This window comes from Frischella sp. Ac48, from assembly GCF_019641635.1.
Taxonomy (GTDB): Bacteria; Pseudomonadota; Gammaproteobacteria; order Enterobacterales; family Orbaceae; genus Frischella; species Frischella japonica.
In genome coordinates this window covers 1-230686 of sequence record NZ_JAETXP010000001.1, presented here as the reverse complement: position 1 = coordinate 230686, position 230686 = coordinate 1, and the positions used below count along the sequence as shown (strand labels likewise).

Here is a 230686-nt window from a genome sequence, read left to right as displayed (position 1 = left end):
GGCTTAGCTGGGTCTTTATAAAGGATAAAAATAGAAGAGAATAATTCTTTCGGATCTTTATCGTTCAATGATTTGTATTATTTCACTAATATTAAGAGTGATGTTTAAACTCGCTAATTTATTGTTCTAAAACCTCTTCCGTAATATAAACCCATGATAATTGACCCAGTAACTGGGTCCTTTTTAACTTAACAACAATTTAAAGACCAAAAAAATCATTGTCAGTATCTATTTATCAAAAATATCATCGTTATTATCAGTAACTATACACAGGATTTGATCATATTAAAAGGATCTTCTTTATTTACTAGTTAAGTTTCTGTGGAATATGTTATCAATAAAGTAAACGAAACTGATTTAATTTAGTAAAGATAGCAATATTTATGAAATTAGCATTTGTCATTTATAAATCAGATTGATGACCAAAAAAATTTGTTAAAAGTAATAACAGGATAGCTAGTCATTAGATGATTGGCTTACTTGAATTAGGTATCTTACTATTAATCAATTTCCCATTTTTGCAGATGATTATTTTACTTTATTAGTGCGATCTGGATCTAAGATTTTACTGATCGAACTGGGTGCAGATGAGATCGCTAAGAATAGCAATATGATATTCATTTATATAGTTATAATAAGATCTATTTTATCTAAGAATAATCAAAAATAAATGACCCAGCTTGGCTGGGTCTGATTGTGTTTTGAGAAAGTAATCAGAGGATAAATTTACTAAGATCTTCATCAGCGACCAATTTATCGAGATGTTCACTAACATAATTAGCATCAATCGTGATTGTTTTACCTTCTAATTCACTGGCATCAAAGGAAACTTCCTCCATTAGTCGTTCTAAAACCGTATGTAAACGACGTGCGCCAATATTTTCATTTTGTTCATTTACCTGCCAAGCTGATTCGGCGATCTTGCGAATGCCATCTTGAGTAAATTCAATATTCACGCCTTCTGTTGCCATTAAAGCTTTATATTGTACCGTCAATGACGCATTAGGTTCGGTTAAAATACGTTCAAAATCTTCACTGGTTAATGCTTGTAATTCTACCCGAATTGGTAATCGACCTTGTAATTCCGGAATTAAATCAGAAGGATTTGCGGTTTGGAATGCGCCAGAAGCAATAAATAAAATATGGTCAGTTTTGACTGAACCATGTTTAGTTGAAACGGTACATCCTTCAACTAATGGTAATAAATCACGTTGCACTCCTTCACGAGAGACATCTGGACCTGATGAATTACCACGTTTACATACTTTATCAATTTCATCAATAAATACGATTCCATTTTGTTCAACTGCTTCAATTGCTTCGTGTTTAAGATCTTCAAGATTTACTAATTTAGCCGCTTCATCTTCAATTAATTGCTTGAAAGCGTCTTTAATTTTCATTTTACGAGGTTTGGATTTTTGTCCACCTAAATTTTGAAACATAGACTGAAGTTGATTGGTCATCTCTTCCATACCTGGAGGTGCCATAATTTCAACACCAATATTCATACCCGAAACTTCAATTTCAATTTCTTTATCGTCTAAAGTCCCCTCACGCAATTTTTTGCGGAATGCTTGTCTTGCGGTAGATTCGGTGGAGCTACTATCTGTTTGGCCCCAGCCATCTTTAGCCGGTGGTACTAATACATCGAGAATACGTTCTTCTGCTAGTTCTTCAGCGCGATTACGATTTTTTTCCATGGCTTGACTACGGATCATTTTTACTGCTGAATCGGTTAGATCACGGATGATAGAATCAACTTCTTTACCTACGTAACCAACTTCAGTAAATTTGGTTGCTTCAACTTTAATAAATGGCGCATTCGCCAATTTGGCTAAGCGACGTGCAATCTCGGTTTTACCTACACCAGTAGGACCAATCATTAAAATATTTTTGGGTGTTACTTCGTGACGTAATGCTTCATCAAGTTGCATGCGTCGCCATCGGTTACGTAGTGCGATAGCAACCGCACGTTTAGCTTTATCCTGACCAATAATATGTTGATTTAATTCGCTAACTATTTCACGTGGAGTCATTTCAGACATAATATATTCTCTTTAAATCGGTTAATTAATAATTCAATTCTTCAATTGTTTGGAAGCTATTGGTATAAACACAAATGTCACCAGCGATAGATAACGATTTTTGTACGATATCTTTTGCTGAAAGATCTGAGCAGTCCAATAAGGCTCTAGCGGCAGCTTGTGCATATGGGCCACCAGAACCAATCGCAATTAAATCATCTTCTGGCTGGATTACATCACCTGTTCCGGTAATAATTAATGATGCAGTTTCGTCTGCAACCGCAAGTAGCGCTTCTAATTTGCGTAACATGCGATCTGTGCGCCAATCTTTAGCTAGTTCAACCGCAGCTTTGGTTAAATGACCTTGATGCATTTCAAGTTTTCGTTCAAATAATTCAAATAAAGTAAAGGCATCGGCTGTTCCTCCAGCAAAACCAGCAATAACTTTATTATTATAAAGGCGACGTACTTTTTTAGCATTGCCTTTCATGATAATTCGTTCACCTAAAGTGACTTGCCCATCACCACCAATGACAACTTGTCCGTTACGACGAACACTAACGATTGTAGTCATATATTACTCCTTTAAATTTTGGTCCTAACCCTAGGATCAACTTAGTATAGATTTAGCTTATATTGGGTTAAAGAATTTATTTTCAACCACTAGAATGTATAGAAAACGTAAAAACAAATAACTTAACCTTTTCACTTCGATATAATAGGTATTTATTCGTTAGCGATCTAATAGCGCATTTATTGTAAAATAGATAATAGATTATAATCGTTATTATAGATTGTTAATCGAGTCGTGATTAGCAGTAACGAGAGACGAATGATTTTATTTCTATATTGATATAAATATTTATTTAGGGTAATTCAATCATGAATAATCTTTTTTTATTAAGAGTAATTAACAATGTGTAATAATGAATCAAAAAGATTGAGTCAAAAAAAGGGGCTAGTACTCTGTTATTTTTGCTGCAAACAATCCATTGTTTTTGCAATGTTGTGGCTGAGTATGGTGTTATTGTACGGGGTAATCTGTGCCCATACTAATCAATTAGGTCAAGATGAATTTTATCGGTTTATCTTTTTTATGCGCCATCCTGTGGTAATGGGATTAAATTGTCTTGCATTACTCATTGCCCTTGTCTTCTCGATAACTTGGTGCTCTTCAATAAGTCAACGATTTTTTTGTCAACGTTCTCTATCTAAATCAATAAATATCATATTATTAGCATTAATATCGGTTATTTCGGTACTTTTGTATTTGGTCATCGTGGGACATTTTAGATAAGGTTAGAAAAACTAATGAATATAAATAAATCAAATACTTTTACGGAAAATTCTTCGATTTATCTTGGATTATCAAAGTTGGCAGGCTTATGGTTTGCTTTGTTTGCTCCAGTTGTTTTTGTTATTATTGGCTATCTTATTCCTTTTGGCGATGTACAAACATTAAGCAATATTTTAAAGCTGACCGACACCTACATTGGGAAAGGTTTTTTATTTTTAACCATTACTTTACCAAGTGGCTATGCTTTTGATCGGATTTTAAAAATTTTAAATTATTTTAATATTTACCCTAAAAGATCTAAATTATCCATTTACGGATTGGCGATAATTTGGGCAATGCATGCTTTTTATGTGATATTTCTACGTTAACAAGAAAGATCAAATCTGGATGTTAGATTTAATGATTAAAGGCGCGTGCAAAAACACCACTTCCTTGATAAGTAAACCTTTTGGCACAACAAGCAATAAATACAGATTCACCGACCTTCAATTTACATCTATCGGACTCAGTATTAATTTCTATTTCACCTTCAACACATAAGATAATTTGTGCACTGCTAATGGATTGCACTAATCGTTGTTGTTGGCTATGGATGATTTCAAAGGCAAAGTCATCAATGGATACTGGAAATAGCGTCTTATTCTCTTGCTGACGCGGTTGTGTCAATAACTGTGTACTTGGAATACTCGTGAAAGAAGTGTTATTAAATAGCTCCTCAATATCGATATGTTTATTAGTTAACCCCGCACGTAATACATTGTCAGAATTGGCCATGATCTCTAATCCAGTACCACGTAAATAAGCATGTGGTGTTTGAGCATTAAGAAACATAGCTTGTCCTGGTAATAATTCAATGATATTTAATATTAATGGCGCAAATACACCACAATCTGAAGGATATTTTTGGGAAATCGGTGGAATATAATTAAATGGTGGTTCCGGTAACGATTTAATACTGGTTAATAACGCTGAAATAGCTTGTTGTTTTATTGCGCCTTCTAAAGTTAACAAACTGTGAAAAAATCGTTTTAATCCGAGTTCGCTAGGATTAGCAGCCAAAGTTAAAATATGTTGTTCAATGATAGGAATGGATAATTGATTAAATAATGCCAAAATTTCTGCAATAGGGCGAAAACCATTCATGGCTAAAAAAGGGGTAATTGCATAGATTAATTCTGGTTTATGATTCGGATCTTTGTAATTACGATTGGGTGAATTCATTGGAATGCCTAATTGATTTTCTTTGGCAAATCCTGCTTTAGCTTTATAAAGTTCAGGATGAACTTGAATAGATAATGGTTCTTTGGCAGACAGGATTTTGAATAGAAAAGGCAGCGATTTAAATTGTTGATAAGTCTTTGCTCCAAGTATTTTATTTGGATAGCGATTAATGAGCTGATCAAGTGGTTCTTCAACCCCTTGTGCATTTATTGCTGTTGATACTCCACCAGGATGAATCCCCATCCACATTTCAGCCATCGGTTTATGCTCGGGATTATCAATATGAAAATACTTTGGAATACCATCTAAACTGCCCCAGTCAAAATTTTTAAAAGTATTTTTTAATTTCCAAAGCGTTGTTTTCATAAAAAAACTCCAGCTAAATAGTCAATAATGTTATGGATAACCCCTATTTGCCTTAATTGGATTGATATAATCAATAAAAAAATGCTCGCAAATATAAAGGTTATTCTTAGTGATGTACCGTGCTATTTAATCTGATAATGCTTATTATTTAATTATTGTTATTTGATAAATAGCCTATAATTTAATCGTAAAGTGCCATCTTCGAGAATGATTTTTCACATGCTCTCTTATTTTAAAAAATTTGATATATTTATTGCTTAGCAGTTTCTTTTATGGTTATCTTACAATTACTTAAAGTATAGTTAGTAGTCAATAGCAATTGTTTAATAAAACAGATAAATTAAACTTTCATTTTCATGATTTTTATGGCATTACATGTCATTATTTCTCGTTAACAGAAATATAGACCGTTTTATTTTATCGTTCTTATTTAAATAAAAAAACGATTATCTTTAATAATCAGCTTAATTAGCGATTATTTTTGTTTAAATAAGGCTCTCTTCAAAATGGTAAAAAAACTTAATGATCTGACCATGCGTTGGCTATCAATGTAATTACGAATTGCCCTTAAGACTTTTTTGGGTTCTTTTGAAGCAAAGATGAAATTGCCATTCTTTTTAGTTTGGATCGCATAACGTGGGATCCATTTCCCTTTGAATAAAACAATTGCTGTGACATAGTCGACTTCCTCCCATGGAATTTGTATATATTTACGGTTATCTCGTCGATGATAAAATTCAAAGGCTTTATCGCCAATCATAATATCGCCATATTCAGTTAAACCTAAAAATGAAGTGCCAGGCATAACAAGATCAACTTTACTATTTAATGACTGAACCATGCTTATAATTTCCAAGCGAACATATCAATGTTACAAATGTTAATATTTGACTCTTACTTATTTGAGAACATTACTTACCAAGTTGAATGCGGAGGGTTTCGCTCCGCATTTTGGATTATAATAGTCCAATAACGTGACCAAGAATACCAATAATAAATAGCCCTAAGATGATAATGATTGGTGAGACTTTCTTACGCAGCAACCACATACATAAGAAGGTCAAAAGTAAAGGCATTAAACCTGGAATCAATTGATCTAAATTATTTTGTAGCGTAGTTACCTTTTCCTGTGTAAGTGCTAAACCACTTTGCGCTTGGATTAATGCCTGTTTTATCCCTTCTGTTCCTGAAGGAATATGGGCCCAATCGACAACGGCTTTCTCATCTAAATCAATTTTAGAAACTATCGATTTGAAATTAATCGATACCCATCGTTCTACTAAAGCGGCGAGGACAAACATCCCTAAAATTGAAGCACCTTTAGTTATTTTTTGTAACAACCCACCTGATAAATTATCAGTAATTTTTGCACCTGTGCGATAGCCAAATTCTTGGGTATACCACATAAAACCCATACGAATCAGATTCCATAAAATAAAGAATAAAATTGGTCCAATAATTTTACCATCCATTGCTAATGCAGCACCAAGTGCGCCAAGCATAGGACGAACTGTAAACCAAAATACCGGATCACCGACACCGGCTAATGGTCCCATCATACCGACTTTAACCCCTTGAATTGTCACGTCATCAACAGTTGCACCATTTGCACGTTCTTCTTCTAATGCTAATGTCACGCCTAATATAGGAGAGGCGAGATAAGGGTGAGTATTGAAAAACTCCAAGTGGCGTTTTAATGCGGCTGCACGATCTTCTGTGGTGGTATATAGTCTTTTTATCGCAGGTATCATTGAAAAAACCCAGCCACCATTTTGCATACGTTCATAATTCCAAGAACCTTGTAAAAATGTAGAACGCCATGCGACAGCTAAACGATCTTTTTTTGTCAACTGAATTTTATGTTCCATCTTAATTTCCTCGGCACTTAGTAATCATTTAAAATATCATCGAGCGGATCGCCAGTATTATTACTACCATTTGCGAAACCGCTACGCTCAGACAGATTTAGATAGAGTAATGCTAATGCAATACCTAAAGCACCAAGCGCAATTAAAGTCAGTTGTGAAATTGCTGCGACGACAAAACCAATGACAAAAAATGGCCATACTTCTTTATTTGCCATCATATTTATTACCATTGCATAGCCAACAGCAACAACCATTCCACCACCAATAGCCATACCCTCTGTTAACCATTTAGGCATCCAATTTAAAATCGTTTGTACTGTACTGGCTGGAATGAAAAGCAATGCTGCAGCTGGAATAGCGATGCGTAAACCTTGCATAAAAATCGCTACAATTTGTAGAAATTCGATTCTGCGAATATCGCCTTTTCGCGCCGCATTATCCATCATATGTACAATCGGGACGGCTAAGGTACGTACAACCATTGTTAAGAATAAACCAGCAACAGCCAATGGAATTGCTACCGCAATTGCGGTAGAAACACCATATCGTCCTTGACCACCTAGCACTAATATAATAGCAGAGGCGACCGATGCTAAGGCTGCATCTGGTGCAACAGCAGCACCAATATTCGCCCAACCAAGCGCAATCATCTGTAAATGACCCCCAAGTAGTACTCCCGCTTCAATATTACCAGTCACTAGACCAATTAGTGAGCAAGCAACTAATGGTTGATGAAATTGAAATTGATCTAATATACCTTCCATACCAGCAAGAAATGCTATGATTATTACTAATACAATAGCAAAAATAGATAATGTCATAATAAAACCTCTTAAGCTTAGTATTACTTATTTTGTTCGGATAATTCTTCTTTCGCTTTTTTCAATAACTCATCCAAATTACTGGTTGAATCATTGGGGACTTTGCGAACATCAAATTTAATATTCAATTGTTTGAGTTTATCAAATGTAGCTACATCCTCAGTACTCATTGAAAGCACTTTATTAACCATTACCTTTCCAACCGAGTGTGCCATTGAGCCAACATTGATGGTATGAATATCAACACCACCTTCTATAGTACGCAATACATCTTGTGGGTTTTCAAATAGTAGTAATGCTTTTGTATTACCAAAACGAGGATCTTTTGATATTTCAATCATTTTTTTGATTGGAATAACGTTCGCTTTTACACCTGGAGGTGCCGCTTCTTCAATCAGTTTTTTGCGTAAATTATCTTTTGCAACGGAATCTGAAACGATAATAATTCGATTTGGGTTAGTTGATTGTGTCCATGATGTTGCTACTTGACCGTGTAATAACCGAGAGTCAATTCTGGCAAGGACAATTTTGATTCTACCATCACCAATAACGGTTCCTTCAGGCAATGAGTTTGCATATTGTTTAACAGATTGAACGGTATCACTCTTAGCAATTTTTGAAGTTGTTTTTATGCCTTCTTTGCCAGGCGTAACAATTGCAGCGGCTATTTCTTGAGCACTTACCATTGAAAATCGTGAAGAATATGCTTCGATTAACATTGGCAAATTCAGCCCAGAAACAATAATCCAGTTATCTTGATGGGATGCACATAAGCTATTAGCTTGATTAAACGGCGTACCACCCCACAAATCAACAAGAAATAAAATCTGATCTTTATTGTCAAATGTTGCTATCGCTTCTTCCATTTTTTGTTTTAAATTTTCTGGACTATCGCTAGGATGTAGTGCAACAGCTTTAACGTTCTCTTGCTCTCCAAAGATCATCGTACCTGATTGTAGAATACCTAGGGCAAAATCACCATGACTTGCCAGGATAATACCTACCATTTTTATCTCCTTTTCGATAAAACGTTAACCATAAATAGAATTTATTAATCAATAAACTTGGTTTCGATATATTACATGGTATTGATATAATACTCGGTTCTGATATGTTTTTATGTGGTGTTGATCAGATTTTGATAAAAAAACTGATCATGATATAAAAAAAATAACTGTGAAAAGTGTTAAACTGTGTTGGTAAAATTTATTCCAGTTAGTTAAATTTTTTATTAAGTAAAAAAGTCTAACAAATGTTAAAGCAAAAAATATTCAATCATAATAAGGAAGCTCTGCCATGAAATATAAATTAATTGCTTGTGATATGGACGAAACATTATTAAACGATGATAAAGAAGTTTCGCAACAAAATTATGATGCCATCACTCAAGCGCGGGAATTAGGTATAAAATTTGTATTAGCGAGTGGTAGAGGTTTTATGAATATTCAAGAAACCGCTAAGAGGCTTAATATTCATAATCAATCTAATGAATATATTATTTCTTTCAATGGTGGTGTTATTACCGAAAACAAAGATAATAAAATTTTATTGCAACAAGGAATTACATTTGAACAGGTTAACGAACTGTTTAAAATCGGTTTAGGTTACGATGTTGGTTTTCACATTTATACCTTAGATACCGTTTATATCTATCGGATTAGCGATGAAGAACGTGATTACATGACTGGACGACTTGATAATTGCATAAACTTGACTGAACCCAATCTCGACTTTTTAGCTAACCAAGTTATTATGAAAATTCTTTTCCAAAATGATGACCGTCATTATTTGGAAAAGATTGCACAAGCTATACCAAAAGATGTTTTATCAACTTTTACAATTAGTTATTCTGGTAATCGCTATATTGAATTTAATCAACAAGGAGTAAGTAAAGGTGATGCGCTGATTAAATTGGCAGAACAATTAAATATTAAACGAGAAGAGATAATTGCCATTGGTGATAATAATAATGATATTTCCATGTTAAAAGCAGCCGGATTAAGTATTGCTGTTGCTAATGCAACCAATGATGCCAAAATCGCCGCTAAGGTTGTTAGCCATTACAATAATAATCAATCAGCTGTCGCACAAATTATCGATCAATATGTGTTAGCGAAGTAGGTTAAATCATTTAGCCAATATTAAACAGCCATTTCTTAACATCCGGTAGTGACTAATATTGATAGCCTGATTTTTGAAGCTATGATTAATTTGGCGTTAATGGGCTAATCAAATTAACTTTTTCCATTGCATTGATTCTACCGGTAAAACAGAAGTCATCCAAAAGATGACTCACTTGCTGGTATCTATAATTAAATCCTTAACATTCCATTAAGGATTTTTCTCTAATTTCATTTTTAATAGGTTTTTTGACTTCTATACCCATTTCACGAAATTGCTCAATTTGTCCAATAATATTGCCACGACCGCTAGTTAATTTATTCATTGAATTGATATAAGTTTGTTGTGCTTTAGTCAAGCTATTGCCAAGAATTTCCATATCTTCGACGAAACCCCGTACTTTATCATACAATTTGCTAGCTTTATCGGCGATGAGTTCGGCATGACGATTTTGATATTCATATCGCCACAAATTATTAATAGTGCGTAAAGCAACCAGCAAAGTGGTTGGACTGACAATCATAATATTGTGTTTTAATGCATCATTAATTAAATTAGGATCACAATCAATGGCGCTTAAAAAAGCCGGTTCAATAGGAATAAACATTAAAATATAATCCAGTGAGTTTACGCCACATAATTTATGATAATCTTTCTGGCTCAATTGTTTAATATGATTGCGAATTGCAATTAAGTGTTCAGCCATTGCCTGGCTTTTTTCTTGATCATCATCACTATTAAAATAACGTTCGTAAGCAACTAATGCGACTTTTGCATCGATAATAACATCATTTCCTTGAGGTAGATGTACTACTACATCTGGTTGTAAGCGTTGTTTGTCTTCATTATTTAAACTGACTTGTAGCTCGAATTCATAATTTTCTCGTAATCCTGAATTTTCTAAAATACGATTCAATACTACTTCCCCCCAGTTGCCTTGCGTTTTGTTATTACCTTTCAATGCATTGGTTAAATTGATCGCTTCTTTAGACATTTGTTCATTAAGTTTTTGTAAATTACGAATTTCAAACGCAAGGGTATGACGCTCTTTTGCCTCAACGTTGAAGCTATCTTGCACTTGTTTTTTAAAACCTTCTAATTGTTCCTTAAGTGGTGTTAATAGATAGTCTAAAGTCTGACGGTTTTGTTGTTCAAGTTTTTTGCCACTACTATCAAAAATGCGATTAGCGAGATTTTCAAACTGTTCATTTAAACGCTGTTCGCTTTCAATTAAGATTTTTTGCTTTTCATAGGCTAAAATGTTGGTCTGTTCAAGTCGAATTCGTAACTCAGTATTCTCATTACTTTGTTGAAGATATTGATGTCTTATTTGATTTAATTCTTCTTGTAAAACAGACACTTCCTTAAGAAGAGTCTGATTTTCATCGCGTTTTTGGCAAAATTGGAATTCAAAAATTTGTTGTAGATTACGATTAGCCAAACGTAACTTAATGTTCCAAATTATTGATGCTAGTAGTGTAATAATCAATAACGTAGCTAGAACGATTTCGGTCATCGTGAGGGAGGTTAACATTTCAAGCATTCTCCAGATTGAAACTCATAACTTGACTAATTGTTGATTGCTCTAATGCCAACATAATTAGACGATCTAATCCTATTGCAACGCCTGAGCATTCAGGTAAACTTGCTTCCATCGCAGCTAATAAATATTCGTCAATAGGCTGTGCGGGTAAACCTTTAGCTAATCTTTCTTGATTATCATGTTCGAAGCGTGCTTTTTGTTCTTTAGCATTGGTTAATTCTTTAAAACCATTCGCTAATTCAACACCTTTATAGTAGAATTCAAAACGTCTTGCGGTTCGTTGATCTTCACTATTGAGTTCTGCCAATGCAGCTTGCGAAGCAGGGAAATGATAAACCACAGTTGGTTTTTCTTGTCCAATTCGAGGTTCGATACCGAAAGTAAATAAAAATTGTAATAACGTATCACGATCGGTATTATCAGTGTTAAAACCAAGTGCTAGTTTTTCAACCGCAGTAATTAATGTTTCTTTATTCGCCTCAAGCGGATCAACTCCCAAGTATTTTATAAACGCATTTTGATAACTAATATATTCAGCAGGTGCTGTATCTAAGACTAGTTGTAAAAGATCATCAACTTCATTAATCATTTGCATCATATCGAATTGAATACGATACCACTCTAGCATAGTAAATTCGGGATTATGATAACGACTAATTTCCTCATTATTTCGAAAACATTTACAAATTTGGTAAATAGGACCACTACCCGCAGCTATCAAGCGTTTCATATGATATTCGGGGCTGGTAATTAAAAATAGCTTTTCCCCTTGCGCTAAATCAATAATACCGGGTTTAGTAAATATAGTTTGAAAAGAGCTGAGTTGTACATCAGTAACCGCAGCTTGACTTAAAATAGGGGTTTCCACTTCAAGAATACAGCGATCAGCAAAAAAAGTACGAATTTGCCGGACAACTTTAGCGCGCTTTAACAATAAATCAATGGATGCTGTTGGTTGCCAACTCTCGGGGTTTATCATAAATAAATCAACTCTTCTTATAAATAAGGTTATTGTAATGCATTATAGGTTAAAGGGAATAACGAATGCATTTAATCATAAACTTAAATTATAAACTTAACAAACATCAATATGTTAGTTTTTTATGCTTGAGGATGACGAGCTTTATTTAGTTTTATCATTTTAATAGAACAATTTTAACGAATTGGCACAATGACAGCCGGATATATTCATGGAGTTAATGACCTAAAGGTAAAATCTTACAACTATTTATATGCCTAATAATTTAACACTTGATAGTTATTAGTTATAAAAACATAAACAGAGTCACAAAATTTGCGATAGATCTCTCTAAAACGCCGTTACTAACTTTATTTACGATAGTGTTTGATTTAATGTCATGTAAAATTTCTAAACTGGCTTAATTATGTATCACAATGGTTATTCACTTTTGGAGCTTTTGATCGTGATTGCAATAAGTTCAATAATGGTGATGATGACTATCACAAATTGGCGGGATATGCGATTACAAAATGAATTAGCAAATGGTACATTAGAATTAGTTGCTTTTTTCAACCAAGTTAAAAGTGATGCTAATATATTTAATCGTAATAATGCTATTTATATCGCATATAAAAATCATCAGGAATGGCAGCTAATAGTAGTTGATAATGAACAAGCGGATTATACTCATCCTTATTTTAAATTTATTGGGAAAACCCAACAAGTTGATATTGTTGAGGTTAATGTCGAGCCTATTTTAATATTCCATGGACGTAGAAGTATGGCGCAGCCAGCGACCATTAAACTTAAAAATGCTCTGGGAGAAAGCAGGATTATCGTTTCAACCAGAGGGCGTATTCGTTTTTGTTCGGCAAATGTTTATTTGGCTGGATTTCCAAAATGTTAAAAACTGGTTTTACCTTATTGGAAATGTTGTTATGTTTAATTTTAACTTCTTTATTAATGATGATAATAATGGCTTTTTACCCAAAATTGCAAACTGATACGATACAATTTTATCAACAGTATCGGTTACAAGAAACCATTAACCAAACTTTATCAGGGTTAATTAAAGATATTAAACGTGCAGGTTTTTTAGCTAATCATTTAGATAATTTAAAAAAAACAGCAATCCTTATCGAGGATAATAATCAATGTATTATAATTCGCTATGATCTGCATCGTTCTGGAGAATGGCGTGAAGATAAACACAACTTGAATAGTTCAGATATTTTTGTTTATCGCTACGCTAATAATAATGTTGTGTATCGATTAGGAATTCCACATTGTTATGGACAAGGTTGGGAAAAACTTTTTGACAATAATGAAGTCGATGTGACTTTGTTTGAAATTTATCAACGTGCACATTTCATAGAAATTCGATTAACAGCACAAATAAAGGGAAATCATTCGATAACGCATTCGAGAATTCATTATGTTAAGACTGAAAATCTTTAGCATGATCGCAATGAGACAAGCTTTTAAGCTATTACAATTACCATCTAAAGGATTTAGTTCGTTACAAATGATTTTGATTATAATGTCATTAGGCATCATCATGATGAAAACTTTTAGTCATATTTCGACGTTATGGCAAAAAGATTATATTCAATATAAACGTTATTACCAGCAATTTAATCAAGCACAATCATCAATTGAATGGGCCATAACTCAGCAATGGACTATACCAACTGAACATTGGCAATGTCAGGAACTGTTAACTTATCAACTTTCCGCTTGCATAAAAGTCGCAGGATTGTTAAACGGTGAGTATGTGATTGTTAAAGGCGAATTCCAACGATTCAAACTTTTTCATTTGGCAACATTGTATAATGGTAAATTAACATTACAGCAAGGACATTGGTTAGATTATTGTCCAAATAACAAAAGTCAATATTGTGAGTGATTATGACGGATAATCATTTTACAGGATTTAGTTTGATAGAATTATTGGTTTCAATATTACTATTTTCAATTGTAATGTTAGGGTTAGTTGAATTTCAGACGGTTTTAACATCGACAATATGGCAAGCCAAAAATAGACATATTGCACAAACTATGGCATTTGAAATCCTCGATCGTTATCCAGATACTCAAATCATAAATTTACCAGCACAGTGGAACTTTAAAATCATGACAACCAGATATCACCAATGCCAAATTGTTAAGGTAATAATTTGGATACCATCGGCTGAGGAAATAAGTCAACAACGCTGGTTTTGTCGACTATAGTTTATACTTATTGGTTATTGTTTTCGGTTTTGTGGACCATCATTTTCCTAAGTGAAAGGTTATTTTAATTACATAAACTAATTTACCGAAATAAATCTCTAGCGATGACTGTGATTGTGTTTTTTGTGAATTGATTAGTTAAGTAAAAAGATAGTGATGTTAAAAAAGAGCCATTTAGACTCTTTTTAAAAATAGCGATTATAAAATCATTATGATGATTTATGTTGAGGTCGTTTATTGCGCCGATTATTATATGGTTTTGATGCTTTAGGTTTTGGTAAATCGGTTAATAACGCATTTGCATCATAGTGACTAACCGGGATAATATGTCCAATTGCAGATTCAATGGCAGGCAGGTTAGGCGCATAACGCTCACAGGCAAATGAGATTGAGCAACCTTCTGCACCAGCTCGTCCTGTTCTACCGATACGGTGCCGATAATCATCGCAGTCATCAGGCAGATCATAATTGAAAACATGCGTTACATGTGGAATATGTAAACCACGTGCTGCCACATCCGTAGCAACTAAAATATCTAACTCACCTTGAGTGAATTTATCTAAAACAGCCAAGCGTTTTTTCTGAGCAATATCCCCATTGAGTAAACCAACACGATGTCCGTCAGCCATCAGGTGGCGCCAAATTTTATCACAAGTCACTTTAGTATTAGCAAAAACAATACAACGTTCAGGCCATTCTTCTTCAATTAAGGTTTGCAATAAAGCTAATTTATCTTCATCGGAAGGAAAAAATAACTCTTCTTTTATACGATGACCTATTTTCTGTTCAGGTTCAACTTCAATATATTGTGGATCATTCATATGTTCAAATGCCAATTCTCGCACATTGTGTGATAATGTTGCGGAAAATAACATTGTTAACCGTTGCTTAGGTGGGGCCATATGCCGGAATAACCAACGAATATCACGAATAAAACCTAAATCGAACATACGATCTGCTTCATCAAGTACGACGACTTGAATCGCGGCTAAATTGACATAATTTTGTTTAGCATAGTCAATTAATCTCCCTGTCGTAGCAATTAAAATATCCACACCGTCAGATAAAGTTTTCAATTGCTTATCGTAACCATCACCACCAAACGCCAATCCGAGTTTTAAACCTGTCGTTGCTGAAAGCATTTGTGCGTCATGGTGAATTTGCACAACTAATTCACGAGTCGGCGCTATAATGACTGCACGGGGTTGATTATTTTGATGTTTTTCCAAAGGTGGATGATTCAGTAAATAATTATACGTAGCAGTGAGAAATGCGATAGTTTTACCTGTTCCTGTCTGTCCTTGTCCAGCAATATCCATTCCTTTAACTGTAAAAGGTAAAGATTTTTCTTGAATCGGTGTACAAAATTTGAAACCATTTTTCTGCAATGCAGAAAGTACTAATGGGTGAAGTGGCAACTGGTTAAACTCTGTTTTCGTGAGGTAAGATTGGGTCATAAATAAAATTTAAATTAGTCATTTCAAACAATTGCAGTATTATACCACAGTCGTGTCTAAACTCGCACCAATTATTAGTTCCTATTATATTAATTGATAGTGAATGGTTGTAAAGTAACATACTATAATTAAGTAATATATAATTATTCGCATGCAAAATACGGAGAATAACATGAGTAATGCAATTATTTCCTTAACTGAAGCAAATTTTGAAAAAACTTTAGCTGAAGCAAGTCAACCCGTTTTAGTCGATTTTTGGGCCGATTGGTGTGGTCCTTGCAAAATGGTTGCACCAATATTAGAAGACATAGCCCAAGAATTTGCAGATAAATTAGTTGTTGCAAAGCTTAATGTCGATCAAAATCCATCTATTTCGCCAAAATTTGGTATTCGTGGTATACCGACCTTATTATTATTTAAGAATGGTAAAGTCGTGGCCACACAAGTAGGTGCGTTATCTAAGATACAATTAAAAACGTTTTTAGATAATCATCTTTAATTCTAAACAGTACATTTATTTAACCACGCAGTAAATGACTGCGTGGCTTGTTTTTATAGTTCTTCAATCTACTAATTTTTTTGTAATCTCGTCTAATTATTCGACAAACTTAGCAAAAATAAATTGCTCATATAATAGCTATTGATGGATCAAATTCAATATTCAATGAGATTCATCCGCCAAATTTAAATATTAAATCAAATTTCATTCATTTGCGATGATTAGTATCAAAATCGCCATAGCGAAAAGCTGAATATATGCTAAAATTAGCTCAGGTTAAAGGCTAGTAAAAGCTAGTCATTTGGGATTCGCTAAATATTCGAGGAATAATCATGCAAGTTATTGAGGGGCAAGTAGCTGCACCCCATGCAAAAGTCGCTATTATTGTCGCACGTTTCAATCATTTTATAAATGATAGCCTTGTTGAAGGTGCCATCGATGCGCTAAAACGAATTGGGCAAGTCGAAGATAAAAATATTACTGTTATTAAAGTTCCGGGAGCTTTTGAGATTCCTTTAACGGTTAAGGCTGTTGCTGAAAGTAAAAAATATGACGCTGTGGTCGCATTAGGTACGGTAATTCGTGGTAGCACTGCTCATTTTGATTATGTCGCTGGTGAATCAAGTTCTGGTATATTATCTACCAGTTTAGCTCATTCCCTACCTGTTGGCTTTGGTATTTTAACAACAGAAAATATCGAGCAGGCGATTGAACGAGCAGGCACCAAAGCTGGAAATAAAGGGGCAGAAGCAGCTTTAACCGCACTAGAAATGTATAACACTTTAAACAGTATCAAGAAGGGGTAAATAGTGACGACTAACGCTAATCCTCGTCGTCGTGCACGTGAGTGTGCAGTTCAGGCAATCTATTCATGGCAAGTTTCTAAAAATGACTTATCAGAAGTTGAAGTCAATTTTATGGCTGAACAAGATATGAAAGGAGTCGATAAAAAGTATTTTCGAGAATTATTACATGGGGTAGCTTCGCATACGACTGAACTTGATGAAAAAATGGAGCCATTTCTGAATGAACGAAGTCTAAATGAATTAGGTTTTGTAGAACATGCTATTTTAAGAATTGCGGTTTATGAACTTCTCAAACGTGAAGATGTTCCTTATAAAGTTGTCATTAATGAAGCAATTGATTTAACTAAAACTTTTGGTGCTGAAGATAGCCATAAGTTTATAAATGGTGTACTGGATAAAGTTGCGCCAACAATACGAACCCGGTAAATAGTGAGCATATTATGAATGACAATCAATCAGCCGATAAACAAGGAAAGCCTACGGTTTTTTATGCTAAAAAATCTGCTGAAAGTAAATCATCTCAACGTTCTTATCAAGGCAATGATAGTCGTCATCAAAGAGGCTCGGCTCCACGACACGATCAAGATAAATCATCCCATGATAAACGTCGTACCGAACGTTCGAAGATGAATCGTGAAACTATCAAAGATAATCGTATCGAAATGTTTAGGCCACGTTCTCGAAATAACAGCGTGACATCTCATGAATCGCCTTGGAAAAGTCGGGTACAGAAATCTGAGCAACTAGCTACATTTGAAAATGATACGACGATACTTTCAAATCAACAATTGAAACGTCAGCGTAAAGAAGAAACATTAGTTTATAGCGAAAATAGTTGTAAAGCTATTTTTGCTAAACGGCCTGAATCGATTATTAAAGCTTTTTTCTTACAAGAAAAAACCCATGAATTTAAACCGTTGATAGCTTGGTTAGTTGAACGTCGGCTTGGTTACGATATCGTAGATGATGCGCATATGAGTAAAATTGCTCAGACACAACATCATGGTGGAGTGTGTTTGATTGTGAAAAAACGCTCTTCTTTGACTACGGCAACATATCTGGCTCAAAATAATGATGCTAAATATGATTATGTAATGGCAATTGATGATATCAATAACCCACATAATTTAGGTGCAATCGCTCGGACAGCCGCTTTTTTTAAAGTAAATGGCGTAATGTTACGACAACCCGATATTCTAGATAATGGTGCCTCTTTACGTGTTTCTGAAGGTGGAGCAGAATATCTTACGCCAATTAAAGCTGATGATTTTATTGTTTCACTTGATCAGTTTAAACAATATGGATATCAAATTGTTGCTCTTTTACCTTGTAAAGTGAATACAATAAAAGCGGAAAATTTAACTAAATTATCGGTGCGTGCCAAAACCGTCTTTGTCATTTTCCAACAAATCAATCTTAAATTAGTCGAATTTGCTGATAAAGTTGTTTATTTATCGGGTAGTGAGGCGATGCCAGCTTTAAATATTTCTGTTTTAAGTGGCATTTTACTAGCTAAAATTGACCGAACTCATACTAAGTAAAAATTTACATTAGGAAGCTAATAAAGATTTTTTTAGAGTGCTAATTTAGCACTCTATTTAAAATTAAGAAAAATACAATAATACAGAGTATATATATTAATTTAGTATAATTTTCATTTTATAAACGTGTTTTCCTATATTTTTTACTTGAAATAAAATATATTTTGGATACATTGTATCGGTTAAGAAAATATATCTCTCTATCATTACAATATTTGTAGCACTATTATGAAAACTAAGCGTAAAATCGGAGTTATTTTTGGTAAATTTTATCCGTTACATTGTGGTCATATTTATCTTATTGAAAAAGCCATAACGCAAGTTGATGAACTACATGTTTTCCTAGGTTGTGAGCCAGCCAGAGACTTAAAACTATTTGAAGCAAGTGGTATGTTACGCCAGCCACAAGTTAGAGACCGATTTTACTGGTTAAAAAAAACCTTCCAACATCATCGTAATATTCATATTCATGTTTTAGACGAAAGCGGAATCGCTTATTATCCCAACGGTTGGCAAGATTGGAGTGATCGGGTTAAGGCGATTTTAGCTAAACATCAAGTTAAACCAATGGTTATCTTTACCAGCGAACAACAAGATGTTGCCAATCATGAACGCTATTTTAATTGTAGCGTAAAGCTCATTGATGTTAATCGTGATTTTATTAATATTAGTGCGACAAAAATTCGTCAAAATCCCTTTCAACATTGGCAATATATTTCCCAAGTTGCTCGACCATTCTTCGTCATGAAAATAGCTTTAGTTGGTAAACTAAATCAATTTGATCAACTGGCCATGCAATTAGCCAATATTTTTAATACGCGTTATGTAACGAATGGTTATATTAACTATTTTCAAAACGATCATCATCACAAAGTTTCTTCAACACTAAATGAGGCTGATTATATCCGCATTGCCATGTTACAAGCACAACGTATTGATGATGCTGCTACTTGTGCTAACAAATTATTATTTACCGCATTTGATTTTGAAACTTTATATCATCATTATCAACGATCTTTTCGTAAAGATAATCAGATTTTAAAAGAATTAATTAATAATTATCCCTTTGATTTAGTTATTCATTCTCATGATTTTAATCCACATGAAAGTCAGCTGGCTATTTTTGAATCTGTTATTGAGCGAATTAAGATTAAGCTAGAATAGACATTATTAGCACATTAAATCAATTAAGCATATCTTCACCCGATTATAGGTAAAAGTACCAATCAATTCTTAGTGAATCAAAGATTTTACTTTTCTAATAGTTGAAGTCTAAATGGCTATCATCGCCTTAATTGTATAGTGTAGCATTAGGCGATATGTTAAAATAACGCAAATTTTTATTAAATGGTTTTCATTATGTCAAAAATCCATGATCAACCACGACACGATCAACACCAGCAAGAAACAATTGATTTTGGTTTCACACAGATTCCTAAACAAGAAAAAGAAAAACGAGTTGCCGATGTATTTCATTCTGTTGCTGATAAATATGATGTTATGAATGACTTAATGTCATTTGGTATTCATCGGCTTTGGAAGAAAATCACTATTGAGTATAGTGGTATAAGGCAAGGGCAAAAAGTACTTGATCTAGCTGGCGGAACCGGTGATCTAACTGCTAAATTTTCGCAATTAGTAGGCGATGATGGATTAGTAATATTAGCTGATATCAATGATTCCATGCTTGAAGTTGGTCGTGAAAAGTTGCGTGATAAAGGTTTATTTAAAAATATTGAATATGTACAAGCAAATGCCGAAGCGTTACCTTTTGCTGACAATAGTTTTGATTGTATTACGATTTCATTTGGTTTACGTAATGTAACGAATAAAGATCAAGCACTCAAATCAATGTGGCGAGTACTGAAGCCAGGTGGACGTTTATTAATTTTAGAATTTTCCAAACCAGAATATAAATTATTGAATAAAGCATATGATCTTTATTCATTTACAATGTTACCGTTAATGGGAAAAATTGTTGCTAATGATGCCGATAGTTATCGTTATTTAGCTGAATCAATTCGCATGCATCCTGACCAACTTAAATTGAAAAATATGATGGAGCTGGCCGGTTTTAAAGATGTGCAATATCATAATATGACAGGTGGTATTGTAGCATTGCATCTTGGTTTTAAATTTTAATTGAGGATGCTAATGAAGTATTGGCGACTTTATCAAATCATGGCGGCATTTCGCGCTTTTCAATTAGCTGAACTATTTCCTAAATCGATCTTACCAAACCGATTTAAATTTGTCCTTTTTATGATGTTTTGGGTATCGAAAAAAGCTAAACATTGTAATAGAGGAGAACGTTTAAAATTGGCTTTACAAGAACTTGGGCCAATTTGGGTTAAATTAGGGCAAATGTTGTCTACCAGACAAGATCTCTTACCCGATGATTTGTTAATTTCTTTATCGCAATTACAAGACCAAGTTAAACCATTTGATGGTGAACAAGCAAAACATATCATTGAACAAGCTTTATCAACGTCAATCGAAACGCTTTTTGATGATTTTCAGTTTACGCCTCTTGCTTCAGCTTCGATTGCTCAAGTGCATTCAGCCAAATTGAAAAGTAGTGGGGCAGCGGTAATTATTAAAGTATTACGGCCGAATATTCAACCACTCATTAAAGCCGATATTGCAGTAATGTATTGGTGTGCGGAGCGGTTGGTAAAAATGAATTATGATGCTAGGCGCTTACGTTTGACTGAAGTAGTGAGTGATTATGAAAAAACGATTTTCAAAGAGTTAAATTTGCTGCAAGAAGCAGAAAATACCAAACGTTTACGGAATAACTTTATTAAAAGTGATATGCTCTATATTCCTTATGTTTATCGTGAGCTATGTCGAGCTAATGTTTTAGTGGAAGAGCGTATCTCTGGTATATCGATTAACAACATAGCAGAATTAAAAGAGCGAGGTGTTAATTTAAAATTATTGGCGGAGAGAGGCGTTGATATATTTTTTACGCAAATTTTTCGGGATAATTTTTTTCATGCGGATATGCATCCTGGAAATGTGTTTATTAATGCCAGTGATCCGATCAATCCAACCTATATCGGCATTGATTGTGCCATTATGGGAGAACTGAGTAAAGAAGATCAATATTTTCTGGCACAAAATTTTATTGCTTTTTTTAATCGTGATTATCAGAAAATTGCTGAATTATATATTGAATCAGGGTGGGTTCCTGAAGATACAAATGTTTTTGCTTTAGAAACAGCAATGCGAGAAGTGTGTGACCCAATTTTTGCCAAATCATTAGGAGAAATATCTTTTGCACAAATATTGTATAATTTATTTAATGTTGCTCGACAATTTAACATGGTGATTCAACCACAATTAGTGCTGCTGGAAAAAACGCTTTTTTATATCGAAGGATTAGGGCGTCGACTTTATCCTCAGTTGGATTTATGGTCTACGGCTAAACCATTTTTAGAAGCATGGTATCAAGAACAAATGAGTCCATTGCATATTGCTAAAAATATGATGCATGCTTTACCACAATGGCAAGATTTATTACCTGATTTACCAAAAAAATTAAAACAATTTGAAAAATCTAACCGGCAACTTATCCTACAGTTGAACGAACTTAATCTACAACTTTCACGAACAAAAAAATGGCTAATTAAACTATGGAGTGTGGTACTTTGTATTGTTGTTTTAAGTACTTTAATAAATTTATTTTAATCAGGAATCGATAGGGTAAGCATTTACCAATTATTCATTAAGTTGATTTTTTATGATTTACTACATTAGCAACGTTAATTCTGCTTTTTAGCAGGATAGTGTTTAATGAGTAATAGGTTAGCATTTGCAATGTGCCTTATCACTAAAAAATTAATAAGAGTGAATGATTTTTATAAGTTTATTTAGTGTAGATTATTATTCAACTATTTATATCTAATATTTTTAGTTGTAAGCTTATTTCAAGTAAAATGAAAACTAAAAAGGAAACCAAAGGATTCCTTTTTAGTCTCTTTAGTCAGAGGTGAATCTGACTTAAAAAGGGATCTCGTCATCAAAATCCATTGGTGGTTCATTGGACGGTATTGGTTGTTGTGGTGCAGCAGCGGGTTGGCGAGCGGCAGGAGCAGACGATTGGTTATTTGCACTTTGCCCCCAATTTTGGGTTGCTGCATCATCAAAGTTAGTATTACGGCTACCCAAAATTTGTAATGTTCCACCAATATTAACCACGATTTCAGTAGTGTAACGTTCCTGACCGGATTGATCTTGCCATTTACGGGTTTGTAATTGACCTTCAATATAAACTTGCGAACCTTTTCTTAAATATTCACCAGCGATTTCGGCTAATTTGCCAAAAATGACAACTCGATGCCATTCTGTACGATCTTTCTGCTCACCAGTTTGCTTATCTTTCCACGTTTCGGACGTCGCGACACTTATATTAGTTACTGCGCCACCATTAGGTAAATAACGAACTTCGGGATCTTGCCCTAAATTACCTACTAAAATGACTTTATTAATACCTCGACTTGCCATTGATAAACTCCTAAACGTTTTAATATAATCTATTATTCATTGTTTGATATTGTAACATGTGCACATGTGATTGCTAATAGTATTTGTATTTACAAAATATATTTTGCGATGTTTATTTTACTTTAAACTATATTTTATCTGAATTTTACAAATGTTTAACATTTATAATTGATGAAATCTTTGATAGCCAAGTAAAAATAAGGGCAAGAATTTATTGTAGAATTTAAAACCTAGGTGAATGCTGAACATTTTATCAATATGTCTTGTGGTAAATAAGGTACTAACTAAAAAGAAAAATTAAATGAATAAACGCTATACGGATAAACTTATTTCTTTATAATACTAAAACTTTAGAATGAGGGAATTAATGTTTATGTCTAAAATACCATTAACCAATTCTTCAGATTTATCAAAAAAAGCGAAAATTGCAATTGTTATGGGTTCAAAAAGTGATTGGGACACTATGCAACACAGTGCTGATCTTTTAACACAACTCCAACTTGCTTTTCATGTTGAAATTGTATCTGCACATCGAACGCCAGATAAATTATTCCTGTTTGCCGAGCAAGCCAAAGATAATGGATTTGAGGTAATTATTGCTGGTGCCGGAGGAGCTGCTCACTTGCCTGGTATGCTAGCGGCTAAAACGTTAGTCCCAGTGTTAGGGGTACCCGTACAAAGTGCTGCATTAAGTGGTATTGATAGTTTATATTCAATAGTGCAAATGCCAAAAGGAATTCCAGTTGGTACGTTAGCTATAGGTAAAGCAGGAGCAGCAAATGCCGCATTATTCGCTGCACAGATTCTAGCAATTAATGATAGGGTACTGTTTGCTAAACTGGAAAAATTCAGACAAGCGCAGACTAATGATGTACTAACAAATCCAGACCCAAGAAAATAAATAATAAACTAACATTAGGATTTAATCATGAAAAAAGTTTGTGTTCTCGGTGACGGTCAATTAGGTCGTATGCTAAGACAAGCTGGCGAACCATTAGGTATTCAAGTTTATCCTGTTGGTTTAGATGCCGATCCAACGATGGTTCCTTATCAAAATGCTGTCATCACTGCAGAAATTGAACGTTGGCCAGAAACACCATTTACTCGTATTTTGGCCAGTCATCATGCTTTCATTAATCGAGATGTTTTTCCACTTATTGCCGACCGTTTAAGGCAGAAGCAATTACTTGATGAACTTAATCTGCCAACTGCCAATTGGCAGCCATTAGACTCTTTCGCAGATTGGCCTAAATTATTAGCAAAATTGGGTCATACATTGATCGTTAAACGCCGGACTGGTGGTTATGATGGTAGAGGACAATGGCGTATCACTTCTGAGTTAACCGATCTAATCCCCGATGATGCTTATCAAGCGGCAATCGTTGAACAAGCAATAAACTTTAATGGTGAATTATCATTAATTGGTGCACGTAATCGACTAGGTAAAATGGTATTTTATCCAGTTACTTATAATCTTCACCAAAATAGTATATTAAAGATGAGTGTGGCTTTTGCCAATCCACATGAAATTTTACAAGCTAATGCTGAATCGATGCTAGCAACGATTATGGCTAAGCTAAATTACATTGGTGTTATGGCAATGGAATGTTTTGTTGTCGGTGATAAGTTATTAATTAATGAGTTAGCGCCACGCGTTCACAATAGCGGACATTGGACGCAAAATGGTGCGTCAATCAGTCAGTTTGAGTTGCATTTACGCGCTATTATGGATTTACCAATGCCGTCACCAGCTGTATTTGCAAATTCTGTAATGGTTAATCTGATTGGTATGTCTTACAATTGTGATTGGTTAACCGAATCGTTAGTTCACCTTCATTGGTATGAAAAGGCGGTAAGAGCTGGGCGTAAATTGGGGCATTTAAATTTGACTCATCAGAATTCACTGGAGTTATGTTTTTGCTTAGAACGTTTAACAACGACATTATCGGTAGATTATGCTTCAGCTATTGATTGGGCAAAAGCTGTTTTATTAAGCGAAGGTATCAATTAATAGCAATGCTATTAGGAGAATATGTGAAGATCAATTTTCATAAAAAAATAAGTTATCAACGTTACACGAAACAGACTAAATATAACGTTGGCGATGAATATTCCTTCATCCAATATTTTGAAAGTGATCGTGATCGCATTCTCAATTCCGCTGCCATTCGTCGCTTACAACAAAAAACACAAGTTTTTCCCTTAGAGCGTAATGCAGTTGTTAGGTCACGTTTAACCCATTCTTTAGAAGTTCAGCAAGTTGGTCGTTATATTGTGAAAGAAATCATGAATAATTTAACGAAAACAAATCAACTTAACCAATACGGATTGGATAATTTAGGCGTTGTTATTGAAAGTTTAGTGGAAATGGCGTGCCTAATGCATGATATTGGTAATCCACCCTTTGGTCATTTTGGTGAAGCTGCTATTAATAATTGGTTTAGTCAGCAATTAGCCGTTGAGCGTTCATCAAGTTATACTCCATTGAATTACCAACGAACACAACCAGAACTTGATGAATTACGCCGTAAAATTCGTCAGGATTTATGTCATTTCGATGGTAACGCGCAAGCCATTAGATTAGTTCACACAATCTTAAAATTGAATTTAACCTATTCACAAATCGCCTGCATTTTAAAATATACTAAACCCGCATACTGGCTTGCGCCAGTAAAAGATGAATTTCATTATCTTATGAAAAAATCAGGCTATTATTTATCGGAAGAATCTTTTGTTAACTCACTAATGGTAGAGCTTGATCAAGAACCGTTTCATCGTTATCCCTTAACTTACATTATGGAAGCAGCGGATGATATATCATACTGTATCGCAGATTTGGAAGATGCGGTTGAAAAAAGGATTTTGACGATTGAACGATTATATTTCTATTTACAGCAGGAATGGGGGCCTACTAAAAAAGGCGACCTTTTCGAGAGGGTGGTTGCGGGCGCCTATACCAGTGCATTGAGTGAAAAAAATGATTCCATGAGTGTAGATCAATTTTTTACATCCTTAAGAGTCAATACGACGGGTATTTTAGTTCCCCATGCTGCAGAACGTTTTATTGAAAATATTGAAGCAATTTATTCTGGTTCATTTAATCATGCTTTATTAGAAGATCATGATGCTGAATTTAAATTATTGGAAGTTTTTAAGAAGGTTGCATTTAAATATATTTTTAATCACGATAGTATCGAAACCATAGAATTGCAAGGCTATCGAATTATTACCGGTTTACTCGATATATACAATCCATTACTCAATATGCCAACAGACGATTTTTTGCAATTAACAACCAAAAATGGTCATCCACAATATATGATTGAAACGCGATTATTTCATAAACTTCCAGAAAAACATCGTCAAGCTTATCTGGAAGCGGTTTTACAAATTGAAAAAGCGGATGCCGCTTTTAACATTTGGGAGTTCTATTATCGAGCAAGATTATTACAGGATTATATTAGTGGTATGACCGATCATTTTGCTTATGATGAATATCGTAAATTAATGGTGAGTGATTAGCACTATATTAGTGCGATAGTGCATCGAGATTTCAATTTTCCATAAAATCATTCGATTGATTTAAATAAGCATGTAAAAGCAATACATTTCATTTTATTAAATTGACCAATTTATTGTTACATTGGCTGACCAGCAAAGAATAATTCGCTTTTATTTATCCAATGGATAATAACTTCTTTTATTTAGACATTTCATTCATGCTCATTATATAACAATGGTTTGGCATAACATTTGCATTAGATTAATTATTATTAGCAATGATGAGGATGATTTAATGAAATTAGTGACAGTAATTATTAAACCTTTCAAATTAGAAGAAGTTCGCGAAGCCTTGTCCAATATTAATATTACAGGATTGACGGTAACTGAAGTAAAGGGCTTTGGTCGACAAAAAGGTCATGCTGAACTCTATCGCGGTGCTGAGTACACAATTAACTTTTTACCCAAAGTCAAAATTGAAATTGGCATTTTAGATGAACAATTGGATGAAGTGATTTCAGCCATAACTAAAGCTGCTCACACCGGCAAAATCGGTGATGGCAAAATTTTTGTAACAGCTTTAGAAAGTGCTATTCGTATTCGTACAGGTGAGACGGATGAAGATGCACTTTAGTAAATTGTGCCAACGAATACTAATTTATTCAGTGATATTTATTCACATCAAAAAAATTTTGATAAGGAATATGTAAAATGATAAAAAAAATATTATTTATTCTGGGACTATTCACCTCAGGTCATGTATTAGCTGAAGAAATATTAATACAAGAAGTTGTTACAAATTCTTTAGCTGATAAAGCGGATAATGGTTTTATGATGATTTGTACAGCATTAGTGTTATTTATGTCCGTACCAGGTATTGCTTTATTTTATGGCGGTTTATTACGTTCGAAAAACATTTTATCGATGTTAACCCAAGTATTAGTGAGTTTTTCACTAATTGCTGTTTTATGGGTCGTTTATGGATATTCGTTAGCTTTTGGTGAAGGAAATTGGTTTTTTGGTAGTTTTGATTGGTTTTTGTTAAAAGGTATTAAGATAACGGATATCGAGGGAAGCATTTATCAATTTATCTGGATTGCTTTTCAAGGATCGTTTGCTTGTATCACTTGCTGTTTAATTTTAGGAGCCTTTGCTGAACGAGTTAAATTTTCTGCTGTATTAATTTTCATGGTGATTTGGTTTACTTTTTCTTATATACCTATGGCGCATATGGTTTGGGGGGGCGGAATTCTGGGCGATGAAGGTGCACTTGATTTTGCTGGTGGTACAGTCGTGCATATTAATGCTGCAGTAGCAGGCTTAATCGGTGCATATATGAGTGGTCATCGGGTAGGGTTTAATAAAGAACCACTCAAACCATTTAATTTAGGCTATGTCTATCTTGGTGCAGCTATTTTATACATCGGATGGTTTGGCTTTAATGCCGGTTCATCAACGCATGCTGATGAAATCGCAGGCTTAGCATTTATTAATACAGTGGTTGCCACAGCCAGTGGTGTATTGGCATGGACAGCCGTAGAATGGATTCATCGCGGTAAACCATCTTGTTTAGGCGCTTGTTCGGGAGTGATAGCTGGTTTAGTCGGTATTACACCAGCTGCTGGATTTGTAGGAGTCGGTGGGGCCTTGATTATTGGTTTAATTTGTGGCGCTGCAGGGGTATGGGGGGTATCGAGTTTAAAACGCTTATTAAAGGTTGATGATACTTGTGATGTATTTGGTGTACATGGTATATGTGGTATTGTCGGTTGTCTCTTAACGGCAATTTTCACAGCTGAATCATTAGGCGGTATCGGTTTTACTGACGATGTAACGATGATAAAACAGTTGGGTATCCAAACAATGAGTATAATTACTTGTATGGTATGGACGGCGGTCGTCGCGGTTATTGCTTTTAAAATAGCTGATCTCTTGGTCGGGTTACGTGTAAGCACCGATGATGAACGTGAAGGGTTGGATATTAATAGTCATGGTGAAAGTGCATTTAATGATTAATTGAATAATATTTTAATGTATTGAGGAGTTGAAATTGAAGGGCGGAGATATCGCCCTTATTTTAGACAGCGTAAAGTTTTTATTTTGTGTTGCGCAAATTGTTAAAATGATAAATTGTTCTTTGTATTTTTTACTTGCTGTTGCAATAAAGAGAGATCAATCTCATTGTTAAAAGTATAAGGGAAGAGCTGTTTAAAAGCAGCTTCAATCGAGAGGTGAGCTTCTTTTGACATAGTAAAATGATATATCTGTTTTTCACTATCACAGCTTAACAATTTTATTTTCCATAACTGTTTTTATCCTTATTGATAAGCTACTAAGAACGATTTTGGATAAATCGACGACATAAAATCGTTTATTATCGAATTGATAAGTTCAGCTTTGGTTTTGAAAGTACTTTCTTTGTCTTCAATAGCATAGAGCCAATTATATAAGAAAAAGCCTCTAATAGCATAGAATATCCGCCACAAATAACTGCGCCTCATCTGCGAATGAAAGGATATTTAAGTTTAGGGTAGTTGGATTTAAATTCAGATGTTGGAATATTATCGGTATGATCGCCTTGTTCACAAGCTACAAATGTAATATTTAATTTATCTAACAAAGCTAAATACATACCAAAAATGGAATTAATGATATTCATCATATACACTAAATTCAGCGAGTTTTTTGCAATGTTTACATTGGTGGAAGCACATTTTTTGCTTTTGTCCGATTACCGCCAGTACCCCAAATCAATAACATCATTTTCATCCATAGTCGTTATTATGATAAGTTATTATGCTAAAAAGCACAGCGATTATAAAATAACGTAATCATAAATGCGATATGAGATAAACAACCCAAGCATATTTTTAGTTGATTCGACTAAAAATGTTTATAATAGAAGTTTTTCACTTATTTATCCGTTATAATTTTCAATACTAATTAGCTTGTTAGGATTTTTGTATTGTTAACTTATTTAGACGAAAATTTAGCATTTCCTGACCCGAATATGGCTCTAATCAGACCAAACGGATTACTTGCTATGGGGGGAGATCTGTCACCTGAGCGTTTATCGGTTGCTTATCAACAGGGCATCTTTCCTTGGTATAACGATGATGAACCTATTTTATGGTGGTCTCCCGATCCCCGTGCAGTATTCGATCCGTTACAATTTCATATTAATCGAACATTTAATAAATTTTTGAAAAAGTGTGATTATAAAATCAGTATAAATCATGATTTTACAGCGGTTATAAAAGGGTGTGCGAAAAATCATGGTGAGACGTGGATTACGGATGAGATAATTGCTGCTTATATCCAATTCCATCAATTAGGTTTTGCTCATTCAGTTGAAGTTTGGCAGAATGATCAGTTGGTTGGTGGGTTATATGGTGTAGCACAAGGTGCTGTATTTTGTGGAGAATCCATGTTTAGCCTAAAAAGCAATGCTTCTAAAGTTGCATTATATGCTTTTAGCCGCCATTTTAGTCGATGTGGTGGTTTATTAATTGATTGTCAGGTAATCAATAACCATACCGCGTCATTAGGGGCGTTTGAGATACCACGCCAAAAATATTTACACTATTTAAAGCAATTACAAGTTATAAAATTGAAGTCATTTTGTTATGATAAGCAATATTTATGTTATCATTCATAGAGTTAAATAAAGATAATTTAATTTAATCGTCGCCTTGAAAAAATATCGAGAATAAAATGCACAAAAATAATATTAACAAAACATTTAATTCGGGAATCTTGTCAAAATTATTAGTAGTGTTATGTTCATTTGGTTGTTTTTTAACGCAGACGAACGCAGAGGAACTGGTTGGACCGTTACAGCTTGTAGAGCTTAGTGAGCAAGATGCAACACGTTCTGAAAAAATATATACGACCACACATTTTGCTTTATTTGGTCAACCTAAGTATGCCGAAAATTTCACCCATTTTGATTATGTTAATCCCAATGCACCAAAAGGGGGGATCATTCGTCAGGCTGAAATTGGCAGCTTCGATAATTTTAATCGTTTGGCTAGCCGTGGTGTGGCTGAAAGGCATTCGCATAGTCTATATGAAACGTTATTTACCACATCGGGCGATGAACTTGATAGCTATTATCCGTTATTAGCGAGCGAGATTACCTACTCTGATCAATATAAATGGGCTGAAGTCGTGCTTAATCCTAATGCCTGTTTTAGTGATGGTGTAGCTGTAACCGCGTACGACGTCGAATTTAGTTTCAATAAAATGATGGCAGAAGGTGTATCACAATATCGTATGTATTATCAAGGATATTCAGTGAAAGCACTTGATAAATATCGGGTTAGATTTGAATTACCGACACCAAATCGAGAGGATTTATTGAGTTTCGTCGGTGATTTTAGTGTGTTACCACAACATTTTTGGCAAGATAAAAATTTAGCCGAGCCATTGGCTACACCACCAATTGGTAGCGCACCTTATGTCATCAGTGATTTTAAATTAGGACAATATGCCATTTATCAATTAAATCCAAATTATTGGGGGAATAATCTGTCCGTAAATCAGGGGCTGAATAATTTTGAAATTAAACGGATCGATTATTATTCTGATGATGATGTTGCTTTAGAGGCTTTTAAAGCTGGAGAATATGATTTTCGTAGTGAATCACAACCTAAAAAATGGTTTACCCAATATCAAGGGAAATATTTTGATCAAGAGTATATCCTTAAACAACAGGATGATGTCACTAAGGCCATTAATTCAAGATGGCTTGCTTTTAATCTAGAAAGACCCCTGTTTCAAGATATTAAAGTTAGACAAGCCTTAACATTAGCATATGATTTTAAATGGTTAAATCACGTCTTTTATTACGACAGTTTTATTCAACCAATGAGTTTTTTCTCATACACACCTTATGCTGCACTTGGTAAACCCAGTGAACGGGAACGACAATTATTGATGCCTTATGCGGCTATTTTACCAGACACTGTATTTGGTGAAGCTTATAACATACCATCGAGCAATGGTGATGGATTTAATCGTGCTAATTTATTAAAGGCGAAACAGTTATTGCAACAAGCTGGATGGGTGATAAAAGATCATCGATTGGTGAATATACAAACAGGTGAACCATTTGAGTTTGAATTACTTACTTATATGGGAGCAGATAACAAATATGTAATACCATTTCAGCAAAATTTAGCCAAATTAGGTATTAAAATGAATGTCAGCTCGGTTGATTATGCCCAAATTACTCGCCGTTTACGTAAACGGGATTTTGATATGATTCCTACAAATTACAGTAAGATAGACTATCCTACTTCAGGATTAATGATACTATGGGGTAGTGAATATCTCAACTCAAGTTGGAACACTTCCGGGCTACATAATGCGGCAATTGATAGTTTAATTGCACTGATTCCAAATTATATTGATGATGAAGAAGAATTGCTTTATATCGGCCGAGCGTTGGATCGCGTATTAACCCATGCGTATCCAATGATCCCGATGTGGATGCCGCGTCAAATTCATTATGCATATTGGAATAAATTTGATAAACCAAAGATTAAGCCCGTTTACAGTATTGGTGTGAATACTTGGTGGTATGATGCCGATAAGGCAAATAAGTTACCTAAAAATAATGAGTAAAAGGAACAAATAACATGCTAAGTTATCTCATTCGGCGATTATTACTTATTATTCCCACTTTATTGGTTATCTTAACGATTAACTTTTTTGTTATACAAATTGCACCTGGAGGTCCGGTTGATCAGGCGATAGCGATGATTGAAATGGGAGCTGAAAGTGGACAAGTTTTGTTACCTAATAGTGAAAGGATGGTCATAAATCAAGAAAATCAATTTTATCGTGGAGCACGTGGATTAGATCCACAAATTATTTCTGCTATTGAAAAACAATATGGTTTTGATAAACCAATTTGGGAACGATATATTGATACAATAAAAAATTTTATTTGTTTTGATTTTGGCAATAGTTTTTTCAAAAGTGATTCTGTTATAAATTTAATTATAAATAGTCTTCCGGTTTCGATATCATTAGGTGTATGGACGACATTATTGATTTATTTAATCTCAATTCCATTAGGGATACATAAAGCAGTACAAGATGGCAGCCGATTTGATTTTTGGTCAAGTGTCGTGATTATTGTTGGTTACGCAATTCCAGCTTTTTTATTGGCAATTTTACTAATTATCCTATTTTCTGGTGGTGATTATTGGGATATTTTTCCTTTAAGAGGTTTAATATCAGCCAATTTCGATCAACTTGAAACTTGGGATAAAATCAAAGATTATCTATGGCATATTTGTTTACCCATTACTGCTATGGTGATGGGTGGCTTTGCTACTTTAACAATGCTCACCAAAAACTCATTTTTAGATGAAATTCGTAAACAATATGTTGTTACTGCCCGAGCAAAAGGACTAAGTGAACGACAGATTCTTTATCGTCATGTTTTTCGTAATGCAACATTATTGATTGTTTCTGGCTTTCCTGCTGCCTTTATTGGTATGATTTTTACCGAATCATTGTTAATTGAAGTAATTTTTTCTCTGCATGGATTAGGGTTACTGGGTTATGAAGCGATCATACAACGTGACTATCCAGTAATTTTTGGTACTTTATATATTTTTACATTAATTGGTTTAGTAACCAAATTGATTACAGATTTGACCTATATGTTAATTGATCCACGTATTGATTTTGAGGCACGATAATAAATGACGAATAAAACTAATCAATCATCGGCACCGTTAACAATCAATCAACGACGCTGGCAACGATTTAAAAATAATCGACGTGGTTATCTTTCATTATGGTTATTTGCGATTTTTTTCTTATTGAGTTTACTGTCAAATGTTCTAATGAATGATAAGCCAATATTGATAAAGTATCAGGATCATTTCTATTTTCCGATTATCGAAACCTATTCGGAATCGTCTTTTGGCGGTGATTTCGCGACACCAGCAAATTATCTTGAACCAATAATTATTGAAAATATAGAACAAAGTGGCGGATATATCATTTGGCCACCTTTCCGTTATAGTTATAAAACCTTAGTTTATAACACTGAAACTACTTTCCCAACACCACCATCGGCTGAGCATTGGTTGGGTACTACTGATGCAGGTTTTGATGTGATGGCTAATCTTTTATATGGCTTCCGTGTCTCAATGCTTTTTGCATTGCTGTTATGTTTTGTGACTTCATTAATTGGCATATTTTTTGGTGCCTTACAAGGTTATTATGGTGGTTGGGTCGATCTATTTGGTCAGCGTATTATTGAAATATGGAATGGTTTACCTGTCTTGTTTATGATTATTTTGTTGTCGAGCATAATGACACTTAATTTTTGGTGGCTATTAGCTATAACAATTTTATTTGGGTGGACAGCATTAGTTGGTGTTGTGCGTGCGGAGTTTTTGCGCACACGCAACTTTGAGTATATTTTAGCGGCTAAAGCATTAGGCTTGAGTCATCATAAAATTATGTTTAGGCATATTTTACCCAATGCGATGGTAGCTATTTTAACATTTTTACCTTTTATCTTATGCGGTTCTATCACTACTTTAACTTCACTGGATTTTCTTGGTTTTGGATTGCCTATTGATTCACCTTCTTTAGGACGATTATTACTACAAGGTAAAAATAATTTACAGGCCCCTTGGTTAGGTATAAGTTCATTTTTAATTATTGCAGTTTTATTATCTTTACTCATTTTTATCGGAGAAGCGGTGCGTGATGCCTTCGATCCTAACAAAGGAGTGAATTGATGAATCAACCTCTTTTGCATATTAATAATCTATCCATTGCATTTAAACAATCACACGGATTATTGCCAGTAGTAAAAAACATCAGTTTCTCTATTCAGGAACAGGAAACCGTGGCGCTTGTCGGTGAATCAGGCAGCGGTAAATCGATCACAGCATTATCTATTCTACAGTTAATACCCCCTGAAAAAGTTATTTATAACAGTGGTGAGATATGGTTTGCTAACCAGAACTTGTTATCTGTTAGTAATAAGGTAATGCGGAAAATCCGTGGGAATCATATTAGTATGATTTTTCAAGATCCAATGGTATCACTCAATCCACTTCATACCATTGAAAAGCAACTTTTCGAAGTATTATCCATACACATGGGCATACACAGCCATAACTTAGCTCGTAGTGAAATGATAAGTTATTTAGAACGTGTGGGTATTAAAAACGCCAAGAGCCGATTAAACCATTATCCTCATCAGCTTTCTGGCGGTGAAAGACAGCGGGTAATGATCGCTATGGCGATATTAACTAAGCCGCAATTATTAATTGCTGATGAGCCAACAACATCATTAGATATTTCGGTACAAGCACAAATTATTCAATTATTAAAAGAGTTAAAAAGTGAGCTAAATATGAGTATGCTGTTTATCTCACATAATTTAAGTGTGGTTAGAAAAATTGCTGATAATATTGCCGTGATGAAATATGGTGAAATCGTCGAATTTAATAATCGCCATCGCATTTTTTTACGACCTGAACATCAATATACCAAGCTATTAATTAATTCTGAACCAGAAGGAAACCCAATACCATTACCGAAAATGCCAGGAATTTTACTTAACGTTAATTATTTAAATGTTGAAGTAAAAACAAAGTTAGGTTGGTTTAAAAGGCAAAAACGCAAAATTGTTGATGATGTTGCTTTAGTCGTTCATGAAGGCGAAACGATAGGATTAGTTGGCGAGTCTGGTTCCGGTAAAACCACTACAGCATTGGCTATTCTGCGGTTAATTAAATCACAAGGTGATATTTGGTTCGATAGCCACTATTTATCCAAATTAAGTCAAAAAAAATTATTACCGTTTCGCAGTCGTATACAGGTAGTCTTTCAAGATCCCTTTTCATCGCTTGATCCCCGCCTTAATGTTGAGCAGATTATCAATGAGGGATTACGAGCACATAAAAAACTGAGTCATTCAGAATGTGAACAAAAAGTTATCCATATTATGCAAGAAGTTGGGTTGGATCCAAATTGGCGTTATCGTTATCCATCAGAATTTTCTGGTGGTCAGCGTCAACGTATTGCCTTAGCTCGAGCTCTTATATTGCAACCACAATTATTAGTTTTAGATGAGCCGACTTCATCATTGGATAGAACGGTTCAATTGCAAATTATTAATTTATTAAAGCTGTTACAACAAAGATATCAACTTAGTTATCTGTTTATCAGTCATGATCTTTCCTTGGTTTATTCTTTCTGTCATCAAATTATCGTTATGAAAAATGGACATATCGTCGAACAAGGTAAACGTGATCACATTTTTAGTGATCCCCAACATGACTATACCAAATTGTTATTATCGTGTTTAGATAAACCGTTTAAACAAAAAATACAAAACATGTCTGGCGGTGGCAATAAAAAAGATCCAAGCCAAATAAACTGGAGCGAGGCGTTATTATTCCGTAGTAGTGATCATTAATTGTGACACAAATATAAATAATATTGGTTTAATCGTGTATGCAACTAAAACTAACCGTGGGTCGATGCGACCCACTTAACGAATATAATTATAAAAAAGTGAAAATTTGTTCTTTTGGTAAGCGTGATTTTGGGCGTTCAGCATTGCCATCGTTTTCAGCCCGATATCCTAATGCAGCGATCACGACACTTGTTAAGCCTTTCTCTTTTAAGCCTAATATTTCATCCATTTTAGTCGCATTAAAACCTTCGATTGGAGTAGAATCGATACCAATAGCGGTAGCTGCAAATAATAATTGGCCTAAAGCAATATAGAGTTGTTTGCTTTCCCAGGCAAGTTGTGACTCAATAGTTTTACTGTTCAGCTCAACAAAATTGTGGCGACCTTGATCTTGCGCTTGTTTTAATCCGACGACGGGAAAACGACCATCTTGTTCTTCTTGGTTAAGTAAATTAGTGAGATGTGCTTCTGTTAATGGTGATCTAGCACAAAAAATAATGGTATGAGAAGATTCGGTAATACGTGGTTGATTAAATTCGGCAACTGCCGGTAAAATTTTATTTTTAGCAATGTCATTATCAATCACAAAGAAATGCCATGGCTGTGAATTAACCGAAGAAGGACTATTTCTTAATACCGTCAACAGCTGTTCAAGTTTATCTTGAGGAATTTTTTTTGTTTTATCATAATGTTTAGTCGTATAACGTGTTTGCGAAATTTCAACGATATTCATATGAAGACTCCTATTTAATATCTGGATTATCATTATAAGTTATTAATAAAATTGATAAAATGATAATCTCACATTTTTTGATGATCCTATTAACTGCGCTTAGCATTAAAAAGATGTTCAACTTATTGTATTTTTTTAAGCCAAATAACACTATTTAAATTATTTAGATTCTTAATGATACGATATTTTGTTTATCATTAAGTTTATTTCAATGTTTAACTACTTTATAAATACTTCTTATTAACCCATCTATTTTGTGTATGCTATATTGATTATTGATTTCATTTCGTTTGATACCTTTTAATAAAAAAGTATTCGCCTGATGAGTCAAACCTTAATAATAATGACATAGGAGGTTCAGATGTCTTATCGCAAGCAAACAATTTTTGACTATTGCAATCTTATCCTATTTTTATTTCTTAGCCAGCAGGTTATCGCTGCGGATAAAATCAACCAACCATTTGAAGTGGGAGCTGTTGCAGCACCAGATTATTATGGCGCACTTGCCGCACAAGAAATATTAAAAAAAGGCGGTAATGCCGCGGATAGTGCCGTTGCGACTGCTTTTGCATTGGCAGTCACTTATCCTGAAGCGGGCAACATTGGAGGTGGCGGATTTATGACGTTATGGATGGAAGGTAAACCTTACTTTATTGATTATCGGGAAACTGCACCCGCTGCAGCCACTAAGGATATGTACTTAGATGAAAATCAAGATGTGATTGAAAATTTAAGTTTATATTCACATAAAGCATCAGGTGTGCCCGGTACAGTAGCCGGCATGTGGGCGATTCATCAGCGTTTTGGTCAGTTACCTTGGTCAGCTGTGCTAGCTCCAGCTATTCGTTTCGCTAATGAAGGTTTTTATGTTGAACAACAACTGGAATTACGTTATCAAGAAGTTTTAAAAGATGCGCCAATTAATGGTAATTTTAAACAATATTTTTCAGGTTTACAGACAGGAAATTTATTTAAACAACCGGAATTAGGTCAGGTATTGATTCGTATTGCTGAACAAGGGCCAAATGGTTTTTATAAAGGAGAAACCGCGAAACTGATTGCTTCACAAATGGCTGAAAATGATGGATGAATCACAGAATCCGATTTAGCCAATTATCAAAGTAATTGGCGTGAACCTTTAATTGCTAATTGGAAAGGGATGCAAATCGTTACAGCGCCGCCACCAAGTTCGGGTGGTATTGGTTTAATCCAATTATTATTAATGAAACAAAATCTCGAGAATGAGTTTAAGGGTGTAGTAGTAAATTCACCCAAATATGTTCATTTATTAGCAGAAATTGAAAAGCGTGTATTTGCTGATCGTTCCGAATATATGGGGGATCCTGATTTTGTAGCGGTGCCAGTATCGCAACTAATCGATCCAACTTATTTATTCAACCGAGCCAAACAAGTTGATCCACAAACAATATCCGTAACAGCAAACGTTCAACCAGGTTTATCTACTAGCCGTGAAAAATTACAGACCACCCATTTTTCAATCGTAGATAAATGGGGTAATGCGGCATCGAATACATATACTTTAAATGGTTGGTTTGGTTCAGCTGTGGTCGTAAAAGGTACTGGTATTATTCTTAATAATGAAATGGACGATTTTAGTAGTAAGCCAGGTATTGCCAATCAATTTGGTGTAGTCGGTAAAGATGCTAATGCAATTGCTCCGAATAAACGACCATTATCGTCTATGACGCCAACGATATTTACCAAAGATAATCAAGTTGTTATGGTGATTGGTACACCGGGTGGCTCACGGATTTTTACTTCTATCTTTCAGGTAGTGGCTAATGTTTACGATAATGGTATGTCATTAAAAGACGCAGTTTATGCACCTCGCTATCATCATCAATTATTACCAAAGAATCTGATTTTTATAGAACGTTTTCAAAATAAATTATCAGAACAATTTAAATCTCAGCTTGAAAAAATGGGTTATGACTTTTATCAACAAGATTTTAGTGGTGATATACAAGCTATTCAAGTCATTGATAATGTACCTCAAGCCGTATCTGATATTCGTGGTCGCGGTAAGTCCATAGTTATCCAATAGAATATTTAGTAAAATGATTGTTGGTTTTATTATATTGGCTAATATAAATTATTCTGTATTTATCTAATTCGCTATTACGATATTTGCAAAATACAATAGTTTTTTATTTTATTCGTTTATAAACTATGTTCTTATTAATAAATTAAAATAATATTAAAACACATGATAAATATTCGTTGACACAATCAGCATGATTTGATAAAAATATCAGCAATCAAATCTTGTACTATTACTGGAATGAAAGTTGTTATGTTGACTAACTTTTTATCACTCGCTCTCAACCTCCTCCTCGCATTGATTTGCGCGGATCGTTTGTTTGTGGAGTAAAGTGATAGTTCAATAGATAACTCGACAAATTAACAATAACCCGCGCTGAAGTGCGGGTTTTTTGTTTTGTTAACTTGAAATACCGTAATAGCGCTACAATATAAAAAAGGAAAAAAACAATGAGCGATCAAGTCATTATTTTTGACACGACATTACGTGATGGTGAACAAGCACTACAAGCGAGTTTAAGTGTTAAAGAAAAATTACAGATAGCATTAGCATTGGAAAGAATGCGTGTGGATGTAATGGAAGTAGGGTTTCCTATTTCTTCTCCTGGTGATTTTGAATCGGTACAAACTATAGCGAAAACGATTAAAGATAGTCGAGTTTGTGCGCTATCTCGTTGTATTGAAAAAGATATTGATGTTGCCGCAGAAGCATTAAAGGTTGCGGATCAGTTTCGCATTCATACGTTTATGGCAACATCGACCTTACATGTAAAAGATAAATTAAAAATGACATTTGAAGATGTCGTTGAACGGGCTGTGCACTGTATTAAGCGTGCACGTAATTATACTAATGATGTGGAGTTTTCTTGTGAAGATGCAGGCCGTACCCCAATTGATAACTTATGTCGGATTGTTGAAGCAGCAATTCAAGCAGGGGCAACCACGATCAATATTCCAGATACTGTCGGTTATACTATCCCTTATCAATTTGGTGGCATTATTCGTACCTTATTTGAACGTGTCCCGAACATTGATAAAGCGATTATCTCTGTTCATTGTCATGATGACTTGGGCATGTCGGTGGCTAACTCGATTAGCGCGATTCAGGAAGGTGCTCGGCAGATTGAAGGCGCGATGAATGGTTTAGGTGAACGAGCCGGTAATACCGCTTTAGAAGAAGTGATTATGGCAATTAAAGTTCGCCAAAATATTTTAAATGTACATACCAATATTAATCATCAAGAAATTTATCGTACCAGTCAGATCGTAAGCCAAATTGCAAATATGCCAATCCCTGCTAATAAAGCAGTGATTGGCAGCAATGCCTTTTCTCATTCATCAGGTATCCATCAGGATGGGGTGTTAAAAAATCGTGAAACATACGAAATAATGACTCCAGAATCAATTGGTTTAAATCAAGTTCAACTCAATTTAACTTCTCGTTCCGGACGAGCAGCGGTAAAACACCGTTTGCAAGATTTAGGTTATCGGGATGAAGATTATGATCTTGATCAAATCTATACTGCATTTTTAGCTTTAGCCGATAAAAAAGGGCAAGTGTTTGATTATGATCTTGAAGCATTAATCTTTATGAATAAGATAAAAGATGATCAGGAGCATTTTTCGCTAGATTATTTTAACGTACAATCAGGGAGTACAGTGGTGTCAACAGCGTCTGTCAGTCTTACTGTTGGTGACAAAAAATGTTCCGATGCAGCTACTGGGAATGGTCCTGTTGATGCCGTATATCAAGCTATTAATCGCATTACAAATATTCCGGTATCGATTGTTAAATATCAATTAGCTTCAAAAGGTCAAGGAGAAAATGCCTTAGGGCAAGTCGATATCGTGGTAGAGCATAATGGTCGTCGTTATCATGGTATAGGATTAGCAACGGATATTGTTGAATCATCAGCAAAAGCGTTAATTAATGCATTGAATAACATTTATCGTGCAGCGATTATTGCCGAAGAAAAACAGCGTTTACATGGTTAATTAATCACGTTATCAATGAAGTTAAATTATAACATATTATAAAAATCGAGGATTATTATGTCACAGTCTTACCATATTGCAGTCCTACCTGGCGATGGAATAGGTCCAGAAGTTATGAAGCAAGCTTATAAAGTGCTTGATGTTATTCGTAACAAATATCAGTTAACAATCACAACCAGTGAATATGATGTAGGTGGTGCAGCCATTGATATTCACGGTTGTCCGTTACCTAAAGCTACGTTAGAAGGTTGCGAGAAAGCTGATGCTATTTTATTTGGTTCGGTAGGGGGGCCAAAATGGACACATTTACCACCTGATCAACAACCTGAACGTGGCGCATTACTGCCATTGCGTAAACATTTTAAATTATTTGCTAATATGCGTCCGGCGAGTCTCTATCAAGGCTTGGAAGAATTGTGCCCACTACGCGAAGATATTGCGAAACGAGGTTTTGACATTTTATGCATGCGTGAATTAACCGGCGGTATCTATTTTGGTTTGCCTAAAGGTCGCGAAGGCAGTGGCGCTCAAGAAAAAGCCTTTGATACTGAAGTATATCATCGCTTTGAAATTGAACGCATTGCCAGAATGGGCTTTGCAGCAGCACAAATCCGACGTAAAAAAGTCACATCAGTTGATAAAGCAAACGTATTACAAACCTCGATTTTATGGCGTGAAGTGGTTACTGAAATTGCAAAAGAATATCCGGATGTTGCATTAGAGCATATGTATATTGACAATGCGACTATGCAATTGGTTAAAGATCCAGCGCAATTTGATGTATTGTTATGCTCTAACTTGTTTGGTGATATTTTATCCGATGAATGTGCCATGATTACCGGCTCTATGGGAATGTTACCGTCTGCGAGTTTGAATGAAGAAGGTTTTGGTTTATATGAGCCGGCCGGTGGCAGTGCGCCTGATATTGCTGGCAAAAACATCGCTAATCCAGCAGCACAAATTTTATCATTAGCTTTATTAGTTCGTTACAGTTTAAAACGCGATGATATTGCTAAAGCCATTGAGCAAGCTGTCAATAATGCTTTAGAACAGGGTATACGTACGATTGATTTAGCTCGTGGTGGTGATTTTGTTTCTACTGATGAAATGGGTGATGCAATCTGTCGTTTAATTTAATATCAAATAAAATTTAAAAAACAGAGGATTGACGTTTACGTTAATCCTAATTAGTGGCAAAAAGGAATGTAAGCAATGTCAACAAATCCTAAAACCTTGTATCAAAAATTATATGATGCACATGTCGTTTATGAAGCAGCAAATGAGACACCTATTTTATATATTGATCGTCATTTAGTGCATGAAGTTACTTCTCCTCAAGCTTTTGATGGTTTACGGGCGATGAATCGCAGAGTTCGTCAACCTCATAAAACATTTGCTACAATGGATCATAATACCTCAACTAAAAGCAATGATTTAAGCGCATGTAGTGAAATGGCACGCATTCAATTAACTGAGTTAGATAAAAATGCCAAAGAATTTGGGATTTCGTTATATGGCTTACAAAGCCCATTACGTGGGATTGTCCATGTTGTAGGCCCAGAGCAAGGAATGACATTACCAGGTATGACTATTGTTTGTGGCGATTCACACACCGCAACACATGGTGCTTTTGGTGCCTTGGCGTTTGGTATAGGGACTTCGGAAGTGGAGCATGTGTTAGCTACCCAAACCTTAAAACAGGGTCGTGCGAAAACCATGAAAATCGAAGTTAAAGGTCAAGTAGCTGAAGGGATTACTGCAAAAGATATCATTTTAGCTATCATTGGCAAAACCACTAGCGCCGGCGGTACTGGTCATGTGGTTGAGTTTTGTGGTGAAGCGATTAAGGCATTATCAATGGAAGGTCGAATGACGCTATGTAATATGGCAATTGAAATGGGTGCTAAAGCAGGTATTGTGGCTCCTGATGACGTTACTTTTGAATATTTGAAAGGTCGGCAATTTTCACCGAAAGGCGAAGATTTTGAGAAAGCTGTCGCTTATTGGAAGACCCTGACAACGGATGAAGGTGCACATTTTGATTCCGTTGTGACATTAGATGGTAAAGACATCGCGCCACAGGTAACCTGGGGGACAAATCCAGGTCAAGTAACGTCGATTGATGCTCAGGTACCGAATCCAAATGATTTTACTGATCCGATCGAAAAAAATTCAGCAGAAAGGGCTTTAGCTTACATGGGGTTAACTGCAGGCACTAAAATCGCTGATATTAAAATTAATAAAGTTTTTATCGGTTCATGCACTAATTCACGCATCGAAGACTTACGTGTGGCCGCTCAAATTGCTAAAGGTCGTAAAGTAGCTGATGGTGTGCAAGCATTAGTTGTTCCTGGTTCTGGCCCGGTTCGAGAACAAGCCGAAGCGGAGGGATTAGATAAGATTTTTATTGAAGCTGGTTTTGAATGGCGTTTGCCTGGTTGTTCGATGTGTTTAGCAATGAATGATGATAAGCTGGCTCCGGGCGATCGTTGCGCATCAACCAGTAACCGTAATTTTGAAGGTCGTCAAGGTCGTGATGCCAGAACCCATTTGGTGAGTCCAGCTATGGCAGCCGCAGCAGCTATTACTGGTCATTTTACTGATATTCGTGAATCATTTTAAGGAGGCTTGTCATGGCTAAATTTACGAAACATACCGGACTGGTCGTTCCTTTAGATGCGGCTAACGTTGATACAGATGCAATTATTCCTAAACAGTTTCTCCAAAAAGTAACGAGAACCGGTTTTGGTAAGCATGCATTTCATGAATGGCGCTTTTTAGATGATGCCGGTCAGCAGCCTAATCCTGAATTTGTACTTAATAAACCACGCTATAAAGGTGCCAGTATTTTATTAGCACGCGAAAATTTTGGCTGCGGTTCATCACGAGAACATGCACCTTGGGCGCTAGCTGATTATGGTTTTAAAACTATTATAGGCTCAAGTTTTGCCGATATTTTTTATAATAATTCGTTTAACAATCAGTTACTTTTGGTTAATTTATCAGAAGAAGAGGTTGATGAATTATTCAAAATTGTTGAAGCCAATTATGGTATTGAGTTTACTATTGATTTAGTTAATGAAGTGGTGATTGCTGGCGATAAGCAATATTCTTTTAAAATCGATGCCTTTAAACGTCACTGTTTATTGAATGGCTTAGATAATATTGGGTTGACCTTGCAACATGAAGATGCAATTAGTGCTTTCGAAAATAAAATTCCGACCTTTTTAACATAGCTAAACCAAGGGCGCTTATCGGCGCCCAACGAAAAGAAATGACCATGACAACACATCCCGATAATGTCAAACAATAATTTGGCGAACAGGCTAACGGCTATTTAACCAATAACATCCATGCTCAAGGATATGATGCTGCCTATTTAGCGGATTTTTTTATAGATTATCCTGATGCTGAGTAGCTCAATATGGGGGAAAGGGATCTAAGCAAATCAGTTTTATTGCTCGCAGCATGTTAAAATTGTCACGGCTTATGATCATTGCTAATGAAATGTAATCTGTTCCCTCACAAACAGCCAAAGAACGTGGTTTTAACAATATTACTTTTGTATAAGGTTGTGCTAACTGCAACCGTTCGCCAATAAGCGATTTGATCAGGTTGTTAGTCGTTATTCGGCACTCCATTGGGATGATGTAGATAAAAGTTTGCGAAAATTGCATCGAATTATTCAACCAAATAGCAGATTAATTATTAAGGTTCTGGTTTCTCCAGACGATCTAGTTGGTTACAAACAAGGTGCCTTGCGTGATACTTTTCATGTTCGTGACTACACGCCGGATGATTAATTAACTATGTTGACCGAAGCTGGTTTTACGGTTGATAATAATCAACGGTATCACTTGTTTTTAAATTTTTGATAGCTGGGTGAGGCGTACGCGAACACGCGCTTTACAAGTGGATGCCATTCCGAGCGACCAGCAAAGTGCAGCAGTATTTTGATTTACAATCCGATGGCTCTTTTATCTCGGATATGATGATTGTTAAAACACAAAAGATAGTTTAATTTGCGCGCTATAAAATTTTTATGATTTGCGAGTGAACATGATGGTTACGCTAAAGTTAATGGTTATCGTTGGTATTCAGTAATAGATTTATTTTTGCTAGTGCGATTAATTTATCATTTTAAGTAATTGCTCATAGCTATTGTAATTTATTCCACTTTAATCACTAACTAGTATATACTGATCACAATATTTATTTTTTATAATTTTTTGATATTAAGGGGTTAGCTAATGGAAAAAGATAATGCAAAAAAACCTTCATTTCAGGATGTTCTAGAATATGTGCGTTTATCTCGTCAATTAAATAAGCTAAAACGTGAAATAACTGATAACGAAAAAAAAATTCGTGATAATCAAAAACGCGTTTTATTACTTGAAAATTTGAGTGAATATATCAAACCAGAAATGAGTTATGATGAAATTCAAGCGATTATCGCCAATATGAAATTAGATTATGAAGATCGTGTGGATGATTTCATTATTAAAAATGCAGAAATTTCCAAAGAGCGTCGAGAAATTTCAGCAAAAATGCGTGCTAAAGGCAGCCATTAATCAATTGCAAAAACCAAAACTACTGTTTTGGTTTTTGCATTCGGTTTATAAGACAAATATTATTAACCACCAGCTAATTTAACCTTAAAGCCTTTCTGTTCTAATAGCTGTTTTAAAAGATCACGTTTGTCACCTTGTATTTCAATCGCGCCATCTTTTACACTACCCCCACAACCACACTTCTTTTTTAATTCAGCGGCGAGTTTAGCGATATCCTGATCATTAAGATCAAACCCAGTGATAACACAAACCCCTTTACCTTTACGACCGGCAGTTTGTTTTTGAATACGTATAAAACCATCACCTTCTGGGCGAGCAGCGGTTGTCGATTGTTGCTTAACGCGTCCGATTTCCGTTGAATATACCAGTGGATTTTCTACCATACTAATGCCTTATTTTAAATCCAATGTTGCCATTATATCTTTAAGTGTTTTTTGTGGATCGGGTGATTGAGTAATTGGCCGACCAATAACTAAATAATCAGAACCTGCGGCAATGGCGCGTTGCGGTGTCATAATGCGACGCTGATCATCGGCTGATGAACCTGCCGGACGAATACCCGGTGTTACCAATTTGAATTGGCTACCTAAACGAATTTTAAAACTTTGTACCTCTTTAGCTGAGCAGACGACGCCGTCAAGTCCGCAATTTTTAGCCAATACCGCTAAACGAGTTGCTTGCTCTAATGGTGATGCATTAATACCAATTTCGCGCAAATCAGCTAATTCCATACTGGTTAAAACGGTTACAGCAATTAATAAAGGAGCATCTTTTCCATAATGATAAAGCGCATCTTTAGCAGCCTGTAACATTCGTGCTCCACCGCTGGCATGAACATTTGTCATCCATACGCCTAAATCTGCTGCGGCGGCCACGGCTTTGGCTACGGTATTAGGGATATCATGAAATTTTAGATCAAGAAAAACATCAAATCCTTTATTTTGAATTAATTTAACAAAATCAGGGCCAGCTAGGGTAAATAGCTCTTTACCTATTTTTAGTCGACAATCTTGGGGATCAACGCGATCGATAAAATTCCAGGCTGACTTTGTATCAGGAAAATCAACGGCAACGATGATTGGGGATGGCATATACAAATTTCCTTATTCTAAAAAAATTATTGTTAGAATTATAGCAAAAATCTTATAAAATTGCAGACAAATCCCTTATGCATTAAGAAGTATTTCTGATTCTGCTAATAGATTGCTTATGATTAAATCTTGATTAAGTCCTGTCATGGTCATCAATTGATGACGGGCATTATTCCATATGCTATAAAGTTGAATAATAGTTTCATTACCAAAGCTGGCGATAAGTCTCACTAATGGCACATGGTCACGATTTATGATAAAACGTCCCGATTTATGCCGCGCTTTTAAAGCATCGACGAGCAAAGTATTAACCCAATGTAAACGGATCAAAACATCTTCTTGATTAATGAAATCATGACGTAATTCCCATAAATCTTTTTCAGTAAGATTACGATAAAGATGGTTATAAAATTGTTGTCGGTTTTGCCAATGTTCAGAATCTAGTAAAGACAATGCCGCTAAAGGAGCATTCTCATTCAGTAAGAGTGCGGTTGCTAATTCATTATCATTGAATTGGTTAGTTAAAACATGTTGTTTAAGCCAGATACTGGCATTTTCCAAATCTGGCATATTTACAAAATAACTTAGACAACGACTGCGAATAGTAGAAAGTAACTGTCCATCATGTCGATCAGAAAGAATAAAATAACTATTTTCAGGTGGTTCTTCAAGGGTTTTAAGTAAAGCATTAGCGGCTGCTTCAGTCATTAATGATGCAATTCTAATCCAAATAACTTTATTGCCACCTTGTTGTGCTCGTTCATAAACTTTAGTAATAGTTTGCCGAATTTGATTGATTCCGATTGAAGATTTGCCTTTTTCTAACTCAACACGGTAAAAATCAGGATGATTGTGTGCTAAGAATAATTGACAACTATGACAATGATAACACGGTTGATTTTGCTGTGGTTCAAGACATAACAACCGCATCACCAACTTGTTAATCAGATCATCTTCTCCTGAACCGCTGATATACTTTATCAATAATGCATGATGAGCACGATGTTGTATTAAAGGTAAAGTTAAATCCTGATAAGCATTAACTAACCATGGTTGCAAATCTATCTGAACTTTACTGATTACCATGCTTAATTAACCATGTCTTAAGGGTTTGTCTAATCATTTGTGTTACTTGTTCTAATGGTTGAGATGCATCAATAGTTATAATCGAGCTATCATGTTGTGCTAATTCCTGATAACGATTACGCACACGATCAAAAAAGATTAGTGACTCTTGTTCTATACGATCCAACTCACCACGTGCCAAAGCTCGTTTTAGGCCTAATTCTGGCGGAATATCCATGTATAGAGTCAAATCAGGTTTAAAACCATCTAAGACATTTTCGCGAAGTATTGTCATAAATTGGTTATCGAGTTGACGACCACCACCTTGGTAAGCTTGTGTTGATAGATCATGCCGGTCACCAATTACCCATTGATTTTTTGATAATGCCGGCTTAATTACATTATCAATCAATTGAATCCGCGCAGCATAAAACATAAGTAATTCAGCTTTTGCTGTGAGTGGTTCATTATCAAGACCATTTTTAATCAGGTTACGTAGTGCTTCAGCAATCGGAGTACCACCGGGTTCACGGGTATAAACAAGATCGAAAATACGGTTTTGCTTCAATACATCTGCAACGGTTTTTATAGCAGTGGTTTTACCAGCGCCTTCAAGTCCTTCAATGACAATAAACTTTCCTGACATAATTTGCTCTCATTTTACCAATCAGTCTGATTATACAATAAATCTACTTTTAAATGTTTATTTTTGTTTAAGTGTTGTGAATAACTTGTGAAGTTTAAACATAAAAATAGTCAGCTTTGTATCTTAAGTTGATGGATTGATCGTAAATTTAGTCTATTGAATACAATTAGAAAAATGCAGTAAGCGATGATCAAGCTTACCGCATTGCTTAAAATCAAATGGTCAGACTAAATATTAATAGTCAAATTGACGATAATAACGTCGGATATCTAAACTATGTCCTGTATAGCTTTCAAAGTGTGCTGCTAATCGATCAACCAATAAGGTTGAAGAGATGGTAGGAGCCAGAATCCATCGGAATTTGTCATCAATTTGATGCAATGGGAAATCTTTGGTATCAATTACGACTAAATTATCTGTTACTTTTTGGGCGAATCGCTCGACACGATCATCCAGTACTCGTGCTTTTCCTTCCCCTTTAACTAAAAATAATGGTTGTTCTTTATCGACCAATTCAAGCGTACCATGGAAGAATTCTGAAGCGCTAACAGCTTTGGTTTTTAACCATTGCATTTCTTCTAAAATACACATTGAGAATAGATAAACTTCACCCCACATCTCGGCACCACCAACCCAAATCATATAATTACTTTGGTAATATTTTTTAGCGATTTCATCGGCTTTTGGATCAAATTGTTTTTTAGCTGCAAGTAAGTTTTGTGGTAAATACTCTAACTGTTGCCCAAATTGCTCGTAATCTGCAAAATCACCACGCAGATGGAGTAATTTAAAGAATAACCAGAATAATAGCATGTATTCAAATTCTACCCCATTTTCATGGCGCATTGGAATGTGCCAGTTGGCTGCCTGAGCAAGATTTGAATCTGATTTTTTAGTGATCGCAACGACTCGAATGCCTTGTTCTCTGCACCATTTAGCAATCGCAACGGATTCTTTGGTATCACCTGATTTGGATAAAGTGATAACAATAGAGTCTTTATTGAGTCTTTTATTACCTTTAATTAATAATTCAGCAGCTTGTTCGATATAAATAGGTGCGTCGGTGACTTCTTTGGCTATTTCACCGATGACCATCATAGGAGCCAAACTTCCACCAACGGAAGCGAAAAAGATATTACTATAGCCTTGTTGGTTAATTTCACTGGCAACTTGTTCTGCAATCGGACGAGCTTCAATAATTAATTTTTCACTTGTTTTATATTCATCTTCTTTAAAACTTAACATAATTCTCTCCTTAAATTTCTTTTTGTTCAGATTTTACTTTTAAGCACTTTGTCAAAATCGTCAAAAATACGAATCCTTAAATCGATATTTTTGGCTTCAGCCACATGGTAGGCGAGTATTTGTAAGGGAATAACGGTTAACAACGGTGTAAAATGATGATCAACTTTAATATTGATATTGAGATTATTATTTAGCGACAAACTATTACTTATCGCGATGGTAAAAGTTTCTCCTACATAACTTGAAATGTAATTTTTTAAGCTTAGTGAACGATCATATTGTCCGTTATCATGATAACTATCTTCGATAAAAAATAAACAATGTTGTTTGTTGGCTTCCAAATAAGGGCCATGCATATAGGCCTCAAGTTCATATCCTGTTGATGGTAGTCTTACTGTTTCGGTAAATTTTGTTTCAAACTCTTTAGTAACGCCAAATAAAGCACCATAACCAATTGCTATAAAACGATTATAGTTGACCAAAGCAGCTCGATGTTGATTAAAAAAGGCTAAACTTTGTTCAATAATTCGCGGAATCATTTGACCAATTTGTAATAATTGTTGAATACATTTATCGTACTGCTCATGGGTTAAAACATTATTTTGTTTTCCCATAATTAATGCCATTAAATAGAGATTTAATACGGTCATTAAAAAACCTTTGGTCACAAAACCCACTGTTTCTATACCACAGTTAATATCTAATAGATAATCAGTTTTGTCACAAATAGGGCTTTGTGTATTCGCGGTCAAGACAAAGATTGGAATATTGACAGCTTTGATTTTATCTAACGCATCAATCGTTGATGCACTTTTACCACTTTGTGAAATAGCTATTACTAAATCTATTTGTGTATCAAGATTTTCATAGTAATTGAAATTGAACGGTTCTTTAATTTCAACTAAAATATTAGCTTTATTTTCTAAACAGTATTTTGCGCACAATGCGGCATTATATGAGGAACCGGTTGCTAAGATTAGACAGCGTTTAATCTTATGGTTCTGACTAAATTCAATAAAGGATTTAAGTTTAGTTTGATATTGACTTAAAACGGTATTGAATACTAATGGTTCTTCATTAATGTAAGTCATCATGGTATGGACATAGTTTGTCATGATTTACCTCTTACAAGATGCCAAAATAGGAACAAAGAATGCCAAAAATAGCCATACCGGCGATAATCGTTAATGGTTTAGCTTGTTTCTTTAATAACCAAAATACAATACCAAAGGTCGTTAATGGTAATAAACATGGCATGATGTCATTAATAATATTTTGGACACTAGTTTGTGAATCACCGGTAGTAATTAAAATTGGTATTTCAATTTCAATCATAGAAGCAGTCATGGCACCGACCACCATTAACCCAATAATAGATGCGCCATAGGTGAGGGTTTGCATCATACCACTTTGCTGAATTTTGTCTAAAAATCCAGTACCCAATTTATATCCTATTCCTGTTAAAATATAACGGAATAAGATGTGGGGAATATTAAATATTAAAATAAATAAAATTGGTCCAAGTGCGTTACCATTAATTGCCAAACTGGTTCCGATGCCGGTCGCAATTAAACGCAATGTTCCCCAAAAGAATGAATCACCAATACCGGCAATGGGCCCCATTAACGAAGTTTTAATGGTATCAATTGAAGTATCATCAAAATCTTTTTCAGTAGCATTTTTTTCTTCCATCGCGGTAGTGATGCCTAACAACAGTGTGACGATGTGTGGCGTAGTATTAAAAAATACTAAATGACGTTTTAAGGCTTTTGCTAAATCTTCTTTTTTAGTATAGAGTTTTTTAAGTACCGGTATCATAGCATACACATATGCCAAATTCATTTGTCGCTCATAATTCCAGGAGAATTCCATTTGAAATGAACGCCAAAATACTCTTCTTAAATCTTGTTTAGTAATTAATTGATTTTTATTCTTAGAAGTCATCATCTTGTTCATTTAATTCTCCTTGTGATTGAACAACAGGTTGAGGTTTTGTTAAACTCACCATGATTACCGCAATAATTGCACCAAAAATTGCAACACCTGTAACTGGAATTTTTAAGTAAGCCATAATGACAAAACCTAAGAAGAAATAAGGGGCTACTTTATTGTTAATGATTAATTTAGCTAACATTGCAAAACCGAGTGCTGGGATTATACCCGTTGCAACAGTTAATCCATGTTTAATGAATTCAGGGATCTGCTCAAGCAATGCTTTAACTGTATTACTTCCAACTGAGAATGAGAAAGTAACAATTAACGCAAGCATAAGCGATAAACCAAAACCAGATATCAAATGCATTCTCGCCACACCATTTGCATTGCCCTGTTCAGCATATTGATCTGCTTTATGACTAAGTAAAGGAATGAAAATTCCCAAATAAATATTTTTTAGGATTAATGTCAAAGTAGCAATTGGTAATCCGAGGAGTAATGCTGTTTCTTCTCCGGCGCCTGCTGTAATAGCAAATGCGGTACCTAATACTCCGCCAGTAACGACATCCGGTGGGATTGACGCACCAACTGAGAATGAACCAATAAAGGCCAATTCAAGATAAGCTCCCATTGTTACACCTGATTGTACATCACCCAAAACCAAACCAGTAAGAAAACCAGTAACAATGGGGCGGGAAAGAAGTGAAGTACCTAATGCATATTCTGATTGTGCAATAAATGCGACAACACCTAAGAGAATAGCTTCTAACATTGGGATCTCCTTATTGTATATTGATACAATCGCTAATGAGTTGTTTTCTATCATTAGGAACGATGCGAATTTCTATCTCTTTACCCATTTGATGAAGTTCTTTTAAATATTGCACTTCTTCATCAGTGATATTGATTGTCTTTGAGATATTTTGGGTGTTGTCTTTGGGTTTGGTTCCTCCCAAGTTGATGTGATTTATATCAGGAATATCTTTACTTAATCGATAAGCATCCGTCACCGATTCAACCACAATAAAAAGTTTATATTTATCGGTCACGCCACTTTTAAGAGCCTCGACGGAATCGGTGATATTTTTGATCACTAATTTGATTTCTGGTGGTCTAGCTAATTTAATGGTTGTTTTGCGTAATTCGTCATTAACGACACTATCATTAGCGATCAGAATACAATCAGCGCCCAAATATTGGGTCCAGGAAAATGCCACTTGACCGTGTAGTAATCGATGGTCAACGCGTAATAGTTTAATCATGAATTTACCCCCTTTCTAAAAATCGTTATCAGCAATTGCACAGTGCTTTAGTGTTTGATTACAATATTGAATAGATTGTGTTGATGATTTAATTGCTTCTTCAATTAAAATGGCAACTGGTTCGTTATTTGTTAATAGTTGGATCATTAATGATAAGTTTAGTCCAGCTATCAGATGGATATTCGTGTTAATTAGATATTTCATAATTTCGTTATTAACGCTGCCACCAAAAATGTCTGTAACGATTATGATTTCGTCATCGGTCGCGAATTGACGCATAAATTGGTTTACTGATTGAGTAATGTCTTCATTACCTTTTACATAAGCGCAGAAACTGAACAGATTAGGTTGTGAGCCAAGAATAATTTCTATGGCATTTTTCATACCTTGAGCTAAGGTTCCATGACTGGCCATAATAAAATGTCTACCCATTCGTTATCCTCTTTATCCCTATTTGGCGAATTATTTACAGCGATTTATTGGTTAGCCACGAAATCGCCATGCTTAATCCATAATTTATTCAATAATTGAAAACATGAGTTTGTGTTATTGTTTTGGTATATTAATAAACGCAAAAAGCGTGCCAGAAATTCTGGCAATTTTGCTGGAAAAGGGAAATGAGGTCGGCAAGTCTTATGGTAGCTTTGAAAACTCAGTTTTATGTTTAATAATGTCTTGAATATACAATAATTCAACTTCAGGTATTTTGACACTATATACTGTTTCAATGACACTACATGCTTCTTTTATCTGTTCTAACGAAATTTTTTGACACTGAGAATGATTTTGATAAAGATGATTTTCAAGTGGAACATTACGAACTAAGCGTTCAATTAAACAACTTAAATGAATATAAAGGGCAATTTTTTTATCGTTGGATAACGATTGATGAGTAATGATTTCATAATGATGAATACATTGTTCAATATAATTAATAACTTTGCTGCTATCTAAAATTGTAACTGATTCAATTACCCGTTCTAAAGAAAAGTTTTTAATCATGCGATTATTGATTTCTTGAATCGTTTTGCGGTCGATTTGTTTAAATAGCGATAGTAATGTTGTATTACTATTACCAGAAACGAGTTCTTCTAATGAAATAAATGGTATATCGCTAATACTTGGATCTAATGTGCCGACTATAGCAATCACATTATATAATAAAAAAATTGTGTCAGTACCTTTGTCACGATCTAATGCTTCAAAGTCATAGGCAATAATTTCAATATCCAGTATGCTGGATATACTGTCAGTAAGTAATGATTTAATTTTATTAGCCGTGCCTATCCCCGTCGCACAGGTGGTAATAATGGCTTTTGGTTTGTTATGATTCGGATAAATAATATTATGTTCGGGAATATTTTGTGGAATAACTTCTTCAATGATTTTTTCTAGATAAGCATGTTGCAGAATTAAGCTGCCAATATTTAAAGCAATCTGAGTTGAAACATTATTAATGATGGCAATCGGGCTAGTGATTGTATGGGGTAAAAATTGATAAATGTCTTTTAATGATCCCATATCGACTAATATCAATAATCCATGTGATATATCATGCCGTTCAATATAATCAATGACTTTATTAGCAATTTCTTGTGGTTTTATATCAATAGGCATGTCAAAAGCTTCAAAAATATTTTTTTCGAGTAATCGATTTGCAACGTTAGCAATACTACTTGCAGTAGCATAACCATGAGCTAGAATTACAGCTTTAGTAAAACCGTTATTGTCAAAAGCGCCCATTTTATTTAAATATAGTGTTAGTATGATGTGATCAATGGGTTGAGCTTGAATATCAATTTTACTTTCAATTGCTTGAAATAACTGCTTTACTAATCGATGAATTTGAGGGGTTTTCTTTTTTAGTGTTTGCTGCAGTGAGTTGATAGTGTCATGAGTAATTTGATTAAATTGAAAATTAAAATTTGCCCGATAATAAAGGTAATAACTTATTGCACAAATATAATTACCATTAAATTGAATATTAAATGTTTGCTCTAAATATTGTAATTCATTAGTAATATGATTAATGATATAACTTATAATCTGTTGATAATGTAGATTTTGGGTTTCAAAAATAAGTTTATCAAAAAGATGATCAATCTCCTCAAGCATTTTGCTTTCATTTTGATGGTTTAATTCGTGGGATGAAGGTGTGTTTGTAAACAGTGTAAATAATCGAATATAAGTATCATAGATCATCTCATATATTGGATTATGGTAATGTTCTAAATAACTTAAATCAGTGTTTTGATCTAATTCAATATTCGTTGTATTAATTGGGGTTGTTTGAATGAATTGTTGATTGATAAATTGTTGTGGAATATCATAAATTGTAATTTTAATCACATCTTGACAAGTTTGTTTTGCAAATGCACTGGCAACGGTGTTTTTTATCACATTTTCTAATGAACCTATGTTACCTATGAATTGTTGATTTTTTAGATTAGCTAGCGTTTGCGGAGATATAGATAATTTACGTTGTATAAGTTTGGCTTCATTTTGGAACATAAAATAAATCAATTGCTCTTTTTCTTGTTTAGTGCGATTTTCAAGATCAGGAAGTACGACTTGAACTGGAATACGTCTTAAAAAGGTACGAATAAAATGTTTATTGAGATTTTCAGTTGTGGCAAATATTAATCTTACTTGTAATTGAATATTATTTTTAGTATCGCCCATGCGATTGATAATACCGTTATCTAAGAAAGTAAATAATTTTTCCTGATTTTCACCATTTAAGCGATGTACTTCGTCAAGGAATAAAATTCCACCATTAGCATGTTCAAATGCCCCTTCCTTTGCATTATCGGCACCAGTAAAAGCACCTTTGACATAACCGAAAAGATTGCTAGTTAACAATTCTGGATTATTAGCATATTGCGCACAATTGAAGACAATAAACGGCGCATCCGTATCAATCAGTCGATTAATCGTACAATACAGGTGAAGTAATTTAGCCAAATAACTTTTACCAGTACCACTTGAGCCCGATATTAATAATGGTAATCCACCATTTGGGTATATCATCGCCATTTTTAATTGCTCAATTGGTTTTTTTAGTGATTGATTATGACCAATTATCAATGAAAATAAATCGTTTTCATTCTCATTTAATGGTTTATTGGCAAATAGGTCAGATACATTTTGAAATTGATAATCGGTAATATGAAAAAATTGTTTTTCAAAAGCAGATTTATGTAAAAAATAAACCGGTCTTGATATGATTTTGATAACTTTATGTTGGGTCACTAATTCATTAAGATATAAACTGGCTGTATTACGTTTGATCTTAAATTGAACGGCAATATGACTAGCTGTAAAAACGTTACTGATATTTTCAGGATCAAAAAAAGGGGTAAGGTTGGCTAAGTAATTAAGAATTTTTTGTTTTATCATTACTGTATTCCATGAATATATTCTTTTACGAAAGGCAGTCTTATTCGCCAGATATGCATGACGATAACAATTATTGACAAATTAATAATATAATTGTTTAGTGATAAATCTAATCTTTTTTTATATCATTTTCTAAGCTTTATTCTTTATTTTTGCTAAATTGATCACTTTTTAGTATTACGCTAGTCTATTTTCTAGGCAAATAGAAATTGTAAGTTGTGTTTTTCGCTATTTTAAAGGATAATAAGCTCACTATCTATGGAGTTTCTATGGGTTCTCTTGCAACATTTTCTTGCTCATCTGGTCAGGTCCGGAAGGAAGCAGCCAAAGTAAGTTTTATGTGTGTGGGAAGTGGCTGATAGGGACTCCACCAAATTTTATCCCTCTCATCTAAGTTTTACTATTTTTCACAAACCATCAATTTTGAATTAATGTTCTATGATTTATACAATGTGACATTATGTAAAAAACATTTTTTAAGGAATTACCATTTATGATGCGTATTGGGCTTTTTTTATTAACCAACTTGGCGGTAATGTTCGTTTTTGGGATTGTTTTAAGTTTATTTGGTGTTGATGCTCACAGTTTATCCGGTTTATTGATTTTTGCAGCCATTTTTGGTTTTTCAGGCTCGGTAATATCATTATTTATGTCTAAGACAATGGCGTTAAAAGCCGTTGGCGGGAAAATTATTACTCAGCCAATAACTGTAGATGAACAATGGTTAATTAATATTGTCCGTCGCCAATCACAACATTTAAATATCAATATGCCAGATGTCGCTATTTATCAAGCTACCGATATGAATGCATTTGCGACCGGTGCTCGTCGCGATAGTTCATTAGTTGCGGTTAGTAGTGCTTTGCTCAACACCATGACTCGCGATGAAGCGGAGGCTGTTATTGCTCATGAAATGAGTCACGTCGCCAATGGCGATATGGTTACCATGACGTTATTGCAAGGAGTGCTAAATACTTTTGTTATTTTTATATCGAGAATATTAGCATCTGTGACTGCTGAGATGTTGAATGAACGAGGCCGGGGCATGTCACAAATAGTCTATTATTTAATTGTAATGGTTTTTGAATCGATATTTGGTATCTTGGCTAGTATAATTGCTATGTGGTTTTCGCGTTATCGGGAATTTCATGCAGATGCAGGAGCGGCTGAGTTAGTTGGAAAAGACAAAATGATAGCCGCTTTACAACGTTTAAAAATGAGTCATGAACCTAGTGAAGATAGTTCAATTATTGCATTTTGCATAAATGGTGCAAAAAAAGCTAAAATTTCAGAATTATTTATGTCTCATCCTAGTTTAGATAAACGTATTGAAGCACTACGTTATGAGACATATAAAAAATAAATTGGAAATTAATGCAATTGAAAGCGTCATATTTGACGCTTTAATTATCATCCTGTTCTTCTATCCATGCTTGGATAAAGTTATATGTTAGCGCAAGTATTACCGGACCAATAAATAGTCCCATTGCGCCGAAGGCTAATAAGCCACCGATGACACCAAATAAGATGACTAAGAAAGGCAAATCAACCCCTCTTTTAATTAAAAATGTTCTCATTAAACTGTCTAAGGTAGTTAAAACTAAAGTAACAATGACTAGAACGATTCCTGCTACAATATTATCATTCCAAAATTGCCATATAGAACAACTAGCCATGATGATAACTGGTCCAATTTGCGCCACACAACATACGAAAAGGGCAAGGGTTATAAGTCCGACAAATGGCATATTAGTTAATACTAAACTTAAACCACCAATTAGTGTTAATGTCACAGCTGTAACAACGACACCTAAGGCTACAGCTCGAATAGATTGTCCGGCTAATGTTACTGTATCTTCACCATGTTGTTTAGATAAACGATGCGCAAAATGATAAACATGTTTCTTGACTTCTTCACCTTTTAAAAAGAGTAATCCACTAAAGATGATCATAATTGCGCAGTGGAAAAGAAAGACGCCAATATTTGTTACTTGGCTGATTGTCCATGTTACCATGGTGCCGAAATAAGGTTGAAATTGTTTAATCAGGTCACTACCGTCATGATTAATTAAATCATTCCATTTTAAATACAATTCATTACCAACTAACGGGATATTATTTAACCAATCCATAGTTGGTAATTGATGATGTGAAAGATTTTTAGCAAAATCAATCAAATACCCCCCATTTTTAGCAATACTCATCACAATAAGTATAAAAGGGATAATAAAAAATAGAGATAATATTAACATCATAACTAGAACAGCAAGAATTCGTTTATTAAATAATCTTTCTTGGCAAATGATCATAAAAGGCCAAGTGGTAATAACCACCATTAGGGCCCAAAAAAAACCAAATAAAAATGGTTCAACAACTTGAAAAGTTATGATGATAAATAATCCAATAATAATTAAATTGAGTATTAATTTTAATAGATCGTTGTTTTTATTGGTAGGCATATACATTATCTTAATAAGTATTTCATTATTTATATGATAGCTAATTATATCTATTACGGCTATGGTTTTAAATATAATATTTATCTTGAAAAACTAAATATTAGTTTATATATTTATAATAAAATGTTTAAAGATTGTAGTTATAACAAAATGGTATTTCTTAGGAGTAGAAAATGAAAAAATTAGCCACCATAGCATTTAGTTCAGTAGCGCTTTTACTAACTGCATGTAATGGTACAACTGGACAAAACAATATGGTAAAGAATGTGAATGAAATTGCTCCATATCCGGCAGCAGAAGCAGGTTATGTTCGTTCGGTGATTTATCTTCCTGAATTGAAAAATGAGCGTGATGCCAAAGTAGAATTGCTTATTGGCAAACAAATGCAAGTTGATTGCAATAGTCGTGGTTTAGCCGGCACCGTTAAACAAGAAGAGTTGCAGGGATGGGGATATCAATATTATACCGTATCCAAAGTGTCTAATGGTATTTCTACATTAATGGCATGCCCTCCAGATTTTGTTAGTAAATCGGAATTCGTAACGATCAGACATAATTTAGGTTTAATGGATTATAATAGCCGTTTACCTATCGTGGTTTATACGCCAGAAGATGTTCAAGTTAAATACCGAGTTTGGTCTAATGATGGCAAACTTGAAGCGGCTACCACTGAGTAGTTGTTGTGTTTCAAAGAGAAAAAAACCTGCTTTAAGCAGGTTTTTTTATCAATCAATACTTATCATTTTAATAAATATTAATTAATACTTAATAAAGTAGTAGTTTCTTTTCCTAACATATTATTAAGTTGAACTAAATCATTCGCGGTTAATGTTCCAATGGATGATTTTAATTGTAATAGACTGATCAAATAGTCATATTTAGAATTAGATAATCTTTTTTTAGAATCATAAAGTTGGGTGGTTGCGGTTAATACGTCAACAATAGTACGAGTTCCAACTTCATATCCCGATTGAGTTGCATCTAAAGAACTTTGTGCAGAAACAACACTTTGTTCATAAGCTTTAATTGAGCTTATAGCAGCTGAGATATTGTTGTAGGATGAACGAACTCTATTAATCACAGCCCGATTAGTACTTTCTAATTTTTCACTAAAGCTAACATAGTTATATTGCGCTTGTGATACCTGTGACATTGTTGCTCCACCAGTAAAAATAGGCATATCAAATGTGATACCAATAGTATTCGCGCCAGTTATTTGGTTTCTATCAGCATAAGCCGGTGTAACATGATCGCTTTTTAATCCGACTTTATCACCATAATTTTCATTTTTATTTAAGCCAGTAGATGCATTAAGACTGATTGTCGGTAGGTGTCCAGATTGAGCTAATCTGATTTGTTCTTTTGCAATGTCTCGACTTAAGCGGGCCGTTAATAAATCTAAATTCGCATTTTCAGAACGTTGTAATAATTGACTAATATGTGAAGGTTTTTCAGTTTTGAACGCTTTAATATCTATTGTAGCTAGATTAGCATAAAATCGACCACTTACTTGACGTAAATCTTCTAGTGCGTTGTTAAGATCATTTAATGAGCTGACTTGTTCAGCAATAGTTAAATCATAATTTGCTTGCGCATTTTGTACATCGGTAATGGCAACTAAGCCCACTTTGTGTTTTTGTCTTGTTTGTTCAAGTTGTCGATATATAGCTTTTTTCTGTGCGTCAACATAACTCAATGTATCGATCGCTCGCAACACTTTAAAATAATTAGTTGCAGTGTCTAAAATGAGCGCTTGTTCCCTTGCTTGATAAGCGATATCGGCAACACTTGCTTGTTGCTGGGCAATATCTAATTTTTTCCAATTAGCATAATTAAAAATACTTTGATTTAGTGACAAGCCAAGTCTACCTGTTTTGCTATTCATATCTTTAGCTTCACGGAAGCCGTGACTAAGTCCGTAAGATGCGTTTAAACCAAGTTGCGGCAGTAAGCTGGCACGTTGTTCAGAAATTCCTGAATAGGCTTTTTCTTTATCTGCAACGGAACTTTTTAGGTCAGGATTAGTTAATCTTGCTTGTTCATAAACTTGGATTAAATTTTCTGCAAAAGCGGATGGCGCTAGAACTAGACCGATTAGAAAGGGTAATACTTTTTTCATGAATTTTCCCAAAGTTAAACTGAGTTATTTAAAAAAATATATTGCTTAATTCTAACAGATAATTAGTATATGCATAAGCATTGTTTATTATTATCCGCATTTTTTATTAAAAAAATTGAGTGTTAATTATGCAACGTAAATCAAATAATCCGATAACTTTTGGCAAAAAAGATGTTATTAATTTAACTAAGCGTATTTTATATAAAGGCTTTTTTTCGTTATTGGAATATCGTTTCCAATATCATAAATTTGACGGTACTCTTAGTGGTGTCGTAACACGTGAAATCTTAGAAAGAGGTCATGCAGTCGTTTTATTGGCTTACGATGCTCAGTTGGATAAGGTGGTATTAATCGAACAAATTCGTATAGCGGCAATTGAAACACAAGATTCGCCTTGGATTTTAGAATTGATCGCTGGAATGGTTGATCATGATGGTGAATCTTTAGAAGAAGTTGCACGAAGAGAAGCAAAAGAAGAAGCTGGTATTGAAATATATCGTTGCAAGCCCATTATGAATTATTTAGCCAGTCCAGGAGGATTAACTGAGCAATTGCATATTTTTGTTGGTGAAACCAATGCGAATAAAGCAAAGGGAATTCATGGTTTAACAGAGGAAAATGAAGATATCAAAGTGCATGTTGTTACACGTGAGCAAGCTTATCATTGGGTTGAAAGTGGTTTGATTAATAATGCTGCGTCAATTATTGCTTTACAGTGGCTACAATTAAATTATCAAAAATTACAAGCTGAATGGCTAAAACATTAAAAAATTAAGCTTAAAGCTTCTTAACCATTGTTTGGGGCTCCAATAAAGATTTTTTTGTGATTTTGATTTTTATCTATACAAAGTGTGCGCTATGCAACAGAAATAACAGGATAGTTAATATATACTAATAGGAATGAGTGATTCTTGAGATTGAAATTGAAAAAACATTTAATTGTCCCCATTAAATATCCGACTGCGAAAATATTACACATTACTGATACACATCTTTTTGCCGATGAGGATGGTCTATTGCTAGGCATTAATACGAATGCAAGTTTTGATGCTGTGATCAATGAAATTAAACAGCATGGAGAACATTTTGATTTAATTGTGGCGACAGGTGATTTTGTTCAAGATAGCAGTCAGTTAGCTTATTTGCGATTTGCAAAATCAATAAAACAATTTTCAGCTCCTTGCGTTTGGTTAGCAGGAAATCATGATAATTGTGACAATATGCGCTTAATTTTTAAGCAGCAAAATTTACCCGACAATAAAGTTGTTTTATTAGGCGAAAAGTGGTTAGTAATTATGCTTAATAGTCAAGTTGAAGGGAAAACATATGGGCAATTATCTTCACAAGAATTAGCTCTGCTTACAAATACACTGGCAATGTATCCTGATCGTTTTGCAATGGTTTTTTTACATCATCACCCAATTATGTCTCAATGTCATTGGCTGGATAATCATTGCTTAATTAATCATACTGAATTTATCAATTTAATTAACCAATATCCAAATATAAAAGGTATTGGGTGGGGGCATATTCATCAAAAATCACATCATCGATTATCACATTGCCAAGCATTTTCAACACCCTCAACATGTGTTCAATTTAAACCATTAAACCATGATTTTCAGGTAGCAAATGATTTGCCGGGATGGCGCATCATTGATTTGCAAAGGGCAGGGGAGATTGAAACTAAAGTACAACATCTTGAAAATATAATATTTCATCCCGATATGTCACAAAGTGGTTATTGAGTATGCTATTTGTAATAGTTAATATTATCAACAATCATATCGATGATTTTGATGAAATTGCTTTATGATTTATAACAATGGTGCAAAAAAGTAAAATAATCTTTCAATTATATGGTTCCAAAATGATCGTTTATTCCACTTTGTTAGTGTTAATTCATCAGATTGAGATAAATAATGTTTGAGTAAGCAGTTTAATTGTTCGGCAAAATCGCTATCGTCTATTACTGTTGTAACTTCAAAATTTAACCATAAACTACGCATATCAAGATTAACTGTACCAACTAAACTTAATTGTTGATCGATTAAAACACTTTTAGTATGTAATAAATTATTTTTAAATTGATAAAGCTTGACGCCACTTGCCAATAAATCGCTATAAAATGCGCGACTTGCCCAATCAACCATCAACGAATCATTTTTCTGCGGTATAATAATATTAACATTTACACCACGTTGCGCTGCAGTACAAATAGCGTGTAACAGCGCATCACTCGGCACTAAATAAGGGGTAGTGAATATGATTTCTTTTTGAGCGGAATATATAGCGGTAAGTAAGGCTTGCTGAATCATGTATTCAGTATAACCGGGACCAGACGGTATGATTTGCATAATATGGCGTTTTAGCTCGGGTTGTTCTGCAAATTGAGCAACTTGAGGTAATCGTAATTTATTGCCCGTTTCTAATTCCCAATCACTTGCATAAATAGCCCCCATTAACGTGGTTATTGGACCATTCATTCTAATCATAATATCGACCCATTCACCAACATTTTTATTTTGTTTGAAATAACGTGGATCAACAATATTCATACTACCGGTGTAAGCAATATGATTATCAATTATTACCATTTTGCGATGTTGACGCAAATCTAACCGGCGAAAGATAAAACGAAAAAGATTGACTTTTAAACATTCGACAATTTCAATACCTGCATCACGCATTAATTTAGATTGCTGACTTTTAAAAAAATGCCGGCTACCAGCTGAATCTAACATAATTTGACATTTTACCCCACGATTAACTGCACTAATTAATGCATGTTGAACTTCATCAGCTCGTCCACCAATGTTCCAAATATAAAATACCATTTCAATTTTTGATTTAGCTTGATTTATATCATTTATCAAATAATCGAATATTGCATCAGGGGTATTTATTAATTCAATGTGATTACCGTTTATACCATTTAATCCTGTTTGATGTTTACATAACTGGAATAATGGTTTTGCGACATCACTTACCTGATCGGTAAAAATAAATGGAAAATCAATGAGTTTATGGATAAATTGATTTATGATTGGTCGCATTTTTTGTGCACGTTTGGCTCGTTGCTGACCAATATGTGCTTCGCCTAATAAAAAGTATAAAACTATTCCTACAAATGGAATGATGTAAATGATTAACAACCACGCTACAACAAAGGTAGTGGGGCGACGTTTCACTAATATTCTGAGTGTAACACCAACAATAAGCAGCCAATAGCTGATTAATACGAAAGTATTACCCCAAGCATAAAATGAATCCAAAGACATTTTGATATTAGTCTTCACTTAAACCAAGTTTAGAAACATCATCTGTTTGTTCATTATACTGTTGAAATTGTTCAGGTAATGGCCGTGATTTATTATGCTTGTCAACTAAAACATAGGTATAAATGGCTTCAGTTATACACTCACGTTGACCAAAATTATTATGATTATCGGAAATTCTTTTTACCCAAACTTCAATGGCAATAGTAATAGAAGATGTACCAGTTTTTAAACATCGGGCATAACAGCATACTACGTCACCAACCATCGCCGGACGGTGGAAGGTTACACTACTGACATTAACTGTTACCACTCGGCCTCTTGCTATTTCTTTAGCCAATATTCCGCCACCAAGATCCATTTGTGACAATATCCAACCACCAAAGATATGTCCATGTGGATTAGTATCACTTGGCATAGCTAAAGTGCGTAAAACCAATTGTCCTTTAGGATTTTTCGTATTTTGATTCATATTGTTAATCTTCCCATTGAATTATTTTTTATCATTCGGCTCAAGATATTTGTAAATATAGATCCCCGATATCAGTGTAATAACTAACGATGCGCCAGGTAAAATAAAAGCTTTAAAAACACCAAAGAAATCATCTGACATATAGTAAGTTACATAAAGATTAGCTATTCCACATACTATGAAAAAAAATGACCAAATGATATTTAATTTGTTCCAAATTAATGTATCTAGTTTAATATCTTTGCCAATTAACTTTTGGATAAGATTTTTTTTGAAAAAAAACTGACTGGTTAAGAGCGTGAAAGCAAATCCCAAATTGATGAGAGTAACTTTCCATTTGATAAAATCTTTATTATCAAGATAGATAGTTAATCCACCAAAAATGATGATCATCAAATAAGAAAATAATTCCATTTTTTCTAATTTTTTATAAATAATTAAAGTAATGATTAAAGTAATGGTGGACGATATCATTAAAGCTTTTACGCCAGCAAAAATATCGTAAAATACTAGAAAAACAAAAAAGAATACTAAAGGAATAAAATTAAGAAATTGTCGCATTTTGAGTATAAACCTACACAGATGAATGGTCGATAATGACTATTTAAATTACTAGATCTTAACTAAACGATCTAGTAATTTGTAAAAAATTTATTTAGATTATTTTGGATTATGAAGAGATGGCTCTTTTTTACAATTACCACCAGAACAGTGCCCATAAAGATATAAACTATGGTAGGTCAAATCGATGCCATAACGACTAGCGATCTCTTTTTGTCGTTTATTAATGGTCTCGTCGCTAAATTCAAATACTTCGCCGCAATCTAAACAAATAAGATGATCGTGATGTGTTTGTGTAGATAACTCAAAAATAGCTTTCCCACCTTCGAAATTATGTCTAGTCACAATTCCTGCATCGTCAAATTGGTTTAACACCCGATAAACTGTCGCTAAACCAATTTCCTCACCAGAATCTAATAATCTTTTATATAGATCTTCTGCAGTAACATGTTGATGTTGAGGATCACGCAGTAATTCTAAAATCTTTAATCTTGGTAAAGTTATTTTGAGTCCTGCATTTTTTAGTGCGGCATTATTTTCTTGTGCGGTCATAAAAATTTGAATCCTTTGTCACATAATTGGTGTTCATTATAAAAAATATTTAGAAAAAATAAAGCAATCATTTTAGATGGCTTATCCTATTAAATTAATTATCTTACTTAATAATTTTGAGTTATCTAATTTATATCAATTCTTCAAAGATTGTTAATTTAATTACTAAATATTGTTATGGTATTTTAACAAATAAAAAGTCATGAGATATTACAATCAAAATGCATTGAATTATATGCACTAAAAAAGATTCTTATTATTAGAATGTGAGTTGGGTTAAAAAATAATATATATTTTAGCCCTATAGGAATAAAGAGGCCTTAACGACCTCGCTTATAGTTATTAGTAATTTAATGTTCTTTGTCATCTTGAGTGAAATTATATAATGAAAATTTTAAATACCCATTTCACTTTTAACTTGTTCGACCCATTGAGTAATACGTTGTTCAGTTAAATCAGCTTGTCTGTCTTCATCAATTGCTAGTCCGACAAAGTGGTTATCATCGACTAAACTTTTAGATGATTCAAAATGATATCCTTCGGTTGGCCAATTACCAACAATTTTTACACCTTTAGGTTCAATAATATCTCGTAATGTTCCCATCGCATCACAGAAATATTCAGCATAATCCTCTTGATCACCACAACCAAAAATAGCGACCATTTTACCTGTAAAATTTACTTGTTCAAGATTAGGGAAAAAATCATCCCAATCGCATTGTGACTCGCCATAATACCAAGTTGGAATACCAAAAAATAAGAATTCATATTTTTGTATTTCTTCCTTGGTAGTTTTAGCAATATCAAATAAATCTGCGGTATCTTCACCTAACAATGCTTGTATTTGTTGTGCGACTTTTTCTGTGTTTCCGGTATCGCTACCAAAAAAAATTCCAACTTTGGCCATAATTTTACCCTATAGTCTTTGCATTTTTATCATTAAACAAAAATTATAACATTACAGAATAAAAAACAACAATAAGACTATGCGTTTGCATAGATTTTTTTTATTAAATGATGACAAAACTACACAATTTTTACTTATTAGATTAAACTTTGTGATCATTAATTATTTATCCATTTTATATACATTTTTTTAATTTGTATTATTAATTACTTGGAATACGCATCTATGAATTTGCATGAATATCAATCAAAATTACTTTTCAAAAATTACGGTTTACCCATTCCGACAAATTATGTTTGCCAGTCGGTTGATGAAATTAAGGAAATATTAGCCGAGATTTCAACGCAAAGTTTAATTAATAAAAAATGGGTAGCTAAGTGCCAAGTTCATGCTGGGGGAAGAGGGAAAGCAGGGGGCGTTATTTGTACCGATAATCTCAATCAAATTCAGCAATTTGCTGAACATTGGTTAGGGCAACGCTTAATTACATATCAAACTGACAATAAAGGTCAACCGGTTAATAAGATTTTAATAGAGCAAGCTTCGCAAATTTTAAACGAGTTTTATTTGGGTGCGGTTATTGATAGAGCTCTTCAACGTGTGGTGATTATAGCTTCGACTGAAGGTGGGATGGATATAGAGTCCGTAGCGGAAAATACACCAGAATTAATTCATACAATGCCCATAGATCCCCTAACCGGACCATGTGCCTATCAGGGACGTGAATTAGCATTTAAACTGGGGTTGCAAGGTAAGCTTATAAATCAATTCACGAAAATCTTTATGGGTTTGGCTAAATTGTTTATTGAAAACGATGTTTCTTTAGCAGAGATAAATCCTTTAGTTTTGACAGAAAATGAAGAACTTGTTTGTGTAGATGCCAAAATTGTTTTAGATGATAACGCATTATATCGCCATGCTGAACTAAGTCAGTTAAGAGATATCACTCAAGAAGATGAAAGAGAATCTATCGCCACGAAGCAAGGTATTAGTTATGTTTCACTTAACGGTAACATCGGTTGTATGGTAAATGGAGCAGGACTTGCCATGGCGACAATGGATATTATTAAATTATATGGAGGTGAACCCGCTAATTTCCTTGATGTCGGGGGGGGGACAACTAAAGAGCGTGTTTGTGAAGCATTTAAATTGATACTTTCCGATAGTCATGTTAAAGCAATTTTGGTTAACATTTTTGGTGGTATTGTGCGTTGTGATTTAATTGCTGATGGTATTATTGCTGCCATACAAGAGATTGATCTTAATGTTCCAGTTGTCGTTAGACTAGAAGGTAATAATGCCGAAATTGCAAGAGAAATTTTAGCAAATAGTCAACTAAATATTATAAGTGCTGAAAGTTTAGCTGATGCGGCGCAAAAAATTTCGGCCGTTGCTGTGTAATTGAATGGAGTTCAGTAAATATGTCAATTTTAATTAATCAAGATACTAAAGTAATTTGTCAAGGTTTTACAGGCAGTCAGGGGACTTTCCATTCGCAACAAGCGCTAGATTATGGCACTAAAATTGTTGGCGGTGTTACACCAGGTAAAGGTGGTACTACTCATCTTGGATTACCTGTATTTAATACAGTTAAAGAAGCTGTACAAGCAACAGGAGCAACGGCCTCAGTTATCTATGTTCCGGCAGCGTTTGGTCGGGATTCAATTTTAGAAGCACTTGATGCTGGTATTAAATTGATTGTATGTATTACTGAAGGTATTCCCACTTTGGATATGTTATACGTTAAAGAAAAATTAAAACAAACCGATAGTATTTTAATTGGTCCGAATTGTCCAGGCATCATAGTCCCAAATCAATGTAAAATTGGTATCATGCCGGGACATATTCATTTACCAGGAAAAGTTGGCATTATTTCACGTTCTGGTACGTTAACTTACGAAGCGGTTAAACAAACAACTGATATTGGTGTGGGTCAATCAGTTTGTGTTGGAATTGGTGGTGATCCCATTCCAGGTAGTGATTTTATTACAATTCTTTCGTTATTAGAAAACGATCCAGAAACGGAACTTATTGTCATGATTGGTGAAATCGGTGGCATGGCTGAAGAAGCAGCGGCTGAATATATTCGTCAATATGTTTCTAAACCTGTAGTAAGTTATATAGCCGGTGTGACCGCTCCGAGTGGTAAGCGTATGGGGCATGCAGGGGCAATTATTTCTGGTGGTAAAGGAACTGCGGCGGCAAAAACTAAAGCATTACAAGAAGCAGGGGTAATCGTTGTTCCAAGTTTAATTGAAATCGGTAATGCAATAAAAAAAATAATAAATTAACTTTTTTTTGATATTTGTTAATTTTGTTAGTGATTTTTAGTGTACAATAGCGCAGATTTTCAATATTAATAATTAAATTGGGCTTTGTTGTAGTCTTAGGGAGTAGAAATGTTAGATATCGTTGAACTATCAAGACTTCAATTTGCTTTAACTGCAATGTACCATTTCATATTTGTTCCCCTAACATTAGGGTTAGCCTTTTTATTGGCCATAATGGAAACGGTGTATGTTGCTAGTGGAAAGCAAATTTGGAAGGATATGACAAGATTCTGGGGAAAATTGTTTGCTATTAATTTTGCTTTAGGTGTCGCTACCGGTTTAACCATGGAATTCCAGTTTGGAACGAATTGGTCTCAATATTCTCATTATGTTGGTGATATATTTGGGGCACCATTAGCAATCGAAGGATTGATGGCCTTTTTCTTAGAATCAACAATGGTCGGTCTGTTCTTTTTTGGTTGGGATCGAATGAGTCGTGTGAAACATTTACTTACGACATGGTGTGTTGCTTTTGGTTCTAATTTGTCTGCATTATGGATATTAGTGGCTAATGGTTGGATGCAATTCCCAACTGGTTCACAATTTAATGCCTTTAATTCTCGAATGGAAATGGTCGATTTTTTTCAATTAATCACCAGTCCAGTAGCACAATTCAAATTTTTTCATACGGTATCTGCTGGTTATGTTACAGGTGCTGTATTTGTATTAGGTATTAGTTCTTATTATTTATTAAAAAACAGAGATACTGCATTCGCAAAACGTTCATTTGCCGTTGCAGCAATGTTTGGTTTCATCATGTCTATAGCACTGATTATGATGGGTGATGAAGCCGGTCATGAGATGACGACTGTACAACCAACAAAACTTGCCGCTATCGAAGGTGAATGGGAAACACAACCTGCTCCGGCAGCGTTTAATGTTATAGCTTTTCCTTCACAAGCAGAAAAGAAAAATCTATTCGAAATTCAAATACCTTATGTTATGGGGCTAATTACCACGCGATCTCTGGATAAAGAAGTAAAAGGTTTAAAAGAGATTATGCAAGACAATGAAGTCAGAATCCGTAATGGTATTGTCGCCTATGAAAATTTAGAAAAGATAAAAAAAGGCAGTACAGATCCGAATGTGCAAAGACTTTTTGAAAAGCATCGTGATGATCTGGGCTATGGCTATTTAGTTAAACGTTTCACTGATCGGGATAATATTACTATACCAGAGGCAAAAGAGGTGCATATTAAAGCAGCGGTTGAGGATTCTATTCCGGCTGTGGCACCATTATTTTGGTCTTTCAGAATCATGGTCGGTCTAGGTTTCTTAATGCTTCTGGGGATTGCTTTTGCTGTTTTAATAACATTTAAACATAAAATTGGTCATTATAATTGGTTCCATCGTTTTATGCTCTTTTCCATTCCGTTCCCGTGGCTTGCATGTGAATGTGGTTGGTTTGTGGCGGAATATGGGCGTCAGCCTTGGGCAATTGATGGTATTTTACCTACTGGTGTGGCAAACTCTTCCTTAACAGCGGGTGAAATATTATTCACTATGTTGTTAATTTGTGGTCTATATACGTTATTCTTGATTGCTGAAATGTTCTTAATGTTTAAATATGCTCGTTTAGGACCAAGCTCTTTAGCTACTGGCAACTATCATTACGAAACAACGGCACAACCACAAACGGTAACGCATTAAGGAAAGGGAGTAAAATCATGTTAGATTATGAAGTTTTACGAGTTATTTGGTGGGTAATCATTAGCGCCGTTTTAATTGGATTTACGGTTACCGATGGTTTTGACATGGGGGTTGGTATATTGTTGCCGATTATTGGTAAGACCAATAATGAACGACGCATAATGATAAATGCCATTGCGCCACATTGGGATGGTAATCAGGTTTGGTTAATTACTGCGGGCGCTGGGATTTTTGCAGCATGGCCAGATGTTTATGCTGCTTCATTCTCCGGATTTTATATTGCAATGATTTTAGTGCTTTGTGCACTATTTTTTAGACCATTAGGCTTTGATTATCGAAGTAAACTAGAAAGTTCAAAATGGCGTAATTTATGGGATACCGCGATATTTATTGGTAGCTTTGTGCCAGCACTTGTATTTGGCGTTGCTTTTGGTAATTTACTTCAAGGAGTGCCATTCAAATACGATGAATTTATGCGCGTCTCATATGAAGGTAATTTTTTTGGCTTACTTAATCCTTTTGCCTTATTAGCAGGTATTATCAGTTTGATGCTAATTGTCACTCAAGGTGGCGCGTGGTTGCAACTTAAAACAACCGGCGAGCTTTACCTAAAAGCGCGCAAAGCAACCCAAATTTCAGCATTAATTTTGATAATAGCATTTATTATAGCCGGAATATGGGTAGTCTTTGGGTTGCATGGTTATGAAATAACCAGTGTCATGGATCATTATGCTGATTCTAATCCACTATTTAAAAGTGTAACGACCGATACTTCCTGGTTAAATAATTTCAAAGTGCTACCAATACTTTGGGCAATTCCATTATTGGCTATTGTCATGCCAATGTTGACAATTATTTTGTCAGGTAAAGATAAAAATGGTTGGGTATTTTTAACGTCTTCATTAACAATAGCTTGTGTTTTGATGACGTTTGCGATAACCACTTTCCCATTTATTATGCCTTCAAGCATAATGCCTGATGCTAGTCTGACTATTTGGGATGCGACTTCAAGCCATTTAACACTAAACATTATGTTTTGGGTTGTTATGATATTTTTACCAATTATACTACTTTACACAACTTGGGCTTATATTAAAATGTTTGGTCGAATTAATAAAAGTTACATTGAAAAACATGATCATATACTTTATTAATTTTTGGATTTAATTTAGGGGATACGTACGTATGTATTATTTTGTCTGGTTTATAGTAACTGTAGCCGCAGCAATGATTGCTGTAGCTACAGGTTTATGGGTTGATAAGAAGAACGATTAACAAATCCATAATTCATTCTAAAAAGGCGAATATTATTTAATATTCGCCTTTTTTATTACTAATGATAATTGTTTTCATTTAAAACTCATTATATGATAATGGTACAGTAAATATCATTTTCCCCATGAATGGCTAACATGATAGCGCATAAAGTGGATTATTTTAGTTCACTTAGAGGGGGAATTTTTATTTGAATAATGATACAAAATTAATTCATCATGTAATCAGATATATATTTAATTTTAAAGTTTTCTAAAAAACCTATATTTAATTTATTTGATGAATAATTAATATTATTAATGATAATAATCATTTAATTTCATCATAATCGATATATAATGCTTATAATCAAGTTTTAAGGATTTTTTAGCATGAAGCATTTTGATTGGCCAGTAAGAATTTATTATGAAGATACCGACGCCGGTGGTGTTGTTTATCATGCCCGTTATCTTGCATTCTATGAACGGGCAAGAACTGAAATGTTACGACACTATAATATTAATCAACGATTTTTAATCGAAAACCAGCATATAGCCTTTGTGGTAAAAAAAATGAGTATCGATTATATCTTACCAGCTCGGTTAGATGATCAATTAATGATTAAAAGTCAGCTAGAAAATATACGTAAAGCATCATTAATTTTTAAACAAAAAATTTTTAATGGCAATAATCAATTGATAAATGAAGCAGAAGTATTGATTGCTTGTGTTGATCTCAATAAGAATAGACCTTGTGTATTACCAAAATTAATTATTTCGGAGTTTCTATAAGTGGAAAATATGAATATTGTTGACTTGTTCTATAGTGCAAGTTTTTTAGTTCAACTAATTATGTTGTTATTACTTCTTTGTTCAGTTGTCTCATGGGCTATTATTATTCAGCGGGGTTTAACACTACGTAAAGCGAAACAGCAAGTTGATTCATTTGACAATACATTTTGGTCTGCTGATGATCTCAACACCCTTTATAATGAACTGAATAAAAAGAAAGCTAGAATACACGGTACCGAACTTATTTTTTATACTGGTTTCAAAGAATTTTCTCGTTTATATCAAATTAATCCGAATATGCCTAATGCAGCATTGGAAGGGGCTACTCGTGCGATGCGTTTATCAATGAATCGGGAATTAGATAACTTAGATCGTTATATTTCGCTTCTTGGTACAATTGGTTCTATCAGTCCTTATGTAGGTTTATTTGGTACCGTATGGGGAATAATGAATTCCTTTATTGCTCTGGGTGCTGTGAAGCAAGCTACTTTGCAAATGGTTGCACCTGGAATAGCTGAAGCATTGATCGCTACGGCAATCGGTTTATTTACAGCAATTCCTGCAGTTATAGCCTATAGTCGCTTAAGTTTACGGGTTGGTGGAATTGAGCAAAACTATTCAAATTTTACCGATGAACTGTTGGCAATATTGCAACGTCAAGCTGTTGCGATTAGGAAGTAATTGTTATGAGACGTAGATCACGTTATTCATCGAAAGCTGAAATAAATATTGTACCATTATTAGATGTTTTATTGGTATTAGTGTTAATTTTTATGGCAACCGCCCCGATTATTAGTCAGAGCGTTGAGGTTGATTTACCAGAAGCTTCAGAATCAAAAACGGTTGTTACCGCAGAAAATAAACCCATTATTATCGAAGTTTCTGGGGTTGGAGTATATTCATTAATCATTAATCAAGAACGGGAAAATAATTTAAGCAAAGAACAAATCATTGCTGAAGTTAAACAACAATTGATTAATAATGAGAAATCAATATTCTTAGTTGGTGGTGCCAAAAATGTGCCATATGAAGAGATCATAAAGGCGTTAAATATCTTACAAGCCGCTGGCGTCAAATCTGTCGGTCTAATGACTCAACCGGTTTAACTTTTAAATTTATATTATGTTTATAAATTGAAATTGATATTTTCAGTTTATAAACATAATAATTTCACTATGTTAATTCCCTTAATTATTTGTTATTTTATTCAAAACTTATTTTTTAGATTAAAGTTTAATATCGCGTCATCATTAATCTGCAATGTTATTTACTCAATACATTAGAAAAAGCTAAATAGTTTTTAAACTAATGGAAATTTGTGATGATTTTTGAAATTATTAATGAGACAATAATTTAATTAGTTCAAGTTTAACTATTTTTATAATTTTTTATGGTGAACAATATCAAATCTAATTTTAGTTTAGCATTAGTTATATCTATCATTTTTCACTTAGGGCTAATTTTTATGTTAGCTTATAGTGCATGGCATTATTCATCTTCATATACTGATAGTGGACAACAAATTGATGCAATTATGGTTGACAATAGTATTATTGCAAAACAAAAACAACGTCAAATCGAACATGATTTGACGAGTCAACAAATTAAACAACAGCAACAACAACTTATCGAACAGCAGGCACAAGAATTGCAGCAAAAACAATTAGCTGAACAACAACGTTTAAAACAGCTTGCTAAAGAAAGTTTAATGGCTATTGAGAAACAGAAACAAGAACAAGAAGCAATAGCGAAGGCATTGGCGGAAAAACAAAAATTAGAAAATGAGGCATTAAAAGCTAAAGCTCAATTGGAAGAACAACAAAAACAGGCTCTTTTAGCCAAACAAAAAGCAGACGAGGAAGCCAAATTATTAGCACAAAGAGCAATAGAAGAAAAACAAAAAATAGAGGCTGAGAAAAAACAGGCTGAATTAGCTAAACAAGCTGCGTTATTAGAAGCAGAAAAAGTTAAAAAGGAAGTTGAAAATCAAAAACAATTGCTTGAGCAGGAGCGCCTAAAAGCTGAAAAAGCGCAACAAGAAAAGATTAAGGCTGAAGAATTAGCTAAGCAAAAGGCGGCTGATGAAAAGCGCAAGCAACAAGAACTCAATGATATATTAGGGAGTTTAACCTCTAAAGCACCTAAAGCAGAAACAAGTGTATCATCTGCTGAATTAAATCAATTTAAACAAATGGTTATGAGTGCTATTAGTAACAAATTTATCAATCCAAGCTTGTATCAGGGAAAAAATTGTATTTTAAAAATACAATTAGCGCCTGATGGTCTTTTATTGAATGTAAGCTCTATCGATGGGGATCCAACGCTGTGTCGCGAAGCCATATCAGCAACAAAATTGGCGGTATTTCCTAAACCTAAAAATAATTTGTTATATAAAGAGGTTAAAAATTTACAAATTAATTTTATACCTAAATAACCTTATATTTCAAAAATATAAAGGTTAAATTTGAATATGTTATTTATGAAAATAGATTATATTATATAATAATGAATTCAAAAAAGTTTTAATGATTGGTTTCAAAAATTATGCAAGGAATTTTGTGATGTTAAAATTTTCATATCGCTTTCTAATAAGTTGTTTTATATTACTTTATGCTACTTTCTCGATAGCTGATATTAAAATTATAATAACAGATGGTATAAATACTGCTAAACCTATTGCTGTGGTTCCTTTTAAATGGGTTGGTAATGGTGCTCCGCCACAAGAAATCGATAATATCATTGCTTCTGATTTACGCAATAGTGGTAAATTTAATCCTATTGATTCACGTAAAATGCCGCAATTACCCGATACATCTTCTGCTGTTACTCCAAAAGCATGGAGTGCTTTAGGAATTGGGGCGGTTATTGTCGGTAATGTTCAACAAAATGCATCTGGCAAGTATTTAATAAGTTATCAACTTGTTGATACGGTTAATAATCCTGGAGAAGTATTAGCGCAAAATCAATATGAAATTGAGAAACGTTGGATACGTTATGCTGCGCATACCGCAAGCGATGAAATTTTCGAAACATTAACGGGGATTAAAGGTGCCTTTAGAACTCGTATCGCTTATGTTGTGAAAATGAATCGTGGTAGTTACAACTATGAATTAAGAGTCTCTGATTATGATGGCTACAATCAGATAACGATTCACAAATCGAAAGAGCCACTTATGTCACCGGCATGGTCACCTGATGGTAAAAAGTTAGCTTATGTTACGTTTGACAGCGGAAAATCAGCATTAGTATTTAAAACATTAGAAACGGGTGAAATTGAGAAAATCGCCGATTTTCCACAGCATAATGGTGCGCCAGCTTTTTCTCCAGATGGAAAGAAATTAGCTTTTGTTTTATCCAAAGACGGTAATTTAAATCTTTATGTAATGACTTTATCTGATAAGACAATTAAACGTATCACTTTTGGTCGCAGTAATAGTACTGAACCCTCATGGATGCCTGATAATAAAACAATTGTGTATACATCCGATCAAACAGGAAGACCACAATTATATAGTATTACCATTGATAATGGTGTCCCACAACGTATAACATGGGATGGTGTTCAGAATCAAAATGCTCAAGTAGCCAGTGATGGTAGCTTTATTGTCATGATAGCAAGCAATAAAGGAGAGCAACATGTTACTAAAATGGATCTCGCAACTAATGGGTATCAGAAATTGACCGATACTTTTTTGGATGAAACGCCAAGTATTTCACCAAATGGTACGATGATTATTTATAGTTCATCACAAGGGCTGGGTACGATATTAAATATTGTATCAAGTGATGGCAATTTTAAAGCAAAGCTACCGGCGACTGATGGTCAAGTAAGGTTTCCGGCTTGGTCACCTTATTTGTAATGATTATATTAACTAATAAGTTTGTATTTTAAAAAATAAAAATATTAAAGCTTTTTTAGTTGATTATGTTAACTTATATCAATGGTAAATTAAATAGATTTACTAATCGATATTTGAGTACAAATAGTAAAATATAGGCTTTACCACTGGATTTGTTATAATACAATTATATTAATTAAACATTTTATTAGAATTAATGAGGAGTAATTAAGTGAAACTGTCAAATATTTTTAAAACTACAGCATTTATTTTGCCTTTTGTAATGCTTACTGCATGTAATGTAAGAACGGCAGAAAAACCACACAAAAATGTTATGCACTCTAATGAGGCAACCATTTCAGAATCTGAAAAACTTGAGCAAATGCAGGAAATTAATACTGTTTATTTCGATTTTGATAAATACAATATTAAATCTGAATTTGCTAAAGCATTAGATAGTCATGCTGAATTCTTAATTAGCCACCCATCATTTAACATTGTTATTGAAGGTCATGCCGATGAACGTGGTACACCAGAATATAATATTGCGTTGGGTGAACGTCGTGCCTTAGCAGTGAAATCTTATTTACAAGGTCGTGGTGTTTCGGCTATCCAAATTTCTATCAAATCATTTGGAAAAGAAAAACCGGCAGTACTTGGACATGATGAAACTTCGTATGCTAAAAATCGTCGAGCAGTGCTTGTCTATTAATCTATTTAATACCTATAATAAACGGCTGCATAGGCAGCCATTATTTTTGAAATATGAGTTAGCTTTTTTGTGATAAGCTACTACAGTGTAGTATACTATTTAGCGTCCCCATCTTAAGATCTTTTAATGTTGATTATCGAGGTAATTAAAATTAATGTTTAAGAAAATTCTCAGTTTAATCATTCTAGTTTTTTCATTTTATACTTATGCTGAAACAAAGATAGAAAGAGTTGTTGAAGCTCATGGTCAATTATTAACAGAATATCAAAAACAAATTACTGATTTGCAAGTTGAAGTTGATCAATTGCGCGGGCAATTGCAACAAACAACATATTTATTAAATCAAACTATTGAGCGGCAAAAAATGATTTTGCAGCAATCGGCTGATAATCCATCCCAAACTGAGAATGCTCAAGTTAACACAGCAACGAATAATTCATCTCCAACAACTTTAGCTAATTGGTCAACTTCAGGTAATGATAAAACAGATTATAACTTTATTATCAAATTTGTCGTAGATGGTAAAGAAACAAAGAATGCTATTTCGGCACTTCAACAATTCTTGAAAGCTTATCCAAAATCAACTTATCGTGCTAATGTGAACTACTGGTTAGGGCAACTTTGTTATAAACAGGGTAGAAAAGACGATGCATCATTTTATTTTGCTGTGGTTGTAAAAGAATTTCCTAAATCACCGAAAGCTGCGGATAGCTTATATAAGATTGGTAGCATATTTTTAGATAAAGGTGAAAAAACCAAAGCTAAGGCAGTATTCCAGCAAGTTATTGAACAGTTTCCCAGTAACAAAACAGTTGTTTCCGCAGCAAAGTCTAAGTTAGCAAACCTATCATAAATGGATAAATAATAAGCTGTCGATAATGATTTGAAAAAAAAGGGTTGCACTGAATAAAAATCCCGATTAATATAGCAACCCGATACCCCCTATGGGTCGTTAGCTCAGTCGGTAGAGCAGCGGACTTTTAATCCGTTGGTCGAAGGTTCGAATCCTTCACGACCCACCACTATTTAGAATTAATCCTTCCTTCCACTTTTTCGATTTAAGAAAATACTAATAGGCATTTTTTATGTGTTTAGACTTCTTGCATTGTATTGCTTTATAGATTGTTATAACTGATATTTATCTTTGATGATTCCAGTTAACTCTTTCAAATACTTTTTGTTTGAATAATTTTTGATTCTATTAGTATTAATTTAATCATTACCAATTTATCTAATATAAGCTTATTGTCAATAAATATTAATTATTAGCTGAATCGTTTTAATTAATAATGTAAGTTATTTAAGTAACAGTTATTCCACGAATATTCCAAAAAATTAATGTTTTTTAAATTCAATCGATTAATACAGTATTGGTTTTAACACTTTCTATTAACATAAATTTTATGGTAAATTCTCCTAATTAAATTTAATTACTCTACGAGATAATAACAATGAAACTAGAGGAAATTGCCCGTTTAGCTGGTGTATCGAGAACTACTGCTAGTTATGTTATAAATGGTAAAGCAAAGCAATATCGGGTTAGTGATCAAACAATTGCAAAAGTAATGGCAATCGTAAACAAGTATAATTTTCAACCAAATGCGGTTGCTGCCGGATTAAGAGTTGGCAAAACTAATACCATCGGTATCATCATTCCTGATTTAGAAAATAATAGTTATACTAAAATCGCCAATCATCTGGAACAAAAAGTAAGGGAATCGGGATATCAATTATTAATATCTTGCTCAGAAGATAATCCTGAAATTGAAAAACATTGCGTACTACACCTTAAGCAAAGACATGTTGACGCCATAATAGTTTCTTCCTCTTTTATCTCTGATTATTCTTTTTATGATCAATGGGATAATGATCATATCCCAATTTTAGCTTTAGATAGACCTCTCAATCCTGCTAAATTTAGGAGTATATTAGGAGCGGATTTACGAGATGCGCAATTATTAACAACCGAATTTATAAATTATATTGGTAATAGTGATATTGTGTATGTCGGTGCATCGCCTAATTTATTCATCAGCCAGTTACGCAAATGTGGGTTTAGATCCTGCATTAAGTTTGTTCAAAACCAAATCACCTATCTCTATGCTGAAGATTATAGCCGCGAAGCAGCGCATAATTTATTTAATGCATGGTTACAAAAAAATACGATACCTAAGGCATTATTTGTCACCTCTTTTTCATTATTGCAAGGTGTGATTGATGCTATTTTAACTAAAAATCACGAATTACCTTCTTGTATGGTAATCGCAACCTTTGGTGATAATGAATTATTAGATTTTTTACCTTGCAATATTATTAGCCTGGTACAAGATCATAAAATCATTGCCGAAGTGACGGTGAATATGCTATTAAACAACTTATCCAATCAAGGCAGTTATGAACCAGGCTATACTGAAATCAAGCGAAAATTAAATTATCGCGGACGTTTGAATCGCGATAATAATAAAATATTTCCATCAGCAAAAATGTGATACTAATCTCATTCTTCATATTTATGATAAAAATAATTTGCCAAATTATAGCTTTCTTAGCATTATAGCTGAAACGATTCAATTGTTTTAGACAAGAGTATTTCCTGTGATTTACGTATAAGGAGTTTTTATGTTACAGCTAATGCAAGATGATATTTATCTCAATCAGCAGGCTGACAATAAGCAAGATGCGATTAAGCAAATAGCACATGCTTTAACCGAAAAGAAATATGTCGAGCAAGGTTATGTAGATGGTATGTTGGAACGTGAATCGCAAGCTGCCACTTTTTTGGGAAGCGGAATTGCAATTCCACATGGTACAACAACTACTAGGCATTTAGTCAAAAAAACAGGTGTACAAGTTTTTTGTTTTCCGCAAGGCGTAGTTTGGGGAGATGACGGTGAAAAAGCTTATATCGCTATTGGCATTGCCGCAAGTTCTGATGAACATCTCACTTTATTGCGTCACCTAACACATGTGTTAGGTGATGAAGATGTTGAGGAGCGCATTAAACAAATAAAAACTAAAGATGATGCTATCGCTTTGCTCACAGGGCAGAAAGATAAAGTTGATTTAGAAACGATTATTTTTGATGATTCATTATTAATGCTTGATATTCCTGCCGATAATATGGCAACGTTACAAGCATTAAATGCTTCTAGGTTGAAACATATTAATGCTGTTAATACTGATTTTGTTATTAACGTGATCGATAAACAACCTAATTATTTGGGGCAAGGAATTTGGTTGAATGATAGTGTGAATGGCAATCTTAAAAATGCTATAGCGATTAGTCGACCTAATACGGAATTTTCTGAATCGGGACAACCCGTCAAATTATTATTAACCATTGCTTCAAAAAATGATGCTATCAATTCAGTAATGAATAACTTAGCTGCTTTAGTATTTAATAAACAATTAACAATACTTCATACTGCCGATAAATCACAACTAATTTCAATATTATTGAATGAGTCAATGATAAATTCAGGAACAACGTCCAATATCACCCCTTCAGTGGGTGAGGCATCTATGAATAATAATTCCGTTACGCAGGATTTTGTAGTCTTAAATTCAAATGGGTTGCATACACGACCATCTTCTGTGCTGGTTAAAATAGTGAAAGAATTTAATAGTAAAGTTACTGTAGCTAATTTGGATGGCTCTGGAATACCGGTCAGTGCGACTAGTTTAATGAAAATTGTAGCTCTCGGCGCAAAAAAAGGTAGTCGGTTACAATTTACAGCAACCGGTGATGATGCTCAAGAAGCGATAAATGCGATAGGAAAAGGCATTGCCGAAGGTTTAGGGGAGGGAGCCGAATAATGAGCCATCGTATTGTAACATTTACCTTAAATCCTGCATATGATCTTATAGGTTATTGTCAGAATATTGAATTAGGCGACGTTAATTTAGTTAGCACAAATGATTTTTTACCAGCAGGTAAAGGGATTAATGTAGCTAAAGTATTATGCGATCTGGAGCATAAAGTCACAGCAAGTGGTTTTTTAGGTGATTTGAACCGCGAAGCGTTTAGCCATCTCTTTAGTCAATTAGGTATCGAAGATAAATTTTCTGCTATAGCTGGTCGTACAAGGATTAATGTCAAATTGACTGAAGAAAGTGGTTCTGTCACAGATCTTAATTTTTCGGGATTTACCGTTGATAATAATCAATGGCAAAGTTTTGCGGAACAGTCATTAAGCTTCCTCAGTGATGCTGAGATTGTTGTCATTAGTGGTAGTCTTCCAAAAGGTATAGATTTAACAGCGTTTTCAAATTGGATTGCAAAAATTAAGACTATCTGCCCTAAAGTTATTTTCGATAGTAGCCGAGATGCATTAGCCGCTGGACTAAAAGCCAAACCTTGGTTAATCAAACCCAATGATAAAGAATTAGAAATGTTAGTTGGTTATTCTTTATCATCAATCGATGAAATTAAAAAAGCAGCGTTTGATTTAGTTAGTCGAGGAATAGAGAATGTAATTGTTTCTTTAGGCAGTAAAGGCGCTTTATGGGTATCGAAACAAGAAGCATGGATAGCTAAACCTCCTAAATGTAAAGTAACGAGTACTGTTGGTGCTGGTGATACCATGGTTGCTGGAATTGTACACGGGTTATTATCCAATTATTCAATTAAACAGACACTAATTTTTGCTTGTGCAGTTTCTGCCTTATCAGTGAGCCAGGCTGGGGTAGGTATTTCTGATAAGACAAAGCTTGATGAGATGATTGAGCAAATAGAAATTATTGCTGGATAGGAGAAAATATGAATATTTATATAGCTATAACAAATCAAATTGGACCCGCAATAGCACGTTTAGCTAAGGCAGAATTAACGTTAGCAGCTAAAGAGTTAAATCATACAATTGTTAATGTTGTTAACGATGCAGCTGTTGTGGTCTTGATTGGACAAGGAACAATATCTGATACCACTTTAAATGGTAAAAAAGTTTACACTGTTATGGATATTGATCAACTTTTTGCTAATCCAAAACAGATTTTAATTGATACTGAAAATAAAGCTGAAATTTACACCGTTAATACCGATGTCTCTTCATCTGATACCATAATAAATAAAGATACAAAAAGAATTGTTGCGGTAACAGCTTGCCCAACCGGAGTTGCACATACTTTTATGGCTGCCGAAGCGATTGAAGAAGAGGCGAAAAAACGCGGTTGGTGGTGTAAGGTTGAAACCCGTGGTTCGGTTGGGGTTGGTAATGAATTAACAGCCGAAGAAATTGCCGCCGCTGATATAGTAATTGTTGCCTGTGATATTGAAGTAGACCTTAGTAAATTTGCTGGTAAATTAATGTATCGCACCAAAACAGGACCAGCATTAAAGAAAACGGCTCAAGAATTTGATCGTGCATTTGCTGAAGCGAAAATTTATCAACCAGAATCGACTGTTAAAACAACACAGACTAGCAAAGAGAAAAAAGGCATTTATCAACACCTATTAACCGGTATTTCATATATGTTACCCATGGTTGTCGCGGGCGGTTTAATTAAAGCTCTGTCGTTTGCTTTAGGCCATTTTGAAAATTTACCACAAATGGTTAAAGTAACGGTTGATAATATTGAAGTGACGAAAGAAGTCATGGTCAATACCTTAGTCGGAGAAGCACATCTGGCGCAAATTGGTTCAATAGCATTTATATTAATGGTACCATTATTAGCTGGTTATATAGCATACTCAATTGCGGATAGACCTGGTCTGGTTCCTGGATTGGTTGGTGGATTTTTAGCGGCTGAAATTGGTGCTGGATTTTTAGGCGGAATCATTGCCGGTTATTTTGCTGGTTATGTTGCATTATTACTGACACGCTATATAAAATTGCCACAGAGTATGAGTTCTCTAAAACCGATTCTGATCGTACCATTAATTGCCACCTTAATAGTTGGATTAGGTATGCAACTGGTTTTTGGTGAACCGATAGCTTTTCTTATGAAGGCATTGAATGAATGGTTAAAAGTAATGCAGCATTCTACTTCGGTTGTGATTTTAGGCGCAATTTTAGGTGCGATGATGTGTACTGACATGGGAGGTCCACTTAATAAAGCAGCTTATGCAACAGGTGTTGGCTTAATTGCAGAACAGCAATACGCACCAATGGCAGCCATTATGGCGGCGGGAATGGTACCGCCACTGGCTATGACAATTGCCACAATCATTGCGAGTAAGAAATTCAATAAAACAGAGCAGCAAAGTGGTAGAGCTGCATTTGTTTTAGGACTTTGCTTTATTTCAGAAGGTGCGATCCCATTTGCTGCCCGAGATCCTTTGCGTGTTATCCCGAGTTGTATTATTGGTGGAGCTATAACCGGTGGGTTAGCTTTATTATGGGAAACAACTTTAAGAACACCACACGGTGGAATATTTGCTTTACTTATTCCTGGTGTTGTTGATCATCCGGTTAAATATTTATTAGCCATAGCTATAGGTTCGCTTATTGGTGGTATTATTTATGCTATGATCAAAAAACCAGAATCCCAACAAGAAATCGCTTTAGCGGAAAAAATGGCTAGTTAATCAGTGTTGTTTTAAAAAGCAAGGTTAAATACCTTGCTTTTTTTTAATTAGAAATGTTGCTGTGTTATGTTATCGATATACGTTAAAACAAGAGTAGTTAGTTAAATTTAGTAATTAAGCAAATAATAAAGCAAGAAAATTCTAGGTTAAAAACAATCTATACTGGTTTTTGTATCCGAAATTTGGTTCTTCGCAACAGGTATGCTATTTTTCATATAATAAATTAATATTTAATAACATTATAAGGATATATTTAATGGAATGTATTGAAAGTCTATCGATTTAAACCTATCGAGATTTTTTTAACTACCTATATTTATATTGGTAAGTATCTATTTATCGAATTGACTATTTTTCAAAGTTTAATACCACTAAGATTTTTGGCTAAATTAACTCATGGGATAATAATGGTATTACGAGTTATAAAGGACGTGTTTAATTATGCGAATGTAAAGCTACTATGTAGCACCAAGCTCCAACAGAATAAATTTATGCTCTTATTCAAAAGGGTTGGTACAGATTCTCTAATGCATACAAATTGATATTTTTATAGTGAAAATATTCAATATTTCATAGAAACTATATCATTCAATTATGAAAGGTAATTTTCAACCTATGATATCATGGACTATATTACAAATAGACATTTTCGCTATGAATGGCAGTTCCCAGTTACTCTCAATCCATGAAAGATTTTGGCCTTTCCATAAAAAAGTTTGATATAAAACTTTTTCAAGAAAAAATCAAAACTAACTAATAGAGATAGTTGTATCTATTATTTAAATAATGATATTTGAGTTTGTTAATATGACGAAGGAGGTAGACCTTTATTCTTATATATGCCCCAAGGTAGCAATGAGTTGAAGGTATGGTAATAATAGGATTGTAGCATGAGAAATGGAAGATAATGACATAGATTTTTGGAGTTATCTCTTTTAAAGGTAAATATAAAAACAATGTAATTTCTATGTGTATCTAAAACCATTTTATAATCAGTTAAATATTTTTATCATCTTCGCACTAAATAACGGTCGCTTTGAGTCGATGCTCATTTATTTTTGTTAATGGAAAGCTAGCATTTCCAAATCGCCTTTTTCCGCAATGTTTACAGGCTAATTCTTTAATTCTACGTTTTAACGATTTATTTTTCGATAATGAAAAATGGGACATTTAAAAAAAATAATGTCATTTTTTAATTTTAAACTTTTTCTTAAACACTTTTATCCTTCTGAATTTTTATTAATAAATTTTTTAATTACTAATTAATGTACCTAATTTAGCTAGGCAAAAGAAGCGAAAGCCAATATAAGATTATTAGGTAATTTTTCGATGAAGTTCGAGTAAAAATATTGGTCAAACACAACCAATGCACAAAATTACAATTTTGTCAATAAATTTTAAAAAATATAGATATTTCATTTCACTAATAAAAAATAATGCTCTATATTTCCTCAATAGGTTGATCTTAACGATAAATAAATTAGTTGGAATTTCTTAATTAAAAAGACAAGGTTTGATTAGATGAAAAGTATAAAAATAACAGGAGCTCGCATTCACAATCTTAAAGACGTTGATATTACTATTCCCAAAAACAAATTAACCGTTGCTACCGGTATAAGTGGATCAGGAAAGTCTAGTCTGATGTTTGATATTGTGTTTGAAGAAGGACGTAAAGGGTATCTTCAATCATTAGGAATATTTCCGGGACTTGAAAATGAGAGAAAATTTGCAAGCATAGAGGGTATCGGCCCGACAATTGCAGTTAAGCAAAGCGTTGTACGTCAGAATAACCCAAGATCAACAGTCGGTTCAAAAACAAACATATTCAACCTTCTTGCCCTACTGTATTCAAGTGAAGGGCGGGTTAAATGTTCAGAGTGCAACGAAACTATTGGACAAGATAAGGTCTGCGCTAAGTGTGGACATGAGGAAGAGCGCCTTGAATTAGGCTATTTTTCCTATAATAACCCTAACGGAATGTGTATGAAATGCGCTGGCAGAGGCGCATATTATCACGTTAATATGGAAAAGCTTATTGCAAATAAAAATCCCACCGTTCGAGAGTTATTTAATTTTATCGGGGTAACCCCCGGTATACTTCGCGTCTTGGAAAGGAATTTCAAAGGCTATATGGAGCAGCCTTATTTAGAAATACCGGATGAAATAAAAGAAGACGTGGTAAACGGCCATTATGTCAGCAATAACAGTGCAAATCAAAGCTTCTGCTTATCAAGAATTTTGCAAGCTAAACACAAAAGAGGCGAATATTTAAATGGTCTATACGAAATAACCCTTTGCTCAGAATGTCATGGATATCGCATTGGTGAAGAAGCTCGCAACATATTAATTAATGATAAACATATTGGTCAAGTCGGCAAAATGACTTTAGACGAGGCTAAAACGTTTTTTGAATCGGCATTGGAACTAAACGAAATAACGCAATTTGGGAAAAATCTTCTTAAAGATATTTTGGGTAAAACAAACTCATTAATTGCTTCTCGTTTAGGTCATTTGTCACTTTATAGAGAAATGTCCTCACTCAGTGGCGGGGAAATACAACGACTCTTCCTTAACTCGCATTTGGAGTCGAAACTTGAATCACTTATCTATATTCTTGATGAACCCACAGTAGGTCTACATGAATCAGAAAAACTTGAACTTTTACAATCCATAAAAGCGCTTAAAGATTTAGGTAACACGGTTATTGTCGTGGAACATGACAGAAGTACGATAGAAATAGCTGAACATATCATTGATATTGGTCCAAAAGCGGGGATTGAAGGCGGAGAAGTGATTTATGAAGGTGATTATGCCGGTCTGTTAAAATGCGATAAATCATTGACAGGACAATATCTTTCCGGCAAGGCAAAAATGCCAGTAAGGATGTTAAAACAAAATATCGATGATTCTGCTATTCCTCGTTTAGTCATTCGACACGCCAAAACCAACAATTTAAAAGATATTTCAGTCGCATTTCCATTAGGCGTTCTTATTGGGGTTTCGGGCGTTTCCGGAAGTGGTAAAAGCTCCTTGATATCGAACACACTTACGCCCCTGTTAAAAAGTTATTTTCGCTTAGACGCCAATAAGAACAATACCAATGGGGAAGTAGTAGATCTTGAAGAAGAATCACTGTTAATCGAAACAATAGCCGAAAGGCTTGATGGCGCAGAAAATATTTCTGGCTTTGCTGAAGTATCGCAGGCACCAATAGGAAGAAATATAAATTCGAATCCTGTTACTTTTACCAAAATATGGGACAAGATACGAAGATTATTTGCAGAACAACCCGAAGCAAAACGGTTAAATTTAACGGCAGGACACTTTTCCTTCAATTCCGAGGGCGCTTGTCGAGAGTGTCATGGTAGTGGACGTAAAGCTATTTTTCCTGAAGGTAGCTTAAAGATGTACGCAACGTGCGAAAAATGTAAAGGTAAAAGATATAACAACGAAGTTTTAACGGTCACGTATAAAGGGAAAAATATTTCAGAAATTCTTGATATGCAGATTTCGGAAGCGATAGCCCTATTTAGTGATAATGATGTCATCGTTCGTCCGTTACAGATAATGGAACGGATTGGTATGGGATATATAAAGCTTGGGCAACCCACTTCAACAATGAGCGGGGGGGAAACCCAAAGACTAAAACTCGCGAAGGAATTAGGACGGCAACGAAAAGGTCATATCTTGTATATCATGGATGAACCCACTACTGGTTTAAGCCTTTATGATACAGCTCAGCTAATAAAACTGTTGGATGAATTAATCAAAAGCGGAAACTCTGTGATTGTTGTTGAACATAATCATGAAGTTCTTGAATCGTGTGATTGGATTGTGGAGCTTGGCCCTGAAGGAGGATTAAAAGGCGGTGAAATCATTGCCGAAGGAACGCCTAAAGACTTGGTGAAAAATCCAAAATCACTAATCGGAAAATACCTTACGATTTAAAAAGTGGATACTTGATTATGGCTAATATAAAAGAATTAGAAACCATTGATGCAGAATCGGTGGATATGAATCTAGATAAATTGAGAGAGCTGGATGTCGCCTTGAATTTTCAACTAGGTATTATTAAAGGAATCGCGATTTTGCGAAAAGGCGGCATTGTGTTTGAAAAATATTTCAAAGGTTACCATGCTGAAAATACTCATCATCTAACTTCAGTAACACAAAGCGTTACTTCCGCTTTAGTGGGAATAGCCATTGATAAGGGATATATAAAAAGCGTCGATCAACCAATACTGGATTTCTTTCCAGAAGCGGAATCCAAAGCCAGTGATATGTTAAAGCGACATCTGACAATCAAACACTTACTTACCATGACTGCACCCTATTCTTGGAAAAAGAGTGAGCCATTAGATAGGTTGAGAAGGCAAAAGAATTGGACGATGTTTATGCTTGAAATGTTGGGACAAAAAGGCCAGCTTGGGGAGTTTCAATTCAATATGTCTAATGCCCACCTTCTTTCAGCGATTATTACGCGGAGTACTGGACTATCAAGCCGAGAATTTGCCAATAAATCATTATTTAGTTATTTAGGGGTGAAAGAGATCGTTGACCAGCAGATGAAATCCTTTTCTAAAGAAGAGGTCTATGGTGAAAATATTACTGGTTGGATAAAAGATCCTCAAAATATCAATACTAGAGGCTGGGGACTGTCTTTAACTCTGCGTGATATGCTTCGTTTGGGATATTTGTATTTGAATAAAGGCCATTGCAATGACAAGCCAATCATTTCAGAAAACTGGATAACTGAATCGCTAAAACAGCATACGGAAGATTGTGGCTATATGTGGTGGCTTAGAGAAGATAAGGGTATTAACACTTTTCTCGCGGCAGGCGTAGGCGGAACTTATCTCTATTGTGTTCCCGAAAAGGATCTGATAGTGGCAATCGTATCGAAAGTCGACAAGATGATAATCGACAGGTGGGAACTCATGGCGGATTATATCATTCCATCGATAACAGACAGTTAATTTTTTCGTTGTAAATAAAATATCCTTATTGCGATTCATTCCACCAAAAGGCAAGAAGGTTTTACCGCCATGAACTGTCTAACAAAACGTTTTAGGTTGGGATAGGTGCTGTTCGGGCAGGTGCTATAAAGTGAAAAATATAATGGATATTTTGCTCTCGATAACATGTCGATTAGAAGCTTTTTTGCGCTAGAGAAAAATAACATCACTATTTATTAAAAAATAAACTTAAAGAGAAATCTATGTCAAATTTTCAAGAAAAATTGCAAAAAGGCATGTTTGAAGGTCCAATCATGCCAATAATTATAAAAATAGGGATTCCCATTCTTATTGGTCACTTATTAAATTATGCTTACTTAATAATAAATACCTATTTTATTTCATTGATCAATCCGACTTCTTCAGCCCCGTTGTCGGGAACCGGTCTTTTATTTCCATTATTTTTTGTCTTTGAAGCTATCGCTTCAGGTTTAGCCGTTGGACTCAGTACCACAACGGGGCGATTGATCGGTGAAAAACGATTTAATCATTATCAAAATCTGGGTGTTACAGGTGTCGTCATAGCTTTACTGCTAACCGTGCCATTTATGATTATGTGTTATGCTTTTGGCCCACAAATTATTAATTTATTATCAGGTGATAAATTAAGCCTAGAAGCAACAGTCTATAGCCTACAGTTTTTATATTCATTAGCCCCAGGTTTACTGTTCATAATATTATTACAGGTTTATGGCGGTATTCTTATTGGCGAAGGCCTGACATATGTTACTGCAATATCATTTATGATTATGGTAACGCTCAATATCGTACTTGATCCGATATTGATATTTGTACTCGATATGGGGGTGGCTGGTGCAGGTTTAGCCACAACAATATCGTTATTTATGGCTTTTATCTATTTAATCCGCTTTATACACAAGGGAAAATCAAGAATTCCGTTAACATTTAACTTTTCTCACTTTAACGGAAAAATTGCCAGAGAAATCATTCGAATTGGATTACCTCAGTTTTTAATGACAGCCTCAACTTATATCATTATCGTTGCATATAACAAAATGATCACCAATACCTTTGATGAAAATGCAATGAATGCATGGACATTGGTTGGGAGAATTGATCAGATTTTAGTTATTCCGATGATTGCTATTGCTGGTGCAATGACGGTCATTATTTCGCAAAATTATGGACGTAATCAACTTGATCGGATTAAAGAAGCTTTTAATCTAAGCTTAAGGGCAATAATGATACTATGTAGCATCATTGCAGCAGTGTATGTATTACTTTCTCCTTGGTTATTTTCAATATTTACTTCAATACCCGAAGTGATTAATCTTGCCAGCAAACAAGTGCTAATCGTATCATTTACATTTTGCTTTATGGCAATATCATGGATAATCGCATCATTCTTTCAAGCGACAGGAAAACCCCTACCTGCGGTAATTATCCTTTATATTAGAATGATCATGATTTTTTCTATAGGACTATATTTAGTCTTTGTTCAAAAAATGGGAATGAATGGCATTTTTATCTCTATGGCACTCGGAAACCTACTTTCATGTTTATTGTCATTTTTGTGGGTGAAGAAAAGTCTGAAATCATTAAAATTCAAATCAATTTTGGAATAAGTTATTCTCGTCTATTGCTATGCTGTTATCACAAACAATATTAAGCAAATAAGCTAAGTACAAAAGTTAATCAAGTAGAAAAAAGACATATTGTAAAAAATAATTGGGTAGATATTGAATATCATCATATTATTGGAAGAAAAGAATAGGGAAAAATTAATATTTATGAAGCACATCCCCGAATTAAAGTCGAAATTCAATCTGTTCAATAAGATTATAAATGGATGACAATATGAAATTATTAAAGATCTTAATAATACTATTGCTATTAATTAAATGTTTTACCCAAATTCTTATTTGCAAGGATGATCCTACTGTCTTTTTGGCGCTAAAATTGAATCCTCTTTCTGAAAATTATAATTATATTAATTATTTAAGTCACAATAATTATTATGTTTTGTTTTCTGATGAAAATGAAATGATAGGACAAAATATCATTGATATGATTTATAAGATTCCTTTAATTCTTTATATTTCAGTTTTACTTATATTATTTTTTTAAAACATAAAAATACAAAAGAGAAAACCCTATGAAGCAATTTTTACCACATATTACTTTTTTGGGTTTGATATATTTTTGCTTTTTATAAAGAGGTTAATGCATCACAATTATTAAGTAATTAAATAAAGAAACAGTTACTCGAAAGAAGATTAGATAATTTTGATATATCGTAACTTATAAAAAAGACATCAAAGAAATTTATTTTGATGATGATTTTGAGTTTAAACCAGATGCTTAGTATTATTTATACCATTTCAAAAATAATCACTGAGTATTTGATAAAGCGGAAAAATGAGTTATAAATAGTCTTAACAGGTTGATTTAATAGTAAAAGGAAACAATTTTAAAATGAGAATATTATTACTGATTTTATTGTCTTTGGCTAACATGGCATGTAGTCAAAAAATAGAAAATCAATCAGCAATGACTCAAACAATCCCACATTTTGATGCTACGGTTTATCAACTTATTGACCTTTTTAATAAAAAGAATTTTAAAGAAATTAACCAATATATTAATAAAGATATAGGTCTTTTCATTGTATATAATGCGAGTACCAGTCCCACAATGAGAAGAATTGAACAATTTAAATTTAATGATAAAGGAGTTGAAAATAAAATACCCTCTTGGGTAGAAGATGAATTGCTAGGGGTTACAATATCTGGCAATCCTAAAATACAATATGAACAATATCCTCCATTTGATCCATGTAGTGAAAAAGTTAATAAACTAGGTCTGTATGCCAATCCAAAAGAAAAAAATATTGAGGCTTTAAAAATAGCGCTTGATTATTATCATTGGGAATTAAAACACTATCAATTTGAAAAAAGACCTATTTGGGAGAAGCACCAATCCATTGCCGATAAAATAGCCTCTAAAACAGTGAAAGTTGTTTACATTGAAAACTTTCCTGATACATTACCGGATGATGAAAAAAATATTTTCATATTTTATCTTACACAACTGGATAATAAATGGTATTTAACAATTTTAGATTTTTATACTATGGATTGCAGCGCATAATATGCGTGATAATAAAAAAATATTCTGGCAAAAATTGTTAATATTCATAGTAAGTTATCAATTAAAAATCCACCTAAAATAAAGAGGAAATAAATTTACTATTATCTGAAATCAGGTATATACTCTCCATAAATTCTGAAAACCGCACTCATATACTGCATCCGTTATTCTATACAAGCGTTTTTTTAAAGAACGGGGAAACATTGTAAAAAATAAACAAGGAATATTGGCAATGAGATTGATAATAGTATGTTTTACCATCCTATTTATGATAGGTTGTAAGCAAATGGCGAATAGCCAACCGATTAATAAAAATAAAAAAGACGATCTTATTACCCAAATTATGCAAGCTCCGCTTGCCAGCCCGCCAATTGGTGATAAACATGTTTTATATCCTTTTGCCACACATTGGCAACATGCAGAAACAGAAAGTGAACGTTCGGGGAGTGAAAAAGCTTTTTATGAATTGCTCAGAAATTTAAATAAGCAGTCCCAATCAGAACAATCCTATAAGATTACTTTAACCCAAGAAAATTTAAAGCAGGTTGTTCAGGATTCCTATGATATCCCATTTAATATCAACGATATTTTAAACCAGAAGATTGCAGTTCATGTGGAAAAAATAGCCGGCTTTTCTCAGTTTGATCTGTTTCTACTCACCACTGAGAACCTTGAGTTAGAATGCAACCATTGCGAGTATGGAAGACACCTTATTTTTCAATCCATTATCTCTATCAGCTCTGATCAAATTGTGGATAAATTAGCAGCCACTTACGAATATGGAAATGATCTGGGTAGAAGCTATCGATTTTTCCATTATAACAATGGGAAAATAATTATTAGGGATCTTGGTAGTGATGAGACAGACAGTGCTGCTAATGAAAAAAGAACATACCAACTGACACCCCAAGGCAAATTTATCCGCTATTATGATACTAATGGTTCTTTTCAAAATACAGATCTTAATGATACAGAGGAAGGTTTAGTTCAAAACCATACTCGCGAGGGGGTATGGATAGAGATAACAGGCAGTAAATATGCGCCTCTAGGTATCGGTTATATTTATCTCGAATCGGAATACAAAAATGGCCTGCCTGTTGGTATTTGGAAATGTCATCAATTAGAACAACAATATAATGAACTGTATGAACCCATCTTATCCACTCGCAAAAAAGGCAAACTTTTGTACACAGAAACCTATAAAGACGGTGAGCTTGTCGAACGTAAATTTATGAAACCATAGTTAATGGTGAAATAATTACAAAATTTTGCAGAAATAGAAAAATTTATGAAGTCACAAAGGAAATAAAGAGAACAAACGTAAGGCTATTTTATTTTTATCCTGTTTATTAAGGATTAAAAATATGATTTGCAATCAGCAAACTTTATGGATAATAAAAACATTGAAGTTTATAAAAGAGATTAAAAATGAAGAAATCTATCTTTCCTTACTGTTTTCTAACCTGATTGTTATTGGTTATTTAAGCGGCAGTATAAAAAAATTTTCTAGAACATACTTTGCCTTTTACGTTGTAGTTCCCTTTCTACCTATAGTAAGAGAGAGAACTACAACTTCAACAAAAGAAACCAGAACAGCTAGAAAAGCTGGAAAGGCTGAAAAGAATACTGATTTTTTCAAAAAGATCAGGAAAACCAGTTTATCCTACTAATAAAGGAGAAGAATGAAAAATAAACTAGAGCAAATCAAATTATTTTTTAAAGATAATTTAATTATAAAAAACGATAACAATGAATTAAGAGATAGTTTAAATATTGAAGATGCAGAAATACTATTTAATATCGGTTTACCAAATTCGACAGAATTAGACTTTAAATTTACAAAAGAAATTAACTATCTAAATAATAAAGAATTGATTTTAGATGATAGTGAAAGCAGAAAGATAATATATAGTATTACAACTAAGCAAGTTTATTTATTTTTTCCTTCAAATAAGAAAAAAACAATATTAAATGTAGGATTATTTCAGTTTCTATTCTCTATTTATTATTATGAATTTTTTTTAAATAATTGGAAAAATGATAAAGAAAATAGATCACATTATTTTAATGATTTTGAACAAAAAATGAATAAATTAAATAATAATTATCAAAGTTTAGATTATTATTGGGAAGCGATTATAGAAGAGTTATCACCTATTTAACAAGGAATTCGATAAGTTTATTATTTCTACAAATAGAACTGATTATTTAAAGAGGCCTTTTTATAAATGGATTTATAGGAAGGTCTATATTTGGTACTTATGGCGGAGCTAATGCTATTACCTGTCAGATACCAAGGGTTTTGATGCCGAACAGGTTGCCAAAGCTTCAGCCCAAAGTTTTTTTGTTGCTGAAGCAACTGCTTATCATGCTGCAACCGAAAGAGATCCGCAAAATATAGCTTTACTTCTTAGTATGGGAGGAATACCCGGAGGAAGAAATGGGCAAAATGCAGCAAAAGGATAAGTGGCGCAGGAAACAATAGCTACAGCAGAGCATTGGAAAAATACATCAAATAAAGTCAAGATGGGGTTAATAAGACCATTGATTATACTCAGTAGGTCAGAGAAAAGCTGTGTTCCCAGAAAAAAAAGAGGGAACACATAAAAAGTTAGCAGAACATGAAACCCCTTTTGATACGATAGCTGAAGATGGCGATAGTGGATCTCTTGCACATATAGAAACAGGTACAAGATCAAACGAAGAAGCATCTTTGACATCTAAAAATGTAACAAAAGTAAAAGAACTTATAGAGCAGATAATAGATCACCCAAAAGCATTAAAATAATAAATAAATGATGGAAAAGAATTAAATAATGCAGAAAAATATTGAAATATTAAAAATTATTAAAGAAACTAATCATACAAAAGCTATCAATTTAAAAAGTATTGATATGAGGGTAATGATGAAATGTCCTGAAGTTGTTTACCATAAAGAATTATTAATCATCATTAATAATTTACTTGAAAAATCTTATATTGAATGGGTAAGAGAAAATTCTAGTGTAATAATTACTAAAAAAGGCATTGAATACTTAGATGGATTTGAAAAAAATGAGTAATATTTAAAATTGGTAGCTAATTTTACTATCCTATATTTTTTATGTATTGAAAGATATAAAAATTTATGAGTAAAAACTGCGTTTTCAGGAAAAAGGTAACAGTGCGAATGAGAAAAGTATCGAACAAATAACAGCAGAAGAACTTATAGCTCAAGCTAAGACAGCAGAAGCCGAACTTACTGATTTAATAATTAAATGAGCTGAGGAAAATAAAAGGATTAGATTTCAGATTAAAGTCAGTTGAATCTTTGACTAGAAAAACGACAATCAGATGGAATCAATACCGAAATGAAACAAGTTCTTCATTAACAACTATATTCGAAAACTCAAAATTAATATCTGGGATAAAAATAATGTTAGATGCATTAAAACACAAATGAAATAAGAGCTAGCTATCACAATACTTATCAACATTGGGCTGATTATAAAAGTATAAATACTAATTTTGAAACATCTAATGGGCAAGTCTTTGCATTGCAGTTTCATATACCTGAAAGCTTTAACCTATAACGAAATATAAATCTGGTATTGTAGGAAGAAGTAAGGTTAACTAGTGCCACAAAAGAGATAAGTAAACCTGAAATAACAAAATCCTAATGCAGGTGAACCTGAGGCTTTAAATTAGATTATGATAGAGAAAATGGAAAGTATACAGAACCGCGAATTAGAAGACTCAGCAACAGATAAAGCTTTTTTAATAGATGAAATGAATGAAGGCAAGGCCATATAATGAAGCTCATGCTCAAACCTGTAAAGAATATGGAATTACCGCCGAATTGGAAAAAAGACGGATAGAAGAACTGCCTTTTTATACTCAAGACGCGGAAGCAGCAGATATAACTGAAAGTTTAAACTATTAAAAATAAACAAATGAATGAGAATTATAATCAATATCTTGATGAAATATCTAAACTAATTATTCTAAGGATGGCTAGTCTTAGAAAAATAGAATCTAGTTACCAGTTTGAGAGAATGTTTCTACATATTGGAAGTATTGCGAGCCCAACTAGGTTACTTGATGAGTTAGAACAAGATAAATTAATATTACATGAAGGTATTTTTGATAAAGATCCATCTTTTTATAAAAATATTTTGACAATAGAAAAAGGATTGGATTTCTTAAATGAGAAATTAAAAAATATTTCATTTTCTACAAAAGAATTTACTGGGCAAAGAATTGATATATTGAAAAAAATATTTGGTATAGATTAATTTTATTTTGTGTTTAATAAGGGATAAATAAAATATGTAGATAGGTTATATTTCAATAGTTAATGTTCACTAGTTTAGTTAATCATAATTTATTTATTCTTTGAGATAAATAGTTAATGAGTCTTATATTTAAGAGATTTAAGGAAAGAAGGGTTTATTAGGTATGAAGATTTATTAAAGAAAAAAAATAAAATAAAATCTGATGAAAACAAAGGAAACGATAGAAATATTAAAAAAAGCAGGATGGGAATTAGGGAGAGAGAAAAAAATAAAAAAAGAAATAGAATTTTTAGCAATTAAAGGCTATATCATATCAGATTCTTTTGTTTCTTTTTATAAAGAATATGGGCAATTGTATGTTGATATTAAGGTAAAAGGAAACGATAGAGTAATTGATTTTAATATATATACTCCAGTAAGTTATGATTATGATGAAGTTATTATAAATGATTACCCTAAAATAATAGGTTCTAAAAATTTAATTCCCATAGGAAATATTGATGGAACATCTTATTTAGTCATAGACGAAAATAAAAAAATATATTCTTTATATGATGGAAGTGTTCTGATTATAGGTGAAAATCCAGATAATGCATTAAATAATTTATTTAGTAAGGAATGGAGAGAATTTCAGGAATTGCCCATACCTGATTGGTGGTAGGGTATAAAAAAAACAAAACTTTACTTATATAAAATAGTTGGTCTAAACATCAGTAATCTAAAAGATCAACGATATTATTCTGATAACAATGATGGATTAAGTTTAACAAATTAATTAAGATTTAAATAAATTTCTTACACTAGTGTCCAATCATCTTAGCCTCGATCCAGTGCGGCAACGCAATTACTATTGAAACCATCAGAAAACAGTACACTGATTGGTAAAGTAGATCGCTGCGGCGACACTTTATAGATAAAAACATGCTTTACAGCCATGGCTAGGTGAAAATCCACATCGGCTTTCTAAAGTTAAACAACAGCACGGCACACGCCATAGCAGCTAAGAAAAGACTGGAATAGCGAAAAACTAAGGATTTTGCAAAAGGCATAATGGCTGCTGTGCACAATAAATTCTTTATCATGGAAATTGAATATAATCTATTTAGCTTTTCCACAAAATCGTCATATAAATGTGGAAAAAGCTATAATTGATTTACTTGTGTTTTATTTTCACAAGCTTAATATACTGGTATATATAACATCCAAAAATAGCTTTAGCAGTTAGAATCATTAAGCTAATTTAATCATTAACCTTTGAAGGGTGATGTTTAGATGTTTAAGATAATTTATAGCGCTTTATCAAGGTAGGCATCATTGAATGTTACTTAGAAAAAAAGTATTAATTATTTTATTTCTTGTATTGTCATTATGTGTTATTGCATGTTCCAGCCAAAATAGGTTGATAAATTTAGAAAAAATTGTCAGGTATGATCCTTATAATTGGATGGAAACTGAGCAAGAAAAAACGCATCATTGGTTATTATCTGAATCTGATCGTTCAATCAAAATTCTTGAAAAGTTGGATTGGTTTGCTCCGACTAAAAAACGACTTGAAGAATTAACTGAATATGGAACTGAGCCAATAATTTTTTATATTAGATTACAAGGTAACAATACTTTTTATTTTAAACAAACAGCTCAGTATCCTTATAATCGTCTCTTTGTGAAAGATCGTTTTGGTAAAGAAACGCTATTGATTGATCCCCCTGCCGGTTACGGTATTTATGATTTCTATCCTTCTTATGATGGGCAATATATTGCTTATAGTATTGCTGAAAATGGTTCGAATGTTTCTACAATAAAAGTGTTTAATTTAAAAACCCGAACACATCTTGCAGATCACATATCGGGCATTACTGACACAAATTTGTTGTGGGCGGAGGATAATTTATCTTTTTTCTACCATAGGAATAATTTATATCATGCCAATAATATAAAAGCCGGTATCGAAGAAATGTTTTTTCATCGCTTAGGTTCAGATAGCAAGAAAGACATTAAAATTTTTGGTAAAGATCAGCTAGTGAACTACGATGCCAGAACCGATCAAAATACATTTTTATCACTTGCTTCCAATTGGGCGGTAGCTTCCACTTCATCTTCAATATCTGGCTATAATATTGATTTATATAGGTTACCTCGTGAAAACCTTAAGCAAAACAATGTCAGTTGGGAAAAAATCATTAATAGAAAACAGAATGTTACGGATTTTTTGCTAAAAGATGATTGGTTATTTCTGGCTAAATATAATGATTATTCAGGCTATAGTATTTTTCGGGTAAATCTTAATCATATCCATCAATCAGCAGAAAAAATTATTGAATGGCAAAACGGAGATTTAACCAATTTTGTCGCCAATCAAGAGGCGATTTATATGACATATCACGATTCAGGGCAATTAAAATTTGTGTCTATTCCTTTTGCTGATATTCATCATATCAAAAACATTCCTATTTCAAATAATAATGAAGTAACGGCTATATTTACGAATTCAGAGCAAAATGAGATTCTATTTACGCAGCAAAGTTGGACTAGCCCACCAAAAATATTTCGTTATCATCCAAATAATCAGTTAATTGAAGATTCAAAGATTTTAAATCCAGATCATACTTTATTTTCAGAATATGATTCTGAACAAAAATGGGTTAAATCCAATGATGGAACGCTTATTCCATTAACACTCATTTATAAAAAAGGAATGAAATTTGATCGTAGTGCACCAACTTGGTTAACAGCGTATGGTGCCTATGGTGAAAGTGAATTTCCCAATTATGATGCTTCGCGATTAATATGGCTTGAAAAAGGGGGAATCATTGCCATCGCTCATGTGAGAGGCGGTGGAGAATTAGGGCCGAAATGGCATGATGATGGTAGAGGTTATAAAAAACAAAATTCAATTAATGATTTCATCAAATGCGCCGAATATTTAATTCATAATCAATATACTCAACCCTCTAAATTGGTGATAAGTGGAAATAGTGCGGGCGGTATTGTGATAGGTATGGCATTAATAAAGCGTCCGGATCTTTTTGCTGCTGCATCAATTAAAGTTGGCATGTTGAATATGAGTCGATTAGATAAAATTCCAATTGGAATGGCTAATTTTGAGGAATTTGGTTCTCCTTTTAAAAAACATGAGTTAGAAAATTTGGTTAATATTGATACTTATTTAAATTTAAAAGAAGGTGTTAAATATCCTAATGTCATGGTGTCGGTAGGATTAAAGGATGATCGCGTTCCTCCCTGGCAAAGTGCTAAATTTGCAGCAAAACTTAATGATATAAAACGTCAACAGGATGAAAAAGTTTTGATTATTACCGATCAGTATGGCGGACATTTTATGAATAACTTTTTATATATGATGACATTTTTTCTGTGGAAAACTCATAGTGAACATTAATTTTATACAAATGTTTCTGGTCAAAAGATCACTAAAATTATATGGATAACGTCATTAGTTTTTCCTTATTAGCAATAAAAAATACGCTTACCTTATCTATATATTGAGTTCTAAAAACGAATGATATTTAACGTCAGGATAAGATTTTATCAGCTACAAGATCATGCTTATCTTGCTTATTTACGATGATATTTTTTTAATAGCATAAGTTTCTCTTGCTATAACTTCTACTTTTGGAAATAAAATATGAAGAATGTTGGTTTGTAGGCAGGTGTGGAAAGGTGGGATCGGTTCTGATGCAACGTTTGGTGGAAGAACACGATTATGATTATATTGCTCCTATTTTCTTTTCGACGACACAAGCAGGGCAAGCTCAAGCTGCACCAAGTCTTGGCGGTAAAACAGGTGTACTCCAACAAGCCAATAGTTTTGCAGCATGAAAAGCATTAGATATCATCGTGACTTGTCGAAATGAAGATGATACTTCCGAGATTTATTCAAAACGACATACAATAGAAGGGATTGAGAAAAATATTCAATATTATAATAAACTCTTGAATGGAGAATGATATAAATAAAAAAGAGTATTTATAAAAGATACATTATTTCTCAAAATATCCAAATTATCGACATAAAAGCGTTTAAAGAAATATCTTTAGAGGATACAGTGATGACAGAACAAGAAGCAGATGAATTATTAGAAGAAGTAAATTATGAACGGTTGTTTGGAGATACAGCTAAAGCTATAGCTATCTTACATCAGTTAAATTTAGAATTTCCCCAAGAAAAAATGTATTTAGGATTATTGGCAAGTTGCTATTATAGTAATGGAGAGCTTGATTTAGCATTAGAGTATGCTGAAAAAGCATTAGCACTCGATTCGAATTATAAAGAAATTTATGAGCTAAAAGGGTTAATAGCCTATGCAAAAGGTGATCAAGAAGAAGCTGAAATGGCATATCAGCAAGCCTTAAAAATAGATCCTCAATTTGCCTTAGCCAGAGTAAGGTTAATGCAACTGTATTTTGAAAAGAAAGAATATAACAAAGTAACCGATGAATGTTGGTTTATCTTGAATAAGATAGTTCCTGACAGATTGAGTTATGATAAAGAGAAAAAAAGCAAACTGAATAATGATTACCTAAATATCGTATATTACAATCTATGGAAGGCGCTTATTGCACAACGTAAATATGATGAGGCAGCGAACGTAATTATTGAATACAAAGATTTTGCCTCTTCATATATAACAGACCCTTATTTCTTTGATAAGGAAGATGAATTGCTATTTAAACTATTTTATTTACTGGATGATAAAGAAAAAACAGATTATTACCAAAATAGATGGTTAAATTTTTATCAAGTTGTTCCCAGTCTAATTGATGGTATGAAAAAAGATGTAGAACAAGGGTATATAACCAATATGAACCCAGATAATTACAATATAGATGAATATGGAGATCTCTATTGATATAGAGGTTGATACTGGATAGCTTTGAAAAAAATGTTTAAATAATAGCTAAGGTAGCTAGAATAGAAATGTCTTTTTGATCAGTTTTTAAAAATATTCATTCAATTATTATTGAATACTCTACAGTCAGGTACTAATATCGGCTGCCATATGTAAGTACTGCTATAACAGAAGAAGCAGATGCAGCTATTAGCGATATTTAAGCTGTTGGAGGGAGATATCTCAATATGGATTAACTTTCTTTAAATCTGTATATATTCGCTATTTAATACTTTCTCATGTATACGATAGAGATAAAGATGAATATTTTCTTGATAGATGGAAAGAAGTTTAATCTTTACCCTAAAGAATGGTAACTGGGCGATGTAATCTATGCGCCAGTAAATATTGGAGAAGTTCAGTTGATTGATACCTTTGCTACTCGTTATGGGGGCAAGACCCTATACTAGATTTTGTGTATTTGCCAGTTAGAGGTGACGAGTCATTCTGTCAGCAAATTGTATAATAAATCAATTCAGCTTGCTTTTGAGGTGTTTTTTCTTATTCAAATTTTTTTAATAGAAACTCCCTGACTTTAGTTTTATCTCTTTCATTAACGACTTCTGAGTAAAAGAAAGATTTTATAAAGTCTCTTTCACCACTATCCAAATTCTTATTGTTCATTAATAAATAATGATACTCTAAAAAATCATTGGAATCTGACGATAACAAATCTTTTTTTAATGCAAAAACATGATCCATAAACTTATCTGTTCCAATGTATTTTTCATACTTCGCCTTTAATTCTTCTATATTCATATTGATTTCCTAAAAGGAGTACTATTTAATCAATAATATATTTTTCCGGATATTTTTTAACATAGCGTTCTAATGCTTCAATAATATCCAATATTTCTTTTTCATTAACGATAAAAAACAATGAATATTCCGAATCGGAATCCTCTTCATATTTAGTGTTTAATTTATACCTTAAAACTATTTCAAGTTCATTATTTTTAAATTTAAAGGATAGAGTAGGTTCCATAAAATGGATTTCATTAGTTTCATCAGAATTGATATTTTTCAGATTATTAAACCAATCTTTTTATTTAACTAATTCTGTTAATAAAAGGCAATTGTCATTATTATCAAAAAAAAATTGTCTTGAAAATCTTAAATTTCAATATTAATACTGAGCCAATTAGAATCCCAATATTCTATGGAAAATGGATAACCATAATCTTCTACATTTAGTTTATGGTCTGTATTCTTATTTTTTAGAATTATCATTTACCAGAGTTTAATAAACAAGTTATTTATCAAATATAATCTTGTATTAGAGAAAAGTATTTATTGTCTTCGTCTTCAAATATTTCTTTTCCTTCGAGCATATAAGCGCTCATCAATGCATCTTTAGCTTTATCTATATTACTTAATTCATAATACGTTTCTCCAAGCCCTAACCATACATAGCCGTTTCCTAATCCGTCAGGACATTTTAAAGCTTGTTCATAGTTGTTATTGGCTTGTTGAAAATTGCCTAGATTGAAATAACTATCTGCCATTGCCGTGTATATATGTAAACTAATTTCCCAGTTTTCTTTTTGGAGAGGAACTAAATTTAAAGCAGATTCGTATTTTTTAATCGCTTTGTTATATTTTCCTGCTTCGGCGTATAAGTCTCCTTGTTCTAATTCGGAAACAATTTGATTGTATAATTCATCTGTTAATTCCATATCATTTATACCCTTTATATGTTTAATTTTTTATATACTTATCATGATGTTGGTGAAAATCTATATCTCTAGGGGCTTCACCTTCAAAAACGCTATAACTTGCTATAGATACAGTATGATACCATTCTTCTTTAGCTTTTAAATAATCACCTATTTCAAAATAATACTTTCCAAGATAGAAATTTAAGTCTTCATCATTAAGATGTAAGTTGTTATTAACTATAATCATTTATTAAGCCATTTTTTGCACGTTCAAAATTTTTAATTTTAAGACAATCATCAACAATTGAACTTGCTGTATTATAAGCTTCATTCCAATTTTCTTTGGGCTCTGGATATTAGTGCCTTCAACTTCAAAATTATAAACTTCTTTCTTAGTATAAAGAAAATTTTGTCCTTTTACACGATACCATTTTTTATTTTTGGTTTGTATGTGGTCTTGTTTGGTAAGGTCGGCGGCATCTTTCCAGCCTTCTTTGGTGTAAAAAGGGGATTCGGCGGTGGTTTCAATGGTTTCGTGCTGCGACCCAACCAGATCGCCCTCGCGTATTTGTTCTATTTTTTTATGCCTTGCTGCGTGTGAATAGGCTTTCCGACAAGTTTGGCAGAGTTTTCCGGTGTAAACTCAGGTGTTTAAAATCATTATGATCATGAATATTGGGAATTTAATATAGATTTTATACATACTACTATTTAATTAGGAAAATAATGAAAACGATAGCTATACTTTTACTTATTAGCTTTTTGACTTCTTTTGCTTATGCGCATAAAGAGGGAAAAACAAGCATAAACTCTAGCAAAGTCATTGCGTTAGACCATGATCCTGTTTTAATTCAGTTAGGCAGTGAAAAATTAGCATTAAAAGGATTAAACCCTGAAGACTTTTCACTGGTACAAAAAGGTAAGAAGCTTTTTATCATTAAAAAGCTGTATCTGGGTATAGATGATCTCCAAATTGAATTTATAGATAACAAGGATCAAGATTTCCTATTAACTGGTGAAATAGAATATGGGGGTCTTCAAGGCTTAATTGATGATATTGATAGGGGAAATGTATTTTTACCATTTTCTTTTAAAGAAGATATACTGCTACATAACAATAAAGGTAAATTTATTTTATCAACAGCGATTAAAACTACACCACAACTAGAAGCCATTTGCCAAGAAAGATATTTTGATCAGATCCGGAAAGAGTCTTATTTGTATCAAAAACAGTTCTATCAGAATGAAATAATCGATAACCCAGAAAAATATAAGGATTGTTGCCCTGAGTATATTGAATATGCAAAAAAGTTTTTATCTAAAAAAGAGCGTGATTTTCACTCATTACAAAGCCTGTTTGTTGAATTTACCTATAAAAAAATAACATTAAACATGGGTGATAGTTATCATATCGTCTTTAATAATATTAGTGATTTTGTTCCTGAATAAAAATGAGTGATTATGCGGATTGTATTCGTTTAACTAAATAACAAAATAGAAATAAAATACATACCGCATATAATAATCATTTATCTATTTCTAACTTTCGAGAAATCTCTAAATATCTATGTACACAAAAAAGGCAAACTTTTGTACACAGAAACCTATAAAGACGGTGAGCTTGTCGAACGCAAATTTGTGGATAATAAAATGAAGTAATGATAGTGTAGTAAACAATATATAAAAAAAACATAACAACTTAATCATCCTGTTATGGAAAACAAAAGACTTCCGACAGAAAATATAAAATCCTCTAAGGATCAAATTGAACTAGTAGATTCCTATACAGCCAACCCCAACCAAATTGTTTATGATTTTGTTACATCAATCTGATTTTGACATTATTGATTTATAAACAAATAGAGATGTATAGATATGAGATGAAGTGGAAAGTTGGCTCCTCCAACAGGACTTGAACCTGTGACATACGGATTAACAGTCCGCCGTTCTACCGACTGAACTATGGAGGAACACATGGCGAAAAATATTAACGTTCTCTTAAAAAAGAGTCAACATAATTTATCAAAAAGTAATTTGATTGGTTAGGCATTAATCATTTTAATAAATCGTTATGCTATTTTGGTTTTATGATAGAATAAATCAGATAAATAAATCGTAGTTTATTATTGGTTAATATGAAAAAAAACATTTGTGTTTATTGTGGTGCAAGTTTAGGTAATAACCCAGAATATCAAATTATTGCACGAGAGTTGGGGCAACGATTGGCTAATCAAGGACGTCGCTTGATCTATGGGGGAGGGAATAGAGGTTTAATGGGTGAGATTGCTAATGCTGTGTTAGAGAATGGTGGTGAAGTAATAGGTATTATCCCTGAAGCATTAGTAAAAGCCGAGACCGCTCACCATGGGATAACTCAGTTAGAAGTAGTTAATAATATGCATGCACGAAAAGCTCGAATGGCCGAACTTGCCGATGCTTTTATTGCTATGCCGGGAGGTTCTGGAACTTTAGAAGAACTATTTGAAGTTTGGACCGGTGCTCAAATCGGTTATCATGAAAAGCCAGTAGCATTACTCAATGTTATGAATTTTTGGCAACCGATGATCAATTTTTTAGAGCATTCAGTTCAGGCAGGATTCATCCGCGAAAGTTTTTATCATACCTTAATTGTTTCCAGCGATACAGCATGTCTATTGCAAGAAATTGATCAATATATTCCCAAAGATCTTCATCGTTGGATTAAAAAATAATAACCTATTGCAGACTTATTAAAGAGTACTCAATTAATGAATCTTCTTAAATCATTAGCAACAGTTAGTTCTATGACTATGGTATCACGGGTATTAGGCTTTATCCGTGATGCCATTATTGCGCGTTTTTTTGGTGCTGGTATGGCAACTGATGCCTTTTTTGTGGCGTTTAAATTACCGAATTTATTACGCCGTATTTTTGCTGAAGGCGCTTTTTCTCAGGCGTTTGTCCCTATTTTGGCAGAGTATAAAAGCCAGCAAGGAGAAGAAGCGACTAAAACGTTCATTGCCTATATTGCCGGATTACTAACGTTAGTATTAGCGCTTGTTACTGCCATTGGTGTGATATGTGCACCCTATATTATTTATATAACGGCTCCTGGTTTTAGTGAACCGGTAGAAAAATTTGCTTTAGCATCATTATTGTTGCGGATTACTTTCCCTTATATATTTCTTATTTCACTTGCTTCGTTGGCTGGAGCCATTCTTAATACTTGGAACCGTTTTTCTGTTCCTGCTTTTGCGCCAACGTTTTTGAACCTTAGCATGATAGGTTTAACACTTGTAGCGTCGGAATTTTTCAATCCACCTATTCTTGCGTTAGCATTTGGGGTTTTATTAGGAGGTATTTTACAATTACTTTATCAATTACCTTATTTAAAAAAGGTTGGTATGTTAGTTTTACCACGCCTCAATTTACACGATAGAGGTGTATGGCGCGTACTTAAGCAAATGGGACCAGCCATTTTAGGGGTTTCTGTTAGTCAAGTGTCATTAATTATTAATACTATTTTTGCTTCATTTCTTATTTCTGGTTCGGTATCTTGGATGTATTATGCCGATCGGTTGATGGAATTTCCCTCGGGAGTGTTAGCGGTGGCGTTAGGAACAATACTTTTACCATCATTATCAAAAAGTTTTGCTAAAGGCGATACTCAGCTTTATTCTGAACTGTTGGACTGGGGGTTACGTCTTTGTTTTCTTTTGGCGTTACCAGCTGCTGTAGGATTAGGTGTTATTTCCAAACCATTGGTTGCAGCTTTGTTTGAGTATGGTCATTTTACCGAAATTGACACGTTGATGACACAAAAAGCGTTAATAGCCTATTCGGTTGGTTTATTAGGTTTAATGTTAATTAAAGTATTAGCTCCAGGATTTTATTCACGACAAAATATTAAGACACCTGTTAAAATTGCTATTTTAACCTTAGGAATAACACAAATACTCAATTTAGCCTTTATTGGTCCGTTACAGCATGCTGGATTAGCGTTATCAATAAGTATTGCTGCGTGCTTTAATGCGGGATTATTATTTTGGCAATTGAAGAAAAAACAATTATTTCAACCACAACCAGGTTGGTTCAAATTTATAACCAAAATCATGATTGCGGTGATAATAATGGCGATAGTGTTATGGATAGTTAGTGATTTGTTACCAGACTGGTCAGCCGGCAGTATGCCATCAAGACTTGGACGTTTGATGATTTTAGTCGTTATGGGGGTCATGAGTTATTTTGGATCTTTAAAGTTGATCGGATTTAAAATTAACCATTTCATTAAGCGTATTGAGTAAACTATTATTCATAGAATAAAATGACAACGATTTATTATCACATTTTTCTATCTTTTCTTAATCGATGGTCTTAAATGCTGATAATGAAACCTTTCCAGAAAAGTGTTACACTATTTCATTAAAAGAGTGAATTCTTTTCAGTAAAAAGAGTAAATTTAAACGTGATATACCATGACAAATAAACTCACATATCGAGAGCGCGAAGCAAATATTCACAGCATAAAAGTACCGCCGCATTCAATTGAAGCGGAGCAAGCTGTTCTAGGTAGTCTAATGATTGATAATCAACGTTGGGATCGGGTTGCTGAAACGATCACTGATCGTGATTTCTATTCTCGACATCATCAACTTATTTTTGCTGAAATGCAAAATTTGGTGAGTAAATCCATTCCGATAGATTTAATTACACTATCTGAAAGTTTAGAAAGTAAAGATATTCTCAATGATGTTGGTGGCTTTGCTTATTTAGCGGAGCTATCTAAAAACACACCGAGTGCGATCAATGTTATCGCTTATACCGAAATTATTCGTCAACAAGCGATATTACGGGAGTTAATAAGTGCAGCAAATGAAATTGCTGATAATGCCTACACAACAGAAGGGCGTGAAAGTGAAGACATTCTTGATTTAGCAGAAACCAAAATCTTTCAAATTGCGGAACAACGTGCTAAACAAGGTGTTGGCCCGAAGAGTGTTACCTCAGTTTTAGAAGATACTGTCGCGAAGATTGAGGAATTATTCCAAAAGCCTCATGATGGGGTCACGGGGGTTTCAACAGGATTTATTGATCTCGATAAAAAAACCGCTGGGTTACAACGTTCTGATTTAATTATTGTTGCAGCCAGACCATCGATGGGAAAAACAACATTTGCCATGAATCTGTGTGAAAATGCAGCAATGATGCAGGAAAAACCAGTATTAATTTTTAGTCTAGAGATGCCAGCAGAACAGATTATGATGCGTATGCTTGCTTCATTATCGCGAGTGGATCAAACTAAAATTCGTACCGGACAATTAGAAGATGACGATTGGGCGCGTATCTCAAGTACGATGGGTATTCTCCTAGAAAAGAAAAATATGTATATTGATGATTCATCTGGTTTAACGCCTATGGAATTACGTTCACGTGCTCGACGAATTTATCGAGAGCATAATGGTTTAAGTATGATAATGGTGGATTATTTGCAGCTAATGCGGGTACCAAATATTTCTGAGAATCGAACCCTTGAAATTGCTGAAATTTCGAGGTCATTAAAGGCATTAGCCAAAGAATTACAGGTACCGGTAGTTGCGTTATCTCAGCTTAATCGAAGCTTAGAACAACGAGCAGATAAACGTCCGGTAAACTCTGACTTACGTGAATCAGGATCCATTGAGCAAGATGCAGATGTTATTATGTTCATTTATCGTGATGAAGTTTATAATGATAATTCTGACCATAAAGGCGTAGCAGAAATTATTTTAGGTAAGCAACGTAATGGTCCGATCGGCAAAGTTCGTCTTAAATTTCAAGGGCAGTGGTCGCGATTTGATAATTATGCTAATTCCGCTGACTACTTTGATGATGAGTAATCTTCAATTAATTAAAAAGAGAATTGAAATTCATGTTAAATCAAATTAAAGCAATTATTCAATATTTTTTACCCAAACAGCTCTTGACCTGCATGTTTGGTTGGTTAGCAGAAAAAGAGTTTGGTGGATTAACTACTTTGATGATCAAAGGGTTTATTAAACTATATAAAATTGATCTTAGTGAGGCAGAATTCGAAAATGCTCAAGACTATAAAACATTTAATCAATTCTTTGCCAGACATTTAAAATCCAATGCTAGATTAATCGATGATTCAGAAAGCAGTATTGTCATGCCAGCTGATGGAGTGATTAGTCAATTTGGCTCAATTCAGGAAAAAACCTTATTACAAGCAAAAGGACACTTTTATTCATTAGATGCTTTAGTTGCATGTCATCCTGATATGATTAAGTATTTTACCAATGGGAGTTATGTTACCACGTATTTAGCTCCAAGTAATTACCACCGTTTTCATGCTCCTTTTAATGGTAAACTTAAAGAGATGATATATGTACCTGGTTCACTTTATTCGGTAAATAAAGCCACGACTGAAAATATTGCCAATATCTTTGCTCGTAATGAACGTGTAATTTGTTTATTTGAGACCGAAATTGGTCCTGTCGCTCAAATTTTAGTTGGCGCCACGATTGTTGGAAGCATCGAAATCAAATGGGAAGGTATAATTACACCGCCAAGAGAAGGGATAATGAAACGTTGGAACTATCCGCTAGGGATTAATGTTGAAAAAGGTGAAGATTTCGGGTGTTTTAAATTAGGATCGACTGTTATTACGTTATTTGCACAAAATAGTATTCAGTTTATGGATACTTTAAAAATCGGTGATACAGCTCGAGTTGGTCAAAAAATGGCAAAAATTAATTAGATATGTTTAAAATGCGTAATATTATTGGTTGTTTTTTTATCGGCTTGATTGCTGTTTTTTCTACTTTTGCTCAAGCGGATAGTGTGCCTATTATTGAGACAAGTGAAAATTTATCCAATACTATTACGCAATTAACCAGTAAAAATAACGAATTAAAAAATCGTCTAAAATGGCAAAAAGAACAAATTGCTCATATTACAACACATCAGAATACAATTTTAGCGCAAATTTCGCATGTTCAAAATACATTAGCTACACTTGATGAACAAGGTGAATGGTTAAGTTTTTCTACTGCTCTAGGAGAAACGTTACGTTTGCAACTGCTTAACTTGCCAGAAAAACCTAAACCTCAAGCGATAGATGCTGAAATTGCTGAAGCGAAAGTAAGTCAACTAAATGATAATAATTCGCTCAAACAACTAGAAAATTATCCCAATTTAACGAAAAATAAATTTGATAATCGACAAATTAATGAATATCGTCAGCTCATACGTGAGCAAAATGAACTACTGAAAACCACGATGTCGGGTTATGATACAATTATATTAGAATTGACTAAATTAAAAATTGCCAATAGCCAGCTCATAAATGCGATTGATAGTGTCAATGATGCAGCACATCGTTATTTTTTCTGGGTAGCAGATGTTAACCCAATTAATACCTATTTTTTGTTAGATTTTGCAAAAGATACTCTATTCGTTTTATTCTCAGTTGATACTGCGTCGCAAATTTATCATGCTTGTATCGATATTATTAAAACCCCTTCATTACTATTTTTGTTGGTTATCACATTAATTGCGGTGTTCATTGATTTCAAAACTAAACCGAAATATAACCAGTATTTAGATAAGTCGGCGTCGCGAGTCGGTAAAGTGACTCAAGATAGTTTCTCGCTTACGATGAAAGTGGTGGTTTATTCCCTATTAATGGCATTACCTATTCCAATTTTATGGGCGATCATAGGTTATGTCTTACAGATGAATTGGCAATATCCGGCGGTTGTGGCTCTAGGTTATGGAGTTAATGCAGCTGCACCTATTCTGTGGGTGTTTATCATAAGTGCTCATTTTGCTTCACCAAAGGGATTATTTATTGCCCATTTTGCTTGGCCAGAATTTCAAGTTCGCTCAGCAATGAAATATTACCAATTGTCCGTATGGGTGGTTATTCCATTAGTGATGATTGTCATGAGTTTTGATCATTATAACAATCGGCAATTTGCAGCGACCATAGGTCGATTTAGTTTTATTTTACTTTGTTTTGCCTTAGTTTTTATGACTAATGCGATACATCGTGCTGGTGTTCCGCTTTATATTGATAAAAAAGGTTCTGGATGTAATTTATTTAGTCGTATTTTATGGGTGATTCTGTTAAGTGCACCATGGGTCGCAATTTTTGCTGCTTGTTTAGGTTACCTATCAACTGCACAAATCTTACTAGGGCGATTAGAAGCCTCAGTGGTAACTTGGTTTGGTTTATTAGTTATTTATTTCATGATTCGACGTTGGATGTGGATCCAAAAGCGACGTATTGAATTTGAACGCGCTAAGCAACGCAGAATAGAACGACTTGCTCAAAGAGCCAAAAGTGAAGAAGATCACACCACAAATTCTAATACGCCAGATATGATTGATGAACCTGTGATAGATTTAGATGTAATTAGTGCCCAATCATTACAATTAGTGCGATCAATTATTGCAATGATAGCATTAATAAGTATGGTTTTGCTTTGGTCAGAATTACATTCAGCTTTCGCATTTATGGAAAACATTAAACTATGGGGAACAAAAGTCATCATCAATGGTAACGAGGTTGAACACTATATAAGTTTGAGCTCGGTGTTTATCGCTATTTTGGTTTTAACCATAACGGTACAATTAGTTAAAAATTTACCTGCTTTACTTGAATTAGGTATTTTACAGCATTTAGATCTAGCACCAGGAACAGGCTATGCGATTTCGACCGTCAGTAAATATATTATTTTGCTGGTTGGTTGTATGATCGCATTTTCTTTTGTCGGGATAGATTGGGCAAAAATTCAATGGCTAATTGCTGCATTGGGGGTAGGTCTGGGATTTGGCTTACAAGAAATTTTTGCTAATTTTATTTCAGGCTTAATTATGTTGTTTGAAAAACCAGTAAGAATTGGCGATACAGTTACCATTCGTGATTTAACTGGGACTATCACGAAAATTAACACTCGTGCAACAACAATTGTTGATTGGGATCGAAAAGAAATTGTGATGCCTAACAAAGCGTTCATCACCGAACAGTTAGTCAATTGGTCGTTATCTGATGCAATTACGCGTATCGTATTGACTATTCCCGCGACGATCGATGCGGATAGCCAATTAGTGATGGATATTTTATTAAAAGTTGCTAAGGAATGCGAATATGTACTAAATGATCCTGAACCACAGGTATTTTTAGTCGATATTCAAGAAGGTATTCAATTATTTGAAGTTCGATTATTCGCGTCCGAAATGTCACATCGTATGCCATTACGTAGTGAAATACAGCAATTGATCATTAAAGAGTATTGTAAACATGGTCTGACATTACCATTTCCGCCCTTACAAACCAATTTAGAATCTTTAGGGCGCAAAACTGGTCGACGCACTTATACAATTGGTACTATATGAATCCATTTAAAATATACTAGTCATTATTGATAGTTAACCAAAAAACGTTTCTAACCACTGCATACCAAAAGCTCCCGGTGCAAGAATTACAAATGCCCAAATTGGTGCCGAAGTAATATTTGCAATATTGAATTTTAAGTTAGGCATATGCATCGCGCCTGCCACAAGAGGAACTAAAGCCCTCAATGGCCCAAAAAATCTACCTATAAATACGCCCATTATGCCAAAACGTTGAAAGAATTGTTCTGCACGATAAACTAATTTTGGATGTTTATTTAGTGGCCAAGATTGAATCACTTTTTGATGATAGTGTTTTCCCAACCAATATGATATCCAATCGCCACAAATCGCCCCGAACGATGCCGCTAACATTGTCGGCACAAAAGGAAGAAGATCGGTGCCAATTAAAGCTCCGGCAGCTAATAAAACAGCTGTGGCAGGGATTACTAACGAAATAATTGCTAATGATTCTCCAAATGATAGCAGGAAAATAATCGGTAGTGCCCACATTTGATGAGTTTTAATGAATTCCATTGTTAATTGGGTAATTTCATGTATCGACATAACTTTAAATTCTCAAGTTAGAGGAATCGTTACAAAATATTTTACATTAATCTCAATCGATTACCTAAAGGAAAGTATAAGGGTTTTATTAAGCAATTATAAAAAACCATCTCTATCTTATATAAAAATATGCAGGGCACAATAAATTCTTCACTTATCATATCGCCTAAACGTCAGTTATTTTCTATAATAAAAAAACGACGAAAATTACAAATTAGATCGATTATGAATCACTCATTTAAAGAGGGAGTTACTGATTGTATTCCTACTTTATTAGGTTATATAGGTATTGGCATTGCGGCAGGAATTATTGGTAAAGCTTCTAATTTAAGTATTTTAGAAGTAACTCTATTAGCTATTATGGTGTACGCTGGAGCAGCTCAATTTATTATCACCGGTTTAATTGCCATGTCAGCCCCCATTACCGCTATTATATTTACAGTTTTTTTGGTTAATTTACGCCATTTATTAATGAGTATGACTGTTGCACCTTATTTCAAACGCTTTTCATTATTAAATAATATCGCCATTGGCAGTTTGTTGACCGATGAAACGTTTGCTGTAGCAGTGAATGCTATTACAAAAAAGAAAAGTATTAATGCCCATTGGATGCAAGGATTAAACTTAACGGCATATGTGGCTTGGATTTTATCTTGTATTGTGGGGGCAGTATTGGGAAATTGGTTACCCGATCCCTATCAATTTGGTTTCGATTATTCTTTAATAGCGATGTTTGTCGGTTTACTTTATTTACAACTTATCAGCGATAAAACGCATTCAATACGGCGTAATTTTAGTATTATGTTAATTGTCACAATTTTGGTTATTTTCTTTATGCGATATATGGTACCAGAGTTAGCTTTATTACTTGCTACAATAATTGGTTGTTTAACGGGAGTGATAATACAAAAATGCAAATAAGTATTTATAGTTTATTGGTTATCTTGGGATGTGGCTTAGTAACATGGCTACCGCGAATTATACCATTTTTGATGGTAAGAAAAATGCGGATTCCCCAAATTATTTTAGATTTCCTATCTTATGTACCATTATGTATTTTAACAGCTTTATTGGTTCAAAGTTTGATGATCTATCAACCAGATAGATGGCCAACGCTACATTACCAGTATGCTTTAGCAACTATTCCCACTGTAATTAGTGCTATTATTACAAAAAATTTGATGTGGATTGTTATTGTTGGTATGGTAGCAATGGCACTTATTCGATTATTTTTAATTTATCCGGAATAAAAATTTAGCGTAAGATCGGGTTTATTAAACAAAGATTAAGAAGGTTATTAACCAGTGCAATTACTTAGAACGTTAACAGTAAATAAATTCAACCAAGCTATAATAAATGGGGTACAGGATGATGTTGTCGCTACAGAAGTTGCGGTAGCGCTAGTCTATAATGGTATTTCACATGCTGTCATGATGGTGACGCCTAAAGATTTAGAGTACTTTGCAATTGGTTTTACCCTCAGTGAAAATATCATAGAATCGGTTAATGACATTTATGGTATCGATATCGAAGAGAATGATAACGGAATAACGATTAATATTGAGCTGTCAACACGTCGTTTTATGGCGCTAAAGCAGAAAAGACGTAATTTGGTAGGTCGTACGGGATGTGGTATTTGTGGTCGTGAACAACTCAATGAAGTTTACCAATCATTAACTGGTTTACCATTAACAATACAAATCGTGTTAGATGATTTTCAACAAAGCCTATCACTTTTAAAATCAGTCCAGCTTGTTGGCGCTGAAACCGGTTGTACACATGCGGCAGTCTGGTTAGATGATAAAGGACATTTTATTGCTGGATTTGAAGATATCGGTCGCCATGTGGCGCTTGATAAATTATTGGGTTTTCGTGCCAAACAGCAGCAACAGCAAGGGGTAATTATTGTTTCTAGTCGAGCAAGTTATGAGATGGTCCAAAAAGCAGCAAAATGTGGTGTAGAAATCATGTTTGCAGTGTCAGCAGCCACGTCTCTAGCGGTAGAAGCAGCTCAACAATGTGGTTTAACATTAATCGGGTTTTTTAAAGGAGATAAAGGGGTCATTTATTCAGGAGAACACAGGATTAAGGCATAGCACAGATCTATTTTGAAATGGTATCAAGATGATATTTTTAGAAGCTAGTGATTTAGCTAGTTAGTTAATCAATTTCTATGATTTTATAATGATATTGATATTTCATTGTCAATTTACCCGCCCTAAAATATTCTCGTAACGTAATTAGCGAAAAAGTATTGATCTATTTTAGTAAAGCTAATCTTATTTTATCTAATATTAATTATTTATCACTTAGCGAGCGTTAAAAGGTACCATAAGATACCTTTTATTGACAGAAACTAATTATTGCTATCAAAATTAATAAAACTTATTGAATCACTTCTTAGTGCCTGTTATACGGCACCATTCATCCAGAGTGATAATAGGATCGAGTTGAAAGTGTGTTTGATAAGCTTGATAAACACTATCTGATTGGCTTGCTAATATGCCTGATAGACCTAACCAACCGTTAGACTTAACTAAAATTTGAATATTAGGTTCAAGCTCTTTTAATGGACCAGCTAAAATATTTGCTACAACTACATCAGCAACGAGATTGTTAGGTAAATCTTTGGCTAAATAAAGCGATAATTTTTCACTGACATGATTGCGTGCGGCATTGTCTCGACTAGCTTGTAAGGCTTGTGGATCAATATCCACACCAATTGCTGCTTTGGCGCCTAACTTTAACGCGGCAATCGCTAAAATACCTGAACCACAACCGTAATCAATGACCGTTTTATCTTGTAAATCTAAACTATCAAACCATTGTAAACATAAAGAGGTTGTTGGATGGGTACCGGTACCGAAGGCTAAACCTGGATCAAGCATGACATTGACGGCATTAGGATCAGGTACTTCTCGCCAACTTGGACAAATCCAAAGTCGTTGACCAAATTGCATAGGGTGAAAGTTATCCATCCATTCACGTTCCCAATCTTTATCTTCCAATTGTTCAATTTTATAATTTACTTCCTGAGTGAAAATTGGCGATGTTTGTAAAAAGTTCACTAAGCTATTGGTATCTATATCTGCCTCGTATAAGCCAACGACATCGGTATTACCCCATAGACGGGTTTCCCCAGGAAGAGGCTCAAATACCGGATTATCATAGGTATCTTGAAATGTAACAGAAACAGCACCACTTGCTTCAAGTAGATCGCTAAATTGTTCAGCGAGCACATTGGTGGTATTAATTTTTATTTGAATCCAAGGCATAATAATCCTTATTATGTAAAGTGTTGCCAAATTTATTGGCGATTATAAATACGATAAGCCCTAACAGTAATGTCGGTACAATGGGTTGGAAGTCAAATATCTTAATGTTATATGATATCAACAAAATGTATGTCGCTGCACCAATAATCATTGAGGATAAAGCACCGCATGCATTAGCTTTTTTCCAATATAATCCCAAGACTAATGGCCATAGAAATACTGCTTCAAGCCCTCCAAATGCTAATAAATTTAACCAAATCACCATATCTGGTGGGTTCCATGCAGCAATTATTAATAGTGCACCAAATATAAAGGTAATCAGGACGGATGCCCGTGTTAAAGCTTTATCATTTTTTTTAGCTTCTGGTTTAATGGATAAGAAAAGGTCTTTAATTAAAACAGATGAAACTTGTAATAATTGAGCATTAATCGTTGACATAATGGCGGCTAAGGGTGCAGCTAAAAAGATACCAGCCATAACAGGCGGTAAAACAGTGACAATTAAATTGGGTACGACCTGATCCGGAATCGACAAGTCAGGTAAAATGGCCCGTCCTAATGCGCCAGATAAATGCATAGTAAACATAATAACAGTAACAATGATAGTTCCTAAAATTATGCCACGATGTACCGCTTGACTATCTTTATAAGCCATACAGCGAACAGCCGTATGCGGTAATCCAACCACACCAAAACAGACCAAGATCCAAAATGATGCCATAAAAGGAAAATCCATAAAATTGTCAGGACCTTGTGGTGTCATTAAGGCTGGATCTATTTGTCTAATGGTCTCCATCATATGATTCACTCCACCGCCGGCATAGATTATCGCAGCCAACAATAAAATGGCGCCAATCAGCATTACCATCCCCTGGAAGGCATCATTTAAAATACCCGCTCGAAAACCGCCAAAGGCAGTATAAACAACGGTTCCAATACCAAAAATTAATAAACCATAATTATACGGAATACCAACAGAAGACTCTAATAAGCGAGCCCCACCAATAAATTGTACGGTCATGGCACCAATAAAGGCTACGACAATGGCGATACTGGCTAACCAAATAATTAAACGATTTTTATAATGCGCATAAAGCATGTCGCTTAAGGTAATGGCATTATATTTACGCGCGAGTATAGCAAACTTTTTGCCTAAAATGCCTAATGATAGAAGTACCGTAGGGACTTGTATCATAGACAGTAACACCCAACCTAAACCAAATTTATAAGCTGCGCCAGGTCCTCCAATGAATGAACTGGCACTAATATACGTTGCTGCCAGCGTCATTGCCAATAGGAAGCCACCCATGGTACGGTTACCTATAAAGTAATCAGTGAATTGATCACTTTGTTTACGTTTAAGATAAGCATAGCCAGAAATGGCAAAGACAAATACTAAGTAAAGCACCAAGGGTATAATGATATCAGTATGCATAATTAAGGTTTACTCATCAACGGTTAAATCATTTGGTTTATTTTCAAGAGAGATGTTTTTAAATTGCGTTTTTACGACGATATAACACAAAGCAATGAAACCAATAGGCGTAAAAATACATGAAACTTCAAACCAAGCAGGAAAGCCAAATAACCCTTGTTTATTACTCAGAAAATAAGCAGATAAAATCCAACTTACCATATAAAATAGGGTAATATATAACGATAATCTAGCTTCTTTGTTTGCTTGTAAGTAACGTTTATCTGTCATAATAGCGATGGTCTTATAAAAAAAGACTAGAGTAAAATAATCCCGGTAAATAAGCAAGCCTATTTACTTCGCTTTAAGTTGGGTTAGTTATTGGATATTAAGCCATTTTTGTTAAAGGGAATACCGAATAATCATTTTCATTCACAAATTTTAAAAGGTCTTTTAATTGCAACGTTTTAATTTAATTATCTAATTACAAAACTGCCATTTTGTTAGATGATATTAATCTAATTAATAAATATTTATTAACTTGATTAGATCGCTTTAAACCTTAGTCAGACGGTTGATTAAAGTAACCATTGCCAATAAGTAAACACCATAATGCTCATAAAAATAGCAGAAACAATACTCATTATTATCCCAGTTATGATCATCTCTCTAGGTTTAATATAACCACTGCCCAAAATGATCATGTTAGGCATGTTATTAACCGGTAGAATATATTGATGTAGCATATTAATACCGATAATCATACTAAAAATCAGTGAATTCGTGTAATTATGCATAGCAAAAGTGATAACAATTGGCATTAGTGCTGTCGTTTTAGGTCCGCCACCAGTAAATATCAATTGTAAAACAGTGATAAACCAAATAATTGCTACCAATTGCCATTCAATGGTTAGATCAGCTAATGGAGAAAATGCCATTGCAGCTATCCATTTTGCCGCTCCGGTATTCACGAGGGCCATTCCCATTGATAATCCTGCACCATAGAGAATAAATACACTCCAAGGGATATGTGATTGTGCTTGTTTCCATGTTATCGCACCAATCGTAGGCCACAATAGCGCGATACTACTAGCAAGACCAACGACTAAAATAGGAGTATTATGAAGGGAATCTGTTGCCCATAACACTAGCGTCAATACAAAAACGATTAAAGTATATAATTCTTTGCGCGTCAGTTTACCTAACGCTTGGATTTCGTGTTCGATGTATGTCTTAGCATTTTGTGAATTTAGTGACTCAGGTCGCCAGATCATAGTGATTAACATTATCGAAATAATGGATAACGCTAAAGATGGTAAACCCGCTACTTTAAACCACAAAGTCCAACTAATTGTAATATCGAGATTTTTCTCAATAAGTCCCGCTGTAATTGGATTGGCTGCATGCGCGGTGATAACCGCCATACTCATCATTGTGCCACTAATTGAGACAATCAAAAGTATCGCTTTAATTGCATTACTTTTACCGGGTTTACAGTTAAAGGCACTGGCAATACCCATCACAATTGGCAACATTAATAATACTCTAGCAGTAATTGAAGGAACTAAAAAAGTCAATATCAGCATGACGGCAGCAACTGACCAGCATATTCGGATGACTTTGCCATCTGAATAATTTAAAAGAATAAGTGCAATGCGTTTGGATAAACCACTCTTATCCATTGATGTTGCCATGATAAATCCAATCACAATTAACCACAAAGCTGAATTAGAATAGCCAATTAAAGCACCTTGAATTGTAGTGGCATGTAATAAACATAATAATAACAATACCATAAAACCGCTTATGACATCTTCTAATGCTGCGGTAAGCCATATGATAATTGAAAATGCTGCTATAGCGAGGGTAGATTTAGCTTCATTGGATAAACCATCGATTTCAGGTAAAGCAAACCGAATACTAAATAGCACAATAAATGCTATTAATATTGATAATAGGTTATTTAGTTTCATTATTTATAGTGTAGCTTTATCAATTACAGCTTTTCATTTTAATTGAATATATTCATTAAGCCAAATCGAGAAGTAATAAATAAAAATTATTAATATTCAACTTGTTATAAGTAAAAGCACAGTTTATATAATTATTTTAATTGATTATGTGATAATTATTAGCTTATTTTATTAAGCGTCTTGGTTAAAATTAGCTATATTAAATAACAAACCGGTAACATCATAATTTACAAGGTTTTTATTCATATAACCAATTAATAATAAAATGTATGCAAATTGCATCTTTATGTTGATAAAAAAATAGGTATCGCTTTATGATAGGCGAGTATAAATTCCCATAAAATATAAACTAACAATTTTTATAACTTAAGCTTTAGCTATTAGGAGAAAAAATGTTTACTAAACAAATGACAATAGCCGATTATGACAAAGATCTTTGGGATGCGATTCAAGGAGAAAACCGACGCCAAGAAGAGCATATCGAATTAATTGCCTCCGAAAATTATACTAGTCCTCGGGTAATGCAAGCACAAGGCTCACAATTGACAAACAAATATGCCGAAGGCTATCCAGGAAAACGTTATTACGGCGGTTGTGAGTTTGTAGATGTAGTTGAACAATTAGCCATTGATCGAGCTAAAGCATTGTTTGGTGCAGACTATGCCAATGTTCAACCGCATTCCGGTTCTCAAGCTAATTTTGCCGTATATACTGCGTTATTAAAACCAGGTGATACCGTTTTAGGAATGAATTTATCTGAAGGTGGTCATTTAACGCATGGTGCACCAGTGAGTTTCTCAGGTAAGCTTTATCATATTGTTGCTTATGGTGTAGACGAAACTGGTCATATTGATTATGATGAGATGGCTAAAATTGCTCAAAAAAGTCAACCGAAAATGATTATTGGTGGTTTTTCGGCTTATTCAGGTATTGTTGATTGGAAAAGAATGCGTGAAATAGCTGATAGTATGGGCGCATATTTATTTGTTGATATGGCACATGTTGCCGGATTAGTTGCTGCGGGAGTCTATCCAAATCCAATTCCATTTGCTCATGTTGTGACGACGACTACACATAAAACATTAGGTGGTCCACGAGGTGGATTAATTTTAGCAAAAGATGGTGATGAAGAGTTATATAAAAAACTTAATTCAGCAGTATTCCCGGGTGCTCAAGGTGGGCCATTAATGCATGTGATTGCAGCTAAAGCAGTGGCCTTAAAGGAAGCAATGGAACCTGAATATAAACACTATCAACATCAAGTGGTTAAAAATGCCCAAACCATGGTTAATGAAATTATAAAACGCGGTTATAAAGTGGTTTCAGGTGAAACCCAAAATCATTTGTTTTTAATTGATTTAGTTGATAAAAATATTACCGGCAAAGAGGCCGATGCTGCATTAGGTCGTGCTAATATTACCGTAAATAAAAATAGTGTACCCAAAGACCCGAAAAGTCCATTTATTACATCCGGTATTCGTTTGGGAACACCAGCTATGACTCGCCGAGGTTTTAAAGAAGAGCAGGCTAAACAGCTAGCAAACTGGATTTGTGATGTATTAGATCATATTACTGATGAACAAGTCATCGCCAATGTTAAGTCGCAAGTATTAGCACTTTGTCAACGATTTCCTGTTTACGAAAAATAACCTTTTTTTGTTTATTTGATACAATTGCTTATTAGTGCGCTGTTTTGGCGCACTTTTTAAAATGACAATATGATTGGTATTTGCGTAAAATATAATACTAGATACCATTATTTTAATGGTAGTTTTCGTCATCATTACAAAGGTATTTATCAATGAGCAATGAGATTGAATTAAAATTCGAAATTGAGCAGGCAACGATTAAACCCATTAGTCAGTTTTTTGAATCGTTGATGATTTTGCAACACGATACCTATCACTTAGAAAATACCTATTATGACACCCCCGATAATTATCTTAAATCTCATCATAGCAGCATCAGAGTACGCGGAATACAAACGCATTCGCAAACTAAACAATATGAAATAACGGTTAAATCATCAGGTCATGCCATTGCTGGATTACATCAACGTTTAGAATATAATGCTAATTTACCCAATAAAACGTTAGATCTGTCTGTATTACCTCAAGATATTTTACCTAAAACAGTCGATTTAGATAGTTTAGCGAAGCAATTGCAAGCACAATTTACTACCAATTTTACTCGTCGTATGTGGTTAGTCGCATTTAACCAAAGTAAGATTGAGATTGCACTAGATTGTGGATCAATCACTATTCCTAACGGTCATCAAATTCCTATACAGGAAATTGAATTAGAGCTTAAAACAGGTAATTCTATTGATTTGATTACCTTTGCTTTGCAAATAAGTCAGTTTAGAATTCATCTTTTTTCGCAAAGTAAAGCGGCACGTGGGTACCGTTTATTGAAACGTCAATCAATCGGCAAAATGAATACGATCTCTTTAGATCATCTACAGGTCAATTCCGCATTGACAAAACTATTAAAATTTTGGCAAACCAATGAAGAGTACGCTTTAACCAATCATGATTTGATAATTTATCAATATACTTTATCGCAGGTAAATGCACATTTAACCAAGATATTATCAAGCATTGAAGGGGTAGAAACAAAGCAAGAATTAAAGAGAATCTTTAATCAATGGTCGTTACAAGTACTATCAATAAAAAACATCGAATTGTTTGCTTACAGTGAAATAAATAACCAATTAAAATTATGGTTGATTCGTTTATTATTAACATTATCCGATCAATAATAAAGTTTACCCATTAGCGATAATTGTGTTGGGCGATTAGTTTAAAATATTTATTTTAATTTTTTATAAATTATTAACCGTCCTTAACTCGAAATTTTAAAACAACAGGGTGGAATTATGTCAGATTCAGTCTCACAAAAACAAAATGTTATCAATAAGTTGGATAAATGCGATGCAAATCTGGTTAACCGCCACCTTGATATATTATGGCAAAGTGATTTTTTAATCGAATCATTTTATCGCTTTCCTGATTGGTTGATTGCTATCGATACGCGACCACCCCAGGGCTTAGATTATCAATATTATACCGATTGGCTAAATCAAAGAATCGCTAATGTAACATCGGAAGAACAATTACTCAGCGTGTTACGCCAATTCAGGCGAAAAATATTAGTTATGATTTGTTGGTCTCAAATAACCCAAACCAGCTCTACTGAACAAACATTGACTCAATTAAGCACTTTAGCAGAGACACTTATCCTTGCTGCTCGTGATTGGTTATATCAATTAAGCTGCCAAGAATGGGGTACGCCATATGATCATCAAGGACATCCACAGCCATTAATCATACTTGGTATGGGAAAATTGGGTGGTGGTGAACTAAATTTTTCCTCGGATATTGATTTAATTTTTACCTATCCGCAACATGGGGTGACTTTAGGGGGGCGACGGGAATTAGATAATGCTATTTTTTTTACCCGACTTGGTCAACGACTCATTAAAACACTCGATCAAATTACTCAAGATGGGTTTGTGTATCGTGTCGACATGCGCTTACGCCCTTTAGGGGAAGGAGGGCCTTTAGTCATTAGCTTTTCATCAATGGAAGATTATTATCAAGAACAAGGCCGCGATTGGGAACGCTATGCCATGGTTAAAGCAAAAGTTCTAGGTGATCAACATGATCCTTATGTGAAAGAGCTTTATCAAATGCTAAAACCTTTTATTTATCGGCGTTATATTGATTTCAGTGTTCTACAATCATTGCGAAACATGAAAAGCATGATTGAACGTGAAGTTCGTCGTCGAGGACTTGAAAATAATATTAAATTAGGCGCAGGTGGGATTCGAGAGGTTGAATTTATTGTTCAGGTATTTCAATTAATTCGTGGTGGTCGAGTCGTAGCATTACAAACACGTTCATTATTAGATGCGTTAAAAGTTATTAAGCAGGAAAATTATTTATCAAAAGTTGAAGTCACCACATTGCACGATAATTATCTGTTTTTAAGACGCTGCGAAAACCTCTTACAAGCTATTAATGATGAACAAACACAAACATTACCGAATGATAAATTGAATCAAGCCCGTATTGCTATCGGAATGGGGTTTACCACATGGGATGATTTTTATCAAACTATTCAAGCACGCATGTTGGCGAATCGCATTATCTTTAATAATCTTATTGGTAGCGATGAAGCTGAACAATCGCAAGATGATCGTGAAGAAATATTTTCGGAATTATGGGATATTGATTTAGATATTGCTGATATTAAAGCGGTATTACCAAATTTGGCTAATGAGGAAGAATATCAAACGCTGTATCAGCAAATCATTCAGTTTAGAAAAGATATTAGTAAACGAACTATTGGGGTTAGGGGAAGAGACATTCTAGATCAACTCATGCCGAGAGTTTTTGCGTTAGTTTGCCAGATGCCTAATCGTTTAACTGTTTTACCACGGATTTTTCACTTATTAGTTAATATTGTAAGCCGTACCACCTATTTGGAGTTATTAGTTGAATATTCAAATGCCTTACAGCAGTTAATCCGTTTATGTGCTGCGTCACCAATGATTAGCGATCAGCTGATGCGTTATCCATTATTGCTCGATGAATTGATCGATTTCAATGCCCTTTATCAAACGGTTCCGTTTGAAGCTTATAAAAGTGAGTTATATCAATATTTATTGCGTGTACCGACTGATGATGAAGAACAACAAGTAGAAGCATTACGTCAATTCAAACAAATGCAATTATTACACATTGCAGCAGCAGATGTGGCGCAGTTACTTCCTACAATGAAAGTAAGTGATCACTTGACCTATCTGGCAGAAGCAATGCTCGATTTTGTCGTACAAATTGCTTGGAATCAGTTGGTAAAACGTTATGGACGACCTGATTATTTGACCGATGATACACATAAAGGTTTAGTGGTTATAGGTTATGGAAAATTAGGTGGGTTAGAGTTAGGTTATGGCTCCGATTTGGATTTAGTTTTTTTACATGATTGCCCAGCAAGTAGTGTGACAACTGGTGATAAAGTCATTGATAGTCGTCAATTTTATTTACGCTTGGTGCAACGGATTATCTACTTGTTTAATATTCGGACTAACTCAGGTATTTTGTATGAAGTTGATGTCCGATTACGGCCGCAAGGTGATGCAGGGTTATTAGCCTGCACATTAGATTCGTTTGCCGACTATCAAAATAATGATGCTTGGACATGGGAACATCAAGCTTTGGTTAGATCACGTGTGGTTTATGGAGAACCGGATTTAAATGCGAAATTTAATCAGATCCGTCGGCAAGTGTTAAGTAAACAACGAGATCCACAACAGTTGAAAATGGCCGTCCGCGAAATGCGAGAAAAAATGCGTGCCCATCTAAGCCAACATGATGGTCTATTTAATATTAAAGTTGATGAAGGTGGAATTGGTGACATTGAATTTATTTCACAATATTTAGTTTTAAATTACGCCTTTACTTACCCCGAAATGACTATTTGGAGTGATAATGTACGTATCCTAGCAGCGGCCGCACAACATCAGCTTATGTCAAGTGATGAAGCAAATACATTAACCGAAATTTATATTAAAATGCGTAATGAAATCCATGGATTATCATTACAATTATTATCCAGTAAGGTTGCCAATACAGAATTTGTTTTTGAACGGGATTACGTGAAAAATAGTTGGCAAAAATGGTTAATTTAGTGATATAGGCAATTAATTTATTAGGTTAAGTAATAATAAACGATGTTAAAAAAATATATAAGTTTTTTTATTTTTGTAAGGAAATTAAAACCAAAAAATAATAATTAATTTAGGAATGAGTATGCGAATTATATTTTTAGTCTGTTGTATTTTAATGTTGTCGGCATGCATTTCTTCTCGTCAAGCTGAGCAAGCTTATAAAAAGGGTAATTATTTAAAGAGTATTGATTTAATTGCTGCTTTTGTTGAAGAAAAAGGTGAAGCAAAACTTGATGCTAATGATTTAACTCGTTTTAGGCAAATAGTGGGTGATGTAGCAGCGCATTATGAAAATGCTTTATTAAGTGCAGATCGAACCAATTATGGTAGCCGAATTCAAAGTTATGAAGCATTGCTAAAGATGAAAGTGAGGCTGAGTGAACGCTTTTTTAGTCAACAAATCTCATTTTTTAATAATAAATACAGTATTATCGGTTTAAGAAAAGCCATAGCGGAAGAATATTATTCATGGGGTAATGCCGTCACGTGTCAATCTAGTGCGTGTTATGCTATGCGGGCTGAAAAATATCAAAAAGGGTCAGAGTATTATAAATACCGCGATATTGAAACATTACATCAGCAAGCGAACAACCAATATATGCAAGTTGCGGCACAGGAATTTTATGAATTAGGTAAATATTATGCTGATTCAGGATCATTTCAACTTGCCGCTGAAAAATTTGCAGCTGCAAGTAAAGTTTATAAACCTCTCGGTAAATATAAAGATAGTGATCAATTATTTGTCGTTTATGACAAAAAATATCGAACAAAAGAAGCTAAAGAACACTTTCAACAAGCTCAAGCGATCATAGCCAAGGCTAATAGCCGTTACGATTACCGAAAAATTGCTAAATTGTTTCAATATGCTGCTGAAATATACCAACCTTATGGTGATTACCAAAATGCTAGAGCTTTAGCAAAACAATATCAGCAGAAAGGGATTATCAAAGTTTATGTTAGTTCTGGATATCAAAGTTTGGCTTCAAATAGTTTTTTTAATGACTATTATCAATTTGTTTATACCCCTTCTCAAGCTGATGTTGTGATTAATATCGAATCTAGAAGTCATTATCAAAATACTTCGCCCCCGCTCCATATTACCAGTATGAATGAAAATCTAATTGAAAAAACCATACATGTTACGAACGCAAATGGAGACATTGAAAAAAAAGACATCTATAAAACCTACTATTTCAATTTGGAAACGCAAACCTATTCGAATGAATTACAAATCAACATGAATATTAATGTTAATGGCTTATATATTTATCACGATAGCCAAATTTTTATTAGCCGATCAATGATGAATAAGTATAATTATACGGGTGATGTACCAGCTAAATATCATAATTATACCAGTGGTGAATATTTAACTCATGAGCAATTGTATCAGCAGGGATTAAAGCAAGCTGAAAATTATTTAGCAAACATATTAACCGAGATTCATCGTTATACTGATCAGTTATAAAATAGTGATCAAATTGACGTTTTTCTATATAAATTCGCGGAATTAAGTGTTGTTTCGCATATAAATTGTTATTTTATTTATAATAATGCTAAAATAGCCATTTTTTCGTACTAATATTAAGAATAATTCGCATTCATTATTAGATGTGATAATTAATATTCTTTAGGAATTTATAAAATGGTTACAGCTCTACTTACGCTTGATCAGCTTGCTTATGGTAAGCAAGCCGTGATAGTTAAGTTACTTCCACAATCAACACCTTTTCGCCGTAAATTATTAGCAATGGGTATTACGCCAGGTTGTAAAGTTTTAGTAGTACGCTCGGCACCATTAGGCGATCCACTCGAAATTGAAATGCGGGGATTTTTTCTTAGTCTACGTCGTAAAGAAGCAGCAGCAATTGTGGTAAAGGAACTGAGTTAATGAATATCGCATTAATTGGCAATCCCAACTGTGGTAAAACAACGTTATTTAATTTATTAACAGGCGCCACACAGCGGGTAGGTAATTGGCCAGGGGTCACGGTTGAACGTAAAACAGGTATTTTTCATTATCACCAACAGCAATACACGATTATTGATTTACCTGGTACTTACGCAATTGATAGTAACAGTCAAACCACCTCACAAGATGAGATGATAACTCGTGATTATGTATTATCCTCATCTAATGATGTGATTATTAATATCATTGATGCAACCAATTTACAGCGAAGTTTGTATTTAACTTATCAGCTTATTGATTTAAACAAGCCCATTATTGTTGTTTTAAATATGATTGATGCGCTAGATGCTCTTGGTGAGCATATCAATGAAGCAGAATTAACAAAATTAATAGGCTGTCCAGTAGTCGCTATTTCTGCCAGTAAAAAACAGGGCTTAAAATCTCTGTATCAAGCGATTGAAAATTATGTTCAATCCCCCGATCATCATTACTCAGCAGTTGCCACCTTAGCGCCAGTGCAGGAAACTATTCTGACTAATTTTCTAACGATGTGCCCAGAATCAAGCCAATTCATGCATCTGAATCGTTGGCAATTATTAGAAGTCATGATCGATCATCGTGATATGAGATTAAATCAGGAAGAATTAGCCGCTATTGATCATTGTCGACATGAATTAGCTCGATGGTGTGATAATGAAGTTGATGTTGCTTTGGCAAGTAGTCGTTATGAAATTATTGACCAAGTTTGTAAAACCGTCATTGATACACCTCGTGAAGCAAGTATCTCTTTGTCGGCAAAGATCGATAAAATAGTGTTAGGTCGTATCACCGGAGTTCCGTGTTTTTTAGTAATCCTATATTTCATGTTTATGATTGCTGTTAAATTCGGTTCCGTTTTCATTGATTTTTTTGATGGCTTATTTGCAGCAATATTTGTCGATGGCTTGAGCCAGCTTTTAGCAAGCTTAGGAGCGTCAGAGGGGTTAATTGTTATTTTAGCCAATGGTATTGGTAGTGGTATTCAAACTGTTGCCAGTTTTATACCAGTAATCGCAGCAATGTTCTTCTGTTTGTCCTTTCTAGAAGATTCAGGTTATTTAGCGCGTGCTGCGATGGTCGTTGATCGCGGTATGCGAGTAATTGGCCTACCAGGTAAAGCATTTGTTCCCATGCTAGTTGGTTTTGGTTGTGGCGTGCCGGCAATTATGGGAACGCGAACCTTAGAAAATACACGTGATAGGATCATGTCAATTTGTATGATTCCTTTTATGTCATGTAATGCACGTTTACCGGTATATGTGTTATTGGCAGTGATTTTTTTTCCTAATCATGCCGCTTCAGTCGTTTTAATCTTATATTTACTGGGGATTTTAGTTGCTATTATTACCGGATTTGTACTTAAGTTTACCTTGTTAAAAGGTGAAATTACGCCATTTATCATGGAACTGCCGGTTTATCGCATACCTACTTTAAAAAGTATGTTGCATTTAACTTGGCAGCGCTTAAAAAGTTTTATCTTGCGAGCTGGCAAGGCGATTGTTTTAATGGTGACTGTATTAAGTATTCTTAATTCGTTAAGCACAAACGGAACATTTGGTAACGAAAATTCAGCGCACTCTTTACTGGCTGTGGTCAGTCAAAAATTGACGCCGGTTTTTGCGCCAATGGGGGTGAGTGAACAAAATTGGCCAGCAACTGTCGGTATCTTTACCGGAATTTTTGCTAAAGAATCGGTTATTGCTTCGCTTAATTCTTTATATGCTATTGAAGGAAGTAAAAATCCCCACGATGAAACAGCTGGCAATGTATTGGATGACATCAAGGCAGCATGCTTAACCATACCCAACAATTTAGCTGAACTGGCTGATTCATTTCTTGATCCTATTGGATTATCTCAAGCCCAGCAAGATATTACTAGCGTGCAAGATGAATTTGCAATGGATGATCATACTATTAGTACAATCAGCTCATCCTTTGGTTCTCAGCCTGCTGCAATGGCATATTTAATTTTTATCTTGCTCTATACTCCGTGTGTAGCAGCATTAGGCGCGGTTTACCGAGAAGCAGGAACTCGATGGATGTTCTTTGTTGCGTTGTGGACATTTTTCATTGCTTGGTTGTGTGCTACGGGCTATTATCAGTTTAATTTATTAACAGTTTCGAAATATGCCATTTATTGGTTGCTTGGACTCGCGTTTTTATTCATTATCATTGTAGGTTTGATGAAATTTCTTGGTCGCTTTACGATTTTTACTTCATCCCTGTTAAAGAACGCTTCATCTAAATGTAATGATACAAATCATTGCTGTTGATCTTTTTGTTTTTTTAATTAACTTTTATATAAGATAAAACATAATATTCGGTTATGTTTTATCGAAAGAGATATTGCTGATGTTAATGACTGATATTTACCAGTATATTGAATTAAAAGGTAGAGTGAGTTTATTAGATTTATCTCGCCATTTTCACATTAAAGAAAGCGCACTGATACAAATGTTGGATTTTTGGGTCAAAAAGGGGAAACTGACGGCTACAAATCTGACGACATCAGTTTGTGTTGGTAATAAAACATGTGCAGATTGCCATAGCTGTAGTGAGAGTGCATTTCTATTTTATATGCGAAATCATTAAGCATCTTATATGATAATAAATGCAGCATATTTTTAATAACCCATTATAGGAAATATATTGATTCTAAAGAAAATTATCTGCTATTTTAATCCCGTATTTAATGAAATAGAATGGTAAAATTAAGATTTGGTTTCTTATTTATAAATGTTTTAAGCGGTTGTAACGTATTGGATAAAATATAAATTTTTAAATAATGATGAATTTAATTATTTTTATCGGATGATAAAAGATAACATTAAAGGAAATCAGACTAAAACTGTCTCAAAATATCATAAGATAATCATTTCGTTCATTATATGTTATAAACTCATTATTTTGCTTATTAATCAATTTATAGTTATCCAATATTGTTTTCCAATGTAATATAGTCAAAACGGTTTTAAAGGGATTAACAAAGTGATTCATAGAATAAAAGCATCTATTATTAATATTTTATTTTCCTTTTTCATTTTATTAGTTTTGGTAAGTTATTCTTATGCCGAGATAAGTAAAAATCGATCTCATTTTGATTGTTTTCTTGTTCCATCTGAATCACACATAAAACACGCTAATTTTGCTGATCATTATCTAATTAAAACATATGGATGTGGTGGTGGAGCAATTTGTGGTGAGATAAAAAATTTATTAACAAACCAAGTTATTGGTTTACCAAATGCTTATTTAATTGAGGATGAGAATGGACAAAATGAATTTTCAATTGACTATCGTTTAAATAGTAGCTTGGTAATTATTTCTGGTATTGCTGCTGATCCTAATGAGGATGAAGAAGGTTATGCAAAACGGTATTATCATTTTATTGATGACAAACTGCAATTAATCTCTTTAGCAACGTTTACCTATCGTTGTGAATGATATTAAAAATTTTAACAGCTTACCCAAATAAATAATAAAAAACATAAAAATTCATTATCAATAATTTTGATTAAATATTTAATTTGAACGTGATATCTCTATGTATTTTTACAACAGGTAAGTATTTACCATTTTAATAAATTCTTTTTGTTGCCTAATGATTAGCTCATTATGCTTTTACGAGATGTCTTTCGTAATGTTTCAGGTTATTAAAGCAACTAATATAGGTTTTATTTTAATCAAACAAGGTGCTAAGTAATTGCAAAACAATTTTAATATGATTCGTTTATTTATCAATTAATTAAGATATCATGTGAATTATTATTGTGCTAATTTCGGTTTGTTTTTGTCCATTTTCGTTTATAAAATACTTGATCGGGATTTTTTTATCTTTATTATCGTTTATGTGCAATGTTGCATGAAATTGAGAACATCTCATGGTATTTAAGATAATCAAAATCATTTTAAAATTCCTTTTTCAGGTTCAAGTTAAAGGTAATCTTAATCATTTCAATAACGAAAAAATTCTTATTACTTCAAATCATGTTTCTTTTCTGGATGGTATTTTATTAGGGGTATTTTTGCCGGTACGTCCAGTTTTTGCAATTTATTCTGGTTATATTGATCATTGGTTGGTGAAATTGGCAAAACGTTTTGTCGATTTTGTGCCAATGGATCCGACTAAACCTATGGCAATAAAAAAATTAGTACGAGAAATCGCTAAAGGTCGGCCTATTGTTGTTTTTCCAGAAGGTCGAATCACCATTACCGGTTCGCTAATGAAAATTTATGATGGTGCTGCTTTTGTTGCGGCAAAATCAAATGCGACTATTGTTCCGGTTTGGATTGAAGGCGCTGAATTTACACTTACCAGTCGCTTAAAGGGGGTGTTTAAACGCCGTTTATTTCCTAAAATTATCATTCATGTATTAGAACCGAAACATATTGCTATGCCAGATGTTGCTAAAGCAAGTGAACGTCGTTATATCGCCGGTGAAAAATTACATCAGATTATGATGGAAGCCAGGATGGAAAGTCGGCCTAAATTAACGCTATTTAATGCCTTTTTAGAGGCCCAAGCACGATATGGGGCAAGTTCTTATGTGATGCAAGATCCAACCACTAAGCAATTATCATACCGTAAATTATTACAACAAACATTAGGGATGAGTTGCATTATTGAAAAAATTAGCCAAAAAAACGAAAGAGTTGGCGTCTTATTACCTAATGCAGTGATTAGTGTTTCGACAATTTTAGCATTATCATTAAAGCATCGTATTCCGGCCATGTTAAATTATACGGCAGGGGAAAAAGGTTTAAATTGTGCTGTTGAAGCGGCTGAAATTAAAACCATAATCACTTCCCGAAAATTTTTAATTAAAGGAAAAATCGACAATCTGCTTGAGGAAATCAAAGGTGTTAAATGGTATTTTCTTGAGGATTTAAAAGATTCATTAACTGTTTCAGATAAATTATGGGTAATTCTCCATCAATTTATTCCTCGTTTGCTCAAACGTTCCCAAGATTGTAATGATGAAGCGATAGTTTTATTTACCTCTGGTTCAGAAGGAAATCCCAAAGGTGTGGTGCATTCTCATGCTAGTTTACTGGCAAATGTTGAACAAATTCGTAGTGTGATTGATCCGATGCCAAGCGATCGTTTTATGTCGGCATTACCCTTATTTCATGCTTTTGGTCTCACAGCTGGATTGTTGTTACCGGTATTTTCAGGCAGTAAAACCTTTCTTTACCCTAATCCTTTACATTATAAAATGGTGCCCGAAATCATTTACGATCAAAACTGTACGGTATTATTTGGTACACCGACATTTTTAGCAAATTATGCTCGTTATGCTCACCCTTATGATTTTATGCGCTTACGTTATGTAGTAGCGGGTGCCGAAAAGTTGGCCGACAGTATCAAAGAAATTTGGAAAACTAAATTTGGTATTCGAATTCTGGAAGGTTATGGGGTTACGGAATGTGCGCCAGTTGTAGCCTTAAATGTGCCAATGGCTTACAAAGAAGGAACTGTTGGCCGACCTTTACCTGGTATTATCACCCGATTAATTAAAATCCTTGGCATTGAGCAAGGAGGGCGACTGCAATTACAAGGTCCTAACATCATGAAAGGATACTTATTAGTAGATAATCCTGGGCAGCTAGTCGTACCAACGGCAATTGATAATGATGGAAAGGTATGCCGTGGTTGGTATGATACGGGGGATATTGTTGATATTGATAATAACGGTTTTATATCAATTAAAGGACGATTAAAACGTTTTGCGAAAATTGCAGGTGAAATGGTGTCGCTGGAAAGTGTTGAAGCGATTGCAAAAGCAGTGGATGCAACCGCAATGCATGGCGCAACGATTAAACATGATTCAGCAAAAGGTGAGGCAATCGTTTTATTTACTACATCAGAAAATTTATCCCGAGAAAAACTATCCCAAGCTGCGCAAACGTTGGGTATTCCTGCTATAGCAGTACCTCGTGATATTCGGATCATCAAACAATTACCACTACTTGGAACGGGCAAGATTGATTTTGTTACGTTACAAAAAATGATAGAAGTTAATTAAGATATTTTAATCTAATCTCAATATTAGTCGTTATGTCGTGTTAGCATGACGGCTAATTAGGAGTGGTTATGACTAATCAAAAATTATTAACCCGTGGTATGGTTGCGACGTTATTGGCGCAATTTTTCTCAGCATTTAGTGATAATGCATTACTTTTTGCAATTCTCGCTTTATTGAAGCAACTACAATATCCTGATTGGAGTAAACCGGTTTTACAAATGGTTTTTGTCATTGCTTTTATTATAACAGCACCCTTTGTGGGGCAAATTGCCGATCGGTTTTCTAAGGGTCGTGTAATGCTAATAGCAAATAGTCTAAAATTTATGGGTGCAGCAATTATCTGCGTGGGGATAAATCCATTTATTGGTTATGTGATTGTCGGAATTGGAGCCGCCGGTTACTCTCCCGCTAAATATGGCATCTTAGGTGAATTAACGAGTGGTGATAATTTAGTAAAAGCAAATGGTTTAATTGAAGCTTCTACCATTGCCGCTATTTTGTTAGGTAGTGTTGCCGGTGGTTATATTGCCGATCTTAATGTCGTCGCTTCATTAATAACTTGTGTGATAGTTTTTGTCATTGCTATGATTGCTAATTTATTTATACCTAAACTCCCCGCAGCGAAAAAAGATACATCTTGGCATTTTTGGTATATGTTTAAAAATTTTATTGCTGGCGTTCAAAATTTATATAGTCAACCCTTAGCGAGAATGACTTTACTTGGAACCAGTTTATTTTGGGGCGCAGGTGTAACATTACGTTTTTTATTAATTGATTGGGTACCACTCGTTTTGGGAATCACAGATAATAAAACACCTACAATTCTCAATGCTGTTGTTTCAGTAGGAATTGTTTTGGGAGCCGGACTTGCGGCAAAATTCATTAGTCTTAATAATACCGTACGCTGTATTCCAGCAGGAATTTTAATGGGTATTGTTGTAACGTGTTTTAGTATTCAGTCAACCATGGTTACGTCTTATATTTTACTGGTTACTATCGGTATGTTTGGTGGATTTTTCCTGGTTCCGCTTAATGCATTATTACAACATTTAGGTAAACAAACAGTAGGGGCCGGAAGTGCGATTTCCGTACAAAATTTTAGTGAATATAGTTCAATGATGGTGATGTTAGGCGTTTACTCATTAACTGTGGCATTAGATATTTCGACGATTTGGATTGGTGCGTGCTTTGGGATATTATTTGCATTTGTGATTACTTTGCTATGGATTTGGCAAAACAAACAATAATTGTACATCGTTGTTGATACACAATTTTATCATAATAATCTCTGTTTATAGGTTTTTTTATGCCATATTTAGATTTATCCAAAATGGTAACGGAAAGTTGTAATTCAGTTAGCCAAAATATTGATCAACTTGCAACACTTGATATCTTAAAAGTGATTAATAATGAAGATAAAACAGTGGCCTTAGCAGTTGAAAAAGTCTTACCGTATATTGCTCAAGCGGTTGAACATATTGTGGCAACCTTTGCCAAACATGGTCGACTTATCTATATCGGTGCAGGCACTTCAGGTCGTTTAGGTATTTTAGATGCAAGTGAGTGTCCTCCTACTTATGGTACTTCACCTGAACAAGTGATCGGAATTATTGCCGGGGGGGCATCGGCTGTGTTTAAGGCAGTTGAAAACATTGAAGATAAACCAGAACAAGGCCAAGCTGATCTGCAATCGATTAATTTTAGTAATAATGATATTTTAGTTGGCATTGCTGCTAGTGGCAGAACGCCATACGTAATTGGTGCAATGAAATACGCAAAAAAACAAGGAGCAATGGTAATCAGCCTTTGCTGTAATCCCAATGCTCAAATGATTTCTTTAGCTGATATTGCTATTACACCAGTGGTAGGTGCTGAAGTTATTACAGGTTCATCACGAATGAAAGCCGGTACAGCACAAAAGATGGTTCTTAATATGTTAACGACAGCGAGTATGATCAAAATCGGTAAAGTTTTTGGTAATTTAATGGTTGATGTTGAAGCAACTAATGCCAAATTGGTTGAAAGACAAATCAATATTGTGATGCAAGCAACCGATTGTTCACGTGAGCAAGCGATTAAAGCCTTAGAACAATGTAAGCGACATTGCAAAACGGCAATTATTATGCTCTTAATGGATCTCGATGCATGCAATGCGAAATTATTATTAGATAGGCATAATGGGAAAGTCGTGAATGTTTTGGCAAATAAAAATGAGTCAATATCTTAATCGATTTGACCAGATAATTTTATTGAATATCTCAGCAAAAGCGATAAAGTGCATTGACTATTAGCTAATTTATCTCTATAATTCCGACCTCTTTTAGGTAATTAGGGTGGATTTTACATCTGCCAATTTAATAAAATTAGATTTAGGTATAAATCATCATGAAACGTACATTTCAACCATCAGTTTTAAAACGTAACCGTACTCATGGTTTTCGTGCTCGTATGGCTACTAAAAATGGTCGCCAAGTATTAGCTCGTCGTCGCGCTAAAGGTCGCGCTCGTTTAACAGTATCAAGCTAATATAAAGTTGAGTGATTAATCAACTCTCCTTTGAACGGGAGTTACGTTTGTTAACTCCCAACCATTTTAACCATGTTTTTAGTCAATCACTAAGAGTTGGCTCCCCTTATATCACTTTTGTGTTTAGAAAAAATGATATTGATCACCCTCGGTTAGGTTTTGCTATTGCAAAAAAACAAGTTAAACGAGCTCATGAACGAAATCGTTTAAAAAGAGTGGTTAGGGAAGATTTTCGATTGAAACAAAAACAAATTCCTGCTGTTGACATTGTGGTTATGGCTCGAACTGCTGCTGTAGCGTTAGATAATAAAGAAATTCGAACGATATTAGATAAATTATGGCAACGTCTCCTTTCCATTCAACAAAACAAAAGCTGAGTTTTATTTTATCGCAAATTAATTTATGCTTAGCAAATTGCTTTATAATACTTATTCGTTGTTATCAGCATTTTATCAGTCCGTTACTCGGACCACATTGTCGCTTTACTCCAACATGTTCTCAATATGCTATTATTGCATTTAAACGTTTTGGATTGGTAAAAGGAAGTTGGCTAACTTTGAAACGTGTATTAAAATGTCATCCTTTAAATGATGGTGGCGAAGATCCAGTTCCACCTAAATCGAACATGATAGAGAAAAAAACTAATGGCAGCTAAACGTAATATTTTACTTATTGCATTCCTCACTGTTTCTTTTTTAATTTGGCAAGCTTGGGAGCGGGATCATGCGCCAAAGCCAAAAATAGAAAATCAATTAACCGAACAAATAATAAACAATGATTCAGTTTCAGTGAATACGACCGCTAAAAGCATTACTATTAAATCTGATGTACTGTCTTTAAAAGTTAATACTTATGGCGGTGATGTGCAATCAGCCGAATTGTTAAAGTATGATCAATCTCTCGATTCTCATACACCATTCCAGTTACTAACAGCAAAACCGGATTTTGTTTATATCGCTGAAAGTGGTTTAACTGGTAATGATGGTCCTGATAATGCAAATAAAGCTTCACGACCGCTTTATCAAACTCAGCAAGATGAATATGTATTAGCTGATGGACAAAATGAATTGCGTGTTCCACTAACTTACGTTAAAGATGGCATCACATATACCAAAGTATATACTTTAAAACGCGGCGATTATGCCATTGATGTGAGTTATGAAATTAACAATCAAAGTGCGGCACCGATTGAAGTAGCTATGTATGGTCAATTGAAGCAAACCATAGACTTACCACATGATGCAGTATCTGAAGGTGGCAGTGGTTTAGGGCTAAGTGTTTTCCGTGGAGCAGCTTACTCTAGCTCAAGCACAAATTACAGCAAATATAGTTTTGATGATATCAAAGATGAAAACTTATCAATCAAAACGCAAACCGGTTGGATTGCGATGTTACAACACTATTTTGCTTCTGCTTGGATCCCAACCCAAGATCAAGAAAATCTACTTTATACACGAGCAACAAATAATAATACGCAAGCGACTGTTGGTTTTAGAGGGGAATATACCACTATAGCTAGTGGCGCTCAGCAAACCATAAAAGCGAAATTATGGCTAGGTCCTGAATTACAGAACGAACTTCAACAAACCGCGCAACATTTAGATTTAATCGTTGATTATGGGTGGTTATGGTTTTTATCGCAACCGCTATTCCATTTGTTAAAACTTATTCAAGGATTTGTTTCTAACTGGGGTGTTGCAATTATTATTATTACGTTTATTGTGCGTGGTATTTTATTCCCATTAACACGTACGCAATATCGTTCATTAGCAAAAATGAAGTTATTACAACCACGTTTACAAGCCTTGAAGGAACGTTATGGCGATGACCATAAAAAAGTCGGGCAGGAAACAATGGAGCTTTATCGTCAAGAAAAAGTGAACCCATTAGGTGGTTGTTTGCCTGTTATCATTCAAATGCCAATTTTCTTATCTTTATTTTATATGTTAGGTAATACGGTAGAATTACGTCATGCACCATTTATGTTATGGATTAATGATTTATCGGCACAAGATCCTTATTATATTCTGCCATTAATTATGGGATTGACTATGTATTTAATCCAAAAAATGTCACCGACAACGGTAACGGATCCAATGCAGCAGAAAATAATGACGTTTATGCCGGTTATTTTTACAGTGTTTTTCTTATGGTTCCCGTCCGGATTAGTTGTATACTATATTGTGAGTAATTTATTTACAATCGTACAACAAAGGATCATTTACTGGGAGCTCGAAAAGAAAGGGCTTCATGAGAGAAAGAAAAAATAGTAAATATTTAAGGCAGAGTGAATTCTGCCTTAATTTTTAGTGATTTAGTCTTATCATTTATAACCTACCGAAAAATAATGTAGGTTATGTTAACCATAATAAATATAAGAGATAATAAATGTCATGCAACCACAATTTGAATTAACAGGGAAAGAGCAAGGTTACTGGTTTATTAGTCATTATGGACGTCTATGGCTACCTAATGGCGAAGTTCCAATGGGGCTAGCTAGTCAGTTTGGATTAACTAATAAAAAAGCATTAGCAATTGGTGAATGGCAAGGTCAATCGGCATGGTTAGTTTGTCAAAATATGCCACAGAATATGAGCTCGATTCGCACATTACTGAGTAGTTCAGATCAAACGTTATTTTTATTGGCTGGAAGAGCGGTACAACTTGCCGAATTTTTCAGTTCACACAAATTTTGTGGGTGTTGTGGTCATGAAATGTATTTAAGTAAAACGGAATGGTGTTGTTTATGTTCTAATTGTCAGCAACGCTATTATCCCCAAATTTCACCGTCAATAATCGTTGCTATACGTAATAATGATAAAATTCTGTTGGCAAAACATACTCGGCATAATCAGGATAATCTCTTCACTGTATTGGCAGGATTTGTTGAAGTCGGTGAGACAATCGAACAAGCTGTAGAGCGGGAAGTTTATGAAGAATCACAGCTTCATATTAAAAATATTCGTTATGTTACATCGCAACCATGGCCATTTCCTAATTCGATGATGTTGGCTTTTATGGCAGATTACGATTATGGCGAGATCAATATTGATTCTAATGAATTAGTTACAGCAGATTGGTATCACTATAGTCAGCTACCTAAAATACCAGAATATGGTACTGTTGCTAGACGTTTAATTGAAGATACCATTGTACTTTGTCGTCAATACGAAGAGCATGACAAGTAACGAAAGATTGAGCAAGATAAATTAAAGTTCTTGCTCAAATAATTCTAAAATGATTTTATACAGTTTTTTTACTGTAAAACCATTTGTTGGGGTACTGAAAATAGTATCGTCACCAGCAATAGATCCTAAAATTCCTTCTGATTTTCCAATCGAATCCAATAAACGTGCAATAAGTTGCGCTGCGCCAGGGCTGGTTCGGATAACTACCATAGCGTGGTTATAATCAATATCTAATACAAGATTTTTTAGTGGACTTGATGTAGTTGGTACACTGATTTCTGCCGGTAAACAGTACACCATCTCCATTTTTGCATTACGTGTTCTTACGGCGCCAAATTTTGTTAACATGCGGGAAACTTTAGACTGATTTATACTATCAAAACCTTGCTCTTGTAATGCTTGAACTATTTCAATTTGCGAACTGAATTTTTCTTGTTTCAGCATTTCTCTAAATACTTTACAAAGTTCATCTTGTTTATTACGTACTGACATTAGCCACGGGCCTTATTAAAATTAAACTAATTATTTATGCAATAATTATGCATTATTTTTGCATAAATTAAAATCTTTAAATAATGGGTTAGATAAAATAGTCATAATTTATGTAGGCATTATTGAATAGCATTTTTAGGTCGAAAAGATTTTACTATATGTTCATGTGTGTCAAAATACGGACCATCAAGCAATTGTATACAATAAGGTACACTAGCAAAAATACCAGCAACAATTTGCTTACCTTGTTCGTCTTTGATGCCTTCAAGTATTTCTCTAATCGCCTTTGGTTGACCAGGAAGATTGATAATTAAACTTTGGTGGCGAATAACTGCCACTTGACGAGATAAAATAGCAGTAGGTACAAAATATAAACTGATCTGTCGCATTTGTTCACCAAAACCAGGCATAATTTTATCGGCTACGGCAATTGTGGCCTCTGGGGTAACATCACGTTTGGCTGGACCAGTGCCCCCAGTGGTTAAAATGAGATGACAATGACAATCATCAACAAGTTCAATCAATGTTTGTTCAATAATAGCTTGTTCATCAGCAATTAAACGCTTTTCCACAGTAAAATCATCTTTTAATGCTTTGTCTATCCATTCATTTAAGGTGGGAATACCCTTATCTTCATAAATGCCTGTTGAGGCGCGATCAGAAATAGAGACTAGACCAATTTTTAATATCATGATGGTTCCTATTATTGTTTTAGATTTAACATATTATATAATTATTTTAACTAAACCGTATTAAAACATTATTAGTAAATACTTTTAATAATATTGACCGAATCAATTTAACATGAATATTCAAGCCATTGAATTTGATATATACTGCATTTGTGAGAATTTTTTTAAATTAAATTTTAAATAGGGAGAAACTCATGTATAACTCTATCCTTGTTCCAGTTGATATAATTGAAAAAGATTTAACACAAAAAGTTATTCCCCATGTCGAATATTTAGCAAAATTATCTAATGCTAATGTTAAGTTTTTCCATGTACTGCCGATTTCTTCCGCTATTATTAATGCTTATTCATTTGGTATGGATGAGTTCAAAGATCAGGCTACCGTGCAAGCAGAAAATTGGCTTAAAAAGTTAATCCATGAAATTGATTTACCTAAAGAGACTCTTTCTTATTCCTTAGCATTTGGTAATCCTAGAGATGAAATTCTCACTATAGCCGAGGAAATCCAGCCAGATTTAATTATAATTGGTTCAAGACGACCGAATATTTCAAATCATCTATTGGGTTCCAATGCTGCAGGTATTGTTAGACATGCCAAAATGTCAGTATTAGTTATTCGGTAATCATTTCTTTTTTAGATAACTCGTACCAAAATATTGTGCGAGTTATATCGCCTATTATCAATAGATTTAAAGTTTTTTATGATAGCAGGGATTATGCTAATGTTAACCGTAATTAACAAACAATTATGAAGTAAATTCCATTAATTATTGTTTAATTATTAAAGATTTTTCAAGTTTATGTAAAAGTTAGAAAGATAATAGCGATTACATCACTTCAAGAATATTATATTATTTTTATATTAAATATTATCTATTTTTCGATAAGTTATCATTTAATTTTTTCAATATTGTCTTAACTTCAATAAATAAGGTTTATATATTATGATTAGTTGGCCAAAACTGTTAATTTTATTAGCAATCGCTGTGTTAGTACTGGGTACCAATCGTTTACGAACACTTGGTTCAGATCTAGGCGCAGCAATAAAAGGTTTTAAAAAAGAATTAGCGGATGATAATAAAAAAACAGATTTAGTTAAAGATGATTTTGCTAATAAAAATGATCACAATGGATAAAATCTTAACAGATATAACACTACTGATATCTTAATCTTCTGAAATTACTCGTCAAATGACTTTAATGATTTATTTATCTTGTTACGATTTTAAATAAGATTTTGATATATTCGCTTATCAGCTTGGATTATTGCATATGAAGCTTTATCTAATGTGTCACAAAATTTATCATTAATTTTGATTGATAAGAGATGTAACGTTTAAATGAAAACGGTCACATCTCTTACCAAACAAATATCACTATTAAAATTTTCGTTTGCACGATGCAATGTAAAAAACTGTCAATTCATGGAAAGATATCTTATCGATTGGCATAAGCTTGTTTATCAAAGGGTACTAATATTTTCGAAAATGATAAGCGGTAAACACCGTATGAAACTTTTGAAAAATCATCAATATTTGGGTGATGTACATAAGAAATTTTGATTTACCTTTTCAAATAGCAATAAACGATCTCAAAAAAGCTCTCTAGGATATAGTTCAATCTTTTTGTAAATTAATAAATTATATTAAGGAATTTTAAGCCGCATTTTTGATTCTTATAAAAAAGAACATAAGATTAATCGAAATAGTCTTATCTCTTAAACTCGTCTGTATCATTATAACTGATGCGTGACATTCTAATGAGCTAACCCGTTAATTAAAATAATATATTACCATTTTACTAAAGGTAATGATGTGGATAGGATATAATTGAATTCAATAGTTTGAATTTTTTAATAAAATAATTGATCGATATCACATAAATCATAAAAAATGTTTTGCTTAATATCGAAACTCTTTAATATTTATTTTAGGTTTAATTATGAAGGGGAATAAAATGAAATTAAAGTTGTTAGCTATTATTAGTAGCATTATTCTCAGTGCATCAGCTTTTGCTTCGCTGGAAGAAACAAAAGTTTTAAAAATCATTAGTTATAATGTTTATAATGGTATGAAGTTAGATGAGTCAGAAGGTAAACAGAAATTTATTGATTGGGCCAAAATCCAAGATGCTGATATTATTGCTTGGCAAGAAATGAATTTTTTTACACGTGAGAAATTAGAAACATTTGCCGCAAGTTATGGACATAAATATGCTGTACTCTTAAAAGAGTCACCGGATGATGCCGCTTTCTTTCCTGTTGCGATTACATCTAAATATCCTATCGTTAATGTTAATAAAGTTGTAGATAATTTATGGCATGGTGCGTTATTTGCTGATATTGGTGATTATCATTTTGTTGTCACGCACATGAACCCGTTTTGGACTGCAAAAAGAATTGATGAAATGAATTTAATTATTGATTCAATAAAATATAGTCGTGATCCAAATGGTAAATGGATCATTGCTGGAGATTTAAATTCCTTCTCACCCGCTGATAAGGAAGCTTATGATAAAAGTCATCTATTAAATGATATCAAGGAAAAAGAGAAAAATAGACCAATTTTAGAAAATTTAGTTAATGGTAAATTAAGTTATACGGTTCAGCAAAACCTTTTAGATGCAGGTTTCATTGATGCACTGAAATTAAAAAATCGCGAATTTATTGCAACGGCACCAACTAAAGTATTTTATGACCAAGCTTCAACTCCATTACGTTATGATTATATTTATGTTTCCCCTTCACTCGAAAAAGATGTCATTGACGTAATGGTTCTTAAAGATGAATTTACAGATAATTATTCAGATCATTATCCTGTACAGATGAAAATAAATAATAAATAACAGAAAGTGAAATAGTAAAAAGCGATGTTGTTGTAACATCGCTTTTTTATTATTGTTTGAAAATTAAAATTTTATTTAAAAGCAAAATCCCAATTGCGATGTAGATTGCAATTATAAAAACAATATATCTTATTATCCTAACCTAGGACTATTTTCTAAAAGATATAGTTAATGTTAAGTGGATGCAGCGTATGAAAGGACGATTTAAATTTTGTTAAAAGTAATAGCGTTATTAAAAAATTTGAAAAGATTGGAATTTAGTTAAATAACAAAATGTCGCTACAAGAATATAGCCTGAGAGTAATTTTAATGTTGATCTTTATCACTTTTTTATAAGTTTTAATCAAATTTGGTCTATTAAAAATGAGTTATTGCAAATGAGGGCAAAAAGTGGAATGAAATAAATTACATAAGCCTTAATGAAAAATTAAATTCCTGCTATAGCAAAAATAAAAGTATTAGAATGATGGTTAAGAAATTAGTTTTTAATTTTATTGGTTTTAATACCTATTCTTTAATTATGAGTTCAATAATAGCTTATAACTGGCATAAGGATTAGGCAGGGTATCTATATTTAAAACAATAATTGTTACGCTTGGTTTTCATATTTATCTACTATAGCGCTCACTATATGGTAATCTTATAAAATTTAGCAAAAAGCATGACAGCCTGTAGTCAAAATTATTTAGTAATATAGGTCTTGAAAGATACTATTAATCATTTTCAAGAACCTGTCAATGAATGTAGCTTTGACACTCAATATCAAAAATAAGAATATTAAGCGATGATTGTTCTAAATAACCAATGACTAAAGGAAATTATATTATTAAATAAATAGGTTAGAATTATTTCATCTAACCTATTTCATTGGAATTAAGTGGAAAAAATATTATTCATAAATTGAATAATATAATTGCTCAATTTCCTTCACATTGGTATCACGTGGATTACCACCGGTACAGACATCATCAAACGCAGCTTGCGCTAAACTAGGTATATCTTCTAATTTTACTCCAATTTCTTTTAATGAAGCTGGAATGCCAACATCTAAATTAAGTTGTTTCACTGCATTGATGGCTGCTTCTCTCGCTTGCTCTGTCGTCATATCTTTTGTTCCATGAACTCCCATCGCTTCAGCAATAGCACGATATTTGTCTGCGGTAAAATCAGCATTATAAGCCATAATATGTGGTAATAGCACAGCATTTGCTACACCATGCGGTGTGCCATAGAAGGCACCGAGAGGATGGGCCATACCATGAACCAATCCTAAACCAACATTTGAAAAGCCCATACCGGCAATATATTGACCTAGTGCCATATCTTCACAACCTTTGGCAATTCCTTTAACTGAATCACGCAAAGATCTTGAAATTACTTCGATCGCTTTTAGGTGAAACATATCTGATAACTCCCAAGCACCTTTAGTTATATAACCTTCGATGGCATGGGTGAGAGCATCTACCCCAGTAGCCGCTTTTAAGCTGGCAGGCATACTGGTCATCATATCTGAATCAATGATTGCCACAACCGGAATATCGTGCGGATCAACACATACAAATTTACGTTTCTTCTCTTCATCAGTAATAACATAATTGATTGTTACTTCCGCAGCAGTACCTGCAGTGGTTGGTATTGCGATGGTCGGTACGGCTGGCTTTTTGGTTGGTGCAACTCCTTCGAGACTACGAACATCAGCAAATTCTGGATTATTTATGATAATACCTATTGCTTTTGCCGTATCTTGTGGTGAACCTCCACCAATAGCAATAAGATAATCAGCACCGGATTGTTTAAATATTTCAACACCTTTTTGGACAATGCCGATCGTTGGATTTGGTATGACTTCATCAAAAATTTGATAACTAAATTCATTGTCATCTAATAATTTAGTGACTTTGGTGGCAACGTTAAATTTTATTAAATCTTTATCTGTGACAACTAAAGCTTTTTTAAAACCACGTTTTTTAATTTCATCGACTATATGACTAATTGAACCTGCACCAAAGTACGATGTTTCATTAAGAATCATTCTGTACATCATATGTTCTCCATATAATAATTATTGTTGACTTAAATAAAAAGCCCTTTATTAAGCTATTTAATTAACATATCACTAAAGCCTACTTGGAAATAATCATTTAGGACGTTCTTAAGTAGGTATGGTGCTTTTGGAATCGCATCTATCGTATCGCCAGCAATATGCGTTGTAAGTGTAATATTATCTAAATCGAGTAGTGGATCTCCGTGTTCAATCGGTTCAACCCAACTTACATCTAAAGCTGCTCCGGCAATTGTTTTGTTTTGTAATGCCTCAATAAGATCGGCTTTATTTAATACGCCAGCCCGTGCAGTATTAATAATATAGCTATTTGGTTTCATTTTATTAATAACATCTTTATTAATCATGTTTTCAGTTTCTGGCGATAATCGCATATGTAGTGATAAAATATCCGCTTGCTTAATAACTTGATCAAATTCCAAAAATTCAACATTTATACCTTCTTTGGCGATTTTAGATTTATCAACAAAAGGATCGAAAGCAATAACTTTAACACCTAAAGCATTTAATCTTTTGGCAACTAATTTACCAATATACCCAAGCCCAACAAGCCCAACAGTATGATTGGTTAATATTGTTTTATAAGGATCATTTGAAAAACTTTTTCGCCATTGACCATGTTTAATTTCATAATGAGCACGAGCAATATTTCTAGTTTCAGCATACATTAAACCTATGGTGAAATCTGCGACGGGTTCCGCATTTCTGATAACATGTATTAACGTAATTTTTTTCGCTCTGACACTATCAAGAGCTATATGTTCTAAACCGCCGCGGCAAGTGCCGATCAACTTGAGTTTATTAGCAGACTCAATCATGGATTTCGACACGGGAGCAATGTGTACCAACAAATAATCGGCATCTACCATTGCTTCATTTACACCATCTGGAATTGGAACACATTCTGGGCCATTTTTTTCAATTTCAAGAATTTTTTCTTGAAACTGTTCTTTTTTCAAATCTGAAAACCATTCAAATATTTTAAATTCTATTTGTTCATCACTTCCTGGAAACTGAATTTGTTTCGCAGCATCAACTAGCGTTGCCGAGCTTACTAATGCGTCGCCTATAACAACTATTTTCATTGTGATTCTCCTACTAGTTCTTCTTTATTATTAATGCCCAAAGCTTGTCTTTCTAAATAATCATGTATCGCCTCTCTCTTAAAGCGGACAAACAGATAAAATACGATGTAGACAATAACACTTAAGGCAATATAGACAGGGTTTTGGGTTAAAAAGATAATAAATAATCCACCCATTAAGTGATTGGTCATAACAGCAAAGCTACAAATTAACATAGCACCGGCCGGTAATATCACGCCAACATCTTGCGCTACAGAAGTAAATACTGGGGCTACGTTGGTAATGATGTAAAGGCCACCGACACACCAAATTGTTCCAGATATTAGCGATTTGAAAATATTCCCATTACTGATCGCAATAATCAATTCAATCATGTAAGGAATTGCAATTAAGTCAACCATTGGTAATGTTTCATTACCCGGTAAAATGATAGCTAAAATAAAAATGATAGGAATTAACAACATACCTGTGAGTAATGTTGCTGACTCACCATAACCAGCAGCATCATTAATTGCTAAGAACCAAACGCGATCTTTACTTCCTTTCTTGGCAGTTTTTCTTGATGAATCAGTTATGGTAGTGAAAGCGGATGCAAATACCCCAGCAATTTTCGGAAAAATACACATCACGGCAGCCGTTGCTACTCCAACTTTAAGCATTTCACCCCAAGCTTCAATTGTATCTAAACGCGTAAAATTGCCAGCTAAACCAATTAAGCAACCTAGTACTAGACCTAAAGATATAGGTTCACCCATAAATCCTAATTTTGCTTGAAGAGTTTGCGGATTCCACTGAACTTTATTTGCGCCAAGTTTATTTAAGATCCAATCAACAACAATAGCCAGTGGTACAGAACATACATGATGTGGCGCTGTCATGGTACACCCAGGATAACCATAATAAGTTGACCATCTTTTAGCAACAATTTCAGAACATACGAGCGAATATAGATTAGATAGAATCATTAAACCAATCGCAAGATAAATATTTCCAGTTGCAATATAAAGCATTGAGCCCCACAACATAAATGAAAAGTTATTCCACATGTCTGACGGCATGAAAATATTAGTATAACGCGTAACAAATAAAATGATTTGGAACAAAAGCCCTAATCCTAAAAAGATCATGCCAACCTGTGTTGAGTAAGCAACAACACTTGTCGCTTGCCAACCAGTATCCAAGATTCGCAATGATATACCTGAATCTTCAACCATTCTATTGATCACAGGGGTAACCACTGGTGTGTATGCCCCGATAAGCATACCAAAACCGGTTAAACCGATACCGGCATTCAATGCGGATTGAAATGCTTTTTTTACTTTAACTTTCATAATTAAAGCAATAAAGAATATGACAATGGGTACAATAATAGCTGCACCGAAAGCCCCCATAATTTTTGATAAATACTCTAACATAGATATTATCTCCTTATATTATCGGATAAATGCTTTGTTATATTGAACAGAACTAAATATCGAGTTTTTCAATAGTTTTTAATAGTTCTTCAATAAAGCCTTCTTCATCTAATCCTGTTAATAAACCAACAGCATTTATACAAGGAAGCTGATAAGTCCCTTTTAAGGGACTGGTGTGAACAATAATATCCCATTTTCCTGAAGTTAATTGACCATCAACCCCACCAGGATTGACTTCTACTGTTTTAGCCTTATACCCATTCACTTCAAGAATATCTTTAACCTTCTCTGCAACCATAGAGCTTGTTACTGTTCCAGAACCACATACAGAGATTACATTAATATTTTTCATAAACATGCTTCCTTTTTATTTATTCATCAACTACAAAATACCTTCACGGGGAACGACATTAAATGCTTTAGCTAAACTTTTAAGTTGTTCAGTTGTAATAGATTGTTTAATACCCGTAGTAACCGAGGCGGATTGTAAATAAATATCAGCCGCTTTATCTACAGTTTCAACCAACCCAAAAGCATCATCCATACTAGTGCCAGCACCCATAATTCCATGATGAGCCCAAATTACCACCCGACAATATTCCATTCTACGTGCTGATTCCCAACCAAGTTCAACTGTACCGGCAATCATCCAAGGCACGATTGAGACGCCATCCGGAAAGACGATCAAACATTCTGTTATTTGTTGCCATAATGTTTTAGTGAATTTTGATTCATCCAAATCATGTACAAATGTCATAGCAATGGTTGATGTTGCATGGGTATGGAAAATGACACGATGTTCAGGATCAACACTTAATCGTGTTGCATGACATTTTAGATGCGATGCAAGTTCGCTCGTAGGATTTCCACCATTAATCAGTCCCCAAAGTTTTTGGTATTTTGTTCCATCATCAGATATTTTAATGATAACTAAAGTATCGGCAGGATTGGTAATTGCATTACGAAAATATTTTCCTGACCCAGAAACTAAAAATATTCTATTTTTTAATTCTGGAATGGGAATTGGCATAACGGATTCCGAAATAATTTTTGATGTATCCAAGTATGGTGCAACTTCTTCTTCTTTTAATAAATAACTGATATTACCACCATTTCTTTCAGCCCAACCTTTTTGCCATAATTTGTATGTAATATCACACATTTCACGTATAAATGGTGCTGTTTCAATATTATGTTTGATCATAGAATTTACCTCATAAGTCTATATTTAGTGAAAAGAATTGATAAATTTCTTCAATATCAGTTAAAGATTGAAGTTTATTTATAGTTGTTTTTTGACTACATAGCCGCATTAGTTTTTGCAATAGCTCGACTTGATTTGCACCATTTGTGACACCCAGTGCAAAAATCCAAGTGACATCTACTTTTTTATCAGTACTGCCCATTTCAATAAATGTCAGAGGGGAATTTAATTTCGTTATATCAATAAAAGGTTTTTTAATGTGTTGAGGGTCAGTATGTGGAATTGCAATATTTATTGTGGAAGTAACTAAACCCGTTGGATAGATATTTTCTCTGCTGATAATGTTAGATAAATAACTTTCTTCAACATATCCTTGTGTAGATAACCTTTGATTAAGTTCCGAAAAAAATGCTTCCTGACAATCATAGTGTTGCTTAAATTGTATTAAAGACTTGTGCAAAAATTGGTCTGCAATAGACATGGTATCTCAATCCCCTATAGTATTTATTAAATAAAAACAATACTTTAATTCTTATAAACTCTTTATAAGAAGCATTTATTTAGGTATTAAGATTAATATATAGAATAAATATTTCATTAAACTCATGGACAAGTTTTTATTTATATTGTCCAAGTTTTAAATAGGTAAGTGATGAGGTTCACAAAATATGAAAAAGGTTCAATATTGCAAAGTTAAAATTTATATTCGCTTACCTCCCGACATTTGTATGGTGCGAGGTGAAACGCCAAATTCTTTCTTGAAACAGGTAGCAAAATAGGATTGATCTTCAAAGCCATTTGCCATGGCAACGGAAATGACCGACTCATTTGTATATAACAATTGATAATAGGCATTAAACAATCTTAATTTTGTGACAAAACGCTGTGGTGAAAGATTGATATCTTTATCTAAATAACGATGTAGAGTCCGAATTGGAACGGAAAATTGTTCGGATAGTGCATTCCAGTTAATATTCTCATCAAAATTATAGAGTAGCCAGCGTATTAACCGTAAAAAACGGCGTTCGCTACTATTTTCCTGATTATAGTGATAACTACAATGCCTTAAATTAACTAAAAAACGTAAAAATAGACTCTCTTGTTCAATATAAGTTTTTTTTGCACTCGCGATCAGTTTATTTAAAGACATTTCAATCGTATTTACACTATTTTTATCTAAAAAACGATGGATATGGAATGAGGCAAACTGTTTTGGGATTAAAGCTTCAAATCCTTTTATTAAAACAAAATAGGAAGATGGTAAGTATAAAATACTAATTGCCTCTAAATTTTCTGTATGTTCATAGATATGTAAATCAGTGGATTGAGTAAAAAATAACATTCCAGGATAAATTGGGTAAGGTTTGCCGTTAACAACATGCAAACCAATTCCTTTTTTTATTAAAGTAATTTTACTAAATTCAGAATTGATTGAATATGCTTTCGGTAATCGAGATGTTATAACAATATTTTGGTGTTCGGAAACAAAGAAATCTTGATAAGAGTTAAAGCTATTATTTATTATCATTATTAAATATAAAAAATCAAAACTTCGTTCTATATTATAAAAGTTTGTTGCCAAAATCATTATAATTTAGCACTAAAAAGTTATTATTTTAATTAATGATTGAAATAATTCACTTATTATTGTAATTAAACACGACTTAGCATTAGAAGAATAATTGTAACGCATAGAAGATTCAAACCCAAAATTGCAAGTATATTGCTATCAAACTTTAGTAACAACTAACCCAATTATTTAAGTGTGCTACTGGTAAGTCATTGAAAAAATCTATCAAAAAAAATAACATAAAACTATTAGGTTACATTACATATTATAGATACGGGTATTTTATAAGCTAATCTAATGGTAAAATTTTGATTGGAACAGATAATGAAAAAGTAAATAATGAAATAAGTAATTTGCTAAATCAACTTGATATTATTTAATATTAAATGTTTATTATATGCTAATTAATAAAAAGAACTAAAATTGAAGATTCCGAGCAAATCTAAAGAAACGAAAAAATTTCGTTTGAAATAGATGGAAGCCATTAATGAAGAATTAGAAGATATTGCACTAAAAAATAAACGAGCAAAGTTGCCTTTAAAACAATATCTGAATGACTCTGCTTAGCTGTAAATGATTTTTTAATAAAACACAATAAATCTTCATTTAATATTAGTCAACGTTGCAAGGGGTTTAAATGAAAAAAGTTTTAGTATTGATTATGGCTATGTTTTTATTATGATGTAATGAAAAGACCTAAACGGTAGAAGATTTCAAAAATAACAAAGATCTATTAGATGAATACAATAAAAAATGTAAAAATGGGTAATTAGGCAGCTTTAGTCTTACCTATATAAATGCTGCTGAATCAACTTTTTCATTAAGAACAGGAACACCACCAAAAAGCCCCCCCACGCTTGGGATTAATTTTATCAACTATTGTTTAATATTTAGTATTTGTTAAAGATATTGTTTAACAGTTGATAAAGCTATTATAACTATTTATTAAGGGAATGATTACTAATGAAAAAAATAAATTTATTTTTTTGGATGCTATCAATTATATATTTTATTTTATCTGGAACATGCTTTGCCAATACAAAAGTTATTCATGTTGTTGTCGCATTATGTGATAACAAATATCAAATGATAGCTCCAGTTCCTGAAAAAATAGGTAATGGACAGGATCCTCAAAATAATTTGTATTGGGGGGCTGCATATGGATTTAAAAGCTATTTTGCAAAGCATAAAGAGTGGCAAATTTTAAAAATCCACAAACCGACCAATGCAAAAATATTAGAAGAAATCGTTTATAAGCATCGTAGTAAAGATGTCTATCTTATTGCTCAAGCTTATGATGGATACTATATTAGTGATGCAGTAAGTGATTTTATTGATTATTCATCGGGTAATAAACAACAATCATTTTCTTTTGATAATAAAAAAATTATGGCCGGGGGTAAAGCGGATTTGGTGGTTTATATCGGTCATAATTATTTGATGGAATTGTCATGGCATAAATTACTACCCGATAGTTGGCGTTGGAATACCTTATCAAAAGAACAACAAGAACAACAAAAATCACGCTATGCAGCGGTTTTTGCTTGCAAGAGCCAACAATATTTTTCATCACCTTTGTCGCGTTTAGGTATAACACCGTTAATTTTAACTCGGCATAATATGGCTCCTGAAGCTTATAGCGTTTATGCTATGATTGAAAGCTGGTTAAAGGGTGAATCAAAAGCTAATATCCGGTTAAATGTTGCTTCTGCATATAGTAAATATCAAAAATTAAGTAAGCCTGCGTTACAAATGTTTACCACCGAATATAGTGAATAATTATTGAAATCAATTTGAAAGTTATTATCGTTATAGTATAGATGTTACATTATTTATCTAACCATTAACTGTCAATTATTAAAGTTAATTTCGTCAGTTTGAGCAATGTTTTTGATTAATGCGGATATATTATCCGTGCTTAAATTAAGTATGTTTAATATGCCTTTTTAAAACCTTGCAAGATAGGAGATTTATTTGGTTGTCGCCACTTATAAAAGAATTTGTATTATTGGCTATTGTTATCGCTTTACAAGCTTTTGAGCTATTTAAGTTAACTGTATAACCTTGTTTGTAGCTAGTCGGTTATGCGTTTATGTGGTGGCTGAGGAGCGAAATGGCAATTGTTTGTCTGATCTCGGCATTATCATGGCAAATCATGCAATCATTAAGCATGTAGTGACTCAGTTAAATCAAATATCATAAACTTTTGCTGAGGTGGCTGTATGCGATTATGATCTAAGACTTAAAACATTATTGATAAGAATAAAAGAAGCGCTAAATTTAGAGATGATTCTAGCGGTTTATTTAAACTCAGCTGGGGGTTATATCGCTTATAATCACAACGAAATATCTTCATTTTTTGTGCAAAGCTAAAACATAATAAGCTATTAATTTTTTATTATTAAGAAAATAAGTTGCTATTTTATGCATAAGGGGGGATTAATGTTTTAGCTTCGGTAACAAATTCCATCAAGGAATAAAAATGCGCTACTTTGCATATGAAAGACATCTATTACTTCTAGTAATATGTTCAGCCTTTAATTTAAAGATATTTCACAAAATTTTTTGGTGATACAAATACTTTTTTAATATCTATAAAGATTTTAAAAAAAATCCGCATCATAGATATTTATGCAAGTTCATTTTATTCAAAAATAAAGTTGCATTGGGTAATCATTTGAAAAATTTTAGTAAAATTCCCTTTATAATGAATTCAAGATTCACAAGGATAGTTCATGCCTTTTTCAATAAGAATAAAGGTTTCGTCAAGTACATCATAGAATGAAGCGCGGTCTTTATGCTCTTTCCATATATCATAAGTAGCACTATACACATACTCTAATAAAGTTGATAATATCGTTGGTCTAACATCATATAAATAATCTACTCCCATTTTTTTTGCTATTAGTTCTGTAAGAAGCTGCTTTTTAGCTTTTAATATTTCATGATTCTTTGCGCGGATTGATGGATGGTTTCGGATCAAATCTCTAAGTGTTTTAAAACGATTTGGATCAATGCCATAAGCTCCTTGTTCACAAGATCTTGTTACATTTACCGATGCTTTTCTCATTGCTAGTAAAATAGGTTCATTTGCTGGTCGAGATTCTAATGCTGTGATAATTTCATCATATTCAACTAATTGATAATCCAACACAACATCCTCCTTACTTGAAAAATAACGGAAAAACGTCCTAGGAGATACATCAACAAGGTTTGCAATATCGTTTATCGTAGTATTATCAAACCCTTTTTGTACAAATAATTTAAATGCAGCTTCAACCAGCTCTTCACGCATTTTAATTTTTTTTCTTTCTCGAAGTGAGTCATTTAATTTCGTCACGTATTAATGCTCCGTTAATAAATAAGTTGCGTATTACAGTTTATAATTTATACCTTGTCGACTCACCAGCTTATAGTATAAAACCAGATTAGATATGTAAGCAAATATAGTTCACTAATTTCTTGTCAATCACAAGTACTTTGCATATACTTTATTTTATGTCATCAAATGACATTTTACATAAAGAGAAATGTTTCATTTTATGACAACTTGTATGATTAGCTATTCTACGAGCCTTTATAAATCACAATTTCGATTGTTAACATAATTAAAAGAGGGCATTTTTTATATAGAATTTATATCTTTTAACGTTAAGAATTCATTTAAAAAAGTCGTTGTTACGTATTTAATTCTGTTAGATGGGATGACTAAAGAGCAAAGCGTATTTTTAGTTTTTTAAGGAGAGAGAAGAGAATGGTTTATGAAGAAAAAGTCATTCCTGATGAAATTTATCACTTTTACTCGGAATTCTATCCTATTAGGGCTCATATAAAAGGCCATGGAGTGATTAGTTGAAATAAATAAAGGCATCCAACTAATGAAAAAACAAGTATTAAATAACAAAAATTTTTCATCGATGCAATTTCATCTGATTTAGTTTTAACTCCTAAAGGTACCAAAATTCAAAAAAATAAGCTCACTATTCTTAGTGACAATCAACCATTACAACACAAACTTTATCAGTTTAAGGAATGAATTATGATAGATAGAAATGAAGCGTGTTCTTTTGTAAACACAAAAGCGGATAACAAAGCATGGTTTGGTTTAATGACTATATTAGCGTTAGTTCTTTTAGTTTCAATGGATGGCTCTATACTGTATTTGGCTATGCCCAAAATTACATCATCAATTTTACCTACAGCTGATCAGTCATTATGGATCTTAGATATTTATGGACTTATTGTTGGTTCTTTATTAGTAACGTTCGGAAATATAGGTGATCATTACGGTAGGCTAAAATTAATCATATTTGGTTCAATAACTTTTGGTATTGGTTCACTTTGTGCAGCATTTTCTTCTAATCCAGGAATGTTAATTATCAGTCGAGCAATTATGGGGCTAGGAGGTGCTACATTATTGCCATCCGGACTTGCCATTCTCAGTAATTTATTTTTAAATCCAAAACAGTTAGCACAAGCAATTGGAATATTTGCAGCTACTTTTGCGGCGGGATTTGCTATTGGACCAATTATAGGCGGATTTCTTCTTAGTAAATTTGATTGGGGTGTGGTTTTTTTTATTAATCTGCCGATCATTATCTTGTTTTTAATTTTTTCACCTATTTATCTGAAAGAAGTTAAACAATTAAACTATGGAAAGATCGACATATTAAGTTTAGTTTTATCGTTTGTAGGGATTTTATTTTTTACTTATTCGATAAAAAGCGCTGCAGCTTATGGTATATCAACTTTACAAATCACAATTGGTTTGATTGGTATTATAAGTTTAATTTGGTTTATCACAAGACAACATCATATTAAATATCCTTTATTAAATATATCCTTATTTAAAGATCGTGTTTTTTCAATTGCGATTGTTACTGGTTTATTATCCTTGGTTGTATGGTCAGCTTCAGGTTATTTGACGGGTATCTATCTTCAATCTGTTCTAGGATTTGACGTTTTTACCGCTGCATTATTTGCTCTACCGGCTGCATTGGTATTAATCATAACATGTATCGTTACCAATAAAGTTGCTGATCGTATTGGCAAAAAAACTTCACTCATTATGACTCATTTACTAATTAGTTTAGGGGCAGCAACGCTATTATTTACCAATACAGCACACGGAGCCATAGCTGTAATAGTTTCATCAATTATAGCGGGTGTTGGATATGGTTTATCTTTTAGTCTGGTTGCTGAAATAGCTGTTTCAGCAGTACCTTCAAAAAATGCAGGTGCTGCTGCTTCTTTAGCTGAAACAAGTAATGAAATAGGAAATGCTTTGGGAATTACGATCTTGGGTTCTTTAGCTGCATTTTTCTTCAGAATTTCTGGCCCCCAAATTGCTGGAACATTAAATGAAACGCTTGATTATCCCAATTTAGCAATTGCATTAATAAATCAGGCAAAAGAAGCCTTTGTTGAAGGAATGCACATTGCCATTGGTGTGGCAAGTACGCTAACTTTTATTGTCGCTATACTAGCAATTTGCTGGATTCCTAAATCAGTTGCCAAATAAACCTTTAGTGTAATTATGCTTTGCTCCATATGATATCAACAACATAAGAAAATATTCAGCGATTACGGCTATTGGCGAGATTATAAATATTTCGAAGCCCTATCTATAAATAAGTAGCAATAAAATATTGCCACGATATAAAACTGTAATTTCTGAATAATATCGCTAAAGATTCAATTTTATTTCTAATCATGGGTATTGCTATTAGAAAATCCATTAAAGGAGGGAGCAAAATTTGCTAAACTTGCTTTTGATAGCAGTGACTATTTTTTTTAAAAATTAGGCGGTGCTTTTATTTACCAGCAGGCTCAACAAAAAACAAATATAATATTTAAAAGGGAAAAAAGTTATTTTTAATTATTAGTCATACTGCAATTTAAGTGGGAATATTGCGTGTTATTACAATATCCTCGGAGCTTGAATTTATGCTCTATAAATTGATAGATAGACAGTAAATGTTATTATGATTAATTGTACTATTATTATTGGATTTATAGAATCATATGTTAATTGGAAGATTATAAAGAAGTACTTTTTATAAATATAGAATATATAACTCTCATCATTTGTTTGATACGTAATTTTTTTAGAATCTATTCAAAAAAGCTATTAAAACTTATTCACTACAATAAGTTTGATTTAAGATATATATCGTCAATGTTTTTCAATGAAAAGCTAAATTGTAACGCTATTTTTGTATAATGACTTTTATTTCCAATTTATTATTTAACTTAATTTAAGTTAATTTTTTTGCAAAATAATCAATGAATACTTTAAGTTTGATCGATTTTTTATAAGCCGAAGGATAAAGAAAGCAAAACTTCCAATTATTTTCTTGTTTATAATCTGGTAAAATTTCAATTAATTCATTCTGTTGTAGTTCCTCTTGTACAGAAAAATTAAAGAGCTGAACTATGCCGCCATCATTTAATGCTAAAAATTTAGTTGATTGGATACTATCAAAAATTTGTATTTGACTATTGTTGATAGTATCTTTAATGGTGTCTTTGTTCAAGGATACCCATTGAAATCGCTTGTTATTTTGACTTAAACTAAAATTGATACATTTATGATATTTCAATTCAGAAGGGCAAGTAATCATGCCATTTTTAGCAAGGTAATTTGGGCTAGCGTAGAGCCCAGTTGTTGCATTAAATAAGTTTTTTTTGATTAGAAATGCTTCTAGTTTGGTATTTTCTCGTATAAGCCTAACAGATAGATCATATTCTTCAGCAACAAAATCAATATTTCTATTAGTGATATAAAAATCAAGTTTCAAATAAGGATACTCTTCGGAAAAATTAGCTAGAAAAGGCGAGATTTTATAGTTGAAAAAAGTCTCTGGTACACTAATTTTTAATTTACCACCGATAGTATTTTTTTCTGTTTTTATAAAATGTTCAGCGTTATTTAACATATCTAATATTTCGGAACATTTTTTATAATAGATACGCCCCTCTCGTGTTAATTTGACTTGCCGTGTTGTACGTGAAAATAAATCAAATCCGATTTTATCTTCAAGTCTTCTAATTGAACGGCTGACAGCAGCAGGAGTAATATTTAAATATTCAGCAGTAACTGAAAAATTTTCATTCTCTGCTGCAATTAAAAATAATTCAAGACTAGCGATATGCATATTCTTTAGCTGCTTTTTCACTGGATTGCCTTCATAAATCTAAAATAACTACCACAATATTCTATAATTTCGATTAAATGAACTCAAGTTAAACAAAAATCAAGATGTTATCTATTATTTATTTGCTAATCTCATGAAATAATTATTAAAAATAAGTGCAATAATAGTGATTGTTGAACCAATTACCTCGAAATATGAAAGACAATGACCTTGATATATGCCAATAATGAAAGAAAACACAGGTACTAAATTTACAAATAAAATACCATTGATAGCACCAAGACCATTGATTCCAGCATTCCAAGTGACGATTACTAATGTTGTGATAACAAGTATAAAAATATCAAAGCTGCAGGTGATGAATGCTTTTGAACTTGGTGGGCTGGCTATATTTAAATAAGATACTATTAAAGTAATAACAATAATACTTAACACGCCAAGAGAAGAACTTAATGCCGTCACTCTTAACGCACTCCAATTATGCTTTTTAAGCATTGTATTTGCAAAATAGGTATAAATAACCCAGCAAGTTGTAGCAGCTAACAGCATTAGGTCACCAACGACGCTTGATAATACTATCAGATGATTAAAATCCCCATTCGTAATAACTAAAACAATTCCTACAAAAGCTAATAAGGTACATAATATTGTTTTAATATTTGGTATGTTTTGATTAAGGATAGATGATAAAATCATGGATAACATTGGCATTAATGCTAATATGATTGTTGCATGTTCGGCAGAAGAGAACCCAATGCCAATGAAAGTCAGAAAGTTTAAGCCAGCAAAACCTATTGTTCCAAAAAGCCATAATTGGAAAGTTTTACCCTCCGTTTTATAACTTTTTTTACCTTCTATAATAAACAAAACAAAGTTTACCAGAATGGCACCGAGAATATAACGAATAAACGTAAGATAATAGCCATCTATGCCTGAAGATACTGCATGTTTTGAAGCGGGGTACATAACCCCCCAGCCAAATACAGTGATTAATAAATATAATGTGTATTTACCGTTTTCTATTCTAATGTTTTTCATAACAGTCAGCCTTTTTCACTTATAATTATTTTATTGACTTTTATAATCTTTTTAGAACAAAAGAGCATTATATAATGAGTAATATCATTTATTACAAAAGGTAATAAATGTGTTGATTGTCATAATAGTTTTTTTTTATTTTTAAATAAGGCAATTAGGTGACTTTGAAATGAAGTATTGTGTTGATAAAGAAATGGCTATGCAAGTAGTCAGTTATTTTTATGAAAATAAAAATTTTGATAAAACTTTAGAATGGGAATTTTTATAGTTTAGAGAAATACTATCAAAGTAAAATTAATTACCTGCATATCAATATAGAAGATTGATCCTCGCCCAAAAAATAGATTGATGGACCCTATAAATAAATTAGTGTATTTGTCTATATTTGAACTACTCTAATGAGAAAAAATAGGTAGATATAAATGGACGAAAAAAGACTAAGAGAAATGGCCGCAGAGCTCGCCAAAGGCATAAAAACTCAGGAAGATTTAGGTAAATTAACGGGCTTTATGAATAAGTTGGTGATTGAGACGGCTTTAAATGAAGAAATGGCACAGCATCTAGGTCATGAAAAACATCAGAAAAAACGAGGTAGCAATACTCGTAATGGTTATAGTAAAAATACCGTTATAAGTGATGATGGCGAGTTAGAGCTTGCCATTCCACGAGATAGAGAAAGCAGTTTTGAACCTCAGCTAGTTAAAAAGCATCAAACACGCATCGATAAAATTAATCATCAAATTCTCTTTTTGTATGCCAAAGGTATGACGACAAGGGAAATTACCAACACATTCAAAGAGATGTATGATGTTGATATCTCTCCGATTCTGATTTCTAAAGTGACAGATTCAGTAAAAGAGCAAGTGGTCGAATGGCAAAATCGTCCGCTTGAGAATCTGTATCCAATTATTTATTTGGACTGCATTGCGGTCAAAGTGAAACAAGATGGAAGTATCATCAATAAATCCGTTTTTCTTGCGCTAGCCATCAATGTGGAAGGTAAAAAGGAACTGCTTGGCTTATGGATGGCAGAAAATGAAGGTGCCAAATTCTGGTTGTCAGTACTCACAGAACTTAAAAATCGAGGTGTCGAAGATATCTTAATTGCTTGTATAGATGGATTAAAGGGCTTTCCAGATGCGATTAATACGGTGTATCTGGATACTAAAATTCAACGCTGTATCATCCATATGGTGCGCAGTAGTCTGAAATTGGTGAGTTGGAAAGATTACAAAGAACTAAGCAAAGATTTAAAGATGATTTATCAGGCTCCAACCGAAGAACAGGCATTACAGGCACTCGCTCATTTTGAGGAGATTTGGGATGATAAGTACCCGTATATTGGTCAATCCTGGCGCAGACAGTGGGAAAACCTCAGCACCTTCTTTGTTTATCCTCAGGATATTCGCAAAGCGATTTATACCACCAATGCAATAGAGTCTTTGAATAGTGTTATTCGTCATGCTATCAAGAAAAAAAGGTATTCCCGACCGATGACTCAGTTAAAATGGTCATCTACTTAGCGATACAACAAGCATCTAAAAAATGGACTATGCCTATTCAAAACTGGAAGAGTGCGATAAATCGATTTATTATAGAATTTGGTGACAGAATGACTCGTCACCTCTAACTGGCAAATACACAAAATCTAGGATAGGGTCCTTCGCCAACCTGAATTTTATTGTTTATATCACATAGCTATCTTAAAAAATTTTTATAGAATATTGTAGAGCTTTTTTGTTGGCGTTGAAGTACAGGACTAATTTTGATTAAATTAATATTATTTTTAATCAAGTTCAAAGCTAGGTTTTGAGTATCACAAATTATTTATTTGCTAACTATTCTAGCTTCCCTTTTAATGAAACCGGTTATGAAAGTACCGCCTACTATATTCGCACAAGCTATTTTAAAAATTATTTAAAATAACAGTATTTACAGCTTTGTCTTTTCCTAAAATATTAACCGCAGCTTCAACATCACTATTAACTATAGTCTTTGTACCTATTTGTTAACCTATCCAATAAATATTTATCTCAAGTAAAGTCATATTTATTACTCCTTCTTTTTATCATTAAAAAATGCTAACCAATAAATTGGCCACTGGTTTTTAGATAGTAGATTGTTAACAGCATAGGCTATTATTACCAGAGAGATGGAGCCTGAAAGCACGGGAAACAATAAAAAACTGAAATCGTAATTAACCTGACTTGCTGTTAATAATATAACCAACGGATTCGCACCTGCTGGTGGATGTACACATCTTAAGAATTGCATTGCTGCAATAGCACAACCCACCGCTAAAGCAGTAATAAAAATTGAATCACCAAATAATTTCAAAAATATAAGACCAATAAATGCAGATATAAGATGCCCAAAAATTACATTCCTTGGTTGTGCAAGAGGAGACTGAGAAACAGCAAATAAGATAACACATGAAGCTCCAAACGGAGCCATAATAAAATAGCTACTAGAATAGATAGTCAGATATTCCAGAGTTAAAATTGCCAAAGTTCCGCCTAACAGTCCTTGAAATAAATCAAGTAATTTAGGTCTATTAGGTAGTTTTTCACTACCCCAAAGAAAGAATTTCATTAATTGTTTTCCTTATAAGTTATAATATATGAATAGAAAATATGAACAGATCTGTACACAAAATTGATAGTAGTACAGATCTGTTCACTTTGCAATTTATTTAGGTGATTTATTTTGAAAAAAACAGATGAATTAATTATTAAGACAGCAGAAAAACTGTTTTATCGAACTGGTTTTACTAGTGTAGGAGTAGATGATATTAGGGATATATCAGGATGTTCTAAAACAACTTTATACAATCACTTTGGAAGCAAAGATAAACTTATCGTAGAAGTGTTAAAACATAGAGACTCAATATTTCGTTCAAAGCTTGAGGATTCTATTAAAGGACTCAATGGAAAAAATGCTATTTTGGAAATATTTAAATGGCATAAAAAATGGTTTTCTGAAGTGGATTATAATGGCTGTTTATTCATGCGAGCAGTGGAGGAAATGCGTGAAACCTTGCCTTGCGTATCAGATATACTTATGGAGCATAAAGAATTTGTTAGACATCTAATTTATTCAAAACTTGAAGATTATTCATATAAAGAGTCTTTGACAAATAAACTGATGGTGATTCTTGAAGGATTAATTAATATTAGTGTAGTGTATAAAAATGATAGGGATCTTAATGATCAGATTGAACAAGATACCATTAATTTAGTATCAGAGATGATGAATAGGAATTAAGAATACAAATTAAAAATGTTTAATTGAAAGTAACTGTCAAATCAGAAAAATAATAATTTTCGAATTCACTTAGTGCATTGTGTGAAATGAGGGATACTGATCAAAGTTATAACGCCGCATTGAAATCGTTAATTCGTCGTCGAGCAGCATCATTGTATCAACATTTGGGACTTGAGCATCATACTGATGAAAATAGTGTCGATTATTATACCTTAATTGATCTAGAACATATTTGTCGTGAACTTTATGATGATAAGTTTGCTAAATGGATCTTAAAAAATAAAAATCCATCTGAAATGTTATTTAGAATTGCTGATGAAGCTGGTGTAGTTTTATTACCAGGTAAAGGGTTTGCAGTGCAACATCCATCTGCTCGGGCTTCATTAGCTAACTTAAATGAATATCAATATGCGGCAATTGGTTTATCTATGCGTAAACTTGCACAAGAGTATTATGCAGAGTATCAAGGTAAAGCTAATAAAAAATAGATAATCATACTGATTAACTTATCAACTCTACTATCAAACCCTAGTTTATCTAGGGTTTTTTATTGTGATTTTATTTAATAATTTAAGAATAGTGTATTGGTTTTTATTATTAATTTATGCTAGTAACACAATAAAAAGCTTAAGGAATTTTCTGGATAAATTTATGATCTAAGGTTAATAAAAATAGAAACTATCGTTAGTTTAAGTTATCAATATTATTGATAACCTTGTAGTTTAGGTTCTACCAGGGATACAAGATAAATCTGATAAACTTATTTAAAACAGCTAAATAATTTTATTGGTTAATTAAATTAGATTATTATTTAAAAATTATATATAAAAAAGTAACACCCATTATTAAGTTATAAATAATGTATAAGGATGTATTATGAATACTAACCATCTATCAGCAGCAATGTCTAAAAGTATCAATCACGTCAATCAAGAAGCTATAGAAAACAAAAGAATCGTTGGTTCTGTTGTTATAGTGGCTAAAAATGGAGAAATTATCTATCAGCAAGCTTGTGGTTATGCTAATCGTGAACAAAAAATACCTATGCATACTGACTCGCTATTTTTATTGTCATCTGTTACGAAGCCAATAGTGACAGCTGCTGCATTATGTTTAGTAGAAAAAGGATTACTTAATTTACAATCGCCGGTTACCGATTATCTTCCTAGCTTCACTCCTAAGCTTGACAGTGGTGAGCAACCGATTATAACTTTACATCATTTACTGACTCATAGTGCTGGGTTGAAGTATCGATTTGATGAACCTAATGGTAAAGGTAATTATAATTCTTTGCAGATTTCTGATGGTTTTGATCAAATTGCTATCAGCTTGGAAGAGAATCTTAAGCGCTTATCTCAAACTACACTTATTTACCAACCAGGGACGAGTTGGTGTTATTCATTAGCACTAGATGTATTAGGAGCAGTAATAGAAGCGGCCACAAAGCAATCATTAGCAAGTGTCATCAAAACTCTAATAACCGAACCTTTAAACATGCCACACACTGGTTTTACTATATCTGAAAGCAGTCTATTGGTAACTCATTATTATGATGCCACTCCAGAGCCCTTACCAATGCCAAGTCCATATTTTATGCATTTAGGTGCGGAATGGAATAATGGAATTTTATCTTATGATCCTAAACGGATATACAATAATAATGCTTACCAATCTGGTGGCGCAGGTATGGTTGGCAATGCGTGTGAGTTTATACAATTTTTGTTAGCATTAACCGCAAAAAATAATCCAATAAGCGAACAAAAATTAATGGATAAAATGGCTAAATGTTATATTAGTAGTGACTTTGCTACTCAAGGTCCAGGTTGGGGATTTGGTTATGGCGGTGCGGTACTTGATAATCCAGCTATAGCTCAAACACCTCAAGGTGAAGGCACAATAGAGTGGGTTGGTGTGTACGGACATGATTGGTTTTACGACCCTCAACAAGATTTAGCAGTTGTTATTTTTACTAATACAGCGATAGAAGGAATGTCAGGCCTATACCCCAAAAAAATCAAAGAGGCGGTATATCGTTGTATTTAAAGTAATAGCTAACAAAATCGATAACTACATTTATTATTCTAAGTTAATATAATATTAAAAGTTCTGTTCTATCGTAATGAATTGATTAATAAATTGTTCTTATTGAGATTAGCTATAGTATCGTTTCTAACATTAGCTAACAACAGCACTGGTACTTTGTTAATGGTGAGTTATATTCTTTGGAAACAGAAGCTCTGATTATCATCGACACTAAAATCGATGTCTCATATCAATTTTAGAATGTAACAGAGCATGATGTTACTGAAACTATTTCCTTCACCTGTTTCAAATGGACAAAGTGAAAGTGATTTTGCCTATCCGACGATCTGCTTAATAATTTTTAAGTTTGGTTAATGGTATAAATATTAAACCTAACAGTCACCACAGCATTAATGTCATATGGCGTTACACGACCAATATTCCTAAACACTTCGACTTTCAGTAGCCATTGATTTAAAACAAGCAATGCTACGACTTGCCTAAACAATTTAGTTATATTTTTACAATTGGTACCAACTGATTAATACTGATTGGATAAATTACATTAACTATTGAAAGAGATACAGGTGAATTGATTTTCCCTTGTTGAGAATTATTTATACAAAAATCAATGAAAATCGATACCCAATTATCAGACAAATAAGGTAGTGTAATTAATTTATTAATTTAGCATTAGTATTTTCTCGTTGTTGATAACGACAAGATGAGTTAACTTGATAGTATCGATCAATTCAAAACTTGATTATAAACATATAAATAATTTGCTATTCACTATTATTGTCATGATAATAATATGAAAATATAAAATAGCTGAAAATATATAAAATATGCGAATTTTTATTACAATTTTGCTCTCAATTGAATACCTTTTAATTTTTTTTCGACTTGGTCAAAATAGAAACCTTATACTTAGCGATCAAAATGTAACTACAGGTTTAATTATCATTTTATTTATTTTTAATGCAATTATCGGGTTATGTTACTTACTAATCAAATCCAATAAAAAGACAAGTGACTACATAACAATTACAATGTTATTTACAATTATCTTTTTTATCCCGATAAATAACTTAATCATAGAAAATAAAAAGCAAAATTATAGGCAGCAAAAAAAAGCACATGAAGAGGAATTACTTGGCGATACTTTAAAACCTTTTTATGAAGATAAAGGAACATTAGATGAAAGACGGATTCAAAATCTAAGAGAGAATTTCGCTAAAGGTTATGCAACAAACGGTGGTAAATTTTATTATGGTAGTGCTAATTATGACAAACCAATTTGTCATAAATTTAAACACTCTTTTGTTACCGATGACCAAATGTACATTATTTTAAGTTGTCAAAATCCGGATAACAGCATATTAAGTTATGCGCTAGCTACTCAAAAAGGTAATTCCTCATTTGTTAATCCTTGGAATGGTGGAAGATTAGATCACTATGAAGATTATTTAGTTTCAGAATATCCTTATATCAATTTACTCGATGATAATGATTATACTATTATCTATAAAGATCCTGTTGATGGAACTAGATATGGCAAATATTATGACCAACTATATGTTCTACCAATGTTAGACAAGAATGAAAATGAACTAAAATCCCATATTAGTGATCGTATTATTGAATTTCAAAAACAACATACTCATCAATTCCCTAATGATAAAGTGATTAAATTAGCTTACTATTTACTTGGTTCAAATCAATGCCAATCAGTAGATGATGTCAGCTTATTTGGCGATGATAATTTGATAATGAAATGTAATCAAAAATCTTTTACCGTCAATTATGAAAAACTTTATCAATCAGTCCCTGTTCCATCTTTAATGATTCCATTAGAAGTATTGGGTGATAATCATGATCAGCAAGACTGTTTAATTTGTGCTTGTTCAAAAACAGGTCAGGTACAATTGGAAGAAGCGTCTGATTTTGATGCATCAGCTCTAAAAGAGAGAATTGCTGAACAATGTCAAAATGATAACCAATGGCCTTATAATAAGTGTGTTGGTATTTATTATGAGAGTTTATTAAAAACCGATTTTGGCAATTACTTAAGAGCATCTATCGTCCATGTAAAAGAGGGGACTAAAGTGGCTCAATGTATTGTGGAAGTGTCAGAAAAGAAGTTTACAGAAATACAAACTGGACTGAAAACGAATGGTAACCTGCGTAAAGCTAATTAGTTTAATTGCTAGATGGTATATTGAATAGTATTTTTATTTTATCTTGTTGGGTTTTGATTGGTATTTAGGAAAGATGGCGGAAGGGCTAACTTATCAAAATTATTTTTATACGATTGATTTAAAATCATATTTTAAATAAAAAATAAATCTGCACCCGTTTTAGTATCCGTTCACTGTCTGTACCTTAACTGATCTAAACAGAAACTAGCATACATATATTTTATTTTTTAACAAATGTAGTATAGCAAAGTTTACTTATTTTTAGCTGGTATCTGTAGTTAATTTTTCAGCATATTTTGAACAATAAATAAAACATTCCTTTTGACATGAATATGAAAATTTTTCATACACCTTTGCATAGATATCTGTCAGTATTTTTTGCATTTTAATTGTTCTAATTAGCTGCAATGCAGCAAAAGAACATAAATGTTAATAATCTAATCATTTAATATTATCTAACTCATTATTTCTTAAATTCTTCAGCACTAGCACGAATTTATTTTCAAAGATTCCAAAGTAATCTTCTAAAAGATTAGCCTGATCAGCCCCTGCCTTTTTAATAATTAACTCATCAATCTTAAGATAGGGTAATAATTTATAAAGTTTATTTGCTGCGTAGAAACTCTGATTTAAGCTTATAATTTCATAAACAACCATGCTGGTTGTTACATTCGATAATACTAATGGTAGATTTGTTTTGGTAAAAACAATGGAAACAACAAATTATAATCATATTGCTAGCAACACATATTATGTTGTCATTCCAGCGCACGCAACATTTAGTGTTAGTATGCACGAGAGCGATAAACATCATAAAACGGGCATTCCCGACATCATTACGCTTATGACATTAAAAAAATAAAAAAAACGCTTTAGTAGCGGTTTTTTATTATCTGGAGAAATTAAAATTATGGCAAAAATTTCGGGAGTTTTAACCGACGGTGCAGGTCAAGTTATTAATTAAACTTATTTAATTTTTTATAATAACCACATGCAATTACAAATTTTTGGTCACAAGATTTTTTAAACCATTCTTTTGCAATAGATAAATTTTTAGGTACTCCTTTGCCAAAATAATACATTACGCCTAAGTTGTGTTGAGCATATAAATTACCTTGCTCTGCGGATAATTTATAATAATTTATAGCCTTCTCATAATCTGTAATTGTACTGTTGCCATCAGAATATATCTTACCTAACTTATTTTGAGCTTCTGCGTCTCCGTTGTTTGCTTTCTTAATTAACTCATCAATATCATAAGAATAAACACTAAACGAAAATAAGATAAAAAATATCGCTATTATTTTTTTCATGGTTGATCTCAATAATTAATAAGATGATTATTAAATCATATCCAGTTAAAAGATTCATCTTCAATCTTCAACTTAACATACTCTACCGCATCTTGATACGATTCAAAAATTCCGATTTTGTTTAATCCGTTATTCCGATAAAAGCACTACCAGTCATTGTGTATATCGAGAGAGAGGAAAAATCAAATACGAATCAATTTCGCAATCGTAAATTGAATCGGTGTCAGGGTCGGTTAGTATGTAAATTGTTTTGTGTAGTTTATTGTGATCATGTTATGAAAGATTAGTTAGTTTTATTCATCATAACTAATAATTTTCTTGAGTGTGAATTGAAGTGAAAAGCTGGAAAGCGGATCGCAGAAATTTGCTAAAAATGGTATGAGTTTTACCCCAGCAAAAAAATTGATGATGATTTTCACTGTACGTAAAACAGGTATTTTAGGGAAAATAGATATGTGAGAAATATATTCTAACTGTATATTCTAAGTGATATATTTGGGAAGAGAGTTATTTATTGAGTTTTGAATTGTAACTATTTGATTAATCTTTAGGAAAGATGGCGGAAGCGCAGAGATTCGAACTCTGGGAGGGTCGCCCCTCGCCGGTTTTCAAGACCGGTGCTTTCAACCGCTCAGCCACACTTCCGCAATGGCTGTGAATATTAAAGTAGACTTGGTAATTTGTAAATAGCTTTTTTTATTTTTTTTATTGTTTGCTTTAAATTTCATCAAATATAGTAAAAAATACTGTTTTTTATAATAGTTAACGATGCTCAATAATATTTAATTCTGTATAATGTTCTTAATTTTATTATTGTCGGATCACTATGTTAGAGTTAAATGGTAAAGTGATTGCCACTGATAAAGATGGCTATTTAAAAAATTGGCAGGACTGGACGCCAGAATTAATTCATCAAATTGCAAGAAATGAAGCGATAGCATTAACGGATGCCCATTTAGAAGTTATTAATTTTGTAAGAAGTTTTTATTTGGAATATAAAACCTCACCAGCGATTAGAGCTTTGGTTAAAGCAATGGAAAAGAAACTAGGAGCAGAAAAGGGAAATAGTCGTTATTTATATAAACTTTTCCCTGCTGGTCCAGCTAAACAAGCAACAAAATTAGCTGGGCTACCTAAACCAGTAAAATGTATTTAAAGGTACTTCAATGTTGTTAAAATGGCGGTTATCAGTATTATTGATCATAATTTTGTGTTATTTACAACATTCTTTGTGGTTTGGTAAAAATAATCTATTTGATTACTGGCAAAATCGCGATATTGTTAATCAGTTAACCCAGGAAAATGATCAACTAAAAATGCGTAATGAGCATATGTTCGCTGAAGTTGCTGATCTTTACCAAGGTTCGCAAGCGGTTGAAGAAAGGGCAAGAAATCATTTAGGTATGATTAAGCCAGATGAACATTTTTATCGCATTGTTACTGAGTCCGTTCCATCAAGATGATCACTATGATTAAATCAAATGAAGATAATATAGTTGCGCTGGTACCTGCAGCGGGAATCGGTGCTAGAATGAATAGTCCAATAGCTAAGCAATATATTAAAATTGGTGCATTAACGATTTTAGAGTACACGTTAAATAATTTATTGGCTTTCCCTTTAATTGAAAAAATTGTGGTTGTACTGCATCCAAATGATAATCAATTTCATTTGTTACCTATTTCGCAGCATGCAAAAATTCAGATAACCTATGGTGGTGAAAATCGTGCTGATTCGGTTCTTGCTGGTTTAATGTTATTAGAAAATGATGATTGGGTTTTAGTTCATGATGCTGCACGTCCATGTGTAAATCATGCCGATATTTCGAATCTTATTAAACAAACATTACGAGAGCGTAAAGGCGGTATTTTGGCTACCAGAGTGACAGATACTATAAAAAAAGCATCATGTTATGATATGAATTATATTGAACAAACTTGTGATCGACGTTTATTATGGGCGGCAGCAACGCCCCAGATGTTTAATGTTAAGCAATTAAGAGAAAATTTAGCTTTTGCGCTTAAACAAGGATTAACAATTACCGATGAAGCATCAGCGATGGAGTTAGCGGGGATTCAACCTAGATTGGTTGAGTGTCGACGTGATAATATTAAAATCACCCGTATGGAAGATTTGGCATTAGCAAAATTCTTTTTGCAAGAACAAGGTTTTTATCAAGAATCATAACTTTTAAATTAAAAAGAAGAGAGTAGGTGATGAGAATAGGTCATGGTTTCGATGTGCACAAGTTTGGTGGGCAGGGTCCATTAACATTAGGTGGGGTGAAAATACCTTATGAATTTGGTTTTATTGCTCATTCTGATGGTGATGTAGTATTACATGCTATTACTGATGCTTTACTTGGTGCTTTAGCGTTAGGTGATATCGGTCAACTCTTTCCTGATACCGATAACCAATATAAAGGTATTGATAGTCGGATTTTATTAAGAAAAGCATTTGAAATTGTAAGGTCCAAAGGATACCAATTAGTAAATTTGGACGCGACTATCATTGCACAAGAGCCAAAAATGAAATCGCACATTCCTCAAATGCGTATAAATATAGCTGAAGATTTAAGCGCACATTATGAACAAATTAGTGTTAAAGCCACAACGACAGAACAGCTTGGTTTTACCGGCAGAAAAGAAGGGATTGCTTGTGAAGCAGTGGTCTTACTGACTAAAATCAATCACTAATAACTGTATAATATTATGGTAGACAAATTGGAACATCTTAATTATCTAAATGGTAAACCCCAAGTTACGGGGGTTTATAAACAATGTAACCAAGACTTCATTGTTAAGGAAGATCTAGGTTATGAGCTCGATGGTGAAGGAGAGCATGTTTTTGTTGAAATTCGTAAAGAAGATTGTAATACTTTATTTGTTGCAGAACAATTAGCCAAGTATGCCAATATTTCAACCAAATTAGTCGGTTATGCTGGATTAAAAGATCGTAATGCAGTGACGACTCAATATTTCGGCTTACACATTCCAGGTAAGCTAACACCTGATTTTTTTCAATTTCAGATTGCGGGCTGTGATGTTTTATCAGTGACCCGACACAAAAAGAAGTTGCGTATCGGTGGCCTAAAAGGCAATTTCTTCTCATTGCGATTAAAAGAAATTAGTGATAAATATGCACTTGAAGAACGATTACAAACTGTTCAAAAATGCGGTGTGCCTAATTATTTTGGGGAACAACGTTTTGGCCGTGATGATCACAATTTAACTCAAGCGACACTTTGGGCAAATAATGAGATTGTAGTTAAGGATCGAAAGAAGCGTAGCTTCTATTTATCGGCGGCACGTAGTGCAATATTTAATGGCCTAGTCAGCCAAAGAATAAAGAGTGATATTTTTAACACAGTGCTTAATGGTGATGTGTTACAACTTGCCGAACGTGGCAGTTGGTTTCTGGCAACAGTTGCTGAATTAGAATGCTTACAACAACGTGTTAATTCTGGTGAATTAAATATTACTGCGCCAATGTTGGGTGATAAACAATTAAATACCGCAGATGAAGCTCTCGCTTTCGAGACAACCTACATTACTCAGCATTGGTCACCATTATTGCCATTATTCAAAAAAGAACGATTGGAAACGCTGCGACGTGCAATAATCTTAAGACCAAAAAATCTTGAATGGCAGTGGTTAGATGATACAACAATCACCATTGATTTTTGGCTTCCTGCGGGATGTTATGCAACAAGTGTATTACGTGAATTAATCGCTTAATTCAATAACAAGGAATTGATCTGATGTTTAACTTAAAAGTGCAATCATTGATTGAACAGCTTATACAACTTGGTATTCGTGACGAAATGGTATTAAGAGCAATCGCCGCTATACCTCGTGAGCATTTTATCGATGAAGCACTTTCTCATCAGGCTTATGATAATCGTTCATTGCCGATTGGTGTAGGACAAACAATATCTCAGCCTTATATCGTTGCTAAAATGACAGAACTATTAAATTTAAAACCTTCCTCAAAAGTTTTGGAGATAGGGACCGGTTCAGGTTATCAAACGTCAGTATTGGCTTATTTGGTAGAACATGTTTGTTCTATTGAACGGATTAAGAGTTTACAGTGGCAAGCAAAACGACGCTTAAAACAACTTGATATTCATAATGTTTCAACTCGCCATGGTGACGGTTGGTTAGGGTGGCCTGAGCGTGCACCTTATGATGGTATTATTGTTACGGCTGCTGCTACAGAAATTCCACAGGAGTTAATTCTTCAACTGGCCGATAAGGGTCGTTTAGTTATTCCTGTTGGACAACATCAACAATCACTACAACTTATTGAAAGAAATCAAGAACAATTTACCATTAAAATCATTGAAGCCGTTAATTTTGTACCCTTGGTAAAAGGTGAATTAGTATAATAACAAGTTTATTTACATTGAGAATTCATCCTACTTTTTGATATGTAATATCATTTGTCAAATTAAATCTAAAGAAACATGAAAAATCACGGTATATAACGAATAGCATTTTGTTACAATGTTCATCATTTCGTTTGGCAAATAATACACTTTAAATATTGATGGGTTTATACTAGCATGACTATTAACAAATTTTTTATAAGGATAATCAATCATGCTTTATGGATTTGATATTGGTGGAACAAAAATAGAGTTGGCTGTGTTTGATCAGGATCTCAATCAGTTATGGACTAAGCGAATTGATACGCCTCAATCAAGTTATCAAGCATTTTTAGATGCAATGATTTCTTTGATTAATGAAGCAGATCAACGATTTAAAATAAAAGGTCAAATTGGTATTGGTATTCCTGGTATCATTAATGATCAAGAAAAAACAGTATATACCACAAATATTGAAGCTGTTAAAAATCAGCCTTTAATGGCGGATTTAGAACGTGCAGTTGATCGCCCGATCTTTATGAATAATGATGCTAATTGTTTCGCCCTTTCTGAAGCTTATCATAAAGATTTTTTACAATATAACAATGTATTAGGCGTGATTTTAGGTACAGGACTAGGTGGCGGTATTATTATTAATCACCAAGTGATTAATGGAGCTAATGGTTGTGGTGGTGAGATTGGTCACCTTAATTTATCGGTTAATATGCTCAATATATTGGGAAAAGATATTCCTTTGACGCAATGTGGTTGTGGCTTAAAAGGATGCTGTGAACGTTATCTTTCTGGTACAGGTTTTGAGTGGCTGTATCATTATTATTTTCATAAATCATTAAAGGCTAAGACAATTATCGAACATTATTATCAAGGAGATGCAAACGCTGAACAACACATTGATCGTTATTTGGAGTTATTAGCCGCCTATTTAGTTAATGTTATGGTAATTGTTGATCCGCAGCTAATCGTTTTGGGGGGCGGTTTATCTAATTTTGAACTGATTTATCAGGAAGTGCCAAAGCGCATATCGAAATATCTATTACCGCAAATGACGATACCTCGTATTGAAAAGGCGAGATTTGGCGATGCAGGAGGTGCGAGAGGTGCAGCATTACTAAGTTTGGCTAAAGATCCTCTTGATGAGCATACTATTTCATAAGAATAAGTTAGGGTAACAGTACGATAAAAGCATATGATTAATAGCATTGATTTTTTAGAACAATTACGAAGCAAGGGCACATTTACTGCTTTGGATTTTCATATTGCTCGTTTTTTTATCCAAAAAGTAAATTTAGACGATCATAAACAGTCATGCCGACTCGCTTTTTTAATACTTTGGATGAGTGTTGAAATTCGAAGTGGTCATGTTTGTATTGATTTAGCGCAATTATCCAGAGCGCAATTTGACTACCGTTTGGGTCGTGACATAGCAGAAACAATTTTTGAACAACTTGGGCATCCAAAGCTAACTGATTGGCTACAATTATGCAATCAGCTTGGTCATGACATTATCGGCAATAGTCAAAATTTAACACCATTAATTTTACACGAAAATAAACTGTATTTTCAGCGTTTATGGTTATACGAAAAACAGGTTGCCCAATTTTTTGGATTAGGTCAGCAGTTATATATATCTAATGATAAACAAAAAATGATTGATATCATTAATAATTTATTTCCAGATACTCATTCAGGTGAAATCGATTGGCAAAAAGTAGCGGTAGTTTCAGCCCTAACTCGCAGAATTGCTATTATATCTGGCGGGCCTGGTACCGGAAAAACGACCACAATCAGTAAATTACTGGTAGCTTTAGTCAAGATTATTCAAGAGCCAGATGCAAAAAAAATACAAATTATGGCAACTGCGCCAACAGGTAAGGCGGCAGCTAGGCTTACTGAATCTTTATCCAATGCGTTATCTCACTTAAATTTACCCTCTTCGATAAAAAATAGTTTACCCACAGAAGCAATTACTTTACATCGTTTGTTGGGAGCCAGACCCAATACCAATCAATATAGCTATAATGAACAAAATAAATTGAGTATTGATGTCTTACTTATTGATGAAGCATCTATGGTTGACTTACCTATGATGGCAAAAGTGATTGATGCATTACCTACACAATGTCGACTTATCTTATTAGGTGATAAAGAACAGTTATCTTCGGTTGAAGCTGGAGCGGTATTTGGTGATCTTTGTGAATTGTATGATCGTGGTTATAGCCAACCACATGTTAAAATGATAAATGAATTATGTGCCTATCAGTTAACCGGTAAAACAGAAGAAGTATCATTAGCCGATTGTGTTTGTCTTTTACAAAAGAGCTATCGCTTTAATAACCATTCAGGAATTGGACAATTAGCAAATTTAATAAAGGCCGGTGAGCATCAAACAGTGTTGAAATTATTAAACAACAATCAACATATAGATGTTATTTATAATACTTTAATAAACCAGCAACAATATTTAAAAGCTATTGAATATAGTGTTAATCATTATCGAAATTACTTTTTAGAAATCGTTAAGCAACCAGTAAATATTAAGCATATATTGAATTACTTTGCCCAGTATCGCTTATTATGTGCTTTAAGAGAAGGGGCATTTGGCGTCGATGGATTAAATAAAGTTATTGAACAAACGTTAGAAAATCAGCAAATTATTCAGCGTACACGACAGCAACCATGGTATGTTGGTCGTCCTATTATGATATTACGTAATAGTTTTACATTAGGACTATTTAATGGCGACATCGGTATTACTTTGCCTGATCCTGATGATGCTAGTAAATTACGGGTTTATTTTTTATTGCCGAATGGTGAAATTAAAGGGTTTTCACCTTACAGATTGCCAGAACATGAAACTGTTTATGCAATGACCATTCACAAATCACAAGGTTCCGAATTCGATCATATAAGTATTGTATTACCTAATGAATATTCACCTATATTAACCCGCTCATTGTTATATACAGCAGTGACACGAGCTAAACAAAAAGTAGCTATTTTTTCGGAAAGTACGATTTTAACTCGTACCATACAAACAAAAACTCAACGACAAAGCGGACTCTTAACTCAGCTTAAAAATATTGAATTAACCACTATAACGGAATAATAAGTCTTTTATCACATTAGAATAATGTAGGATAAACAGCAGGAAAATTGCGCTATCAAAAATAAAATAAGTGGATCATGCTGATCCACTAATCAATAAGATAAAAATATTAATGAATGATTTTAGCTAAGAAATCCTTTGCTCGATCTGTTTGCGGATCACTAAAGAATTGTTCTTTAGAAGTATCTTCAATGATTTCTCCTTTATCCATAAATATTACGCGATTAGCAACTTTTCGAGCAAAGCCCATTTCATGAGTAACAACCATCATTGTCATCCCTTCATAAGCTAATTCAACCATAACATCTAATACTTCATTAACCATTTCAGGATCAAGGGCTGAAGTTGGTTCATCAAATAACATAACTACTGGATCCATACAAAGTGCACGGGCAATAGCTACACGCTGTTGTTGACCACCAGAAAGTTGACCAGGTAGCTTATTAGCATGAGCAGATAAACCTACACGTTCAAGTAATGATAATGCTTTCTCTTTAGCTTCATCATCAGAACGACCAAGCACCTTAATTTGTGCTAAAGTGAGATTTTTTAAAATAGTTAAATGTGGGAATAATTCAAAGTGTTGAAATACCATCCCGACTCTTGAACGTAAGCGAGCTAAATTAGTAGAATTACTAGTGATCTCGGTATCACCAATAAAAATCTTTCCTTTTTGAACCGGCTCTAACCCATTAACAGTTTTGATTAGCGTTGATTTACCAGAACCAGATGGACCACAAACAACGACAACCTCACCTTTTTCAACTTGTGTTGTACAATCTTTTAAAACTTGAAATCGACCATACCATTTGGATATATTTTTTAAGGTAATCATTTTTAGTCCTTCTTCAAATAATTCACTAAACGCGATGCGCTAAAACAAATAACAAAATAACTAATAGCTGCAAAAATAATCATCGAATATTTTGCTGTCCCACCTTGAGCCATACCAATTTGCGTTACACTTGCACCAAACAAGTCGATTAAACTCATAACATAAACCAAAGAAGTATCTTGGAATAAGATAATACCTTGAGTCAATAGCAAAGGAATCATCGCTCTAAATGCTTGTGGCAAAATAATAAGTCGCATCGTTTGACCTTTAGTCATTCCTAGTGCAAAGGCAGCATGATATTGCCCCTTACTAACAGCATTAATCCCTGCTCTAATGATTTCAGAATAATAAGCCGCTTCAAATAACGCAAATGCTATCATCGCAGATGCGATTCTTACATCAGCGTAAGGTGGCAATTGGAATAAATATTTAATTGCTTGCGGTAGAGCTAAATAAAACCATAATAATACTAATAATAAAGGTATTGAACGAAATAAATTAACATAACCACGAGCGAAAATATTTAGTAGTTTAATATTCGATAAACGCATTAATGCTAATACGGTGCCCCATATAATACCAACAACAACCGCCGTAAATGTAATTTTTACCGTCAACCATAAACCCATTAAAAGTAATTCATTATGATGATTAATAAGTGTTGGAATATTCGCAATCCATTCTAATAATTGCATCTTTAACCTCCACTCATCATATTAGGTAAACGGGTTTTCTTTTCTACAAGTCGCATAATAGTTATTACTGAATAATTTATAAGCATAAAAGTTAGTGTTACACCACATAATATTTCAACTATACTGTTAGTTGATTCATTAATACGATCAATTTGTCCAATAAGATCAATCAAACCAATCGTTGATGCAACAGACGAATTCTTAATAATATTCGTCATTTCCGAAGTTAAGGTCGGTACAATTTTACGATAGGCATTTGGTAATAGGATATATCGATACATTTGTAATTTGGATAATCCTAAAGCTGTGGCAGCGTATTTTTGTCCAACAGGAAGGGTTTGAATTCCTGTTCTAACCTGCTCCGCAATACGGGCTGAAGTAAATAGACCTAAAGCAATAGCGGCTAAAATAAAGCTATGGACATTTGGATCCAAATCTTGAATAAACCACGTTTTCAAAGCTCCACTTAACATTTCTGGCATTAACATATACCAAATAAACATTTGTGCCAATAAAGGAATATTGCGAAAAAGTTCAATATACGCAACTGCAAATGTATTTAACCATTTGTTTTTAAAAGTGCGCATAATCCCAATAATTGAACCTAAAACAAAAGCAATAACCCACGATGTAATGGCTAATGAAAGGGTAACAACAGCACCGTTCCATAACCAGTTTAGATAAATTCCATCACCATAAGGTGTTGGTTCAAAAAATAAAGTCCAATTAAAATCCATAATTTATGTATTATTCATTAGGTTTGTACTGAATGATGATAACATTCAGTACTTTGATTAAAATTTAAAAGCAATTAATCTAATGCTTTATCGTTCGGGTTGGCAAAAAGCTCAATCATTTTCGGTGAAATTTCGAGGTTCATGTTTGCACCATTTGGTGGAACAGGTTGAGTGAACCAGCGATTATAAGATTCTAACGCCTTGCCTGATAATTGTGCATTGGCAATGGTTTTGTCAATTAATTGTTTAAATTGAGTATCACCTTTTCTAAGCATGCAGCCATAAGATTCATAAGATAAAGGTTCGCCAACTATTTTCCATTCTGCTGGGTTAACTGCTCTTGAACGTTCTCCAGCAAGCAGCGCATCGTCCATAAGAAATGCGGCTGCGCGCCCTGTTTCAAGGGCATTGAATGTATCACCATGATCTTTAGGTGTAATAATTCGAATTTTTAAATTATCACGATTATTAATCTGATTTAAACGAATTTCAGATGTTGTACCTGCTGTTGTTGTTACATTTTTACCTTTAAGATCCTCGATGTTATTAATATTGCTATCCGCCTTAACTAAAAAACGAGTACCAACAATAAAAATCGAGTTAGAAAAATCAACCACTTTTTGGCGCTCAAGATTATTAGTCGTTGAGCCACATTCAAAATCGTAGGTATAATTGTTTAATAACTGAATCCGTGTTTTAGAAGTGACAGGTAAATACTTCACTTTTAAATTAGGCATATCAAGTTCTTTTTTTACTGCTTCTACAATCAAATTTGAATAATCTTGTGAATAACCAATTACATTTTGATTATTATCATAATAAGAAAAAGGAATTGACGATTCACGATGGCCGACAACAATTACACCGCTATCTTTAATTTTCGCCAGTGTGCCAGTTAATTCTTCAGCGTACGCATTGGTATGAATTAAACCAAGCACACCCAAAGATAACATTAATTTCGCCAGTTTAGTCTTAGACTTTTTAAATTTGGTCATATCAATTTCCTCTTTTTCTAAGGTTTATATTGTATTCAATATCTAAGATATTTTTACAACAGCCGCGTATTATAACTGATTTTTGCTTATAAAAGTAATTTTTTTGCATATTTATGCTTTATATAAATGCTTACAAAGTATAACATTTTGAATTTTAGAAACTTTTAATAAATTAAATGACCGTTTATTAACTCATTTTATTAATTTATTAACGAATTTTTGAACTTAAATGATACAAATTGTCGTTTTTAAAACCACTATCTATTTAATTAATTACAAATAATTTTATATCGACTAAAGTACAATTTTTTTTGGGAATTGCCATTGGTGTTTAATAAGAAAAATATGCATTTTTTTATTAGTCATTTTAGATGCAATTCAAATCATTTGTTTAGTTCTTACCAATTATATTTAAGCAAGAAATGTGCCATATTGATAATTAATTATATCTGGTTTTAGGTATAAGTAGTAGCGAGAGTATAATCATCATAATGAAAAGTGGGAAATGCCCCCATTTAGCATAAGGGGTTAGACCCGTATTCGGAGATAATTGCATAGATAGGGTAGTTGTTTTAAATTGTGGTGCTTGTTGTAAAATTTTCCCTGAAGGATCAATTATAGCGGTAATACCATTGTTAGTACTACGAATCATCGTTCTACCAAATTCTAAAGCTCTAGCTTGCACCATTTGAAGGTGTTGCCATGGTCCAATACTTTCACCAAACCAAGCGTCATTAGATACAGTTAATAAAAAATCGGTATCATTGCTAAAGTTTGCTAATACTAAGTCTGATAATATTGCTTCATAGCAAATCACAGTTGTAAATTTGAATCCTTTCATAACTAATGGTTTTTGAATTCTTTCACCAAATGACATTGATGACATAGGAATCTGCAGTAAATTAGCTATCGGCTCGAGTAATAATTGTAAGGGAATATATTCACCGAAAGGAACCAAATGATGTTTATTATAACGGTTTTCGGTAGGATAGTGATATGGATTTTCATCCCCTAATACAATTAATGTATTAAAAATATCATAATCATCTGAATTATGACGCAGATCAATAATTCCTACAGCGATAGCACTCTGATTAGCACGAGCTAATTGATCAAGCTGACGTAAATAGAACTGTTGATTAGTTTCTAGATCAGTAATCGCAGCTTCAGGCCAAATTATTATATCACTTTGTTCTAACAAATTTTTGGTTAAAGAATAGTAAGTATGTAAGGTATTTTCAAGCTGATTAGCATTCCACTTTAATGATTGAGTAATATTGCCTTGAACTAATGAAACATTAACTTGACGCGAATTATCTTGATGCGTCCATTCGGCACAATTGGTCAATATTGGTGCAAAATAAAATATTAATAGTGCAATTAACGCATTAAAAAAGTGCGTTTTTGAAATGCGCCATTGTTTATAACGGATAAGATAAATTAAATGACATATTAGATAAGCTAGTAAACCACAAAGGATACTAAATATTAGATTAACACCGTCGATACCAATTATTGGAAATAAGCCTTTTAGCGGTGAATCAAGTTGGCTATAACCAAATTCTAACCATGAAAAGCCAGTAAGAATAGTACCACGAAGATATTCGGTAAATTGCCAAAGTAAGGGAGAAAGCAGTACTAATTGTTTAACTGAGTAAGCTGGCGCTAATTTATTGCTTAACCTTACTAAAGTGGCAAATAATAATGGATAGAGCGATAAATAAACTATCAATAACACTAGAATGGTTATCGCAACAATTGTTGGTAATTCCCCATACTGCTTAATGCTAATATAAACCCAGTGTATTCCAGAACTGAAATAGCCCAATCCCCAACTTAGACCAATAATGGCTGCCTGTTTTGCTGATTTGTCAGCAATTAACAGCAATAACCCACTAAAAGATAGTAAAGCAAGTAATGAAAAGTGAAATGGCGCATAACTAAATACTGCTATACCACCAAGAATGGTAGCCATTAATTGCTGTATCAAAACTTGCTTAAACATTTAATTTTGTTTTTCTAAATCAGGTTCAGGGGCATGGTCAGGTAAAGTAACATGCAACTGAATAATCCGACGTTTATCAGCTAAGGCGACTTTAAATTGATAATCTTCAATGCTAACCATTTCTCCTTTAACGGGTAATCGACCAAACTGTTGCATAACTAATCCACCAACCGTATCTACATCTTCATCACTGAAATGGGTTGAAAAGATATCATTAAAATCTTCAATTGCCGTTAAGGCTTTGACTGTATAAACTGAAGGTGCTAGTTTACGAATATTACGATCTTCTACTTCATCATATTCATCTTCAATATCGCCAACGATTAATTCTAAAACATCTTCAATAGTAACTAATCCTGATACACCACCAAATTCATCGATGGCTATAGCCATATGATAACGTTGCATTCTAAATTCTTTTAACATGTGATCAACGCGTTTACCTTCTGGCACTATCACAGCAGGACGCAAAACTTTTTTTAGATCAAAAGTATCACTACCTTGTTGCATAAAAATTAATAAATCTTTAGCTAATAAAATACCTTCAATGTGATCGCGATCTTCACTAATTACCGGATAACGTGAGTGACCATATTCAAAAATAACATCTAAACATTCCTGTAAGGAATAATTTAATTTCAGAGGAACAATCTGTGTTCTGGGGATCATAATATCTCTAACACGTTGATCTGCAATATCCATTACACCTTCAATCATATCAAAGGTATCAGGGTCAATTAGTTGATTTTCTTGCGCTTCCCGAATTAAAGTAATGAGTTCATCACGGTTTTGTGGTTCTGAACTAAACAATTGATGTAGCCATAAAGAAAATTTTTTCTTTGATCGTTGGTGATTGTCATCGACCATTTTATCGCATTCCTTCCAAAAGATTATTAACTATAATAGATTTTATTTTATACATAATGTATCCCGATTTCCGACCAATTTTAAAATACTTTTTACTATTTTAATCGTGTGGATGAAAGGGAAATGATAACAATATCATCAATTAACTGCAACAAAACGCTTATTTATAAAATATATCCTGGTGAATTTGTTAAAAAGTTTTGAATGTACCCATTTTTTAAATTTAATTTCAGTAAAAATTATAAATTGATTAAGATTCATAAGGATTTGTGAATCCTAGTTCTGTCATAATTTCAATTTCAATATTTTCCATTTCTTGAGCTTCAGCTTCTTCGATATGATCATAACCTAATAAATGAAGGCAACCATGGACAATCATATGTGCCCAATGTGATTCAAGTGATTTATGTTGATCTTTAGCTTCTTGTTCAACTATCCCTTTGCAGATAATGAGATCACCTAAAAGCGGCGTTTCCATTTCAATTGGAGATTCAAAAGGAAATGATAATACATTTGTTGGTTTGTCTTTATGACGATAGAGGTTATTTAAATATTGGCTCTCTTGTTCATCAACCACACGAATTGTTAATTCAGCTTGTGGTACAAATTGGGGTAATATCACTGTTAACCATTGTTGAATTTTTTGTTCGCTAGGTATGGTATTCGTATCGGTAGTAACTATTTGTAAATCTAGAATGATCTGATCCATGATTAAATGTTTATTCTCTATGATAAGGGTGATTTGTTGTAATGCTCCAGGCTCGGTATAAGCTTTCCGCAACAATAACTCTAACAAGGGGGTGAGGAAGGGTAAGCGGTGATAATGACCAACTTTGATGCGCGGCCATTTTACAAGCAGGCGATAATCCTTCTGGTCCGCCGATTAACAAGCTTACATCGCGACCATCTAATTTCCATTTATCCAGCTCACAAGCTAAATTTTCTGTAGATAATGGTTTGCCTGGAATATCCAATGTCACGATACGATTACCTTTACCGCAACTTGCTAACATCTGCTCGCCTTCTTTGTCCAAAATTCTTGATATATCAGCATGTTTAGTTCGCTTTCCGGCAGGGACTTCGATCAATTCAAAAGGCATATCTTTCGGAAAACGTGATGTATAATCATAGAAAGCAGTTGATACCCATTGAGGCATTTTGGTACCTACGGCAATAAGTTGAAGCTTCACTAATTATTTGCTCCACAACTTTTCAAGCTCATAAAGTTGACGACTATCTTCTTGCATAATGTGAACCATAACGGAATCAAGGTCAACAACCACCCAATCGGCATCATTTTGGCCTTCACTACCTAATACTAAGTAATCCTGTTTTTTAGCTTCTTCTAATAGATGATTGGCAATTGAGCTAACATGCCGATTGGATGTACCTGTGCAGATGATCATGTAATCAGTAATACTTGATTTACCTTTAACATCTAATATAACGATATCTTTTCCTTTTAAGTCATCGATTTTGTCGATGATAAAATCTTGAAGTGACTGTTGCAAAATATTCCTCTAAATGTTTTTTTCATTTTAGTGTATTTTAACATATTATTTTTTGGTCAACAAAAACTGTAAATCAATCCTAACAATGTTATTAAATATTAAATTTCAAAAAAAATTATCAATAATAAAGTAAAAAAGCGGTTAATATTTTATGCTTTGTTATTAATCAGCTAACACCTGTTCACTAATTTTTCAGTAAAAAATACAGAAAAATATACACTATATTACTAATTATATTAAATAATATCATAAAAAAACTACCTGATAAATAATTTACAAATCTTATTGTTCAGCTTACAACTGTAAGCTATAATTAGCGAAATTTTTTTACATGAAAGATATTTCTTTGGGAGCAAAGTAATAAATGAAAAGAGTCGTAATAACAGGTTTAGGAATTTTATCAAGCATTGGTAATAATACTAAAGAAGTATTGGAATCCTTAAAACAAGGAAAGAGTGGGATTACTTTTTCTCAAGAAATGAAAGACAGCGGTATGCGTAGTCATGTTTGTGGTAATATCAAATTAGATACAACTGGTTTAATCGATCGTAAAATCGTACGTTTTATGAATGATGCTTCAATTTATGGCTATTTAGCATTACAACAAGCAATAGATGATGCTAAACTTACACCTGAAATGATATCTAACCCGCGTACTGGTCTTATTGCGGGTTATGGTGGTTCAACGAAAACACAATATTCGGTTGTTGCAGGAATGAAAGAAAAAGGCCTACGTGGGGTTGGTCCTTATGCAGTAACTAAATCCATGTCTTCTGCGATTTCTGCTTGCTTAGCAACACCATTTAAAATTAAAGGCGTGAGCTATTCAATGACTTCAGCGTGTGCAACTTCTGTTCACTGTATAGGTCATGCAGCTGAGCTTATTCAGTTAGGTAAACAAGATATTGTCTTTGCTGGTGGTGGTGAAGAACTTTGTTGGGAAATGTCTTGTGAGTTTGATGCTATGGGTGCATTATCGACAAAATATAATGATACTCCAGAGAAAGCATCACGCGCTTATGACGCTAATCGTGATGGTTTTGTTATTGCTGGTGGCGCTGGAATGGTCGTCGTTGAAGAACTTGAACATGCTTTAGCACGTGGAGCGCATATTTATGGTGAAATAGTCGGTTATGGCGCAACATCTGACGGTTATGATATGGTATCACCATCTGGTGAAGGGGCTGTACGTTGTATGCAACTTGCTATTGAAAATGTTGATTCGCCAATTGATTACATTAATACTCATGGTACATCCACCCCAGTCGGCGATGTTAAAGAGTTATGGGCAATTAAACAAGTTTTTGGCGATAATGTTCCTGCAATCTCTTCAACAAAGTCAATGACTGGTCATTCATTAAGTGCTACAGGTGCTCAAGAGGTTATTTATAGTTTATTGATGCTACAAAATAATTTTATTGCGCCAAGTATTAATGTCGATGAATTAGATGAAGCAGCAAAAGATATGAATGTTATAACTCAACCAACAGAAAAAGAATTAACGACAGTTATGTCTAATAGTTTTGGCTTTGGTGGTACTAATGCTGCTATCGTATTGAAGAAATTTAGTAAATAACATTCTAATTATGTAAATCTAGATAGCACTAAATTAGTGCTATTTTTTTATCTCATCAAAATGTTATTACCTACTTATTTTTACGCTAATTACTGATAATTCCATATATAATAAAATTACACAGAAATCGAAGATTTCAATTGTAATTAAAAAGTGTGTAAAAAAGATATAAAGCTGACGATATGTTTATAAACAAAATGGGCTTAAGTCTTTTTCCATTTATTTACATCACAACAATTTTAATAGTCATATACGAATTTAGTAAATTAACTAAAGGATTAGCGATTGTCCTATAAAATTTAATCTGTTTGATTGCTAACTTAATCTTAAAAAAATAATCCTGTTTTAGGTTAACTCTCTGTTGGTTTTAAACTGAATTTCTATCATGAGTATAGAGCGGTATTTAATTACAATATTTGAAATATATTATGAATGACAGTTAGTATTGAGTCGGATAGTTTATACAATCAATTAAAGAGAAAACAGGGCATTGCCCTGTTTTTATTAATTAACTTCAGCACAATTTAAACAATAAATATACCGATTTTGTGGGTCATTTAAATTTTCCAATAATGTCATGCGCTGCTTAACCTCTTTGACCATTGGTAGTTCATTATATAAAATTTGCGTAAGCGATTTTGGTAATATGGCTGAATAATTGTTTAACATTGCATTAAAATAGTTAATATCTTGTTTTTGCCAATAAATTGTATAATCAGTGATACCGGCTAAAGTTGCTGCTTTAAGTACAGCATTGTCAATATCACCAATTTCATCGACTAGACCATTTTCTTTAGCTTGTTCACCTAACCAGACTTGCCCTTGAGCAATTTTATCGACAGCTTCATAATTCATATTTCGTGATTGTGACACAAGCGATATAAACATGTCATAGCCATTATTAATGGTCATTTGCATGAGCTGATTGAATTGCTCTGATGGCGCTTTAGTTACCGATAAACTCGCTAATGGTGAGGTAGCGACACCGTCAGTGTGAACACCGATCGAAGAGAGGCTATTTTCAAAATTTGGTAAAATTCCAAAAATTCCGATTGAGCCTGTAATGGTATTTGAACTTGCATAAATATAATCTGATTCTGTCGCTATCCAGTAACCACCAGATGCAGCTAATCCCCCCATTGACACAACAACAGGTATATCTTTCTCTCTCAATGCTGCTAATTCACTGCGAATTTCCTCAGAACCATCAACACTACCACCAGGACTATTAATGCGCAAAACCACCGCGCGAATATTGCTATTATTGGTCAATTTTTTTATCTGTTGAGCAATAGTTTCACTTCCAGCTGTATCATTAGTGCTGTCACCCTTAACAATTGTACCATTAACAAAAACAATAGCTATTTCAGGCTTGTGATTCATCGTAGATTGTCCATCAATGATTTGCTGTTCATTTGTTTGAAGCTGATAATCATAAATGCTGACTGAATCATTTGTATTAAAAAACGCCTTCATCTCTTGTTCGAATTCACTATTTGTTTTAATTGAATCAATAATTTTATTTTCAAGAGCATATTCAGCCAAATTACCTGAGACCATTTTTAAGCGTTCTAAAAATGTATCAGAATCTGGTGCTAACATATCATTAGGTATGTCACGTTGTTGAGAAATATCAGATAAATAGTTTTTCCACATTGGCATTAACCAACGACGAGTATTTAGCTTAGCCTCTTCAGACATATCATCTCTAATATAGGGTTCTACAGCAGATTTATAGGTTCCCACTCTATACACATAAGTGTTGACTTTTAAATTATCTAATAATGATTTGAAATAGAAGTTGTTAGCGGCAAAACCAAAAATTTCTACACTTCCAATATTACTTAAATAAATTTTATCGGCAAGACTGGCTAAATAGTATTGTTTTTGATTAAACTTGCTACCATAAGCATAAATAGGTTTTCCGGCTGCTTTGAATTGTTTTAAATGTTTTGCCAGATATTCCAGAGAAGGCAATGATCCACCATTAAATTTATCTAATTTAAGGATGATACCTTTTATTGCATTATCGGATGTTGCTTGATCAATTTTCTTAGTAAGTTCAAATAAGCTATTTTCACGAGAAGGATCAAATTTATTACCACTCAGTTTTTTACTTAATTCATAAAAATCTTGATCAACATTTGTTGTATCAACAAGTACGCCTTCAATATCGAGAATTAAAACACCTGATTGGGGGATATTCTCAGAATTGGATAACCCTATAAGTAAAAATAAACAGAAAAAAAAGACAATATTTAAAAAGATAATTCTAATTAGATTTAAGGTTTTCCAAATATATTTTAGCCCGGTACAAATCGTGTGCCAAACAAACATAAACAATCCTTACTTTTTTATTTAGTGTTATTAGTATAGCGTTATTAATTTAAAAATTACACCAGCGCAGTTAAATTCGTGCTTAATGTATTAGATTTAAGACATAACAAAATGTAAACAATTAAGATACCGATAAAAGATATGATTAACAAAACTAAAAGAATTAAAGGTAATGAAATATCGATATATAGTATTAAATTCTATTTTAAATTTTGTCAGAAGCGTCTTGATTGCGTTTAAAAAAATAATGCTTATCTTCCCAACGTAAACATGTTAATTTACCTCCCCAACAACAGCCAGTATCCAAACCATAGATGTTTTCAGGCGTACCTTTACCCTTTAACGATGCCCAATGACCAAATATAATACTATAATTTTCGGGTATTTTACGGGGTAACTTAAACCAAGGTTTAAGTTTACTTGGTGCGTCTTCTGGTGCATCTTTGCAATAGAAATCTAGGCGACCATCATCATAACAATAACGCATACGCGTAAAAGCATTGGCTATGAAGCGTAATCGATCTAAACCTTTTAAATCGTCCTGCCATGAATCAGGAAAATCACCATACATTGAATCTAAAAATAAAGGATATGTGTCGCTGGATAGCACAGAACTTAGATCCTTGGCACATTTAATTGCTGTGTCTAAATCCCATTGCGGAGAAATGCCAGCGTGTGCCATAACTAATTTCAATTGGTTATCAATTTGTAATAAGGGCTGGCGTCTTAACCAATTAATTAACTCGTCACAATCCGGAGCTGTTAGAATTTGTTCAATGTGATCTTTTTTATGATTTTTAGTAATTCCCGCATAGACGGCTAAAAGATGAATATCATGATTACCTAAAGTAAGACGTATTTGGTTACAATGTTGTTTTACAAACCGTAATACCGCTAACGAATCAGGTCCTCTGGCAACGAGATCTCCCGTTAACCAGATTGTATCAGATTGGCTAAAATTAGCTTTCTCAAGCACTTTCATAAATTCATAGTAACAACCATGAATATCGCCAATCAGTAAGTTTGCCATGATTTATTCACTCATTAAGCTATAAGCATCAGCCAGCTGGCAATATTGTTGCAACGTTAGATTCTCAGCGCGCGCATCTAAATCAAGATTTAATGCAGTGAGTTGTTCTGAATTAAATAAATTCCCCAAACTATTACGAATCGTTTTTCGGCGTTGATTAAATGCTTCAGTTGTTATGCGAGATAGCATTCGTACATCCTTTACTTTATGAGGTATATCAGCATGAGGTATTAATTTAACTACCGCAGAGTCAACTTTTGGAGCAGGTTTAAATGCATAAGGTGGTACCTCTAAGATAGGAATAATCTGACAATAATATTGTGCCATAACACTTAACCGACCATAGGCTTTAGAATTGGGTGCTGCGACTAAGCGATTTACAACTTCTTTTTGTAACATAAAATGCATATCAGAAATTGCATGTGTAAATTGAAACAAATGGAACATTAAAGGTGTCGAAATATTATAGGGTAAATTACCAAAAACTCTTAATGGCTGCTTCATCTGTTCTGCAAGAATGGTAAAATCAACCATCATAGCATCCTCTTGAATCACATTGATTTTATGTTTTAAAAAAGGATTATTAAGTAATCTTGCTGCTAAATCACGGTCAATTTCAACCACTGTTAACTGGTCAACTAATTGACTAATCGGTACAGTCAGTGCAGCAAGGCCAGGACCAATTTCGACCAGAGCTTGATCCTTTTTGGGTTGAATGGCTGCTACAATATTTTCAATAACGTTGTCATCATTTAAAAAGTTCTGACCGAATCGTTTCCGTGCAAAATGCCCTTGATGCATACGATTATTCATACTAATTATCATCACCCATAATTTTTATATAAGCATCCCCTTTAAGTTCTTGAATCCAAACTTGTAGCTCTTCACCAAATTTACGATTAAAAATTAAACGATAAGCTTGATCTTTTTTCGCATCTTCCGTTTTGTCAACATTACGACTATCCATTAATTGAATTAGATGCCAGCCATAACTTGATTTGACCGGTTGACTTATTTCACCTTTACTTAATCTTAATAAAGCTGCTCTAAAATTACTATCAAAATTATTAGGATTGTTCCAGCCTAATTCTCCACCGTTATCAGCTGAACCAGGATCTTCCGAGTAAAGTTTAGCAGCAGAAGCAAAAGAGGTTGAGCCATTTACTATAGATTGTCGAATTTCCTGAATTTTATTTTTTGCTATTTCATCTGTCACTAATACATTGGTTTTGATCAGAATATGACGTGCATTTACTTCTTTGATCGTGATGATTTTAGGTGCCTCAGAATGATTTCCTTCGACTTTCAAAATATGAAATCCAACACCTGATCGGATCGGTCCAATGATATCATTTTTTTGCGCACGAACTAAACGTTCTTCAAAAATAGAAGGCAACTCATTGAGCTTATGCCAACCCATTTTTCCACCTTCTAATGCTTTTTCATCATTTGAATATGTAGCAGCGAGTTTAGCAAAACTTTCCCCTTTTTTCAGACGATCAACAATATTTTGTGCTTTTGTGTTTGCATCTTCAATCTGTTTTTTGCTTGGGCTTTCTGGTAAAGCAATTAAAATATGGCTAATATTAACTTCACGATTTTTATTCGGCTGTTTAGCTATTTCATTGGCCAAATTATTGACTTCCCGATCGCTTATCATGATACGTTGCTTAATAATATTCATACGAGCCTGCTCGATAAGTAACTCTTTTGATATTTTATGGCGATAGCTATTGTAACTCATGCCAACACTTGCTAAATAACCACGCAAATCATTAATAGTCATATTATTTTTTTGGGCAATAGATTTAATGGCTTCCGTTATATCATCTTCACTAATTTTAATATTCAATTTTGCAGCTTGTTGCAAAATGAGATTTTCATTAATTAGGCGTTCTATGATTTGGTGTCTTAGCGCTTTATCATCTGGCAAATTTTGGGGATCTGTACTTGCCTTTACATTTTGTAACATTTCATCAATGTCACTTTGTAAAATGACATTGTTATTCACAATAGCCGCAACGCCATCGACCACCTTTGGTGCGGCCTGAATATTCGCAGCGCAAAATAAGATTAAAAAAGATGTAAAATAAAATTTAATTTTAGTAATCATGGTCAACCATTTATTCATTTATATGTTAATTTGACAATATTATTTGTTATTTAGTTCCATAATTTTCGTCAAATGCAGTTTTATAAGGCAATAAACCAAAGTCTAACATTTTAGCAATAGTATTACTATTTTGGTTAAAACCTCTTAATTCGAAGTTTATTGAAAATTTGTTTTCATATTTACTCGCTCTTGAAACGCTGTTCCAATCAACGATTTTTCGTCCATATTGTAAACTTACTCCCCAACAACAATCTTCATAATGTATACCGATGAAATCATCAGCAATTTGTTTATTGTCAATATCATAGAAAAGCGAACCCACCGCATTGATATTATCGGTCAATGGCCACGATGTCATAATTCCAAATTGCGAAATATTTTGTTTATAAGGTATATTACCTTTATCTACTTCTATGTTGTCAATATATTTTTTATTAGCATAACGATAAGAGAATTGTGCCATTTTGTTTTCACTGACACGATATTCAAAAATGGCATTGGCCAAAGAAATTTTATCGATTCGTGTGTCATATTGAATCCCACTTCTGAAAACCATATTATTATCAATACGCCAAAAATTATCCGTTGCCCAGGTCAATGTACCAGTATCTTTATCGATTGGTGAACGATAATCGCCTGTTTTGGAACGGGTAAAATAATAGATTTGCCCAACGGATAAATTGAATTTTTCAACCTGATCATCATCATATATACGCGTGGTAATACCTGTAGCTATTTTATTGGCTGATGGGATACGATCGAGTCCGCTATAAGGCTGTTCTCTAAATAAACCAATATAATCGGATTGTAATAGGGATGAATCGTATTTATCAATACGTGATTGATTGCGATATGGAATATAAAGGTATTTTACTCTAGGTTCTAATGTTTGCGTGTATCCAGTAAATGTATTAATATTGCGTTCAAAAATCATTTTTCCATCAATACTAAATTTTGGTAGAAACCGATTAATACTTTCTTTCAAATAATTTTTACTCGTATTTGATTTAGGAACATTTTGATCATAGTGGGTAGCTAAAAAGCCAACTTCAGTATTAAGTGATGCCCAAGAAGACATCAACGCATAGTTTAATCCTGGTTCAATATGAAAGCGCCAAGTTTTTGGATTATCTTTTCCAGAAGTCACAAAGTGTGATACCTGCGAAAAGGTCTTAAAATTAAAGTTGCCGATATCATCATAGTAATTGATATTTAATTGAGGTTCTGGGCGATATAGTTGATGCTTTAAATTATCATATAATGCTTGAAAATATTTATAATTCAAATCAATATCCCAATTTTCATCAGCATAGCCAATGGTATAACTTTGTGTGAGATAACCATCTGTTTCTGCTGCATATTTTGAACCTAAATCAGTAATATATTGGTTATCACTTACCCGAGTAGAATTCACTGTTAGTCGCCAATTATCGTTAATCTGTTCTTCATTTTTCCAATGAAATAACCATCGGTAATTATTATTACTATAGCCAGCTTCATTGCTATGACGTCGACCTTTTCTGTCCTTGCTATATTGATCGTCATATTGCAACCAGTCAAATGCAACAGTACCTAAACCAATTGCGTTAAGATAGCGCCCTTCAGATTGTAGTTGAATACCTCGTTTTTGAATAATTCTAGGTGTAAATGTCGCATCATAATTTGGTGCGATATTCCAATAAATGGGTAAAGAGAAATCAATTCCACTAATGCTATCATAAGAAAAATTCGGCATAAGTAAACCCGAACGGCGTATGCTCCCAGTAGGGAGTTGTAAATATGGTGTATATAATACAGGCACATTGGCTATTCGAAAAACTGCATCCCATACTTCTAGAAGTTGTTCATCATTATCATGAATAATTTTTGAACCCTCGATATTCCAGGTTTTATTTTCTATTGGACAAGAGGTAAAACTCCCATCTTTAATAACCAAATAGCGGTTATTTGTAAATTGCATCTTTTTTGCTGAACCACGTCCAAGCCTGCCAACCAAATGATATTGTGAATTATCGATTTCAATTTCTTTATTAACTAGATTCATGGACGCTTTTTCGGCATGCAGTTCAACCATATCGTCTTGATAAATAATATTACCATTTAAAAAAATATCACGATTTTGATTCTGTGATTGAATTAAGGTCATCTGGTCAGAATTGATTTGCCGATTACCTTGGGTCACTATAACATTGCCGGTGTAAATAGCTTTACTTGGTAATTCAGCTTTGAAATTATCGGAAATAACATTAATTGGTTGTTCATTAATATCTTTCTGAGGAGAAGGTCGATTATTGAGCGGTACATTAACAAGACATCGTTGATTATTCTGAGGTTGAAATTGCTTAAGTATTTTATTATCTTTAGCATAATTGTTTGGAGAATAAAGAGATATACAAACAGTGACTGCAATAAAAGTAGGAGTGAGTTTTTTCATTAGTATTTCTGTAAGCAATAATCACGAATTAATATTTATCGCAATATTATATCGATAATTTACAAAAGTGCTAACTAATAAGCGATAAAAACAGCAAAGATTTTCATTTTCAGCTGAATTAAATTACTAATAATCAAAACACATACTTAATAACAACTTTTGTAATTGACGTCACCAAGACCCCTTCAGGGATTTATACCAAAGTAAAATAAGTTTAGGATAATCTTAATCAGATTTCTTTAACTCATTTCTTGAACGATTGGTTTTTGTCCGAGTACGATTTCTATTTGTTTTTTTTGCGTAAATTTTCGGATTATTGTGTGATACCTGTTTTATTAATGTTAAACGTTGTTCATGACCAGCTTGCTGATATTCATCCCACCACTTGGCTAATGTCAATAATTCACCATTTTCAATAGAAGCGCGTAGCTCTAATAAATCATAGGCTGCTCGGAATTTAGCATGCTCGAAAATGGCATTAACTCGTTTAGGACTTCGTTTATTAAAGCGTAATTGTAAACGCCAAATGTCACACATGGTAGCCGTAAGTTTTTTGGGAATGGCAATTGCCGAGCACTGCTTAGTTAAAATATCATTCATAGCTAAGTCAAATGCATCATGATAGTTTAGACCACTTTCCATGATCAGATTTTGTGTATGTTCGGCTAATGGATACCACAGCATTACAGCAAATAGAAAAGCGGGATTAACACGTTTGTGATTAGCAATACGATAATCGGTATTTTTTAACACTTGCTCAATGATTCGCTCTAAATGACTAGCACCGGCTTTATGACTGCTTGTTTCACGGTCAAATAAATGCGCTAGTGTCGGAAATAATAAAGGAAAAAGCTGATATTTTCTCAATAGTTGATAAGTTGCATAACCTTGTCCAGATTGTAGAAGTTTGAGGGATTCATCAAATAATCGAGCGCCAGGGATATTTTTTAACAATGGTGCGAGTTTTGGAATCGGTGCAGCAGTTTGAGAATCAATTTTCATCGCCAATTTTGCAGCGAAACGTACTGCACGTAACATTCTAACAGGGTCTTCACGATAACGAGTTTCTGGATCGCCAATTAAACGAATAATACCATTTCTTAAATCTTCAATACCATGGCAATAATCACGAATAGTAAAGTCTTTTACGTTATAATATAAACCATTAATTGTGAAATCACGGCGCATTGCATCTTGTTCAATAGTGCCATACACGTTATCTCGCAATAGCATACCAGATTGTGAACGCTTCGACCTATTAGCATCTAATTTGATGGATTGGTTTTCTGTAATCTCAACATTTGTATTGTTATGTTCACCTCGAAATGTTGCTACTTCAATAATTTCTTTGCCAAACATAATATGCGCTAAACGAAAACGACGTCCCACCAAACGACAATTGCGAAATGCTTTTTGTACTTGTTCTGGTGTTGCATTGGTTGTAATGTCGAAATCCTTTGGTATTTTGCCTAATAAAAGATCGCGAACGCAGCCACCGACTAAATAAGCTTGATATCCTTGTTTATTTAAACGATATAAAACTTTTAAGGCATTTTCACTTACCGCCTGACGAGAAATATTATGTTTATTACGAGGAATAAATTCGCATAGTGGAATTGAATGCGTAACCGTATTGGAATCTGATAATGATTCAATACTTGATTCAGTTTTATGAGTTGATTGGGGTTGAAAAAACTTATGATAAACTCGAGTGACTAACTTAAAAATATGACACCTCAACATGATGACATGGTCAAAAACAAAATTACGAGTAATTATAACCTAAGCTTACCAATTATCAAAAATTAATTAAATTATCTTATCTTTAAGGATTAATCGATTTGTTCGCATTGCCTTTACTAAATTCTGTAATAGAATAAACAACATTTACGATAAATGAAGAGCATTGAATGATGAAAAAAACGATTAATTTTAGTGCCGGTCCGGCAATTTTACCGCATGATGTTTTAAAACAAGCACAATCTGAATTATTAAATTGGCATCAAACAGGGTGCTCAGTAATGGAACTAAGTCATCGTGGCAAAGATTTTGAACAGTGTGCATTAGAAGCTACCCAAGATTTACGGGAGCTATTAAATATACCTGAAAATTATCATATTTTATTTTTGCAAGGTGGTGCCCGATCTCAATTTGCTGGCGTACCTTTAAATATTTTGTCAAATCATACTTCCGCCGATTATATTATAAGTGGCTATTGGAGCAAATGTGCTGCCGATGAAGCAGAAAAGTATTGTCAAGTTAACCGTATTAACGTCAAGACAGTGCATGAAGAAAAAATTGGAATAAAATCTTTCAATCAATGGCAATTGACTTCAGATTCTGCTTATGTTCATTACTGTCCGAATGAAACGATTGAGGGATTGGCGATTTTTGATGATCCACAATTTAACGATAGAATTATCGTTGCTGATTTCTCATCTTGTATTTTGTCAAAACCGATTGATGTTACACGTTATGGTATTATTTACGCAGGGGCACAAAAAAATATTGGTCCATCTGGGGTAACTATCGTAATTGTACGAGAAGATTTATTGGGTAAAGCAAAACGAGAATTACCGTCAGTATTGGATTATACGATTCAAACTAAACATGATTCAATGTTTAATACACCGCCAACTTTTGCCTGGTATATGTCAGGGTTAGTATTTAAGTGGCTTAAGCAATTAGGTGGCTTAACAATAATGGAACAACGTAATCGTTCAAAAGCACAAATGTTATATCAGTATATCGATCAATCTGATTTTTATAGTAATAATATTGCTACCGAAAATCGTTCGATTATGAATGTTCCCTTTGTTTGTGCACATGAAGAATTTGATACCATGTTTGTCGCTGAAGCTGCTCAACATGGAATTATTGGTGTTAAAGGACACCGTATTGTAGGTGGGATCAGAGCATCTATCTACAATGCAATGGATTTGGATGGTGTTCAATGTTTAATTGAATTTATGAAGGAATTTGAAAGAGTAAAAGGATAAAAGTTTAACTATTATTACATTACCTGATATATCCAATTGATAAAGTGAATTTTAAAAGATAATGCCGGCATTTGGCATTATCTTAAGGTTGGAAGATACTTAAAAATCACCAAAAATGTATCGTGATTTTTGAAAAATGCTTAATAAGCGTAAATTAATAAACAATATATTTTTGACATACTCAATTATTTATCGATTTAAAACATTTAAAATAACCAAAATCATGGGATTTCAAAGATAATAAAAAAGATTTTCGTTAAATTAAACGTTAAAAATACCATCAATGTAAAACCAATGATCGCCTTGTTTGATGAAATGACTGGTTTCATGCATTCTTTCAGCTTTGCCATTTTTATTACGATAACGAGCAGTAAATTCAACATAGGCTTCATTCGTTTCCTTTCCTGCCCAACTTTTATGAATAACTAAATCAATCCACTTAGCATCACTGATCTCTTCGGCTAATTTACTTGGTAATGTTTTGGGATGCCACGTTTTTATTAAATAATCTGCTTGACGTAATGCATAAGCACTATAACGTGAACGCATAAGTATTTCTGCATTAGGGGCATTTTTTCGCCATAAATGATAGGGTTGACAACAATTTTTATAAAGTTGCCCAGAACAACATGGGCATAAATCCATATTTTTTTTATTCATAATGCAATTTACAATGTCCTAAAAATAATAATTAAGTAATGTCATTAATATTGGCATAATCAACGTCAATAGAAAGCCTTGTACAATTGCTGGCGGCACCATCATAATACCACCTCCTTTTTGTAACATGGGCAAAGTAAAATCCATTGATGTTGCTCCACAAATGCCTAATGCTGTGAGTTTATAACGTCGAATTAGACTCGGTATCAACATAATAGCGCACAATTCTCGCAGAATATCACTAAGAAAAGTGATACTTCCAACAACAGCGCCTTGTGCCTCGGTCATTAAAATGCCCGAAAGTGAGTACCAACCAAATCCGGCGGACATTGCCATGGAAGTATTGACCGGCAATTTGAGCAAATAAGCCGCAAGCCAACCACCAAGTAATGTCGATAAAATTACGATGAGCGTTGTAGTTATTCCCACTTGATTTATCACGATTTGTTTTACCGTAATGTTATTACTACGTAATTGAATACCGACCAATATTAAAAGAATCACCAGAATAACTTCACTAAAAATTTGATTATATTGCCATATAGCTAAAGGTAAAAGGCCACAAACAAAGCCTATTATTAAAGCAAAAAAAATAGTTAATGATTCTAAAATCATCTTCCATCGTGCTGGAAGCTCACGGTGATTAGCTTGATTTCGCCATGGATAAATATGATCTAAAATTAATAGAAATATTACATTAAAACCAAAACTGCAGATGAATAATATAATTGTTGATGAAAGGATGGTTTGTAAATTATTCAATAAATCATTTAATTGTGCCAGTCCACTCCCCATTAAAAATAATATAGCATAGACTAAATAACTTAATGATTTATTTACTCGTGCAATCCAAACGGCATTTTTCAATTTAATTGAATAACCGATAAAAAGCGGAACGAGTGCAATTAAAATACCAAACCACATGTCTTTATTCATCCTAATTATACTAATGATTATCATGTTATCACATAATAATGCATTCAAAACCTTTATTAAAAGTTACTAAATCTGAATTTTGACCATTTCATTCGATAGTTATTGCTGATTATAGCAAAGCTGACATTCGCTGATGAATTGATTCATGTAATTCATCTAGTAAAGCATAACGACTACGATACATAGACCGTTTTTTACTTGCAATTTCTTCAATAGCTTTTCGGTGAATGGTATTGGGTAAAATATACAAACCTTGTGAATTTTGTTTACCGCCTATTGTTTGCCATATTTCATCGTAATCAGAATGGACACGATTAAAACGTTTTCGATAACGCCAATTATTATAGACATGAGTATTTTTACTGACTGCAACAATTTGTTTTAAACCAAAAACGTCAGCAAGTGTGAGAGCTGCATCAACAATTAAACGCTTTGGAAACAAACCATAGCAATCTTTAGTAGCTTGTTGAATCGCAGATTTGGCATCATCACGGTCAGGACCCTGTAAACCTGCAATAAATAATGATGATTTTTGACCATATTGCATTATAGTAAAGGTTAATGTAGCTAAATCAACATTATTTTCATCAAACAGATAGAGTGTAATTTCGCCTTCGCGAGCATATTTATTTTTTGCCTGAATCATTACGCGAATTTTGTGAGCATTTTTGGTAAACAAATCAGCTAACAAAAAAGGTGGATGATTGTAAAATGCTTGAGTAAGCTTTTCACTATGCGCAGAAAAAAAATTGTAATGATATACAAGAGCTTGAAAACAGGCTTTTTTGCTCAGGCAAGAAGATAAATAAGGGCGTAAAAGCTTACATGGTAAATTAGATTGTCGCGAAAAAAAATAACCCATTAGCGGATATCTGGCTAGGTGACTGAGCCATTTAAAGGTTATTGGACTGACAAAAAGGGCACGTAACGCGAATTTATAACGAAATGCTCTACTTTCCCAAAGCGAATTAAGATTAAGTTTACCGGTGGTTAACCATCTAAATAATACTAAAGTGTTTTCTGGCGCAATAATGTTACGAATATCATTCATGGGATTTATTTACAACTGATCAAAAACTAGTCAATAGTCTAAAGTTTAAAAAATTAATAGGTTACGTGAGTGATTGGTATGACAATAACTTCTTGACGTAAATTAAGTATTAATCATAACTAAAAATAGGTATTATAACTGATAATGAACAATAAGTAGAGTGTTAATTATGAGCGTAAGGCAAAGTATTCAAAATCTGAGTCTAAAAAGTTTGGCTCCACCCAATAAATATTGTGTCATTTTACATAATGATGATTACACCACGATGGAATTTGTCGTTGAAGTGTTAATTCGATACTTTAACTTTGAAGAAAATGAGGCAACACAAATTATGCTTGCCATTCATAAAAAAGGGCAAGCGATTTGTGGTATTTATACGGCAGAAATTGCTGAAACTAAAGTGTACCAAGTAAATCATTATGCTCGCCAACACCGGTTTCCGTTAAAATGTACTATGGAGCAGATACCGTCATGATTAGTAAGCCATTACAATCGGTAATTAATGATGCATTTACAAAAGCACAAAATTTAAGATATGAATATCTTACTGTTGAACAACTTTTACTATCATTACTTAAAGATGAATCAATCATCCAAATTTTCAATAACCTAAACATTGATATGGATCATCTCATTAATGAGATTAATTGGTATATTGAAGAAAATGCGACATTTTTATCAAATATTGGACTTAACCAACAAACCGAACCAACACTGGCATTTCATCGTGTTATTGAAAATGCAATTATTCAGGTTCAATCAGCGGGGAAAAGTGAAGTTACTTGCAGTGATTTGTTAGTTGCTATTCTTGGTGAAGAAGATTCTCAAATCGTATATTTATTAACTTGTATGGGATTAGATTGGTTAACATTAACCCAATATTTATCTGAATTACATTACGGTAGCTCAAGCAGTAAAGATTTTGGGTTGGAGTCTGACTCATCGTTTTATAATAAGGCACATCAATATTTCTTTGAATCGCATCATAATAAAGAAAGCGATAAAGAATTAAATCAAGATCCACTTTTACTCTATACCACAAATCTCAATCAATTAGCAGAAGAGGGTCAAATTGATCCAATAATTGGTCGTGAACGAGATATTGAACGGGTGATGCAAGTTCTCTGCCGACGACGTAAAAATAATCCAATTTTGGTGGGCGAAGCTGGAGTAGGGAAAACAGCGATTGCTGAAGGGTTAGCTTGGTTAATTGAACAAAACAAGGTACCTAAAGTACTCAAAAAGGCGACAATCTATTCCTTTAATATTTCAGCTTTGATTGCTGGTACCACTTATCGAGGAGATTTTGAAAAACGTTTTCAGCAATTGATTCAAGCGTTAGAATCGCAACCAAATTGTATTTTATTTATTGATGAAATTCATGTCATTATTGGGGCCGGTGCGACAGGAGAAAGTAAGCTTGATACAGCGAGTTTATTTAAACCATTGTTAGCATCTGGTAAAATTCGTGTTTTTGGATCAACCACTTACCAGGAATATAATCGCGTCTTTGAAAAAGACCGTGCATTAGCACGACGTTTCCAAAAAATTGATATAACTGAACCGTCCATTGCTGATACTGTGAAAATATTGATGGGATTAAAATCACGATATGAACAATTTCATCATATAACCTACACGCCGGAAGCACTGAAAAGCGCAGTTGAGTTATCTGTTAAATATTTACCTGATCGATTTTTACCGGATAAAGCGATAGATCTTATTGACGAAGCTGGAGCACAAAATCGCTTACTTACAGCTAAAAAACAGAAAAAAATCATCGATACTGTCGATATTGAGAAAATTATTGCTCAAATGGCTCGTATTCCCGAAACAACCGTATCTACTTCCGATAAAACCAAATTACAAAACTTATCGGACGATTTAAAATCGGTAGTGTTTGGACAAGATAAAGCAATAAATGTATTAAGTGATGCCATAACACTAAATCGAGCTGGATTAGGTCGCGATCATAAGCCGATTGGATCTTTTTTATTTGCTGGACCAACTGGAGTAGGGAAAACCGAAGTTACGTTACAACTCGCCAAAATGCTTGGTATTGAGCTTTTGCGCTTTGATATGTCGGAATATAAAGAATCGCACACAGTTAGCCGTTTAATTGGTTCACCACCTGGATATGTTGGTTTTGAACAGGGTGGATTGCTAACAGATCAAGTATTAAAACATCCTTATGCTGTATTACTTCTCGATGAAATTGAAAAGGCACATCCCGATATTTATAACTTGTTATTGCAAATTATGGACAATGGGACATTAACAGACAGTAATGGACGAAAAGCTGATTTTCGAAATATTATCATTGTCATGACAACGAATGCTGGTGTACAAGAGTCCATCAAAACGTCGATTGGTTTTTCACAGCAAGATAATAGTCATAATGCGATGTTAGAAATTAAGCGTGTATTTAGTCCTGAATTTCGCAATCGTTTAGATAATATTATTTGGTTTGAACATTTATCTAAACCAATTATGTTACAAATAGTAGATAAGTTAATAACAGAATTAAAAGACCAATTAAAAGATAAAAACGTTTCATTAAGCCTGACTAAAGAGGTAAATAACTATTTAGCTAATTGTGGATACGACAAAACCATGGGGGCCAGACCAATGGGCCGCATTATTCAAGAGCAGATTAAAAAACCATTGGCACAGCAAATCTTGTTTGGAGAACTGCAGCATGGTGGTAATGTGAAAATTAGTTTAATAAATAATAAACTAAATTTTATTTATCGGGCTAAAGTGGTTGCTTCTAAATAAATCAAAAAGATAAATTATAGGATGTAAAATGAAAAATCAATTAACCATAAATTGGCAGCATTTCTTGACAACTTATTGGCAAAAAAAACCAGTAGTGATACGGCAAGGAATAGCAAATTTCAGTGATCCTATCACACCAGATGAGTTAGCTGGTTTAGCGTTAGAAGAAGACATTGAAAGTCGCATTGTTACTAACAAAGATGGTAAATGGGATGCGCAATATGGGCCATTTGAAAGTTATGATCATTTAGGGGAAAGCCACTGGACGCTTTTAGTTCAAGCTGTTGATCACTGGCATGAATCTGCTGCAACACTGATAGAACCTTTTCGCGTATTACCACATTGGCAGTTTGATGATTTGATGATCTCTTATGCAACTGCACAAGCTGGGGTTGGGCCGCATATTGATAATTATGATGTATTTATAATACAAGGTATGGGAAAACGCCGTTGGATGGTAGGTGACAAAAATCCTAATTATCTCGAATTTTGTGCCCATCCGGCATTATTACATGTTGAGGAATATCAACCGATAATTGATGAAGAATTGAATCCAGGTGACATCCTCTATATTCCAGTGGGTTTTCCACATAATGGTATCAGTTTGACAGAATCCTTAAGTTATTCAGTGGGTTTCAAAACACCAAGTTCACAAGAGATGTTAAGTAGCTTTGCTGATTACGTATTAGATACTGTAAATAAACAGATTTATTACCAAGATCCTGATTTAAAATTATCACAGGCACCTTATCAAATACAAAACTATGAAATTGAGATGCTTAAATCACAGCTATGCCAATTGATAAATAATCAAGAATTGTTTATTGATTGGTTTGGTAAGCATATTACACAACCAATGCATGAACTGGATATCATTCCACTCGATCCACCCTACACATTTGAAGAACTACAGCAAGAAATCAATGATGGTTCGCAATTACACCGAGTTCCGAGCATCCGAATATTTAAAATCGGAAAGCAAGGGTTTATACATAGCCAACGAATTGCTCTGAACGAGCAGTATATTGATTTATTATGTCAGAAAGAAATACTAACTGAAAAAGATTTTAATGATCCTACGTTGTTAAATGGCATGTTAGATTTGATTAATCAAGGATTTTGGTATTTTTCCGATTAAAGTTTTAGCTAGATTTTAACAACTTAAATCAATGGCTGAGGTTGATTATACCGTGGTAACTTTCCACTTTTGTCTGGGGTTACCATACGGTTGATGAACTAGTTCATATAAAAAGACCAGCTTGCCAATCTTTTATCTGATAAAGTGTTTTTTGCATTTCATATTACTGATGTTTAGTTTGTAAAATAAAACATATTTAACTGTTAATGTTTGTTGGCAGATTAGTCGTTCAAAAGAAGCCTTAATTAACGGTATAGCGCTATTAGTTATCACTGTCTCATAGACAATTAAATAAAATCGAGATGCTCAATATCAATTGCTTTCTCGTTTCATGGAGAGGGTTGAGGTTTTAGTTAAATAGTATTTTTTAATATTTTTTTGCCGTATTTGAACTATGTACCAAGACAAAACCGCATGATAGTAATAAGAAAGATTTTTATTAATTTCTTTTTAATATCATGTGGTTTTTTATCTAAACTTTATGCATTTTCTTTTTTAAAAAAATCAATAGGTAATTTAGTTATTGCAAAACCACACAACATGATAATAGTACAGATAATAAAATTAGTCGAAATGATTTTATTATCATAAATAGATGAAATGAAAATCGCAACAACGGGAAAAATTATGAAAATAAATGATAGTATAACTGGACTCATTCGCTTGAGTAAAAAGAAATAGGCTATAAAGCCACCTACTGATGCGAAAATACCTAGATAAATTAATGCTAACCAACTATTTAAAGATATATTTTGGAAATGATTATCTTCAAAATAAAAACTTAAAAGACATAGCATAATGCCAGCGACGCCAATTGGAAGTGTATTGAAGGTAAAAACATTTATGCCTTCACCAGCTTTTTTCGAATAAACATATAAGAAACCATGCATTAATGCCGCTAAAAGGATAGAGATAACCCCCAAAAAATCGGTATACGAATTAACCAACCCTTCTGATATCAAAATATAGATCAAGCAAAGAAAACCGACTGAGATACCTATTAACTGATTTATAAAAATTTTGTCTTTGAGAATTATTTTAGCAAAAAGAATAGAAAAAATAGGCATGGTACTAAATAGGAGAGATGTTAAACCAGATGATACATATTGTTCACCAAAACTTATCAAATAGTAAGGTATCGTGAAATAAAATATCGTTAATAATATGAAAAAGTGCCCTGTTTTTTTGGGAAATAATATTGGTGATTTTGCGAAAATCGTGATTAAAATTAAAAAAGGAAAGGCAATCACAAAACGTAAACCGGCAGCTAGAAGCGGGTTAACCGTTTCAACCGCAATTTTTATACCAATCCATGTGGTTCCCCATGTCAAACATACAATGATGAATAATAAAAAAATAACAAATTTACTATTAAAAAAATTTTTTTTGTTCATGCGATTTTATTTGATTATGTATTAAACAACATGCTAGATACTATAATACCGAATATATTAGTTTGTAAATCTGTGGATATTTTAAAATATTATTATTGAAATATTGATTAATAAAAATGCGATATAATTAAAATGTAAATTGAATTTATTTTAAACATTTAGCTATGAAATTTAATTTATCTTTAGACATTATCTAAATCACTTACGCTGCGATCGATATTTATCTTAATTGAAATAATTACATTGCTTTGTAAATGATTTAAACTTATCAAATTATATATAATTGGATTAACAACTGAGTAGAAGAGATAAGGTTTATCTATATCATTGAGGAGAAAATCAATAATGTTTCAAAGGTATGATCTTTCTGGATCGTAATAACTATCTAATTATAATCATTTTGTGTAGTGTTTAAATATTAATAAATAGCGTTTAAATGTAGAATAAATTTATTAAAATTGAATATTAAAGCAATAAAAAACAATAGATTATAAAATTACCCAAAAACAATGTTTTCTACTCCTGATAAAAACAAAACCTGCACAGTTAAAAAAATAATGTGTATAATAAATAAAACTGTAACCAGTATCACATTAATTTTTTATGAATCAATATCTTAAATCGCTTTGGTTAACTGAAACCATCCGTTTAATTGAAAAGGATAACGGTCGTTTTCAAGATGATGATGCTAACCGACAGGCAAGAGCGATGGATGGTAATTTAGCTCAGCGAATCATCCAACGCGCTCAGACGATTAGTATACAATATGGGGTTAAATTAGCCCAGATTAGATGGTTGCGCGCAGCTTATACCTCGTTGTTTTTATTGGTTTTATTGGCTTTTTTTAGTGGTGCTGGTATAGCATTTAGTGCCTTAGCGACCAATCCTGTTAATCTGTATTGGGCTTTAGTGTGTTTGTTAGGTTTTCATTTTTTAATGTTAACAATCTGGCTATTATCATGGATTATCTTACCGAGTGAAAGTGGAAGTTTCTTTGTCTATATTTGGTCTTGGTTAACGCAAAAATTCACTAAAAAGAATACAGTAACTCAATTATTGCCGGCATTGATATCTTTGTTTGGTGGACAAATTCGTTGGTTAATTGGTATGGTGGTTAATTTGCTATGGTCAGTACTTTTGATTATGGCATTATTTATACTTATCGCCTTACTCTCAACCAAACACTATAGCTTTGAATGGCAAACGACATTGTTAACTACGGATACTGTAGTTAAAATAACCTATTTGTTAGGAGAAATTCCCTCATGGCTTGGGTTTTCGATACCCGACGATGCGATCATACGTACCAGCGATCAGGCAATTGCCGCAGCAGAGGCGAGATCTGCCTGGGCAATATGGTTATTAGGCGTTTTTATTGTTTATGGCGTACTCGTTCGTTTTGGATTACTCATCTTTTGTTGGATAAAATGGCGAGTGGCTTGCCGAAGCATAATGCTAGATATTCAACTTCCCGAATATCAGTTATTGTTGCCCGATTTAGAGTCTTATATAAGTAAAACGATAATTGATAAAGAAATTGTTTATGCGAATAACCAGCCCACTAAAATCGACAACATTCCAATTCAAGGTCAACAGAATGTTTTAGTGGCTATCGAAATTGCGGAAAGTTGGTCGATACCAAATAATACCAATTTTTTAGGTTTTATGAATACTAATGAACAACAAAAACAGGTTTTAGAGCATTTACAACGTTATCCAGCAGAAAAATTATTGATCGCAATTGATACCGATCGCTCTCCTGAACGAGGCATTACACATTTAATAAAATCTTTACAGGGTAAATCACATCATTGTCGTATTTGGTTAATCAATCAGGGGCGTCAATTTCACAATTGGCTTGACTGTATACAGTCACTACAACTTGAACAAGCTAATCCTACTTGGTTAAATAATTAGGTGAGAATGATGTTAAATGAACTTAATTTAGCCATTGTAGGTCATACTAATGTTGGGAAAACCTCTCTGTTACGTACTTTAACGCAAGATAGTGAACTAGGTAAGGTCTCCGATAAGCCAGGAACTACTAGACATGTTGAGGCAATCAAATTTTCGCTCAATCAAGGAAAAAAAATTGTCTTTTATGACACTCCAGGACTGGAAGATAGTATTGCGCTATTTGATTATATATCACGTTTAAATCGTGATAACCCGAAGCAAGACGGTATAGATAAATTACAGCAATTTTTAGCGAGTCCCGAAGCAAAATATCAATTTGAACAAGAAGCCAAAGTTATTCGCCAATTATTAAATAGCCAAGCCGCAATTTATGTGATCGATGTCAGAGAACCAATATTGGCGAAATATCATGATGAATTAGCGGTTTTGACCTACAGTGATAAACCGATTTTAGCAGTATTGAATTTTACAGCGAGTGATTCACCTTATGAAGAAGGCTGGAAGCAGCTATTGTCAAGGGTTGGTGTTCATATTACGGTACGTTTCGATGCAGTATTTCCTTCCCTTGAAGGTGAGGAACGTTTATATAGTGGATTATCATTATTACTAGAATCGGCTAATGTCGTATTAAGTTTATGGCAGGAACGTATTAATCAACAACGTCTAACACGGCAACAGACTGCTAAATTGATTATCGCCGAAGCATTGATCGATGTGGCAGCTTATAGTGAAAAAGCAAAAGATGATATTACTTCGATTGCAAAAATTATGCAGAATAAAGTACGTCAACGAGAACATAAAGCCATTAACGATTTACTCAAATTGTATCGTTTTAATATAGCATACGAAACCAACGAAAATCTCCCCTTAGTGGAAGGGCGTTTTTCTAACGATTTGTTTAATTTGGAAGCAATTAAATTAGTTGGAATTTCCGTTGGTAAAGGAATGATTTCAGGTGCCACAATTGGTGCTAGTTTTGATTTAGCTTTAGGGGGCATTACATTGGGGTCGGCCGCTTTAATTGGCGCGACCGTTGGTGGATTGGCGCAAGCAATTAAACATTATGGTTCAAAAATTAAAAATCATTTTGCAGGTTATACTAAAATGAGTATTGATGATGCGGTGATTTGTTATTTATCGATACGTTTAATGCAATTAAATGCCAGCTTAGCAACACGTGCACATGCCGATAAGCGACCAATTGTATTAGAAAAATTGAATGAATCGGCTTGGAAGAAAGGGAAATTACCTCGATCTTTACAAGTTAGCCGAATCCATCAAGAGTGGTCGAGCTTAAATAAAAAGATCAAAATCGGCAGTTATAGTGAACAACGACAAGAGGTAATTGATAATGTGGCCAATGAATTGCAATCGGTTAATTAATTTACGTAATCTACTATTTTTTTTAGTTATCTGTTTGACGGCATGTAGTTCCGAATCTAGTTTATATGCTGACAATCAATCACATCCACAAATTATAAAAAAGATCGAATCATTTTATCAGGTATGGAAAAAAACGCCTTATCGCTATGGGGGCAATAATTCAAAAGGGATCGATTGTTCAGGCTTGACAAAGACATTTTATCATCAGAAATTAGGTAAAGTGTTACCACGAGTTACTAAAGAACAGATAATAGAGGGTAAAGCGGTGAAGCAATTATCTGCAGGTGATTTAGTCTTTTTTAAAAGTGGCCGTGGTACAACAGGATTACATGTCGGTATATATTATAAAAACGGCTTATTTTTGCATGCGTCAACTAAAAATGGGGTACAATACTCAAATCTAAACGATCATTATTGGCGTAATCACTACTTGAGCGCTCGACGTATTGTGGATTGATTAGTTATGGTGTAAATCAATTGATTGATCATCTAACTATTATAATACATTGTAGTATACAGGCTATACTAATTAATTTTAGCCACTTATAATGTCAGGCATTTTGAATAATACTTTTATCATTTATGCCAACTTCATTGTAAGTTGTCTATCTCTTGGCAACATTTTCATTATCTATTATCCCATCGTTTAGGCTGTGCTATTATGATGCTGTGTTTAGCTATGTTGTTAGCGGTTTATTACAAAAAATAATTAATTAAGCGATAATCGTTAACCTAAAATGGTCACAAAACTATGCTATGATAGTACACGCATAATAATCATGAACAATATTTATTTAGCTAACCGTTCTTAATAACGGTGATAAACATTATAAGGTTTTTTTATCAATTATGAGTTATCAAGTATTAGCCAGAAAATGGCGACCGAAATTGTTTAGTGAAGTCGTCGGGCAAGAGCAGGTATTAACGATTTTGTCTAATGCATTATCATTAGGGCGAATTCACCATGCTTATCTTTTTTCCGGTACGCGTGGAGTAGGTAAAACGACGATAGCTCGCTTATTTGCTAAAGGCTTAAATTGTGAATCAGGTGTCACAGCCACGCCATGTGGTGTTTGTGATAATTGTCTCAGCATTGAACAGGGTCGATTTGTTGATCTGTTAGAAATTGATGCCGCATCACGTACCAAGGTAGAAGATACGCGAGAAATAATTGATAATATTCAATATTTACCGACAAAAGGTCGTTTTAAAGTCTATTTGATTGATGAAGTGCATATGTTATCGCGTAGTAGTTTTAATGCATTACTTAAAACACTTGAGGAACCACCAGAACATGTTAAGTTTTTGTTGGCAACTACCGATCCACAAAAATTACCTGTAACGATTTTATCCCGTTGTTTACACTTACATTTGAATGTATTAGATGCAACATTGATTAAAAATCAATTAGCGAAAATTTTGCATATTGAGCAAATAAATCACGAAGAAAAAGCATTACAATTATTAGCTAAAGCTGCAAATGGTAGTATGCGTGATGCATTAAGTTTAACTGACCAAGCGATTGCCTTAGGTAATGGTCAAGTAGAAACATCTGCTGTAATGATGATGCTTGGCACATTAGATCAAACCCTACCGTTTGCACTAGTCGAAGCGCTTTATCATGCCGATGGAAGTGGATTAATGCAACACCTCGAAACTGCTGCTAAACAAGGTGTTGAGTGGGATAATTTATTAGTAGAAACAATAGCATTATTACAACAAATTGCATTTTTACAGATTGTACCAACCGCTTTAGGTGATTATGCTGACGCTGAACAACGTATCCGCTATTTAGCCCAGGCTATGCCTCCAAACGATGTCCAACTGTTTTATCAAATTTTGATAAATGGACGTAAAGAACTTGATTATGCACCTGATAAAAAGATGGCTGTCGCAATGAGTTTTTTAAGAGCTCTGGCGTTTATGCCAAAATATTTTGCATCAGCCGGTGCGGATATGACTCAGGCTAAAATCATTGATAACACGCCATCTCCCGAACCAGCAGCGATTCATACCAATTCCAGTAGTAATGATAAATATGTGGTTAATCCAGCCACTAAGTTTCGACAAGATGACAGTGTTGTTGCTGCAGAACCATCATCAACTAGACCAGAAACAGGAATTACAGATAGTGAGAACATATCAGATATTACTAAATCGATTTTGTCAGCTAGACAACAATTAATTGATGGTGAAAAAACCTTAAAAAAGTCTAAACAGGTTGAACCTGTACAATCGATTATGCCAAAAGATAAAATCGAACAAATTAACACAAAATTAAGTTTACCAACGATAGACGTCGCTAAAGAGAATGGTGAAACAACCTCATTTGATAGTATAACAAATGAGGCTGAAACTGCTGAAACCTATCAGTGGCAGTTTAGTGAGCATTTTACCGCTAATGTAGATAATAAATTAGATGCTAAGTCGATTCGTTCAGCTTTTGAACATGAAAAAACGCCTGAGCTGGTTGAAAAACTCATCCAAGAAGCAATAAAGATTGATGCTTGGAGTGCTGAAATAGAGAGGTTAGCTTTACCACCTTTAATTAAACAAATTGCAATTAATGCTTTTTTAGAACACATTGATGAGCAACATATAATATTACATGTGCGATCAGCATATGCTCATTTAGTAAAAAATCCAGCCAATGTAAGGCGATTAAGTGAAGCATTAGCAAGTTATCGTCAGCAAATCGTCAATATTGATGTTGTGATTGATGATGACAATACACATTCAACTCCTGCAGAAGTACGTGAAGTCATCTTTCAGGATAAATGTACCCAAGCTAGAAAGGCGGTCAATTCGGACAGTAAAGTCGCTTTGCTATGTCAATTTTTTGAAGCAAAAATTGATGATGAAAGTATTCGCCCTTTATAATATAATTCGTAGGAATAAAATTTGCGCAGTTATTGATTAAGCAATCGTAAAATATAAAGTAGTGACGCTCTATCTAGCGGATTTAATAAAGTAAGCGCATTAAATGAAGGTATACATGTAGAAAGCCAGAATGTGGGTATACCATGTTAAAAGTTAGCGTGAATGGCGTAGCGCATTGTCGGTGTATTACATACAAATCATTTATAACCTGCCCGATGATGGTGATGGTAAAAATTTAATAAAGGGCTACTTGTTATCCAGCAAATAAATAATGCGTCGTATAAATGACGCTGAGAAAACACCACAACTTATCGATTGAATACTATTTTAGGAAGGGAATATGAACTATCGTTTACCATTATTGTTTTCAAGTATCTGCTTTATTATATTGTGGGTTGTAGAATCATTGTTACTAATGAATTTTTTTCCTACTATACCAGATATTTCTCAATATATTTTTTTAGGAATACAACAAATAACGTTTTTTTTCTTTTTTCTGTTATTGAGTTGTATCTTTTTTAATAATCAAAAATTGTATTTGTTAACCACTAAAAATTATCAGCAAACAATTGTATTAGCGATTGTTTTTTCAGTTATTTTCTGTCTAACTAAATTTTTAATCTATGAATTTTTGCTAGAGATAATTTCACCAATGTTATGGGAGTATATGCCCAAATTAAGTTCCGAGTTAGATATTAATGCTTATAAAACATTAGCTATTTTGGTAGATTTTTTCGTCATGCCCCAACTATATACTATTACATGGATTTTACCTATTAGTGGATTAATTCTTTATGGCTTAACATTATTAAATAAGAGGTATTTTGACATACCGGCAATTGCAAATAGCCAACCGTTTCAGTCGCAACAAATTGTTAATCAAAATACAGCTAATCCAAAAATAGGGAAAGCATTGCCAAAATTGTATGGGATGATTTTTAGTGCATTATTTTGTGCAGTAACGCATGGTATAACTTGGTATTTATATGGAACTTGTTTTTTTTATATACCTGAAGTAGAAATTTATTTTGCAGAATATATCAATATAAACATATTGTCGGGTTTAGTGATTATACTAGCAGATTTTACTCTATTATATATCACAACACAGAATTCAGTTAAACGTATTTATCAATGGCTCCCAACAGGTAGTTTATTAAGTGCTGGTGCGTTTACTATAGTAGTCTTTATTTTGTTAAATACTATTATCTTGATTGTTTTATCAATATTTATAGCTATATCACACTCACTTTCTTCATTTATGTGTTGGTTTATCGTCTTACGGTATATTGCGCTCTATTTGATAAGTCGTTTTTTCCTTAAACGCTCTTTTGGTTAACTTGTTGAAAATTTTATTTTTACTGTTTTATGACAATTCGCCCATAACCAAAGACGTTAACATTATTTGAATGCCGGTAAGCTACCGGCTAATGTACAATAATTGCTAGCGCAGTTAATCATACAGGTTGTTATTTCGATGACACAAAAAGAAAAATGGCATAACTTAGCCATGGGATACAATTTAGGAAGGGAATATGAACTACCGTTTACCATTATTATTTTCAATTGTTTGTTTTATTTTATTATGGGTGATAACTATATTACAATTCAAATTTTTAACCATTTTACCGTTAGAGACAATTATTGATAGCATTCTTGATTCAGGAATACGACTGCTAACGTTTTTTTTCTTTTTTCTGTTATTGAGTTGTATCTTTTTCAATCAGCAAAAGTTGTATTTGTTAACCACTAAAAACTATCAGCTCACAATCATATTAGCGATTGTTTTTTCGGTTATTTTCTGTCTGACTGAATTTTTACTCCGTGAATTTTCGCTAAAAATAATTTCATCAACGTTATGGGACTCTATGTTCAATTCAAGTTCCGAGTTAGATTTTAGTACTTATGACCCCAGAGTTATGCTACTGGTTTTTTCCACCATACCCCAACTATTTAATATTGCTTGCATTTTACCTATTAGTGGATTAATTCTTTATGGCTTAGCGTTATTAAATAAGGGTTACTTTGATATACCGATATTTGAAAATAGCCAACCGTTTCAGTCGCAACAGATTGTTAATCAAAATACAGCTAATCCCAAAATAGGGAAAGCATTGCCAAAATTGTATGGGATGATATTTAGTGCATTATTTTGTGTAGTAACGCACGGTATAATTTGGTATTTTTATAGAACTTTTTTTTATATATTTGGAGTAACAATTCATTTTGCAGAATATATCAATATAATCCTACTGTCGGGTTTAGTGACTACACTAGCAGATTTTACTCTATTATATATCACAACGCAGAATTCAGTTAAACGTATTTATCAATGGCTCCCAACAAGTAGTTTATTAAGTGCTAGTGCATTTACTATAGTGGGCTATGTTTTAATCAATATTATTATCTTGATTGTTTTATCAATAATTCTGGCTATATCACACTCACTTTCTTCATTTCTGTGTTGTTTTATCGTCTTACGGTATATTGCGCTCTATTTAATAAGTCGTTTTTTCCTTAAACGCTCTTTTGGTTAACTTGTTGAAAATTTTATTTTTACTGTTTTATGACAGTTCGCCCATAACCAAAGACGTTAACATTATTTGAATGCCGGTAAGCTACCGGCTATTGTACAATAATTGCTAGCGCAGTTAATCATACAGGTTGTTATTTCGATGACACAAAAAGAAAAACACCACAACTTATCGATTGAATACTATTTTAGGAAGGGAATATGAACTATCGTTTACCATTATTGTTTTCAAGTATCTGCTTTATTATATTGTGGGTTGTAGAATCATTGTTACTAATGAATTTTTTTCCTACTATACCAGATATTTCTCAATATATTTTTTTAGGAATACAACAAATAACGTTTTTTTTCTTTTTTCTGTTATTGAGTTGTATCTTTTTTAATAATCAAAAATTGTATTTGTTGACCACTAAAAACTATCAGCAAACAATCGTATTAGTGATTGTTTTTATGGCCATTTTTTATCTTATTAAATTTTTAATCTATCAACTTTTGTTAAAAATAATTTTACCAACGTTATGGGACTCTATGTCCAATTTAAGTTTTGAGTTGAATTTTAATACTCATGATCCGCTAACTATTCTAGTGTTTTTTTCCATCATGCCCCAAATATTTACTTTTATTTCGATTTTACCTATTAGTGGATTTATTCTTTATGGCTTAACGTTATTAAATAAGGGGTATTTTGACATACCGGCAATTGCAAATAGCCAACCGTTACAGTCGCAACAAATTGTTAATCAAAGTAGAGTTAATCCAAACATAGAGAAAGCATTGCCAAAATTGTATGGGATGATTTTTGGTGCATTATTTTGTGCAGTAACGCATGGTATAATTTGGTATTTTTATAGAACTTTTTTTTATATATCTGAAGTATCAATTCATTTTAGAGAATATTTCAATATAATCCTGCTGTCGGGTTTAATGATTACATTGGCAGATTTTACTCTATTATATTTAACAACACAAATTTCAGTTAAACGTATTTATCAATGGCTCCCAACAGGTAGTTTATTAAGTGCTAGTGCATTTACTATAGTAGTCTTTATTTTGGTAAATACTATTATCTTGATTGGTTTATCAATATCTCTGGCTATATCAAACTCACTTTCTTCATTTCTGTGTTGGTTTATCGTCTTACGGTATATTGCGCTTTATTTAATAAGTCGTTTTTTCCTTAAACGCTCTTTTGGTTAACTTGCTGAAAATTTTATTTTTACTGTTTTATGACAGTTCGCCCATAACCAAAGACGTTAACATTATTTAAATGCCGGTAAGCTACCGGCTATTGTATAATAATTGCTAGCGCAGTTAATCATACAATTTATTATTTCGATGACACAAAAAAATGGCACAACTTCGCCATGGCATACAATTTAGGAAGGGAATATGAACTACCGTTTACCATTATTATTTTCAATTGTTTGTTTTATTTTATTATGGGGGGTAACTTTATTACGACTCAATTTTTTTTACACTTTACCGCTAGAGACAATTATTTATAGCAGTCTTACTTCAGGAATGAAACAGCTAACGTTTTTTTGGTTTATTCTGTTATTGAGTTGTATTTTTTTCAATCAGCAAAAGTTGTATTTGTTAACCACTAAAAATTATCAGCTCACAATCATATTAGCGATTGTTTTAGTTGTTATTTCATATACAGCTAACATTTTAATATACTCATTTGCAGTAAATTTAACTAAATCAATATTATTAAAATATCAAGCGAGTTTTGATTTATATGAAAATGACCCGAAGTTTTTTCTGTTGATTTTTCAAATAGCAGCACTTTTTACTTTTATTGCGCGATTACATATTGAGGGATTTGTTCTTTATATTTTGATTGCGCTAAGTAAGCGTTTTTTTGACATCCCGACAATTGAAAACAGCCAAACGTTTCAGTCGCAACAAATTGTTAATCAAGATACAGTTTATCCAAAAACAGAGAAAGCATTGCCAAAATTGTATGCGATGATTTTTAGTGCATTATTTTGTGCAGTAACGCACGGCATAACTTGGAACATTTGCGCATCATTCATTTTTTTATTTGATCTCCCGACAATATCCTATGAGCATTATTTGCTAGTTCATGTAGTTAGTTTTATAGTCATGTTGGTAAATTTTGTAGTAATATATACCGCTGGTCAAAAAGTCATTGTGCGAACCTATCAATGGCTACCAACGCGTAGTTTATTAAGTGCTGGTGCGTTTGCTATAGTGGGCTATATTTTAATCACTATTATTATTTCGATTGTTTTACCAACATTGCTGGATATTTCTAAGTCATCATTATTAATCCTTATTTGGTTTATAGGCTTACATTATTTTGCGCTCTATTTGATAAGTCGTTTTTTTCTTAAACGCTCTTTTGGTTAACTTGTTGAAACTTTTATTTTTACTGTTTTATGATAGTTCGTTCATAACTAAAGGCGTTAACTTTATTTGAATGCCGGTTAATCACCGGCTATTGCATTATAATATAAATTGATGTTCGCGAGTAACTAACTACGACTAGTACTGAAAATAGGGGCGTTAGCTTTACCGCCATTAATTAAACAAATTGCGATTAATGCCTTTTTAAAACACATTGATGAGCAACATGTAATATTACTTGTGCAATCAAGATATGGTTATTTAGTAAAAAATACAGCAAATATGATTATGATATGGTTAAGTGAAACATTAGCAAGTTATCGTTAGCATATAAGTCTATATTAATGTTAAAGCTTAATTGGACAAACACATTCTCCCCCTTCAGATATCTCAAGTATTCTTTTTGATTAAATGTGATTAAGCTGGAAAAATGGTTAACAAAATTAGTAAAGCCGCGGTTATCTTAATTTTTTAAAGCAAAAAATGATGAAAGTATTAATCCTCTGTAATATAATGACCCAGTTTCAAATATTGACAATTATTGATTAAGAGGAAGTAATATGTTTTCTGGTGGTAAAGGTGGTCTGGGTAATTTGATGAAGCAAGCGCAACAAATGCAGACACGCATGCAGAAAGTTCAGGAAGAGATAGCACAAATGGAAGTAACTGGAGAGTCTGGCGCTGGGTTGGTTAAAGTTACCGTAAATGGTGCACATAATTGTCGTCGTGTCGCAATCGATCCATCTTTACTTACTGATGATGATAAAGATATGTTAGAAGATTTGATTGCTGCTGCGTTCAATGATGCGAGTCGTCGCTTAGATGATGCGCAAAAAGAAAAAATGGCACAAGTTACAGGTGGGATGCAATTACCTCCCGGTTTCAAAATGCCATTTTAGAGCATACTAATGCATTACTGTTTACCGTTAGTATTTTCCGCATCTGTTTAGTTTGTGATAGGTTATAGATTTATTTCTCCAAATAAGTTTTTGTTCTACTTTGGCAGAGATTGTTAACTCTTGTAGTGCAGCTGTAAATTGACTAACGTTATTTTGGTTTCTTTTGTTATTGAGTTGTATTATTTTCAACTGGAATAACTTATATTCTTAAATTACTAAAATTAACTGCTGATCACTTCATTGGCTGTTGTTTTTTGGGAAACTTTCAATGTAGCTATGTTTTAATTCACATTAACTGGCAGCGTTCGGCATTTTAATGATATTTGTTTGCTATGTGAAATTATATTGGATGCTATTTTATAAGCTGTTTTTGTTAAAACGCTTCTTTGGTTAAATTATTTATGTTTGATATTTGGATTGTTAAATGCAAATTAGTCCACTTTTAGAATCTTTAGTTGAAGCTTTACGATGCTTACCCGGTGTTGGACCAAAATCAGCCCAGCGTATGGCTTATCACTTATTACAACGTGATCGCCACGGTGGAATTAAATTAGCGCAAATATTGCATGATGCAATGGTAAATATAGGACATTGTCAAGATTGTCGGACTTTTACCGAACAAGAACAGTGTCGAATTTGCGGCAACATCAAGCGACAACAAAGTGGACAATTATGTGTTGTTGAAACACCATCAGATATACTTGCTATTGAACAAACCGGTCAATATAGCGGACGGTATTTTGTGCTACTAGGTCATTTGTCGCCATTAGATGGAATCGGTCCAAACGAAATTGGTTTGGATATTTTAAAACAACGGTTAGCAAATGAATCCATTAAAGAAGTAATTTTAGCTACCAATCCAACGATTGAAGGTGATGCGACGGCTAATTTTATCGCCCAAATGTGTGATCAATTCAATATAGTCGCAACACGTATTGCTCACGGCGTGCCAGTTGGTGGCGATTTAGAAACCGTAGATGGTACGACATTATCTCATTCATTTTTAGGTAGGCAAAAAATCGATCTTTCTTAATAGTATTTTATTACTGCCTAAAATAGTATAGAAGTTCTATTCATAATACAAATATGATGGTATATAACGGTGATAATTCCAGAAGATGGTAATGAAAATTTTTAAAATTTATGCTACCAATCCACTTTGAATTATGATTCAGTTTTGAGAGATTAAATTGATGATAACAAAAATTAAGGAGCCAAATATGACTTATAAAGCGGTTGCGTTTGATATGGATGGGACTTTATTAAATAATCAACGAATCATTCTACCGGAAACCGTTAAGGTATTAAATAAACTTAAGCAAATGGGGATTAAAGTTATTTTAGTTACCGGACGTCATCACTCCATGATTTATCCTTATTATCATCAATTACAATTAACCACTCCTGCTATTTGTTGTAACGGCTCATATCTTTATGATTTTGAGAAAAAAGCCTATTTCGATGCCAATCCATTAACAAAAGATCAAGCTAAAAAGTTGGTTAATTTAGTTAACCAGTATCAAATTCATACTTTGGTATATACCGATCAATATATTACTTATGAAGTCCTTGATGATCATCTTCTAAGTTTATTTGAGTGGACAAAAACTTTACCACATCATTTGCAACCCGAATATGTAAAAGTCGATAGTTTTATGACATTAATCGATAATGCTAAAGAAATTTTTAAATTTGCGACCAGTTCACATGACATTCCAGTTTTACAAGCATTTTCTGCTGAGCTTGAAAAACAAGGTGATTTTGAATGTGAATGGTCCTGGGTCAATCGTGCTGATGTTGCTGCAAAAGGCAACAGTAAAGGAAGCGGTTTAGCCAATTGGGCAAAACATGAAGGAATTCCCTTAGAACAAATTATTGCGTTCGGTGACAATTATAATGATTTATCAATGTTAACTATGGCCGGTTTGGGCATTGCAATGGGCAATTCCGATGATGAAATCAAACAACAGGTAGATCGGGTGATTGGTGATAATAATAGTCCGAGTATTGCTGAAGAGTTGAGTCGTATTTTTTTATAAATGTTAGATATTCTTTATCAAGATGATTATCTGATTGCAATTAATAAACCATCTGGTTGGTTAGTGCATCGTAGTTGGTTAGATAAGCAAGAAAAAGTGGTAATTATGCAGACGCTGCGTGATCAAATCGGGCAGCATGTTTATCCTGTTCATCGCTTAGATCGCCCTACGTCTGGTGTTTTACTATTTGCTTTATCAAGCCAAATAGCTAATTTAATGGCAACCCAATTCGCTATGCATCAACCGCGAAAAATTTATCATGCCGTAGTACGTGGATATGTCAATCAGGCAAATATTATTGATTATCCTCTAGTTGAAGAACTCGATAAAATTGCTGATAAATTTAGTCATAAAAATAAACCCGCACAATCTGCAATTACGCATTATCGTCCATTAAGTCAAATTGAGATTCCCATGGCAGTGGGTAAATATTCAACAGCACGTTACAGCTTAATTGAATTAAAACCGTTAACCGGCCGGAAACATCAATTACGGCGTCATATGAAACACATTTTTCACCCTATTCTTGGTGATAGTAAACATGGCGATCTACATCAGAATCGAGCATTTAGTGAGTTTTTTGCCATACATCGGTTAATGTTACATGCCAGCGAGTTAACATTTATACATCCAATTACTCAGCAAACTATCATAATTAATGCCCCAACTGGAATTCAATGGCAAAATATTATTACTCAGTTTAAACCATTAGTTGACTAAATATTGTTCTAAATTACGGAACAATTATTTATTTCATGATCAACTACAAGCCATCATCACGAGATATATCGTTATGCTAATATCATTAAAGCTAAATTTGCGATAAACTAAGGCTATTGCCAGCTATTGGAGAGATTGCAATGTATAGTAATTTTGTTCCAACACATTTATTGCCTTACGCTGATCAGCTGATTGCTGATCTTAAAGCATTAAATGCAAAGCCGTCATATTGCCCATATTGTCAATATAATCAATTTTATTTAGTTCATGATCATCCTAAATATTACCGTTGTAAGGCTTGTCATAAAGGGTTTAATCGAAGTCTAAATACCCCTTTCTATCGTTTAACACCCATTGAAGATTTACCCGTCATTGCCATACGTCGGTTGTGTGGACAAAGTTTGTTTATGATCCGTGAAGAATTAAATTACAGTATTGCGGTTGTGAAAAATCGTATTCAAGCGATTGATAGGTATATGCAAACTGTTTATCCCGAGTTATTTCAATGGAGTCAAAATTTTATTTATGCTCCCAAAAATGAGCTACCACAAATTATTATTCAACAGGTTAATGAATTAAAAACATGGATTAATGACCAGCTTAATGTTACACATGCGAATTGCCCTTATTGTGGCTCAATGAAAACAAATCGCATAACTGAAAAACGTGCGCAATTTCGTTGTAATCAATGTTGGCGATATTTCAGCTATTTGAAAGGAACTGGGCTTGAACATTTACGGCACAGTGATAAATGGTTTTTAATGATCGATTTGTTAGCAAGAGGAAAAAACGTTGATGAGATGCAACGCGATTTAGGTTTATGCCGAACAACTATCTTTAAAAATAGAAAAATTTGGTTAAAAATAATTCAACATCAAGGGTTGCTAGTTTTACATGAATGGATTTTAGGACGAAAGAATTAGCATTGGTAATTTCAATATTATGAGATTTAAGCGTTATTTTGTTAGCAAATAAATTTAAAGCCTAAAATTTAACAATGTGCCATAAAATTTTTATCCCAAAATGCTGTGGTTTACTTGATAAAATATAAATAAAATTGAGAATGTTATGAATAAAACAACGATTGATTATATCGCTATCGGTCAACGATTACGCGCTTATCGAATTGCGGCTTCATTAAAAGCGGAGGATGTAGCAAAGCGTTTAAACATTTCTCGAGCAGCGGTTTATCGTTTAGAAAAAGGTGAACTCATTAAAATTGAAACACTTGATCGCCTTGCAGTTTTACTCGATACATCTTTAACAAGTTTATTAGGTGTTGATAATGAATACTATTCTAGTGGAGATGGTTTCTTCGAACGAATGAAACAATTAGAAGAACAATCCAGCCATATAATGTCTCATTTTGATCCATTTTCGTTTCTATTAATGTCTGATAATTATTTGCAACATTTAGCAACAATGTTAGCCGAGGCAAATCTTCCACAAGATAGCGTAAAGATCGCTGCGACATTAGCTATTTTAAAAGAACGTAAACAAAATTATCTAACCCATTTTCCACGGATTTTGAATCTTATTGGTTTGCAGAATGTAGAACATTTGTTACATTTAGGGTTAATCGGCAATATGAATGTTTCTTCTGAGCAACGAAAGCAACGTTGTTATTTAGCAAAGCAAGAGGTATGTCATTTAATTGATCTATTAGAGTTACATGGTAATAAAATTGAAATTGCGATTACCCAAGAAAGTATTCCATCGTTAACCTTCCAGATTTTTTATCAGCAGCAGCAACCGCTGGCTTTAGCGGTAAGTCCCTTTCGTTTAGGTGAATTACCCAATGTTACCACGGGAATTGCTTCAATCACCGCTTCACATGAGGCGATTAAACGCTACCAACAATTGTTTCATCGATTATGGCAAAATAGTGCTAAAAATCAGCAAGCAATCGATTTGCTAAAAACCACAGTAATGCGTTATGAGTAAATCGGTTGAAAAATAATCTGACTGATAAATTGTGTAATCAAAATTAAGATTAATAGACGTGGATCCTTGCAAGAACGCTTAAGATTAACTATCTAACATATATAATTATGTATTATGCATTTTTAGTGTCATTGCGATTACCTCGATTAAGATTAAGAAATAATCGTTCATATAGTCAACTTAAAAAATAACAACGAATAATATTATTAGCTACTTATCTAATAAATCTCTACAAAAGCTAACGTAATTGTTAGGAGAAAATTTAATGATTGATTGCTATAATGAGCAGTAAAATGTTTTGGTAATAAAAGCTTGCTAAGCGATGAAAGGGCTCTAATAAAAATAGCGGATGATTTAAAAAAACAGACCACTTTAACACTACGCAGTGTTCAAGATAATCGACCATCGGTTGTAACTGTTTTATGTTTTTGATTTAAATAGCGTATCTTTAATGATAACGAGTCAGCACGCAAAGATTATGCTATTTAATCAGCAAGTTGCCGATACTGTTACCAATCAAACGTTTTTTATAGGTAAAGTTAAAGTGTTTAGTATCATGGGGTCATTTCATTATTGTATAATCAAGCAGAAAAAACTCGACAACGTTTTAGACTATGCTATTTAGTAGCACATTTTATACCAACACCGATAGGGAATATTAAGATTGATTATTTAAAAATGATGAATAATAGCTTGGGCTTTACCCAAAAAGTATTGACAAAAAATCGCTAAAAAAGATGCTAATGTAGCATCAATTTAATACTTTATGAATAGCGATGTATCTAAAATGTTAACCAAAATCAATTATATCAACTGATGAGGTAAATTAAGTTGAAAATTATTGTCGCAATTACCGGTGCAACTGGTGCACCGTTAGCTATCAAAGTGATTAAACAATTAAAAGAGCTTAATGTAACGATACATTTAATCGTATCGAAATGGGGTAAAACTACGATTCAGCATGAATGTGATATGAGCTATCAAACACTATGTGATATGGTAGATATAGTGCATTCAGTAAATGATCAAAGTGCATTGATAGCGAGTGGTTCTTTTAAGACGGATGGTATGATCATTGTGCCATGTAGTATGAAAACATTGGCAGCGATTCGATGCGGATTTGCTGATAATTTAATTAGTCGCGCCGCCGATGTCATCTTAAAAGAACGTCGGAAACTAATTATTGTTCCTCGCGAAACACCATTAAGTACAATTCATCTAGACAATTTGTTCTATCTATCCAAACTAGGGGTAACAATCATTCCGCCAAATCCGGCATTTTATCATCATCCTCAAACAATTGATGATATTTTAACGGATATTGCGGTGCGTATTTTGGCACAATTTGATTTAAATCATCCGAGCGCAAAAAGTTGGCAAGGATTGCATGATCATCAATAATGTCGAAAATTATTGGCTAACCATGATGTAGATTCAATTTCTTTCGGAATAACCAAAAACTTATGATTTTCATAAATAAAAGCGATAATGATTTTATTGAGTTATCGGTGTATTCCTTCTACAATGCTCTATATTTTAATAAATAAGGGAATATTGATGGCTGATTCATATAATGAAATTACCTTACAACCGATAGAATTATTTTCTGGTACGATCAATTTACCAGGTTCTAAAAGTGTATCAAATCGGGCTTTATTACTTGCCGCGCTATCTAAAGGTACGACACGTTTAACCAATTTATTAGATAGTGATGATGTTCGTTATATGCTAGATGCTTTAACAGCATTAGGGGTTCATTATCAACTTTCTGATGATAAAACCATTTGTGATATAACTGGAGTAGCAGGATTCTTTACCGTTGATAAACCCTTAGAACTTTATTTAGGTAATGCTGGTACTGCGATGCGTCCATTAGCTGCAGCTTTGTGTTTAGGAGATAATAATATCGTTTTAACTGGTGAACCCAGAATGAAAGAACGCCCAATAAAACATTTAGTCGATGCCTTACGTCAGGGCGGTGCTAAAATTGACTATTTGGAGAATGATGGCTATCCTCCTTTGCAGATTCATGGTGGATTTAAAGGCGGAGCAATTCAAGTTAATGGTTCGGTATCTAGTCAATTTTTAACCGCATTATTAATGGCCTCTCCACTAGCTGCACAAGATACCGAAATTACTATTATCGGTGATTTAGTATCAAAACCGTACATTGATATTACCATTAAAATGATGGCAACTTTTGGGGTTGAGGTGAAAAATTATCACTATCAAAAATTTGTGATCAAAGCAGGCCAACATTATCTCTCGCCAGAAACCTATTTAGTTGAAGGTGATGCGTCATCTGCTTCATATTTTTTAGCCGCCGCAGCTATTAAAGGTGGAACTGTACGTGTCAGTGGCATTGGTAAACAAAGTTTACAAGGCGATACCCAATTTGCCAAAGTGCTAGAAGAAATGGGCGCCAAAATTACTATGACAGATGATTATATCGAATGTCGTAAAGGCGAGTTAAACGGGATCGATATGGATATGAATCATATTCCCGATGCGGCAATGACCATTGCAACTACGGCTTTATTTGCTAAAGGACCAACGACGATTCGCAATATTTATAATTGGCGGGTTAAAGAAACTGATCGTTTAGCAGCCATGGCCGCAGAATTAAGAAAAGTTGGTGCAGAAGTAGAAGAGGGGCAGGACTATATCACTATTGTACCACCCGTTCAGTTAAAATACGCGAAAATCAAAACCTATAATGATCATCGTATTGCAATGTGCTTTTCTTTGCTCGCATTATCTGATACACCAGTAACCATTTTAGATCCCAATTGTACAGCCAAAACCTTTCCAACTTATTTTGAGCAATTTGCCAAAATGAGTAAAATTAAAGGCTAATCAATAAATCTCTTAAGCAAAGCGCAGTGGAATTAATAACAATTTACTGCGCTATTTCATGCAATCTATTAGCAAAGTTACTTACATACAAAAACGTTGAATTAATTTTTGTAATGTTGCTTTAGTTGGTTTGAGATAACTCATATCAACAAATTCATCAGGTTGATGAGCTTGTTCAATCGATCCTGGTCCCAGAACAATAGTCGGTGCAATTTGATTTAAAAATGGTGCCTCAGTACTATAATTTACTGTTTGTGCGGATTGATTAACGAGTTTTTCAACTTCCTGCAAGGCAGGATTATCATGTTGGCATTCATAGCCAGCAATAGGATCGACTTCATAAGCAATATCAATGCGATTTGGATATTGATTCCTAATGGGTTGTAAAGTTTGGCATAAAAGATCATAAAGTGAATGAATATCCATTTCAGGTAAGGCTCGGATATCCATAATAAGCTCACAACAACCACAGATCCTATTTGCAGCATCTCCCCCTTTAATAATCCCTAAGTTCATCGTTGGGTAAGGAACGGCGAAGCTGTTATTATGATATTCATTTTTTAATTTTTGTTTTAATTCTAACAATTTGCCGATTACCAGATGCATCACTTCGATGGCATTGATACCTTTCTCAGGATCGCTAGAATGTCCAGATTTGCCTGTTATGCGGATGACATTTGAAACAAATCCTTTATGAGCGCGGATTGGAATTAATGAAGTTGGTTCACCAATAATGGTACAATCTGGTTGTAATTTAGCGTGTTGAGCAAAATACGCCGCACCAGCCATTGTAATCTCTTCATCAGCCGTTGCTAAAATATGTAAGGGTTTGGTAAGTGATTTTAGATCGATATCGCGTAGCGATTCTAAAATAAAGGCAAAAAAACCTTTCATATCAGCGGTACCTAAACCATACCATTTATTATCGAATTCTGTCACTTTAAAAGGATCTTTTGTCCACAGACCTTCATCGAAAGGCACAGTATCGGTATGTCCACTCAATAATAATCCCCCCAGAGTATCATTAGTATTATTTGAATAGGTTGCTAGTAAATTATATTTATCACGTGTATTTGGGATGGGGGTGAGAATAATTTTAAATCCTAAATCAGCCAACCAATTGGCCAGTTTTTCCACCAATAATTTATTTGAGTAATCTAACTTAGCGTCAGCTACATTACTTATTGTTGGAATGGTGATAAGCTCATTATAAATTTCAATAAAAGACGGTAGTTTCATCATTTTTATAGGTAATGGTTAATCAGTGAGAAAATATATTATATAACAAAAAATAATCAATACTTAATTGAGCAATTTATTCCTTATTTATGCAAACAAAATCATTTCATAATAGATTAAAGAACTATTCTTATTGTTAATAACTTAGGTAACCATTAAAAGCCGCATGATTAAACGATCGATAATTTATAAAGTTTAAACATTAATCAACGGCATTCAAAATTGCAAAGTGGATAAATTATATAAAATATCAATTTAACATGAACAAAAAATAAGATGCTCTGCCAGACTAAATTAATTTAGTTCAGTTTTTTAGACATCTTTAAACATAAGCTCCTATCTCTTCAGTTATAGATTTACAAATTGGCGAAAACATTAAATGTTACTAATGGATAAAAGGGACTTGTTAAAGGTATTTATCAGCGAGCTGTAAGTCATAAATGCGCTAGAGTTATGGAATGGTAGAATCATTTTCTAAACCAGGATCATCAATTAAAAAATTTTATCCAAGATCTGATAGCAACGTTTTTAGTGCAAATTATCCTGTATGGATGACAGCAAATTAGATTGTACTGCAAATGAGATGGCTATTAATTTTTAAAAAATGCATCGTTGATGCAAATCAATAGTCTGCAGGATTGATTATAATTAGCTATCCGAACAATAGCGGGGCGTGAGTTACAATATATATTCAATTAATGAATTTGTTATAAAACGATTTGGATTAATTAATCATTTAAAATGAACGCTATTATGTGAAAGATAATAGCGTTCATTCATTTTGCTTTATTCTGAATTTATTACTACTATTATTATAGTTACATATCGAACATTGCATTAGTTATAAAGATAAAATGATATTATCTGCTTAAAGTTAAAATGGATTATTGATAATAAATCATTTAGCTGAGCATTTATACACATCTCCAGCCATTACTGCATCAGTAGGAGCAATTTCGGAAATATATTTCATACTGGCATCCTGAGCTTGGTAAACAACATTACCACCTAATGCAGCCGCTTTATTAAGGAGATCCGCTGCGGCATCTTTCATTAATTCACTGTGGGTTTTAGTGCCAGAAAAAAAGGTATTACGACGACCTTCAACCTTACCTAAAAATTGGCAATGATCATCAGGTTTAGTATCAATAAATTTCACTTGTTGTGCTGCTGGAGAAAGTTGATAGTTTGAACCACAACCATTAAGCAAAAGAACAGAAACAGAAGTAATAGCAATAACAAAGAGCCCTTTTTTTATAAACATATTGTTTTCCTTTTTTAAATTGATCAGAAACAGTATTTAGCAGTTAAATTATTGTATCAAGTTAATGGATTAAGAAAAGTTTAATTACAAATCTAATTTAAAATTCCCTATTATTGACACTTAAAAAGTAGAATAAATAATCAAACTATCAATTTTTAGCGAATAAAATCTAGCAAAATAATTTTAACTCTATTATAATCGCAAACCTACTAACTTAGTAACACATCACTAAGGCCCCTTAGCTCAGTTGGTCAGAGCAGTCGACTCATAATCGATTGGTCACTGGTTCAAGTCCAGTAGGGGCCACCATTTCCAATCTTATGACTTCCAATAGTTATCTTACAATCTAAATTATTGACGTTTTTCTGTTCCATCGGAATATGCATACTATTTCAATTATCATCGAAATAAATGCGCCTAAGATATTCATTTTGCATAACGTTTTTTATTTGTATTTTCACATCTAACGTTTAATCATGAATAGCTTATCGTTTATATGTAGATATTCTCATTGACTCTTTCATAATCAACTTGTAGCATTCATTGATTCAATGAAGTAAATCTATCGAAACTGTTTATTCATATAATAATAAATAAAGGAACAGAATGTGCAACTTCCAATACAACAACAGCTACTCACCGAACTAGATAATGAGGCGAATCGTAAAAAATACCGTTATCTATTAATTGACAACTTAGCATCAATCAGTGAACTCGATTTTATGCATCTTGATAATATGACCGAGCGATTGGGCAGTAACGCGATAACGACGGTACTACGTCCTGATCTAGCTCATTCACCCGAAGCCTGTCCACAGCTGCTTAACATTGCTAAGCCACATCGGGCATTGGATGATAAAATTATTCACTATAGCGTGATACAAGCAACGCTAGAGTTAATGCGGACTAAACGTTATATTTGCAGTTGGTTTGTCAGTGAACAACCCGCGGAAGTGGTGGCTGAACTTTTGGTGCAAGTTGGCATATTTATCGGTCAGCGTTGTCAACTGTCCTTTTTACCTTTTCATGAGCCTTTTCGTTTTCAACTCTTACATGAGTCCAATCAAATCAGTGCATTATGGTTACCGTCAATCTTAAATTTCAGTGACAGCTACTATTATTTAGATCTGCAAGGGCAGTTAAAGCAGCTTAAACGACCTGATCCTTTGCCGGCGGGTATTGATCTGTTTATGTCGGAGCCGGCGCAGTTATATCAAAAAAATGCGCGGCATCTGTTCCAACTCTACTTATCCTGGCAGCGTTACTGCCAGCAAGTCGGGCGAACCAGCGATGAAAATACCTTAATGAGGGTGGCCAATGCCTATCTTAATGCGAGCCGTCGCGGATTAAAGCACAGTGGTGATCGGGCTTTATTTACGTTAATGACGCTGAGATACGGTGACTTATCGTCGCACCAACGATTACAACAAGCGATTGATAACGCAATCAACGCGCCAGGCAGTTTGGCAGATGAATTTAAATTAGTGGATAAATCAAGTTTTTTAGACTTGTCGCAATAAGGAATGGTGTTACATATGGGGAATACAAAACAACATAATCATGAAACCGATGATCATTTTGACAATCAAATTTTATATAACGAAGCTGAAAAAAGTTCGGCATTAGCCGATGGTGGCTGTGGTGTTTGCCAACGGATGGGATTTCCATTGTTTTTAGTCCGAAAAGCCATTGTGCCAAAGGGCTATCGAGATGTTAATTGGTCGCAAAATATTATCAGTTTAGGGCCTAATGAAAAATCGTTATCCGCTACTTACGAATATGCTTACCGAACCTTACGTACTGGCTACGTCTATCTTTTACTGCAAGAACAAGATAAAACTTATCGTTATTTGTCTTATGAGGTCACCCCGTCGGGAGTGTATCGTCATAAATCGATTAATGATATGATTGAACACAATATTCATGAAATTCCCGAAAAATGTCATGACAAATACGATCATATTCCAGGGGTATTTATTAATATTGATCGCTCACGCTATTCGGGGATTGGTTATATTGGTTACTCTCGCCGAGCCTGGTCACAAAGCGCGCTTGATAAATATCGTCTGGCGGCTAATAACGGTGACATACGTCAATTACAGCGCTTTAGTGTGATCAATTTAGGGGGATTTGGTACGCCTGCGCCCTCGCCAGAAGCCTTAGGTAACGTTTCGATACCGAGTGTATTAGCAACCACGCTGCCACCATCTCGCTGTTTTCCATTTAAAGAGTTCGATCCTACGTCATATAGTGTGAGTAAAGTGCGTCTCGATCGTCCAAAATTAATGGAGCTTGAATTAGCGCCACAATATATGATCCATATTGATGGCGACCAGACGCTTAAAGAAGCGCTTAACACCCGCAAATATACCAATGATAGTTTTGTGACGGCCCACCAATTTAATAGTTTCAAGGGTAATGTCTTACGTTCAACGTTACTTTACACGAGTGGCACGGATTTGGTGTTTAAATTGTTCCAGCATGCCGCGGAATTAGCCGGTAGAAATAACACCGAAATCAGTGCGGTTGTTATTGATGACCCTTTTGCTATCGCGGAAGAGCTGTGTTTACAGCGCCGCTTATATGTAGATCCAATCATTAATATAATGGATAGAAGCGCTGAAGATTTTAATTTAAAAACCGCAGAAATTTTTCAGGAGCGTATTAATGGCCAACAAGATATTGACCGTTTGGATAAGTTAATTAAACAGGCTATTAATCATTATTATGATAACTATCCCGAGGAAGCTAAACAACTCTATGGCAAACAGGATGAAGTCTTAACGGAAACAACGCTAGATGAACCGGCGAGTGATAAGGCTCAAGCACCATTAGATAAATTGACCTATTTTGATGATTTGTATGATGAAACCTCATCGTTCTATCTACAGCCTTATTTGCGTTATCGTGATTATTTTTCTGAAAAATCATTTCACTTGCGTAAATTGGTTGAGATGATTGAAAATTATAAGCGGCAGTTAACCGCTTATTATCATAATCAGGAAGCATATAAATATCATCGGGTTTTTAATTACAATGAAATAACAGAACATGGCATTCCGGTTAGGCATAATAACAGCAGATACTATTTAGATCGACCCGATTTATATACCGAAATTAAGATAAGCGAGCAAGAAAAATCACGTTTAATTGCAGCGGAAGAAGCGAAACCCTATAACCGTTCTAAAAATTGTTTTGAAGTGTGGGTATTTAAATCCGAAACCGAAATATCACGCGAGGGTGAAGCCGAACTTAACAGGGAGCTAGATAAATTAAATAAGCATATTGATGAAAGTGTATTGAAGGAATTTATTAAACACGATAATCAATACTTCACCAGTATTGCCAATACGATACATCAATACTCAACAGACTATTTCAACTACTTGGGCTGGTTATTTGGCGCTAATCAGCAACCTTCACCCTATTTCCCGAATTTAAATACGGTAAATCAAATTCCTTTTTGGCAAATTGAGAGTGATCAAAACGGCTCAAACAATCATTTAGGTTATTTACAAGATTTTATCGTTATGATTGATTTTAATGTGGTGGGTGGCATACCGTTAACCGAGCAATATGGAGTATGGGATGTGTTATTAGGTGATCGGTCGAGTCTATTTTATCAACTCTTTAATAACCATAGTGAAAAAAGTTTATGGCATCTGTTGGTGAAGGCGCGATTAGCACAAGATAACAACAGTGCATTAGCCAACGGCGATAAAACCTTAGATAACGCGCTGGTCACGGTCATAAAAGAGAACGCTGCCGATCTTGATATACTGTTTTGTGAAAGGAAAGGGCGTATCATTTGTGAATTATATGGCATTCTTCTTCAACAGGCGATGGCGGGAGTGGCACAACAACGCGATCAGGTTAACCGAAAAAACACCAATCAAGTGCTCACAGAGCAAGCGATGACGTTACCCGCATGGCCAACGGATAGCGCCGGTAATATAGATGAACAAACATTTAAAACCCTGTTGTGCGAAAGTATGATGGTGTTTAATAAAACTTATGCCTACTTTGGTGAGGTGACAGTGCCGATGAATCAAGCCAGTGATTTTATTCGTCATTGGTCGAGTCGCCCGCGCGTGTTTTTAGAGCGTCAAGATAGCGGAGCAGTCGCCTTACTGGCTTCGATAGCCGAGCAGCGCAAGGTGGGAGATGGTAGTTATGCGTTAAGTGAAAAAAGTGCCGAAGCGTTTACCTTTGATATTTTTGATATGTCCAATTCAGTCAGTAGTGAATTCGAATGGCATGGTGGCGTGTTTAAAATGAAGCAAGGTGAGTTAGGTTTTAATTCACTGGAGGGGATCGATAAAGCCTATCTTGGTGAGTACCGCGAGTTTGGCAAAATGAACAATATCGCCGAGATAGGTTGGTCGGCATTGTTAAATAGCATTTCGTTATTCTTATCGAAAAAGAGTTTAGACAGTAATCTGGAAAAGTTAGCACTTGCCGGTGAAGCGCAGTACGGTCAAAAGTATAAAGACAATTTACACGATGAGATTAAAAAAGGGTATTTAACAATAACCTCGCAAACGTTAGTTGTGGTCAGTTCGACAAGCCAGACGGTACTTAAAGGGGTTAAGTTAGCAGCCTATTTAAGGAATAATCGACAAATCATCAGATGGGTGAATAAAATCCTAAAAGGAGGCGGTGCTCAAGCCGGATTAGCTTTGGCCAAGGTTGGTGGCGGAATTTTAGGTATTATGGCGATTATTGATGGTTTTGATACCATGTCATCGGGGGCAAGTTTAATTAAGGATGGTGAAGTTGCCGCAGGGAGGATGCTAATAATATGTGGTGGCGGGCAAACGGTGATAGCGGTTTTAGGTTTATTACAACTGTTTAACATTATCGCCATTGCAGGACCGTGGGCGATAGGCTTAGTGGTGTTATCGGTTATCTTTATGATGATAGTGTACATTTTTCGCGACGAGAGTTTGGATTGGTTGCCGATAGAATATTGGGCGAATCGTACGCTATTTGGCAAGAAATATAAAGATAAAAAGTGGCCGGCCTATCCACCAAATTTATTGGGCACTGGGATTGCGACCAATGATTATTTAGCAGCAGTACAAGGCTTGCATTGTAATATTGAGTTTGGCGAACGTAATGAGCTGGCCTATCGCAATAGGATCCCCTATATTCAACAAAAGACCCTTAAGTTAGAGCAAACGTACCAAGAATTTTATGAAAAGATGCAACTCGCCACTAACGAAGCAGAAAAAAATTACTTAGAATCGCAGTTGGAACGCTTAGTTAGTCAACAAACTAATATGCATATTTATCAAGTAGAAAGCCTAAGAAAAGGGATCTACACTAATCATAATAGAAATTTGGAATTAGCGATGATAAAAAACAGTTGGCTCCCTGAAATACAGTCAAAGATGCAAGGTCTTTATGTGCAGATGGTATTACCGAATTATGATGAAAAAATAAGCAGAATGGAGGCGATGCTACATCTCTGTAAAAATGGTCAAACGATGGTTCTATCGATTACTAATCAGAAGCGTTATCTTGATATTCAACCGATATTCGGTGCGTTAACTACGGTGGCATTGCGTGGAGAGAGGAAAGAGCCTATTACGGATAAAGATGATGGCAATACCGAGGGGGTAACTAAGGATGAGCACTATAAAGCAATTGAAATACCGAAAAAAGATACCGTAACGGGGTTAACAATATTAACCGATGATGATAAGGGCAATCCATTACCGTTGTTACAGAAGACCACCCATCATAAAATCACCTATAAAGTGGCCGAAATCTATGGTGAACATGAAATTTACCTTAAAGTTAAATACTGGCAAAGCGGTAAAACACAAGCACGAAAAGACCACAACGGTCATATCGAGCTTATCGAGTTAGCGCCGCTGGTTCAAGAATATCACTATCAATAGGAGCAATAAGATGCAATTAAGCCGATTAAAATATGCCATATTATTAGCGTTACTGCTGTTATTAAGCAGTTGTCAGGATTATAAGGGGATGAAAGCCCGTTTAGTCAATGGTTAT

202 protein-coding genes, 4 tRNA genes, 1 other RNA gene and 4 pseudogenes are annotated in these 230686 nt (G+C 33.7%); 135 read left to right on the top strand and 76 right to left on the bottom strand.

From position 1 onward, the window contains the following. Positions 1 to 713: 713 nt before the first annotated feature. Both hslU and hslV read right to left on the bottom strand, forming a co-directional pair. The gene (gene hslU / locus JMI89_RS01060; RefSeq protein ID WP_187755673.1) at positions 714 to 2045 is read right to left on the bottom strand and encodes an HslU--HslV peptidase ATPase subunit; all 1332 of its coding nucleotides are present in this window, start codon (positions 2043 to 2045) and stop codon (positions 714 to 716) included. Between the two features lie 25 nt (positions 2046 to 2070). Next, positions 2071 to 2598 (bottom strand): ATP-dependent protease subunit HslV, encoded by a 528-nt coding sequence (gene hslV, locus JMI89_RS01055; RefSeq protein ID WP_187755672.1) that lies wholly within the window; start codon positions 2596 to 2598, stop codon positions 2071 to 2073. 342 nt (positions 2599 to 2940) lie between these two features. Between hslV and JMI89_RS01050 the strand changes: the two genes are divergently transcribed. Together JMI89_RS01050 and JMI89_RS01045 are read left to right on the top strand one after the other, a co-directional pair. Continuing rightward, positions 2941 to 3321 (top strand): hypothetical protein, encoded by a 381-nt coding sequence (locus JMI89_RS01050; RefSeq protein ID WP_187755671.1) that lies wholly within the window; start codon positions 2941 to 2943, stop codon positions 3319 to 3321. Between the two features lie 14 nt (positions 3322 to 3335). Further along, positions 3336 to 3689 carry a hypothetical protein gene (locus JMI89_RS01045; protein WP_187755670.1) on the top strand — a complete coding sequence of 118 codons (354 nt, stop codon included), beginning with the start codon at positions 3336 to 3338 and terminating at the stop codon, positions 3687 to 3689. A gap of 28 nt (positions 3690 to 3717) precedes the next feature. On the opposite strand, the gene manA is transcribed toward JMI89_RS01045, so the two are convergent. From manA to JMI89_RS01020, 5 genes are all read right to left on the bottom strand, one after another. Next, positions 3718 to 4908, bottom strand: a complete 1191-nt coding sequence (gene manA, locus JMI89_RS01040) for a mannose-6-phosphate isomerase, class I (protein WP_187755669.1) — start codon at positions 4906 to 4908, stop codon at positions 3718 to 3720. 475 nt (positions 4909 to 5383) lie between these two features. Further along, on the bottom strand, positions 5384 to 5749 hold the full coding sequence (locus JMI89_RS01035) for a DUF956 family protein (protein ID WP_187755668.1): 366 nt from the start codon (positions 5747 to 5749) through the stop codon (positions 5384 to 5386). Between the two features lie 115 nt (positions 5750 to 5864). Beyond that, entirely contained in the window at positions 5865 to 6776 is a 912-nt protein-coding gene (locus JMI89_RS01030; protein ID WP_187755667.1) for a PTS system mannose/fructose/sorbose family transporter subunit IID, read from the bottom strand. Positions 6777 to 6793: 17 nt separating this feature from the next. Beyond that, the gene (locus JMI89_RS01025; protein ID WP_187755666.1) at positions 6794 to 7597 is read right to left on the bottom strand and encodes a PTS mannose/fructose/sorbose transporter subunit IIC; all 804 of its coding nucleotides are present in this window, start codon (positions 7595 to 7597) and stop codon (positions 6794 to 6796) included. A gap of 23 nt (positions 7598 to 7620) precedes the next feature. Beyond that, positions 7621 to 8604, bottom strand: a complete 984-nt coding sequence (locus JMI89_RS01020) for a mannose/fructose/sorbose PTS transporter subunit IIA (RefSeq protein WP_187755665.1) — start codon at positions 8602 to 8604, stop codon at positions 7621 to 7623. 289 nt (positions 8605 to 8893) lie between these two features. Here JMI89_RS01020 and JMI89_RS01015 point away from each other — a divergent pair, with 289 nt between their 5' ends. Next, positions 8894 to 9718 (top strand): Cof-type HAD-IIB family hydrolase, encoded by an 825-nt coding sequence (locus tag JMI89_RS01015; protein WP_187755664.1) that lies wholly within the window; start codon positions 8894 to 8896, stop codon positions 9716 to 9718. A 199-nt stretch (positions 9719 to 9917) separates the two neighbouring features. On the opposite strand, the gene rmuC is transcribed toward JMI89_RS01015, so the two are convergent. Together rmuC and epmA are read right to left on the bottom strand one after the other, a co-directional pair. Further along, complete coding sequence (rmuC, locus tag JMI89_RS01010) at positions 9918 to 11252, bottom strand: DNA recombination protein RmuC (RefSeq protein WP_220679093.1); 1335 nt, start codon at positions 11250 to 11252, stop codon at positions 9918 to 9920. Between the two features lies 1 nt (position 11253). After that, positions 11254 to 12240, bottom strand: coding sequence for an elongation factor P--(R)-beta-lysine ligase (epmA, locus tag JMI89_RS01005; RefSeq protein ID WP_187755662.1), 987 nt, complete (start codon positions 12238 to 12240; stop codon positions 11254 to 11256). Between the two features lie 406 nt (positions 12241 to 12646). Between epmA and JMI89_RS01000 the strand changes: the two genes are divergently transcribed. The 4 genes from JMI89_RS01000 to JMI89_RS00985 are packed head-to-tail and all read left to right on the top strand — an operon-like array spanning position 12647 to position 14454. Continuing rightward, positions 12647 to 13129 carry a prepilin-type N-terminal cleavage/methylation domain-containing protein gene (locus tag JMI89_RS01000; protein ID WP_246415108.1) on the top strand — a complete coding sequence of 161 codons (483 nt, stop codon included), beginning with the start codon at positions 12647 to 12649 and terminating at the stop codon, positions 13127 to 13129. Beyond that, a complete protein-coding gene (locus JMI89_RS00995; protein ID WP_187755660.1) occupies positions 13123 to 13680 on the top strand; it encodes a prepilin peptidase-dependent protein in 558 nt (185 codons plus the stop codon). The genes JMI89_RS01000 and JMI89_RS00995 overlap by 7 nt, the downstream gene beginning before the upstream one ends. Then, positions 13658 to 14128 carry a DUF2509 family protein gene (locus JMI89_RS00990; RefSeq protein ID WP_187755659.1) on the top strand — a complete coding sequence of 157 codons (471 nt, stop codon included), beginning with the start codon at positions 13658 to 13660 and terminating at the stop codon, positions 14126 to 14128. Before JMI89_RS00995 ends, JMI89_RS00990 begins: the two co-directional genes overlap by 23 nt. A 2-nt stretch (positions 14129 to 14130) precedes the next feature. Beyond that, entirely contained in the window at positions 14131 to 14454 is a 324-nt protein-coding gene (locus JMI89_RS00985) for a prepilin-type N-terminal cleavage/methylation domain-containing protein (protein ID WP_220679189.1), read from the top strand. Positions 14455 to 14663: 209 nt separating this feature from the next. Here the strand turns inward: JMI89_RS00985 and rhlB are convergent, their stop codons facing one another. Then, the gene (gene rhlB / locus JMI89_RS00980; protein WP_220679092.1) at positions 14664 to 15911 is read right to left on the bottom strand and encodes an ATP-dependent RNA helicase RhlB; all 1248 of its coding nucleotides are present in this window, start codon (positions 15909 to 15911) and stop codon (positions 14664 to 14666) included. Between the two features lie 172 nt (positions 15912 to 16083). On the opposite strand from rhlB, the gene trxA reads away from it, so the two are divergent. The 7 genes from trxA (at position 16084) to ubiB (ending at position 22450) form a co-directional block, all read left to right on the top strand. Beyond that, a complete protein-coding gene (gene trxA, locus JMI89_RS00975; RefSeq protein WP_187755657.1) occupies positions 16084 to 16410 on the top strand; it encodes a thioredoxin TrxA in 327 nt (108 codons plus the stop codon). A 332-nt stretch (positions 16411 to 16742) separates the two neighbouring features. Beyond that, entirely contained in the window at positions 16743 to 17216 is a 474-nt protein-coding gene (ribE, locus tag JMI89_RS00970) for a 6,7-dimethyl-8-ribityllumazine synthase (RefSeq protein WP_187755656.1), read from the top strand. Positions 17217 to 17219: 3 nt separating this feature from the next. Beyond that, positions 17220 to 17642: a transcription antitermination factor NusB gene (gene nusB / locus JMI89_RS00965; RefSeq protein ID WP_187755655.1), complete on the top strand. Its 423-nt coding sequence runs from the start codon at positions 17220 to 17222 to the stop codon at positions 17640 to 17642. Between the two features lie 14 nt (positions 17643 to 17656). Beyond that, positions 17657 to 18757, top strand: a complete 1101-nt coding sequence (locus tag JMI89_RS00960; protein ID WP_187755654.1) for a tRNA/rRNA methyltransferase — start codon at positions 17657 to 17659, stop codon at positions 18755 to 18757. A 228-nt stretch (positions 18758 to 18985) separates the two neighbouring features. Next, complete coding sequence (gene nadR / locus JMI89_RS00955; RefSeq protein WP_220679091.1) at positions 18986 to 19921, top strand: multifunctional transcriptional regulator/nicotinamide-nucleotide adenylyltransferase/ribosylnicotinamide kinase NadR; 936 nt, start codon at positions 18986 to 18988, stop codon at positions 19919 to 19921. Positions 19922 to 20116: 195 nt separating this feature from the next. Continuing rightward, positions 20117 to 20899: a bifunctional demethylmenaquinone methyltransferase/2-methoxy-6-polyprenyl-1,4-benzoquinol methylase UbiE gene (gene ubiE, locus JMI89_RS00950; protein WP_187755652.1), complete on the top strand. Its 783-nt coding sequence runs from the start codon at positions 20117 to 20119 to the stop codon at positions 20897 to 20899. 12 nt (positions 20900 to 20911) lie between these two features. Continuing rightward, the gene (gene ubiB / locus JMI89_RS00945; RefSeq protein WP_220679089.1) at positions 20912 to 22450 is read left to right on the top strand and encodes a ubiquinone biosynthesis regulatory protein kinase UbiB; all 1539 of its coding nucleotides are present in this window, start codon (positions 20912 to 20914) and stop codon (positions 22448 to 22450) included. 312 nt (positions 22451 to 22762) lie between these two features. Here the strand turns inward: ubiB and JMI89_RS00940 are convergent, their stop codons facing one another. Next, positions 22763 to 23266, bottom strand: coding sequence for a single-stranded DNA-binding protein (locus tag JMI89_RS00940; RefSeq protein WP_187755650.1), 504 nt, complete (start codon positions 23264 to 23266; stop codon positions 22763 to 22765). A gap of 373 nt (positions 23267 to 23639) precedes the next feature. Here JMI89_RS00940 and purE point away from each other — a divergent pair, with 373 nt between their 5' ends. The 10 genes from purE (at position 23640) to JMI89_RS00890 (ending at position 36230) form a co-directional block, all read left to right on the top strand. After that, the gene (purE, locus tag JMI89_RS00935; RefSeq protein WP_187755649.1) at positions 23640 to 24167 is read left to right on the top strand and encodes a 5-(carboxyamino)imidazole ribonucleotide mutase; all 528 of its coding nucleotides are present in this window, start codon (positions 23640 to 23642) and stop codon (positions 24165 to 24167) included. Positions 24168 to 24194: 27 nt separating this feature from the next. Beyond that, complete coding sequence (gene purK / locus JMI89_RS00930; RefSeq protein ID WP_220679088.1) at positions 24195 to 25277, top strand: 5-(carboxyamino)imidazole ribonucleotide synthase; 1083 nt, start codon at positions 24195 to 24197, stop codon at positions 25275 to 25277. 5 nt (positions 25278 to 25282) lie between these two features. Next, complete coding sequence (dgt, locus tag JMI89_RS00925) at positions 25283 to 26788, top strand: dGTPase (RefSeq protein ID WP_187755647.1); 1506 nt, start codon at positions 25283 to 25285, stop codon at positions 26786 to 26788. A gap of 274 nt (positions 26789 to 27062) precedes the next feature. Beyond that, the gene (gene glnK / locus JMI89_RS00920) at positions 27063 to 27401 is read left to right on the top strand and encodes a P-II family nitrogen regulator (RefSeq protein WP_187755646.1); all 339 of its coding nucleotides are present in this window, start codon (positions 27063 to 27065) and stop codon (positions 27399 to 27401) included. A gap of 77 nt (positions 27402 to 27478) precedes the next feature. Continuing rightward, positions 27479 to 28783 carry an ammonium transporter AmtB gene (gene amtB / locus JMI89_RS00915; RefSeq protein WP_255562833.1) on the top strand — a complete coding sequence of 435 codons (1305 nt, stop codon included), beginning with the start codon at positions 27479 to 27481 and terminating at the stop codon, positions 28781 to 28783. A gap of 994 nt (positions 28784 to 29777) precedes the next feature. Continuing rightward, the gene (aat, locus tag JMI89_RS00910) at positions 29778 to 30425 is read left to right on the top strand and encodes a leucyl/phenylalanyl-tRNA--protein transferase (protein ID WP_370633695.1); all 648 of its coding nucleotides are present in this window, start codon (positions 29778 to 29780) and stop codon (positions 30423 to 30425) included. Between the two features lie 56 nt (positions 30426 to 30481). Continuing rightward, positions 30482 to 32395 carry an extracellular solute-binding protein gene (locus JMI89_RS00905; RefSeq protein WP_220679085.1) on the top strand — a complete coding sequence of 638 codons (1914 nt, stop codon included), beginning with the start codon at positions 30482 to 30484 and terminating at the stop codon, positions 32393 to 32395. A gap of 14 nt (positions 32396 to 32409) precedes the next feature. Then, on the top strand, positions 32410 to 33483 hold the full coding sequence (locus tag JMI89_RS00900; RefSeq protein WP_187755643.1) for a microcin C ABC transporter permease YejB: 1074 nt from the start codon (positions 32410 to 32412) through the stop codon (positions 33481 to 33483). A 3-nt stretch (positions 33484 to 33486) separates the two neighbouring features. Beyond that, the gene (locus JMI89_RS00895) at positions 33487 to 34539 is read left to right on the top strand and encodes an ABC transporter permease (RefSeq protein ID WP_187755642.1); all 1053 of its coding nucleotides are present in this window, start codon (positions 33487 to 33489) and stop codon (positions 34537 to 34539) included. After that, complete coding sequence (locus JMI89_RS00890) at positions 34536 to 36230, top strand: dipeptide ABC transporter ATP-binding protein (RefSeq protein ID WP_370633689.1); 1695 nt, start codon at positions 34536 to 34538, stop codon at positions 36228 to 36230. The genes JMI89_RS00895 and JMI89_RS00890 overlap by 4 nt, the downstream gene beginning before the upstream one ends. Positions 36231 to 36318: 88 nt before the next feature. Here the strand turns inward: JMI89_RS00890 and nfsB are convergent, their stop codons facing one another. Continuing rightward, positions 36319 to 36963 (bottom strand): oxygen-insensitive NAD(P)H nitroreductase, encoded by a 645-nt coding sequence (gene nfsB / locus JMI89_RS00885; protein ID WP_187755640.1) that lies wholly within the window; start codon positions 36961 to 36963, stop codon positions 36319 to 36321. A 361-nt stretch (positions 36964 to 37324) separates the two neighbouring features. On the opposite strand from nfsB, the pseudogene ggt reads away from it, so the two are divergent. From ggt to tmaR, 7 genes and pseudogenes are all read left to right on the top strand, one after another. After that, positions 37325 to 39028 (top strand): annotated as a pseudogene (gene ggt, locus JMI89_RS11820) (gamma-glutamyltransferase). A gap of 446 nt (positions 39029 to 39474) precedes the next feature. Continuing rightward, a complete protein-coding gene (gene leuA / locus JMI89_RS00870) occupies positions 39475 to 41019 on the top strand; it encodes a 2-isopropylmalate synthase (protein ID WP_220679082.1) in 1545 nt (514 codons plus the stop codon). A 57-nt stretch (positions 41020 to 41076) separates the two neighbouring features. Further along, on the top strand, positions 41077 to 42156 hold the full coding sequence (leuB, locus tag JMI89_RS00865) for a 3-isopropylmalate dehydrogenase (RefSeq protein ID WP_187755637.1): 1080 nt from the start codon (positions 41077 to 41079) through the stop codon (positions 42154 to 42156). A gap of 75 nt (positions 42157 to 42231) precedes the next feature. Further along, positions 42232 to 43641: a 3-isopropylmalate dehydratase large subunit gene (leuC, locus tag JMI89_RS00860; RefSeq protein WP_187755636.1), complete on the top strand. Its 1410-nt coding sequence runs from the start codon at positions 42232 to 42234 to the stop codon at positions 43639 to 43641. An 11-nt stretch (positions 43642 to 43652) separates the two neighbouring features. After that, positions 43653 to 44255 carry a 3-isopropylmalate dehydratase small subunit gene (gene leuD, locus JMI89_RS00855; RefSeq protein WP_220679081.1) on the top strand — a complete coding sequence of 201 codons (603 nt, stop codon included), beginning with the start codon at positions 43653 to 43655 and terminating at the stop codon, positions 44253 to 44255. 345 nt (positions 44256 to 44600) lie between these two features. Continuing rightward, positions 44601 to 44822 carry a methyltransferase domain-containing protein gene (locus tag JMI89_RS00850; protein WP_187755762.1) on the top strand — a complete coding sequence of 74 codons (222 nt, stop codon included), beginning with the start codon at positions 44601 to 44603 and terminating at the stop codon, positions 44820 to 44822. Between the two features lie 447 nt (positions 44823 to 45269). Continuing rightward, a complete protein-coding gene (gene tmaR / locus JMI89_RS00845; protein WP_187755634.1) occupies positions 45270 to 45590 on the top strand; it encodes a PTS system regulator TmaR in 321 nt (106 codons plus the stop codon). A 62-nt stretch (positions 45591 to 45652) separates the two neighbouring features. On the opposite strand, the gene yciH is transcribed toward tmaR, so the two are convergent. From yciH to JMI89_RS00790, 11 genes are all read right to left on the bottom strand, one after another. Then, a complete protein-coding gene (gene yciH, locus JMI89_RS00840; protein WP_255562832.1) occupies positions 45653 to 45973 on the bottom strand; it encodes a stress response translation initiation inhibitor YciH in 321 nt (106 codons plus the stop codon). Positions 45974 to 45982: 9 nt separating this feature from the next. After that, complete coding sequence (gene pyrF, locus JMI89_RS00835) at positions 45983 to 46681, bottom strand: orotidine-5'-phosphate decarboxylase (protein WP_187755632.1); 699 nt, start codon at positions 46679 to 46681, stop codon at positions 45983 to 45985. 75 nt (positions 46682 to 46756) lie between these two features. Next, positions 46757 to 47767, bottom strand: a complete 1011-nt coding sequence (locus tag JMI89_RS00830) for a DNA polymerase III subunit delta' C-terminal domain-containing protein (protein WP_220679080.1) — start codon at positions 47765 to 47767, stop codon at positions 46757 to 46759. Continuing rightward, the gene (gene tmk / locus JMI89_RS00825) at positions 47754 to 48392 is read right to left on the bottom strand and encodes a dTMP kinase (RefSeq protein ID WP_220679079.1); all 639 of its coding nucleotides are present in this window, start codon (positions 48390 to 48392) and stop codon (positions 47754 to 47756) included. Before tmk ends, JMI89_RS00830 begins: the two co-directional genes overlap by 14 nt. 234 nt (positions 48393 to 48626) lie before the next feature. Beyond that, positions 48627 to 49637, bottom strand: coding sequence for an SIS domain-containing protein (locus JMI89_RS00820; RefSeq protein ID WP_220679078.1), 1011 nt, complete (start codon positions 49635 to 49637; stop codon positions 48627 to 48629). Between the two features lie 26 nt (positions 49638 to 49663). Then, positions 49664 to 50752, bottom strand: coding sequence for an SIS domain-containing protein (locus JMI89_RS00815; RefSeq protein WP_220679077.1), 1089 nt, complete (start codon positions 50750 to 50752; stop codon positions 49664 to 49666). A gap of 10 nt (positions 50753 to 50762) precedes the next feature. Next, positions 50763 to 51581, bottom strand: a complete 819-nt coding sequence (locus JMI89_RS00810) for a PTS system mannose/fructose/sorbose family transporter subunit IID (RefSeq protein WP_370633694.1) — start codon at positions 51579 to 51581, stop codon at positions 50763 to 50765. Then, the gene (locus JMI89_RS00805; protein ID WP_187755628.1) at positions 51571 to 52344 is read right to left on the bottom strand and encodes a PTS sugar transporter subunit IIC; all 774 of its coding nucleotides are present in this window, start codon (positions 52342 to 52344) and stop codon (positions 51571 to 51573) included. Before JMI89_RS00805 ends, JMI89_RS00810 begins: the two co-directional genes overlap by 11 nt. A 10-nt stretch (positions 52345 to 52354) precedes the next feature. After that, on the bottom strand, positions 52355 to 52834 hold the full coding sequence (locus JMI89_RS00800; protein ID WP_187755627.1) for a PTS sugar transporter subunit IIB: 480 nt from the start codon (positions 52832 to 52834) through the stop codon (positions 52355 to 52357). A 15-nt stretch (positions 52835 to 52849) separates the two neighbouring features. After that, positions 52850 to 53266, bottom strand: a complete 417-nt coding sequence (locus JMI89_RS00795; RefSeq protein ID WP_220679075.1) for a PTS sugar transporter subunit IIA — start codon at positions 53264 to 53266, stop codon at positions 52850 to 52852. A gap of 201 nt (positions 53267 to 53467) precedes the next feature. Then, the gene (locus tag JMI89_RS00790; protein WP_220679074.1) at positions 53468 to 56233 is read right to left on the bottom strand and encodes a sigma 54-interacting transcriptional regulator; all 2766 of its coding nucleotides are present in this window, start codon (positions 56231 to 56233) and stop codon (positions 53468 to 53470) included. Positions 56234 to 56501: 268 nt separating this feature from the next. Between JMI89_RS00790 and ffs the strand changes: the two genes are divergently transcribed. Together ffs and htpX are read left to right on the top strand one after the other, a co-directional pair. After that, positions 56502 to 56597, top strand: an RNA gene (ffs, locus tag JMI89_RS00785) — signal recognition particle sRNA small type. 129 nt (positions 56598 to 56726) lie between these two features. Continuing rightward, a complete protein-coding gene (htpX, locus tag JMI89_RS00780) occupies positions 56727 to 57596 on the top strand; it encodes a protease HtpX (protein WP_220679073.1) in 870 nt (289 codons plus the stop codon). A gap of 40 nt (positions 57597 to 57636) precedes the next feature. Here the strand turns inward: htpX and ydiK are convergent, their stop codons facing one another. Continuing rightward, entirely contained in the window at positions 57637 to 58692 is a 1056-nt protein-coding gene (gene ydiK / locus JMI89_RS00775) for an AI-2E family transporter YdiK (RefSeq protein WP_220679072.1), read from the bottom strand. A gap of 173 nt (positions 58693 to 58865) precedes the next feature. On the opposite strand from ydiK, the gene eco reads away from it, so the two are divergent. After that, positions 58866 to 59369, top strand: a complete 504-nt coding sequence (gene eco, locus JMI89_RS00770) for a serine protease inhibitor ecotin (RefSeq protein ID WP_187755622.1) — start codon at positions 58866 to 58868, stop codon at positions 59367 to 59369. A gap of 77 nt (positions 59370 to 59446) precedes the next feature. Here eco and tolC read toward each other — a convergent pair whose 3' ends face one another. Further along, positions 59447 to 60811, bottom strand: coding sequence for an outer membrane channel protein TolC (tolC, locus tag JMI89_RS00765; RefSeq protein ID WP_187755621.1), 1365 nt, complete (start codon positions 60809 to 60811; stop codon positions 59447 to 59449). A 128-nt stretch (positions 60812 to 60939) separates the two neighbouring features. Here tolC and nudF point away from each other — a divergent pair, with 128 nt between their 5' ends. Continuing rightward, positions 60940 to 61578, top strand: a complete 639-nt coding sequence (gene nudF, locus JMI89_RS00760) for an ADP-ribose diphosphatase (RefSeq protein WP_220679071.1) — start codon at positions 60940 to 60942, stop codon at positions 61576 to 61578. A gap of 144 nt (positions 61579 to 61722) precedes the next feature. After that, on the top strand, positions 61723 to 62559 hold the full coding sequence (cpdA, locus tag JMI89_RS00755) for a 3',5'-cyclic-AMP phosphodiesterase (protein ID WP_220679070.1): 837 nt from the start codon (positions 61723 to 61725) through the stop codon (positions 62557 to 62559). 69 nt (positions 62560 to 62628) lie between these two features. Here cpdA and cls read toward each other — a convergent pair whose 3' ends face one another. From cls to fldA, 5 genes are all read right to left on the bottom strand, one after another. Continuing rightward, positions 62629 to 64086 carry a cardiolipin synthase gene (gene cls / locus JMI89_RS00750; RefSeq protein WP_370633693.1) on the bottom strand — a complete coding sequence of 486 codons (1458 nt, stop codon included), beginning with the start codon at positions 64084 to 64086 and terminating at the stop codon, positions 62629 to 62631. Positions 64087 to 64099: 13 nt separating this feature from the next. Next, positions 64100 to 64561: an acyl-CoA thioester hydrolase YciA gene (yciA, locus tag JMI89_RS00745; protein WP_187755617.1), complete on the bottom strand. Its 462-nt coding sequence runs from the start codon at positions 64559 to 64561 to the stop codon at positions 64100 to 64102. A 21-nt stretch (positions 64562 to 64582) separates the two neighbouring features. Continuing rightward, a complete protein-coding gene (locus JMI89_RS00740; RefSeq protein ID WP_187755616.1) occupies positions 64583 to 65122 on the bottom strand; it encodes a septation protein A in 540 nt (179 codons plus the stop codon). 99 nt (positions 65123 to 65221) lie between these two features. Then, positions 65222 to 65674: a ferric iron uptake transcriptional regulator gene (gene fur, locus JMI89_RS00735; RefSeq protein WP_187755615.1), complete on the bottom strand. Its 453-nt coding sequence runs from the start codon at positions 65672 to 65674 to the stop codon at positions 65222 to 65224. Positions 65675 to 66068: 394 nt separating this feature from the next. Further along, positions 66069 to 66581 (bottom strand): flavodoxin FldA, encoded by a 513-nt coding sequence (gene fldA, locus JMI89_RS00730; protein WP_187755614.1) that lies wholly within the window; start codon positions 66579 to 66581, stop codon positions 66069 to 66071. Between the two features lie 225 nt (positions 66582 to 66806). On the opposite strand from fldA, the gene sucC reads away from it, so the two are divergent. From sucC to JMI89_RS00575, 31 genes and pseudogenes are all read left to right on the top strand, one after another. Beyond that, the gene (gene sucC / locus JMI89_RS00725) at positions 66807 to 67982 is read left to right on the top strand and encodes an ADP-forming succinate--CoA ligase subunit beta (protein WP_220679069.1); all 1176 of its coding nucleotides are present in this window, start codon (positions 66807 to 66809) and stop codon (positions 67980 to 67982) included. Positions 67983 to 68002: 20 nt separating this feature from the next. Beyond that, complete coding sequence (gene sucD / locus JMI89_RS00720; RefSeq protein WP_220679068.1) at positions 68003 to 68872, top strand: succinate--CoA ligase subunit alpha; 870 nt, start codon at positions 68003 to 68005, stop codon at positions 68870 to 68872. 108 nt (positions 68873 to 68980) lie between these two features. Further along, positions 68981 to 70561 carry a cytochrome ubiquinol oxidase subunit I gene (locus JMI89_RS00715; RefSeq protein ID WP_187755611.1) on the top strand — a complete coding sequence of 527 codons (1581 nt, stop codon included), beginning with the start codon at positions 68981 to 68983 and terminating at the stop codon, positions 70559 to 70561. A gap of 17 nt (positions 70562 to 70578) precedes the next feature. Then, a complete protein-coding gene (cydB, locus tag JMI89_RS00710) occupies positions 70579 to 71715 on the top strand; it encodes a cytochrome d ubiquinol oxidase subunit II (protein ID WP_220679067.1) in 1137 nt (378 codons plus the stop codon). Between the two features lie 492 nt (positions 71716 to 72207). Next, positions 72208 to 72606 carry a tol-pal system-associated acyl-CoA thioesterase gene (ybgC, locus tag JMI89_RS00705; RefSeq protein ID WP_220679066.1) on the top strand — a complete coding sequence of 133 codons (399 nt, stop codon included), beginning with the start codon at positions 72208 to 72210 and terminating at the stop codon, positions 72604 to 72606. Positions 72607 to 72615: 9 nt separating this feature from the next. After that, positions 72616 to 73287: a protein TolQ gene (gene tolQ, locus JMI89_RS00700; RefSeq protein WP_187755608.1), complete on the top strand. Its 672-nt coding sequence runs from the start codon at positions 72616 to 72618 to the stop codon at positions 73285 to 73287. Between the two features lie 5 nt (positions 73288 to 73292). Further along, entirely contained in the window at positions 73293 to 73712 is a 420-nt protein-coding gene (tolR, locus tag JMI89_RS00695) for a colicin uptake protein TolR (protein WP_187755607.1), read from the top strand. A 284-nt stretch (positions 73713 to 73996) separates the two neighbouring features. Next, the gene (gene tolA / locus JMI89_RS00690) at positions 73997 to 75040 is read left to right on the top strand and encodes a cell envelope integrity protein TolA (protein WP_187755606.1); all 1044 of its coding nucleotides are present in this window, start codon (positions 73997 to 73999) and stop codon (positions 75038 to 75040) included. A 127-nt stretch (positions 75041 to 75167) separates the two neighbouring features. After that, entirely contained in the window at positions 75168 to 76466 is a 1299-nt protein-coding gene (gene tolB, locus JMI89_RS00685; protein WP_187755605.1) for a Tol-Pal system beta propeller repeat protein TolB, read from the top strand. A gap of 211 nt (positions 76467 to 76677) precedes the next feature. Then, entirely contained in the window at positions 76678 to 77157 is a 480-nt protein-coding gene (gene pal / locus JMI89_RS00680) for a peptidoglycan-associated lipoprotein Pal (protein ID WP_343066779.1), read from the top strand. A 154-nt stretch (positions 77158 to 77311) separates the two neighbouring features. After that, positions 77312 to 78010 (top strand): tol-pal system protein YbgF, encoded by a 699-nt coding sequence (gene ybgF, locus JMI89_RS00675; RefSeq protein ID WP_187755604.1) that lies wholly within the window; start codon positions 77312 to 77314, stop codon positions 78008 to 78010. A 93-nt stretch (positions 78011 to 78103) separates the two neighbouring features. Next, a tRNA-Lys gene (locus JMI89_RS00670) sits at positions 78104 to 78179 on the top strand. Positions 78180 to 78608: 429 nt separating this feature from the next. Beyond that, entirely contained in the window at positions 78609 to 79646 is a 1038-nt protein-coding gene (cra, locus tag JMI89_RS00665) for a catabolite repressor/activator (RefSeq protein ID WP_220679065.1), read from the top strand. 130 nt (positions 79647 to 79776) lie between these two features. Beyond that, a complete protein-coding gene (gene fruB / locus JMI89_RS00660) occupies positions 79777 to 80973 on the top strand; it encodes a fused PTS fructose transporter subunit IIA/HPr protein (protein ID WP_220679064.1) in 1197 nt (398 codons plus the stop codon). Beyond that, positions 80973 to 81908: a 1-phosphofructokinase gene (fruK, locus tag JMI89_RS00655; protein WP_220679063.1), complete on the top strand. Its 936-nt coding sequence runs from the start codon at positions 80973 to 80975 to the stop codon at positions 81906 to 81908. Before fruB ends, fruK begins: the two co-directional genes overlap by 1 nt. Positions 81909 to 81916: 8 nt before the next feature. Then, positions 81917 to 83683, top strand: a complete 1767-nt coding sequence (locus tag JMI89_RS00650; RefSeq protein WP_220679062.1) for a fructose-specific PTS transporter subunit EIIC — start codon at positions 81917 to 81919, stop codon at positions 83681 to 83683. Positions 83684 to 85813: 2130 nt separating this feature from the next. Next, positions 85814 to 87631, top strand: a complete 1818-nt coding sequence (locus JMI89_RS00645; RefSeq protein WP_220679061.1) for an ATP-binding cassette domain-containing protein — start codon at positions 85814 to 85816, stop codon at positions 87629 to 87631. A 17-nt stretch (positions 87632 to 87648) separates the two neighbouring features. Beyond that, the gene (locus JMI89_RS00640) at positions 87649 to 88659 is read left to right on the top strand and encodes a serine hydrolase (protein WP_220679060.1); all 1011 of its coding nucleotides are present in this window, start codon (positions 87649 to 87651) and stop codon (positions 88657 to 88659) included. A 242-nt stretch (positions 88660 to 88901) separates the two neighbouring features. Then, a complete protein-coding gene (locus JMI89_RS00635) occupies positions 88902 to 90284 on the top strand; it encodes an MATE family efflux transporter (protein ID WP_220679059.1) in 1383 nt (460 codons plus the stop codon). A gap of 850 nt (positions 90285 to 91134) precedes the next feature. Continuing rightward, the gene (locus JMI89_RS00630; protein ID WP_220679058.1) at positions 91135 to 91809 is read left to right on the top strand and encodes a hypothetical protein; all 675 of its coding nucleotides are present in this window, start codon (positions 91135 to 91137) and stop codon (positions 91807 to 91809) included. Positions 91810 to 92095: 286 nt separating this feature from the next. After that, positions 92096 to 93052, top strand: a complete 957-nt coding sequence (locus JMI89_RS00625) for a hypothetical protein (protein WP_220679057.1) — start codon at positions 92096 to 92098, stop codon at positions 93050 to 93052. Between the two features lie 121 nt (positions 93053 to 93173). Then, entirely contained in the window at positions 93174 to 93479 is a 306-nt protein-coding gene (locus JMI89_RS00620; RefSeq protein WP_220679056.1) for a hypothetical protein, read from the top strand. Between the two features lie 12 nt (positions 93480 to 93491). Then, complete coding sequence (locus JMI89_RS00615) at positions 93492 to 93971, top strand: hypothetical protein (protein WP_220215764.1); 480 nt, start codon at positions 93492 to 93494, stop codon at positions 93969 to 93971. A gap of 413 nt (positions 93972 to 94384) precedes the next feature. Further along, positions 94385 to 94597 carry a hypothetical protein gene (locus JMI89_RS00610; RefSeq protein ID WP_220679055.1) on the top strand — a complete coding sequence of 71 codons (213 nt, stop codon included), beginning with the start codon at positions 94385 to 94387 and terminating at the stop codon, positions 94595 to 94597. A 28-nt stretch (positions 94598 to 94625) separates the two neighbouring features. Beyond that, on the top strand, positions 94626 to 94871 hold the full coding sequence (locus JMI89_RS00605; RefSeq protein ID WP_220679054.1) for a hypothetical protein: 246 nt from the start codon (positions 94626 to 94628) through the stop codon (positions 94869 to 94871). Positions 94872 to 95581: 710 nt separating this feature from the next. Next, positions 95582 to 95731 carry a hypothetical protein gene (locus JMI89_RS00600; RefSeq protein WP_220679053.1) on the top strand — a complete coding sequence of 50 codons (150 nt, stop codon included), beginning with the start codon at positions 95582 to 95584 and terminating at the stop codon, positions 95729 to 95731. A gap of 10 nt (positions 95732 to 95741) precedes the next feature. Continuing rightward, complete coding sequence (locus JMI89_RS00595; protein ID WP_220679052.1) at positions 95742 to 96083, top strand: hypothetical protein; 342 nt, start codon at positions 95742 to 95744, stop codon at positions 96081 to 96083. 202 nt (positions 96084 to 96285) lie between these two features. After that, the gene (locus JMI89_RS00590) at positions 96286 to 96744 is read left to right on the top strand and encodes an SUKH-3 domain-containing protein (protein WP_065733581.1); all 459 of its coding nucleotides are present in this window, start codon (positions 96286 to 96288) and stop codon (positions 96742 to 96744) included. A 657-nt stretch (positions 96745 to 97401) separates the two neighbouring features. After that, positions 97402 to 99480: a prolyl oligopeptidase family serine peptidase gene (locus tag JMI89_RS00585; RefSeq protein ID WP_220679051.1), complete on the top strand. Its 2079-nt coding sequence runs from the start codon at positions 97402 to 97404 to the stop codon at positions 99478 to 99480. 246 nt (positions 99481 to 99726) lie between these two features. After that, positions 99727 to 99983, top strand: a pseudogene (locus JMI89_RS00580) (aspartate-semialdehyde dehydrogenase); the annotation flags it as partial. Between the two features lie 167 nt (positions 99984 to 100150). Then, positions 100151 to 100951, top strand: coding sequence for a lipopolysaccharide assembly protein LapB (locus JMI89_RS00575; RefSeq protein WP_220679049.1), 801 nt, complete (start codon positions 100151 to 100153; stop codon positions 100949 to 100951). Between the two features lie 540 nt (positions 100952 to 101491). Here the strand turns inward: JMI89_RS00575 and JMI89_RS00570 are convergent. The 4 genes from JMI89_RS00570 to JMI89_RS00555 all read right to left on the bottom strand — a co-directional run bounded on the left by JMI89_RS00570 (position 101492) and on the right by JMI89_RS00555 (position 102895). Continuing rightward, positions 101492 to 101749 carry a hypothetical protein gene (locus tag JMI89_RS00570; protein WP_220679048.1) on the bottom strand — a complete coding sequence of 86 codons (258 nt, stop codon included), beginning with the start codon at positions 101747 to 101749 and terminating at the stop codon, positions 101492 to 101494. 25 nt (positions 101750 to 101774) lie between these two features. Beyond that, positions 101775 to 101975, bottom strand: a complete 201-nt coding sequence (locus tag JMI89_RS00565; RefSeq protein ID WP_220679047.1) for a hypothetical protein — start codon at positions 101973 to 101975, stop codon at positions 101775 to 101777. Positions 101976 to 102249: 274 nt separating this feature from the next. Continuing rightward, the gene (locus JMI89_RS00560) at positions 102250 to 102666 is read right to left on the bottom strand and encodes a tetratricopeptide repeat protein (protein ID WP_220679046.1); all 417 of its coding nucleotides are present in this window, start codon (positions 102664 to 102666) and stop codon (positions 102250 to 102252) included. Between the two features lie 22 nt (positions 102667 to 102688). Then, positions 102689 to 102895: a hypothetical protein gene (locus tag JMI89_RS00555; RefSeq protein ID WP_220679045.1), complete on the bottom strand. Its 207-nt coding sequence runs from the start codon at positions 102893 to 102895 to the stop codon at positions 102689 to 102691. Positions 102896 to 103374: 479 nt separating this feature from the next. Between JMI89_RS00555 and JMI89_RS00550 the strand changes: the two genes are divergently transcribed. Continuing rightward, a complete protein-coding gene (locus JMI89_RS00550; protein WP_220679044.1) occupies positions 103375 to 104097 on the top strand; it encodes a hypothetical protein in 723 nt (240 codons plus the stop codon). A gap of 445 nt (positions 104098 to 104542) precedes the next feature. Here JMI89_RS00550 and JMI89_RS00545 read toward each other — a convergent pair. Continuing rightward, positions 104543 to 104618: transfer RNA gene (locus JMI89_RS00545), tRNA-Asn, on the bottom strand. A gap of 165 nt (positions 104619 to 104783) precedes the next feature. Here JMI89_RS00545 and JMI89_RS00540 point away from each other — a divergent pair. The 5 genes from JMI89_RS00540 to mscM all read left to right on the top strand — a co-directional run bounded on the left by JMI89_RS00540 (position 104784) and on the right by mscM (position 112026). Then, positions 104784 to 105359 (top strand): TIGR00730 family Rossman fold protein, encoded by a 576-nt coding sequence (locus JMI89_RS00540; protein ID WP_187755588.1) that lies wholly within the window; start codon positions 104784 to 104786, stop codon positions 105357 to 105359. Positions 105360 to 105395: 36 nt separating this feature from the next. Continuing rightward, positions 105396 to 106931 carry a murein biosynthesis integral membrane protein MurJ gene (gene murJ, locus JMI89_RS00535; RefSeq protein ID WP_220679043.1) on the top strand — a complete coding sequence of 512 codons (1536 nt, stop codon included), beginning with the start codon at positions 105396 to 105398 and terminating at the stop codon, positions 106929 to 106931. 171 nt (positions 106932 to 107102) lie between these two features. Then, positions 107103 to 108503, top strand: coding sequence for a replicative DNA helicase (gene dnaB / locus JMI89_RS00530; RefSeq protein ID WP_187755586.1), 1401 nt, complete (start codon positions 107103 to 107105; stop codon positions 108501 to 108503). A 32-nt stretch (positions 108504 to 108535) separates the two neighbouring features. Further along, positions 108536 to 109384, top strand: coding sequence for an archaetidylserine decarboxylase (gene asd, locus JMI89_RS00525; RefSeq protein ID WP_187755585.1), 849 nt, complete (start codon positions 108536 to 108538; stop codon positions 109382 to 109384). Positions 109385 to 109395: 11 nt separating this feature from the next. Further along, positions 109396 to 112026, top strand: coding sequence for a miniconductance mechanosensitive channel MscM (gene mscM / locus JMI89_RS00520; RefSeq protein ID WP_220679042.1), 2631 nt, complete (start codon positions 109396 to 109398; stop codon positions 112024 to 112026). A 33-nt stretch (positions 112027 to 112059) separates the two neighbouring features. On the opposite strand, the gene JMI89_RS00515 is transcribed toward mscM, so the two are convergent. Next, a complete protein-coding gene (locus tag JMI89_RS00515) occupies positions 112060 to 112590 on the bottom strand; it encodes a DedA family protein (RefSeq protein ID WP_187755583.1) in 531 nt (176 codons plus the stop codon). 225 nt (positions 112591 to 112815) lie between these two features. Here JMI89_RS00515 and JMI89_RS00510 point away from each other — a divergent pair, with 225 nt between their 5' ends. The 3 genes from JMI89_RS00510 to fdhD are packed head-to-tail and all read left to right on the top strand — an operon-like array spanning position 112816 to position 114686. Continuing rightward, on the top strand, positions 112816 to 113511 hold the full coding sequence (locus JMI89_RS00510; RefSeq protein WP_187755582.1) for an AzlC family ABC transporter permease: 696 nt from the start codon (positions 112816 to 112818) through the stop codon (positions 113509 to 113511). After that, on the top strand, positions 113502 to 113840 hold the full coding sequence (locus JMI89_RS00505) for an AzlD domain-containing protein (protein ID WP_187755581.1): 339 nt from the start codon (positions 113502 to 113504) through the stop codon (positions 113838 to 113840). Before JMI89_RS00510 ends, JMI89_RS00505 begins: the two co-directional genes overlap by 10 nt. 54 nt (positions 113841 to 113894) lie before the next feature. Next, entirely contained in the window at positions 113895 to 114686 is a 792-nt protein-coding gene (gene fdhD / locus JMI89_RS00500; protein WP_187755580.1) for a formate dehydrogenase accessory sulfurtransferase FdhD, read from the top strand. A 297-nt stretch (positions 114687 to 114983) separates the two neighbouring features. Here fdhD and prmA read toward each other — a convergent pair whose 3' ends face one another. The 4 genes from prmA to JMI89_RS00480 form a co-directional block, all read right to left on the bottom strand. Next, positions 114984 to 115865 carry a 50S ribosomal protein L11 methyltransferase gene (gene prmA / locus JMI89_RS00495; RefSeq protein WP_220679041.1) on the bottom strand — a complete coding sequence of 294 codons (882 nt, stop codon included), beginning with the start codon at positions 115863 to 115865 and terminating at the stop codon, positions 114984 to 114986. Continuing rightward, positions 115840 to 117300 (bottom strand): sodium/pantothenate symporter, encoded by a 1461-nt coding sequence (panF, locus tag JMI89_RS00490; protein ID WP_220679040.1) that lies wholly within the window; start codon positions 117298 to 117300, stop codon positions 115840 to 115842. The genes prmA and panF overlap by 26 nt, the downstream gene beginning before the upstream one ends. 9 nt (positions 117301 to 117309) lie before the next feature. Then, positions 117310 to 117570, bottom strand: a complete 261-nt coding sequence (locus JMI89_RS00485) for a YhdT family protein (protein WP_187755577.1) — start codon at positions 117568 to 117570, stop codon at positions 117310 to 117312. Between the two features lie 287 nt (positions 117571 to 117857). After that, the gene (locus tag JMI89_RS00480) at positions 117858 to 119252 is read right to left on the bottom strand and encodes a DASS family sodium-coupled anion symporter (protein ID WP_220679039.1); all 1395 of its coding nucleotides are present in this window, start codon (positions 119250 to 119252) and stop codon (positions 117858 to 117860) included. Between the two features lie 392 nt (positions 119253 to 119644). Here JMI89_RS00480 and glyA point away from each other — a divergent pair, with 392 nt between their 5' ends. From glyA to nudC, 16 genes are all read left to right on the top strand, one after another. After that, positions 119645 to 120901 (top strand): serine hydroxymethyltransferase, encoded by a 1257-nt coding sequence (glyA, locus tag JMI89_RS00475; RefSeq protein ID WP_220679038.1) that lies wholly within the window; start codon positions 119645 to 119647, stop codon positions 120899 to 120901. Positions 120902 to 121053: 152 nt separating this feature from the next. Next, positions 121054 to 122013 carry an inorganic triphosphatase gene (locus tag JMI89_RS00470; protein ID WP_220679037.1) on the top strand — a complete coding sequence of 320 codons (960 nt, stop codon included), beginning with the start codon at positions 121054 to 121056 and terminating at the stop codon, positions 122011 to 122013. A gap of 117 nt (positions 122014 to 122130) precedes the next feature. Beyond that, positions 122131 to 124947, top strand: a complete 2817-nt coding sequence (gene glnE / locus JMI89_RS00465) for a bifunctional [glutamate--ammonia ligase]-adenylyl-L-tyrosine phosphorylase/[glutamate--ammonia-ligase] adenylyltransferase (RefSeq protein WP_220679036.1) — start codon at positions 122131 to 122133, stop codon at positions 124945 to 124947. 121 nt (positions 124948 to 125068) lie between these two features. After that, positions 125069 to 126454 (top strand): hypothetical protein, encoded by a 1386-nt coding sequence (locus JMI89_RS00460; RefSeq protein ID WP_220679035.1) that lies wholly within the window; start codon positions 125069 to 125071, stop codon positions 126452 to 126454. A gap of 177 nt (positions 126455 to 126631) precedes the next feature. Further along, a complete protein-coding gene (locus JMI89_RS00455; protein WP_187755571.1) occupies positions 126632 to 126877 on the top strand; it encodes a FeoA family protein in 246 nt (81 codons plus the stop codon). Further along, positions 126877 to 129210, top strand: coding sequence for a Fe(2+) transporter permease subunit FeoB (gene feoB / locus JMI89_RS00450; RefSeq protein ID WP_220679034.1), 2334 nt, complete (start codon positions 126877 to 126879; stop codon positions 129208 to 129210). The genes JMI89_RS00455 and feoB overlap by 1 nt, the downstream gene beginning before the upstream one ends. Positions 129211 to 129295: 85 nt before the next feature. Then, positions 129296 to 129529: a FeoC-like transcriptional regulator gene (locus tag JMI89_RS00445; RefSeq protein ID WP_187755569.1), complete on the top strand. Its 234-nt coding sequence runs from the start codon at positions 129296 to 129298 to the stop codon at positions 129527 to 129529. Between the two features lie 396 nt (positions 129530 to 129925). After that, complete coding sequence (locus tag JMI89_RS00440) at positions 129926 to 130381, top strand: hypothetical protein (RefSeq protein ID WP_187755568.1); 456 nt, start codon at positions 129926 to 129928, stop codon at positions 130379 to 130381. Positions 130382 to 130818: 437 nt separating this feature from the next. Then, positions 130819 to 132963, top strand: coding sequence for a bifunctional acyl-ACP--phospholipid O-acyltransferase/long-chain-fatty-acid--ACP ligase (aas, locus tag JMI89_RS00435; RefSeq protein ID WP_220679033.1), 2145 nt, complete (start codon positions 130819 to 130821; stop codon positions 132961 to 132963). A 68-nt stretch (positions 132964 to 133031) separates the two neighbouring features. Continuing rightward, positions 133032 to 134210 (top strand): lysophospholipid transporter LplT, encoded by a 1179-nt coding sequence (gene lplT / locus JMI89_RS00430; protein ID WP_220679032.1) that lies wholly within the window; start codon positions 133032 to 133034, stop codon positions 134208 to 134210. 59 nt (positions 134211 to 134269) lie between these two features. Then, positions 134270 to 135190, top strand: coding sequence for an N-acetylmuramic acid 6-phosphate etherase (gene murQ / locus JMI89_RS00425; protein WP_187755565.1), 921 nt, complete (start codon positions 134270 to 134272; stop codon positions 135188 to 135190). 158 nt (positions 135191 to 135348) lie between these two features. Next, positions 135349 to 135489, top strand: a complete 141-nt coding sequence (rpmH, locus tag JMI89_RS00420; protein ID WP_039105005.1) for a 50S ribosomal protein L34 — start codon at positions 135349 to 135351, stop codon at positions 135487 to 135489. A gap of 47 nt (positions 135490 to 135536) precedes the next feature. Then, positions 135537 to 135866: a ribonuclease P protein component gene (rnpA, locus tag JMI89_RS00415; protein ID WP_220679031.1), complete on the top strand. Its 330-nt coding sequence runs from the start codon at positions 135537 to 135539 to the stop codon at positions 135864 to 135866. Further along, positions 135827 to 136144 carry a membrane protein insertion efficiency factor YidD gene (gene yidD, locus JMI89_RS00410; protein WP_187755564.1) on the top strand — a complete coding sequence of 106 codons (318 nt, stop codon included), beginning with the start codon at positions 135827 to 135829 and terminating at the stop codon, positions 136142 to 136144. The genes rnpA and yidD overlap by 40 nt, the downstream gene beginning before the upstream one ends. Continuing rightward, complete coding sequence (gene yidC / locus JMI89_RS00405) at positions 136134 to 137759, top strand: membrane protein insertase YidC (RefSeq protein WP_187755563.1); 1626 nt, start codon at positions 136134 to 136136, stop codon at positions 137757 to 137759. The genes yidD and yidC overlap by 11 nt, the downstream gene beginning before the upstream one ends. 123 nt (positions 137760 to 137882) lie before the next feature. Continuing rightward, a complete protein-coding gene (gene nudC / locus JMI89_RS00400; RefSeq protein ID WP_187755562.1) occupies positions 137883 to 138677 on the top strand; it encodes an NAD(+) diphosphatase in 795 nt (264 codons plus the stop codon). A gap of 21 nt (positions 138678 to 138698) precedes the next feature. Here nudC and argR read toward each other — a convergent pair whose 3' ends face one another. Both argR and mog read right to left on the bottom strand, forming a co-directional pair. After that, positions 138699 to 139169 carry a transcriptional regulator ArgR gene (gene argR / locus JMI89_RS00395; RefSeq protein WP_187755561.1) on the bottom strand — a complete coding sequence of 157 codons (471 nt, stop codon included), beginning with the start codon at positions 139167 to 139169 and terminating at the stop codon, positions 138699 to 138701. A 119-nt stretch (positions 139170 to 139288) separates the two neighbouring features. Continuing rightward, the gene (gene mog, locus JMI89_RS00390; RefSeq protein ID WP_187755756.1) at positions 139289 to 139864 is read right to left on the bottom strand and encodes a molybdopterin adenylyltransferase; all 576 of its coding nucleotides are present in this window, start codon (positions 139862 to 139864) and stop codon (positions 139289 to 139291) included. Positions 139865 to 140055: 191 nt separating this feature from the next. Between mog and JMI89_RS00385 the strand changes: the two genes are divergently transcribed. From JMI89_RS00385 to JMI89_RS00375, 3 genes are all read left to right on the top strand, one after another. Further along, positions 140056 to 140484 (top strand): universal stress protein, encoded by a 429-nt coding sequence (locus tag JMI89_RS00385; RefSeq protein WP_187755560.1) that lies wholly within the window; start codon positions 140056 to 140058, stop codon positions 140482 to 140484. 321 nt (positions 140485 to 140805) lie between these two features. After that, positions 140806 to 140997, top strand: a complete 192-nt coding sequence (tatA, locus tag JMI89_RS00380; RefSeq protein ID WP_187755559.1) for a twin-arginine translocase TatA/TatE family subunit — start codon at positions 140806 to 140808, stop codon at positions 140995 to 140997. A gap of 820 nt (positions 140998 to 141817) precedes the next feature. Next, positions 141818 to 142705, top strand: coding sequence for an endonuclease/exonuclease/phosphatase family protein (locus tag JMI89_RS00375; protein ID WP_187755558.1), 888 nt, complete (start codon positions 141818 to 141820; stop codon positions 142703 to 142705). An 889-nt stretch (positions 142706 to 143594) separates the two neighbouring features. On the opposite strand, the gene fucO is transcribed toward JMI89_RS00375, so the two are convergent. The 7 genes from fucO to JMI89_RS00340 form a co-directional block, all read right to left on the bottom strand. Further along, complete coding sequence (gene fucO / locus JMI89_RS00370; protein WP_187755557.1) at positions 143595 to 144749, bottom strand: lactaldehyde reductase; 1155 nt, start codon at positions 144747 to 144749, stop codon at positions 143595 to 143597. A 53-nt stretch (positions 144750 to 144802) separates the two neighbouring features. After that, complete coding sequence (locus JMI89_RS00365; RefSeq protein WP_187755556.1) at positions 144803 to 145852, bottom strand: 2-hydroxyacid dehydrogenase; 1050 nt, start codon at positions 145850 to 145852, stop codon at positions 144803 to 144805. Then, on the bottom strand, positions 145849 to 147267 hold the full coding sequence (locus JMI89_RS00360; protein WP_187755555.1) for a PTS galactitol transporter subunit IIC: 1419 nt from the start codon (positions 147265 to 147267) through the stop codon (positions 145849 to 145851). The genes JMI89_RS00365 and JMI89_RS00360 overlap by 4 nt, the downstream gene beginning before the upstream one ends. Before the next feature lie 52 nt (positions 147268 to 147319). Next, the gene (locus JMI89_RS00355) at positions 147320 to 147619 is read right to left on the bottom strand and encodes a PTS sugar transporter subunit IIB (RefSeq protein ID WP_187755554.1); all 300 of its coding nucleotides are present in this window, start codon (positions 147617 to 147619) and stop codon (positions 147320 to 147322) included. A 30-nt stretch (positions 147620 to 147649) separates the two neighbouring features. Next, entirely contained in the window at positions 147650 to 148471 is an 822-nt protein-coding gene (rhaD, locus tag JMI89_RS00350; RefSeq protein WP_187755553.1) for a rhamnulose-1-phosphate aldolase, read from the bottom strand. A 10-nt stretch (positions 148472 to 148481) separates the two neighbouring features. Continuing rightward, on the bottom strand, positions 148482 to 148952 hold the full coding sequence (locus tag JMI89_RS00345) for a PTS sugar transporter subunit IIA (protein ID WP_187755552.1): 471 nt from the start codon (positions 148950 to 148952) through the stop codon (positions 148482 to 148484). Between the two features lie 219 nt (positions 148953 to 149171). Continuing rightward, the gene (locus JMI89_RS00340) at positions 149172 to 149999 is read right to left on the bottom strand and encodes a helix-turn-helix domain-containing protein (RefSeq protein WP_187755551.1); all 828 of its coding nucleotides are present in this window, start codon (positions 149997 to 149999) and stop codon (positions 149172 to 149174) included. Positions 150000 to 151004: 1005 nt separating this feature from the next. Here JMI89_RS00340 and JMI89_RS00335 point away from each other — a divergent pair. Further along, positions 151005 to 151820: a hypothetical protein gene (locus JMI89_RS00335; protein ID WP_220679030.1), complete on the top strand. Its 816-nt coding sequence runs from the start codon at positions 151005 to 151007 to the stop codon at positions 151818 to 151820. Between the two features lie 934 nt (positions 151821 to 152754). Here the strand turns inward: JMI89_RS00335 and JMI89_RS00330 are convergent. Then, entirely contained in the window at positions 152755 to 153381 is a 627-nt protein-coding gene (locus JMI89_RS00330; RefSeq protein ID WP_220679029.1) for a TetR family transcriptional regulator, read from the bottom strand. Positions 153382 to 154080: 699 nt separating this feature from the next. On the opposite strand from JMI89_RS00330, the gene JMI89_RS00325 reads away from it, so the two are divergent. Then, positions 154081 to 155562, top strand: a complete 1482-nt coding sequence (locus JMI89_RS00325; RefSeq protein WP_187755549.1) for an MFS transporter — start codon at positions 154081 to 154083, stop codon at positions 155560 to 155562. A 736-nt stretch (positions 155563 to 156298) separates the two neighbouring features. Here JMI89_RS00325 and JMI89_RS00320 read toward each other — a convergent pair. Beyond that, on the bottom strand, positions 156299 to 157219 hold the full coding sequence (locus JMI89_RS00320) for a LysR family transcriptional regulator (protein ID WP_187755548.1): 921 nt from the start codon (positions 157217 to 157219) through the stop codon (positions 156299 to 156301). A gap of 93 nt (positions 157220 to 157312) precedes the next feature. Next, a complete protein-coding gene (locus JMI89_RS00315) occupies positions 157313 to 158236 on the bottom strand; it encodes a DMT family transporter (protein ID WP_187755547.1) in 924 nt (307 codons plus the stop codon). 422 nt (positions 158237 to 158658) lie between these two features. Between JMI89_RS00315 and JMI89_RS00310 the strand changes: the two are divergent. Continuing rightward, a pseudogene (locus JMI89_RS00310) lies at positions 158659 to 159866 on the top strand (IS256 family transposase). Between the two features lie 422 nt (positions 159867 to 160288). Here JMI89_RS00310 and JMI89_RS00305 read toward each other — a convergent pair. After that, complete coding sequence (locus tag JMI89_RS00305; RefSeq protein WP_187755546.1) at positions 160289 to 160828, bottom strand: HPP family protein; 540 nt, start codon at positions 160826 to 160828, stop codon at positions 160289 to 160291. A gap of 114 nt (positions 160829 to 160942) precedes the next feature. Between JMI89_RS00305 and JMI89_RS00300 the strand changes: the two genes are divergently transcribed. From JMI89_RS00300 to JMI89_RS00280, 5 genes and pseudogenes are all read left to right on the top strand, one after another. Continuing rightward, the gene (locus JMI89_RS00300) at positions 160943 to 161500 is read left to right on the top strand and encodes a TetR/AcrR family transcriptional regulator (protein ID WP_220679028.1); all 558 of its coding nucleotides are present in this window, start codon (positions 160943 to 160945) and stop codon (positions 161498 to 161500) included. A 68-nt stretch (positions 161501 to 161568) separates the two neighbouring features. Next, positions 161569 to 161988, top strand: a pseudogene (locus tag JMI89_RS00295) (bifunctional aspartate transaminase/aspartate 4-decarboxylase); the annotation flags it as partial. Between the two features lie 388 nt (positions 161989 to 162376). Then, positions 162377 to 163543 carry a serine hydrolase gene (locus JMI89_RS00290; RefSeq protein ID WP_187755543.1) on the top strand — a complete coding sequence of 389 codons (1167 nt, stop codon included), beginning with the start codon at positions 162377 to 162379 and terminating at the stop codon, positions 163541 to 163543. Between the two features lie 1031 nt (positions 163544 to 164574). Continuing rightward, entirely contained in the window at positions 164575 to 165723 is a 1149-nt protein-coding gene (locus JMI89_RS00285; RefSeq protein ID WP_187755542.1) for a hypothetical protein, read from the top strand. 709 nt (positions 165724 to 166432) lie between these two features. Further along, positions 166433 to 166585, top strand: a complete 153-nt coding sequence (locus JMI89_RS00280; protein ID WP_187755541.1) for a hypothetical protein — start codon at positions 166433 to 166435, stop codon at positions 166583 to 166585. Between the two features lie 94 nt (positions 166586 to 166679). Here the strand turns inward: JMI89_RS00280 and JMI89_RS00275 are convergent, their stop codons facing one another. Both JMI89_RS00275 and JMI89_RS00270 read right to left on the bottom strand, forming a co-directional pair. After that, positions 166680 to 167036: a tetratricopeptide repeat protein gene (locus JMI89_RS00275; RefSeq protein WP_187755540.1), complete on the bottom strand. Its 357-nt coding sequence runs from the start codon at positions 167034 to 167036 to the stop codon at positions 166680 to 166682. A 557-nt stretch (positions 167037 to 167593) separates the two neighbouring features. Continuing rightward, positions 167594 to 167681: transfer RNA gene (locus tag JMI89_RS00270), tRNA-Ser, on the bottom strand. A gap of 181 nt (positions 167682 to 167862) precedes the next feature. Between JMI89_RS00270 and JMI89_RS00265 the strand changes: the two genes are divergently transcribed. The 8 genes from JMI89_RS00265 to recD all read left to right on the top strand — a co-directional run bounded on the left by JMI89_RS00265 (position 167863) and on the right by recD (position 174527). After that, a complete protein-coding gene (locus JMI89_RS00265) occupies positions 167863 to 168192 on the top strand; it encodes a TusE/DsrC/DsvC family sulfur relay protein (protein WP_187755539.1) in 330 nt (109 codons plus the stop codon). Positions 168193 to 168202: 10 nt separating this feature from the next. Continuing rightward, positions 168203 to 168499, top strand: a complete 297-nt coding sequence (ftsB, locus tag JMI89_RS00260; RefSeq protein ID WP_187755538.1) for a cell division protein FtsB — start codon at positions 168203 to 168205, stop codon at positions 168497 to 168499. A gap of 5 nt (positions 168500 to 168504) precedes the next feature. After that, positions 168505 to 169221 (top strand): 2-C-methyl-D-erythritol 4-phosphate cytidylyltransferase, encoded by a 717-nt coding sequence (ispD, locus tag JMI89_RS00255; RefSeq protein ID WP_220679026.1) that lies wholly within the window; start codon positions 168505 to 168507, stop codon positions 169219 to 169221. 29 nt (positions 169222 to 169250) lie between these two features. After that, a complete protein-coding gene (gene ispF / locus JMI89_RS00250) occupies positions 169251 to 169730 on the top strand; it encodes a 2-C-methyl-D-erythritol 2,4-cyclodiphosphate synthase (protein ID WP_187755536.1) in 480 nt (159 codons plus the stop codon). A gap of 15 nt (positions 169731 to 169745) precedes the next feature. Beyond that, entirely contained in the window at positions 169746 to 170771 is a 1026-nt protein-coding gene (truD, locus tag JMI89_RS00245; protein ID WP_187755535.1) for a tRNA pseudouridine(13) synthase TruD, read from the top strand. A 23-nt stretch (positions 170772 to 170794) separates the two neighbouring features. Next, on the top strand, positions 170795 to 171421 hold the full coding sequence (locus tag JMI89_RS00240; RefSeq protein ID WP_220679024.1) for a protein-L-isoaspartate(D-aspartate) O-methyltransferase: 627 nt from the start codon (positions 170795 to 170797) through the stop codon (positions 171419 to 171421). Between the two features lie 214 nt (positions 171422 to 171635). Then, positions 171636 to 172574, top strand: coding sequence for an N-acetylglucosamine kinase (gene nagK, locus JMI89_RS00235; RefSeq protein ID WP_220679023.1), 939 nt, complete (start codon positions 171636 to 171638; stop codon positions 172572 to 172574). Positions 172575 to 172607: 33 nt separating this feature from the next. After that, positions 172608 to 174527 carry an exodeoxyribonuclease V subunit alpha gene (gene recD, locus JMI89_RS00230; protein ID WP_220679022.1) on the top strand — a complete coding sequence of 640 codons (1920 nt, stop codon included), beginning with the start codon at positions 172608 to 172610 and terminating at the stop codon, positions 174525 to 174527. Positions 174528 to 174636: 109 nt separating this feature from the next. Here recD and JMI89_RS00225 read toward each other — a convergent pair whose 3' ends face one another. The 9 genes from JMI89_RS00225 to rsfS all read right to left on the bottom strand — a co-directional run bounded on the left by JMI89_RS00225 (position 174637) and on the right by rsfS (position 182175). Further along, positions 174637 to 175362, bottom strand: a complete 726-nt coding sequence (locus tag JMI89_RS00225) for an amino acid ABC transporter ATP-binding protein (RefSeq protein WP_187755531.1) — start codon at positions 175360 to 175362, stop codon at positions 174637 to 174639. Positions 175363 to 175364: 2 nt separating this feature from the next. After that, on the bottom strand, positions 175365 to 176057 hold the full coding sequence (locus tag JMI89_RS00220; protein WP_187755530.1) for an ABC transporter permease subunit: 693 nt from the start codon (positions 176055 to 176057) through the stop codon (positions 175365 to 175367). A gap of 2 nt (positions 176058 to 176059) precedes the next feature. After that, on the bottom strand, positions 176060 to 176794 hold the full coding sequence (locus tag JMI89_RS00215) for an amino acid ABC transporter permease (RefSeq protein WP_187755529.1): 735 nt from the start codon (positions 176792 to 176794) through the stop codon (positions 176060 to 176062). 74 nt (positions 176795 to 176868) lie between these two features. Next, entirely contained in the window at positions 176869 to 177789 is a 921-nt protein-coding gene (locus JMI89_RS00210; protein ID WP_187755528.1) for a glutamate/aspartate ABC transporter substrate-binding protein, read from the bottom strand. Positions 177790 to 178228: 439 nt separating this feature from the next. Further along, entirely contained in the window at positions 178229 to 179794 is a 1566-nt protein-coding gene (gene lnt / locus JMI89_RS00205; protein WP_220679021.1) for an apolipoprotein N-acyltransferase, read from the bottom strand. Next, positions 179795 to 180661, bottom strand: a complete 867-nt coding sequence (gene corC, locus JMI89_RS00200; RefSeq protein WP_187755526.1) for a CNNM family magnesium/cobalt transport protein CorC — start codon at positions 180659 to 180661, stop codon at positions 179795 to 179797. Positions 180662 to 180911: 250 nt separating this feature from the next. Continuing rightward, positions 180912 to 181370, bottom strand: a complete 459-nt coding sequence (gene ybeY / locus JMI89_RS00195; protein ID WP_187755525.1) for an rRNA maturation RNase YbeY — start codon at positions 181368 to 181370, stop codon at positions 180912 to 180914. A gap of 10 nt (positions 181371 to 181380) precedes the next feature. Next, positions 181381 to 181851 carry a 23S rRNA (pseudouridine(1915)-N(3))-methyltransferase RlmH gene (gene rlmH / locus JMI89_RS00190; RefSeq protein ID WP_187755524.1) on the bottom strand — a complete coding sequence of 157 codons (471 nt, stop codon included), beginning with the start codon at positions 181849 to 181851 and terminating at the stop codon, positions 181381 to 181383. 3 nt (positions 181852 to 181854) lie between these two features. Then, positions 181855 to 182175: a ribosome silencing factor gene (gene rsfS / locus JMI89_RS00185; protein WP_187755754.1), complete on the bottom strand. Its 321-nt coding sequence runs from the start codon at positions 182173 to 182175 to the stop codon at positions 181855 to 181857. A gap of 361 nt (positions 182176 to 182536) precedes the next feature. On the opposite strand from rsfS, the gene fabB reads away from it, so the two are divergent. Continuing rightward, positions 182537 to 183748, top strand: coding sequence for a beta-ketoacyl-ACP synthase I (fabB, locus tag JMI89_RS00180; protein WP_187755523.1), 1212 nt, complete (start codon positions 182537 to 182539; stop codon positions 183746 to 183748). Positions 183749 to 184252: 504 nt separating this feature from the next. Here fabB and sppA read toward each other — a convergent pair. The 6 genes from sppA to pcnB all read right to left on the bottom strand — a co-directional run bounded on the left by sppA (position 184253) and on the right by pcnB (position 193405). Then, positions 184253 to 186085 (bottom strand): signal peptide peptidase SppA, encoded by a 1833-nt coding sequence (gene sppA / locus JMI89_RS00175; protein ID WP_220679020.1) that lies wholly within the window; start codon positions 186083 to 186085, stop codon positions 184253 to 184255. Positions 186086 to 186290: 205 nt separating this feature from the next. Further along, positions 186291 to 187115: a bis(5'-nucleosyl)-tetraphosphatase (symmetrical) ApaH gene (gene apaH, locus JMI89_RS00170; RefSeq protein WP_187755521.1), complete on the bottom strand. Its 825-nt coding sequence runs from the start codon at positions 187113 to 187115 to the stop codon at positions 186291 to 186293. Positions 187116 to 187118: 3 nt separating this feature from the next. Beyond that, positions 187119 to 187928, bottom strand: coding sequence for a 16S rRNA (adenine(1518)-N(6)/adenine(1519)-N(6))-dimethyltransferase RsmA (gene rsmA / locus JMI89_RS00165; RefSeq protein ID WP_187755520.1), 810 nt, complete (start codon positions 187926 to 187928; stop codon positions 187119 to 187121). Position 187929: 1 nt separating this feature from the next. After that, entirely contained in the window at positions 187930 to 189228 is a 1299-nt protein-coding gene (surA, locus tag JMI89_RS00160; RefSeq protein WP_187755519.1) for a peptidylprolyl isomerase SurA, read from the bottom strand. A 46-nt stretch (positions 189229 to 189274) separates the two neighbouring features. Continuing rightward, a complete protein-coding gene (gene lptD / locus JMI89_RS00155; RefSeq protein ID WP_220679019.1) occupies positions 189275 to 191662 on the bottom strand; it encodes an LPS assembly protein LptD in 2388 nt (795 codons plus the stop codon). Between the two features lie 225 nt (positions 191663 to 191887). Next, the gene (gene pcnB, locus JMI89_RS00150; protein ID WP_220679018.1) at positions 191888 to 193405 is read right to left on the bottom strand and encodes a polynucleotide adenylyltransferase PcnB; all 1518 of its coding nucleotides are present in this window, start codon (positions 193403 to 193405) and stop codon (positions 191888 to 191890) included. Between the two features lie 170 nt (positions 193406 to 193575). Here pcnB and serC point away from each other — a divergent pair, with 170 nt between their 5' ends. Continuing rightward, positions 193576 to 194661 carry a 3-phosphoserine/phosphohydroxythreonine transaminase gene (gene serC, locus JMI89_RS00145; protein ID WP_187755753.1) on the top strand — a complete coding sequence of 362 codons (1086 nt, stop codon included), beginning with the start codon at positions 193576 to 193578 and terminating at the stop codon, positions 194659 to 194661. Positions 194662 to 194922: 261 nt separating this feature from the next. Here serC and JMI89_RS00140 read toward each other — a convergent pair whose 3' ends face one another. The 3 genes from JMI89_RS00140 to JMI89_RS00130 form a co-directional block, all read right to left on the bottom strand. Then, on the bottom strand, positions 194923 to 195321 hold the full coding sequence (locus JMI89_RS00140; RefSeq protein WP_220679016.1) for a YchJ family protein: 399 nt from the start codon (positions 195319 to 195321) through the stop codon (positions 194923 to 194925). Positions 195322 to 195339: 18 nt separating this feature from the next. Beyond that, the gene (locus JMI89_RS00135; RefSeq protein ID WP_220679183.1) at positions 195340 to 196245 is read right to left on the bottom strand and encodes a lysine exporter LysO family protein; all 906 of its coding nucleotides are present in this window, start codon (positions 196243 to 196245) and stop codon (positions 195340 to 195342) included. Positions 196246 to 196366: 121 nt separating this feature from the next. Continuing rightward, positions 196367 to 197308: a VirK/YbjX family protein gene (locus tag JMI89_RS00130; RefSeq protein WP_220679015.1), complete on the bottom strand. Its 942-nt coding sequence runs from the start codon at positions 197306 to 197308 to the stop codon at positions 196367 to 196369. A gap of 169 nt (positions 197309 to 197477) precedes the next feature. Between JMI89_RS00130 and clpS the strand changes: the two genes are divergently transcribed. From clpS to JMI89_RS00115, 3 genes are read left to right on the top strand one after another with little or no spacing between them, the layout of a single operon-like run. After that, positions 197478 to 197783 carry an ATP-dependent Clp protease adapter ClpS gene (gene clpS, locus JMI89_RS00125; protein WP_220679014.1) on the top strand — a complete coding sequence of 102 codons (306 nt, stop codon included), beginning with the start codon at positions 197478 to 197480 and terminating at the stop codon, positions 197781 to 197783. Continuing rightward, on the top strand, positions 197780 to 200086 hold the full coding sequence (gene clpA / locus JMI89_RS00120; protein WP_220679013.1) for an ATP-dependent Clp protease ATP-binding subunit ClpA: 2307 nt from the start codon (positions 197780 to 197782) through the stop codon (positions 200084 to 200086). Before clpS ends, clpA begins: the two co-directional genes overlap by 4 nt. 28 nt (positions 200087 to 200114) lie before the next feature. Beyond that, entirely contained in the window at positions 200115 to 201224 is a 1110-nt protein-coding gene (locus JMI89_RS00115; RefSeq protein WP_220679012.1) for a cupin domain-containing protein, read from the top strand. A 479-nt stretch (positions 201225 to 201703) separates the two neighbouring features. Here the strand turns inward: JMI89_RS00115 and JMI89_RS00110 are convergent, their stop codons facing one another. After that, a complete protein-coding gene (locus JMI89_RS00110) occupies positions 201704 to 202618 on the bottom strand; it encodes a DMT family transporter (protein ID WP_220679011.1) in 915 nt (304 codons plus the stop codon). 603 nt (positions 202619 to 203221) lie between these two features. Between JMI89_RS00110 and JMI89_RS00105 the strand changes: the two genes are divergently transcribed. From JMI89_RS00105 to aroA, 16 genes are all read left to right on the top strand, one after another. Further along, the gene (locus tag JMI89_RS00105) at positions 203222 to 204535 is read left to right on the top strand and encodes a DUF2868 domain-containing protein (RefSeq protein ID WP_220679010.1); all 1314 of its coding nucleotides are present in this window, start codon (positions 203222 to 203224) and stop codon (positions 204533 to 204535) included. Between the two features lie 9 nt (positions 204536 to 204544). Continuing rightward, positions 204545 to 205918, top strand: coding sequence for a GTPase/DUF3482 domain-containing protein (locus JMI89_RS00100; RefSeq protein WP_187755511.1), 1374 nt, complete (start codon positions 204545 to 204547; stop codon positions 205916 to 205918). Beyond that, positions 205896 to 206375, top strand: coding sequence for a C40 family peptidase (locus tag JMI89_RS00095; protein ID WP_220679009.1), 480 nt, complete (start codon positions 205896 to 205898; stop codon positions 206373 to 206375). The genes JMI89_RS00100 and JMI89_RS00095 overlap by 23 nt, the downstream gene beginning before the upstream one ends. Positions 206376 to 206767: 392 nt before the next feature. Continuing rightward, on the top strand, positions 206768 to 208798 hold the full coding sequence (dnaX, locus tag JMI89_RS00090) for a DNA polymerase III subunit gamma/tau (protein ID WP_220679008.1): 2031 nt from the start codon (positions 206768 to 206770) through the stop codon (positions 208796 to 208798). Between the two features lie 340 nt (positions 208799 to 209138). Next, positions 209139 to 210137: a hypothetical protein gene (locus tag JMI89_RS00085; protein ID WP_220679007.1), complete on the top strand. Its 999-nt coding sequence runs from the start codon at positions 209139 to 209141 to the stop codon at positions 210135 to 210137. Positions 210138 to 210333: 196 nt separating this feature from the next. Then, positions 210334 to 211335 carry a hypothetical protein gene (locus JMI89_RS00080; protein WP_220679006.1) on the top strand — a complete coding sequence of 334 codons (1002 nt, stop codon included), beginning with the start codon at positions 210334 to 210336 and terminating at the stop codon, positions 211333 to 211335. Between the two features lie 197 nt (positions 211336 to 211532). Continuing rightward, positions 211533 to 212528, top strand: a complete 996-nt coding sequence (locus JMI89_RS00075; RefSeq protein WP_220679005.1) for a hypothetical protein — start codon at positions 211533 to 211535, stop codon at positions 212526 to 212528. A 192-nt stretch (positions 212529 to 212720) separates the two neighbouring features. Further along, positions 212721 to 213707 (top strand): hypothetical protein, encoded by a 987-nt coding sequence (locus tag JMI89_RS00070; protein ID WP_220679004.1) that lies wholly within the window; start codon positions 212721 to 212723, stop codon positions 213705 to 213707. 557 nt (positions 213708 to 214264) lie between these two features. After that, entirely contained in the window at positions 214265 to 214603 is a 339-nt protein-coding gene (locus JMI89_RS00065; RefSeq protein WP_187755103.1) for a YbaB/EbfC family nucleoid-associated protein, read from the top strand. Between the two features lie 424 nt (positions 214604 to 215027). Then, complete coding sequence (gene recR / locus JMI89_RS00060) at positions 215028 to 215636, top strand: recombination mediator RecR (RefSeq protein ID WP_187755104.1); 609 nt, start codon at positions 215028 to 215030, stop codon at positions 215634 to 215636. A 187-nt stretch (positions 215637 to 215823) separates the two neighbouring features. Then, positions 215824 to 216642 carry a pyridoxal phosphatase gene (locus JMI89_RS00055; RefSeq protein ID WP_220679003.1) on the top strand — a complete coding sequence of 273 codons (819 nt, stop codon included), beginning with the start codon at positions 215824 to 215826 and terminating at the stop codon, positions 216640 to 216642. Continuing rightward, on the top strand, positions 216643 to 217362 hold the full coding sequence (gene truC / locus JMI89_RS00050) for a tRNA pseudouridine(65) synthase TruC (RefSeq protein WP_220679002.1): 720 nt from the start codon (positions 216643 to 216645) through the stop codon (positions 217360 to 217362). Between the two features lie 140 nt (positions 217363 to 217502). Then, positions 217503 to 218285: a hypothetical protein gene (locus JMI89_RS00045; protein ID WP_220679001.1), complete on the top strand. Its 783-nt coding sequence runs from the start codon at positions 217503 to 217505 to the stop codon at positions 218283 to 218285. Positions 218286 to 218430: 145 nt separating this feature from the next. Then, a complete protein-coding gene (locus JMI89_RS00040; protein WP_187755108.1) occupies positions 218431 to 219306 on the top strand; it encodes a helix-turn-helix transcriptional regulator in 876 nt (291 codons plus the stop codon). Between the two features lie 831 nt (positions 219307 to 220137). Next, positions 220138 to 220707, top strand: coding sequence for a UbiX family flavin prenyltransferase (locus JMI89_RS00035; protein ID WP_220679000.1), 570 nt, complete (start codon positions 220138 to 220140; stop codon positions 220705 to 220707). A 156-nt stretch (positions 220708 to 220863) separates the two neighbouring features. Then, complete coding sequence (aroA, locus tag JMI89_RS00030; RefSeq protein WP_187755111.1) at positions 220864 to 222162, top strand: 3-phosphoshikimate 1-carboxyvinyltransferase; 1299 nt, start codon at positions 220864 to 220866, stop codon at positions 222160 to 222162. A gap of 81 nt (positions 222163 to 222243) precedes the next feature. Here aroA and argE read toward each other — a convergent pair whose 3' ends face one another. Both argE and JMI89_RS00020 read right to left on the bottom strand, forming a co-directional pair. Next, positions 222244 to 223401 (bottom strand): acetylornithine deacetylase, encoded by a 1158-nt coding sequence (gene argE, locus JMI89_RS00025; protein WP_187755158.1) that lies wholly within the window; start codon positions 223399 to 223401, stop codon positions 222244 to 222246. 898 nt (positions 223402 to 224299) lie between these two features. Further along, positions 224300 to 224665 carry a DUF4156 domain-containing protein gene (locus JMI89_RS00020; RefSeq protein ID WP_187755112.1) on the bottom strand — a complete coding sequence of 122 codons (366 nt, stop codon included), beginning with the start codon at positions 224663 to 224665 and terminating at the stop codon, positions 224300 to 224302. Between the two features lie 232 nt (positions 224666 to 224897). On the opposite strand from JMI89_RS00020, the gene JMI89_RS00015 reads away from it, so the two are divergent. The 3 genes from JMI89_RS00015 (at position 224898) to JMI89_RS00005 (ending at position 230571) form a co-directional block, all read left to right on the top strand. Beyond that, positions 224898 to 224974: transfer RNA gene (locus JMI89_RS00015), tRNA-Ile, on the top strand. A gap of 299 nt (positions 224975 to 225273) precedes the next feature. Next, on the top strand, positions 225274 to 226185 hold the full coding sequence (locus JMI89_RS00010) for a hypothetical protein (protein ID WP_220678998.1): 912 nt from the start codon (positions 225274 to 225276) through the stop codon (positions 226183 to 226185). 15 nt (positions 226186 to 226200) lie between these two features. Beyond that, positions 226201 to 230571, top strand: a complete 4371-nt coding sequence (locus JMI89_RS00005) for a toxin VasX (protein ID WP_220678997.1) — start codon at positions 226201 to 226203, stop codon at positions 230569 to 230571. The last annotated feature ends 115 nt before the right edge of the window (positions 230572 to 230686 follow it).

Coding starts and splice junctions, on each gene's coding strand:
- tolA (WP_187755606.1), top strand. CDS start 73,997: ATGGTGAACAATATCAAATCTAATTTTAGTTTAGCATTAGTTATATCT.
- JMI89_RS00075 (WP_220679005.1), top strand. CDS start 211,533: ATGAACTATCGTTTACCATTATTGTTTTCAAGTATCTGCTTTATTATA.
- clpS (WP_220679014.1), top strand. CDS start 197,478: ATGAGCGTAAGGCAAAGTATTCAAAATCTGAGTCTAAAAAGTTTGGCT.
- JMI89_RS01035 (WP_187755668.1), bottom strand. CDS start 5,749: ATGGTTCAGTCATTAAATAGTAAAGTTGATCTTGTTATGCCTGGCACT.
- JMI89_RS00900 (WP_187755643.1), top strand. CDS start 32,410: ATGCTAAGTTATCTCATTCGGCGATTATTACTTATTATTCCCACTTTA.
- JMI89_RS00055 (WP_220679003.1), top strand. CDS start 215,824: ATGACTTATAAAGCGGTTGCGTTTGATATGGATGGGACTTTATTAAAT.
- JMI89_RS00595 (WP_220679052.1), top strand. CDS start 95,742: ATGAATGAGAATTATAATCAATATCTTGATGAAATATCTAAACTAATT.
- rpmH (WP_039105005.1), top strand. CDS start 135,349: ATGAAACGTACATTTCAACCATCAGTTTTAAAACGTAACCGTACTCAT.
- JMI89_RS00115 (WP_220679012.1), top strand. CDS start 200,115: ATGAAAAATCAATTAACCATAAATTGGCAGCATTTCTTGACAACTTAT.
- JMI89_RS00550 (WP_220679044.1), top strand. CDS start 103,375: ATGAAAACGATAGCTATACTTTTACTTATTAGCTTTTTGACTTCTTTT.
- aas (WP_220679033.1), top strand. CDS start 130,819: ATGGTATTTAAGATAATCAAAATCATTTTAAAATTCCTTTTTCAGGTT.
- JMI89_RS01025 (WP_187755666.1), bottom strand. CDS start 7,597: ATGACATTATCTATTTTTGCTATTGTATTAGTAATAATCATAGCATTT.
- JMI89_RS00740 (WP_187755616.1), bottom strand. CDS start 65,122: ATGCGACAATTTCTTAATTTTATTCCTTTAGTATTCTTTTTTGTTTTT.
- JMI89_RS00795 (WP_220679075.1), bottom strand. CDS start 53,266: ATGGGTAGACATTTTATTATGGCCAGTCATGGAACCTTAGCTCAAGGT.
- JMI89_RS00485 (WP_187755577.1), bottom strand. CDS start 117,570: ATGACAGATAAACGTTACTTACAAGCAAACAAAGAAGCTAGATTATCG.
- fldA (WP_187755614.1), bottom strand. CDS start 66,581: ATGGCCAAAGTTGGAATTTTTTTTGGTAGCGATACCGGAAACACAGAA.
- cydB (WP_220679067.1), top strand. CDS start 70,579: ATGTTAGATTATGAAGTTTTACGAGTTATTTGGTGGGTAATCATTAGC.
- mscM (WP_220679042.1), top strand. CDS start 109,396: ATGCGTAATATTATTGGTTGTTTTTTTATCGGCTTGATTGCTGTTTTT.
- JMI89_RS01015 (WP_187755664.1), top strand. CDS start 8,894: ATGAAATATAAATTAATTGCTTGTGATATGGACGAAACATTATTAAAC.
- dnaX (WP_220679008.1), top strand. CDS start 206,768: ATGAGTTATCAAGTATTAGCCAGAAAATGGCGACCGAAATTGTTTAGT.
- JMI89_RS00815 (WP_220679077.1), bottom strand. CDS start 50,752: ATGACAAACTATGTCCATACCATGATGACTTACATTAATGAAGAACCA.
- JMI89_RS00240 (WP_220679024.1), top strand. CDS start 170,795: ATGTTTAACTTAAAAGTGCAATCATTGATTGAACAGCTTATACAACTT.
- JMI89_RS00820 (WP_220679078.1), bottom strand. CDS start 49,637: ATGTTAAGTTTTAAAGAAGATGAATATAAAACAAGTGAAAAATTAATT.
- yciA (WP_187755617.1), bottom strand. CDS start 64,561: ATGAATCAAAATACGAAAAATCCTAAAGGACAATTGGTTTTACGCACT.
- ispF (WP_187755536.1), top strand. CDS start 169,251: ATGAGAATAGGTCATGGTTTCGATGTGCACAAGTTTGGTGGGCAGGGT.
- JMI89_RS00470 (WP_220679037.1), top strand. CDS start 121,054: ATGAGCAATGAGATTGAATTAAAATTCGAAATTGAGCAGGCAACGATT.
- JMI89_RS01030 (WP_187755667.1), bottom strand. CDS start 6,776: ATGGAACATAAAATTCAGTTGACAAAAAAAGATCGTTTAGCTGTCGCA.
- nudC (WP_187755562.1), top strand. CDS start 137,883: ATGCAACCACAATTTGAATTAACAGGGAAAGAGCAAGGTTACTGGTTT.
- JMI89_RS00005 (WP_220678997.1), top strand. CDS start 226,201: ATGGGGAATACAAAACAACATAATCATGAAACCGATGATCATTTTGAC.
- JMI89_RS00805 (WP_187755628.1), bottom strand. CDS start 52,344: ATGTTAGAAGCTATTCTCTTAGGTGTTGTCGCATTTATTGCACAATCA.
- JMI89_RS00460 (WP_220679035.1), top strand. CDS start 125,069: ATGCGAATTATATTTTTAGTCTGTTGTATTTTAATGTTGTCGGCATGC.
- JMI89_RS00045 (WP_220679001.1), top strand. CDS start 217,503: ATGTATAGTAATTTTGTTCCAACACATTTATTGCCTTACGCTGATCAG.
- surA (WP_187755519.1), bottom strand. CDS start 189,228: ATGATTACTAAAATTAAATTTTATTTTACATCTTTTTTAATCTTATTT.
- JMI89_RS00360 (WP_187755555.1), bottom strand. CDS start 147,267: ATGTTAGAGTATTTATCAAAAATTATGGGGGCTTTCGGTGCAGCTATT.
- JMI89_RS00510 (WP_187755582.1), top strand. CDS start 112,816: ATGAATCACTCATTTAAAGAGGGAGTTACTGATTGTATTCCTACTTTA.
- eco (WP_187755622.1), top strand. CDS start 58,866: ATGAAAAAATTAGCCACCATAGCATTTAGTTCAGTAGCGCTTTTACTA.
- JMI89_RS00340 (WP_187755551.1), bottom strand. CDS start 149,999: ATGATAATAAATAATAGCTTTAACTCTTATCAAGATTTCTTTGTTTCC.
- JMI89_RS00625 (WP_220679057.1), top strand. CDS start 92,096: ATGGCGAATAGCCAACCGATTAATAAAAATAAAAAAGACGATCTTATT.
- nudF (WP_220679071.1), top strand. CDS start 60,940: ATGCAACGTAAATCAAATAATCCGATAACTTTTGGCAAAAAAGATGTT.
- tmk (WP_220679079.1), bottom strand. CDS start 48,392: ATGTCAGGAAAGTTTATTGTCATTGAAGGACTTGAAGGCGCTGGTAAA.
- glnK (WP_187755646.1), top strand. CDS start 27,063: ATGAAATTAGTGACAGTAATTATTAAACCTTTCAAATTAGAAGAAGTT.
- JMI89_RS00830 (WP_220679080.1), bottom strand. CDS start 47,767: ATGGTAATCAGTAAAGTTCAGATAGATTTGCAACCATGGTTAGTTAAT.
- amtB (WP_255562833.1), top strand. CDS start 27,479: ATGATAAAAAAAATATTATTTATTCTGGGACTATTCACCTCAGGTCAT.
- ybeY (WP_187755525.1), bottom strand. CDS start 181,370: ATGGATCAGATCATTCTAGATTTACAAATAGTTACTACCGATACGAAT.
- JMI89_RS00515 (WP_187755583.1), bottom strand. CDS start 112,590: ATGTCGATACATGAAATTACCCAATTAACAATGGAATTCATTAAAACT.
- JMI89_RS00960 (WP_187755654.1), top strand. CDS start 17,657: ATGAATGACAATCAATCAGCCGATAAACAAGGAAAGCCTACGGTTTTT.
- JMI89_RS00285 (WP_187755542.1), top strand. CDS start 164,575: ATGTTATTTACAATTATCTTTTTTATCCCGATAAATAACTTAATCATA.
- ispD (WP_220679026.1), top strand. CDS start 168,505: ATGATTAAATCAAATGAAGATAATATAGTTGCGCTGGTACCTGCAGCG.
- JMI89_RS00280 (WP_187755541.1), top strand. CDS start 166,433: ATGGAAACAACAAATTATAATCATATTGCTAGCAACACATATTATGTT.
- aroA (WP_187755111.1), top strand. CDS start 220,864: ATGGCTGATTCATATAATGAAATTACCTTACAACCGATAGAATTATTT.
- purE (WP_187755649.1), top strand. CDS start 23,640: ATGTCTAAAATACCATTAACCAATTCTTCAGATTTATCAAAAAAAGCG.
- JMI89_RS00135 (WP_220679183.1), bottom strand. CDS start 196,245: ATGTGGTTTGGTATTTTAATTGCACTCGTTCCGCTTTTTATCGGTTAT.
- rhaD (WP_187755553.1), bottom strand. CDS start 148,471: ATGATCAAACATAATATTGAAACAGCACCATTTATACGTGAAATGTGT.
- epmA (WP_187755662.1), bottom strand. CDS start 12,240: ATGATAAACCCCGAGAGTTGGCAACCAACAGCATCCATTGATTTATTG.
- ydiK (WP_220679072.1), bottom strand. CDS start 58,692: ATGCCTACCAATAAAAACAACGATCTATTAAAATTAATACTCAATTTA.
- htpX (WP_220679073.1), top strand. CDS start 56,727: ATGATGCGTATTGGGCTTTTTTTATTAACCAACTTGGCGGTAATGTTC.
- JMI89_RS00275 (WP_187755540.1), bottom strand. CDS start 167,036: ATGAAAAAAATAATAGCGATATTTTTTATCTTATTTTCGTTTAGTGTT.
- sucC (WP_220679069.1), top strand. CDS start 66,807: ATGAATTTGCATGAATATCAATCAAAATTACTTTTCAAAAATTACGGT.
- truC (WP_220679002.1), top strand. CDS start 216,643: ATGTTAGATATTCTTTATCAAGATGATTATCTGATTGCAATTAATAAA.
- JMI89_RS00605 (WP_220679054.1), top strand. CDS start 94,626: ATGCAGAAAAATATTGAAATATTAAAAATTATTAAAGAAACTAATCAT.
- JMI89_RS00905 (WP_220679085.1), top strand. CDS start 30,482: ATGCACAAAAATAATATTAACAAAACATTTAATTCGGGAATCTTGTCA.
- nfsB (WP_187755640.1), bottom strand. CDS start 36,963: ATGAATATCGTTGAAATTTCGCAAACACGTTATACGACTAAACATTAT.
- murQ (WP_187755565.1), top strand. CDS start 134,270: ATGCCATATTTAGATTTATCCAAAATGGTAACGGAAAGTTGTAATTCA.
- JMI89_RS00620 (WP_220679056.1), top strand. CDS start 93,174: ATGATTTGCAATCAGCAAACTTTATGGATAATAAAAACATTGAAGTTT.
- tolB (WP_187755605.1), top strand. CDS start 75,168: ATGTTAAAATTTTCATATCGCTTTCTAATAAGTTGTTTTATATTACTT.
- lptD (WP_220679019.1), bottom strand. CDS start 191,662: ATGAAAAAACTCACTCCTACTTTTATTGCAGTCACTGTTTGTATATCT.
- JMI89_RS00455 (WP_187755571.1), top strand. CDS start 126,632: ATGGTTACAGCTCTACTTACGCTTGATCAGCTTGCTTATGGTAAGCAA.
- JMI89_RS00080 (WP_220679006.1), top strand. CDS start 210,334: ATGAACTACCGTTTACCATTATTATTTTCAATTGTTTGTTTTATTTTA.
- murJ (WP_220679043.1), top strand. CDS start 105,396: ATGAATCTTCTTAAATCATTAGCAACAGTTAGTTCTATGACTATGGTA.
- JMI89_RS00600 (WP_220679053.1), top strand. CDS start 95,582: ATGAAGGCAAGGCCATATAATGAAGCTCATGCTCAAACCTGTAAAGAA.
- JMI89_RS00110 (WP_220679011.1), bottom strand. CDS start 202,618: ATGAACAAAAAAAATTTTTTTAATAGTAAATTTGTTATTTTTTTATTA.
- JMI89_RS00305 (WP_187755546.1), bottom strand. CDS start 160,828: ATGAAATTCTTTCTTTGGGGTAGTGAAAAACTACCTAATAGACCTAAA.
- fruB (WP_220679064.1), top strand. CDS start 79,777: ATGTTACAGCTAATGCAAGATGATATTTATCTCAATCAGCAGGCTGAC.
- JMI89_RS01000 (WP_246415108.1), top strand. CDS start 12,647: ATGTATCACAATGGTTATTCACTTTTGGAGCTTTTGATCGTGATTGCA.
- tolC (WP_187755621.1), bottom strand. CDS start 60,811: ATGAAAAAAGTATTACCCTTTCTAATCGGTCTAGTTCTAGCGCCATCC.
- JMI89_RS00630 (WP_220679058.1), top strand. CDS start 91,135: ATGAGAATATTATTACTGATTTTATTGTCTTTGGCTAACATGGCATGT.
- yidC (WP_187755563.1), top strand. CDS start 136,134: ATGGCAGCTAAACGTAATATTTTACTTATTGCATTCCTCACTGTTTCT.
- nadR (WP_220679091.1), top strand. CDS start 18,986: ATGAAAACTAAGCGTAAAATCGGAGTTATTTTTGGTAAATTTTATCCG.
- ubiB (WP_220679089.1), top strand. CDS start 20,912: ATGAAGTATTGGCGACTTTATCAAATCATGGCGGCATTTCGCGCTTTT.
- JMI89_RS00040 (WP_187755108.1), top strand. CDS start 218,431: ATGAATAAAACAACGATTGATTATATCGCTATCGGTCAACGATTACGC.
- JMI89_RS00575 (WP_220679049.1), top strand. CDS start 100,151: ATGACAGAACAAGAAGCAGATGAATTATTAGAAGAAGTAAATTATGAA.
- prmA (WP_220679041.1), bottom strand. CDS start 115,865: ATGCCTTGGATTCAAATAAAAATTAATACCACCAATGTGCTCGCTGAA.
- JMI89_RS00225 (WP_187755531.1), bottom strand. CDS start 175,362: ATGATTACCTTAAAAAATATATCCAAATGGTATGGTCGATTTCAAGTT.
- lplT (WP_220679032.1), top strand. CDS start 133,032: ATGACTAATCAAAAATTATTAACCCGTGGTATGGTTGCGACGTTATTG.
- JMI89_RS00095 (WP_220679009.1), top strand. CDS start 205,896: ATGAATTGCAATCGGTTAATTAATTTACGTAATCTACTATTTTTTTTA.
- JMI89_RS00070 (WP_220679004.1), top strand. CDS start 212,721: ATGAACTACCGTTTACCATTATTATTTTCAATTGTTTGTTTTATTTTA.
- recD (WP_220679022.1), top strand. CDS start 172,608: ATGATTAATAGCATTGATTTTTTAGAACAATTACGAAGCAAGGGCACA.
- pyrF (WP_187755632.1), bottom strand. CDS start 46,681: ATGCCATCCCCAATCATCGTTGCCGTTGATTTTCCTGATACAAAGTCA.
- JMI89_RS00635 (WP_220679059.1), top strand. CDS start 88,902: ATGTCAAATTTTCAAGAAAAATTGCAAAAAGGCATGTTTGAAGGTCCA.
- JMI89_RS00590 (WP_065733581.1), top strand. CDS start 96,286: ATGAAAACAAAGGAAACGATAGAAATATTAAAAAAAGCAGGATGGGAA.
- fabB (WP_187755523.1), top strand. CDS start 182,537: ATGAAAAGAGTCGTAATAACAGGTTTAGGAATTTTATCAAGCATTGGT.
- argE (WP_187755158.1), bottom strand. CDS start 223,401: ATGAAACTACCGTCTTTTATTGAAATTTATAATGAGCTTATCACCATT.
- JMI89_RS01045 (WP_187755670.1), top strand. CDS start 3,336: ATGAATATAAATAAATCAAATACTTTTACGGAAAATTCTTCGATTTAT.
- JMI89_RS00645 (WP_220679061.1), top strand. CDS start 85,814: ATGGAGCAGCCTTATTTAGAAATACCGGATGAAATAAAAGAAGACGTG.
- fucO (WP_187755557.1), bottom strand. CDS start 144,749: ATGATGTACAGAATGATTCTTAATGAAACATCGTACTTTGGTGCAGGT.
- JMI89_RS00020 (WP_187755112.1), bottom strand. CDS start 224,665: ATGTTTATAAAAAAAGGGCTCTTTGTTATTGCTATTACTTCTGTTTCT.
- JMI89_RS00480 (WP_220679039.1), bottom strand. CDS start 119,252: ATGAAACTAAATAACCTATTATCAATATTAATAGCATTTATTGTGCTA.
- manA (WP_187755669.1), bottom strand. CDS start 4,908: ATGAAAACAACGCTTTGGAAATTAAAAAATACTTTTAAAAATTTTGAC.
- JMI89_RS00895 (WP_187755642.1), top strand. CDS start 33,487: ATGACGAATAAAACTAATCAATCATCGGCACCGTTAACAATCAATCAA.
- panF (WP_220679040.1), bottom strand. CDS start 117,300: ATGCATACTGATATCATTATACCCTTGGTGCTTTACTTAGTATTTGTC.
- JMI89_RS00345 (WP_187755552.1), bottom strand. CDS start 148,952: ATGTCTATTGCAGACCAATTTTTGCACAAGTCTTTAATACAATTTAAG.
- hslU (WP_187755673.1), bottom strand. CDS start 2,045: ATGTCTGAAATGACTCCACGTGAAATAGTTAGCGAATTAAATCAACAT.
- truD (WP_187755535.1), top strand. CDS start 169,746: ATGGTAGACAAATTGGAACATCTTAATTATCTAAATGGTAAACCCCAA.
- tolR (WP_187755607.1), top strand. CDS start 73,293: ATGAGACGTAGATCACGTTATTCATCGAAAGCTGAAATAAATATTGTA.
- hslV (WP_187755672.1), bottom strand. CDS start 2,598: ATGACTACAATCGTTAGTGTTCGTCGTAACGGACAAGTTGTCATTGGT.
- JMI89_RS00505 (WP_187755581.1), top strand. CDS start 113,502: ATGCAAATAAGTATTTATAGTTTATTGGTTATCTTGGGATGTGGCTTA.
- sucD (WP_220679068.1), top strand. CDS start 68,003: ATGTCAATTTTAATTAATCAAGATACTAAAGTAATTTGTCAAGGTTTT.
- JMI89_RS00790 (WP_220679074.1), bottom strand. CDS start 56,233: ATGATAAAACAAAAAATTCTTAATTACTTAGCCAACCTTACCCCTTTT.
- yidD (WP_187755564.1), top strand. CDS start 135,827: ATGGCAACGTCTCCTTTCCATTCAACAAAACAAAAGCTGAGTTTTATT.
- JMI89_RS00540 (WP_187755588.1), top strand. CDS start 104,784: ATGAAAAAAAACATTTGTGTTTATTGTGGTGCAAGTTTAGGTAATAAC.
- JMI89_RS00140 (WP_220679016.1), bottom strand. CDS start 195,321: ATGAATAAAAAAAATATGGATTTATGCCCATGTTGTTCTGGGCAACTT.
- leuA (WP_220679082.1), top strand. CDS start 39,475: ATGAGCGATCAAGTCATTATTTTTGACACGACATTACGTGATGGTGAA.
- recR (WP_187755104.1), top strand. CDS start 215,028: ATGCAAATTAGTCCACTTTTAGAATCTTTAGTTGAAGCTTTACGATGC.
- JMI89_RS00315 (WP_187755547.1), bottom strand. CDS start 158,236: ATGAAAAACATTAGAATAGAAAACGGTAAATACACATTATATTTATTA.
- JMI89_RS00105 (WP_220679010.1), top strand. CDS start 203,222: ATGAATCAATATCTTAAATCGCTTTGGTTAACTGAAACCATCCGTTTA.
- apaH (WP_187755521.1), bottom strand. CDS start 187,115: ATGGCAAACTTACTGATTGGCGATATTCATGGTTGTTACTATGAATTT.
- JMI89_RS00990 (WP_187755659.1), top strand. CDS start 13,658: ATGTTAAGACTGAAAATCTTTAGCATGATCGCAATGAGACAAGCTTTT.
- purK (WP_220679088.1), top strand. CDS start 24,195: ATGAAAAAAGTTTGTGTTCTCGGTGACGGTCAATTAGGTCGTATGCTA.
- yciH (WP_255562832.1), bottom strand. CDS start 45,973: ATGGTAGAAAATCCACTGGTATATTCAACGGAAATCGGACGCGTTAAG.
- clpA (WP_220679013.1), top strand. CDS start 197,780: ATGATTAGTAAGCCATTACAATCGGTAATTAATGATGCATTTACAAAA.
- corC (WP_187755526.1), bottom strand. CDS start 180,661: ATGGTCGATGACAATCACCAACGATCAAAGAAAAAATTTTCTTTATGG.
- dnaB (WP_187755586.1), top strand. CDS start 107,103: ATGACAAATAAACTCACATATCGAGAGCGCGAAGCAAATATTCACAGC.
- ybgC (WP_220679066.1), top strand. CDS start 72,208: ATGAAGCATTTTGATTGGCCAGTAAGAATTTATTATGAAGATACCGAC.
- ftsB (WP_187755538.1), top strand. CDS start 168,203: ATGTTGTTAAAATGGCGGTTATCAGTATTATTGATCATAATTTTGTGT.
- trxA (WP_187755657.1), top strand. CDS start 16,084: ATGAGTAATGCAATTATTTCCTTAACTGAAGCAAATTTTGAAAAAACT.
- feoB (WP_220679034.1), top strand. CDS start 126,877: ATGAATATCGCATTAATTGGCAATCCCAACTGTGGTAAAACAACGTTA.
- JMI89_RS00210 (WP_187755528.1), bottom strand. CDS start 177,789: ATGACCAAATTTAAAAAGTCTAAGACTAAACTGGCGAAATTAATGTTA.
- pcnB (WP_220679018.1), bottom strand. CDS start 193,405: ATGTTGAGGTGTCATATTTTTAAGTTAGTCACTCGAGTTTATCATAAG.
- sppA (WP_220679020.1), bottom strand. CDS start 186,085: ATGTTTGTTTGGCACACGATTTGTACCGGGCTAAAATATATTTGGAAA.
- asd (WP_187755585.1), top strand. CDS start 108,536: ATGTTAAATCAAATTAAAGCAATTATTCAATATTTTTTACCCAAACAG.
- JMI89_RS00555 (WP_220679045.1), bottom strand. CDS start 102,895: ATGATTATAGTTAATAACAACTTACATCTTAATGATGAAGACTTAAAT.
- leuD (WP_220679081.1), top strand. CDS start 43,653: ATGGCTAAATTTACGAAACATACCGGACTGGTCGTTCCTTTAGATGCG.
- leuC (WP_187755636.1), top strand. CDS start 42,232: ATGTCAACAAATCCTAAAACCTTGTATCAAAAATTATATGATGCACAT.
- JMI89_RS00085 (WP_220679007.1), top strand. CDS start 209,139: ATGAACTATCGTTTACCATTATTGTTTTCAAGTATCTGCTTTATTATA.
- ubiE (WP_187755652.1), top strand. CDS start 20,117: ATGTCAAAAATCCATGATCAACCACGACACGATCAACACCAGCAAGAA.
- JMI89_RS00355 (WP_187755554.1), bottom strand. CDS start 147,619: ATGAAAAATATTAATGTAATCTCTGTATGTGGTTCTGGAACAGTAACA.
- JMI89_RS00445 (WP_187755569.1), top strand. CDS start 129,296: ATGACTGATATTTACCAGTATATTGAATTAAAAGGTAGAGTGAGTTTA.
- JMI89_RS00130 (WP_220679015.1), bottom strand. CDS start 197,308: ATGAATGATATTCGTAACATTATTGCGCCAGAAAACACTTTAGTATTA.
- nagK (WP_220679023.1), top strand. CDS start 171,636: ATGCTTTATGGATTTGATATTGGTGGAACAAAAATAGAGTTGGCTGTG.
- JMI89_RS00565 (WP_220679047.1), bottom strand. CDS start 101,975: ATGGAACCTACTCTATCCTTTAAATTTAAAAATAATGAACTTGAAATA.
- ybgF (WP_187755604.1), top strand. CDS start 77,312: ATGTTTAAGAAAATTCTCAGTTTAATCATTCTAGTTTTTTCATTTTAT.
- argR (WP_187755561.1), bottom strand. CDS start 139,169: ATGTCAGTACGTAATAAACAAGATGAACTTTGTAAAGTATTTAGAGAA.
- JMI89_RS00640 (WP_220679060.1), top strand. CDS start 87,649: ATGGCTAATATAAAAGAATTAGAAACCATTGATGCAGAATCGGTGGAT.
- JMI89_RS00365 (WP_187755556.1), bottom strand. CDS start 145,852: ATGAAAATAGTTGTTATAGGCGACGCATTAGTAAGCTCGGCAACGCTA.
- JMI89_RS00335 (WP_220679030.1), top strand. CDS start 151,005: ATGAAAAAAATAAATTTATTTTTTTGGATGCTATCAATTATATATTTT.
- JMI89_RS00385 (WP_187755560.1), top strand. CDS start 140,056: ATGTATAACTCTATCCTTGTTCCAGTTGATATAATTGAAAAAGATTTA.
- JMI89_RS00325 (WP_187755549.1), top strand. CDS start 154,081: ATGATAGATAGAAATGAAGCGTGTTCTTTTGTAAACACAAAAGCGGAT.
- JMI89_RS00220 (WP_187755530.1), bottom strand. CDS start 176,057: ATGCAATTATTAGAATGGATTGCGAATATTCCAACACTTATTAATCAT.
- JMI89_RS00215 (WP_187755529.1), bottom strand. CDS start 176,794: ATGGATTTTAATTGGACTTTATTTTTTGAACCAACACCTTATGGTGAT.
- tatA (WP_187755559.1), top strand. CDS start 140,806: ATGATTAGTTGGCCAAAACTGTTAATTTTATTAGCAATCGCTGTGTTA.
- JMI89_RS00290 (WP_187755543.1), top strand. CDS start 162,377: ATGAATACTAACCATCTATCAGCAGCAATGTCTAAAAGTATCAATCAC.
- JMI89_RS00585 (WP_220679051.1), top strand. CDS start 97,402: ATGTTACTTAGAAAAAAAGTATTAATTATTTTATTTCTTGTATTGTCA.
- JMI89_RS00560 (WP_220679046.1), bottom strand. CDS start 102,666: ATGGAATTAACAGATGAATTATACAATCAAATTGTTTCCGAATTAGAA.
- dgt (WP_187755647.1), top strand. CDS start 25,283: ATGCTATTAGGAGAATATGTGAAGATCAATTTTCATAAAAAAATAAGT.
- leuB (WP_187755637.1), top strand. CDS start 41,077: ATGTCACAGTCTTACCATATTGCAGTCCTACCTGGCGATGGAATAGGT.
- JMI89_RS00995 (WP_187755660.1), top strand. CDS start 13,123: ATGTTAAAAACTGGTTTTACCTTATTGGAAATGTTGTTATGTTTAATT.
- ribE (WP_187755656.1), top strand. CDS start 16,743: ATGCAAGTTATTGAGGGGCAAGTAGCTGCACCCCATGCAAAAGTCGCT.
- tmaR (WP_187755634.1), top strand. CDS start 45,270: ATGGAAAAAGATAATGCAAAAAAACCTTCATTTCAGGATGTTCTAGAA.
- rmuC (WP_220679093.1), bottom strand. CDS start 11,252: ATGTTAACCTCCCTCACGATGACCGAAATCGTTCTAGCTACGTTATTG.
- rhlB (WP_220679092.1), bottom strand. CDS start 15,911: ATGACCCAATCTTACCTCACGAAAACAGAGTTTAACCAGTTGCCACTT.
- tolQ (WP_187755608.1), top strand. CDS start 72,616: ATGAATATTGTTGACTTGTTCTATAGTGCAAGTTTTTTAGTTCAACTA.
- serC (WP_187755753.1), top strand. CDS start 193,576: ATGAAAAAAACGATTAATTTTAGTGCCGGTCCGGCAATTTTACCGCAT.
- JMI89_RS00810 (WP_370633694.1), bottom strand. CDS start 51,581: ATGACTTCTAAGAATAAAAATCAATTAATTACTAAACAAGATTTAAGA.
- fruK (WP_220679063.1), top strand. CDS start 80,973: ATGAGCCATCGTATTGTAACATTTACCTTAAATCCTGCATATGATCTT.
- JMI89_RS00715 (WP_187755611.1), top strand. CDS start 68,981: ATGTTAGATATCGTTGAACTATCAAGACTTCAATTTGCTTTAACTGCA.
- JMI89_RS00940 (WP_187755650.1), bottom strand. CDS start 23,266: ATGGCAAGTCGAGGTATTAATAAAGTCATTTTAGTAGGTAATTTAGGG.
- JMI89_RS01020 (WP_187755665.1), bottom strand. CDS start 8,604: ATGGTAGGTATTATCCTGGCAAGTCATGGTGATTTTGCCCTAGGTATT.
- JMI89_RS00570 (WP_220679048.1), bottom strand. CDS start 101,749: ATGAATATAGAAGAATTAAAGGCGAAGTATGAAAAATACATTGGAACA.
- JMI89_RS01050 (WP_187755671.1), top strand. CDS start 2,941: ATGTGTAATAATGAATCAAAAAGATTGAGTCAAAAAAAGGGGCTAGTA.
- lnt (WP_220679021.1), bottom strand. CDS start 179,794: ATGTTTAAGCAAGTTTTGATACAGCAATTAATGGCTACCATTCTTGGT.
- glyA (WP_220679038.1), top strand. CDS start 119,645: ATGTTTACTAAACAAATGACAATAGCCGATTATGACAAAGATCTTTGG.
- fur (WP_187755615.1), bottom strand. CDS start 65,674: ATGACCGCACAAGAAAATAATGCCGCACTAAAAAATGCAGGACTCAAA.
- JMI89_RS00985 (WP_220679189.1), top strand. CDS start 14,131: ATGACGGATAATCATTTTACAGGATTTAGTTTGATAGAATTATTGGTT.
- JMI89_RS00650 (WP_220679062.1), top strand. CDS start 81,917: ATGAATATTTATATAGCTATAACAAATCAAATTGGACCCGCAATAGCA.
- JMI89_RS00100 (WP_187755511.1), top strand. CDS start 204,545: ATGTTAAATGAACTTAATTTAGCCATTGTAGGTCATACTAATGTTGGG.
- glnE (WP_220679036.1), top strand. CDS start 122,131: ATGTCAGATTCAGTCTCACAAAAACAAAATGTTATCAATAAGTTGGAT.
- JMI89_RS00065 (WP_187755103.1), top strand. CDS start 214,265: ATGTTTTCTGGTGGTAAAGGTGGTCTGGGTAATTTGATGAAGCAAGCG.
- JMI89_RS00615 (WP_220215764.1), top strand. CDS start 93,492: ATGAAAAATAAACTAGAGCAAATCAAATTATTTTTTAAAGATAATTTA.
- JMI89_RS00375 (WP_187755558.1), top strand. CDS start 141,818: ATGAAATTAAAGTTGTTAGCTATTATTAGTAGCATTATTCTCAGTGCA.
- aat (WP_370633695.1), top strand. CDS start 29,778: ATGGCTCTAATCAGACCAAACGGATTACTTGCTATGGGGGGAGATCTG.
- JMI89_RS00265 (WP_187755539.1), top strand. CDS start 167,863: ATGTTAGAGTTAAATGGTAAAGTGATTGCCACTGATAAAGATGGCTAT.
- cra (WP_220679065.1), top strand. CDS start 78,609: ATGAAACTAGAGGAAATTGCCCGTTTAGCTGGTGTATCGAGAACTACT.
- JMI89_RS00800 (WP_187755627.1), bottom strand. CDS start 52,834: ATGATTAAACTATTACGCGTTGACCATCGATTACTACACGGTCAAGTG.
- rsmA (WP_187755520.1), bottom strand. CDS start 187,928: ATGAATAATCGTATGCATCAAGGGCATTTTGCACGGAAACGATTCGGT.